The following is a 230686-nucleotide window of genomic DNA, read 5'->3' on the forward strand; positions in this document are numbered from 1 at the left end:
CGGTGTGCCGCCACCAATAAAGATGGTCTTTATTTCACGTCCCTGCGCCCGGGGCGCGTCAGCATCGAGGTCGTTCAGCAGATGCTGAACGTAATCGTCGTGCGGCACTTCGCCCTTCAGCGCGTGCGAGTTGAAGTCGCAGTACGGGCATTTCTGCACGCACCAGGGAATATGGATATAAAGGCTCAAAGGTGGCAAATCAGCCATTACGCAGTGCTTCCAGTAACAATTTTAACGCCTGACCGCGATGGGAAATGGCGCTTTTCTCTTCGCGAGTAAGTTCCGCAGCGGTTTTACCCCTGGAAGGAACAAAGAAAATCGGATCGTAGCCAAAACCGCCGCTGCCAGCCGGTTGCTGCGCGATAACGCCTGACCAGCTACCGTGACATACCAGCGGCGTCGGATCGTTCGCATGACGCATATAGACCAGCACACAGTGGAACTGTGCGGTACGTTGTTCATCCGGGACCGATTTCAGCGCATCGAGCAGCTTTTCCAGATTCTGCTGATCGGTTGCATCCACGCCGGAATAGCGCGCCGAATAGATCCCCGGGGCGCCCTGCAATGCATCAACCGCCAGGCCGGAATCGTCAGCGATGGCGGGCAAACCGGTAACCTGCGCCGCGTGGCGAGCTTTGAGGATGGCGTTCTCAATAAACGTCAGCCCGGTCTCTTCTGCGGACTCAACGCCCAGTTCAGTTTGTGCGACCACGTCGAGGCCGAAATCATTCAATAGCGAGGCAAGCTCGCGCACTTTACCGGCATTACCGGTCGCGAGGACAACTTTTTGCATAGTGGATCCTAATCGATTAGCGCCGCGACTTCCGTCGGGATCTGTTGCGGGTGGGTAATTTTAATCTGCTTATGGCGGCCCAGCTCGCCTTTTTCAATCACCACCTGGTTTTTTGCCACGCGAAACTGCTTTGCGAGGTATTTGACCAGGTGCGCATTTGCCTGGCCGTCTACAGGCGGAGCGGTGATGGCGACTTTCAGTTCGTCGCCATGCAACCCGATAATGTTGTCGCGGCTGGCTTTCGGCTGAATGTACAGCCGCAAAACAAGCCCCTCTTCACAGGTAGAAACGGCACTCATAGTGCCATCCACAACCCCGGCAGAAGAATATCGCCGGTGGATTGCAGTAGCTCCGCAACGCCCATATTGATGACGTACAGCAGCAGCACCAGGATCATCGGCGAGAAGTCGATGCCGCCCATCGCTGGCAGCAGATTACGGATTGGGCGCAGCAGCGGTTCCGTCAACTGTATTAAAACGTACTCGACCGGGCTACGGCCCTGGCTGACCCAACTCATGATCGCCATGACCAGCAGTACCCAGAAAATCATCAGACCGATGGTTTTCAGTAAAATCAGCAGCGCGGAAATCCAGATGATCGGCTGGAACGTGATCACCATAAACAGCACGATCGCCTTGATAAAACTGAGTACAAAAGCGATCAGCAGCGAGGCGCTATCCAGCGGCCCCAGCGGTGGAATGACACGGCGCAGCGGCCCGACAATCGGCTGTGTAGCTTTCACTACAAACTGCGAAAACGGGTTGTAAAAATCGCAGCGTGCCCACTGCATCCAGACGCGCAACAGCAGAACCATCGTATAGAGTTCAAGCACTGTCGAGAGCAGGAAAGTCAACGTCTTCATGGCGTTCCTCAGTATTCCTTAATTTTTCGTGTAATCGCGCGCACCAAAAATGGCTGTCCCGATGCGCACCATCGTGCTGCCAGCCGCAATGGCGGCGGTCATGTCGTCCGTCATGCCCAGCGACAGGGTATCCACCGTTGGATAACGTGTTTTGAGCGCTTCAAATGCTACAGCCATTTGCCGTGCTACGGCAAACTGCCGCGCGTACTCCGTTTCCGGCGCGGGGATCGTCATCAAACCTCGCAGACAAATGCCAGGTAATTCAATAACCTGTGCCGCCAGCGCATCCAGCTCGCCGAGGGCAATGCCCGATTTGCTCTGTTCGTCGCTGATGTTGACCTGAATCAGCACATTCAGCGGCGGCAGGTCGGCGGGGCGCTGTTCGCTTAAGCGGCTGGCGATCCGCAAACGATCGATGGTGTGGCACCAGTCGAAATGTTCGGCTACCAGACGGCTTTTGTTGGACTGCAACGGTCCGATAAAGTGCCATTGCAGGTCATCCACGCCCGCCTCGCGGAAGTGAAGGATCTTATCGACCCCTTCCTGAACATAGTTTTCTCCAAACGCGCGCTGTCCGGCGTCGATGGCTTCTGCGACAGCGCTCGCAGGCTTGGTTTTGCTCACTGCAAGTAAAGTAACTTCTGCTGGAGCACGGCCGCATTGTGTTGCGGCAGCGGAGATTTTGTCCCGGACCTGTGCCAGGTTGTGCGCAATATCGTTCATGTTTCCAGGATAGCGTTATGGATATAGATGAAATAGTGGAGCTTAGTGTAAAGCATAATGTCTCGGATCTACACCTGTGCAGTCATTGTCCACCGCGCTGGCGACAGCAGGGACGGCTGGTGCCTGCGCCTTTTCCCGCGCCTGACATCAGCGGGTTTCTCAATGCTTATCTGAGCAGCGCGCTGCAGCAGCAATGGCGAGAACAGGGGCAGGTTGATTTTGCCCTGACCACCGCGCGCGGACAGCGCTTGCGTGCTGGTGCGTTCAGCCATCATCAGGGCGTCTCGCTGGCGCTGCGACTGCTGGCGCAAAGCAGCCCATTGCTTGCTGAACTGGATGTGCCCGTCGCGCTGAACACTCTGCTGGAGCGGGATAACGGGCTGATTCTGGTTACCGGGGCCACTGGCAGCGGTAAATCCACGACCCTGGCGGCGATGGTTGAGCATCTCAACCAACATCATGACGGGCATATTTTGACGCTGGAAGATCCGATTGAATTTGTCCATACCAGCAAGCGGTGCCTGATCCAGCAGCGGGAGATCGGCCAGCACTGTAGCTCATTCGCTGCCGGTTTGCGTGCGGCGCTACGTGAAGATCCGGATGTGATCCTGCTGGGCGAGCTGCGCGACAGTGAAACCATCCGCCTGGCTTTGACTGCTGCAGAGACCGGGCATCTGGTGCTGGCCACGCTGCATACACGTGGGGCAGCGCAGGCGGTGGAACGTCTGGTGGATACGTTTCCGGCGCAGGAGAAAGATCCGGTACGCAGCCAGTTGGCCGGAAGCCTGCAAGCGGTGCTGGCGCAGAGGCTGGAAGCAGACACGCGGGGTGGGCGGATCGCGCTGTTTGAGCTGCTGATTAACTCTCCGGCGATCGCGAATCTGATCCGCGAAGGCAAAACGCACCAGTTGCCCGGCGTGATGCAGACCGGGCAGCAGGCGGGCATGCAGACCTTTGCGCAAAGTCACCAACAGCGCGTTCAGCAGGGGTGGCTTTAACATACGTTTAGCGAATACACCGCAGGCAGGGCGCCTGCTGTCGCGAGGATCTCCAGCCGAACGCTCAATGCTGTCAGCGGTTCGGGGAACTGGTGCTGGCAGACGGAGTGGTGATTCTCCCGCACTTCAGCCAGAAGTTTATCGTCCGCCCACAGGCGGTAGTGCGTAATACAGTGTGGCGTCACCGCGTAGTGATGGCCCATTTGCACCGACTCCATGGCGTTATCAAAGTCGTTGTCCTGTACCAGCGTCAGATGGTGGATCTGGCGCGGCGTCGCCCAACGCCAGACGATTTCCGGCGTTGGATCGTTAGCATCCGGCGTCCAGCCGTTGATCTGCTGCTCCGGGCGCAGGCGTCCGTTGAGCACATTTTGTACGCTCCAGGCCATTAATGGCTGGCTGAAACGCAGGGCAGGCATAATTTGTTGCGGATGACGGCGCGGCAGCCAGAAGTCGAACTCGTCGACGCCATAATCGCCATCGACAACCTGACGAGTGTGTTTCGCCACGCGTGCATTCAGGCTGTTAAATACCGTCATCATGCCGGGCAGATGCGTATCCGTCAGAGCGATCTCGACCACATCCTGCACGTCGAAGGCGATAAACAGATACTGGTCGCGGTCACTCTGCCAGCGGAATGACAAGGTGTGCCAGGCTTCGCCGGAAACCTGTAATACAGACTCGGCGTATTGATAATCGGGGGTAAAATTTCCGGCACGCGCGCTGCCGAGCAGGGATACTGCCAGCGTTTGCGGCGTTTTGGCCCGCAGAAACAGCGCGATATCCGGCAACTGCGCACCAGCCTGTACCGGCAGCAGCAGCGCCATCCGCCCCATTAATGCGTGCCAGCGACCACTGGCAGGAAGTTCAGTCAGTTGATATTCACTACTGGCGCTGACCTCCGCTCCGGCCGCCGGATCGTTCAGCCAGCGTCGTGGAATATAGCAGCCGTTAGCCTGTAACTGCTGTTGCAGTAAGCCGATGTGTGCAGGCTCCGCCAGTTCACGCGGGGTAAGGCGCTCTGTTTTACAAAGTGCGGCGGCGCGGCCCACCACTTCACCCAGCAGACCGCAGGTGCACATCACGCGGGCGCTGCCAAACGCGACATGGGAAGCGGAAATCAGCCTGCCGGTGAGGAACAGATTGTCCAGCGAGCGGCTATAAAGGCAGCGAAATGGAATGGTATAGGTACCTTTGCTGTGAAACTGGCGGCAGCCGTCGTGCGTGCTGTAAACGCCATCTGCCGGATGCAGGTCGATCGACCAGCCTCCGTAAGCCACGGCATCGTAGTGATCGCGTTGTTCGATAATATCCTGCTGGCACAGTAAATGATCGCCGAGGAAGCGGCGGCTTTCGCGCTTGCCAGGAATCGCGCCCACCCATTCGATGGTCATATTCGCAGCTTCCGGGAAGTTGCCGGAGTTTTTAATATGATCCCAGACGCCCCAGACGATTTTCCACAGCTCCCATTTGATCTTTTCGCTTTCATGCACGGTATCCAGACGGCCTCCCCACTCCAGCCACCACAGATCGCAACCGTTCAGCGTCGATGTCAGCCGCTTGTAGCGCGGGATTTCGGTTATATCTTGCAGCGCAAAAGAGGGCGGTACAAAGTTGACTGGTCCATCGGTTTGTTTGGTGTAGAAGTAGATCGAATGACCCAGCTTATGGCCGAAATGATCCCCCGGCGCCATCTTCTCGCCCAGCTCTTGTGCCTCTTCCGCGCCCTCGCGATATTCAGCGCCCGCCAGAAAACCCAGCACGCCATCGCCGGTGGCGTCGCAAAACTGCGCTGCATTTACGCTGTAAAAGGTTTCGTTGATCGGATTGAAGGCTTTGATCCGGGTAATGCGCTGCTGCTCTTTTTCCACTTCATAAACGGCGGTATTCAGCAAAAGCGTTAACCCCGGCTGGCTTTTTGCCAGATCCAGCAGGACCAGATCGAACATCACCGGGTTACCCTCTTTGTTGCGCCAGAGGTTCTCTTCCATGATTTCGCCCATGATGCCGCCTTCGCGCGCCCAGCGGTTATTGTTCCCCATATGCGACGTGGCACCATTCGCCCACAGTCTTACTTCGCTGGAGGCATTCCCGCCAAGCACTGGCCTGTCCTGAATCAGCACCACTTGTAAGCCGTCGCGGGCAGCCGCAAGAGCGGCGCAAAGACCGGCAAGGCCGCCGCCTGCAACCAACAGATCGCAGCGAAGATGCTGCGTCGGAAAGGTTCTTGCCTCGCTATGGGGAAAGATCTTCATAACCTTGTATCCTTCTTTACTGACGGTAAAATCGAATTTTGAGCAATCTGATGAGCGAATCCTGAATGTCCTCACAACCTAACCAAAGCCTGATTGATGGTATCCGCTGCCTGCAGTACCTGGTTTCCAGTGGCCGCGCCATTGGTTGCCGCGAGCTGGCTCGCCTGATGGGCATTAACACTACGCGTGTCAACCGGTTGCTGATGACCATGGCGTCGATCGGCCTGACCATGCAGGATGCTCAGCGACGCTATCTGCCGGGGCCTGGTATCCATGCGCTGGCGGCGCAGGCGATTCGCGGCTCGGCGCTTTTCTCCCAGGCGCTCCCCCTGCTTGAACGCCACGCCCCGAAAGACATCGTGGTGGCGATGGGCGTGCTGTGGGAGGATCAGGTCATCTATATCTATCACTCCGAACCCGGTAGTCAGGTCAGCCAGGCGCTGGCTGGTTTTCATATGCTGCCCGCCTGGCAATCTGTCATCGGCATGTCGCTGCTGGCGGCGGAAAGCGATGATGAACTGCAAAAACGCTTTACCGACGAGCAGTGGCAGCAGCTTGGCCCGCATGTCGCTCTTCAGCGTCAGCAGGGCCATGTGGTCTGGCATCATGACGACGGCGAAGTGTCGATGGCCAAACCCCTCGGCGCGCACTCTGCGGCGCTGGCCTTTGCCGGAATGTGGAACATCGAAGACGCTGAGGTCGAAACCCGCTTGCAGGCGCTTCATACACTGGCCAGCCATCTGACGGAAAAGGCCTGACAGATTTATCGCTCTGTTATGTTTCTTTTATAGAAACAATCAGAGGAATGCAAAAAGGGCGGTCAGAAACTGTGAAAACGATCGGCAAAAAGCCGCGGTCGAGGCGCGGCTTTATTCAGGTGAGGTTGTTACAAAATTGAATTGAAGCGAGGATCAGGCGTGCTGCTCGAAATAGCTTTCGAGGATGATCACGGCGGAGGCGGAATCAACGCTGCCTTTGTCGAGTGCGCGAAAACCGCCGCGTTCGAACAAACCGGCGCGCGCTTCTACGGTACTTAACCGCTCATCATGCAGCGTAACTTTCACGCCAAAACGACCGTGCACTTTATTGGCGAAATTGCGCGCGCGCGCCGTCAGCGGCTGTTCGGTGCCATCCATATTGAGCGGCAAACCGACGATGACCGTTTCCGGCTGCCACTCTTTCAGTAGTTTTTCGATAAGCTTCCAGTCTGGCGTGCCGTCCTGCGCTTTAAGCGCGGTGAGCGGACGCGCCGTGCCGGTGATGCGTTGCCCAATGGCGACGCCAATACTTTTGGTGCCAAAATCAAAGGCCAGCAAGGTTCCGCTCATCAGGCATGCCCCGCTACGCCAGGCATGGTGGAGATATCAATACCGATAAGTTTTGCCGCTTCGCGCCAGCGGTCGGCGATCGGCGTTTTGAACAGAATGTTGAGATCGGCCGGGGCGGTGAGCCAGGCGTTATCCATGATCTCTTGCTCCAGTTGTCCTTTTTCCCATGAGGCGTATCCCAGCGCGACCAGCACTTCGCTCGGCTGTTCTGCCGTTCCAAGGGTTTCCAGCACATCGCGTGAGGTGGTGACCACGGTGTTATCCGAAACGCGAATGCTGGAAGCGAATGTGGCGGGCGGCGTATGCAGGATAAAACCACGATCTTCCGCCAGCGGGCCGCCCAGCAGCACCGGTTTGTCCAGACGGATGGCTGGATCCCGCGCTTCTGGCTGGATTTTGAGTTTTTCCAGGACACCGTCAACTTTCAGGTTTTCCAGCGGCTTATTAATAATCAGCCCCATTGCACCTTCGTCGTTGTACTCGCAGATATAGACTACCGAGCGCCGAAAGAGAGGATCCTGAAGAGCAGGCATGGCAATAAGAAAGTGATGCTGTAAATTCATTGTCAGAGGTTCTGTTTCCTGGTTCAAAAAAGCGACAGCCTAGTATGGGGGGAAAGCGCAGATCTGTCACCTGGCAATGCTGTCATGGGCGGGATCCTTCCCGCCCTGTGCGCTGAGATTATTTACCCAGACGTTTTTCGATGGCATCCATCAGCATGCCGGTGATGGAGATCGGGAATTCAGCCTCAATTTCACGTACGCAGGTTGGGCTGGTTACGTTAATTTCGGTCAGGCGGTCGCCGATAATATCCAGGCCAACAAAAATCAGCCCTTTGGCTTTCAATACCGGCGCAACTTTGCGCGCAATCGCCCAGTCGCTTTCGCTTAACGGACGTGGTTCGCCGCGGCCGCCCGCCGCCAGATTGCCGCGGGTTTCGCCGCCCTGCGGAATGCGCGCCAGGCAGTAAGGCACCGGTTCACCGTCAACCACCAGCACGCGTTTGTCGCCGTCTTTGATCGCTGGCAGATAGTTTTGCGCCATGCAGTAACGGCTACCCAGCTCGGTCAGCGTTTCCGTAATCACCGACAGGTTCGGATCGCCCTCTTTGACACGGAAGATCGACGTGCCGCCCATGCCGTCCAGCGGTTTAAGGATGATGTCGGTGTGCTTTTGCCAGAACGCTTTCAACTGCGCTTTGTTGCGCGTAACCAGCGTTTCCGGTGTCAGATCCGGGAACCAGGCGGTGAACAATTTTTCATTACAGTCACGCAGGCTCTGCGGCTTGTTAACGATCAGCGTGCCTTTCTCTTCCGCACGCTCAAGAATGTAGGTCGCATAGATATACTCGGTGTCGAACGGCGGATCTTTACGCATCAGGATGGTGTCCAGATCGGCCAGCGCAATATCCTGCTCGCTGCCGAATTCGTACCATTTGTCGTAGTTCTGTTCGACGGAAAGCGTGCGGGTGCGGGCGCGGGCTTCACCATTGATCAGGTAAAGATCCGCCATCTCCATATAGTGCAGCTCATAGCCGCGGCGCTGTGCTTCCAGCAGCATGGCGAAGCTGGTGTCTTTCTTGATGTTAATGTCCGCGATGGGATCCATCACGATGCCAAGCTTGATCATTCTGCTTCTCCTTTCAACCCAGGTCGCCAAAGCGGACCTGAAGCGCGGTGATGGCGGTAAGCGCCGTAGTTTCTGTACGCAGTACGCGTGGCCCTAACAAAATATCCGTAAACTGGTAGCGAGCGGTCATGGCGATCTCATCGGCAGAGAGGCCGCCTTCCGGGCCTATCAGCAATCGAATGCGCTCAACCGGCAGCGGAAGTGTGTTGATGCTCTGGCTGGCGCGCGGATGCAGGTTCAATTTCAGGCCGGCATCTTCTTCGGCGCACCAGGCTTCCAGATCCATCGCCGGGCGAATTTCCGGAATACGGTTACGACCGCACTGTTCGCAAGCGGCAATGGCGATTTTCTGCCACTGCTGGAGCTTTTTGTTCAGGCGTTCGGCATCCAGTTTAACCCCGCAGCGCTCAGAAAAAAGTGGCGTAATGAGGCTTACACCCAGCTCTATCGACTTCTGAATGGTGAATTCCATCTTTTCGCCGCGCGACATCACCTGGCCCAGATGGATATGCAGCGGGGATTCACGGTCGTCCACTTCGCTACGCAAAATGTTGACCATCACGCTTTTCTTATCCGCGCGAACAATCTCGGCGTCGAACACCTGATTGGAGCCGTCGAACAGTTGAATAGCCTGGCCCGGCCCCATACGCAGCACGCGGCCAACGTGGTTTGCAGCATCTTCGCTCAGCGCGATTTCATGGCCCGGCTGGAGAGGTTCAGGGTGATGGATGCGGGGAATACGCATGTTTTGAAATTCCGTCTGTCAGGAGATGCAGCGGCTCATGGGTGGAAAGTGCGCCACTGCACCTGTCGATAATCAATTGTCGCTAGTGTAGGTTAGCTCTTTCGCGCCATGCAAGCGCGCTGCACGTAAGGGTTGTGGTTGCCCTGCACCTCGGCAATGCGCGCATCGCGCGTGCATTCCCAGTCGGTCACCGGATACTGCTTATCCCACGCCGTAAACAGTTGCGTTTGCTGTCGTGAAAGGCTGAGCTGATATTGATCACGCATATAGAAGTAGGTACGGGCAATCGCACCGCGGGCGCGGGCTGGCGGCTCAGCGAGCTTCTCTTTGAAATCAATCTTCATGCCGCACTGGCCATACTGACCGTCGCCGCCATTCCACTGGCTATACATAAAGTTGCCGCGATCGCCATTCACTTCACCGACGGCAGGTTGCAGGTTGTGCATATCGCTTTCAATTTTGCGGTAGACCGGATCTTTGGCGCAGTTTTTCCGGCCGCCATCCTGCCAGCACTGGCGCAGATGGCCGAACTGCCATGCAGGCATCACGTGCTCCCATTCAATGCGGCTGGCGCGGTTTTCATTTTTTCGCACCTTGTAGCCGCAGGAAGCAAGGTCAACCACGCCTTTTTTACCCTGCCAGTTAATTTTGCAGCCGCAATAGAAGTCGCCCGGTGCGTCGGCGTTAACTTTGGCTCCCGCCGCTTTTGCCTGGGCAAAGCTGTTTATGCCATCTGCTGCGAAAGCGGGAATGGCGATCAGTGCGATGAAAAGTGAGAAAAGACGAAACATAGCGAACTCCCTGTGAAACGAGTTCGCAACGTAGCGGAAGGCGTTGTCTGATGCAATCAGTAAGAGCAGAAAATTTCTTAATGGATTCAGCTAGTCGCGTCGGCAATGAGCGGTTCGCCACAGCGTACACAGCGGTAAACGGCCTCGCCGCGCAGCACGCGGTTGTGTCGGCGTACCGTAAGCTGGTGCTGCTGGCACCGACAATGGTATGGGAAAGTATTGCGTCTTACCGATTCCAGTTCGAACTGGTGCGTGCGGCGGGCAGGAACGCCAAGCACGCCCTCCATCATCCATTTCCACTCTTTACCGTGCGGCGCAACGCGACCGAAGTGTTTCCACACCAGCAGATGCGCCAGCTCATGCGGAACCACTTCTTCAACAAATGCCTGCTGGTTTTCCAGCAGCAGCACAGGGTTGAGACGGATTTCGTAATCCGCCAGCCAGGCCGTGCCCGCAGCTGTGCCACGCTGTTGATACACCACTTTAGGTTCGGGATAGCTGCGCTCCAGTTTCTGGTTCGCAAGGGCAAGTTTATCCCGCAGGCTCTGCATGACGGCTTGCTGGATGGCGATGGGGAGACGGGGAGTTTTCATAAGTGCTGAGAATAGGATCGGCGAAGCGCGAGTGCAACAGGCAAAACAGAGGCTTCCTCCGCAGAGGAAGCCTGAAGGGTTAATTGTGGGAACCGATCTCGCGCAGCGGACGGCCGCGCATCAGGTTACGCTCGATGTGCTCCAGCGAAACGTGTTTGGTTTCCGGCACCAGCCACAGGGTCAGTACAATGAACAACAGGTTCAGCGCGCCGTAAACCCAGAAGGTATTGGCATTGCCCAGTGAGTTCAGCATCGTCAGGAAAGTTGCGCCGACGATCATATTGGCAATCCAGTTAGTGGCGGTGGAGCAGGTGATACCGAAGTCGCGGCCTTTCAGCGGCTGGATTTCGGAGCACAGTACCCAGATCAGCGGACCGGCGCTCATGGCAAAACCCACAATGAACATCAGCAACATGGCGACCGCAAAGTACTGCGCTGATGGTGAGTGGATGCCGAGGTGCAGCATCGTACCGAGAATACCCATCCCGGCGGCCATTACCAGGAAGCCCAGCACCAGCGTCGGTTTACGTCCCCAGCGGTCTACCAGACCGATAGCGATAAAGGTTGCAAGCACGTTGGTCAGACCAACGATAACGGTGCCCCACATCTGCTCGTTGGTGTTGCTGTAACCCGCCAGTTCGAAGATTTTCGGCGCGTAGTACATGATGACGTTCATACCGGTAAACTGTTGCATGATTTGCAACAGCACGCCGAGGAACACCGCGCGGCGGAAATTGCTGTTCTCTTTAAACAGCGCCCAGCCGGTCTGTTTCACTTTCAGGCTTTCGCGAATCTCTTCCAGTTCATTTTTCGCTTCCGCGCTGGTGTCGCGCAGGCGTAGCAGCACGCGTTCGGCATCGTGGAAGCGGCGTTTAGCGGCAAACCAGCGCGGACTGTCCGGCAGGAAGAAGACCCCAATCAGCAGCAGAATCGCCGGAATGATGATCACGCCCAGCATCCAGCGCCATGCGCCGCTGTAGCTGAAGGCCGTGTCCGAGAGATACGCGCCGAGAATCCCGATGGTTATCATTAACTGATACATGGAGATCATGCTGCCGCGAATTTTTTCCGGTGCGATCTCGGAAAGGTAGAGCGGCGCGGTGTAGGAGGCGATCCCAACGGCCAGACCAAGCAGCACGCGGGAAATAATCAACACTTCCACATTTGGCGCAGCGGCAGAGCACAGCGATCCCGCCACAAACAACACGGCGCCAATCATCAAACTTTTTTTACGCCCCAGGCGCCAGGAGAGCCAGCCGCTACCAACAGCACCGACGGCGGCGCCGAACATCATTGAACTGACCACCCACTCCTGGGTATGTGAGCTAATTTGAAAGTCTTTGGTGATAAAGGGCAGCGCACCAGCAATAACCCCAATATCCAGACCAAAAAGTAATCCTGCCAGTGCAGCGAGGAAACAAACAAAAAAGGTCATCGCCTTATTTGAATGCCCCTGTTTTTTATTGTCAGGCATGATGCCCTCCATTGATGTATTGGTTTTTCCGGTGACAAAAGTAGGCCAGTTACCGGCAAAATTACGTGATTTACATCACATGAGTGTAATCGGTTACATTGCGTTAAGACCGGTAATGTAAATAAAAGTGTTAAATATTATAGGATTGTTTACGTTGAAAGGTGAGTGCAAAGGAGAAGTTTCAGACTAAGCCGAAACTTAATGTAACAACTCTGCTTCATTCCTTTTTCAAAAGGAAAAATCTGAAAAAATCAGCGAAGCGGTGAGGTGTAATCGCTTTCAGAAAAATACCAGGCAGGCGTTAACAGTATAGACGGCGAAAATAACCGGACGAGAAATGCAAAAGGCCAGCACGAGGCTGGCCTTTAGAAGAAAACTGTCAGCGGATTATTACAGGCCGGCAGCTTCACGCAGCAGAGCGGCTTTGTCGGTTTTTTCCCATGGGAAAGTTTCGCGACCAAAGTGACCGTATGCAGCGGTTTGTTTGTAGATCGGGTGCAGCAGATCCAGCATCTGGATCAGGCCATACGGACGCAGGTCGAAGAATTCGCGGACCAGCAGCGTCAGTTGCTCGGTTGGCACTTTCTCAGTACCGAATGTTTCCACCATGATGGACGTCGGTTCTGCGATACCGATAGCGTAGGAAACCTGAATTTCACAACGATCGGCCAGACCTGCAGCAACGATGTTTTTCGCCACGTAACGAGCGGCATATGCTGCGGAACGGTCCACTTTCGACGGATCTTTACCGGAGAACGCGCCGCCACCGTGACGAGCCATACCGCCGTAGGTATCAACGATGATTTTACGGCCGGTCAGACCACAATCGCCCATTGGGCCGCCGATAACGAAACGGCCGGTCGGGTTGATAAAGAATTTGGTGGACGCGTTCAGCCACTCGGCTGGCAGGATCGGCTTGATAATCTCTTCCATGACCGCTTCTTGCAGCGATTTCTGGTCAATCTCTTCAGCGTGCTGTGTAGACAGAACGACAGCATCGATGCCGGCGATTTTGCCGTCATCATACTGGAAAGTGACCTGGCTTTTTGCGTCCGGGCGCAGCCACGGCAGGGTGCCGTTTTTACGCACTTCAGCCTGACGCTCTACCAGACGGTGGGCGTAGGTGATCGGTGCTGGCATCAACACGTCAGTTTCATTGGTCGCGTAACCAAACATCAGGCCCTGGTCGCCTGCGCCCTGTTCCAGCGGATCGGCACGGTCAACACCCTGGTTGATGTCCGGAGATTGCTTACCAATGGCGCTCAGTACGGCGCAAGAATTGGCATCAAAGCCCATGTCGGAGTGCACATAGCCGATTTCGCGTACGGTGTTACGGGTGATCTCTTCGATATCGACCCATGCGCTGGTAGTGATTTCACCGCCAACCAGTACCATACCGGTTTTAACATAGGTTTCGCATGCAACGCGCGCTTTCGGATCCTGTTCGAGGATGGCATCCAGCACGGCGTCTGAAATTTGGTCAGCAATTTTGTCAGGATGCCCTTCAGAAACGGACTCGGACGTAAAAAGGTGTTTTGCCATAGTAAGTTTTCACCCTGGAGTAATACGGTTAGCTCGAATTCTGTGCCCGGATGTTTTCACGCCTGGCGGCGCAGATTGCAGATGATGGCACAAGAAGTCTGAGAGTTAATCAATCTGGATGGATTAACATCTGGACGGCTATTTTAGGTCACTTGTTGAACCCATTTCCAGCCTTTTTTTGATCCTGACCTCATCCTGACACAAATAGTGACGGAAATTTTTCCTGACAATGCGGCAAACACAGCTTTTTTATTTTGCATTTTCACCCCGTTGTCGGTATAAAACGCCGCGCGCGGCTCTTAAAAAAAAGCGCACGGCCAAAACGCCGTGTCGCCACTTCCAGCCGGGTTAAGCAGTTGATTCAGGGCTTTGGCTTGTCGCGGGTCGCTATGGCTTGCGTTGGAGGTGATAAGAGATAATGAACCGTCGTTTTCCGCAGAATCTGTCGCGCCGTTCTGGCGTGCGTTTATTCCCCGCAACCTGCATTTCTAATCTGCAAACCTGCCGATGTTATACCCATTTCGGCGCTTCCCAGGACTCCAGGGCCGGTAAGGCGTTGTGATACCTGAACAAGGGCTCTCCTGCTAATACAGGAGTTTTCTCGTGGTTTCGCCGGGCTGTCATACAGACGTTCGGATGCGTGTTTTACAATGATATGAAAAAGAAACCGGTCGCACAGGCGTGGCGTTGGCCTGAAATCAGGCTATGCCAGGCTGTTTATGGGTTGTTATCGCTATGTGTCACTGCGATAGTAGTCAACTATTTTATTCCTGTGTCTCTTCGCGCTTCGGCAATCGCTCAGCGTGATGTGCGCAGGGTATACACTTTTATAGATTGAGGTTCGCTATGTCTGACGACATGTCTTCGTTTTCGCCTTCGTCAGCAGGCGAACAGGGTGTACTACGTTCCATGCAGGAGGTTGCGATGAGCTCCCAGGAAGCCAGCAAGATGCTTCGTACTTATAACATTGCCTGGTGGGGCAATAACTACTACGACGTCAACGAGCTGGGCCATATCAGCGTTTGCCCGGATCCGGACGTCCCGGAAGCCCGTGTCGACCTGGCACAGCTGGTAAAAGCACGTGAAGCACAGGGGCAACGTCTGCCCGCATTGTTCTGCTTCCCGCAGATCCTGCAACACCGTCTGCGCTCGATTAATGCCGCGTTCAAACGAGCGCGTGAGTCCTACGGCTACAACGGCGATTATTTCCTGGTTTACCCGATCAAGGTGAACCAGCATCGCCGTGTGATTGAATCCCTGATCCATTCCGGCGAACCGCTGGGGCTGGAAGCCGGTTCCAAAGCGGAATTGATGGCCGTTCTGGCACATGCCGGCATGACCCGTTCGGTGATTGTCTGTAACGGTTATAAAGATCGTGAATACATTCGTCTTGCGCTGATTGGCGAAAAGATGGGCCACAAGGTCTATCTGGTGATTGAGAAAATGACCGAAATCGCCATCGTACTGGAAGAAGCTGAACGCCTGAACGTGGTGCCACGCCTCGGCGTACGCGCGCGTCTGGCATCGCAAGGTTCCGGCAAATGGCAATCCTCCGGCGGCGAGAAATCGAAATTTGGCCTTGCGGCAACGCAGGTGCTGCAACTGGTGGAGATCCTACGTGAGCGCGGGCGTCTCGACAGCATTCAGTTGCTGCACTTCCACCTCGGTTCGCAGATGGCCAACATCCGTGATATCGCGACGGGCGTGCGTGAATCCGCGCGTTTCTACGTCGAGCTGCATAAGCTGGGCGTCAATATCCAGTGCTTCGATGTCGGCGGCGGTTTGGGCGTGGATTATGAAGGTACACGCTCGCAGTCCGACTGCTCGGTCAACTATGGCCTGAACGAGTATGCCAACAACATCATTTGGGCGATTGGCGATGCCTGCGAAGAGCATGGCTTGCCGCATCCGACGGTGATCACCGAATCCGGCCGCGCGGTGACGGCGCATCACACTGTGCTGGTTTCTAACATTATTGGCGTTGAACGTAACGAGTACACGCAAGCGACTCCACCGGCGGAAGATGCGCCGCGTGCGCTGCAAAGCATGTGGGAAACCTGGCAGGAGATGCACGAGCCTGGCACCCGCCGTTCGCTGCGTGAATGGCTGCATGACAGCCAGATGGATCTGCATGATATTCATGTCGGCTATTCCTCTGGCGCTTTCAGCCTGCAAGAACGAGCCTGGGCCGAGCAGCTCTATCTGAATATGTGCCATGAAGTGCAGAAGCAGCTCGATCCGAGCAACCGCGCGCATCGCCCGATTATCGACGAATTGCAGGAACGTATGGCGGACAAAATGTACGTCAACTTCTCGCTGTTCCAGTCGATGCCGGATGCCTGGGGTATCGATCAACTGTTCCCGGTGCTGCCGCTGGAAGGGCTGAACCATGCGCCGGAACGCCGCGCGGTGCTGCTCGATATCACCTGTGATTCAGACGGCGCCATTGATCATTACGTGGATGGCGACGGCATCGCGACCACCATGCCGATCCCGGAGTACGATCCGGAGAACCCACCAATCCTGGGCTTCTTTATGGTGGGCGCGTATCAGGAGATCCTCGGCAACATGCATAACCTGTTTGGTGATACCGAAGCGGTTGACGTGTTTGTCTTCCCGGATGGCAGTGTGGAAGTTGAACTGTCTGACGAAGGGGATACGGTGGCGGATATGTTGCAGTATGTGCAACTCGATCCGAATACGTTACTGACGCAGTTCCGCGATCAGGTGAAGCAGACCGGTCTGGACGAAGCGCTGCAACAGCAGTTCCTTGAAGAGTTCGAATCGGGCCTGTACGGTTACACCTATCTGGAAGATGAATAACACAGTAATGACGCTGTGATGAAATAAATCCCTTCCCGCCAGCAGGCGCGGAAGGGATTTTTTTATCAGAATACGTTGAACGGATATTCTGCGTAGAGGCGAACTTCGTTGCCGCCAATATTGTAATCGCTGGCATTGTCGGAAACGCGCAGTACGGAGTAGCGCACTTTCAGTTTCAGATCTTTCGCCGGGCCACTCTGCACCTGGTACTGAAGCTGGTTGAACCATTCATGCTCTTTACCGTTACTGGTTTCGGTGGTTTTGATGTTGTCGCCGCGTACATAAGCGGTGGTCCAACTCAGACCCGGTAAGCCCAGACCGGCAAAATCCAGCCCGTAAGAAGCCTGCCACGAACGCTCATCTTCACCGTTAAAATCCGACCAGTAGGAGTTCGCCAGCCAGATGGTGTTGCCACCATCGCCGACGCCGCCCACGTTTTTGTAGCTGCCGTAGTGATAGCCGGTGCTGCCGCTACTCTGCTGGTACGCCAGTTTAAAGGTGTGAATATCCCAAATATAGCTGGCGGCCAGGCTCCAGATACTGTTGCTGCGGCCGGTATTCTGGCTGTCTGCATAACCCTGATCCAGACGCGAGTTATAACCGTTGAAATCCAGAACCACCTGCTGGCCGGTGCTGAACGGTTGTTTGAAATTCAGACCGAGGTATTGTTTATTCAGTACGTCTTCCACGCGGGATGCATAGAGCGCACCGCTGAATTGATCGTTAAATTGATAGCTGGCTCCGCCGAAGCTCAGGCTTTTCAGCCCAGTGTTGTGGCTGTCATCACTTTTACGCTGCTCATCAGTGAAGTAACCGGCGTTTACTTCCAGACCGTCAACCTCTTTCGAGGTCAGCATCGTACCGGTATAGGTTTCGTACAGTAAACGGGAGCTGTCGGCATTCAGGATGGGCAGTTCCGGGCGCTGGGTACCATAGCTCAGTACGGTATTGGAGATACGCATTTTGGCGGTCGCACCAAATTTAGCCAGATCGGATTTTGCTTTGCCGTCATTATCCTGAGCAAAGAAGTCGATACCGCCTGCGCCGCTGCGGCCACGGCCGCCATCGAGGCGTACTCCGTATTGCGCAATACCGTCAACACCAAAACCTACCAGCCCCTGAGTGAAGCCAGATTGAAAGGTGGTAATAAATCCCTGACCCCATTCCGCTTTATTATCTGCGCCGCTGCGATAATCACGATTAATATAAGCATTGCGTAAAAAGAGATCTAAATGACTGTCGTCAATAAAACCCTGGCTTGAGGATTGCTGACTGGCGAATGCCGGAACTGCCAGAATAATACTTAAAGCGAGTAAGGATAATTGTTTTTTCACTGAGGGAACTTCTCTGTCTGTAGAATGCCAAAAGAAATAACTTGCTGATTTATAGTTACCTGAAACGATCCCGAAAGCAATCGTTGTCTGCTGCACTGCTGGCTTGCCATCGGCTTGTCCCAGAAAGTAGCAGAGCAGGGGTAGATTATTTATTATCTGGACATACCCCAATATTTAAGTGGGGAAATATGTTTGTGATTCTGCTCTGCGAAATAAATTACTGCATCAGATTTTTTTAAAAAATAATACGCTTGTGGTAACGGGATTTCTATTTGGCGTTCCGTGCTATTGTTTTGGCAATTAATGCGTTTTTTCTGAGATGAATATTTTTCAGGCCTGGCAAAAAGGGAGGCTATATTGCCTCCCAATGCGATTATTTAATTCCGTCTGCGGCCATGCGATCGCGAATATGCTGGGCGCGCTCCGCCGATGCCGGATGATCGTCAAACATCGAACTCTGCCGACCCTCTTCCATTTTTGCCAGTTTCTCAAAGCTGGTCGCCAGCCCTGCCGGGTTGATGCCGCGTTTGCGCAACAGATCGTAGGAGTAGTCATCCGCTTCGGATTCCTGGCGCTGAGAGAACTGTGAATTTACCAGTTGTTCGCCCAGTGCGCCGAGCTGCGACTGCGACAGGCTGCCGACAATACCGCCTGCCGACGCTGCGGCTGCGCGTATCGCATTGGTACCCAGCGCCACCTGCATCCCTTTTTTCACATGGCCCAGCGCAACGTGGCCCATTTCGTGGCCGATCACCGCTTCAACTTCGTTGTCGGTCATCATATCCATCAGCGCGCTGTAGACGCGGATGCAGCCGTTTGCCATGGCAAAAGCATTCACGTCTTTTGCCACATAAATCTTGTAGTTGACCGGCTGGCCGTTGATGTTATCGCCGAGCGCAGCAGCAATTTTAGCCAGGCGTTGGCTGTAGGTGCTGCTGGCGGGCGCGATGGTTGCTTTACTGTCCATCTGTTTACAGGCGTCATCACTTAATGCTTTTACTTGCGCATCGCTCAGCGTGTAGGCCTGAAAAGCTTCTGCGCCGGAGCTGAGAAAAGCATTTGAGTCCATATTCTGGCAGCCAGCAAGGACGGTTGTTATTCCCAGAGCAAAGAGAAGCGGGCGAATTTTCATTTGTTATTTTCCGTAATGGTTGAGTCAATATGCTGCTAACTACGCCGGCTCAAGACGAACCTGCAGATTGTCAGTATAAGGAAGAGTCAGAGTGCCAGGCGAGTAGATTGCGCAACATGCGAGCGGCTTCCAGAGATTTCTGAATCGGCAAAAGGATGCTCCATGTACATGGCATGCCGCTTGGGTTACATTGTTGGCACTTTTTTCCGGCGTAGCCCAAAACGCGCTGTCGTCAAGTCGTTACGGGAACAGCCCTTAACAGTCCGATCTGGAGTCAAAATGTCCTCACGTAAAGAGCTTGCCAATGCTATTCGTGCGCTGAGCATGGACGCGGTACAGAAAGCCAAATCCGGTCACCCGGGAGCCCCGATGGGTATGGCGGACATCGCCGAGGTCCTGTGGCGTGATTTTCTGAACCACAACCCGACGAATCCGGCCTGGGCCGATCGCGACCGCTTTGTGCTGTCCAACGGCCACGGTTCGATGCTGATTTACAGCCTGCTGCACCTCACCGGCTATGATCTGCCGATGTCCGAGCTGCAGAACTTCCGTCAGCTGCACTCGAAAACTCCGGGCCACCCGGAAGTGGGTTACACCGCGGGTGTGGAAACTACCACTGGTCCGCTGGGGCAGGGCATTGCCAACGCCGTGGGCATGGCGATTGCAGAGAAAACTCTCGCAGCGCAGTTCAACCGTCCTGGGCACGAGATTGTTGACCACTTCACCTACGCCTTTATGGGCGACGGCTGCATGATGGAAGGCATTTCCCATGAAGCCTGCTCCCTGGCCGGTACGCTGAAACTGGGCAAACTGGTTGCGTTCTACGATGACAACGGCATCTCCATCGACGGCCATGTTGAAGGCTGGTTCACCGATGACACGGCGAAACGCTTTGAAGCCTACGGCTGGCACGTAGTGCGCGGCATTGACGGCCACGACGCGGACGCCATCAAACGTGCAGTGGAAGAAGCCCGTGCTGTTACCGATAAACCGTCGCTGCTGATGTGCAAAACCATCATCGGTTTCGGTTCGCCGAACAAAGCCGGTACCCACGATTCCCACGGTGCGCCGCTGGGCGATGCTGAAATCGCTCTGACCCGTGAAGCGCTCGGCTGGAAATACGCGCCGTTTGAAATCCCGTCTGAAATCTATGCACAGTGGGATGCGAAAGAAGCCGGCCAGGCCAAAGAAGCGGCGTGGAACGACAAATTCGCCGCTTACGCCAAAGCCTTCCCGCAGGAAGCCGCTGAGTTCACCCGCCGTATGAAGGGCGAACTGCCGTCTGATTTCGATGCCAAAGCGCAGGCGTTTGTCGAGAAGCTTCAGGCTAACCCGGCGAAAATCGCCAGCCGCAAAGCGTCGCAAAATGCCATTGAAGCTTTCGGTCCGCTGTTGCCGGAATTCCTCGGCGGCTCCGCTGACCTGGCGCCATCCAACCTGACTATCTGGTCCGGTTCGAAAGCGATTAACGAAGACACTGCCGGTAACTACATTCACTACGGCGTGCGCGAGTTCGGTATGACGGCAATTGCCAATGGTATCTCGCTGCATGGCGGTTTCCTGCCGTATACCTCGACCTTCCTGATGTTCGTTGAATATGCCCGTAATGCGGTGCGTATGGCGGCGCTGATGAAACAGCGTCAGGTGCTGGTTTACACCCACGACTCCATCGGTCTGGGCGAAGACGGCCCGACGCACCAGCCGGTCGAGCAGGTAGCTTCCCTGCGCCTGACCCCGAACGTCAGCACCTGGCGTCCGTGTGACCAGGTGGAATCCGCAGTGGCGTGGAAATATGGCGTTGAACGTGCTGACGGTCCGACTGCGCTGATCCTTTCCCGTCAGAACCTGGCGCAGCAGGAGCGTACGGCACAGCAACTGGCAGATGTCGCCCGTGGCGCCTACGTGCTGAAAGAGAGTGCTGGTCAGCCGGAACTGATCCTGATTGCTACCGGTTCCGAAGTGGAACTGGCGGTTGCTGCTTATGAAAAACTGACTGCCGAAGGCGTGAAGGCGCGCGTGGTTTCCATGCCGTCGACCGACACCTTCGACAAACAGGATGCGGCATACCGTGAATCCGTGCTGCCGAAAGCGGTTTCTGCCCGTGTGGCTATCGAAGCCGGCATTGCGGACTTCTGGTACAAATACGTCGGCCTGAACGGCGCGGTAGTGGGTATGACCACCTTCGGCGAATCTGCTCCGGCAGAACTGTTGTTTGAAGAGTTTGGTTTTACCGTTGACAATGTGGTGGCAAAAGCGAAAGCGCTGCTGTAACCACTCTTGCCCGGCGGCGCTCCGCCTGCCGGGCCTGCATGAAAAGTCATTTCGGATGGCGCTTGAGCATTATCAAGTCTACGGGGTTGCAGAATATGTAGACCGGATAAGCGAAGCGCCATCCGTCATTCAGCTATACCCCTAATCTTCTGCCTCCTGACCCAACACTCTCTTCTTAGTAACTCGACTAAAACGGCATTGATCCGTGCATGAAAAATATACTGGATATACATCCAGTAAATTGTATAATAATTCTGCAAATTATCTAGGGTGAATGTGAGTAAGGAGTGAACCTATGATAATTCCTGGTGACAATCTCAATTCTCAGCCTGTGCTGGCGACAATCAGCAGCCGTGAAATCGCAAAATTGACAGGCGTGACGCATGGCGAAGTGAAGCGGATGGTGAAAAGCCTGGAAACCGCGCAGCGGCTCTCCCAGCCGGTGAAAGAGCACCCGTACGAGCGAGAAGGCGAGATGCGACAAGAATTTTTGCTTAATAAACGGGACTCATTGCTGACGGTTTCGCGCCTCTCGCCGACCTTTACGGCAGAAATGCTCGATCGCTGGCAGGAGAAAGAGAAGCTTATCAGTCTGCCCGATTTTACGAATCCTGCCGCCGCCGCACGCGCCTGGGCTGAGCAGTACGAAAAACGTCAGCGAGCGGAAGAGTTACTTGCTCTCTTAGCCCCAAAGGCGGAGTTCTTTGACCGCTATGTCAGGGTTGAAGAGTCGCTTGGTTTTCGTCAGCTTTGCAAGATGCTGCGCGTGAAAGAGTCTCTGTTTCGATGTTTTTTGCTTGAGCGCAATATTATGCAGCGTGTAAACGGTGCGTTGATGCCGCAGCAGTACCATATTGATGAAGGTTACTTCACTGTTCATGGTGGCGTCGGGGAAAACAAACGTAGCTGGTCTCAGGCGCGTTTCACCGCGAAGGGGGTGAAGTGGGTGGCCGATCTGTGGGCTAAGCAACTCTCGTCGCAGCCGGTTGAGATGCCGCGCGCAGAACGCACCGAGCCGAAGGCGCCGGAGCATAGCTGGTTTTAATCAGCGCCAGAAAAGGATTTTGCTTTTCTTCATCAACCGGGTCATGCAGGGACGCTTTGTTGCGCTCATCCTCTTTCTGTCGGTTATTTTCCTCACGAAAGAACCTTCTGGCCGCGCTGATTATTCCTGCAAAAATGTGATGCAAGTCAGATTACTGGCGAAACCGTCTGGACAATCATTCCTTTTATTCCTTGTTTCGCTTATTCTAGCTGAAGCGTTTCAGTCGATTAAATGTTCGACAATTAACCAAACAAACGCAGTTTAAGGCAGGCGAGGATTCCCCTTCTGTGGTGGCTGGATTACTCTGTCATCCACTTCAGGCCAGCTAGCCTTGCAGGAGAATTATGACCGTACGCATAGCGATTAATGGTTTCGGTCGCATTGGGCGCAACGTGGTTCGTGCTTTATATGAATCCGGGCGTCGGGCGGAAATCACCGTGGTAGCAATCAATGAACTGGCCGATGCTGTGGGCATGGCGCATTTATTGAAATATGACACCAGCCACGGGCGTTTTGCCTGGGATGTTCGCCAGGAGCGCGAACAATTGTTTGTGGGTGACGACGTAATTCGCATCCTGCATGAGCGCTCAATTGCGGCACTGCCGTGGCGCGAGCTGGGTGTAGATGTGGTGCTCGACTGTACCGGCGTATACGGCAACCGTGAGGATGGCGAGGCGCATCTGGCGGCGGGCGCGAAAAAAGTGCTCTTTTCCCATCCTGGCAGCCACGATCTCGACGCAACGATTGTTTTCGGTGTTAACCAGGAAACCCTTCGCTCTGAAGACCTTCTGGTCTCTAATGCCTCCTGTACGACAAACTGTATTATTCCGGTCATAAAACTGCTCGACGATGCTTATGGCATTGAGTCGGGAACGGTGACAACCATTCACTCCGCGATGCATGACCAGCAAGTGATTGACGCTTACCACCCCGATCTGCGGCGTACGCGTGCGGCCAGCCAGTCGATCATTCCGGTGGATACCAAACTGGCGGCGGGCATCACGCGAATTTTCCCGCAGTTTAATGACAGATTTGAAGCGATAGCGGTGCGCGTACCGACAATTAACGTGACCGCGATCGATCTGAGCGTAACGGTGAAAAAACCTGTAAAAGCTATGGAAGTCAACATGTTGCTGCAAAAAGCAGCGCGTGGGACATTTCATGGTATAGTTGATTATACGGAATTACCGTTGGTTTCAACCGATTTTAATCACGATCCGCACAGCGCCATTGTTGATGGCACACAGACGCGGGTAAGTGGTGCGCACCTTATTAAAACCCTTGTGTGGTGCGACAACGAATGGGGCTTTGCTAACCGGATGCTCGACACGACGTTAGCAATGTCGGCTATTGGTTTCAGGTAGGGCGCGACAGCGCTCGCAAAACTTTAAGAATCATTGAGAGGATTCACCATGTCTGTAATTAAGATGACCGATCTGGATCTGGCTGGTAAACGCGTTTTCATCCGTGCTGATCTGAACGTGCCGGTTAAAGATGGCAAAGTCACCAGCGACGCGCGTATCCGTGCTTCCCTGCCAACTATTGAACTGGCGCTGAAGCAGGGTGCGAAAGTGATGGTAACTTCCCATCTGGGTCGTCCGACCGAAGGCGAGTACAACGAAGAATTCTCTCTGCTGCCGGTTGTTAACTATCTGAAAGACAAACTCTCCAACCCGGTTCGTCTGGTTAAAGATTACCTGGACGGCGTTGAAGTGGCTGCCGGTGAACTGGTTGTTCTGGAAAACGTTCGCTTCAACAAAGGCGAGAAGAAAGACGACGAAGCGCTGGCGAAAAAATACGCTGCGCTGTGCGACGTATTCGTTATGGACGCATTCGGTACTGCTCACCGTGCGCAGGCTTCTACTCACGGTATCGGCAAATTCGCTGACGTAGCGTGCGCAGGCCCGCTGCTGGCTGACGAACTGGACGCGCTGGGTAAAGCGCTGAAAGAACCGGCTCGTCCGATGGTTGCTATTGTTGGCGGTTCTAAAGTTTCCACTAAGCTGACCGTTCTGGACTCTCTGTCCAAAATTGCTGACCAGCTGATCGTTGGTGGCGGTATCGCTAACACCTTCGTCGCTGCTCAGGGCCACAACGTAGGTAAATCCCTGTACGAAGCTGACCTGGTTGACGAAGCAAAACGTCTGCTGGGCACTTGCGATATTCCGGTCCCGACTGATGTTCGCGTAGCCACCGAGTTCTCTGAAACCGCAACGGCAACCCTGAAATCCGTCAATGACATCAAAGATGATGAGCAAATTCTGGATCTGGGCGATGCATCTGCTGAAAAACTGGCTGAAATTCTGAAAAATGCCAAAACTATTCTGTGGAATGGTCCGGTTGGCGTGTTTGAATTCCCGAACTTCCGTAAAGGTACTGAAATCGTGGCTAACGCTATCGCCGACAGCGACGCGTTCTCCATCGCAGGCGGTGGTGACACTCTGGCTGCTATCGACCTGTTCGGTATTGCTGACAAGATTTCCTACATCTCTACTGGCGGCGGCGCATTCCTCGAATTCGTGGAAGGCAAGGTTCTGCCTGCAGTAGCCATGCTCGAAGAGCGTGCTAAGAAGTAAAATTGTTCAGGCGGGATAACCCTGCCTGTTTTTCAAAACGATTCAATTGTTGCTCTAACTAATTCGCGCTGCCAGAAGACGGTGACGCAGCGAAACTCCAAAAACTTGCCATAGTGAGTCACTGGAGGCGCGAGAGAAGCCAGCCCACTGGCAGCACGAATTATGACGAGCTGAAACGGCCGAAGATACAGGACTACGTACATGTCTAAAATTTTTGATTTCGTAAAACCTGGCGTGATCACTGGTGATGACGTTCAGAAAGTGTTCCAGGTAGCTAAAGAAAACAACTTTGCTCTGCCAGCGGTTAACTGCGTGGGTACTGATTCCATCAACGCCGTTCTGGAAGCTGCTGCCAAAGTTAAAGCACCGGTTATCGTTCAGTTCTCTAACGGCGGCGCTGCGTTTATTGCCGGTAAAGGCGTGAAAACTGACGTTCCTCAGGGCGCAGCAATCCTCGGCGCAATCTCTGGCGCCCACCATGTTCATCAGATGGCAGAACATTACGGCGTTCCGGTCATTCTGCACACTGACCACTGCGCGAAAAAACTGCTGCCGTGGATTGACGGTCTGCTGGACGCGGGTGAAAAACACTTCGCTGCAACCGGTAAACCGCTGTTCTCTTCTCACATGATCGACCTTTCCGAAGAGTCTCTGGAAGAGAACATTGCCATTAGCTCCAAATATCTGGCGCGCATGTCCAAAATGGGCATGACTCTGGAAATCGAACTGGGTTGCACTGGTGGTGAAGAAGATGGCGTGGACAACAGCCATATGGACGCTTCTGCACTGTACACCCAGCCGGAAGACGTTGATTACGCTTACACTGAGCTGAGCAAAATCAGCCCGCGTTTCACCATCGCAGCTTCCTTCGGTAACGTACACGGTGTCTACAAACCGGGTAACGTGAAACTGACCCCGACTATCCTGCGCGATTCTCAGGAATATGTTTCCAAAAAACATAACCTGCCGCACAACAGCCTGAACTTCGTATTCCATGGCGGTTCCGGTTCTACTGCTCAGGAAATCAAAGACTCTGTAAGCTACGGCGTTATCAAAATGAACATCGATACCGACACCCAATGGGCAACCTGGGAAGGTATCCTGAAGTACTACAAAGAAAACGAAGGCTACCTGCAGGGCCAACTGGGCAACCCGAAAGGCGCAGACCAGCCGAACAAAAAATACTACGATCCGCGTGTATGGCTGCGTGCAGCGCAGACCAGCATGGTGACTCGTCTGGAGCAGGCTTTCAAAGAACTGAATGCAGTAGACGTTCTGTAATTTCCGCTGCTTTATCTGAAAAGGCCCGCAAAATGCGGGCCTTTTTTATTGCCATTTCAATAAGCTGGCGTAGAGCACAAAGTGTGATCTACTTGGCGTAAATGCGGCTTTTTGTTTACCCTTTAGGGATCTCTCCTTGCTTGAAGGGGTGGTTTTCCCATTTTGGAACAACATAAGGAAGCACGAATGGAAGATCTTAACGTTGTTGACAGCATTAACGACGCAGGCTCGTGGCTGGTGAACAATCAGGCGCTGCTGCTGAGCTATGCCGTTAACATTGTGGCGGCTATCGCCATCATTATTGTCGGTATGATTGTGGCGCGTATTGTCTCGAATACGGTTAATCGCGTGATGGTTGCGCGACACATCGACGCTACCGTGGCTGATTTTCTCTCCGCGCTGGTACGCTATGGCATTATCGCCTTTACCCTGATTGCCGCGTTGGGTCGCGTCGGCGTGCAGACGGCCTCGGTGATTGCCGTACTGGGTGCCGCCGGTTTAGCCATCGGTCTGGCGTTGCAGGGTTCGCTTTCGAACCTCGCCGCTGGCGTGCTGCTGGTGACTTTCCGCCCGTTCCGTTCGGGGGAATATGTCGATTTGGGTGGCGTTGCCGGAACCGTGTTGCAGGTGCAGATTTTCTCCACCACTATGCGTACGGTGGACGGGCGTATCGTGGTGATCCCAAATGGTAAAATCATTGCCGGAAATATCGTGAACTTCTCTCGTGAGCCGGTGCGTCGCAACGAATTTATTATCGGTGTGGCTTACGATTCTGATATCGACCAGGTGAAACGCATTCTGACTGAAATTATCCAGGCTGATGAACGCATTATCAAAGATCGCGAAATGACGGTGCGTCTGAATGAACTGGGGCCGTCCTCCATTAACTTTGTGGTGCGTGTCTGGAGTAAGAGTAGCGATCTGCAAGCCGTTTACTGGGATGTGCTGGAGCTGATCAAACGTCGCTTTGACGAGAATGGCATCAGCTTCCCGTTCCCGCAGATGGACGTAAACCTCAAACGTTCTCATGAGCAGACAGAGCAGTAAGATATGGGGCCGGCGGCGCCGGCCTTCTTTTTGCTCATCAACATTAGCATTGCTACTTAACGATTAAAATTATCAATTTCCGCTAATGATGTTCCCGCGCTATAGTCTGCTTCCGAAACAATCTGACGGAATTACGACGTGTTATCTTATTACTTTCAAGGCATTATGCTTGGGGCCGCGTTGATCCTGCCGCTTGGGCCGCAAAACGCTTTTGTGATGAACCAGGGGATCCGCAGGCAGTATCACATCATGACTGCCTTTTTATGCACGATGAGCGATGTGGTGCTGATCTGCGCTGGCGTGTTTGGCGGCAGCGCGCTGTTGATGCAATCCCCGTGGCTGCTGGCGCTGGTGACCTGGGGCGGTGTGGCGTTTCTGCTATGGTACGGTTTTGGCGCACTGAAAACGGCACTGAGTAGTCATCTCGAACTGGCAAGCGCCGAAGCATCACGCCAGGGGCGCTGGCGTATCATTGCGACCATGCTGGCGGTTACCTGGCTCAACCCGCATGTCTATCTCGACACTTTCGTGGTGCTGGGTAGTCTCGGCGGACAGCTGGATGCGGAGCCAAAGCGCTGGTTCGCGCTGGGAACGGTGAGCGCTTCTTTCCTGTGGTTCTTCAGCCTTGCGTTACTCGCTGCCTGGCTTGCTCCTCGTTTGCGCACGGCGAAAGCGCAGCGGCTAATCAATGCTGTGGTTGGGTTGGTGATGTGGTTTATTGCCTTCCAGCTTGCGCATGAAGGTATTCATCATGTACAGGGATTATTCAGTTAGGGTAAGTCCGATGGACAATTCACGCTGAGCCGCTAAGCTTGCTGCCAAGGCGTATGCGTATTCGGACGTATTAACGCAACATGGAGGAGCAACTGTGAAATTTAAAGTGATGGCCCTGGCGGCGGCAGTCGGTTTCAGTGCAATGGCGGTACAGGCAAACGAATTGCCTGACGGCCCGCATATCGTCACCTCAGGCACGGCTAGCGTGGATGCGACTCCGGATATCGCCACGCTGGCGATTGAAGTGAACGTCGCTGCAAAAGACGCCGCATCAGCGAAAAAACAGGCCGATGACCGCGTTGCGCAATACCTGAGTTTTCTTGAGCAAAATGGTATCGCCAGGAAAGACATCAATTCCGCAAACTTACGCACCCAGCCAGATTACGACTACCAGAACGGCAAAAGCATCCTGAAAGGTTATCGCGCTGTGCGTACGGTTGAAGTGACATTGCGCGAGCTGGATAAGCTTAACTCACTGCTGGATGGCGCGCTGAAAGCGGGGCTGAACGAGATTCGCTCCGTGTCGCTGGGCGTTGCGCAAGCGGACTCTTTCAAAGATAAAGCGCGCAAAGCAGCGATCGATGATGCGACCCGTCAGGCGCAGCAGCTGGCAGCCGGTTTCAATGCCAAACTCGGCCCGGTTTACAGCATTCGCTACCATGTTTCTAATTATCAGCCAAGCCCAATGGTCCGGATGATGAAAGCGGATGCCGCGCCGGTTTCCACCCAGGAAACCTACGAGCAGCCGACGATTCAGTTTGACGATCAGGTTGATGTGGTGTTCCAGCTTGAGCCTGCTCAGGCTGAGCAGCCGGCAGCCACCGCGGCGAAGTAAAGTTGTTCATCCTCTCCCCGGTCGGGGAGAGGTTAGCTGTTCAATCCTGCCTTAATACCCGATGTCCATACTCCAGCAGCGCATCCGTCACGTTGCGCATCATCCGGCTTTCCGGCGCAAAACGGTGCCAGTAGAGCATACGGCGCTGTAACAGGCCTGGCGTCAGATCGATCAAATCACCGCTCTTTAACTCTTTCTCGATTTGCAGGTGCGGGATCATACAGCAGGTCGTGCCCTGGCGCGCCAGTTGCACAAACGCTTCCGATGAATTCACGATATGACAGGGCACGCTACCCGGCGGTAAATCGAAATATTGCTGCAAAAATGCCTGATGCATATCATCCAGATGGTCGAACGCCACCGCCGGGGCTTTCAGCAGCGCTGAGCGGGTTACGCCATTAGGAAAATAGCGTTCGGCGAATTCTCTGGAACCGACAAACAGGTAATCCAGCGCGCCAAGTTGATCGACAAGGCAGCTCGGCAGCGCCTGCGGCTGAATACTGACCGCACCAACCACTTCGCCGCGACGCAGTCGCTCCTGGGTGCGGGTTTCATCCTCAACCTGCAAGTTCAGCCGGATAGGCGAATCCACCAGTACCGGCGCCAGTGCAGGCAGCAGCCAGGTTGCCAGGCTGTCGGCATTGACCGCCAGCGACAACAGCAACGGCGTCGAGCCTGTTTGCTCATCGCCCAGCCACTCTTCTTCCAGCAGCTCGACCTGACGCAACAGCGCCAGCAGTTTCTGCCCTTGTTCGGTGGGACGCGGCGGAACAGTACGTACCAGCAATGGCTGGCCGAACATGTTTTCGAGCTGTTTTATGCGCTGCGACACGGCGGACTGAGTAATACACAGTTTTTGCGCGGCGCGCTCAAACCCACGCTCACGAATGACCGCATCAAGCGCCTGTAAGGTTCTGTAGTCCGGACGTTTCATTGCTCGGCCAATCTCCTGAAAAATGATTACTCAGCACTATGACATAAATTTTTATTAGAATCAGACGAAATTGGACGTCGCGTAATGTGACACTGGTCACAGGGACATTTAGGCGAAGGGTGGTCTATAATGCGCCTGAAATTTCACACCACAGGCGAACGACCATGACGCAGGATGAACTCAAAAAGGCAGTGGGCTGGGCGGCACTCAAGTATGTTGAGCCCGGAACTATTGTCGGCGTAGGCACTGGCTCCACTGCGGCGCACTTTATTGATGCGCTCGGCACGATGAAAGGCCAGATCGAAGGCGCGGTTTCCAGTTCGGATGCCTCCACCGCGAAACTGAAAAGTCTTGGCATTACCGTGTTCGATCTCAACGAAGTGGATAAACTGGATATCTACGTTGATGGCGCGGACGAAATCAACGGCCAGATGCAGATGATCAAAGGCGGCGGCGCAGCGTTGACGCGTGAGAAAATTATCGCCTCGGTAGCGGATAAATTTATCTGTATCGCTGATGCATCCAAGCAGGTTGATATCCTGGGGAAATTCCCGCTGCCGGTGGAGGTTATCCCGATGGCTCGCAGCGCCGTTGCGCGTCAACTGGTGAAGCTGGGCGGTCGCCCGGAATATCGTCAGAACGTTGTCACCGATAATGGCAACGTGATCCTCGACGTTTATGGGCTGGAGATCATCGATCCGATTGCACTGGAAAACAGCATCAATAGCATCCCGGGCGTAGTCACTGTAGGGTTATTCGCCAATCGTGGCGCGGATGTGGCGCTGATCGGCACCGCCGATGGTGTGAAAACCATCATAAAATGATCTGACGGGGAGGCGTTCGCCTCCCCGTAAAAAAACACGATCGGCAAATTTGGTGATATCTGTCACATTTATCCGCTGATTATGCACTACCTGCCACTACTCCACGCTTTAACAGCATTTTTATCTGCCATTCCTCGCTGTATGACATTTCTTCAGAGTGCGCACGCAAACGTTCATATTGCTGCAATAGTTTTTTTTGATATGTTGACTGAAGAAAATTGCATTTCGCACAACATCACAGTCAAGACAAAAAACAGGGTCGGGTAAATGGCAAAGGTATCACTGGAGAAAGACAAGATTAAATTTCTGCTCGTCGAAGGGGTGCATCAGAAAGCACTGGATAGCCTCCGTGCGGCGGGTTATACCAACATTGAATTCCACAAAGGTGCGCTGGACACCGAGCAGCTTAAAGAGTCCATCCGTGATGCCCACTTTATCGGCCTGCGATCCCGTACTCAACTGACTGAAGATGTTATCGCGGCGGCGGAAAAATTAGTCGCTGTGGGCTGTTTCTGTATTGGTACTAACCAGGTGAATCTGGACGCGGCTGCAAAACGTGGTATCCCGGTGTTCAATGCACCGTTCTCCAACACCCGTTCCGTGGCGGAACTGGTTATTGGCGAACTGTTGCTGCTGATGCGTGGTATTCCTGAAGCGAACGCGAAAGCGCACCGTGGTGTCTGGAACAAACTGGCGGTCGGTTCTTACGAAGCGCGCGGTAAAAAGCTCGGTATTATCGGTTATGGTCATATCGGTACGCAGTTGGGTATTCTGGCGGAATCGCTGGGGATGCACGTCTTCTTCTACGACATCGAAAGCAAACTGCCGCTGGGCAACGCCACGCAGGTACAGCATCTTTCCGATCTGCTGAACATGAGCGATGTGGTGAGCCTGCATGTGCCGGAAACCCCGTCAACCAAAGATATGATTGGCGTTGAAGAGCTGAAATTGATGAAGCCTGGCGCGCTGCTGATCAACGCTTCTCGCGGCACGGTGGTCGATATTCCGGCGCTATGTGATGCGCTGAAAAGCAAACATCTGGCTGGTGCGGCAATTGACGTCTTCCCGACGGAACCTGCCACCAACAGCGATCCGTTTGATTCCCCGTTGTGTGAGTTTGACAACGTGCTGTTGACGCCGCACATCGGCGGTTCAACGCAAGAAGCGCAGGAAAATATCGGTCTTGAAGTAGCAGGTAAACTGATTAAATATTCTGACAACGGTTCTACGCTGTCGGCTGTTAACTTTCCGGAAGTTTCTTTGCCGATGCACGGCGGCCGTCGCCTGCTGCACATCCACGAAAACCGTCCTGGCGTGCTGACTGCACTCAACCAAATCTTTGCCAGCCAGAATATCAACATCGCGGCGCAGTACCTGCAAACAACGCCGTACATGGGTTATGTCGTGGTTGATATCGAAGCGGAAGAAGATGTCGCGCAAAAAGCGTTGCAGAGCATGAAAGCGATTCCCGGCACGATTCGCGCCCGTCTGCTGTTCTGATAAGTATTGTGTTTTCCTCTCCCGCAAGGGAGGGGGAAACCTGTTACCACTCCCACACTTTTGATGGTGTGACTACCGCAGGTAGCGGAATATCCCACTCTTCCACAGGCAGGGCCTGAATGCCCTGACAGTCATGCGCGTAGCCCACGGGCTGTAAGTTGTAGGCGCGCCAGTTTTGCAGGGTGCGATCGTAAAAACCGCCGCCCATACCTAAACGCTGGCCTTGTTCGTCGAACGCCACCAGCGGCGTAACCAACACATCCAACTGATTAAGCGGCAGGACATCGCGCACGTCCAGTTTCGGCTCCTGAATCTTCAGGCGATTAATCACCAGTTCGCTGTGCGGGTGGTAATGCAGAAAGAGCAGATTGCCCGGGCTAAACGGGTGCAGCACTGGCAGGTAAACCCGCTTTCCGCTGCGCCAGAGTTGTTCAATCAACGGCTGGGTATCCAGTTCACCGTCGAAAGAGAGAAACAGCGCCACGGTATGCGCCATCACGACGGGCGGATATGCCATCATGCGCGCGGCGGCCTGCTGGGCAAAATGCGCCTGCTGCTCGCTGCTTAGCGCACGTCGACGCTGGCGGATAAGTTTGCGGATTTCTTGTCGCGAAGAGGGAAAATCAGGAAGTTGCGTCATGGTTTTGGGTAGAAAAAGAAGGGAATCTCCGAGATGCCGCCGCAGGCTGTAACCCTTGAACCCTTGGTTCAAGGTGAATGCGTCGTCATGATTTTAAGGCTTCTCGGACGGACCGAGCATGCTCACCAACCATGGATCGCCACATTCTTGTGGTATGAAATATCGGCTCAGGGGACTGGCCCGCTTGCAAACATCTCAGAGAAATTTTGTCTTCACGATCACTCTACCACAGTTGATCCTGAAGTGTTATTCAAACTTAGGCCCCGGCCTGTCTGTTATGCGACCCTGATCAAGCAATGCCTGTTCGATGGTCTGCTGTAACATTCGGATACGCTGTTCCATGTTGGCTGCGTATTCGCGGGTTTTTGCCTTTTCCTGAGTCAGCTCGTAGCTGATGTTCAGCGCGGCGATAAACACCAACTGCTCAGTATTTGTGACTCTAGTGCGAACTTTCAGATCTTGCAACCGCTGATTCAGATCCTCCGCAGCCTGGTTAAGAGCGTCCCTCTGTTCAGGCGGGCAGTTCACTCGCAGTGAACGACCAAAAATTTGGATATCGACGGGTTGTGCAGACATGCCACCTTCCTGCTGTTTGACTGCGCTCTGCCTTCGCATCCGAGTCCTGGGCTGCGAAGGGGCGACACTATAAGCTAGCCTGGTGAGCACTTTCAAGTTTTTTGCGTCTATACCTTAATGACTCATGTCACATGCAATGGCATGTAACGTGAAGTATCACGGGTATATCACCAGGGGCCAAAGTGGTAGCATATCATGAATATTCCCCCCAACGACGACGAATGCGTATGTCTATACAGAACGAAATACCTGGTTACAACGATGTAGGCCAGTTGCTTAACCAACAGGGCGTGGGGCTGCTTCCTGCCGAAATGCATGGGCTTATCGCGGGGATGATCTGCGGTGGCAACAATGACAGCTCCTGGCAGCCGTTGCTGCATGATTTAACTAATGACGGGCTGGCTTTTGGTCATGAGCTGGCACAGGCACTGCGGGCAATGCACGCGGCGACCAGCGATTCACTGGAAGACGACGGCTTTTTGTTCCAGCTCTATTTGCCGGAGGGCGATGATGTTAGCGTTTTCGACAGAGCCGATGCACTGGCTGGCTGGGTAAACCATTTCCTGCTCGGGTTAGGCGTCTCGCAACCGAAGCTCGACAAAGTGACTGGCGAAACCGGCGAAGCGATTGACGATTTGCGTAACATCGCACAACTGGGTTATGACGAAGAAGAAGATCAGGAAGAGCTGGAAATGTCGCTTGAAGAGATCATCGAATACGTCCGCGTGGCTGCGTTGCTGTGCCACGATACGTTCACGCACCCGCAGCCGACCGCGCCGGAAGTGCGTAAGCCGACGTTACATTAATTCGTCTTGTAGGAAGGAGGTGTCATGACACAGCTTGAGTTTCTCCGTCGTCGCCAGACATTGCTGGCGCAGATGGTTCCGGGTAGCGCGGCATTGATCTTTGCCGCGCCGGAAGCGACCCGCAGCGCAGACAGTGAATACCCGTATCGTCAGAACAGCGATTTCTGGTACTTCACCGGTTTTAACGAACCCGAAGCGGTGCTGGTGCTGATAAAGAGCGATGACACCCACAACCATAGCGTGCTGTTCAACCGTGTGCGTGATAAAACCGCCGAGATCTGGTTTGGCCGCCGCCTTGGTCAGGAAGCCGCGCCGGCAAAGCTGGGCGTCGACCGTGCGCTGGCGTTCCCGGAGATCAATACCCACCTTTATCAGTTGCTCAATGGCCTCGACGCGGTTTATCACGCGCAGGGTGAGTATGAGTACGCGGATACCATCCTGTTCACTGCGCTGGAGAAGCTGCGCAAAGGCGCGCGACAGAATCTGACAGCGCCCGCCACGCTGACTGACTGGCGTCCGATCGTCCACGAGATGCGTCTGTTTAAGTCGGCCGAAGAGATCGAGGTGATGCGTCGCGCCGGGGAGATCTCCGCGCTGGCGCATACCCGCGCCATGCAGGTTTGCCGTCCAGGAATGTTTGAATATCAGCTTGAAGGTGAAATTCAGCATGAATTTAACCGCCACGGCGCGCGTTTCCCGTCCTACAACACCATCGTCGGTTCGGGGGAGAACGGCTGCATCCTGCACTACACCGAAAATGAAAGCCAGATGCGTGACGGCGATTTAGTGCTGATTGATGCTGGCTGCGAATATATGGGATACGCCGGGGATATTACCCGCACCTTCCCGGTAAACGGGAAATTCAGCCCGGCGCAGCGTGAAATTTACGACATTGTGCTGGCATCGCTGGAACGTGCGCTGGAACTGTTTCGTCCGGGCACCTCCATCCAGGCCGTCACCGGCGAAGTAGTGCGCATTATGATCACCGGTCTGGCGAAGCTTGGCATTCTGCAGGGCGAAGTCGATGAATTGATCGCAAAAAATGCCCACCGCCCATTCTTTATGCACGGGTTAAGCCACTGGCTGGGGCTGGATGTTCATGACGTCGGCGTTTACGGCCAGGACCGTTCCCGCGAGCTGGCGCCAGGCATGGTGTTGACCGTTGAGCCGGGCCTCTATATTGCCCCGGATGCGGATGTTCCCGAGCAGTATCGCGGCATTGGTATTCGCGTGGAAGATGACATCGTTATTACCGAAGAGGGTAACGAGAATCTCACCGCCAGCGTGGTTAAAAAGGCGGATGATATCGAAGCACTGATGGCGGCGAGCCGTTCATGAGTGTGATTATTGTTGGCGGCGGCATGGCCGGTGCGACGCTCGCGCTGGTCATTTCACATCTGACGCAGGGGAAATTACCGGTTCACCTGGTAGAGGCTACAGCACCGGGTGCTCACCATCATCCTGGTTTTGATGCCCGTGCTATTGCGCTGGCGGCAGGCACGTGCCAGCAGCTTGCGCGCGTCGGGATCTGGCAGGCGATAGCCCGTTGTGCAACGCCCATTTCAACCGTTCATGTCAGCGATCGTGGTCACGCCGGTTTTGTCACGCTGGATGCGCAGGATTATCACCTTGATGCGCTGGGCCAGGTGGTTGAGCTGCATGATATCGGCCAGCGGCTCTTTACCTTGCTGCAAAATGCTCCGGGCGTGACGCTGCATTGCCCCGATCGGGTCAGCAGTTTTACCCGTAATGAGCAACAGGTATCGGTAACGCTGGAAAGCGGCGAGCTGATTATTGGCCAGTTGCTGGTCGCGGCGGACGGTTCCCGTTCGGGCATGGGCGAGCAACTGGGGATCCTCTGGCAGAAAACGCCCTATCACCAGGCCGCAGTCATTGCCAACGTCACTACCTCTGTTCCGCATCAGGGACGCGCATTCGAACGTTTCACCGAGCACGGGCCGCTGGCGATGCTGCCGATGTCGCAGGGGCGTTGTTCACTGGTGTGGTGTCATCCGCTGGAAAAACAGCAGCAGGTGACTGGCTGGTCTGACGAACGTTTTTGCCATGAGCTACAAAAAGCTTTCGGCTGGCGTCTGGGACGTATTGAACACGCCGGAAAACGCAGCGTTTATCCCCTGATGTTGACTAACGCGTCGTCGCCGGTCTCTCATCGTGCGGTGCTGGTCGGCAATGCGGCTCAGACGCTGCATCCTATCGCCGGACAAGGATTTAACCTCGGAATGCGCGATGTTATGACGCTGGCGGAAACGCTGGCGGAGGCATGGGCGAAGCAGAAAGATGTCGGCTGTTATCCGGTGCTGACGCGCTACCGTCACCAGCGCCAGGCGGACAAAAGCGCCACCATAGGCGTTACCGACGGGCTGGTGCATCTGTTTGCCAACCGCTGGGCGCCGCTTGTCGTCGGGCGCAATATCGGGCTGATGGCGATGGAACTATTTACCCCGGCGCGCGATGTGCTGGCGCAGCGTACCCTCGGTTGGGTAGCCCGTTAATCAAAGGAGCAAAGAGTGCAGAGTGTTGATGTTGCGATTGTCGGCGGCGGCATGGTTGGTCTGGCGCTGGCTTGCGGGTTGCAGGGGAGTGGTTTACGGGTTGCGGTGCTGGAGCAGAATGTTCCGCAGCCGCTGGCGGAAGATGCACCACCGGCGCTGCGCGTATCGGCGATTAACGCCGCCAGCGAAAAACTTCTGACGCATCTTGGCGTGTGGTCAAACATCATTGCCCATCGCGCGGGACGCTATCACGGCATGGAGGTGTGGGACAAAGACAGCTTTGGCCGCATCTCCTTTGACGACCAAAGCATGGGCTATCCTCACCTTGGCTATATTATTGAAAACGCAGTGATTCATCAGGCGCTGTGGGATAAAGCTCAGCAGTGTCAGGATGTCACTATGATTGCCCCAGCCGAATTACAGCAGGTGGCCTGGGGTGAGAACGACGCGTTCCTCACCTTAAAAGATGGCACGATGCTCACGGCCCGGCTGGTGGTCGGGGCGGATGGCGCGAACTCCTGGTTGCGTAACAAAGCGGATATTCCGCTAACTTTCTGGGATTATCACCATCACGCGCTGGTAGCGACCATTCGCACCGAGGAGCCACATCAGGCCGTCGCGCGGCAGGTGTTCGATAACGATGGCATTCTGGCGTTTCTGCCGCTGAACGATCCACATTTATGCTCGATCGTCTGGTCGTTGCCGCCGGATCAAGCGAAAACGCTGCAACAGGCCAGCGATGAGACGTTCAACCAGGCGCTGTGCGTGGCCTTTGATAATCGTCTTGGTCTGTGCCGCGTGGAAAGCGAGCGCCAGGTTTATCCGCTCACCGGTCGCTATGCGCGCCACTTCGCCGGTCATCGTCTGGCGCTGGTGGGCGATGCTGCGCATACCATCCATCCGCTGGCCGGGCAGGGCGTAAATCTGGGCTTTATGGATGTTGCGGAATTGATTACCGAGCTGCGCCGTCTTCGCCGTGAAGGAAAAGATATCGGCCAGCATCTCTATCTGCGTCGCTACGAGCGCAGCCGTAAACACAGTGCGGCGCTAATGCTGGCGGGAATGCAGGGCTTCCGCGAACTGTTTGCCGGATCGAACCCGGCGAAGAAGCTGTTGCGTGATATTGGTCTGAAACTGGCGGATACCCTTCCGGGGGTAAAAACACAACTGCTGCGCCAGGCGCTCGGCCTGAATGACCTTCCGGAGTGGTTACGTTAACCCCATCACATTTCCCTTCCCGCAAACGGGAAGGGGACTCCCTGCCTCATTTGAAATATTCTAATTTCACCTCGTTTTTCGGATTAGATTTACTCATGTATGATTTTTCGCACTGCAGAAAAAATGATGCTTTTGCGGAGTGAAATATTGAAATAGGGCGCAACTACGTCGCTTTATTGATGTTTTGTGTGGGTGATTTAGTTTTTATCTGGCACAAAACTCTGTTGCTGTTTTTAGCTAAATAGGTCATAAGCTAATGTGATGGCCCATTTTCTCTTATGGTTAAGTGCCGCTTTCGGTGTTAAGTTCAGGCAAAAGATAACGTTTGCGTCGGCGTCCGAAATGGCCGTTGACGCTGGTCGTTTTGGCGAAATGAACGCCGCCGAAAAACGTGATAGCGCAGCTTATTCGACGAGGACAAGATGGCTCAGCAGACCCCTTTGTATGAACAACACACGCTATGCGGCGCCCGCATGGTGGATTTCCATGGCTGGATGATGCCGCTGCATTATGGCTCGCAGATTGATGAGCACCACGCAGTGCGTAGCGATGCCGGGATGTTCGATGTTTCGCACATGACCATCGTCGATCTGAAAGGCAGCCGCACCCGGGAGTTTCTGCAATATTTGCTGGCAAACGATGTGGCCAAACTCACGAAGCCCGGCAAAGCCCTCTACACCGGCATGCTGAATGCCTCGGGCGGCGTGATTGATGATTTGATCGTCTACTACTTTACCGAAGACTTCTTCCGCCTCGTTGTAAACTCCGCCACCCGCGAAAAAGACCTCTCCTGGATTACCCAACACGCCGAACCTTTTGCCATTGATATCACCGTCCGTGACGACCTGTCGCTGATCGCGGTTCAGGGGCCAAACGCGCAGGCGAAAGCCGCCAGCCTGTTTACCGATGCGCAGCGCAGCGCGGCCGAGGGAATGAAACCGTTCTTCGGCGTTGAAGAGGGCGAGCTGTTTATCGCGACCACGGGCTACACCGGTGAAGCGGGTTACGAGATTGCCTTGCCGAACGAAAAAGCCGCCAGCTTTTGGCAGGATCTGCTGAAAGCGGGCGTAAAACCTTGCGGACTCGGCGCCCGCGATACGCTGCGCCTGGAAGCGGGCATGAATCTTTATGGCCAGGAGATGGATGAAAGCATCTCTCCGCTGGCTGCCAATATGGGCTGGACCATCGCCTGGGAACCGCAGGATCGCCAGTTCATCGGTCGTGAAGCGCTGGAGCAACAGCGCGAAAAAGGCACCGAACAGCTGGTTGGTCTGGTGATGACGGAAAAAGGTGTGCTGCGTAATGAGTTACCTGTGCACTTTACTGATGCGCACGGCAACGTGCAAAAAGGTGTGATCACCAGCGGGACCTTCTCGCCGACGCTTGGCTACAGTATTGCACTGGCGCGCGTTCCGGCCGGAATTGGCGAAACGGCAATTGTGCAGATCCGTAACCGCGAAATGCCGGTCAAAGTGACCAAACCTGTTTTTGTGCGCAACGGCAAAGCTGTCGCGTAACGTAATTTTTATCTGGAGAGAATAAAATGAGCAACGTACCGGGCGAACTGAAATACAGCAAAGAACACGAATGGCTGCGCAAAGAAGCAGACGGTAGTTATACCGTTGGCATCACTGAACATGCTCAGGAACTGCTGGGTGATATGGTGTTTGTCGACCTGCCGGAAGTGGGCGCGACCGTTAGCGCTGGCGATGACTGCGCCGTTGCCGAATCGGTAAAAGCCGCTTCTGATATCTACGCGCCGATTGGCGGTGAAATCGTAGCCGTTAACGATGCGCTGAATGACTCTCCGGAGCTGGTTAACAGCGAGCCGTACGGCGAAGGCTGGATCTTCAAAATCAAAGCCAGTGACGAATCGGAAGTTGCTGCGCTGCTGGATGCAACGGCATACGCCGCATTGTTAGAAGACGAATAAATACGCGTCATCCTTCACGTTGCAGGCGCGTTGGCTTGCTCGCTCACCCAGTTACTTACTGATGTAAGCGCCTGGGGATTTGCAGCATCGCCGCCTTCCTGCAACGCGAAAGCTTTAGCGTATTCAGATAATTTCCGAATACGATTCACCGCACGTTTCAGGAACCATCGCTCATGACTCAGACGTTAAGTCAGCTTGAAAATCGCGCCGCATTTATCGGCAGGCATATTGGCCCGGACGCATCGCAACAGCAGGAGATGCTGAACACCGTAGGGGCAGATTCGCTAAATGCCCTGATTGCGCAGATCGTACCGAAAGATATTCAGCTCGCCACGCCGCCGCAGGTGGGTGAAGCTACCACCGAATTCGCCGCGCTTGCCGAACTGAAAGCCATCGCGGGCCGCAACAAGCGCTTTAAGTCTTACATTGGCATGGGCTACACCGCAGTGCAGTTACCGCCGGTGATCCTGCGTAATATGCTGGAAAATCCAGGCTGGTACACCGCGTATACGCCGTATCAGCCGGAAGTATCGCAAGGGCGCCTGGAAGCGCTGCTCAACTTTCAGCAGGTGACGCTGGATTTGACCGGCCTGGATATCGCCTCTGCTTCCCTGCTGGATGAAGCGACCGCCGCTGCTGAAGCGATGGCGATGGCGAAGCGCGTGAGCAAACTGAAAGGCGCTAACCGTTTCTTCGTTGCCGATGATGTGCACCCGCAAACGCTGGATGTCGTGCGCACGCGCGCCGAAACCTTCGGGTTTGAGGTGATTGTTGATGCGGCTGACAAAGTACTGGATCACCAGGATGTCTTTGGTGTTCTGCTGCAACAGGTTGGCACCACCGGCGAAGTACACAATTACAGCGCGCTGATTGCGGAGCTGAAAGCCCGCAAAATCGTGGTCAGCGTCGCTGCCGATTTTATGGCACTGGTGCAGTTGACGGCGCCAGGCAAGCAGGGTGCCGACATCGTGTTTGGCTCCGCTCAGCGTTTCGGCGTGCCGATGGGCTACGGCGGTCCGCACGCGGCATTCTTTGCTGCTAAAGATGAATTCAAACGCTCCATGCCTGGGCGCATTATCGGGGTTTCCAAAGATGCTGCCGGTAACACCGCGCTGCGCATGGCGATGCAGACCCGCGAACAGCATATCCGCCGCGAGAAAGCCAACTCCAACATCTGTACTTCACAGGTGTTGCTGGCCAATATCGCCAGCCTGTACGCGGTGTTCCACGGCCCGGAAGGGCTGAAACGCATTGCGGGCCGCATTCACCGCCTGGCCGACATTCTCGCTACCGGCTTGCAGCATAAGGGGCTGAAACTGCGTCATGCGCACTACTTCGATACGCTGTGCGTTGAGGTCGCGGATAAAGCCGCCGTGCTGGCGCGCGCTCAGGCGCATGAGATCAACCTGCGCAGCGACATTCTGAACGCGGTGGGTATTACGCTGGACGAAACGACCACTCGCGAAGATGTGCTGGCGCTGTTTAGTGTTCTGCTGGGCGACAATCATGGTCTGGATATTGATGCGCTGGACAAAGATGTTGCGCTCGATAGCCGTTCCATTCCGCAGGGGATGCTGCGCGATGATGCGTTCCTGACGCACCCGGTTTTCAACCGTTATCACAGCGAAACCGAGATGATGCGCTATATGCACTCTCTGGAACGCAAAGATCTGGCGCTGAATCAAGCGATGATCCCGCTGGGTTCCTGCACCATGAAACTGAACGCGGCAGCCGAAATGATCCCTATCACCTGGCCGGAGTTCGCGGAACTGCATCCGTTCTGCCCGCCGGAACAGGCTGAAGGCTATCATCAGATGATTACTCAGCTTTCCGAGTGGCTGGTCAAGCTTACCGGTTACGATGCGCTCTGCATGCAGCCAAACTCCGGCGCACAGGGAGAATACGCAGGCCTGCTGGCCATTCGCCACTACCACGAAAGCCGCAACGAAGGTCATCGCGATATCTGTCTGATCCCAAGTTCCGCGCACGGCACTAACCCTGCGTCGGCGCAGATGGCGGGGATGCAGGTGGTGGTCGTTGCCTGTGATAAAAACGGCAACATCGACCTTGCCGATTTGCGCGCGAAAGCTGAGCAGGCGGGTGATAACCTCTCCTGCATTATGGTGACCTATCCGTCCACTCACGGCGTATATGAAGAGACGATCCGTGACGTGTGCGAAGTGGTGCATCAGTTTGGCGGCCAGGTTTACCTCGATGGCGCAAACATGAACGCCCAGGTGGGCATTACTTCGCCGGGCTTTATCGGCGCGGATGTGTCCCACCTCAACCTGCATAAAACGTTCTGTATTCCGCACGGCGGTGGCGGTCCGGGTATGGGGCCGATCGGCGTGAAAGCGCATCTGGCGCCGTTTGTTCCGGGGCACAGCGTGGTGCAAATCGAAGGCATGTTGACGCGCCAGGGGGCGGTTTCTGCCGCACCGTTTGGCAGCGCGTCGATTCTGCCGATTAGCTGGATGTATATCCGGATGATGGGCGCGGAAGGGTTGAAGCAGGCCAGCCAGGTGGCGATTCTCAATGCTAACTACATCGCCAGCCGTCTGAAAGAGGCGTTCCCGGTGCTGTATACCGGGCGCGATGGCCGTGTGGCGCATGAATGCATTCTCGATATTCGTCCGTTGAAAGAAGAGACCGGGATTAGTGAACTGGATATTGCTAAGCGTTTGATTGACTATGGTTTCCATGCTCCAACCATGTCTTTCCCGGTTGCTGGTACGCTGATGGTGGAGCCGACAGAATCGGAAAGCAAAGTCGAACTGGATCGTTTTATCGATGCGATGCTGGCGATCCGTGGCGAAATCGACCGCGTGAAGCAGGGCGAATGGACGCTGGAAGATAACCCGCTGGTGAACGCGCCGCACACCCAGAATGAGCTGGTGGCGGAGTGGAACCACGGTTATACCCGCGAGCTGGCCGTATTCCCGGCAGGCTTCACAAACAAATACTGGCCAACCGTCAAACGTCTGGATGATGTCTACGGCGACCGTAACCTGTTCTGCTCCTGTGTACCGATGAGCGAATATCAGTAATTCGCTGATTCAGCTATTTTTTAAGGGCGCTTCGGCGCCCTTTGCTTTTGGGGAACGGTGATGATTGTAGTAGTGATGCGCGCCGCGTCAGGCAAGAAGCAGCTGAACGCTTTACCATGATTCACATACTGCAGTGCTCGTTATGTTTTGATCTGCAGCAGCTCAGGGAAAACCCTTCGTCACCGGCGTTAACCCAACAGGTTGCCGGATAAGTCTGATACTTAACCCTGCTCCCGCAGCGAGGCAGCACGCCATTGTCAGGACTGCGACGACAAACGCATGGGTGATATCCGTCGCGCTATGGCTGTCGCCCACAATACTGTAAAAAATACCGCCCATCACCGCGACGCTGAGCGCGGTGCTGACTTGCAAAGCTGAGCTGGTGATGCCGGCAATCATGCCTGCAAATTCCGGTGCGACGCGGCCTGTTAGCATGCGCATCAGCATTGGCATCGCCAGACCCTGGCCAAAACCGGTGATAAACAGTAGCGCGGCGAGTTGCGTCATTGCGGGAGTCGCGCCCGTCGCCGTTGCGGTCACCAGCCATGCCAGTCCGGCTAAACCCGCGGTTTCGCATCCCATCCCGATCGTGCTCAGGTAATTTCCGGCAAAACGCCGCAGGTACGGGGTGAGCAACGGCCCAATCAGAAAACCAGCGCCAAAAGGCAGAAAAATCAGGCCAGCCGTTAGCGCATCGACATGCAGTGCGCTTTGCAGGTAAACCGAAAACAGTAAAAAGAATGCTGCGATGGAATAGAACAACAGCGCGATCGCCAGCCCGCAACCCAGCCCTGGCGCTCGTAACGCGACAGGATCCAGCAGCGGTGAGCCGCCATGACGGCTGAGGCGTATTTCATAACGCCATAAAAGCGAGGCCAGCAGTGGAGCTGCAAGGAATAGTAGCCATGTCCACCAGGGCCAGCCCGCCTCACGGCCTTCAATCAACGGAATAATCAGTGCGCTCAGCGTTGCTGTTGCCAGAAGCATGCCGCCGGGATCAAGTTTGCGGGCATGTGGCGCCCGTGTCTCTTTCAGCAATGGAATACCAAAAACAATCACCAGCAGCGCCACTGGCAGGTTAACAAGAAAAATGGCCCGCCATCCCAGGTTGAACAGATTCAATGTAATCAGGATGCCGCCCAGCGCCTGTCCGATAACGGAGGCAAGGCCAAACACGGCACCATATAAACCCAGCGCTAACGGCTTCTCTGTTTCAGGAAAAATGGCCTGCACGGATGCAAGTGCCTGCGGTGCCATGACGGCGGCCGAAGCGCCCTGGAGTGCGCGCCCGACAATCAACACCCACGGCGATCCGGCGATCCCGCACAACAGTGATGCAGCCGCAAAACCAATCAGCCCAAGGAAAAACATCCTGCCACGACCATACAGATCACCCAGCCGTCCACCAGTGATTAAGGTGGTCGCATATACCGCGGCATACGATGAGATAACCAGTTGCTCCGCAGAAGACGAAGAGGCTAAATCGCTCTGGATTGACGGGAGCGCCACATTAACGATAAAAAAATCGAGTGGTGGCAGGAAAGCTCCCACCAATAAAATTACGAACATCGCCCAGCGACGAGGTTCAGCGTGCGTCATGTTATGTGCTGACATAACCCCTCCCGGAAACCCTGCGGTTTCCAATCAAGCAAAATGGGTAGAACAAATGAAACATGTGGATTCGTGTGCGGAGGTATCCCGGCTCTCTCCTGCATGCGAACAGCCTGGCAGCCTTTATTGAATTGCGGCGGGTTAGCGCATGCCGCCAGACGCCATAATGACCTCGCCGGTCACCCATCCTGAGTCGTCTGATGCAAGGTAAGAGACTATCGGCGCGATGTCCTGCACCTGACCGATACGACCAAGCGGCGTCTGCGCTTCGTTCCAGGTCTGGAAGTCCGAACCCATCGCCCCGGTAGCGTGCGTACCTTCAGTTTCGACAAGACCAGGGTTAACGGCGTTAACGCGGATGCCGCGCGGACCAAGCTCGCGCGCGAGTACGCCGGTAATGGCGTCAATGGCACCTTTGGAGCCGCTATAAATAGCGCTCTCTGGCATAAATACGCGTGTGACGAACGAACTGATGTTGATGATGCTCCCGCCTTTCTCCAGATGTGGCACGGCGGCGGCGCAGACCAGCAACGGGCCAAGCACATTGATGTCGAACTGCTTGCGGTACAGCGCTTCGGTGGTTTCTTCGATCCTGGCGAACTGATAAATCCCCGAGTTATTCACCACAATGTCCAGCCGCCCAAAATGTTCAATCGCTGAGCTAACCAGCGCCTCAACCTCGCGCTGGTTGGTAACGTCTGCGGCGGCCGCCACGGCCTCTCCGCCTGCGGCTTTGATATCCGCAACCACGCTGTCTGCACCGGTTTTGCTGGTGGCGTAGTTGACGATAACCCTTGCTCCCTCCGCTGCCAGTTGGCGGGCAATCCCGGCACCGATACCTTTGGATGCACCTGTGACGATGGCAACTTTGTTTTTTAATTTGTTCATACTTTCAGATCCTGGATGAGGCCATAGCAGCCGGTTCAGTGAAGAGACATTATGGTGATGCCTGCATAATTGTTAGGGAACTGCCATTTATGTATATTTGATGTTCATTTTTGAACGGGGGCGGGTATGGAGTGGAGCGACGTACGGATATTTCTGGCGGTGATCCGCAAAGGATCGTTCGGCGAGGCCGCCCGAAGCCTGGGCGTGAGCCATCCGACGGTGGGCCGACGGATCAAAGCGCTCGAAGATGAGGCACAACAGCCGCTGTTTCGCCGCACGCGTGAGGGGCTGGTGCTGACCGATGCCGGAGACGCGGTGCTGAACCTGGCGGAATCGATGGAAAATTCTGCGCTGGCACTGGAAAGACGCCTGGCGGGTAATCACCAACGGCTCGAAGGTATTTTGCGGATTTCATGTGCCGAGTGGTTTGCGGGTTATGTGCTGGCACCGGTGCTGGTCGAATTGACGCGCCGTCATCCGGCCGTGGTACCGGAGATCATCGCCAGCTACCGCTTACTTAATTTATCCCGGCGCGATGCCGATGTGGCCTTTCGTCTCGTGCCTTTTACCGAGCCGGACATTGTCCAGCGTCGCCTGATGACCATTTCCTATGGTCTTTACGGTACGCCTGAAACCGCACAGACACTGCACCACGATCCGGCGTCAGTGGGGCTTATTCTGATGAACACCGCCCAGTCACATTTTCCTGACGTCACATGGTTGCTCGACAGATTTCCCCGCTCCAGGCGTGTTTTCACCAGCACAAGCCGGGCTGTTCAGGCGCAAATGTGCCTGCGGGGGATGGGAGTGGCCGTGCTACCACGGCCACTGGGAGACGCCGTTTCCGGGCTGCAACGTATTCAGACTGAAGATCAACTGCCATCCAGAGAGATATGGGTCGGCTACCACCAGGATCTCCGGCATATGGACCGCTTGCGCGCCATGCTGGATATCGCCGATACGCTGCTTGCCGACCCGGCGACGAGAGCACCGTGAACCCGCGTGTCATTTTACTGAGCACCGCACAAAGAAAACATGTCCCGCTCTGGTTAGACCACGATGCTTTGTGCCGCTGGCATCCGGCAACGTCTCAAAGCATCACAGCTTTTCGCCATTGCTGGCGATCACCTCTTTGTACCAGTTAAAGCTCTTCTTGCGGGAGCGGGACATATCACCCGTACCGTCGTCGTGCTTGTTCACATAGATAAAACCGTAACGCTTGCTGTACTGGCCGGTGGTGAAGGAGACGCAGTCGATGCAGCCCCACGGTGTATAGCCCATCAGATCCACGCCATCGTAAGTGACTGCTTTCATCATCTCTTCAACGTGCGCGCGCAGATAATCGATGCGGTAGTCATCGTTGATGCTGCCATCGGCTTCGACTTTGTCGTAAGCGCCAAAGCCGTTTTCAACGATGAACAACGGTTTCTGGTAGCGTTCATACAGTTCGCACAGAGAGTAGCGCAGCCCGACGGGATCGATCTGCCAGCCCCAGTCGGAGGCTTTGACGTGCGGGTTCGGCACGCTGCCTTCGAAGCCGGAGATAGCATCGCCGGTACCGCCTTCCGCTTTCACCGCATTGGTCATGTAATAGCTGAAACCCAGGTAATCGCAGGTGCCTTCACGCAGGATCTGCTCGTCGCCGTTTTCCATTTTGATGGAGAAGCCGCGGCGCTCCCATTCGTTCAGCACATAGGACGGGTAGTAACCACGCAGTTGTACGTCGGTAAAGACATAGCGCTCGCGCATTGATTCCTGCGCAAACATGACATCTTCCGGCTTACAGGAGAAGGGATAGAGCGCAACCATCGCCAGCATACAGCCGACTTTCATTTCCGGGTTGATGCGGCGGGCCGCTTTCACTGCCAGGGCGCTGGCGACGAACTGATGGTGCAGCACCTGGTACATGGTCTCTTCCGGGTTCTCATGATCGGTATAGACCACGCCGGAGCAGCAGTAGCCGAACAGCGGTGCGCGCCAGTTACGCTGGTTGTTGATTTCATTGAAGGTCATCCAGTATTTGACCTTGTGCTTGTAGCGTTCGAAAACCACTTCCGCGAAGCGTACGAAGAAATCGACTACTTTACGGTTGGTCCAGCCGCCATATTCCTGCACCAGATGCAGCGGCATCTCGAAGTGGGAGAGGGTGATCACCGGTTCGATGTTATATTTCAGCAGCTCATCGAACATATCGTCGTAGAATTTCAGCCCTTCTTCGTTAGGCTGCTGCTCATCCCCTTTCGGAAAGATACGGGTCCAGGCGATCGAGGTGCGAAAGCATTTAAAGCCCATTTCGGCGAATAGCTTGATGTCTTCTTTATAGTGACCGTGGAAATCGATCGCTTCATGGTTCGGGTAATATTTCCCGGCCACCACTTCGCTGGTGATCTCGCGCGGTACGCCGTGTGCGCCGCCGGTCAGCACGTCACAAATGCTTGGGCCTTTGCCGCCTTTATTCCAGCCACCTTCAACCTGGTGCGCGGCAACGGCGCCGCCCCATAGAAAATCTTTTGGTAAGGTCAGTTTTTTCATCTTTGCTCTTCTCGTCATATTGGCTATTAACGAGTCTAACAAAGGTGATTTAAATGTCACGATATAACAAATTGCCATCTGGGTAATTTGTTACACCAGAAAAACACTCTGTTTTTTTATGCTATTTTCTTCGCCAGCTTGCGCCCCAGCGATTCCAGAATATAAATGACCGGAATTTGCGTCGTAATATCGTAGCCGCCGGGAATACGCGTAGGAGGAATATGCCAGGAGAGATTGAAATCCGCCAGTTTCGCCAGGCGCGACTGTTCGTGGCTGGTAATCGACAGCACTTTGCAGTGATGCAGGCTGAACTGCCCGGCAAAACGCAGGATCTCCTCGGTCTCACCAGAGACGGAAAGGACAATTGCCAGGGCATTTTTTGCCATATCATTGGTGACCGGGAAATAAGGGTCATCAATATGGTTGCTGAATTTTCCAATATTAGAGAAGAAACGGGCGCCATATTTTGCCAGTGCGCCGGATGTGCCAGCGCCAACAAAGATAATACGCTCTGAGGATAATATTATATCGACGGCTTTATTCAGCAGGGCATCAAATTCATCGTTATTTACGCTTTTAAAAAAACTAATAACTTCACTGGCACCAAAATTCGCCTGTGGTAACTCATTTTGCTCTAAATATAATTTGAAGCGGACGCGAAACTCCGAATAGCCTTCACAGTTGAGCTTGCGGCAAAAGCGTAGCACCGTAGTGGTGGAGACGCCCGCCGCATCGGCCAGTTCGCGGATCGTCATATACATCACTTTGTCGCGGTTTTTGACTACATAGTGATAGACCATCATCTCCAGATTATTGAGGCTGGCGATGGCGGAGTGGGTAAACATCGTCACGGTGGTGTCCTTTACTCTCTGTTAACGTTGCCAGCCAGTGTGTAATTGCGTGACTACATGCTGCCATAACTCTGGCTGGCTTGCCCTGAGTTTTGTTCCCGGCATAAGAATCTGATTTAGCGGCCTGCATATTGTCATTTCCGCTTCATACTTTCATCCTACATTCACGTTTTATGGGCGTATGTTCCTTGCGAGAAGGTTGAACAGTTGTAACGCCAGTCGTCGGCTTAAATGCTGCCGTGAATATATATTGATACGAATTTTTTTAGCGTACAGGTGTGCACTGGAATCATTCTCAGTTACTCTAGTGACGCAATGTTTTTTTGAGTTCTCCCGGAGTTAGCTATGGCCAAGAAACCCTTAATCGCACAGGGATACACACTGGCAGAAGAAATCGCCAACAGCATTAGCCACGGAATTGGGCTGGTGTTCGGTATCGTCGGGCTGGTACTGCTGCTGGTACAGGCGGTAGATGCAAAGGCCAGTACAATGGCTATCACCAGTTACTCGCTTTATGGCGGTAGCATGATTTTGCTGTTCCTTGCCTCTACGCTTTACCATGCCATTCCGTACCAGCGTGCCAAGGCGTGGCTGAAGAAATTTGACCACTGTGCCATTTATCTGCTGATTGCCGGAACGTATACACCGTTTCTGCTGGTTGGGCTGGATTCGCCGCTGGCGCGCGGGCTGATGATCGTCATCTGGAGCCTCGCTCTGCTGGGGATCTTATTTAAACTTACCATTGCCCATCGCTTTAAAGTGCTGTCGCTGGTGACCTACCTGACCATGGGCTGGCTGTCGCTAATTGTGATTTATCAGCTTGCCACGCGCCTGTCGGTTGGAGGCGTAACGCTACTGGCTGTGGGTGGCCTGGTCTATTCGCTCGGCGTGATTTTTTACGTCTGCAAACGCATCCCTTATAACCACGCAATCTGGCACGGCTTCGTGCTGGGCGGCAGCGTCTGTCACTTCCTGGCGATTTATTTGTACGTCGGACAGCTTTAAGTTAAAGCCGGTGGCGGTTTCCGCCCCGGCTTAGCGCGTTTACTCTTCCAGTGAATAAGGCAGCGGCTCGATGCTCAACGTATTCGCATCGTCGCGCACGCGGAAAACGCTGCCGGGTTCCATATCGTTGTTCATCACCACCTGAACCAGAAGGCGCCCGTCATCAAGCTGCACCGAGGCCAACACGGTACCGGTACGGCGCCAGTTGTCTCCCATCTTCAACTCAAGGTCTTCTCCTGCTTCCGGCACACGGCTGGCTGTCCCTGCCAGATACCACAATGCGCGCTTGTTGGCGCCGCGGAATTTTGCTCGTGCCACCATCTCCTGGCCGGTGTAACAGCCTTTTTTAAAGCTGATGCCGCCCAGCGCCTGTAGGTTAGTGGCCTGTGGGATAAACTGCCCGCTGTTTGGCGCATCAATAACCGGCAAGCCCGCTTCGATATTCAGCGCCAGCCACTGTTGACTGTTATTAAGCTGCGCTTCGCCACGCAGTTTTTCGGCCACCAGTTCCGCCGTTGCGGCGTTGGTTACCAGCAGGAAACGCTCGGCAGGGTGTGCAAACCACAACAGGGTGGTATCGCCTTCCTGCACAACCTGTTTTTCACTGTCCGGAAGGATGGTAAAGAGATTCGCCAGCGCCGCGCGCGCCTGAAAACCGGCCACGCCCAGTAGCACGTGTTCATCGTCTTGTGCAATGGCGACTTTAGAGAATACGGCGTATTTCTTCAGTTCACGAAGCTGCGCTTCACGCACGCTGCGGCGCAGGATCCAGGCAAAACCGTCCTGAAAGTGGAACAACCGCATATTGCTCCACATTTTCCCTTTAGAATCACAGTGTGCCGCCAGCAGGTGCTGTTCAGCCGTCATAGTTGTGACATCGGCGGTCACCTGGCCTTGCAGGTATTTTTCGCTATCTGCGCCGGTAATCGTTGCCAGCGCCCAGTCATCGAGCGTCATAAGCGTCAGCGGCAGACGTGATGATGCGGTCGGCTGGCGCGGAGGAAACGGAGTAAAAGGCATAATAATGTCCTGATTAGCTTAACGCTGTGTTGGTTCTTAATGGTAAAAGAGCCGTTGTTCAATGCAAGTAATAAAGCATGCGTTTTGTGCCATTGTGCATGCGTTGCGAAGCATTACTCAGCGCAATGATATTTTTTGCAGTGGGTGCGATTAATTCTGGAAGCGGCCCCGCGAAGCGAAATATTCCGCAAAAGGAATATTAAAAACACGTTACAATGGGCCATTATGCCGATGAAGGGAGAAGATCATGGATATTAACAACAAAGCCCGTATCCACTGGGCGTGCCGCCGTGGAATGCGTGAACTCGACATCTCAATAATGCCTTTTTTCGAACATGAGTACGACACGCTGAGCGATGATGACAAACAGCTGTTTGTTCGTCTGCTGGAAAGTGACGATCCTGATTTATTCAACTGGTTAATGAATCACGGTAAGCCTCAGGACACGGAGTTACAAAGAATGGTGCAGTTAATCCAGACACGGAATCGGGATCGTGGTCCTGTGGCAATCTGAGTTACGCGTCTCCTGGCGCGCACAATGGATTTCGCTTTTGCTCCACGGTCTGGGCGCTGCACTCATTTTGCTGATGCCCTGGCCTTTGAGTTACACACCGCTGTGGCTGCTGTTGCTGTCGCTGGTGGTTTTTGATTGCGTGCGCAGCCAGCGGCGGATCAATGCCTGTCATGGCGAACTCAAACTGCTGATGGATTCCCGCCTGCGCTGGCAGGGCATGGAATGGGATATCATCGGAACGCCGTGGATGTTACGTAGTGGAATGATGCTGCGCTTGCGCCGTGAAGAGGATGGGCGCCGTCAACATTTATGGCTGGCGGCAGACAGCATGGATGCGCAGGAGTGGCGCGATCTGCGCCGGGTGATATCACAGAAACCGGCGCAGGGGCTGCATTAACAGGGGATGTGGCTGCCTTTAAACCAGCCGTTCCGCCATCTCTGTCAGGATTTGCTCACACCATGACTGAATGCGCGAATCGCTCAGGTCATACTGATTGGTTTCGTCCAGCGCCAGGCCGACAAACAGTTGACCATTGGCAATTACCGGTTTGCTGCTGGTAAATTCGTAACCTTCCGTCGGCCAGTAGCCGATGAACGTCACGCCTTTGGGTGCCAGTTTGTCATGCAGCATGCCCAGTGCATCAAGGAACCATTCGCCGTAGCCGAGCTGATCGCCCATGCCGTATAGCGCGATGATTTTGCCGTCAAGATTGAGGTCATCAAGCTGATCCCAGATGGCTTCCCAGTCTTCCTGCAATTCGCCAAAATCCCAGGTCGGAATGCCGAGGATAAGTGCATCATATTGCTCCATCAGCGCGGGTGCGTCATCTTTCAGATTGTGCAGCGTCACCAGTTCCGGCCCGATAATTTCGCGAATTTTCTCCGCCGCCATTTCGGTATAGCAAGTGCTGGAACCGTAAAACAGGCCAATATTCATAACGTAAACTTCTCAATTCCGGATGTCTCTTTGTGAGCAGTGTACCAGAATCGTACGGCTATCAGGCATAATGCAGCGATTGAGAAACGGAGGCGTTTCAATGGAACAGGATTTCGCACGTATCGAACAATTTCTTGATGCGCTCTGGCTGGAAAACAATCTGGCGGACAACACGCTCAGCGCCTACCGTCGCGATTTGCAAGGCGTGGCCGAGTGGCTGCATCATCGTGGAAGTAGTCTGGCCCTGGCGAGAAGTGATGATTTACATGCGCTGCTGGCCGAACGCGTGGATGGTGGCTACAAAGCTACCAGTTCAGCGCGTCTGCTCAGCGCCGTGCGAAGACTCTTCCAGTACCTGTACCGGGAGAAAATCCGTAGTGACGATCCCAGCGCGCAACTGGCCTCGCCGAAGCTGCCGCAGCGTCTGCCAAAAGACTTAACGGAAGCGCAGGTTGAGAGACTTTTACAGGCGCCGGTAGTTGACCAACCGCTGGAGTTACGCGATAAAGCCATGCTTGAGGTTTTATATGCCACCGGGCTTCGCGTCTCTGAACTGGTCGGGTTGACCATGAGCGATATTAGCCTGCGCCAGGGCGTGTTGCGGGTGATTGGTAAAGGTAATAAAGAACGGCTGGTACCGTTGGGTGAAAATGCGGTGTACTGGGTGGAAAACTACCTTGAACACGGGCGTCCGTGGCTGCTGAACGGCGTATCGATTGATGTGCTATTCCCCAGCCAGCGCGCTCAGCAGATGACGCGCCAGACTTTCTGGCACCGTATCAAGCACTATGCTGTGCTGGCGGGGATTGACAGCGAAAAGCTTTCCCCTCACGTTTTACGTCATGCTTTTGCCACGCATTTGCTCAATCACGGCGCGGATCTGCGCGTGGTGCAAATGCTACTGGGGCATCAGGATCTTTCTACAACGCAAATTTATACGCATGTGGCTACCGAGCGGCTGCGTAAGCTTCATGAACAGCATCACCCGCGGGCGTGATGGCTGATAATTAAAGGATGTTTTATGAAAAATGGTTTGATTATGTTCACCCTGCTGGCAGCGGCTTTTTCTGGCGTTGCGCATGCAGACGACGCCGCTATCAAGCAGTCGTTGGCAAAACTGGGTGTACAGAGCTCTGAGATATTGCCCGCTCCCGTCGCCGGAATGAAAGCGGTATTGACCAACAGCGGCGTGCTGTATGTGACCGAAGACGGCAAACATATTATCCAGGGGCCGATGTACGATGTCAGCGGCGCGCAGCCGGTGAACGTCACCACGCAAATGCTGTTGCCGCATCTTAACGCGCTGGAAAAAGAGATGATTGTCTACAAAGCGCCGAAAGAAAAACATGTGATCACTGTGTTCACCGACATCACCTGCGGCTACTGCCAGAAACTGCACAGTGAGATGGCGGATTACAACGCGCTGGGTATCACCGTCCGCTATCTGGCGTTCCCGCGTCAGGGTGTGCCGAGTGAAGTTGAAAACCAGATGAAAGCGATCTGGTGTGCTAAAGATCGCAATAAAGCCTTTGATGACGCGATGGATGGCAAAGGCATCAAACCGGCCAGTTGCGATATTGATATTGCTAACCACTATGCGCTGGGTGTGCAGTTTGGCGTCAACGGAACACCGGCCATTGTGCTGAACGATGGCTACCTTGTTCCGGGCTATCAGGCACCGGCTGAGATGAAAGCCTTCCTCGACAAACATCAGCAAGCCACCAGCGGTAAATAAGACGCGTGAAAGCTCAGATACAACTTCGCCGCCGTAAGGTGGATGATTCGGCGGAACTGGCGGAAGACTTACCGCCGTTACTGCGTCGGCTCTACGCCAGCCGCGGCGTGCGTAAGGCCAGCGAACTGGAGCGCAGCGTAAAAGGCATGCTGCCCTGGCAGCAACTTACCGGCATTGATGAGGCGGTTTCGCACCTTTATCACGCGCTGCGCGAAGGTTTACGCATTATCGTGGTCGGTGATTTTGACGCCGATGGCGCAACCAGCACGGCGCTCAGCGTCCTGGCGCTGCGCGCGCTGGGCTGTGAAAATGTGAGCTACCTGGTGCCGAATCGTTTTGATGACGGTTACGGTCTCAGCCCGGAAGTGGTCGATCAGGCGCATGCGCGCGGCGCGCAGTTGATCCTGACAGTCGACAACGGTATTTCCTCGCATGCCGGGGTGGAGCGGGCGCACGAACTGGGTATTCCTGTGGTCGTGACGGATCACCACTTGCCTGGTGATACCCTGCCTGATGCGGAAGCCATCGTGAACCCCAACCTGCGCGACTGTGATTTTCCGTCGAAATCGCTGGCGGGCGTCGGTGTCGCTTTTTATCTGATGCTGGCGCTACGCGCTTTTCTGCGCGACAACGGCTGGTTTGAATCGCGCGGGCTGGCTATGCCGAATCTTGCGGAACTGCTCGATCTTGTCGCTCTGGGAACAGTAGCAGACGTGGTGCCGCTTGATGCCAACAACCGTATTCTCACCTGGCAGGGCCTGAGCCGGATCCGCGCCGGGCGCTGTCGGCCTGGCATTAAAGCGCTGCTTGAAATCGCCAACCGTGACGCGCAGAAACTGGCGGCGAGCGACCTGGGTTTTGCGCTGGGTCCACGCCTGAATGCGGCGGGCAGGCTGGATGATATGTCGGTGGGTGTTGCGCTGCTGTTATGCGATAACCTCGGCGAAGCACGTCAGTTGGCTAACGATCTGGATGCGCTGAATCAGACGCGCAAAGAGATCGAACAAGGGATGCAGGCCGAGGCGCTAACCTTGTGCGAGCAGCTTGAACGAAGCCGCGATACCTTGCCCGGTGGGCTGGCGATGTACCATCCCGAATGGCATCAGGGTGTGGTGGGGATTCTTGCCTCGCGAATCAAAGAGCGTTTTCATCGGCCGGTGATTGCCTTTGCGCCTGCTGGCGATGGCGTTCTGAAAGGTTCCGGGCGTTCGATTCAGGGGCTGCACATGCGTGATGCGCTGGAGCGCCTGGATATGCTCTATCCTGGCATGATGCTTAAATTCGGCGGTCATGCGATGGCTGCCGGTTTGACGCTCGAAGAGCAGCGTTTTGAAGAGTTTCAACAGCGCTTCGGCGAACTGGTGACGGAATGGCTGGATCCGGCGCTGTTGCAGGGTGAAATTGTTTCTGACGGCCCGCTAACGCCGCAAGAGATGACGCTGGATGTCGCCGAAATGCTGCGTGAAGCCGGGCCGTGGGGGCAAATGTTCCCGGAGCCGCTGTTCGATGGCGAGTTTCGGCTGTTGCAGCAGCGGCTGGTGGGCGAGCGTCACCTGAAGGTGATGCTTGAGCCGGTTGGAGGCGGTCCGCTGCTTGATGGCATTGCATTTAACGTCGATACCACCTGCTGGCCGGATAACGGCGTGCGGCAGGTGAATATTGCTTATAAACTTGATGTCAACGAGTTCCGCGGGAATCGTAGCGTACAGCTTATCATCGAAAATCTCTGGCCACTTTAGCGCCAGTATTCGCTACAAAAAAGGGCGTGGATCCGGTAAACTCTCGCCCTTATCACCGCATTTTGACAAGTCCATTAAAAGAAATCAGACCATGTTTGAAATTAACCCGGTAAAAAATCGTATTCAGGACCTCACGGAGCGCTCCGACGTTCTTAGGGGGTATCTTTGACTATGACGCCAAGAAAGAGCGTCTGGAAGAAGTAAACGCCGAGCTGGAGCAGCCGGACGTCTGGAATGAGCCAGAGCGCGCACAGGCGCTGGGCAAAGAGCGTTCCTCACTTGAAGCTATCGTCGATACCCTCGATCAAATGTCGCAGGGGCTGGAAGATGTCTCCGGCCTGCTGGAGCTGGCGGTAGAAGCTGACGACGAAGAAACCTTTAACGAAGCGGTCGCCGAGCTGGACGGGCTGGAAGAGAAGCTGGCGCAGCTTGAGTTCCGTCGCATGTTCTCCGGCGAGTATGACAGCGCCGATTGCTACCTCGATATCCAGGCGGGCTCCGGTGGTACCGAAGCGCAGGACTGGGCGAGCATGCTGATGCGCATGTATCTGCGCTGGGCGGAAGCTCGCGGCTTCAAAACTGAAATTATCGAAGAGTCTGAAGGTGAAGTCGCGGGTATTAAATCTGTGACCATCAAGATTATCGGCGATTACGCCTACGGCTGGCTGCGTACCGAAACCGGCGTTCACCGCCTGGTGCGTAAGAGCCCGTTCGACTCCGGCGGCCGTCGTCATACCTCCTTTAGCTCCGCATTTGTCTACCCGGAAGTGGAAGACGATATTGATATCGAGATTAACCCGGCGGATCTGCGTATTGACGTCTATCGCGCATCCGGCGCGGGCGGCCAGCACGTTAACCGTACGGAATCTGCGGTACGTATTACCCATATTCCGACCGGACTGGTAACGCAGTGCCAGAACGACCGTTCTCAGCATAAAAACAAAGACCAGGCCATGAAGCAGATGAAAGCGAAGCTTTATGAACTGGAAATGCAGAAGAAAAATGCGGAGAAACAGGCGATGGAAGACACCAAGTCCGATATCGGCTGGGGAAGCCAGATCCGTTCTTATGTCCTGGATGATTCCCGCATCAAAGATCTGCGTACCGGGGTTGAAACCCGCAACACGCAGGCGGTGCTGGACGGCAGCCTGGATCAATTCATCGAAGCAAGTTTGAAAGCAGGGTTATGAGGAACCAACATGTCTGAACAACAAGCACAGGGCGCTGACGCGGCAGTCGATCTTAACAATGAACTGAAAACCCGCCGCGAGAAGCTGGCGCAACTGCGCGAGCAGGGTGTGCCGTTCCCGAACGATTTCCGTCGTGACCAGACCTCTGACAAGCTGCACGCTGAATTTGATGGCAAAGAGAACGAAGAACTGGAAGCCCTGGGCATTGAAGTGGCCGTTGCTGGCCGCATGATGACCCGCCGCATTATGGGTAAAGCCTCATTCGTAACCTTGCAGGATGTGGGCGGTCGAATTCAGCTGTACGTTGCGCGCGATGATCTTGCAGAAGGCGTGTATAACGAGCAGTTCAAAAAATGGGACCTCGGCGATATCCTCGGCGCGCGCGGCAGGCTGTTCAAAACCAAGACCGGCGAACTTTCCATTCACTGCACCGAACTGCGTCTGTTGACTAAAGCTCTGCGTCCGCTGCCGGATAAATTCCACGGCTTGCAGGATCAGGAAGCGCGTTATCGCCAGCGTTACCTGGACCTCATCTCTAACGATGAATCCCGCAATACCTTTAAAGTGCGTTCGCAGATCCTGGCCGGTATTCGCCAGTTTATGGTGAGCCGCGACTTTATGGAAGTTGAAACGCCGATGATGCAAGTGATCCCTGGCGGTGCGTCCGCGCGTCCGTTTATCACTCATCATAACGCGCTTGATCTGGACATGTATCTGCGTATCGCGCCGGAACTGTACCTCAAACGTCTGGTGGTTGGCGGCTTCGAGCGCGTGTTCGAAATCAACCGTAACTTCCGTAACGAAGGTATCTCCGTTCGCCATAACCCTGAGTTCACCATGATGGAACTCTATATGGCGTATGCGGATTATAAAGATCTGATCGAACTGACCGAATCGTTGTTCCGCACGCTGGCGCAGAACATCCTCGGCAAAACCGAAGTGCCTTACGGCGATGAAGTTTTCGACTTCGGCAAACCGTTCGAAAAACTGACCATGCGCGAAGCGATCAAGAAATACCGTCCGGAAACCAACATGGCGGATCTGGATAACTTCGATAGCGCGAAGGCGATTGCTGAAAGCATCGGTATCAAAGTTGAGAAGAGCTGGGGTCTGGGCCGTATCGTGACCGAAATTTTCGAAGAAGTGGCCGAAGCACATCTGATTCAACCGACCTTTATTACGGAATACCCGGCGGAAGTTTCCCCGCTGGCGCGCCGTAACGACGTTAATCCGGAAATCACCGATCGCTTCGAGTTCTTCATCGGCGGTCGTGAAATTGGTAACGGCTTTAGCGAGCTGAATGACGCGGAAGATCAGGCGCAGCGTTTTGCTGACCAGGTTGCAGCGAAGGATGCGGGCGACGACGAAGCGATGTTCTTCGACGAAGACTACGTGACCGCGCTGGAACACGGTCTGCCGCCGACGGCGGGTCTGGGCATTGGTATCGACCGTATGGTGATGTTGTTTACCAACAGCCACACCATTCGCGACGTGATTCTGTTCCCGGCAATGCGTCCGGTGAAGTAATCGCTCAGCGATAAAAAAAGCCCCGGCGTGAACAACGTCGGGGCTTTTTTATACCTGCAATGTGGCGGCAAAATTTCTGAGCGCGGGCTGCGCAGTGGCTGCTTCTGCCACCATCCAGGGGCTAAAAGCCCAGGGCGTAGCATTGAGCGCCTGCAATAACGCTTCCAGATCCACCCACTGATATTCCATCACTTCATCGTAGTTAATCGTCAACGGCGTTGTGATTTGCGCGGCGAAGACCGGGCAGATTTCGTTTTCCACGATGCCGGAAGGATCTGTTTCACGGTAACGGAACTCTGGTGCGATGGCGGTAATGCGCCCGATCCCGGCGCCGACTTCATAACGGCAGCGGCGAATAAGGGCCTGTTCGGTGGTTTCCCCTTTTTGCGGATGCCCGCAAACGGAGTTCGTCCAGACGCCTGGCCAGGCTTTTTTGCTTAATGCACGCCGTGTCACCAGAGACTGCCCTGCGGCATTAAAAATCCAGCATGAAAAAGCCAGATGTAACGGCGTTTGCGATGTATGTGCGGCGTACTTTTCCTGCGTACCGGTTACCACTCCCTGCTCATTCACTAAAATAACGTGCTCTTGTTTACCCATAACGGCTCCCGAACGTAAAACGCCGGGTGGCGCTGGACTTAGCCAGTTTACAGGGAACACGATCTCTGCAAACCAGCCAGCCACAGCGCCACCGGGCAAACGCGATTATAACCAACTATCAGGCGAAAAGTTTTGCCCAGAGAGCGGAAAAGGGCATTACCAGTACCAATCCGGGCAACATATTTGCCACCGGGAACGGCTTGATATTACAAATCCGCAGCCCCGTTGCGACCATGATTAGCCCTCCCGCGCAGGAGAAATCCCCCATCATGTCCGGAGTGATCATGTGCAGGATGTAAACCGCCAGCGTTGCCAGCGCAACCTGCACGGCAATCAGTGGTAAACCGATGGTCATGACTGAGAAGCCCAGCATGGTGGCGAAAATGGCGGCGGTAAACAAATCGAGCACCGTTTTGATATACAGGATGGAGGGATCGCCAGTCATGCCTTCATGCATCGCACCGAAGATACCGGTGCCGCTGGCGCAAAACAGCACCAGAATCGCGACAAATTTCTCCGTAAATTCATCGTGGCCCAGGCCCTGAACTGGTGGGAACACGCGGTTGATTAAGCCGCGTGTTGTGCCTGCCGCTCTACCGATCTGTTTTTCCAGAAAGAATACTTCGCCAATGACTGCGCCCAGCACCATCGCCAGAACCACGGCAGGCATGAACTTCACTTTTATCACCAGGTTGATACCAAGACCGACCGAACAGAGACCAAAGGTCAGGGGCAGCGCCACTTTCACGCGCTCCGGAATACGTTTGCCAACGAGTGAACCCAGCAAACCGCCGACAATAACGGCAGCGCCATTCACATAAGGACCGATTAACATAATATTTCCTGCATGATTACGCGTTATGAGCCAGGTTGCCCTCGCCCCAACGCGGAAGGTTTTTCACATCAATACCAAACAGGTCTAACGCGCGGCTGACGCTGTGGGTAATGATTTCATCAGTGGTTTGCGGGCGCTGGTATAGCGCCGGAACCGGCGGGAAAATAATTCCGCCCATTTCTGTTACCGCCAACATGTTGCGAATATGTCCGAGGTTAAGTGGCGTTTCGCGCGCCAGCAGCACCAGACGGCGGCGCTCTTTAAGCACCACGTCGGCGGCCCGGGTTAGCAGGTTATCTGTCAGGCAGTTTGCGATGGATCCCAGCGAACGCATGGAACAGGGGGCAACGAGCATGCCCATTGTTTTAAACGATCCGCTGGAAATGGCTGCGCCAAGATTACCAATAGGGTGAACCACATCTGCCAGTGCCATCACCTCATCCAACTGATAGTCCGTTTCCAGCTCACAGGTTTTTTCCGCCCCTTTTGAGATAACCAGGTGGACTTCAGGAGCCTGCGCACGTAAAAGCTCAAGTGCCTTTACGCCATACTGAAAACCAGAAGCACCGCTAATGCCGACAATGATGCGTTGAGATGCCGCCACATTGTTCCCCTTACTCGAAATCTGGCAGGAAGCGTTTCACATCAACCTCTTTAAACTTCGAGCGTTCAAAATGGCTTTTCAGGTGGAATGGCACCGTACAGTCAAAGAGGGTTTTGCAGGACATTCCCTGCTGCAAAATGCTCGGGCTGTAAGCCGGGATCTGCGAGGGATCGAGCGGATGACAGCGAACCCCGGGAATCGTGACGGTATCGACATCACCCTGATATCGGGTTTGCATCGCCCACAGCACATCGTCGCTGTCGAAAATATCCACGTCTTCATCAACCAGAATCACGTGTTTCAGTTCCGGGAAGGCAGAGAATGCCAGCAGGGCTGCCTGGCGCTGACGGCCTTCATCCGCCGGGGAGAATTTTTTGAATTGCATCACCGCCAGAAGTTTACCGCCACCCGCAGAGTGAGCGAACACGTTGAGCAGCTTGCCCGGCATTGCACGGCCCACCATATCGAGGATACTGGCTTCCGTCGGGATGCCCGCCATATTGACGTGTTCTTCGCCTGGACCCACAGTGGTACGCCAGATCGGGTTGTAGCGATGGGTGACGGCTTTGACTTTGATTACCGGCAGTGCATCTTTGGCCTCGCCGGTATAGCCGGGAAATTCAGGCATCGCTTTACCGGTATTGGTGTTCTGATCTTCACGCAGACGTACGTTCGGCAGCAGTTCGCCTTCGATAACGATCTCCGCATGCGCAATGGCACGTTCGTTGATGGTTTTACACTGCACCATTTCTACAGCGTTGCCGCGCAGGGCACCGGCAACGCTCAGTTCGTCATAACCCAGCGGGGTGGTTGGCGGCTCAAAGCAGGCGGCGATTTCGATAGCAGGATCGACGCCAATACTGATCGAGATCGGCAGTGGTTTCCCGGCGGCTTCCGCTTTCATGCGGAATGCATCGATATGGCGACCCGGGGTTAACCACATCGACAGCTCGTCGCGGCTCTGTACGCAAAGGCGGTGAATGGTGATATCAGATTCGTGTGTTTCAGGATCGGAAGCGTAGCACAGACCCATTGTGATGTACGGGCCGGCATCCTCTTCGGTATTGGTTGGTGCTGGTAGCAGTTTGCGCAGGTCGAAGTTAGTGTCGCTGGCCAGATGAACCACCTGTTGGCAGACGGCATTGTCTTTGGTCAGTATTGGCGGAATAGGGTTCTGCACGGAATCTTTCAGCAGGTGGCCCAATTTTTCCGGCGCGCAGTTGAGGAAATGGCTGACGCGTTTACGCGAGCCGTTCAGGCCGATAGCCACGCTGATATCCTGGAAGCCCTTCACTTTGTTGAACATCATCACCGGGCCGTTTTTACGTGTTGGGCGCTGGCAGGTGCCGCCCGCGCCAACGTAACGGTAAACACCGGAAAGTTCGGCGTGTGGATCAACTTCAGTATCGGTTTCGACATATTCGCCGGGCAGTGTTTTTAATAATTCAATCGCCGAGCGTAAATCTGTAACGCCGCTGGTATTTTTATTTTCGCTATTTGACATAGTCTGTTCCATCGGAAAAAGGGTTTACTGTCGGTGGCTACCTTATTTTTCCAGGGAACATTAAACAAATACCGTTTTCCTGACTCAGACCAGATCAAAAAAGTACTATTTATAAAATTGTTAAATTTAGGTTTCTAATTTGATTAAAAAACCAGACTTTTCCTTTGCTGCGCTAAGTGTGATACTGAGCGCCGGGGGATCGTGGAGTAGATCTGTATGGATTTGAAAAGGTTGCGCTATTTTTGCCGCGTTATAGAGCAGGGATCCGTAAGCCAGGCCGCGAAAGTGCTGAATATGGCGCAGCCGCCATTGAGTAAACGGATCCAGGAACTGGAAGAAGAGCTACAGGTTTCACTGTTTACCCGCCAGGGAAATCGTATTGAGCCAACTGATGCTGGATATTTTCTTTATCGTAAAGCATGCGAAATATTACGTCAGGTTGAAGACACCGCCCGCGAAACGATCGCTATTGCTAATAAAGAAAAATTCAAGTTAAGAATCGGCTTAACCCATCTTTTTCAATCGTATTTCAAGCCATTGTTGCTGGAGCTTTATAAGCGTCATCCCGATGCGGAGATTAATATTTCGGTAACGGATTCCAGCCATCTGGAAACCATGCTTAACGAAGGTGCGATCGATCTGGCGTTGATCCAGCGCCCCTACCGCAGTGAAGGCTTTGATTATGTCTCCTTCGATCCGGTACGGCTGGTTGCGGTGATCAGCAAACAGTGTTTGCCTGAAATGCCAGCGAGCCCATTTGATTACCAGGCGCTGGCGGCATTTCCGCTGGTGCTGCTGCACCGGGCAAAAGATGCCGGAACGTATGAGATGTTAATCGACCTGTTCCGTAAAGCGGGTGGGAATCCGCGGGTGATCATGCATATCACCCAGCCTGGTGTGATTCTGGAATGGCTGGAGTCTGGTCTCGCTGCGGCAACGCTGCTGCCGTCATCAGAGGTGGATGCAGCTAAATTAATAAACTGCCACGTAGTGGATGTTTTTCCGTCGCCGCAGGTATTTTACCCGGCTCTGGTGAAGATGCCGGCGATGCCGTATCTGCCGGAAATGATGGAAATCATTGCTCAGGGCTACCCGATGCCGCGCCATTCATCGTGAAAGTATTGGCATCCGGATTGTGGCTGTTATCATAGGTCGCCATTTATTTTAATCGAGGATCTGTTTTGCGCGCAGGACGCCTGATGAGTAACCCGTTCCGCATTGCCTTTTGCCTGGCGTTCGCTTTATTGCTGGCAGGTTGCGCCGGGAAATCCTCTTCCGGAGGCAATTATTCCGGCTCCACCTATACGGTTAAGCGGGGCGATACGCTGTACCGTATTTCACGCATTACCGGAACCAGCGTGAAAGATCTCGCCAGCATGAACGGGATCTCCCCGCCATATACCATCGAAGTGGGGCAGCGGTTGAAGGTTAATGGCTCTAAAGCCAGCGCATCCTCGGGTAAAACCAGCACGAAAACCGCTAAAGTCACGCCTTCCTCCGCCGTGCCGCAATCCTCATGGCCGCCGGTAGGGCAACGCTGCTGGCGATGGCCGACCAGCGGGAAAGTGATTATGGGTTACTCCACGTCCGACGGCGGGAATAAGGGGATTGATATTGCAGGTTCGCGCGGGCAAGCCATCTATGCTGCTGGTGCAGGGAAGGTGGTTTACGTTGGTAGTCAGCTTCGTGGCTACGGTAATCTGATCATGATTAAGCACAGCGAAGATTACATTACGGCCTACGCGCACAACGATACGATGCTGGTGAATAACGGACAGAACGTGAAAGCGGGGCAGAAGATCGCCACCATGGGCAGCAGTGATGCGGATTCTGTTCGCTTGCACTTCCAGCTGCGCTACCGGGCAACGGCGATTGATCCGCTGCGTTATTTACCGCCGCAGGGCAGCCCTCCCAAATGTTAAAAATGCGCCGAACAGACGATAAATTAACCTGTTAGCGCAGGCGTATCTTGCCAGACGGTGCGTAAAGACTATAATGCGTTACGCACTTCGACGCGGGCGTAGTTCAATGGTAGAACGAGAGCTTCCCAAGCTCTATACGAGGGTTCGATTCCCTTCGCCCGCTCCAGCCCTTTAAAAGCCTTGTAACTCATTGAGTTAGCTCTAAGGTGATGTGACCAAAGTACCGCTATTTACCCTGATAGTTGCCGCGATTTGTTGAACGGTGAACAGGGAGTTTAGCAAAGCGCTGGCGGTCGTTCCACTTGTCATACCGCGATAGCCCAACATGAACAGAAAGCCGCGCACCCGGCATGATTCCCTGAAACTTTTAGTGAAGCGCATTTTTAGCCCGATGCCCCCGTTCTGTCGCCGTCGCGAGACGCCGCAGGGGATAAACAGGTTTATGGTGGTCATGGTACTTGCAGACCATATGCAAGCTCTGCCAGCGGTTCGGCCTCGCTCCCCTTGGGTACATGGTTATCCTGATAAGCCTCACTAACTGACATAACCTTGATGAAGTCGCCAGAGGCTCCGCTTGTTGTCTTACCACCAACGGGGCTTTATGGATTCTATTGCGGTATGTGTATGGAATCATGTATGTGATAGCTTTGGTACACTGCATAAAAACAAGTACTGCTGGATGGAACACGATGCGCACACAGGAAAGTCTTAAAGCCATTTATGAAGCCAGATGCGCAAGGTACGAGAAGCACCTGCACGCTGGTATGGATACCACCTCAATCATACTGAAAGGGCATCTTTTCGTTGAGGAATTGCTTTTTGATATTCTGAAATTGCATTGCCGGGATAGCGGCCCGATTGAGAATATTAAGCTCGGCTTTAGCCATAAGCTAAGCCTAGTGCATGCTATGTTTGGATCTCATTTACCGGGCATGGAATTCCCTAAAAATGTTTGGGCTGCTTTGGATAAATTGAACAAGTTGCGGAATGCACTTGCACATAACATTGACTCTCCAAGAGCTGCCGAAGTATTCAAGTCCTTTGTTTCATCGTACAGCCAATTGGTTGGCAAAGAGGTGACGACTAGCGTCACTGATGAGATTCCGGGGATAGACCGCAAGCTCGGACTGGAGCTGATTTGTATCTTAATGTATTTGCTAGGATTTTTGGGGTGCTTGCATGGTATAGCCTACCTCAACCCACCACTCATATATGGAAGTGAAGTCCCGGTTACGATACCCAACAAAATTGAGCACGAGTGACAATAAGCTGACAATGCGAGGCATTGCCTGCCACTTGGGTTGTGCATAAAATATCCATTAAATTAATAGTGGGTATTGTGCATGGAATACGTGGCCTTTGGTGATGAGAGTGGTACGACAGGAAGTGACCGCTGTTATGGCATTGGTTTGCTGTGTGTTCGTAAAGACACACTGCATATCTTTAATGAGCGCGTTCAGAAGCTGAAAGACAAGCACGGTATTGTCGGTGAGTTAAAGTGGTCGAAAATTAAAAACAGCGCAGGGCAGGCAAACATCTGCATTGAGCTGCTGGCAATGGTGCTTAAGAACTCGTGCTGTTTCCATTCGATTATTGTTGTGAAGAACATGTACAACAACTGGCAGATGGATAGAGAGCTGGCTTTTTACCAGACGTACACGATGCTTGTTAAGAACGTAGCTAAGCAGATTAAAAGTGACGTTGAAGTCATCATTGACCAGAAGATTGATAAGTACAAAAAGAACGATGAAGTAACGGGCATTATTGCTAACCGTATGCTGGCTAGAGCCGGGATAAAGACGTTGGTTAAGTCGGTAACTATGCACGACTCCAAGCACCACTTGGGCTTACAGGTTGTGGACATTCTCACCGGGGCAGTGAACTCTGGGTACTTGAAGTATCTGAACCCACGGCTAGAGTTGTCTGTGGCTAAAGAGATTGCTTTTGAACGGATGGCTGCTCTGCTTGGTTGGGACATGTTTCATTATGATACGTTCCCGAATAAGGATTTTAATATCTGGCACTTTCCGCAAGAGATGCGAGCAGTGCCGGGATCAAAAAGCATTCGTCCAGATTACAGCGTTCCGCCGGTTAAGCGTGAAGAGCTGGCCTGACTTACCCTTATCGCAATCTAGATCTGAGTGGAAAATTTCATGAGTTACGACGAACTAGACCCCGCAACAAAGCGTGTATTGCAGCAAGCTGAATACATGAGAAGCAAGGAAGTTAAGTTGGCACAAATAGCACGGATAAAACAGCTCACGGCCTATACGAATTGGCTTGCTGAGCGAGGCGACTGGGGCGACCCGAACCCAGCTACGGAAGAAGAGTCACTCAAGCTGCTGCATATACGCCAAATGCGTATTGGGTACGATACGATGCAAGTGCTTAAGTGTAACTTCGAGGAACTGTACGAACATATAGATGCTGCTCTTGAAAATGCGCTAGCATGGAGAGACTATCGGGTTAAAGAGTGGGCGGCTGAATCTGATATTGCTGAACTGAATGCTTTATGGGAGTGGTTCCGAGAGAGACTGCCCGCTGACTACGTATCGCCGTATTAGAAATAGAATGCAGCCTTATCCCAAAAGATGTTAGCAATCCCCACCGCAAGCGGCTCTCCGGGGTTTGTGCGCATGAAGTAATGCGGTTGTACTGGGGATATGCGCACAACCCTCTACAAGCCGCATTCTACTGTTAGCCTATGGCTGAATCCCCGGCTTGAAAAATTGCACGTTTATGGTTGCCCCTCCCTCAACTGTAAAGCTCGTCCGCGCCCCCGTGCGCATGCGCGTACCCGCGCGTCAGGGGGCGCTGAGAAAACCCTAAGATTTTACTCATCTGAGCCAACTATTGCAGGCGCGAGATGCTGGCTGATTGCTGCTGCTGAATAACTGTGTGGGACGAGTACTGCGGTCATCTGCCTTTCATTGTGTATCTGTACATCACTCTAAAATGATCTGTGCCGCGCTCTGCGGCGTTCTGTGCTTCCAATGTGTAGATTCAACGCCTTTGTGATTTCGAGATCGTGGCGGTGCCGTGCTGATCTCCTGTGTGCGCTTTTCACTGTGTTCTTTCGGTGTGCCGGAGAATGCTGACGTGATGCTCCTGTGTATGAGTATCTTTTGAGTGTACTTAATGGATACTCTGTGCTGATGCCATATCGTTGTATCAATAATGGGTTTACATAAGTTAATTGATACAGTATCTTTGGTCTCACCTTTTTGATACTGAGGGCTGAGGGATGAGATTCGGATACATTCGAGTGAGCACCAGAGAGCAGAACACCGCGAGGCAAGAGGCTGCTTTAGCTGGCCTGTGTGATGAGCTGCTGATTGATAAGGTATCGGGCAAGAGCACTGAAAGGCCGAAGCTGACCGAGCTGATGCAGCGTGTTCGCGCTGGTGATGTGGTGGTGGTGAAATCCGTTGACCGTCTGGCACGCAACACCAAAGACCTGCTAACCATGCTGGATGAGCTTCTGAGCAAGAACGTGTCTGTTCAGTTTCTGGATAACAGCATGACGTTTGAGCCAGAGAATCCCACGAGCCGCTTTATGATTACCATGCTGGGCGCAGTGGCTGAGCTGGAGCGGAGCTTCATCCGCCAGCGCCAGACCGAGGGGATTGCCATCGCTAAAGAGGCTGGTCGCTTCAAGGGCAAGCCGAAGGATACAGAGCTACGTGAGAAGGTAGCCGAGCTGCTGGGGCGTGGCCTGTCACCTGACGAGGTGGCGAAGGTGGCCGGGTGTGGCCGTGCTACCGTTTTTCGCATCAAGCGAGAGCTGGCCGCCAGCGCTGAGGGGTGATGACCTACAGCCTGATTAGGTGCCAGCACTGGCCGTTGCTGGGCTGTGGGTGATGGATGACCTACAGCTTTTGTATTGATTTCAGAGTGTTAAGTTGCCAGTGGTATTATAAGGCACTGATTTTGTTGTGTTGTTTCGTTTTACTGGCGGAGGGTACATGAAGACGATGGGGGCTTTAGCTCCCTGAGGATGAATTTACCCTCAGATTATGAAAGTGAGCGATCACTGAATAATTCCCGGATGGGGGCCGGGAAGGGTTCAAAGCCTGCGGTGTCTCGCAGCAATTCCAGATGCCGCATGGGGTGGAGTCATTTGGCTGGGATGTTTTAAAGATGCATTTTAGATGTATGTACAAAAAAGGTTTCTATCTCTTCACTCTGGTTTCCCAATTAGTGTTATCGCTTTTCGCTCTACACTGGCTGCGCTTCTCGCGTCCGTGAGTCCGCTTTGATGCTCGGCGCTCCTCACAACCGTGCTAGCCGCGCTGGCAATCCGGCGGGGATCTGTAGTGAGACGGTTTTACAAAACTGAATCTGATTTGCATAGTTGATTGCCGTGCATCCCCAATCGTAAATATTAACCATCCTGTCTGTTTTAAATCCTCAATACCGGACAGCGTTCATAAGTATCTCGCCACCCGGTTTTCCTGCGCGGTATACCCTGCACCCACTCCGCGCAATCTTGCCAGCCTCATCATAAAGCTGTTACCCGTCTAGCAATTCCTGAATTAGTTTAAGAATCAATGCACTTAGCTGAGACATTCCCGCCAGAAATCTCCTCACTAACTCACGGTTATAACTGGTTGAATTAATTGGAAAGTAAAAGAGAGTGACCACTATGGAAAAGGGCTACCACAAAACCGCCTCAAATCTCCCTGAGTTTTATTGATCCCGGTAAACCTACTCAAAATTAGCTGTCACGCCGGACGCCACAAGGGCTGTCCGGGATTTGCATGCATGAAAGTTACTACGCTGGAGAACGGTTCGCCGAATAGCGCTGCTGATGCTGCCGATTACATGAACATTACCACGTTGGTTAGAGCCGCTCCCGCTGCTGCTGCCGAAGCATTGAGCGCGGTAGATGCCACGCCCCAGCAACTGGTATTTACCGAAACTGTTATCCCGCATTACGTTCGCTGTGCCGTCACGAACAAGGCCGTTCAGGGATCATTTCAAAAACGGCTGCGCGTGCATTACCACCACGAAGATGGTTCCGTCATGACCTTCCGCGAGTATCGCAGATTGCATGGGGTAGTCCGCAAGCGTGGCGTACACCTCCGTTACATATGCCGGAAAGCTGCCTGATTATCTGATTGGAGAATTTATCATGTCCCATAGATTAAACCGCCTGCTGGCTCAGGCCGCAGACGTTGCCCCGCTTAACACTGCCATTGCAGACGCCCAGCAAATGATTGCCGATGGCGTTGTTGTCCGACGCTCAAAGATTTGCCCCGTCAAACATAAACCTGTGAAGGCGGCATTCAATACGCAGACCGAAGAGTTTTATTTTAACGCCGATGGCTCCGCGATGACCCTGCGAGAGTGGCGGGCGATGCACGGCGTCAGCCCTAAGAAGCAAAAGAAACGTGCCGATGCCGGGCTGCGGCAAGTCATTCAGCCCGGTGACGCCATTCATTGTCGCCGGGCTGAGCTGGAACAATGGCTGAACAAGAAGCCCGCGCGTTATGCCGACCCGCTGCCACCAGATTTCCCCGGCGTTCGCGTAGACGACGCCGCTCTGAAACCACGTGAGCATATCATCCCGGAAGCAACCACGGGGCAAAACGCCTTCCTTAGAGCTTGTCGCGGGTTCCTGATTTGTGGTGATGCCACCCTGCGCCGCATTAACAGGGGCATGAGTAAACTGGAAGCGATGCGCCGCGATGATTTCGCCCGGTTGGGTGACAGCCCGGAGTTTCGCCAATTGTGGTGTGGGGAGCCAAAGCCTACGGAAGATAATTTCAACACGAAGAATCTGCACTGCGACGCTGGCGGTTCGACGTTGCCACCAACCGTCCCGCCGTTGACAACCGCGCCATATCAGTTCAAAGAGTTGATTCGCTGTGACCGATACGCGACCACGGCTTTGCCGCCGCCACTTGATTTGCATAGCGGGGATGAACTGAAATGGCGACCGGGACAGATGCCCGTTGCAGAAGCTGTTTTCCGTCATGGCCGGGATGTGCTGGCGGTGCTGCCAACTGGTTACGGAAAGACCGCAGCGTTTACGTATCCGCTGCTTTACGAATCACGCGCGGGCATTGGCCTAACCGTTATCGTTGTGCCGACGAACACGCTGAAGCGCCAGCTTCTCCAGCAACTGCGGGACGCTGGCATCCACGCCGTGGCCTTTGGCGATAAGCTGCCCCATCATCGTAACACGCAACAACTGGCGGGACTGGCTGCCGGGGCTTTCCGTGTCGCTGTCGTTTCGCCTGAACATCTTGTTCCATCAAGTCAGGTATTTTCTGCACTGGTGGCGTATGGAGTTGACCGTTTCATTATCGACGAGGGACATACTGTAAATGACTGGGATTTCCGTCCGGCTTACGACCTGATGCAGCACACGTTGCAGCACGCCTTTCCTTCGGCGCAGCGGTGCGTGTTTACGGCCACGCTGCTACGCGAGAAAGAGCGTGAGCTGATGGCGTCCCTCGGCTGCCGCGATGATTACATTACCTTTAGAGCGGATGTTGCCCGCGAGAATATCCAGCTTATTCCGGTGCGCCAGTGCGTGGAGCCACACCTTGCCGCTGTCGGACTGGTCGAAGCGCTGCCGGAGGATGAAAAGATTCTGGTGCTGGTCAATGACCTGAAATCATTACGGGCTTATCTGAAACATTTTGGTGACCGGGCAAGGCCGTATCATTCCAAAACGAAGCGCCTGAGTCGTGACCAGCGGCACGCAAATGCAGAGTGGTTCGCCAGCACCCCCGGCGCTGTTCTGGTGGCAACGAAGGCTTTTGGCTTGGGGGCTGATATCCATGACATCAAAAATGTAATCTTAACCTATGTTCCCGAAGACTTAGCCGACCTCGTTCAAATGGTTGGCCGCGCAGGGCGCGATGGTGCGCCAGCTCGCGCTTTCCTGCTCTGGTCTGAGCTGGCGTTGTACGGCGACCCGATTGTTTACGATGCCGATGATGCCCCTGTTCCGTCTGGTGTGCCTGACGAACTGGCTTATCTTTACCGTGAAGAGAATGCTAACTGGGATTACATCTCGAAGTTCCTCTAGGTTAACTGACCCACCTGTTTAATTTCCTTTCTGGAGAAAAATCCTTATGCCTGATGAAACCTCGCTGCATCGCGCGGGGCGTTCTGACGCCCTGATTAATGCACAACTGGCCTATGCCTTGAACGGATATACCTTTGACGGACTGGCCTCCCGTCACGTCCACGCCCTTAACCGGGAAGCTGTCATACGCAAAGCCAGCACGCCGCTGATGCGCTTTTGTGTCACCAATGGCTGCGAAGTGTGGGAGGTGTTGGCGTCCGTCCTGAACAGGATGAAGCGCCGGGACGGTTCCCGCCTGTGGCCGACTTGGCGGCTGGCAAATGAAGTTTTCAATGGACGATTGCACCGGGAGCGCAAGACTAATGAAGAAGTCTTGGCCGCAGTGCAACGTCGCTTATTCCTTCCCAAGACTGTTCACCGTGAAGCTGTTCAACATTTGCGTGCGCTCGGCCTGTTGCCTCTGGTTGGAGATGACCAATGAAAACTGATGCTGAGTTTCAACGCGATACATGGACGCTCAAGTGCTTATTGCAGGACGCCCTAATCCGTCGCCTGAAAGACGATGCATCCGGCGAGTCCCGTATGGTGGCTGCTGAATTGTCGAGTACGGTTAACTTCCTTAAGACCAATGCCGCTGAATCACCCGACGCGACATTCAATAACGTTTTCCCTGATGAGGAAGAGTAATCATGCAACCGCACCAGTTTAGAGCATGGTTCGCCACGTTGCCTGAGAAGTACCAGCGTGCAGCCAAATCCCTGTACGACGACGCCCGGCGTGGTGGCGGTGTCCACACCGCATCGAGCCTTGACCTCATCCGCACACTGATTGAAGACCGAATGAACTTTGATGGAGATTATCCAGATGACAACCGCGAATAAGATCCCGCTGACGCTGGCCGAAATCCAGCGCATTAACACCCTTGCCAAACGCGATTTGCTGAACCTGAACGGGATTGTTGCTGCAACCGGATTCGACCCGGTAGATGTGGACTTAGTAATCAAAGGCCAATATGTGGCCGACCTCGCCGACCAGTGGAAGGATGACGCTGATATTACCCAGCAAGAATACGACACCATCCGCCGTCGCTATCAGCCCGGCAAAGGGCATTGGGACACTGAGCACGCGATTGCACGCGATATGTTGATTCGCCCTGAAACTGTGCTGGCTATCGCACATTCCCGCTTTAGCAACTCCCACACGCACCCGGCAGAGAAACCCATGAAGGTGAAGCTGGAGAAAGCGAAAGCAGTGCGTCGCCTGTTCAGTGGCGACCTTGACGAAATCCACAAGTTAGAGCGCTTTGGCTGGCCTGCTGCGGAGATCGCCGGGAAGCTGGGCGTCCCTGTCGAGGCTGTCGCGCATGTACAACGCTGCCTGCGAAATCGTTGGTCGTACCCGGATATTCTGGAATCCGTCAATTCCAAATTCAGTAAGGCCGCATGATGGACGATACCAATGAAATCATTAACCCGGCGTTTGACCCTGCCCGGTACGCGAATCTGGACGAACAACAAGAAGGTTATGCCCCCATGCAGTCGCGTGACTGGGGCATCCTGACGCAGAACCTGACTGGCGAAGCTGCATCCGAACAGCCAGTCGCCGCCCGTGGACGCCGCCATCGTCCACGCGGCTCAGTGGGTGAACGCCGCTGGCTCCGCAGCCATGGCCTGCTTTGACCCACGAAATTTAATGAGGAATTTACCATGAATATTTTAGATAGCTCTGCTAAGACGATTGTCCTCATCCAGCCGCGCACCGCCACTGAGGGTGGCGTGCAATTGAAGTTCATCGCCGCGACGCTTGATATGAGACAAATCGATATCGCCCGCGCGTATCAGGTGGACAGACAGGATGTTAACAAAATGATTCACGGCATGAAGCGAATCCCGGAACGCTGCGTTCCTGTACACATGCTGCTGCTGGAATTGGCGCAGAAATCCATTCTCGTTAAAGAGGTTGCCTAACTATGGCTGACAATCAACAAAACCCGTACCTTTCCGACGCTGGCGCAGGTGCTTCGCAATCACCATATGCCGCCCCGCCTGTCGGGGCTGATAATGGCGCATCCCGCTTTAGCTCCGCGCCTGCTGATGCTGGTTTCCTGAAAACGCAGCCCGTTAACGGCAACGATGGCGGGCAGTGGAACAATGGCAATATCGCGAACCAACAAGACCAGAACGCCGATGTAACTATTCAGGTTGGGGATACCATTCCCCTGATGGATGGGACGACTGTCGAGTACACCGCCGAGATGCAAAGCCTGATTGGTCAATTCCACCAGTCAGTTGAAAGCCAGTTAGGGCCGGGTAGCTTTGACGCCATGCTGCAATACGCTGGCACTCTCGACGCCGGGACTCAATCCACCCTTGAAAGGCTGGTCATGTCTGGCGACCCAGCGCAAATGTCGCGGGCAGTTCAGTACCTGCAAGAACGTATGGCTGCTGGTTCTGCTTCCGGGTACGTTCCTGCGCAGGGAAACCCATACGGCCAGCCCGCAGCGCAACCTGTTGGTATGTCTCATGCTGAGTTTATTGCAGCGTATGACCAGCTTTCGCAGTGGGCGCAGCAATCAGGGTATGGCCCCGGCCATCGCCAGTACGACGAGCAATACCGCGCTCTGGTTGCACAGCGCTCCGCTGGCAAACGTGCTGGTCGCTAACGCCAACGGTGGAATGCGCCCTGCAAGACTGAGTGCGCACCAACCCGGTACTACCACACCAATCTATGCGCATGAGCCCCCGCAAGCCGCATTCTGCGCGGCATCTGAAAGCCTGTTTTTAATTAACCGAGGTTCGTAATGAGTACCTGTAATTTCCATGCCGTGGAGCGTGTCGCTGACGTGCGCCCGGATTTTGCCTTGCCGCTGGGTAGATATGACCACGTTTACCCTGAGCGTGTGCAGCACGCTTTCAATCCAGACGAAGCGGTTTATATCGTTGCACGGTCTGCCACGTCCGACACCCGCACCTCTGGCGTTAGCCGTGGCCTGTCCCCGGAGCTGCCGCCGAAGATGGCCGAAAGGCTGCGCGAACGTGAACGGCACGAGAAGAATCGAGCCAGACCCCGCAAGGTGATCACTGAGGCGATACGCGCTGACATTATCGATCGCTCTGCAAAAGGCCAGAAGAACAGTTACATCGCCAGCAAGGTTGGCGTGTCTGAAACCTCTGTGCGGAAGGTGTTGAACGTGGCGCGTATGAGTGCGCACTAATGCAAGGTAATACGTTCGCCTTACTTCACGCGCACTAACCTCTGAGAACCGCGCCAGTTCTGGCCTCAAGATGCCCATTTCGGGGCACCTCATCCCTTTTAATCAATACCGTTTTGAATCCTGCCTCGGCGGGAGGATTACGCACGCCCGCGCTATGACGATGGCCGGGCTTCATCAACCTACGCAGGAGTTTTACATATGGCCGATAACATTTATTCGCCTGACCAGTTCCACCCGCATTACGGCGGTGTGGAATCCGATAACGATATTCACATTGAAGCGTATGACCGTGATGTTCAGACGCGTCTTGAAGCCAAATCTGTATTTCTGGCCGAAGGGCTGAGCACATACAAGCCGCTGAAAAACAGCAATCAGTATCGTGTAGACCGCCTGAGCGGAGATCTGGAAGTGAAAGGCCGCTCGCGTGGTGAGTCACTGCAACCAACCGCTGTTAAGTCGGACAAGCTGATTATCTCGGTTGACACTGTATCGTACACTCGTATCCCGATTGACTATCAGGACGATTGGACAGCACCCACATTTCGCGCAGAGCTGAGCCGCAATATCGGTACTGCTCACGCTAAGTTCTACGACGAAGCGCACACCATCCAGCTAATCAAAGCGGCTGACTTTGTACCGCCGCCGACACTGCAACCAACGTTTAACCCGCTGACGGATAACGTTATCTCGCTCGACCTGACAATGGGGAGTGAAGAGGACGCCGCAAATGAGCTGGTTCACGCTATTAAAGCCGCTGTTAATCGGTTCCTTACTGAGAAAGATATTCCGGTGACCGAGCTGGTACTGCTTATCGACCCGGCTTGGTTCAGCATTCTGATGGAACACAAGAAGTTGATGAACGTGCGCTATAGCCGGGATGGCGGCAACGATTACGCATGGCGTCGTGTTGGCTATGTCGCTGGGGTACGAGTCATTGAGCTGAACAGTTACCCGCAGGAAGCCATTACCGGGCATGAACTGGGCGCTGATTATGACGTTACCGCAGAGGAAGCGATGACGAGGGCGACGCTGTTTAAACCCTCCTCTGTGCTGCTGACGGTCGAAGCGCAGAGCGTCATCAATCGCCAGTGGGATGATGAGCGCGAAATGACGATGGTGATGGACTCATATCGCCTGTTCAATGTTGGGCTGCGTCGCCCTGACTGTGTTATCAATTTCCGACAAGCTGCGTAGCAACAGGGGCTGAGCCATGAATATTGACGCTTACGCCCCGGAGCTGTTGCGCTCCCTGTTTCGGTATGATGCAGAGACTGGTCGCCTGTTCCATGCAAGGGATAGGGTAGGAGCCAACAAATGTATTTACGCTAAGGCTGGAAACTTGGCCGATACAGCGACGGACAGCGCCGGGTATCGGCGCGTGTCTGTCCGCATCGACGGAAAGACACACATGCTATACGCGCATCGCGTCGCCTTCACCATTGCTAACGGTGGTATCCCTGCCGGGATGCAAATTGATCATATAAACGCGATGCGTGATGACAATCGACTGGCGAATCTCCGCGCCGTTACTCCGCAAGAGAACCAGCACAATTATCGTAAAGCGAAGGGCTATAGCCGCCATGCCTGTTCCGGCAAGTGGGAGGCTTACATTCGCGTTGCTGGTGTACGCCGTCACCTCGGCTTATTTGCTACCGAAGCGGCTGCGCGCTCTGCGTACCTGAAAGCGAAGCGACGCTATCACCCATCAACGCCAGCCGACTTATTAATGGCTGCTCAAATTTCATAGGGGCAATTAATGGCTGATGAAAAGCCGATTAAGCCGCTGGCCGAAGATGACCCGCGCCGCCAGCGTTACGCCGAACTGCTGGCCGAAGCGCAGCGCGTGACCGTCCCACGGTTACAACCGGGTGATGCTGATGGAATCATGTGCCAGCTTGCGGCATTGCTTGGTGCTCCTGTCCCCTCTGTTGGTTCCCTGACTGAACACGCCGTGGCGTGGCGTGCCTGTCTGCTTGAACAAGGGCTTGGTGAACTGCTGGAGGGAAACAGCAAGCAGGTGCTGACCATCTTTTTTTTACTGTGCTGGAAAGATGCTGCCGTGAAATTTGAAGGAGAACGCCGGGAAGAGATGGCCGCAGCCCGTGAGGGGCTGACGGTTGAGCGGTTTCGGCAAACCCACCTAGTTAATGACGAGGAGAAGGGCAATGGTAACAACGATTAAATTACGGTGGCGGTACATTGACCCGCCGCCGATGACGGGCGCACTTGCTGACCTGAAACAATGGGTGGCAGATGCCGGGACGCCTGAGCTTGAAGCTAAGTTTCGTGAGCTGCTGGGACTGGTGCGCCGCAACGGTATCAGTGATGAGCTGGTCTATTCGATGGCGTCTGAACTCGGCGCACTGCTTAAGCTACGCCAGCGGGAAGAGTTTGAAGCCTGCAAACGTGCTGACCATGACGACGAGGATTTAGAGCGCTGGTTGCATGGAGAAATATATAATGGCGACTCTTGAACAGAAATTGAGAAAAGCACTGCGCGGTTATCTTGAGCGTCTTGGCAATATGTCTCTGGCTGACCGGGTTAAATACGCTGATGCTTTTGAGGATGTTTATAACATTGTGCTGAATAGCCCCGGCAGGCTGGAACTGCGCCGCGCTGATGTGGCTGCTGTTCGTGTCTTCCTTTGGAATTATCAATACCGACGCTGCGCGGTGACAGGTAAGCCGCTACGTCTTGCATCTGCTGTGCTGGATCATTGTCACCGTACCGGGCGCGTGCGTGCTGTTGTACATCGCTCTGCTAATGCGGCGGAAGGCGGTTGCCATGTGGGGCGGCTATGTGGGCTGTCACCCGCCAGCATGAGCACAATGTTGGTGAGCTACCGCCGACAATATAAGGGGCTTGGCGTCATCTACCCCACTTAATATTATCGTTTTCGCTGGTTTTATGATCAGTGTCAATTGTTTGATTATTGTACGTTTACTGGTAGGGGAGGCAGCCATATAACATATGTGCAGGCAAAAGCCTGTATCACGAGGATTCAGTAAAATGACTGATAATAAGAAGAAAGTTGGTACACCTGATAACGATTTAATAAGTATCAAACAAGATTATGAGAAACGTGATTGGGCTAAAAAGTTTGGCGTCAGTGAGGATAAACTGACAAGAGCTGTAATTGCAGTAGGACACTCGGCTAAAAAAGTGCAGGAATGGTTAAAGAAAAACTAACGAATAAGCGCCTTTCGAGGCGCTTTATTTTTCTATATTATTCAGGATAAAAATAATGGCTAATAATCTCATAATTACATACGACTTAATAAAGACAAAAGATTATCCAGCAGTGCACAATGCTATTAAGTCGTTAGGCGCTTGGGCAAAAGTGACAGAATCAAACTGGTATGTTAATTCAGCTTATACTGCCGAGCAGGCCGTTAAAGTTGTAAGAGGAGCAATGGATAATGACGACAAATTAATGGTTGTCGATGCCACTCACAATATTGCTTATTGGTGCAATCTACAAAAAGACGTAGAAACCCATATTTTGCGTGAGTGGCATCAATGATAAAAAGGGGCATGTCCCCTTAATTTTCAATAGAGCCATAATAATTTACTAGCTCAACATATCCGGCTAATTCCTTCATCCCAGCTCCTTTGCTATATGTCCTGAATGCTTCCGTTTTAGCTTTCTGTTCGGTATGCCCGGTGATTGCACCTATGCGCTGTTCTGGTACGCCAGCCCTGTCTAAGCAGGTAATGAAGTGACCGCGCAGTGAATGGAAGCATTGGCGATCTGTAGCCGCTGGCAGCACGCGACGGCGTAACCGTGTGAATGCTTGTGAGTACCATGGCCCACGTTTTCCATCGGCCCTTTTTATTTTGTTCGATTGCGGCAGCAGGTACTCTCCGCTGTTCTGGCTGAGATATTTATCAACAATGCCGATTAACAGCGAGTGAATAGGGACGTGCCTTACTCCCGCTTTAGTTTTAGATTTGCTGACGTAGAAGCACCGTATCCCTTCAACTGTGACGATCTCATCTCGTTTGATGCTGGCGATTTCGTCGAGACGCATACCGGAATACAAGCCGATTATGATCACGTCCCGCATCTCGCTACCTGCCTCTTTTATTAATGCATGTAGCTGGTGCGGTTCAAAGGGTTGATAACTTTCATTCGTCTGGCGGGCTTCCAGATTGTGGCCGTGAAAGGGATTATCAGGGGCGATATTGTCATATTTACGCCGGGCGAAGTCATACAATGTCCCTAAACAGGTTAGCCAGTTTTGCAGCGTCTGCCGGGAAAATTTATCTTGATTCACCTCCAGAAAGTCAGAGACGAGACGCCGCCCGATTCCGTTTATAGTAATCGTTGGGCGCTTAATTGAATTGGTGAAGGCCGATACAGCGCGAGCGGATTTACTCAATGTCGAGTAAGAGCGACGAGCTTTGTATTGCTCTGCATATTCTTTACTGACATCTGTCAATTTTGGTGATGCTGGTTTCCCTCGTTCTGCTGGAGTAGTTACGGGCGCGGTAATGTCGCTGGATATTCCCGCCAGTAAGTGAAGATCTGAAATAGCAGAATGAATCCGGTTAATGGGGTTATCCGGTTTCATCATGAGCTGGAGCTTACGGAATTCTAATAAGTACTGGTCACGGAAAATGCGAGCTTGCATGATGTCCCGCGTGCCTGTCGATTTCTTGAGCGAACGTCGCCCGCCCCACAAGTGGCGCATGTACACCGGGACATAGATTTGAAAAATGAATATCCCATCCTTGTTTGCATAAAGATAAGAAGTCTTCTTGATTGGCATGGTAATTACCTTGTAATCTACCGCTACCAACTACCGGGATAAGTACCGCGATTACTTATTTTGGTTCACAATTCATAGGGTTAGTCGAGAGGGTTCGATTCCCTTCGCCCGCTCCATATTCCTCTGTTAGCCTGTTATCCCTGCTTCGTTGTCCGATGCTCTATATGCGCGCGTAATAGCGTTTCCATACTCTCATCGTCCGCAGGTATATCCAGTCGGGTATGATCGATACTCATAGTGTGATTCTTATACGGCACGAGAATTTTATTATTATGCAATAAAATTTGTGCAATGAATTCAATACGGCCTGCCGGGAATACAGGTTCTGCTTTAATGATCGCGCCACAGGCAATTGTGCCATCAGGCTGGATAAATAAAATAGAATGAAATGTGTCGAAAATCTCTGATTTCCAGTCTGGTGCCGAAAATTGATTGTAATCGATCCCTTTATTTTCATCCTTATTAAAGGTGGTGACATAAAACGGGATAAAGTCATTCATAGTCAAACACAGTGCCATTAATTGCTCGTTACCCGCATTCTGGATAGTGTTTGTCAGCAGACTGAGAACATATTCTATTTGCGTATAGTCTAAGACCAGTAACAGATTTTCACCATTCTGTAATAAAAATAAGAAATTAATTCTGTCCTGCCGCTGCCTGAGCACAAAATTCGTTACGCAACGTTCAGCACTGGTGCTTTGTACCTCATCGAGAGAAATTGCTGGAACATGGGTGCTCAATGTTTGTGAGTGAGCGTTCACCTGCTCACGAATCTGATCTGGCGATTGTTGGTAGAGCCGATGCAAAGAGCGGTAACAGCTAAACAGAGCAAACATCACCTCCTGCAACTGATTAGGTGGCAGTAAAAGTAACTGCTCGCTATCGGTAGAATCAATCACTTTCAGCGCAATTACAGGTACACCATCTGCCGAGTTGATAACTCCCGTGTTTATTCCCTTTAACATATTCATTTATCATTCTCCTTTATAGCGATGATATTTTGGAAAGATCAATAACCCTGTCTGCACAGGCAATAGTAGACGGACGGTGAGCCACAATAATGCGCGTAATATTTAATGACTCAATCGCGTTGTTAATCATTCTTTCATTATTTGCATCAAGATGGCTGGTGGCCTCATCCATAAATAAAATATTAGGTTTCTGATAAAGTGCACGAGCGATCAATAAACGTTGTTTCTGACCACCAGAGATGCCACTGCCTAATTCACCGATAATCGTCTCGTAACCCATTGGCATGCGCATGATCTCTTCATGGATATTGCACTTTATGGCACATTCAATAATCAGTTGCCGATCGGCATTATCTTCAAAGCCGGAAATATTATCGGCAATAGAACCTGAAAAAAGGCGATCTTCCTGCAATACACAGGCAGTACAAGCGCGGTAATTATTTACACCGATTTTTTTGACGTCAAAATCACCGACGAAAATATCTCCCTGATCGGGTGTAAGCAGGCCGGACATCACTTTCAGCAGAGTGGTTTTACCAATTCCGGAGGCACCCGTTAATGCCACGGATTCGCCCGCGGCAACGGTAATATTCACATTGGAAAACACCGGCCTGGTCAATTTGTCATATTGATACGACAAATTCTGCACCTGCAGCGGGACGCCAGCGCTGTCCTCGAAAACTTTCCGCGGCGGTGATTCCGCTTCCGGTTTGCTGAAGATAATTTCTGAAATACGCTCGTTATGCAGCGACAGCATCTTGAACTGCATTGCCAGGTCAATAAGCGACGAGGCGCGCTGGGCAAACTGGCCACGATAGGCGTTAAACGCCATAAACATACCGATGGTCATGGTGTTATCCATTACCATCAATGCGCCAAGCCACAGAATGACTACCTGATCGACAGAGTTGATAAAAGTATTGATACCGCCGAATAACATATCAAAGCGCGTCTGCCTCAGGCTGGCGTTGCTGACGTCGATATTGGTATTAAGCCAGTGCTGAGAGCGGCGGTTTTTAAGGTTCAGCGATTTTATAGTCGCAATACCGTACAGCGTCTCCATAAAATGGGAACCCGAACGCGCGCGTTTAACGATCAGCTCTTCGCTGATCGTACGGTAAAATTTGTAAGTGATAATACGCATTGCCGCGTAACACACGGTAAAGCCGAGCACGACCCAGACCAACCAGCCACCGTACAGACTCATCATAATCAGCACGCCCACGGTCATAATGGAGTCGATTGTTCCCATCACAATGTTATTTGTGAAGGTGGCGCGGATGGTATCCAGAGAAGAAAATCGTGACTGGATATCGCCCAGATTGCGCTTTTCAAAAAAGGCGAGCGGCAAACTCAACAGATGATCAAAAAAGCTGGTCTTCCACTGTATATCGGTTAGCGTATTCAGCTTCAGAGATACCCATGCCCTTATCATGCTGACTGCGGTCTTGAATAGGGTAAAAAACAGCAGCCCGGCGCAGATCACCAGCAGCAGGTTGTTGTCATGGGCGGTGATAACGTGGTCGGTGACCAGCTGCGTGCCCATTGGCATGAGAAGGTTGACCGCCTCAATGACAATGGAAAGCATAAAGATTTTACTCAGCGCCGATTTCAGGCCAACAATATTGCGCATTAAATCCAGTAAGTTGAGCCGCGAGCGCTGTTTTTCCTGTGTAAAATGGCTGTCGGGCCACGCTTCGAGGGCGATGCCGCTGAAATTCTCAGACATCTCTTTCTGATGAATAACGCGCCGACCCATTGCCGGGTCGTTAATCACGAAACGTTTGCCTTTTATCGCGACCAGTACCACAAAGTGATTCAATGACCAGTGCAGGACACAAGGAAGGCGTAGCTCTTTTATTTCATCCATGTCGAGTGAGAGGGCGCGTGTTTTCAACCCTGTCGTCTGCGCGACCTGGTTAAGATCGGTTAACGTTGCCCCTTGCGCGGGCGAACCATAGCGATTGCGAAAATTAAAGAGATCGATGTTTTTACCGTAGTAACCGCAGATCATGGATAAACAAGCATTGCCGCACTCTGCCGCTTCAGACTGAATAATAACGGGTACTTTATTTCTAATGGAGAAATTGATTCTTTTAAATATAGTATCAATAATTTCTTTATTCATTTTTTGGCCCTGTCAAACTCTGTGCAACTTTATACGCGGGCGAGAACAGCCACTGATAAAGTGGTCTTTCTTCCATGAAGACAATACTTTTGGCTTTCAGGCCATTTGATAATGCTAGTTTTTTATTTTTATAAATAAATTCATTTTCTTTGATATCTATTATTGCTTTGTAAAGTGTAAGCTGTGAATTGGTGTTGGTCTGGCCTGCGCTATATTCAGACAGTTCTCGCCGTGTTGCCGGTATGGATGATATTGATTTTATCTTTCCAGAGAACTGTCCAAATTTATCTGAAGGGAATGCATCATAGCGGATATTCACAGTGTCGCCGATTTTCACATAAGGCAGGCTGTTATCGGGAAGCCATAATAATAAGTAGTACTTAATATCTGTTAATTGTTTGATCTGGGCCAGACTGCTTCCTGCATCAACCATTTGGCCAGGAGTAACAGCAATGGACTCCACTCTGCCAGCAATGGTCGATTTTACCAGAATTTTTCCATTAGCATTCGTTTCAATAAGCTGAGACTGGAAATCGCTCAACTGGTTATATTGTGATGCAATCTGGTTATCCAGTTCTGCAGATTTAACCGTAATATCACTGCGCGACTGGGTGAGTTGTAGTTCAAGCTGCATTTTCTGCGTCGATAATGACTGAAAGGCATTCTGCTGCTGCACATAAAGTGAATGCTGGTTATTGTACTGATCTTTGTTAATGAGCCCTTTCTTCAGGTACTGATTATAGTTCTGAAGCGCGCCCTCCATTTTCGTTAAACCCTGCTTCGCCGTAGTTAGCAGCCTATCAGTTTCCGCAAGTGAACGCTCATAACGCTGGATTTGCCGTTTTGTTGTAGCGATAAAATCATCTTTGTTCACTTTCAGTTTATTGATGATTTCTTCGGCATTGGCAATTTTAGCCTTTATCATCGAAATATTCGTATCGGATACATTACCCGCATTGGTGCTTTTAGATACATCCAGTTCAAAAAGCATATCGCCTTTTTTAACCGTATCACCAACCTGAATAAATTGTTGAGATATAAAACCCATCTGAGGTGATGAAATATTTAATGGATGGGGGAGGGTAATCACTTCACCTACAACATCGATGCGTTGTGTGAATTTAAAGAAGCAAAGCATGACGATAAGAATTGCCATAAAAGCGATGCAGCACGCTGAAATAATAAAAGGTGATACGCCTTTAAATAAAATGACCTTGCCTTTCCAGTAACTTCGTTGGTGATCGACGGCTTCTTGTCTGAATAATTTCTGGCCCATTGGCATATTACCTGGAGGTTAAAAAAGGCCCGAACATGTCGGGCCTGGATTCAGGATTAAAACTTAATCACGGAACAAAAGTACCGCTGAAAAGACCATCCAGGAATTTTTTAGAATATTCCCAGGTTTTGTCGAAACCTACAATCGTTGCGCCAACTGCACATGAAATGCTACCGATAATACCTGCGCCAATCATACCAACACCCTGTCCGATTGAACCAATACCCAGCAGACCGCCGCCGTCACCACCATGTTTACCACCAATGGCGGCACCACCAGCAAAACCCATAGCTGCGCCCATAGCTGCGCTTGCAATGGCTTCAACAGTGTTACTAAAAATAGAAGTCCAGTTATTCCAGGAATAAGCCCCAGACACATTATTCATGTCTTGAACAGATAATGTTTTCATAGTTTACCTTAAGTGTGTTTTCAGATAATTGTAGTATTGCAAATTTTTCAACTGACAAAATTCAGCGTTCGGTAATGAGTCCCGTGCTGATAGTCGTTATTTTCAGGATGTCATATCTTAAAAACAACTTAAATTTTGTGAAATCCAGCCATTTAATATTTAATGAGGTCTCTGAAAATACTTGTTGTTAAATAACATGTGTGTTGTTTAAGACTTTAAAAAAGAGGCTAACGCTCGTTAATTGTAATAGTCATCCCTGCATTAGCCTGGCCTGGTGTAATCATGGATGAGATTTTTTTGTACCTTGCAGCGAGTGAGATATAAATTTCTGTTTCGTTGTTCAAGTGATATTTAGTTTCTTTTGCAAATTTTAATGGTACGTGGCTATAGGCATCAACAATCTCTACTGCAACACCTGTCGCCGGATTGGCAACGTTTGAATCGATGTTTAATAGACCATCACCGCTGCTGCCATGGAGCGCATCAAACTGGACATATGCAGGAACAGAATCCGCCTGGCAGGTGAGTGTTAATGTAAAAGGAACATCTTTAGATGTTGGATTTATATCACGCAAATTAAGTTTTCCCAGGTTAATCGTGCGATTATAGCTGCCATCAATAGTGCAACTTTTAAATTTTAATGTTGAACTGTAGGCAGAAACTGTCATAACAGTTACCCCGTCCATCGAATATGTTGCTACAGGACCATTGGGCATACTTCCGGAGCCAATCTTACCAACTTTAATAAAGTCAATGCGCGTGTAACTGTTACTTGTCCAGTCTGAGGTTTGTGGTGCTGTAGGCCAGGCTTTATTGGGAACAACTCTGTTAGGTTGGTAGAGATCGCTGATCTGAATACCAAGCCCCTCTACACCCGTCGAATAAATATTCCCTCTTGTATTGCTACCAATAATCGTCGAGTATGCCGGGCCCATTGATGAAATATAGGGGCGTTGTGCAGTGGAATTGCAACTCCATTTCCTTCCCGAAGTATCTATATTGCGGGTCCATAATATTTCCCCTATGGGGGCATTCGGATCAATGGCAATTAAGGGACTATTCAGACGGTACTCGAGCTTATTGCCTTCCACTCCCATGCCAGAAGCTATGGCTCTACATCCAACAGCCCAGGACGAAGCAGAATGGAATAGTGATAACATCACTACGGATGTGATAAAAATATATCTCTTCATATATTAACTTTCCTGAAATACTTACTGGCAGATAGCCTCAACTTGCTGGATGCCAGTTGGTGGCGTAGGGGTGTCACGGAAATCGTAAGAAGCTTTGCACTGTTTATTGGCTTCATTGCCCCATTTTGCGAGAAGAGAACCTTGTTCGCTCAGACCAGTTAAATAGACTTGCCCATCTTCACCCACGAAGTTGGACTCGTTATTTTCTGCGTCCTGTAGCGTTACTGTCGCACCGAAGGGGAGAATTTTTCCTGAACGGTCCAGTAATCTGATGAATCCTTTTATCCCCACTTTGCCGGCAAAACTTGAACGCACAACCGCCCCGCGCGTCGGTACAACCGTTGCAGTGTTGCTGTTCAGTTCCATGTTATCGGGAAGCGTCTCGCTGTTAAGTACAATATCGTTCAGGCGATACGGGGTAACATACGGCACCACGGTATAACCCCGGAAATCTGTCTTCACGCCGGTATGATTTGACACACTGGTTCCCGCTGCTCCCGGTGCTTCAACCAGAGCCACGCTTTCCCCAAGCGACTGACTTAACGTCAGGCCGCGTTCATGGACAACCATTCCCCCTGAAGCGCCATAGCTGAAGCGGCGTGACTGCTGGCTGTAACCATAAGAGGAAACCAGTTCGCCATACGTTCCCTGCCAGGAGAGATCGAGGTTGCCGCTGGCATTCGATTTATTCCCATAGCCCTGCTGGATGCTCCAGTTGAGGTTATTCTCTTCAAGCGCGGTACCGGCCAGACCAGCCATAAACGAGGCCTCACCAGGCCTGGCGATATTCATGTTATTAAAGGCATAGAGACTATGATTTGTGTGCAGCCACTGATCGAAAGGAAGACTAACCGTCAGGCTAATTATCTGATCATTGTACGTTTTCTCGAAATGCCCTCTGTTCTGTATGGATCGCACGTAGCTATAGTTCAGGCTGTAGCTAATGTTGTTCCAGCTATTGCTGTAGCTGGTACTGATCGATCTGTTTTGCCGGTTATTATCCCAGTAATCTTCAACGACCCCGCCTACGGAAACGTAGCCAAGGCGATCGCCAATGTTCTGGTTGATATTCATTTCGGTGCGGTTTCTGACACGATACATCTGATATCTGCGGTGATCATCGCGGTACGTATTCAGCACATCAGCGAGCGTATAGAAACCAGAGGTTGAGTATCGATAACCCGCAATAGCGAAATTAGTACCTGTCTGGGTAACATTTTTGCTATAGCGAATACGCCAGGATTGGCCATCACTTTTATCGGTATCCTGTTTTTTTGACCACGCCTGCGTCACGTCAACTGATACTGCGCCAATTTTTCCCATATTTTTCCCAATACCGGTAGCCAGAGCCTGATATTTCGACGCAGCCTGAATCCCGCCGTAGAGGGTGGCATTAAACGGTAGACCATAGCTGGCGCTGGCCTGTGTAAAGGGCGTTTTAGCAATACTGTTGTCATAGGTGCGATAAACACCAGAGGTCAGGCTGTACTTGAGACTGCCTTCCCGGCGCATGATGGGTAGCGAGGCGTAAGGCACCGTGAAGATTTGCTGACTACCATCGGACTCCTGGACGGTAACTTGTAAATCGCCATTAGAGTTCGTTTGGTACAAATCATCAATTTCAAATGCACCAGGAGAAACATAAGTTTCATAAATCTGGTAACCGTTTTGTCGAATAACAATTTTGGCATTACTTTTAGCAATACCCCGGATGATTGGAGCATAGCCAGTAACGTTTTCGGGAGACATTGTCTCGTCTGTTGCCAGTTGCATACCCGTAAAACCAACGCTGTCGAAAATATCCCCGGGTGACGTACTCTGTCCTAAAACGAGAGAGCTACGTAACGGAATAATATCGCGCTGCGCGTAGGTATAAATGTTATCCCACGAATCATTATTTCGATAATTATCGGTTGTTCTTGACCAGGTAGAATAATGACGTAAACGCCATGCTCCAATATTCAGACCTGGCCGCAGGTTCAGATGGTAACTATCCTGTCTGGCAGAGGTTTGCCTGGAACTTGTCTGGCTGGCCAGAAATTTATAATTTAGCAGAAATGCCGGAATCCCCTGATCAAATTGTTCAGGAGGAACAATATTCAGGTTTTTACGGACTAATGCGGCTTGAGGTATGCTTAAATTAAGACGTTGGTGTTCCGTATCATACTGTGCCGTAGCTTCTGGAATAAGTGAAAGAATATCACAACGCTGAGGGTCTTTTGCCAGCCATGCATTCTGCTTGATGTAATTTTCATTTAAACCTAATGAAATCAATTTTTGCAGATTAAGGCAAGGAGACAGCTCAATAGCATCGCTTGTTTCATCTTTCTGGGCCCTGAATTCAACGTCACTTGTTTCAATTGCTTTACCATTTAACCAAATGTCAACACGGTAGGTACCAGGGATCTGGCGCAATCCCATGTCAAAATAAGAGAGGTCGCCGACTTCATTTTGCTGATCGCTATTTTTTAAAAATTCAGGGTTGAAGAAGCTTTTGGCTGCGACACAATCTGAAAAAAAAAATGACACAAGAGTAACGCGAATCAACAGGCTTAACCCCGTCTTATAATTGGCGCTGAAAGACTCATCTTTCATTTTTATAACCTCATGTATTACTATAAGTTTTTCCTGTGGAGAGGGCCAGCCGAACCATAATCATTTATGATTTTCCAGCTAATTTGATTACCATTGATGGCACCAATATCAAACCAGGTATCTGTAAAAGGGGCTGCATAGTTTTTATCTTTCAGCTCAATGTCTTTATCATTGATTTTGATAAACATGAAATTCTGATAATACGGACCAGGATTTGTGACTTTTAATTTATTACCCGTTCTGCTCCAGATTAATTCCTCAGTTCGGTTCTCTGGTGTTTCTTTTTTCAAAGCTGTAGGGCGATAAATAAGTTTTAAACGATTGCGGATTGCAATCTGCAACGTGTTGCTGTCCGGCATGCCGCCTGGAATAGATTTTGCGTTAAGGAAAAAGAGCGATTCCCGGTCGACTGGGAGTTCTTTTACCAGTTTAAAAATACGTAACGCATTTTTTTTATCACCGTCAAGGCGAAATAATGGCGGAGTTACTAAAAAATCACCGGTTTTCACTCCATCCTGATTTTCAACCCAGGATTGAATGAGATAAGGCACTGACCCTTTATTTTCGATGTCGATGGAGACTTCTTTTTTCCCTTCTTCATAAATGATGCGCGTACCGCCAAGCACCACGCCAGCCTGTGCCGAAGCGCAGCAAAAAATAAGGGAAAGTGCATATGCAGATATTTTGAGCATGGTTAACATCTTTTAAAAAAGAGGCCTGTTCCCTCACGGGAACAGGCCAAAGGTGATTAGTAGTTAACGGTAAAGGTCGCAACAGAGTTAGCCGGACCGGTGGTTACCGTATTTTGAGTCTGGATGTATTTGGCGTAGAACGGCAGGGAGTTGGTGCTGCCTGCGCCAGTGTTGGTAATGGTGTACGGTGCGGAAGCTTTAGCCAGCTGGATAACATTACGATCTTTATCGTACAACTGGATGCCAACGCCGGTAGCGGAATTAGCGCCTGCGGTCAGAGCAAGTACAGTGTCGTCGCCATTTTCGTTCTGACCATCAAACTTGAAGGTTACAGACGTTATGGTAGACGGACAGTCATCCATTTCGATGGTGAAGCCAGTGCTGCTTGCAGAACCGTCAACAGTTGAACCAACGCCTTTAAAGGAAGTTTTTACAACTTTACCCATATCAACGTCGCCAGTCGTAGCGCTTGAACCGTTAACGGAAGTGTTGCAACCTGCATCGGTAATTTCACCGGTAAAGTTAATTGTACCGTCAGCTGCACTTACAGAAGAAATAGAAGATAATGCCAGTACAACAAATGATGCCAGTGCGGTAGTTTTCAGATTTTTCATAACATAGTCCTTGTTTAATAAAGATGACGAATCTAATGATTATCATCAGGTATATAAAAGATATATTTGTGTAGCGTGTCAGAGATAATCGCAGGCTGTTTTATCATTTTTATTGTCGCATTCTTTTATGCGGCATTATGATTTGCAGCTACGATATTTTACATTTCGAAGAATCATCTCGTGATTGCAGTGAGAATTCTATATGCAGTTTTTTATATTGCAAAGATGTCTTTTCTTAGTTGTTCTATTTTTAAGAAAATTATTATCTGGTCACAATTGTCTGTATTGGTTCTTATCTAAAAAATATCTTCATTTTCAATGGCTAGATTAAGTTGTGGAGGGGGCGTGCAGGATTTTTTATACGTGTGTTTTATATTTATTTAAGGTCATTTCATAATGGTTTACGAACTAAATATTACTTTTTGTTTGGTTATTATAGTGAATGGTATTCTTTGGCGGAAAATATTAATGCACCAAATTATAGTGTCTTGCAGAAGATGATTTTGTTTGACTGGGGTAATTTTGATTTGCGGCTATTCATAGTTTGTTAAAAAGGCAAGTGATGAAGCTCGTGTGATAACTGAAGAGGTGATAAGTGTGATTTGATGGCCTGATATAGAAGGGAGGCTGGACGAGTGCCAGGCATCCGATAAGTATTTTCATAACGGATGCTTGAGTTCTTTTCTACATTATTGACCGGCGTGCTAAACACACAACCATATTATGGACGGGAAAAAATAAGAGCAGATAATGCGTTTACGAATGATGATCTAGAGCTTTTTAACTACACGATGAAAAAGAATGCAACAGAGTAACGATAAGAATACGGTAAGAAATAACAGCGACATGAAATCAGGCGCCATTTCATTCAGAGCGTAACCCTTCAGCATAATCCCTCTGACAAGGCGTAAAAAATATGTGAGCGGAAGCACTGAACCCAACAGTTGCGACCAGAAAGGCATGCCATAGAACGTGTTCATGAAACCGGAAAGCATGGTTGATAATAAAAAGTAAAATGAAGCCAGTTGCATCACCTGGAGCTGACTTTTCGTGACCGTAGAAAATATGACGCCGATTGCCAGACAGAGAATGATGAAGATCGTTAGCAGCAATGCCAGGGAAATAAACGATCCCATGATCGGAACATCCATGACATAAACCGCCATCATAACGATAAACGCAGCTTGTAACAGACCAACACAAAAATAGGGGAAAACCTTACCCAGCATGATTTCCCATGCGGTGACTGGCGAATTGATGATGTGCATGATGGAGTCTTTCTCTCTTTCACGAATGATGGAAAGACTGGTCATCAGAATCAGGATCATGGAGAGTATGACCCCCGCAAGCCCTGGTACAATATTTAGACGGGTTATTCCCTCCGGGTTATAGAGTTTATGCACTACAACATCGACCAACTGTATGTTCTCTTTTTGCAGACCCGGTAAGTTTTTCGTATCGTGTCTGAACACATCGTTAAGCAATGTTGTCAGTGCCTGTGTAGCGTTTGCTGTGGCAGCGGGATCGCTGGCATCGGTCTGGACTAACAGCTGTGGCTTCCTGGCGGCGATGAGATCTCTGGAAAACCCGGCTGGAATAATGACGACCAACTGCACTGCACCTTCACGAAATAGCTTATCGGCCTCTTGCTCACTGGTAACCCGCTGGATGGCAAAATAATCCGTATTGGTCATCCCGGTTACCAGCGTACGGCTGAAGGAAGAGACGTCGTGATCGATCAGCGCGGTGCGTACAAATTTAGGGTCAGTATTTACCGAAAAACCAATAATACAGAGGTTGATTAACGGAATCGCAAAGATCATCAGCAAGCTGACCTTATCGCGGCGTAGCTCGAAGAGCTCTTTCACGATAATTGCCATGACGCGCTCGTATATCAATTTTAATTTATTCATATTGGTACAGCCTGTTTCATCAAATGTGCGAACGAATCTTCAAGTGTGGTGGCAGTTTTTTCAACGTGGTAGTTATCGGGCAAGGCGCCAACAATAGTATTAAGTGTGTTGCTCTGTTTGCTGGTAACAAACAGCGTGTTGCTGAAGATCACTGTCTGTTCGATCTCGTCGATATCGCTGAAGCGGTATTCCAGATCGTGCAGATTCGGACCTTTAATAGCGAATGTTGTCAGCCCCTGGGATTGAATAATGCTTTCGGCCGAACCAGAAGCCAGCAAATTACCATAGGACATCCACGCCAGATGGTTACAGCGTTCAGCCTCGTCCATATAGTGCGTGCTGACCAGAATCGTCATGCCTTTGCTGGAAAGATAATGCAAAATTTTCCAGAATTCCCGGCGGGCATAGGGATCGACACCCGCCGTCGGTTCATCCAGCAATATTATCTTCGGATCGTGCAAGATGCTGGCCGAGAGCGAGACGCGTTGTTTCCAGCCGCCGGATAAATGGTGCGTCAGAACATCCCGAAAGCGCTGTAAAGCAAATTCGTTAATAAGCTCTTCGACGCGTTTTATCGGTTGGGGAATATTCCGTATTTTGGCCAGAAATAGCAGGTTTTCCCGGACCGTAAGATTTTCCCACAGTGAGAAATACTGCGTCATATAACCGATCATCGGTTTAATGGACTCTCGCTGCTTAAAGATATCGAAATCAAAACAGCTACCTGAACCGCTGTCCGGCTTCAGTAGCCCGCACATCATGCGCATTGCTGTTGTTTTCCCGCTGCCATTTGGCCCGAGAAAACCGGTGATTTTACCGGTAGGGATATTCAGCGTGAGATCTTTCACGACATGCCTGGAGCCGAATGACTTATTCACGTTCTGAAGTTTGATGCAATAATCCATCATAATATGACCTCGACGGGCTGACCCGGATGGAGCTTTTCATCCGGTTCGATCGGCATCGCTTCGATCATAAAGACCATTCGCTCTTTGTGCGCAGAGGTGAAAATAACCGGTGGCGTGAATTCGGCTTTGGGCGAAATATAGGTCACTTTTGCTGGCACCGGTTCTTCACGGCCTTCGATTTTGACTGCGATTTGCATACCCTGCGTGATTTTATAAAGCTGAGGGTTGCGGACAAAAAAGCGGATTTTAATGGTATCTTCCGGCAGTAATGAGATGAGTGGCGCGCCAGGTGAGGCCACTTCGCCAGTGTGATACATAATGTCGTAAACCTTGGCGCTACCGGCGCTGCGTAAAATGCGTTTGTTCAGCGCGATTTGGCTCTGTTTGACCTGTAATAAAGAACTTTCCACTCTGGCCTTTTGAGCCTCAATTTGATCGGCGCGCGAAGGCAGGGATTTATTTTTCAGTTGGGAGGTCAATTCCTGCACTCTGTCCCATTTCATTTTGTTATCTGCCTCGGACTGCTCAAGTTCCTGCTCGGACACGTAGCCTTTGGATTGCAGCTTCTGGTAGCGGCCAAATTTCGAACGGGACACTTCGGCGTCATGTTGCGCCTGTGAGAGCTGTGCTTTCAGAATCTCCAGTTCGGTATCGCGACCGCCTTTACCCAGATCGGCCAGAGTCGAGACCTCGCTTGCATGCGTTTGATTCGCTATTTCGACCTGTTTTTTTTCATAATCATCATCCAGAACAATCAACGTTTGTCCTGCAGCTACATTTTGGCCACGCTTAACCATCACTTTTGAAATCAGCGCGGAACTTTCAGACGAAATATAGACGAATTCACCTTCAATATACCCTTGCAGATTTTTTTTATTTTCATCACGGCAACCAGTGATAAAAACCAATGCCATACAATATATGGCGGTCATTTTATGAGAAAAAAGTTTCATGGCATTAATTATTTCATAAATTCAGTAAATGTTAGGTGTATTATTCAGACTGGTAATGTTATTCGATTTTTTTCAGATGCTGCGGGCCAGTCTGAGTTATTCATCGCTTCAATTAACATAGATTCCGAATCAAGGTCGGGAGCGTGAGCGTCGATACTCAATAAAAGTGAGCCACTCTGCGCTCCATCAATCCGTAACAAAGGTTGTTCGTGGGAACATAAAACCCCAGGTTGTCAGCGAAACCATCATCCGTATTATTGTCATGCTTTGTTAACATTATCAGTGTGTTATAAAATAATGCGCTGTTTCTTCTTCTCCATGATCTTTGTAATTGAATACTCCCACAAATATATTCCTTGTCAAATGTCAATAGGGACAAGCTCTGTTTTCGACATCAATAAAAACAGAGTAGGTAACAATTTAGCTGTTGCAATACCAGGATGATATTACAGGCGGAGTAACGAGATCAATTAAATTAAACTTCATTCACAGCATTTACAGACATACTGGAATGATGCGCAGATGTTTATTATGACGTTTTTTCTATCATGATTTTATATAGTTACGAATATTTTACAAATCTAAACTGATATGATTTTTTAAATGGTTCTTAATTATTTGTCTGTAATTGGTTATGAGGTTTTAAGAACTAATAATTAAGATTTTTTCGAGCAAATGAATGGGTAATAAATACGAATATGTTGTTGACGCTTTTCTCTCTATCCTGTCATGAGCCCATTGCTGACCACAGGCCTTTGACGCGTTATCGAAACAAGGGGCGGCTGAGAGCATCTGGCGTAAACTTGTAAAAAAGTTGTATTAGATTAAGGGTATTCATAACCACCAGACAATGCCGATTTGAGCGTGATAAGCAGAGCATCTGTCACCGCGTTGATTGCCGGTGGTATTGTTTTTCATCCTTTTATACAGACGCAAGGGCAGTGAAAGATCATCTGGAGGAAGTTCATGATTTCTGAAAATCCTAAAGTGGCCCTCATTGGGCCGGGGGCCATCGGAACGACTGTGGTTGCGGCCCTGCACGAAGTAGGTCGAACTCCTGTAATTTGTGGACGTACGGCGCATCCTCAGCTCGAATTACGTTTTGACGAGGGGCGCATTATTGTGCCGGGCCCGGTGTTGACCGAGCCTGCCGAAATCAAACAGCCGTTTGATCTGGTGTTTGTCGCAGTGAAGACAACGCAACTGGACGCCACCGCGGCCTGGCTGAATGTTTTGTGCGACGAGCATACGGTGGTTTGCGTGTTACAAAATGGCGTTGAGCAGAAATTACAATTTGCCGCTTATGTTGCAGGTGCGACGATTCTGCCATCAGTGGTATGGTTTCCTGCGCAGCGAGAACCCGATGCTTCTGTCTGGCTGCGTGCTAAGCCGCGCCTGACATTGCCTGATACGCCAGCGGCCCAACGTGTGGTCGAGGTGTTGCAGGGCACGCGCTGTGAAGTCGATCTCGCTGCTGATTTCACCTCTATTGCATGGCGCAAGTTGTTGCAGAATGCGGTTGCGGGCTTGATGGTGCTGTCAGGGCGTCGCGCCGGAATGTTTTCACGCTCCGATATCACAGAGGTGGCATTAGCTTATTTACGCGAATGTCTTGCGGTGGCGCGTGCGGAAGGTGCGGTATTAAGTGATGACGTGCCGCAGGAGATCGTTGATGTTTTTCATCGTGCACCGGCGGATCTGGGTACCTCTATTCTCGCTGACCGCCAGGCCGGACGAGTGCTTGAGTGGGATATCCGTAACGGCGTTATACAGCGGTACGGGCGGAAGCAGGGTATTCCAACGCCGTTAAGCGATCTGATTGTGCCCTTGCTTGCGGCGGCCAGCGACGGGCCAGGTTGATAAAAGTCGCGTATATATAAAGGAGAAACGATGGCGCATTCTGCACCAACTCTGCATATCCTGTGCGGCAAAATTGCGTCCGGTAAATCAACGCTTGCCGCTGGGCTGGCAAAAACACCGGGCACCGTGCTCTTAAGTGAAGATCGCTGGCTGGCGTTGCTGTTTAAGGATGTGATGAGCAGCGTAGGGGACTACGTTCACTACTCGGAAAAACTCAGGAGCGCTATCGGTCCGCATACCGTTGCACTGCTTAAAGCGGGTGTCAGCGTCGTGCTGGATTTTCCTGCTAATACGCTTGCCAGTCGCCAGTGGATGATGTCTTTGATTCACACTTCGGGCGCAGCGCATTGCCTGCACTATTTGCCGGTGGCTGACGAGGAGTGCAAAGCGCGATTGCGGCGGCGGAATGCGGCGGGTAACCATGATTTTGCTGCTTCTGATGCACAGTTTGAAGCGATCACCCGCTACTTTGTTGAGCCGGGTGCTGAAGAAGGATTTCATATCTTGCGTCACGATATTCACAATCCCGTAACAAGGTTATGATGTCTTCAACACCCGATAAAAACAGCGGAGGCAATGTCGTGGATAAAGATCTACTGGACGCGGGTTATCGCGTGTATACCGGTGAAAAAATTGATGTTTACTTCAATACGGCCATTTGTAAGCACTCAGGAAACTGTGTACGCGGTAATGCGAAGCTTTTTAACCTGAAACGTAAACCGTGGATCATTCCGGACGAAGTGGATGTTGAGACGGTGATCAACGTGATTGATACCTGCCCAAGCGGTGCGCTCAAATACCGCCATAACTGAGTGAGAAAAAGATGGAAATACTGGAAGGTCACAACAAATTTTACGTCAACGACGCCCAGGGCGTTCAGGTTGCCGAGATTGTATTTGTGCCGACGGGCGAACATCTCAGTATTATTGAACACACTGATGTTGATCCCAGCCTGAAAGGGCAAGGCGTGGGTAAACAGCTTGTGGCGCGCGTGGTGGAAAAAATGCGGGCCGAGAACCGTAAAATTATTCCGCTGTGCCCGTTTGCCAAACACGAGTTTGATAACACTCGTGAATATGACGATATCCGCGCATAAAAATGTGCACCGGTGTTAGCCGGTGCACACCCTTCATCGTTACCGTCGGTAGCGAATCAGTACGGCCATTACCAGCACCAGCGCCATAAACGACACACTGTATAACGCTTGTGCTGCTCCCCATTTTTCGGACAAAAACGCCGCCGTCAGCGTTGCCAGAGCCGCACTCATCGCCTGCCAGCGCCACGCTTTTGCGCTGGCGGCAGAGACCGACTCTTCCGGGAATGTATGCAACAAACTGAAGGTTCCAAGAGCGAATACGACATTCGACGCCAGATGCGCCAGAAAGATCATCACCAGCGCAGCAGCCGTCCATGCCGATAATCCCGGCAACAGACAATAGGCGGCAAGAAAAGCCAGCAGGCAACAGAGCAGATAACGATTACTTGCGGCGTACTGTTCCAGCCGGTTGGCCTTCAGCAGTAGTGGACCGCACAGTTGCCCCAGGCTGCGGGCAAAAATTAGCGGCAGCGCCAGCCCGGCGGCGGTATCTGGCTGAATTTGCTGTATCAGCGCGGGCAAGAGTGCCATCGCAGGCGCGCCAACGGCGGCAAGAGCAGGCAACATAAGCAGGCTTCGTTGCTGCAAGGTGGATAACCTGCTCCAGCTCACTTTGTGACGCATCTCTTCTGCATCCCCCGGGGGCAACCGTAAATAGCGAGAGGTGATGCCTAACAGTGCGATCGCCAACACAAAACTTGTGGCATCGATGCCGAGCAGGACGAGCGGCGACATTCTGCCGAACAGCAAAACGCCAATCCCGGTTCCGAGCAGAACCTGCGCGGCGAAGATCACGGTCTCCATGCTGGTCGCCGCGGGCAGTTCCGCAGTACTTAAACCACGTTTGAACACCAGGCTCATGGCGGGCCAGGATAACCCGGCGACAAACGCTTCGATGGATTGCAAAGCCAGAAGCGCGGGGATGCTGTGTGCCAGCAGACCGTAAAGTGGTAGCAGTAAACCGGCCAGTCCCGCCAGCTCGCTTAGCAGCAGTAAACGCAGCGGTGAAACATGGCGGCATAAACGCTCGCCGAGGAGGCTGCCAAAAAAACCAGGCAACGTCGCCAGCATATAGGTGAGCGTGAGTGTCGCTGGAGAGGCGTGCCAGCGCAGAAGCTGGCCCAGAATAATGGTCTGCGTCAGCCCATTACCGACAGAAGAGAAAATATACGCGCAGCCGAAAAGGCACAGCCAGCGGTGCTGGCGTAGTGCCTGCACTAATACCATCAATAACGTCTTCATTGTTAACATCTCAGGCAAACAGAACTCTGCGTACAGCATGCGCTGCACGATGAAAAAAGTGTGTTTACAACGAGATGTCGTTACATTGGCTGGCCGGGTTGGATGTTATTGCTGATAAACGTAGCATCCCGAATGGCGAATGAGAAGGGCAGGTTATTGTGATGGGGACTTCCCTTTTCCCCTAAGTGCAAACGTCAGGCGATAAACAGGCTAAGCAGCAGCACCATGCCTAACCCGACAACCGAGTTAATCAGTTCCAGCAGCCCCCAGGTTTTAAAGGTATCTTTCATGGAGATGCCAAAGGTTTCTTTAAACAGCAGGAAGCCGCCGTCATACATCAGCGTAATGGTGTTACTGCCGCAGGCGACAGCCAGGCACATCAACGCCGGGTTTAAATGAAAAGCGCTGACCATCGGCGCGACGATGCCTGCGGAGGTAATCGCCGCAACGGCGCCTTGCCCGGTCAGAATACGGATGATGGCCGTGATGATCCACGCCACGATAAACGGTGACAGCGGGACGTTACTCATAATGTCCACGATATGATTGCCAACGCCGGAAACCACAATCACCTGCTTCAGGATCCCTCCGGCGCTAATCACAAACAGGACGTTGGCAATTTTAGCAATCGCATCGCTGACGCAATGGGTTACTCCGTCCGGCGTCATGCCGCGCTTAATGCCGAGAAACCAGATTGCCGCAAGCGTTGCAAGCAGCATACTGATTTCCGCGCTGCCGAAAAAAACACAGACCTTTACCAGCTCCGAGCCAGCGGGCATCAGACCTTTTACCAGCGAGGCCACAATCATCAGTACCGCCGGGATCAGCGGAATCAAAATACTGATGCTAAACGGCGGCAGATCCTGGGCTGTTTTTTCCTCCACGGGTTTTAGCAGTGAATTTAGCGGGATCGTTTTGATTCCCGGTAAATATTTCGGTAATAAAATACCTGCACAAAACAGCGCCGGAATAATGACCAGGATGCCATACAGATAGACCTGCACAATATCGGCATTAAACGCACTGATCAGCGCGACCGGTCCTGGCTGCGGTGGGAACAAACTGTGCCCCATGGTTGCGCCGACCACCGTTGGCACAACCAGTTTCATATAGGGAATATGGGCTTTTTTGGCGATGTTTAATACCAGTGGCATGGCAATCAGGAAAGCGACTTCATAAAACATGGCGATGCCGAAAATCACGCCAATAAACATCAAACCGACGGTGAGGAAACGTGTGCCGCAGTGCTCAATAACACTATCGGCAATCCTCTGGCTGGCACCGGATTCGGTCATAAATTTACCGATAATCGCGCCGAACAAAATAATAAGTGCAAGATGGCCGAGAATACTGCCCAGACCGTCCTGAACGACAGACACAATTTTATCGAGTGGAATACCTTCCATGATTGCGACAAATATACCTGCAATCAGTAGCGCGAAAATATTGTGAAATTTGTATTTCAGGTTCATAAGAACCAGAAGTGCAATACCTACCAGCACCCAGAATAAGGCTAACAGCGGGGACATAGAGAATACCTTACGGATTGGCTATCAAGAAAAGCCGGTGGAACCACCGGCCCGAATAAAATTAGTTTTGTTTTTCGAGTGCTTCCCAGAGCCCGTGTAAATAGGTTACGCCGAGCGCCCTATCGTAAAGACCGTAGCCTGGCCGACCGGTTTCGCCCCAGATGAAACGCCCGTGATCCGGACGGATGTAACCGTCAAACCCGTTGTCATGCAAGGCTTTCATGACCTCGTACATATCCAGCGAACCGTAGCGGGATAAGTGCGCGGATTCATAGAAATCTTTATCTTTAATCAGTTTGATATTGCGCACGTGCGCAAAGTGAATACGTTTTCGGCGTGTAAATTCGGCCAGGATTTGGCACACGTTATTTTCGGGATCCTCGGCAATCGAACCGGTACATAAAGTAATACCGTTGGCTTCAGAATCGACTGCATTACAAATCCAGTCGAGATCGTCACGATTTTTAACGATGCGCGGAAGACCAAAAATAGAATACGGCGGATCGTCCGGATGAATCGCCATTTTAATACCGACTTCTTCACAGACCGGAATAACGCGCTCAAGGAAGTAAACCAGGTTTTCACGTAATTTCTGGTCATCAACATCTTTATATTTGGCAAACAGCTCTTGTACTTTCGCCAGACGTTCTGGTTCCCAACCCGGAAGCGCAAAGCCGTTGGAATTTTCCAGCACCTCTTTAACCACTTCATCCAGCGTTTTATCGATGCCTTTCTTTTCGAACGCCATCGTCAGCGAGCCATCCGGCAGCACGTAATTCATCTCGGTCTTCATCCAGTCAAAAACTGGCATAAAGTTGTAACAGATGACTTTTATCCCTACTTCTGCAAGGTTGCGGATGGTTTGCTGGTAATTGGCAATCAGCCGATCGCGGCTGGGGAGACCGATCTTAATATCGTCATGAATATTAACGCTTTCAATGACCTCCATCTTAAGCCCGGCATCACGGACTTGCCCGGCAAGCGCGTTGATTTTCTCTTTTGGCCATACTTCACCTACCGGCACATCGTACAACGCTCCTACTACTCCTTCGACGCCCGGTACCTGGCGGATATATTCCAGTGGGATTTTGTCTTCAACTGGCCCAAACCAGCGCATTGTCATTTGCATGCTCATTGCCACCTCTAAAAGAAAACATTCAACTACCATACTAGTATTTATAGTAACGTTTGCCTGTGCCTGGTTTTGCGATCTGCTTCACACATAAGCCGTTTGGTTTGCGGTTGCTGGCAGGAGAGTGCCCGATGTGTTTGGTTATGTTGGTGAAAAAGGGCGCTGACAAATTTTTTAAAATTAACGCTTGCGAAATAAGTGCGGCCATGAGTTAATGCGTCGTCGGTTTGATAAATCATTATCTCCAGTAGTTCACTAAAGTCTTTCTCATCTCTAAGTACCTCCTTGCTACTTCTTTTTGGGTCTTCGCTTTACACTCTGATAAAAAATAATGTCTCAGACCATTACTGCCGTATTCGGCGAACAAAAAAGAAGGTAACAAGCATGTCTACTAAAATGAACGGTATCGTTAAATGGTTCAACGCTGAGAAAGGCTTCGGTTTCATTACTCCGAAAGATGGCAGCAAAGATGTATTCGTACATTTCTCTGCTATCCAGAGCAATGCGTACCGTACTCTTGAAGAAAATCAAGAGGTTGAATTTACTATCGAAAACGGCCCGAAAGGTCCGGCTGCGGCCAACGTGGTTCCGCGCTAAGGATTTACCATTACGAATCGTATCCATTTTCGCTGCCCGTGCTGCCACGGGTCGCAATACCGAATTTCCAGTTTTGATGTCACTGAGAAAAACCCGGTCGGTGCTAAATGTATTTTTTGCAAATCTGCAATGAACACATTTGATAATATCGCCGCGTTTTTCCAGGCCGGTTCGAATACTGTCGAATTCCGTAAATAAAAAAAAGCAGGTCAGATTTCTGATCTGCTTTTTTTATTCTGCATTATTCCGCCATTAACATAATCATTTTGATCGCGCGATTACTGGTTAATTGCCAGGTCATCTGCCGGAAATGCAGCTCCCCCTGCTGCGGATGATGAAAAACGCGTTCGCCGCCTTCGCGCACCACCACCTGCTGGCGCGACCAGAAAGTGCGAAACAGTTCGCTGTCGTTACTCAGACTCTGCACTAAATGATTCAATCCCTGATCGTGCGGATAGTGCATCGCATCGGCACGCAATTCTGCGACAATCCGGCTGGCGCGCGTCTCCCAGTCAACCACCAGCGTTTGCGCAAGGGGATGACGAAACATAAAACTCATCATATTCGGCTGGGTATCCTTATCCAGCCAGCCGCTAAATAGCGCTTCAGCGGGCGTATTCCACGCTACCATATTCCAGGTTACATCCAGCAAATAACAGGGGCACTGCACCTGATTCACCGTCGCCAGCACCGATTCTTCCACGGTAATGACATGCTCTTCCTGCGGATCGTTTTGCAGCGCCAGGTGGAACAGATACTTCCGCTCCGCCTGCGTCATTTTTAATACGCCAGCAATATTGGACAAGGTTTGCGGCGACACGACAATGTCGCGCCCCTGTTCAATCCACGTATACCAGGTGGTGCTGATACCGCTGAGCTGCGCCACTTCTTCCCGGCGTAATCCGCGGGTGCGCCGCCGACCTTGCGCCGGCAGGCCAATATCGGACGGCGCGGTTTTTTCCCGCTGTGCACGTAAAAAGGCGCCGAGAGTTTTTGGCCCGGCAAAGAGAGTATTTTCCATGGTGGTACTCATTAATACCAGTATAAGTAGCCATATTGTACCCCTATAAAGAGGGTCGTATAGTCGGCAAAGAGCAAATTTTTGTCGTGCTAAAAAAGGAACAAGAGAATGGCGGTCAATCATCATGAATTAACGAAACAACAGTTTGGCGACCAGGCGCAGGCCTACCTCACCAGCCAGGTTCACGCGCAGGGCGCAGATTTGGTGCGGCTGGCGGAGTGGCTCAGTGAAAATCCTGCTGCCGCAGTTCTGGATCTGGGCTGCGGTGCCGGGCATGCCAGTTTTGTCGCGGCTGGCGTCGTCCGTGAAGTGACGGCTTATGATCTGTCGGAAAAAATGCTCGACGTGGTGCGCCAGGCGGCCCGCGATCGTCAACTGAGCAATATCAACACGGTACATGGCGCGGCGGAACAATTGCCCTTTGCCGATGGCGCGTTTGATGTGGTGATCAGCCGTTACTCTGCTCATCACTGGCATGATGTTGCGCTGGCGCTGCGTGAGGTGAAACGTGTGCTGAAGCCTGGCGGTAAATTTATCTTAATGGATATCGCCTCGCCGGGCCGTCCGGTGCTGGATATCTGGCTGCAAACTATCGAAGTACTGCGCGATCCGTCTCACGTGCGCAACTACTCGGCGGCGGAGTGGCTGCAAATGACGCAGCAGAGCGGGATGACGGTCGATAAGCTGTTAACCGATCGCCTGGCGCTGGAATACAACTCATGGGTTGAACGCATGAAAACGCCGGAAGTATTGCGTGCGGCAATTCGCTTTCTGCAACAGCAAACGTCGGAAGAGGTGAAGCAGCACTTCCTGATCGGCGAAGATGGCTCGTTTACGTCGGACACCATCATGTTCCAGACTCAGGCCTGACAATCTGCGCCCACGATAAGTGGGCGCACACTTTCCTTAGCCCAGCGCCTCGCCGATGACTTCGCGAATGCGTTGTGCGATGTAACCGGCATGGGTTTCCAGCGCGAAGTGGCCAGTATCGAGCAGTTCGACCACTGCGTTTGGGTTATCGCGTTTCCAGGCTTCAGCCCCCGGCGGAATAAAGAACGGATCGTGTTTGCCCCAGATAATCAGCGCTGGTGGCTGCCAGGCGCGGAAGAAAGCCTGAAATTCCGGATAACGTTTCAGGTTATTGGCATAATCCAGAAACAGATCCAACTGGATCGCTTTATTGCCGGGCCGTTCCATCAACAGGGCATCCAGTTGGTAACCTTCTGGCGCAACCTGCGCAGGATCGCTAACGCCGTGCAGATACTGCCATTTCGTGCCTTCTAAATGCAAAATCGCATCATTCACCGCCTGGCGGTTTTCGGCTGTGGGTGCATCCCAGTAAGCGCGTACTGGCGCCCATGCATCCCCTAATCCTTCCAGATAGGCATTACCGTTTTGCGAAATGAGCCCGCTGATGCGTTCGGGGTAATGCAGCGCCAGACGCAGGCCGGTCGGCGCGCCGTAATCAAAGACATACATCGCAAAACGTTGCAGATCCAGCGCATCGACAAAAGCCACCATCGTCGCAGCCAGCGTATCAAAACGGTAAACATAATTCCGTTCGGCGGGCACTTCCGTAAAACCGAAACCTGGCAGATCCGGAGCGATGATGTGGAACCGATCCGCCAGCAGCGGGATCAGCTCTCGATACTGGTGTGATGAGCTGGGAAAACCATGCAGCAGCAAAAGTACCGGGTTACCCGGCGTACCTGCTTCACGGTAGAAAACCCGGACGCCATCGGCGTCAACGAACTGATAACGAACAGGGAAATGGGTGTTGCCAGCCATATCAATACCTCACTTGAAACCGTTTAAATTGAATTTAAGGGGTTACGTCGGGATTGAGTATGGTGGATTAATGTAACTGTGTAAAATTAATTTTATCGGTTACAATGGCGAGATAAATACCTCACTGGAGTCGCAAAATGGCATCACCTTCGACAACAGGTACCGAAGGCCCGTGGTTTATCGCCGAGCAAGGCGCGCTGGACTTTATCAATACGCAGGCCTGGGCGGAGCAAGGCACGCACGACTTTTGGCAGTCCGATGAGGATGTCAAAAACTGGCTGCAACAGAGCGGGCAGGGAACACTGTCAGACACCTTTATCGCTAAACCGGGAGAGCTGCTGGCTGAAGCGCGTAAGTTGCGCGCGTTGATCCTGCAACTGGTAGAAGAGAAAAAAAACGGCCATACGCCGTCGCTGGCGCAGCTTAACGATTATCTGGCGCAGGCGCAGAGCTATTTACAGGTGAATACTGACGCCGAAGGCGCGTTGCAGATCCAGCGTTTGTATCAACAGGATACGCCGCTACGGGCGTTGGCACCGGTGGCCGAGCAGGCGGCAGAGCTAATCACTCATGGGCAATTTGAGTATGTTCGCCAGTGTGAGCATCCGGAGTGCATACTCTGGTTTTACGACCGCACCAAAGCGCATCGCCGCCGCTGGTGCAGCATGGCGCTGTGCGGCAACCGGGCGAAAGTGGCCCGTTTCCGCGCCAAAAGCTGAGAGCCAGCCAGCAAATTTTTCATCGGCAATCGTGCTGATATTGAGGTGTACGGTCAGCATCAATAACCCGGCTTACTCGCCAAACTTAGCCGACACTGCGCCCGGAGCGCGTTGCGCCTCCGGGCATTGTCTTAGCGCGGAATAATATTTTCCGCTTTCAGGCGATCGAACAGCGCGGTGAACGCATCCAGCGTGCTGCGATAACCAGTAAAGCCCGCTTTGCGGCTTTTGCTCATATCGGCGAACGCCTCCATTGGACGACCAAGATCGGCGTCGGTATGCCACCAGGAGGCAAGTTTGCTGATATCCGCTTCGCGCAAATGGTATTTCGCTGCAATCTCTGTCCACGCGGCTTGCGCATCCTGCATTCTTCCTTCCAGCGGTTGCATGCTTTCCGGGTAGGGCGCAGATTCAATGGCAAAATAAGCAGCCAGCCGCGGCCAGAGCCAGTTCCAGCGGAAAACATCGCCATTAACGGCGTTAAAATCTTCATTTGCCGCGTTTTCGCTTTGCGCCGCCCAGCTCAGCTGTTCTGCCAGCAGGCCAGCGTCCGTCACGTCCGACACGCCGTTCCACTGCTCCGGCGAGCCGGGGAAGATAAACGGCCAGCCTTTTTCACGACAAAGTGTGGCGTAAACCGCCAGCGTCAACCCCATATTCATTGCATTGCTGACGGCATAACCAATGATGCTGTGCGGGCGATGAACACTCCAGCGATAGCCATATTTTTGCGCCCCGGCGAACACTTCATCCTCCTGGGCATAATAGAAATTCTCCACATCCTGGCGGCCCTGTTCCTCGCGAAACGGCGTGACCGGAACATTGCCCTTGCCATAGGCCTCGAACGGGCCGAGGTAGTGTTTCATGCCAGTGACCAGCGCCACGTGTTTCCCGGCCAGCCGTTCACCCAGCGCTGCAATAACATTTTTCACCATCGCACCATTGACGCGAATATTGGCTTTTTCGTTTTCCTGGCGTGCCCAGACACTGAAAAACAGCGCATCCGGCTGCTGCGTTTGAAGCGCCGCAGCCACGGCTGCCGCATCGGTCAGATCCGCCGTCAGGCTGATGCAGCCTGCGGGGACAGCGCCGCGCCCGCGTGACAATCCGCAAACCTGCCACCCTTCGCTGAGCAGTTGTTCGGCCAGTGCGCGGCCAATAACGCCGCTGATGCCGACAATTAATGCTTTCTTCTGCATATGAATGTTCTCCTCTATCGTGATGAGTACAGACTAATGAAGAATTTATTTCTTATCTCTGGTATTAATTCACACTATTACTGACCTGAATTCACGAATCTATGCGCGACCAACGTCTTAAAGATATCATCCCCTTTGTCGCCTGCGTCGAAGCAGGGAGCTTTACCGCTGCCGCCGAAAGGCTGCATCTGACGGGATCGGCGATCAGTAAAAGCATCGGCCGTCTGGAGGCCCGGCTTGGTTCGCGGCTGCTGGAGCGCACCACCCGGCGGCTGGAGTTAACCGACGCCGGGCAGGCTTATTACCAGACCTGTCTGCGCATTCTGGAAGACCTGGCGGAAGCCGAATCGGTGCTGGCGGCGCACCGCACCATCCCTTCCGGTCGTTTGCGGCTGGCGGTACCGAATACTTACGGACGGCTGGGCGTGATGCCACTGCTGATCCCTTTTTGCCAGCAGCACCCGGAGATCGAACTCAGCCTGACCTTTTCCGATCGCTTCGTCGATCTGTTTGAAGAGGGCATCGACGTTGCCGTGCGGATCGGCCAAACCTCTGAACTGCCCGCCTCGCTGGGGTGCCGACACATTGGGCGCGAAAAGATGGTGTTTTGCGCATCGCCCGATTACCTGCAACGTGAAGGCATGCCGCAGGATGAGGCACAACTGTTGCGGCATAAAGCGATCCTTTACGAGCGGGTCGATGGCAGCAGCAAACCCTGGATCTTCACCACCGCCGACGGCTATCCGGAGTGGCGCACGGTGCCCTGGCGCATGGCGCTGGGCGATGTTGATGCGCAGGTGCAGGCGATTTGCGCCGGGCTGGGCGTCGGCCAGTTGCCCACCTGGCTGGTGCATACGCAATTGCAGCGCGGCGAGCTGGTAGTGATCCTGCCACAGCATCAACCGGAGGGGCTGGCGCTGACCCTGGTGTGGCCGCGACGCAAGCAGCTACTGCCGAAGGTGGATGCGTTACTTGCGGTGTTGGGCCAACTGGATATTGCGCCATCATAAGTCCTGCATGCGCTTGACCAATGACAAGGCGGGCAACCCGTCGCGCTCTTTATAATCTGCTGGTGTCCCTTCTTACTGGTGTGAATCCATGGCTTACCAACTCAACCTGAACTGGCCGGAATTTCTTGAAAAATACTGGCAAAAGAAACCTGTCGTTCTGAAACGCGCCTTCCCGGACTTCGTTGATCCGATCACGCCTGATGAACTGGCTGGTCTGGCGATGGAACCGGAAATCGACAGCCGCATTGTCAGCCACAAAAATGGGCAATGGCAGGCGTGGCATGGCCCCTTCGAGGAGTTTGATCATCTGGGCGAAACCGACTGGTCGCTGTTGGCGCAGGCGGTAAACCACTGGCACGCACCTTCCGCCGAACTGGTGAAGCCGTTTCGCGTGTTGCCGGAGTGGCGCTTTGACGATCTGATGATCTCTTATTCCGTACCGGGCGGCGGCGTTGGTCCGCATATCGACCAGTACGATGTATTTATTATTCAGGGGATGGGCAGCCGCCGCTGGCGCGTGGGCGATAAGTTGCCGATGCGCCAGTTTTGCCCGCATCCGGCGCTGCTGCACGTCGATCCTTTCGAGCCGATCATTGATGAAGATCTGGAGCCGGGCGATATCCTCTACATTCCGCCTGGATTCCCTCACGATGGTTTCACTCACGAAGCGGCGTTCAACTACTCGATCGGTTTTCGCGGGCCGAACGGTCGCGATCTGATCAGCAGCTTTGCCGACTACGCACTGGAAAACGATCTCGGTAACGAGCACTACAGCGATCCGGATTTAACCTGTCGTGAACATCCGGGGCGGGTGGAAGAGTATGAACTCGATCGCCTGCGCGGCATGATGATCGACATGATCAACGATCCGGTTCATTTCAAACAGTGGTTTGGCAGCTTTATTACCACGCCGCGCCATGAACTGGATGTGTCGCCCGAGCCGGACGACTACAGCGCCGACGAGATTGTTGCGGCGTTGCAGGAAGGGCAGGTGCTGACTCGCCTGAGCGGGCTGCGAGTACTCCATATCGGCGACAGCTTCTTTGTGAACAGCGAATGCCTGGAAACGACCGAGCCGCAGGCCGCCGACGCGCTGTGCCGTTATACGGTGATCGGGCAGAAAGAGCTGGGTAACGCGCTGGACAACCCGGACTTTGCCGAAGAGCTGGCCTGGCTGGTAAATCAGGGCTACTGGTTCTTCGACGAGTAAGCTACGCCCTCCGCGCCGCGCCTGGCCGCGGAGGGTTTTCTGTCAGGCGCTTTCGCCGGAGCAGACCAGATGGTCGCTCTTGATGTGGTACATCTCCAGATCTTCACGCAGGAAAAAGGCCATCTCCCACGGGTTTTTCTCGATAAACGCTTCACGAACTTGCAGAAATAATGGGCTGCCGTTGGGAATTAAAAATGCGCGGCCTTCAAAGGTGGTGTAATTCCAGTGAATGGCGTTCTCGAAAATATAATTTGCACGCTCATCCATGGCGAAAAGGCAGCGGTTATCTTTTTTCAGCACTTTCGATTTAAATGTCTCAGGGAACGTGATTAAAAATATGTCGTTATCTGAAGACGAAAGAAAAGCCAGCACCGTCGTATGCGGTTGTTCCTGCGCGTGGGTAATTAATACGCCGACTTTATTATGATGATCTTTTATTTCCAGTGGCGGTAATGCCGTTAATGTAGTGAACGGGACCAGCGTATCGGCGCGCGGATCGTCCGGGTAGCGATAGCCCGTTTCTTTAATATCGATAACCTTCTTAAAGCCGTGCAGCAACTGGCATTCCCGCGGCGCCAGCACCACCCAGTCGCCATCAATGGCGATCACCCGTCCTTTGTAAGAACTACGGTATACGGAGATGTTGGCGTCAAATTCGTCAACGCCGGTACGGTTATCAAGATGGACTGTGGCAAAATCATCAACGGCGAGCTGGTGGCCGTTATGGAAAAAAACGCGTAATGAATTATCGCTGTTCGGGTAAGTGGCGCAAATATTAACGGTAATCTTTTCGCCGCAATAATAAGCCAGTACCCCCAGCACCTGTTTACCCAAAATGCTTTGCAGGTTCATGTTTCTTCCTTCTGCAATGAATAATGAAATTAGAAATATCTTATCCGACGAAATTAACTCAGCAACCACAAAAAGAGGGTTTCGCTTTGTGCGACAGGCTGTGCTGAATATTTACCCTAAAAAAAAATAGCTGCCCGCAGGCAGCTATTTACAGCGAATTATCTGGCGACGATAAAACGCCTGTCGTCATCAATCCAGGTTTTCTCATCGGCGGGCGCAATGATGCTGCCGAAGTTCATCTCCGCGCGCAGTTTCCAGCTCGGCGGAATATTCCATGTCTCGCGCACATCCTGATCGATCAGCGGGTTGTAGTGTTGCAGGTTAGCGCCAATGCTTTTCTCTGCCAGCGCCAGCCAGACGGCATACTGGGCAATACCGCTGCTCTGTTCTGACCAGACAGGGAAGTTATCCGCATAGGCGATGTACTGGCGTTGCAGCGCGGTCACTATTTCCTGATCTTCAAAAAACAGCACCGAACCGGCAGCGGCGGTAAAGCCGTCGAGTTTGTCGGAAGTGGCGTGGAAACTTTCTGCCGGGATCACTTTACGCAACTGTTCGCGCACCAGCCCCCAGAAGCGATCGTGCTCCTTGCCCAGCAGGATCAGCGCGCGCGAACTTTGCGAATTGAACGCCGATGGCGCCTGGCGAATCGCCTCTTTAATGGTATCGATCACCGTCTCTTCCGCGACCGGCAGATCTTTGCCCAGCGTATAAATGGTGCGCCGTGCTTTAGCCAGCGCCAGAAAATCTTCCGCCGCGACACTGGCAGTCCAGGAAACACGCTCCGCTTCCGGCAGCGTCGGCGGCGTGGTGGTCTGCGGCACGCTCTCTGTGCGGGCGAGCGTAGACTTCAAAATTTGCTGAAACGGATCCATGAGTCACTGTTCCTGTTGTGAGCGGCAAAGGGAAAAATATCAGGTTATCAGAGCACAGGAATACACCTGTTGATGCAGCAAATAGATGGAATAAAGCGCGGTATTTGTCGGTAAAAACGCCTCGTGCGGAATCCGTTTGCCGATAACGTCATCAAGCTTGCAGATGGCGGGGATAGATTTTCACGTAAATAATGAAATAAGTGCAATAACCCTGGAGGTGAATCGATTAATGGTGTGGTTTAATTTATGGAATAAATCAAAAAGGCTATTTTAGATCGATGCCATCAATAATTGGTTGTAAAATAACCCATTGCTTTATATGATTTTTTTTAAGATTTAAGACAATCCGCATGGATCATTTTCATTTTATTCTCTATTTTAAATAATAAGCCTAAAGTATTTTCCGCACGGGTCGATGAATATAGTTTGCTACCCGCCAGGCATTGAGGAAAAAAATGAACGCTGAATCGCACGGTCACGATCTTACGTCGAGTCTGACTCCGCTTGCGGAGGAAAACACCTCGATCCCGCCGTTCGTGAAAACCATCGCAGTGCGCCTGAGCTGGGCCTGTTCGCTGGAGGAGGCCGACGTTTATCGCCAACTCTCTGCGCCCTGGTATCAGGGAGTCGTAACGGAGGAGGATAAACAGCAACTGCTGGTTCATTTTCCGTTTATGGCCCCTCTGCATGCGCCCGCCTCGGTGGCGGATTACACCATCATGCTGGTAAGCCTGTGGCTGAATATCGAAGAGATGTACCACCGGGGGACGTTATTACCGGAAGAATTAATGCAGGGGCTGATAAAAAAATCGGCAACCTCGCAGGCGCAAGATTGCCGTCATAATCGCGATTCCGTCGCCGCTTCAGCGCCGCGCCGTTAGCATTACGCCATCGCGTTATAGTCGATCAGGTAGCGCTCCATATAACGTGCGATCGCATTACGCAGAATTTCATATTTCTTACGCATTGGATCGCTGCGATGAAATATCAACACCACTTTACGTTTCGGTTCCGGGCTGACACAGCGGATATAACGAATATTTTCGTTGCTCCCTTGCTGGGTCGAGAGCAACGGGAAGAAGGACACGCCGCGATTAAACGCCACGCCGCGCCGCAGGGTTTCCAGGTGCATCGCCACAAAACGTGAATCCGGTTCCAGCTCGAACTGATAACAGTAGCGCAGCACCTGGCTGTGCAGACAGTTGCCATCGTCAATCATCAGAATCTTATTATTTTTCAAATGCCCCATATCGATTTCGTTCATGCGCGAGTAGGGGTGTTGATGGCTGACGCCCAGCACCAGCGGCTCGTCGAACAGCGGCAGTTCAACGTATTTACTGGTGTCTTTATTGGAAGTCATGATCGCGCATTTGATGGTGTCGGACTCCAGCATATACAGCAACTGGTTGGTCTGCGCTTCGTGGATCTCCAGCTCAATTTCCGGGAAATTCTCGCGGCAAACGGCATTCAAATGGGAAAAAATATAGGGTGCCAGCGTCGGAATAATGCCGACATCCAGCGTCTGCATCAGGCTCTGATAGTGGCTGCTGCTGGCCATATTTTTCAGCGCTTCAATCTCCCGCAGCACCACCTGGGTTTGCTCAACCAGCCGCAGCCCGGTTTGCGTAAAGCGGATCTTGCGCGTCGTACGTTCCAGCAGTTGTAAACCGAGTTCGTTTTCCAGTTTACGCAACTGAGCGCTTAACGTCGGTTGACTGACGTTGCAGGCTTCAGCGGCGCGCTGAAAATGTCGGTGCTTCGCCAGCGCGACAAGATACTCAAGATTACGGATGTTCATTATGGTCCCCGGGGCGCAAATTTCCGCGTAGTTGAGAGCCCACCTGTAGCAACGTGTTGTGTAAATGACGTCTTATTATTTTCAACTCTGTCATCAGGTTTCCCCCTCATGCCTGTACATGAGATTTGATGGTTTTTATTATTGCTTTCACTTTCAGCGGCATCCTGCCCGACTCCGGTGCACTCCCGCGCCGGACATTGCGTGTAATACCACTAATGCGTCTTCAACGAAGCCGCAAATAACGACAACATATGTAATGCGGACAAATAATAACCTTCACCCGAACGCAAAGACGTTTCCATCTGTAGATAGTCGCCCATGGTTAAATCACGCACCGCCAGAATGCCGCCAGACATCGGATAACTTGCCCGTTCGTTGTCTGAGACATCCACCCACGCGGGCGTGTCATTGCGAGTGTAGCCCGCCCAAAAATGACGGAAATTTTCCATCGAATGTTGCTGCGCATCGCTGAGGCTTAAATAAAGCGGAATGCGAATCGCATCGTAGCTGAATCTTGCCGGCCAGTTCGCGGCTGGCATGACTTCACCACTATTCTTAACAAAAATCCAGTCGCTGGGCAGTTGGCTCTTACCAAAACGCGCTTTATTGAGTAATTCGAGGCTCGATTTTTTCAGTTTTAACCAAATATTGTTATGCCGTTGCTGCCAGAAACTCTCCCAGGCCGGAAAGACAAAATAGGATGGGTTGAGAATATACCCATCGTCTTTGGTAAACCCAGTGAGGCCCGGCAGGAGTAATGTCCGGGAATCCTGTTCAATCACCAGGCAGTTGATAATTGCATCCTGAATATTTTCCGAGGCGGTGAGATAACTCTCATCGTGCCATTTATTGCCCGCCAGCAATAACGCCCAGGCGATCAATGTGTCGCCGTCGCTGGCGTTATTATCGTCCGTCACTTTGCGTTCGCGTGGATCGTAGCGCCAGGCAAACAGCCACAGCGATGGGCGTAATAAGGTGTTGCGCGTCCAGCGCCACACTTTTTCAAATGTGGCGGGATCGTCGTTAACGACGGCCAGTAACATGCCATATCCCTGACCTTCCGAATGGCTAATATCGCCATTTTCATGGTCGATAATGCGGCCATCCTGACTCAGGTAGTTCTGTTTAAACAGCCCCCAGTTGCTGTCCTGACAGCGGGCTGAAAAAGCGGTCATGGCCAGCGACAATAGCAGGCACGGCATGAGCCAGGTGGTTCTTAACATGAGACATCCTGTGGTGAAAATAGGGCAGTTACCGGCTCAGTCGTTATACCGCTTCGGCGATGCGTTCAACGGCGTCAGCCACGGGTTTTAACGTCAATTCGTGCTGCAACCACTGGCGGAAAGCCGGGCCGGTCGCGCCGTGACGTAAGCCGTACTCCACAAAAGCTTTCATATAGCCAATCTTGTCGCCGCAGTCGTGAGATTTACCGGTCAGGGCGTAAGCTTCCACAGGCGCGTTCTCCAGCAGCATCGCGATAGCATCGGTCAACTGGATTTCACCGCCTGCGCCGATCGGCGTTTTACGCAGCAGCGGCCAAATCGCTTTTGAAAGCACATAGCGGCCAACCACCGCCATGTCGGACGGCGCTTCGTCAACGGCCGGTTTTTCCACCATGCCTTTTACCAGACCAAAATCACCTGCCGGGAGGTTCATGCCGCCGCAATCCACCACGCCATAGCGGGAAACATCTTCGTGGTTAACGGTTTCAATCATTAACTGGCTGGCGCCCGTCGTGGTGAAGCGATCGATCATTGCCGCCAGGTTATCCTGCGACAGATCGCAACGGCTGTCGTCGATCAACACGTCCGGCAGCAGCACCACGAAGTCGTTATCGCCAATTAGCGGTTCCGCGCACAGCACCGCGTGGCCCAGACCTTTGGAGTGCCCCTGGCGCACATGCATAATGTTCATGCCTGCCGGACAGATAGTCCGCACCTCTTCCAGCAACTGATTTTTCACGCGCGATTCCAGCAGCGACTCCAGTTCAAAAGAGGTATCGAAATGGTTTTCGATGGCGTTTTTGGAAGAGTGCGTAACCAGCACGATTTCGCGGATCCCGCAGGCGTAACACTCCTGCACGATATACTGAATAAGCGGCTTATCCACGATCGGTAACATCTCTTTCGGGATAGCCTTGGTTGCCGGAAGCATACGCGTACCGAGTCCTGCCACTGGGATTACAGCCTTTAACATAATTGTTTCCTGTTATTTATTTTGCTGTTTAAAAATCAACACACAATGCTGTTGATGATGCCACCCGATTCATTTACGCCTGGAACCTGGTAGTTAATAAAATCATCACCGCCTCGCGCCTTCACTTTATAAAGGGCGGTATCAGCGGCTTTTAAAATAGAGGAAAAGTTCGGCCCGTGTTCCGGATAACTGGCAACACCAATACTCACCGATAATTCCACGGTTTGTTGCAGGTAATGCAAATACATCGGCTGGCGCGTGGCTTCGACAATTAATTGCAGCACGCCGCGACCGGCAGGTTCGTCAACGCCATCAATATAGGTGAGGGCGAATTCGTCACCACCAAGCCGGCCAAGCAGTGTGGTGCGGGAAATACACTGTTTTACCCGGCTGATAAAGCAGCGCAGCACTTCATCGCCTGCCGCATGCCCCAGATCGTCGTTAATATTTTTAAAGTTATCGAGATCCAGTATCGCCACCACAATCTGTGCGCCGCGCGCGTTAGCGGCACGGATTTTTTTGCGGCTACGAATATAGTAACCCTGGCGATTCAGGGTTTTGGTTAATGCATCATTGTGCGCACGAAAATGTAATTTCTCGCGGATCGCCATATGCCGGGTAATATCAAACCCCAACAGGATAAAGGCAAATATTTCACCCGTTTCATCGCGACGCGGCATTAAGCGGGTATCAAGCCAAAGCATCTCGCCGTTTTTTTTCTGCTGCGATATTTCGCCCTGCCAGTTATCACCGGTTTTTTTCGCAATACTAATCGCCATCGCCAGTGAAATAGCAACCGTTTCATCCGTCGACTGAAACAATACTTTGCCCAGCACCTCATCACGACTGAAACCCGTTAATTGATAGAAAAACGGACTGGCGTGAATAAGCTGGCCGGAGGTATCGAGAACCAGCGAAACAAAGGCATTATCCTCCATATAATTAACTGCCTCGATTTCAAGTTTCCTGCCTGAAACCATGATTTCATTAAACATGATGGTCACCTGATCGTTGATATAGGGTGGATATGCCTTTGCGACGTCATTCGTTAATGGCGTAGCGGAAAATCAGCACATCTTCGGTGGCGTTATCCTTCCAGCGCACCGGCACCTGATTGCCCGCGCCCTGTGACACCAGCCACTGCGAATACGCGCCTTCCAGCACATAGGCGCTGGCGCGACGCCAGCCCGCTTCGTCACGGTATTCCGGCGCATGCGGCCACGCGCAGTGCAGCAGGATCAGTTCGCGCTGGGCGGGCGCCATTTTGACAAAGCCCCAGTTGAACAGCTCCAGCACCCGGTTAATGCTCGCTTCCAGTTCGTTCACCGTGGCGGCGCCATCAATGGGATACCACTGGGCCATCATCTGGCCGATACGTCTCAGGGCTTCGGGATCTTTATCACCCCGGCCTTCGGTGTATTCGTTAAAAAACAGATACACCAGGTCATGCCAGCCAGCCTGATAATTGCGTTGTAAATAAGTGTCCTGATTGCTAAACATCATCTATCCCACGGGTTATTTGTCTTGATCGACGTAATATTTGAAATACACCAACGCCTTGCCTTCGTTATAACTGCCGAAGGTGTCGTACCCTAAGTTCGCACCGAGAGCCAGGTTGTCGCTGAGGTGGTAACGCGCATCCACGCCCAGCGTATAGCCAATGCCGTTTTTCGAAGTGGCTTTGTAGACGGCGTCCACATCGTCATCGTCGCTGGCGTAACTGTTTAATTCTGATTGCAGGCTACTGTGGCCCGGGAAGTAATCGCTTTTATCCTGCTTATAAGACTGATAACCCACTGCGCCATTGAGCGTCAGATCCCAGTCGTTAATGTGGCGCGTCAGCGTCACCGGCAGCGATACCGCCATAAAATCTTGCGGGCTGAAGTAACCGCCCTGGCCGAGGGTGTAGTAGCTCAGGTTGCGGTCAAAGTTCATATAGTTGACGTTCACCCCCACTTTCAGCTCGCTGTCGCTGGTTTTCCAGGGCCGCAGATAGCTGCCCGCCTGCGCGGTGACGGCGTGGTTGGTCGGCACATTTGTTCCGACGTAGGTATCGAAGCCCAGACGGGTATAAAGCCCGATCAGGTCGTTATCCCAGGCGTACTGCGCTGAAACACCGTTACGGGTGATGCCGCCCCAGCTTTCACCGGTGCTCTTATCCTTTACCCCAACATACGACAGCAGGCTGTCGGTGACGGCACGGCGTTCTGCTTTCAGGTTCAGCGAACTGTTCTGCGTCAGTTTCGGGTTCCACTCCACGCCGCCCACCAGACGGGTGAACTCGCCGCCGGTCGGTGTGCTGCCGACATCCAGTTTGTAGCTGTCACCGCTCAGGCTGAGGCTTGCCGCCACGCCGTTTGCCTGCTGCGAACCCTGGCTGGAGGCGTTGGTTGAAGTGGTCGTTGTGCTGGTACTGGCCGCCGCTTCTGCCAGTTTCTCCGCATGTTCCAGCGCCCCGGAACCGAAGCGGTTCGCCGCCTCACCGGACATCTCGCCAGCGTTTAGCGATGTTGGCGTGACGTTCAGGCTCAGGCGCGTGCTGTCGCCCACCGCGCCCGAAAGGATCAGCGGTGCCTGCACTTCATCCAGCGCGCCAAGACCCGATTCACCATTACGGCTACGCAATGAAACGCCGCCGCTGGTCCAGGTGGCACTTTTCTCTTGCAGATCGCGCATCATGGTGTTGATGCCGCTCATTGCAGTGAGCTGCGCCTGACGCGTTGGTGACGGCAGCGACATCACCGAACTCAGTTCATCGCTATCGTCATCGCCGCCCTGTTGCAGACGCCACTGGGCAGTGCGCAGCAGCGACATCGCCCGCTGATTTTCACCGTTGGCCGCCGCCACGCGCGCGGCCAGCAGCATATAATCGGCATCCTGGCTCGGCTCCAGCCCGGCAAAGGTTCGCCGCGCTTCGTCGTTATCGCCGCGGGCCAGCGCCATATTCACCATTCCGGTCAGCGCTTGCTTATCCCGTGGCGATTTTCGCAGCACGTACTGATAGATTTCCGTGGCTTTGTCATCCATATGATCGGCCTGGTAGACGCGCGCCACGGCCAGCAACAGATCGGTATTGGTCGGATTGTTTTGCAGTTCCGGCATTAACAGTGACCAGGCTTTGCCGATTTGCCCCTTTTCCCGCAGGCGATCGGCGCGAACGATCAAACCGCCTAAGCGGATCGCGCTCATCTCCTGCTCGCTGGCACCGTTCTGCAATACCGGCGCATTCAGCAGGCTTTCGGCTTCAGCAAACTGCCCGGCCTGGTTCAGCACGCGGATCTGCCCGGCATAATCCAGTACCGAACCGTGTAACCCCTGCGCCTGGCTGTCGCGTACCAGTTGCAGCGCGCCAGCGCTGTCGCCGCTCTGCATCAATAACTCAGCAAGACGGCCCGCATCGACCGGCGATTGCGGCGGATTACGTTGCAGAGCCAGTAACGAGTTGCGCGCCGCGGTCGCATTGCCAAGACGCAGATAGTTGCGGGCAATATCCAGTTGTTGGTTGATCTGCACGCGTGTGTACAGTGCGGTCATATCGGCGCTGTAACTGCTGCGCGGCACGCGGGCGAGCAGGCTTTGCGCGCGCGACCAGTCGCTCTCTTCGGCGGCATAGACCGCAGCGGCATACAGCGCTTCTTTATTGCTGCTGTCGCGTTGCGCCACGCCAGACATTAACGCCGAGGCCTGCTGTTTCTGCCCCGCTTTGCGCAGTACGCGGGCGTAATCGAGTTGCAGCCAGACATTGCGCGGGTATTTGCCGGAGGCGTTTTGCAGGATCTGCATCGCCCGCGAGCTGTTTCCGGCCTGCAACGCGGCCTGCGCGGCTTTGCGTTCGTTGTCGCCGTTATCGCCAACGGCGGCGTAACGGGTACGCAGACTGGCGGGCAGGGTTTGCAGCATGGCGTCTGCTTCTGCCTGTTTATTCTGCTGCTTCAGCACCCACCACAAACCCGTTCTGATATCGGTATTCTGTGGACGCTGCGCCAGCAACTGGCGGTACTCCTCTTCGGATTGCGACAGCTTGCCCTGACGCCGCAGGATATCGGCCCGCAGCATACCCGCCGCCTGCTGCTGGTTTTCATCGTGGCTGTCGGCGCTCTGCAAACTTGCCAGCGCCTGGTCGTAGCTGCCTTTCTGGCTCAGGCTACGGGCCTGGCCCAGCGCGGCGTAGAAACGGGCGTTATCGGCATCTTTTATCCACTGCGCGCTGTTCTGGTTACTGGCATCTTCTTGCGCCGCACGACGCAGGAATTTCTCGGCATCGGCAAAGTTGTTCTGCCGCAGTGCGACATAGCCCATCCCGGCCAGCGCGTTGCCATTATTGGCGCGGGTTTGCAGCGCTTCGGAGAAGCGATCTTTGGCGCTGCCGAGATCGCCGCCGTTCAATGCATCAAAGCCCGCTTTAGTGGCATCGCCTTCCACGCTTTTACGGTAGTGATCCATTGGTGCACTGTCTTCCGGATGGCGCTGCGCCCAGGCGGTATACGCTGGCAGATCACTGGCTTTGGCATCCAGCCACAGCAGCGCTTGCTGCAAGGCTTTGTCGGCGCTTTTATCATCGGCAGCCAGCGTGCTGAGCAGGGCGATCCCTTCCCGGCGCGTGGATTCCTGATAAGTGAGCGCCATCGCCAGCGCCTTTTTCGTTGGCTCATCGTCCGGCATCACGCTGGCACGCTGACGCATGGCGGCGACCGCCTCGCCCCAACTGGCGCTGTCACCGGCCATGGTCTGGTAATACTCCAGCGCCACATCATCCGGCGGCGGATTGCCATTAAACAGCGCGCGCCAGGCGGCAATGGACTCTTTAATCTGCCCACGGCTTGCCAGCTGACGCGCCGCGTTGAGTTTATCCTGCGGGATATTGCGCAGAGTGTTGGCGCTGGTCAGCGCGCTCAGGCGCGGGTCCTGCGGCGAAATATCGGCGATTTTTTTGCGCCACACTTCCGATTGCTGCACGTTGCCTTGTTGCAGTTGATAAAGCGCCATCAGATACATGGCATCGATATTCTTATCATCCGCAGCCAGCACTTTTTGCAGCGCATCGATGGCCATATCGTCGTGCGCTTTGCTGTGCCAGTAGCTGGCCTGCGCCAGCAATTTTTTCACTGCGGCCGCATTCGCGCTGGCGTCAGCGGTATCGGCAGCAGCAGGATGGCTGGCGCCCACCAGGCACAGCAGGTAAAAAGCCTGCGTCAGTTGTTTACGCGTATTCATTTTTTTGTTTTATCCTGCAGGCGTTGTTGGGCGTGGCGCTGAAGTAGGGTGAACAGCATCGGGCCGGAAACCGCAGCAATCAGGCAGGCAAGGGCGACCAGCCAGAAAATATGCTCGCTGGCAAACCACAAAATTTTCATATAACCGGGCAGGTTGCCGCTGGTGAACTGCTCGCCCACCCGCCAGCTTTTGATCTCCCCGGCGCTGTTAACGGCGGTGAAATCGCCCCCGGCGATGGAGAGAAAGGCCGGTTTGTTCATGTCTTCCGCCAGTTGCGAAAGCTGGTGATTGTCGGTCGCTGTCGCGACTACCACCACGCGCTGTGCGTTCCACGGCGAGCGCATGCTCAGCAAGCCGCGCCACTGATTGTTGTCGCTGAGATACTCAGCCGCATCCATATCCGTGCGCGCCGGGTCGCCGCGCAGCAGCGATAACACACGGCTTACGGCACTGGCGGTTTTCACTTCCAGCGTATTTTCATTCAACGCAAAGGCGCTGTTTTGCAGCAGCGGATTCAGCATCTCGCCGTTGCTCAGGCTGCCAATCGCCAGCACATCGCTGTCGGCCAGCTGCTGTTGCGCCTCTTCCTGTCCGGGCAGGCCGGTATAGAGGTGTAGATAGTTGGCGGTAACGCCCGTGTCGCGCCCGGATTGTGCCATCAGGTTGAGCAGCACGGTGGCGTCATCAACCGTAGGGTGCGCAGGCATCAGTACCGTGGTTTGCGCGAGGTCAGCATGGCGCGTGAACGGGAACATTGCGCCGCTGAACCACGCCAGGTTCGGCAACTTGCCGAAGTGCCAGGCGCGGCTGAAATCGAGCGTTGAATCACCGTCAATCCGGCTCTGGATGTTCTCATCCGCCATGGCGTTGCAGGGGGCGTTTTTCTGCGCTTTCAGGCCGAACCAGAAACCGAGTTGATTGCTGCCGAGAATGGCGCGCGGATCGATGTTGACCACTGCGCTCTGCTGGCGCTGCGATAAACCGAGCATCGACAGCACCGGCGCCAGCATCCCCTCTTTGCTGACCGGCAGACGTTTAAGGAACTCGCCGTTCAGGCTGACGTTGAGGAAGGAGTCCTGATCGTCAATCCAGTTTTTCTGCGCAAAGCTGTAGTTGAGGTGCAGCGGTACGGAGGAGCCATCCCACAGGAACAGATCCGGCGCGGTACGAAACGGCAGACGGTTCTCGCCGTGCCAGACGCCGTGGGCAATCAGCGCGCCCTCATCCGTCAGCAGCGAGCGCACGGCAACCGGGTGTTCAGTGTTGATCCAGCGCGGCGCATCGTAGGCGGCTCGCTGGGCGATTTTCAGCGTCGGAATATCCAGCGTGTCGCTGTCCGGCAGCGCCGGTAATGTCAGACGCCACGCCGCCTGGCGTAGCTGCATCTCGTTGTGGCCGCTAATGATCAGCAATTTCCAGGCCGGGTTTTGCGGGTTATCAATCACCTGCAACGCTGCGCCGTTGGTTTCCGGCAGGGTGATGCCGCCAATGGTCTGGCCCGGTTTGCCAATCAGAATGCCGTTGCCGACGGGCAGGGCATCGTACTGCACGTCAAAGCGGCTGGGTTTGCCGTTGCTTAATGCGCCAAACTGCGAGGCGACAATCGCTGATGCGGTCAGCACGTCCGCATCCGGCGTCGCCGGGTAAGCTATGCTGATCGCCTGATCTTTTGTCTGTTTGATATCGACGAAGGGGCGCGGGAATGTGCCCAGCGTTTTGCGAACGTTCAGCCACAATCCCTGATAGTTCAGCGACGATTCTGGCTGTAACGTCACTTTATAATCTGCGGGCAGCGGGCGCTGGCAGCTCCAGACATTATTAATAATGTCGTCGCCGGTTTTCAGCTGGAAGCTGAGGTTGTTGCTGGACGCGACCATCGAGGCCGGGACATCCAGTTGCCAGTAACCTTTATCCTGCTGCAACTGATCGAGCGGGATGGCGCCCAGCGGCTGACCATTCAGCATCAGTTGCAGGTTTTCGCCGCTGACATCGCTGCGGTTGACCTGCACATTCAGACTGATATGTGCGTCGGTGATCACCAGATCGCCCGGCAGGTTGAACGACACGCCGTTTTGCAACTGCTGACCGGAGAGCGTCAGCCCGCCGGTTGCGCCCATATCGCCAAAGCTCAGGGTGCTGGTGATATTCTGGTTGCTGGTATTCGCCGGAACCATCTGCTGCGGCTGCGCAGGCGTTGTTCCTTGCAGCGAAAGCGGTGTCGGCAGCGTCGGCGGCGCGTCGTTATCGCTTGAGAGCGCAAACGCCGGGGTATTCACCGAACAGGCAAGCAGGGTGGCAAGTGCGATAGGCTTACAGCGCATTGTTAACCTCTTCCTGCTTTTTCGCGACGACCTTCATCTGGCTGTTAAAACCGCCCGCCATTTTTTTGCGACCGAAAAACAGCTCAAACACACACTGCAAAATCCCCAGAAAGGAAGCGAGTGGGCGATCCGGCGCATGCGGCGGACGATACCAGGCATCGGCGCGGGAAAGCACCACGCGGACCAGCTTGCGGCGTTCGCTCAGCGGCAGCGTGTCAAACTCCAGACGAATATCGCCGACGCCGGTACCCGCTGAGAGAATGGGCACATGGGCAATCTCACCGCCCAGACCCAGTTCGATACGGACCGGAGTTTTGCTGCTCAGATCTTCCCCTTTCACCAGCGCCACGCGCGCGCCGCCCATCGAGATATCAAAGGTACGGGTCTGCATTTGCGAGCCGTCGGAAAAGAGCACGGTCACCGGCAGGCGGGCGTAAATACGGATGGTTTTGCGGATCTGTTTGGTCTCTTTCGCCACGGCAATCGAGGCCAGCAAAATGATGGTACTGAAAGTGCCCCACGCGATATTGAACAGAATGACGCGCGGATCGATCCCGGCGTAGTCGTGCATGAAGTAGCGCACGCCCACCCAGATCATGCTGCCGACCATCAGTAGCGTGGTGATGATCAGCGGGCGTACGGTGTGAGAGTCGAAGTAGTCGCGGTCCGTCAGATCGCCTTTGTCGGTCACGTTGAATTTCCCCAGCCGCGGTGAAATCAGGCTCAGCAGCGTCGGCAGGATCAGGTGGAATGCCATCACCGTTTCGTAAATTTCGCCCCAGAACGCGTAACGATAACGCCCGGTGATGCGCGAGTTCACCATCGTGGAGAGCACCAGGTGCGGCAGCACGTAGGCGAAAATCAGCGTCGCTGAGGAGGAAATAATGTTGAGGTTGAACAACATAAACACCAACGGCGAGGTGAGGAACACCACGCGCGGCAGGCCATACTGGAAGTGCAGCATCGCATTAAGGTAACAAATGCGCTGGGTCAGCTTCAGGCCGCGCCCGAGCAGCGGGTTATCAATACGGAAAATTTGCGTCATGCCGCGCGCCCAGCGAATACGCTGGTTCACATGCAGCGCCAGTCGTTCGGTTGCCAGCCCGGCCGCCAGCGGGATATCAAGGAATGCTGTGTTCCAGCCGCGACGCTGTAATTTCAGCGCAGTGTGGGCATCTTCGGTCACCGTTTCTACCGCAAAACCGCCCACTTCATTTAACGCGCTGCGACGGATCACCGCGCAGGAACCGCAGAAGAAGGTGGCATTCCAGTTATCGTTCCCTTTCTGTACCGGGCCGTAGAACAGCGCACCTTCGTGCGGAACGCGTTTTGCTGCCGTCAGGTTGCGTTCAAACGGATCGAGGGAGTAGAAGTGGTGCGGTGTCTGGATCAGCGCCAGTTTTTCATCGCGGAAAAACTCGCCGACGGTAGCCTGCAAAAAGACGCGGGTGGCAACGTGGTCGCAGTCGAACACGCAAATCAGCTCACCCTGGGTGAGGGTCATGGCGTGGTTCAGGTTGCCCGCCTTCGCGTGGCTGTTATCCGGGCGGATGATGTAATGGACGCCCGCTTCGGCGGCGAAATCGCGGAATTCATCGCGTTTTCCATCGTCAAGAATATAGACTTTGACCTTGTCCTGCGGATATTCAATACACTGCGCCGCCAGCACGGTATCGCGCACGACATCGAGACTTTCATTATATGACGGCACATAAATATCGACCGTCGGCCAGGTGGATTTATCCGGCGGTAATGGCGCAATAGGGCGTTCTAATGGCCAGGCCATTTGAATATAACCGAGCAACAGAATCGTCCACGAATATATTTCTGCCGCAAACAGCAAGCTGCCGAGCAGCATTTCCAGCGTTGAATCGAAATGCAACGTTGTGGTGGCGCGCCACCAGATATAGCGCGTGGACATCAGTACCGAGAGTGTCAGCATTGCTAACACCGCTTTTTTTCCTTTCACCCGCCCAAGAATTAATACAACAGCCATCACGCTCAGGCCAAAGAGGTATTGTTTATCGCTGTTCATCGGTGTGATGACCACCAGCAGCGATAATAAAAGTAGTACCAGCGTGAAAATAAATCTGATGATTTTTTTCATGTTTATAATCTTGCACAGAATAGAATAAAGGCAGACCGGCACAAAACTGTTCCGGTGACCTGTTAAAATTCACAACCTGGCCGACTCATCTTTGTCGCACGAAATGCAGCGACATTATTGGCTGGCAGGACATGATAAATCGTGCTTTATTATTGCCACACGGCGATTTCACCTGTTGGCATTTATTTGCCAATGACCGTAAATAACATATCCAGACGAACAGGATTGCGTTCGCGAATTTCAACCTCAGCCGGGCGGCTGATGGCCGCAACGCTGTCCAGAATACCTCCGGCCGGTGTCGCGAAGGCCTCCGGCGCGGCAACAGGTACCGGTTTGCTTTTCGGCCAGGAGAGGGTGTTGGCCGGGATGTCCGCCGGAGCGCTGGCATTCCTGGTTTCCTTACGGCTTGCTGCCGGGCTGACGGCAACCGTCGATTCCTGCACTTCATTGCTGATGCCGGGTGCTACTGCTGTTGTGGTTACTGCTTGCATTGTTTCACCATCTTCAGTCATTTCCTGGAAAGAAACACCGGACATTTTCAGTTTTTCAGCCAAAGAACCTAAATCATCGTACATAGTGTTTGCCTGACCCCGATGTGTTGAATACGAACTATAATAAGCAATACGCCTTCTCTATTACCGTGCGACTGTGCAGGGCGCTAAAGCTAAATAGACGGCATCAATAAAAATTCCCGTCATGCGCTTTAAATGAGAATTTCCTTATATACTGTCGGCGGCGGTCAGTTAAGGTCAAGTGACGTTATCGATAAATGGTAATGAACTTATTTAATGTGTCTATGAATGATTTCTTTATTTATAACGGCATCGTGAAGCAAACCCAGCCTGCATGGGCATTATAGCCAGCGTAGAGGGAAAAGTTATCGCTGTGCGGAGAGTCAGTCTTTTAATTGATAATTACGAAAGGTTGCAATCTTCATTATTTATCCATAATTCACTTTTTTAAATCACTTTTTATTTGTCGGCCACCTGTATTGTTTCTTTAACGATAAATTGCATTTTATATATAGAGTTTGTCTATAAATGTCGTTGTCTATTAATATTGCGGCTGGTTGATATTGAACATGGTTATTTTTTCAATTAGGATGTCGACGAACTCTTCTTTAAGAAAAAAAGATTATGCATTCTGAAAATGATATTTTCGGCTCTGATAATATGCTTGCCGCACTCGAAAATGTTCACGATGCTGTCGTACTACTGGATAGTATGGAAACCGTGTTTTTCTTTAATCGTGCGGCGGAGAAATTATGGGGCTACCCGCGAATTTCTGTGCTGGGATGTAAAGCCTCCGCTATTCCGTTGTTTGGCTCACTCGATGTGATGCCGACGGGCACCGAAAGTGAGCGTGCGTTAACGGTGATCTCCGCTACCGGTGAAGAGACATCGCTGGCTGCGACCATTAGTTATGAAGGTAGCGGCAGCATCGGTTCTCCCTGTCGTATTGTCGTACACATCGATCAGGAGCGTGTCACGAAGCTCTCGACCTTTGATCGGCTTACCGGCCTGCCGAATCGTGGCGCGCTGCACCAGTATATTGATCAGACGCTGGCCAGCAGCGTGTGCGATCGCGCGGCGTTTTTCTTCCTCGATCTCGATCATTTTAAAGACGTCAATGATGCGCTGGGCTACGCCGCAGGGGATAACGTGCTGGTGGCGATTGCGCAACGTCTGATGACGGAGTTCTCCCGCCAGGGGTTTGTCAGCCACGCCGACAGCGATGCATTTGTGCTGGTGATCCCGGATTGCGATTACACCCGCGCCACCAGCATTGCGCAGAAGATCCAGGCGCTGTTCCGTATGCCGTTCAATGTTGCCGATCTGGCGCTAAATGTGACGGTCAGCACCGGTATCAGCCTGTACCCGGATCACGGTGTTTCGCGCGATGGTTTGCTCAAACATGCCAACCACGCTTCGCATCTGGCGAAGGCGGCAGCGTCCGGCGGTTATCTGTTCTTCAGCACCGAGATGAATCAGGTCGATCAGGAACGTTTAAAACTGGCGGCGGCGTTGAAGCTCGCCATCGCCAGCAATTTGCTGCATTTGCACTATCAACCGCAAATATGGCTGAAGAATGGTGAGCTTTATGGTGTAGAAGCGCTGGCGCGCTGGACCGATCCGGTACTGGGCGACATTCCCCCTGGAAAATTTATCACCCTGGCCGAAGAGACCGGCGAGATTGAAGCCATTGGTCGCTGGACACTCCATGAAGCTTGCCGTCAGATGGCGGAATGGCGCAGTAACGGCATTCATGTGCCGGTGGTATCGGTAAATCTTTCGCCGATCAACTTTTATAACAGCAGCCTGCCGCATTACATCTCCTATCTGCTGCGGCAATACCGCATTCCGTCGAGCTGCCTGACCATCGAGATCACCGAAGGGGTGATGATGGACAAGCGCCCGGAAACGATGGAAGTGATCTGCGCGGTGCGCGAACTGGGCGTCGGGCTGTCGATGGACGATTTTGGCACCGGTTTCTCCTGCCTGTCGCGTCTGGCGCATTTACCGATGACAGAGCTGAAAATCGACCAGAGCTTTATGCGCGATCTCAGCGAAGGCAGCAAAATGAAAGCCATCGCCACTACGGTGGTGAAAATCGGCCAAAGTCTGCATCAGACCGTGGTTGCCGAAGGGGTGGAAACCGAGCAGCAGCGTAATCAACTGCGTGATTTGCAGTGCGACATTGCCCAGGGCTATCTCTACTCCCGCGCCCTGAATGCTTCTGCGCTGGCGGGATGGTTGCAAAGCCGGTTACAACCCGAAATGCGTTATGAGTGAAATCGCAAGGTAGCAGTGGCCCAGGTCTGAAAGGAATATCAGGCCGGAATAACCCCCGGTGCGCGTCCAGTGCCGGGGGATTATTTTATTCCTTTTTTAATAATATTATCCTGCCGCCTAACTGAAGAATTTCAGTGCCACCAGAAATAAGCAGAAAAATAGCATTCCCCATGACATTTGACGATGCGCTTGCCGTGCAGGATTGGTACTGGTGGTTTTATTTTTGCTCGTGTCGATGTTCATAATGAAATATTACCCTGATCGATAATAAACCGATGCCATCCCTTGCCGGGCGGGCATGTATGAAAAACGATGAATGATGGCGCGCCAGCAAGCTGGGCGTCATTTTTTTGTTTTATAGATGATGTTTATTAATTCACTTATATATATAGAAATACCGTTCGAAAATATTTCTTTTGCAGCTATGCTGAATAAATAAAGATAAATTATCTTACCTGTAAAAAATGAAAAATCCACGAGTAAATTTAGCTTTGGGAAAATTAATTTATAGCGATAGCTACTTTCTATTATTCAGCGTTAATAACAGTGATTGCATAAATAAATACTGCCAGCGGCGAATACGGAGCGGCGATAACGAAAAAGCCTGACGCAATGTTGCGCAACGAGGCTATGATGACTTCTCTTGCTGGACGACAGCGCAGGTAGGGCCGCAATAGACCTGCAGGATCGGGGATCGCCGACCGCCATTACGCAAATACGTGCGAATATGATTCACTTTCCTGTGCATAGTCGGCAGTTTATGTATTACAGGTAGTTATATTATGGTGGTTCTCTTGCGACCTGGGCGCATTCTGGCAGGGTGAATATCAGGACGCAGGGATCGGCGAGAAACGCTATCTCGCTCACCAAAGAGTCGTTAAGCGCATCGCGAGTCATGCGGAACAAGATCATGAATAATGAAAAAAAAGTCGATCACCAGGATGAAGATACCAGGCACCTCTTCGAGCTGCTGAACAATAATTCGGACTGGGTTTGGGAAGTGGATGCGCAGGGACGTTATACCTGGTCTTCCGAGGTGGTCACGGAACTGCTTGGCGTGTCGCCGAAAGAGGTCATTGGCAAAACGCCCTTCGATTTTATGCCGCCGGGGGAAGCTGAGCGCGTGGCAGGCGCGTTTGGCGCGATCGTGATGGAAAAACGGGCCTTCTCCGGCCTGGTAAACCGTAACCAGCGTGCTGATGGCAGCATTGTGGTGCTTGAGACCAGCGGCGTTCCGCTGTTTGATGAGCAGGGGGAACTGCGAGGCTATCGCGGCATCGATCGCAATATCTCCAACCTTGGCGAGCGGGTTCTGCAACTGGAAACCATCTATGAAACCACGCCGGTGGCGCTGTGCATGATCGATCGCCAGGGGCGAATGGTGATGTCCAACAAAGCGATGGCGAAGTTGTTGGGGAACACTGTACCGCAGGGCTTTGAAAGCCATGTTCAGCAGTTGATGCCTGACTACTGGCCCTTTTTCCTTACCGATTTTGCCCTTGCTGACAATGGCGAAGAGTTGCCTTCGCGCGAACTCGGCTGGCGCGATCGCTGCTACGATATTCAGTCGGTGCCGGTGCGCGATGCGATGGATGCGGTCGTCGGTTTATCGGTGACCTGGGTGGATATCACCGAGCGTCGTCATGCGGAACATAAGCTCGCCAGCGCGAATAAAGTGCTGCAACAGTACGCCCAGCTCGACCATCTGACCGGTTTGTTTAACCGTCGCTATATGGATGAGTGTCTGCTGGCGGAGATCGCCCGCGCATTGCAGGAGGATTTTCCGCTGTCGGTTTGCCTGGCAGATATCGATTACTTCAAAAATTACAACGACAGCCAGGGGCATCAGGCCGGAGATGACTGCCTGCGCATCGTTGCCAAAACCCTTACCGCATCGCAACTGCGCAGCGACAATAATGTCAGCCGCTATGGCGGCGAAGAGTTTCTGATTATCTTACCTGGCACCGATTTGGCGCAGGCGATGGGGATGGCTGAAGGCGTGCGCAGTCGTGTCAGCGCGCTACAGATGCCGCATGACGCCAGCCCCATCGGCTTTATTACCATCAGCATTGGTGTGGCGACATTGCAGGCCGGGCAGCCGGAGTGTGAGGGTAAACCGCTGCATATGATTGCCAGCGGCCTAATCCATCGGGCTGATACCGCGCTCTATGCGGCGAAAAGACAGGGACGCAACCAGGTCGTTTCCGCGCGGGATACCTCTTGCAGCTAAAAGGGAGCCATCAGGCTCCCTTTTAACGTCTCAGGCCAGCGCCTGTTTCCAGTCGGCAATCAGATCCTTTTCATCTTCAATACCCACCGACAGGCGAATCAACTGTGGCGTAATGCCGTTCGCCAGCCGCTGTTCCAGCGGGATTGAAGCGTGCGTCATGCTGAATGGCTGGCTGACCAGGCTTTCGACGCCGCCCAGGCTCTCAGCCAGCGTAAACAGTGTTAATTTTTTGATGATCTCGCTTGCCCGCGCATCGTCGCCTTTCACCACCACGGAAATCATGCCGCCCGGCAGCGCCATCTGCGTGCGAGCCAGTTGATATTGCGGGTGGGATTCCAGCCACGGAAACCACACTTTTTCCACCTGCGGTTGCTGCTCCAGCCAGCGTGCAAGCGCCAGCGCGTTGCTGCTGTGGCGCTCCACGCGCACGGAAAGGGTGCGGATACCGCGCAGCGTCAGGAAACTACTGAAGGGATCGAGCACGCCGCCGACGGCGTTTTGCAGATAACCGAGTTTTTCCGCCAGTTGCGGGTTATCACCGACGACCGCCAGACCGGCAACCACATCCGAATGGCCGTTCAGGTATTTGGTGGCGGAGTGCACCACAATATCGAAACCCAGCTCCAGCGGGCGATGGATTACCGGCGATGCGAAGGTGTTATCCGCCACGCTCAGCACGTTGTGACGTTTGGCGATGGCGGCGATAGCGGCCAGATCCGCCAGCTTCAACAGCGGGTTGGTGGGCGTTTCCACCCAGATCATTTTAGTCTCCGGGCGAATGGCCGCTTCCAGCCCGGCCAGATCGTCCGGCTTCACCCAGCTTACCTGCAACCCGGCGCTGCGGCGGCGCACGTTTTCAATCAGGCGATACGTGCCGCCATAGACATCATCAATCGCCACCAGATGGCTGTCTTTATCCAGCAGTTCCAGCACCGTGGAGATACTGGCGAGGCCGGAGGCAAAAGCATAACCGCGTGTACCGCCTTCCAGTTCGGCGATAGCTGTTTCCAGCGCGTGGCGCGTCGGGTTGCCGCTGCGCGAATATTCATAACCGGTGTGCTGGCCCGGCGCAGGCTGTGCAAAGGTGGAGGTGGCATAAATCGGCGGCATGACCGCGCCGTGTTGGTCGTTGAAGACGCCGCTATGGACGCTTTGCGTTGCCAGATTTTTCATTTTATTTTCCTTATTGTTCAAGACGGTTGCGCCAGGTCGTCAGCACATCGCTACGGGTTATCAGGCCGACAAAGCGGCCGTTATCGGCGATCACCGCCACCAGGCCGCGATCGAAAATGTTGCGCAGTGCGCTTTCCGGCGCATGCTTATCGAGAATTTCTACGTTACGTGTCATCGCCTGGCGAACCGGCAGGGAGAAGCGCTGGCTGTCGCCCTGCACGTGGCTTATCAAATCCCACTCATCGACGATGCCGACCAGTTGGCCGTTTTCCAGCACCGGCAGTTGCGAAATGTCATACAGCCGCATGCGCGCCAGTACGGCGGCGAGGCTGTCTTCCGGCGCGGCGGTCACGGTGGCACCTTCGTCGTGACGCAGGGCGATAAAATCCGTGAGATCGCCATTCGACGGGCGGGTCAGCAGACCTTGTTGGCGCATCCAGTCGTCATTAAACATTTTCGACAGGTATTTGTTGCCGCTATCGCAGGCGAAAGTGACCACGCGTTTTGGCGAAGTTTGCGCCTGGCAGTAACGCAGCGCGGCGCTGAGCAGGGTGCCGGTGGACGATCCCGCCAGAATACCCTCCTGTTGCAGCAACTCGCGTGCGGTGGCAAAGGCTTCACGGTCAGTGACGCGGAAGGCTTTATGCACGCCGTCGATCTGCGCCAGCGGCGGAATAAAATCCTCACCGATACCTTCAACCAGCCAGGAACCCGGCTCACCATAACGACCGGTTTCAACCTGATCGGCGAGGATCGATCCTGCCGGATCCGCCAGGACGAACTCGGTATGCGGTGAGTGTTGCGCGAACCAGGCCTGTAAACCGCCAAGCGTGCCGCCGGAACCAACGCCGACAACGATGGCGTCAATTCGCCCGTCGAGCTGGGCAAAAATTTCTGGAGCGGTCGTGGTCGCATGCGCCAGAGGGTTGGCTTCGTTATTGAACTGATCGATGTAAAACGCTCCCGGCGTTTCTTGTGCCAGACGACGGGCGTAATCCTGGTAATAAGCCGGATGGCCTTTGTTGACGTCGGAACGCGTCAGCACCACTTTTGCACCCAGCGCGCGCAGGTGGAAAATCTTCTCGCGGCTCATTTTGTCCGGCACCACCAGGATCAGCGAATAGCCTTTTTGCGCGGCGATCAGCGCCAGCCCCAGCCCGGTATTGCCAGCCGTAGCTTCAATAATCGTACCGCCAGGCGCGAGCAGACCCAGCCGCTCGGCTTCATTGATCATCGACAACGCCACGCGGTCTTTAATCGAACCACCGGGGTTCTGGTTCTCCAGTTTGAGAAATAATTCGCAGGGGCCGCTTGCCAGTTTATGCAACTGCAACAGCGGCGTTTGGCCGATCAATTCGGTTACTGAATGGAAGACAGACATTGTGTATTCACCCATGGAAAAAACTGATGCACGGATGATAGGTCTGTCATTTTTCGCTTTTAAAGAATCTTTATTCGGCGTTTAGAACAAACGGAAATATAAAGCTCTGTTTAGCCATCGGGAAGGAGAGCCGTATAGTCGTCCGGACGTGTTAATAGCTAAAAAACGCCTTTTTGCGCTGATTTCATGCACTTTTTGCCGCTTCTTTGCCGGAGTTATGCGTTTTTCGGTAATAGATTGCGAAAAAAATCCTTATGGCCAAATTCCGCATTCTGCCGCTTTTAGCGCTTTTGGTTATAAGTGAGTGACATTTAGTTATTTGAAATATAACTGCGGCTGATTATTATCACCTGGACATCCATACTGCTAAACCGCCAAACGGAAACACCAACGAATGATCGTGCTAAGGAATATTTCCAAAATTTTCGACCAGGGAAAGGCATCGATTACCGCCGTCGATAGCGTCAATCTGACGGTTGAGCAGGGGCAAATTTACGGAATTATTGGCTACAGCGGCGCCGGAAAAAGTACGCTGATCCGTTTACTGAATGGCCTGGAAAAGCCGACCAGCGGCAGCGTGGTGATTTACGGTCAGGACATTGCGCAAGCAAAGGGCGAAGCCCTGCGTCAGGCGCGTCTGAAGATCAGCATGGTCTTCCAGCACTTCAATTTATTGTGGTCGCGCACGGTCAGCGAAAACATCGCCTTTTCAATGCAGATTGCCGGTGCGCCAAAAGCGAAAATTCAGGCCCGCGTGGCGGAACTGATCGAGCTGGTGGGGCTGAAAGGCCGCGAGAATGCCTATCCGTCGCAGCTTAGCGGCGGGCAGAAACAGCGCGTTGGCATTGCGCGCGCGCTGGCGAATAACCCGGACGTCCTGCTGTGCGATGAAGCGACCTCGGCACTGGATCCGCAGACCACCGATCAGATCCTCGATCTGCTGCTGGATATTAATCGCCGTTTCAAACTGACCATCGTGCTGATCACCCATGAAATGCACGTGGTGCGCAAAATCTGCGATCGGGTCGCGGTAATGGAGAACGGCAAAGTAGTGGAAGAGGGCGACGTGCTGAACGTCTTTACCCATCCGCAGCAGCCGATTACCCGTCAGTTTGTGCGCCAGGTAAGCCAGTATAAAGAAGAAGAGACGTTCAACCCGGAGTTGAACAGCGATCTCGACGGCACGGTTATTAAGCTGACGTTTACCGGCCACAGTACGCACCAGCCGATCGTTGGCGAACTGACGCTGCGTTACGGTCTGCCGTTCAATATTCTGCACGGCAAGATGTCGCAGACGGCACACGGTGTTTTTGGACAATTATGGGTGCACGTGAAGGCGACCCCGGAACAACTGGACAATATCCTTGCGGATTTGCGCAACACCGATATTGCAAGCGAGGTCGTAACACATGGCTGACTCTTTCTTCCCGCATCTGAAATGGGAACAACTCTGGGCGGCGACGCAAGAGACGTTATATATGACGGCGCTCTCCGGCGCGGCAACATTCGTACTGGGTATTTTGCTGGGACTGGCGCTGTTTCTGACGGCGCGCGGCGGGCTGTTCCAGAACCGCACGCTGTATAGCGTGATTTCGATTGTGGTGAATGTTTTCCGCTCTATCCCGTTCATCATTTTGATTGTGCTGTTGATCCCTTTTACCAAAACCATCGTCGGGACCATTCTCGGCGCGAATGCCGCGCTGCCCGCGCTGATTGTCGGTGCGGCGCCGTTTTACGCGCGCTTAGTCGAGATTGCGCTGCGCGAGGTGGATAAAGGGGTGATCGAGGCGACGCGTTCAATGGGCGCGCGGCTGAGCACACTGGTCTTCCGGGTATTACTGCCTGAATCATCGCCTGCGCTGGTGTCCGGTATTACCGTGACGCTGATTGCGCTGGTGAGTTATAGCGCCATGGCCGGAGTTATTGGCGCGGGCGGGTTGGGTAATCTTGCTTATCTGGAAGGATTCCAGCGCAACCACAACGACGTCACGCTGGTGGCGACGGTGACGATTCTTATCATCGTCTTCATTATTCAGTTCTGCGGCGACGTGATCACTTCTCTGTTAGATAAACGATAATTATTGGAAACCACCATCATGAAAAAAACACTGACACTGATTGCCGCAGCAACCCTTAGCGTTCTGAGCTTCTCCTCCTGGGCGGATACACTGACCGTCGGCGCATCCAACGTGCCGCACGCGGAAATCCTTGAGCAGGCGAAACCGATTCTGGCGAAGCAGGGCATCGATCTTGAGATCAAACCGTTCCAGGATTACATCCTGCCGAACACCGCGCTGGCCAGCCGCGAACTTGATGCGAACTACTTCCAGCACATTCCGTATCTGAACAGCGTTATCAAAGATCATGCGGGCGACAAATCTTATGATTTCGTCAGCGCTGGCGCGATTCATATCGAGCCGATTGGTATCTATTCTAAAAAATACAAATCGCTGAAAGACCTGCCGGTAGGCGGCAAAGTGATCATGCGTGATGCCGTTTCTGAAGAGGGGCGTATTCTCTCCATCTTCGAAAAAGCGGGCGTGATCAAGCTGAAACCGGGCGTGGATAAAGTGACGGCGCGTATCGACGATATCGTTGAGAACCCGAAAAAACTGAAGTTCCTGCCGAACGTGGAAGCCGCACTGCTGCCGCAGATGTATAACAACAATGAAGGCGATGCGGTGGTGATCAACGCCAACTACGCCATCGATGCGGGCCTGGATCCGGTACACGATCCTATCGCCGTTGAGAGCGGTGAAAACAACCCGTATGCCAACATCATTACCGTACACCGCGGAGACGAGAAGAAAAAAGATATCGTGGCGCTGGTGAACGTGCTGCACTCCAAAGAGATTCAGGACTGGATCCGCACCAAATATAAAGGTGCGGTGATCCCGGTTAACAACTGATCCCCTTCGCGCGCGGTTTTACCTGGCCGCGCGCCATTTCCTTCTGTCCCTTCTCTTATTCCTTGTGATTAATCTCACCAATTTTAAACATCTGCGTTAACACTCATTAACAATGCACTACTATTGCCGGGTTCAGTGACTGCGGGAGCCAGCAATGAAAGATGTCGTGATTGTGGCGGCGGTGCGTACGCCGATCGGCTGTTTTCAGGGAGCGCTGTCGCGCCATTCTGCCGTAGAACTGGGTAGCCTGGTGGTGCAGGCGCTGGTGGAACACAGCGGCGTACAGCCACAGGATATTGATGAAGTGATTTTAGGCCAGGTGCTGACCGCCGGAGCCGGGCAAAACCCTGCCCGCCAGTCGGCCATCAAAGGCGGCCTGCCGAACACCGTTTCTGCCATTACCATCAACGACGTGTGCGGTTCCGGGCTAAAGGCGCTGCATCTGGCATCGCAAGCGATTCAGTGCGGCGAGGCGGATGTGGTGATCGCGGGCGGTCAGGAAAACATGAGCCGCGCGCCGCATGTTCTGACCGACAGCCGCACCGGGGCGCGACTGGGTAACAGCCAGTTGATTGACAGCCTGGTGCATGATGGCCTGTGGGATGCGTTCAATGATTATCATATGGGCGTTACCGCCGAGAATCTGGCGCGCGAGTATGGCATCAGCCGCGAGCGGCAGGATGAGTGGGCGTTAAGTTCGCAGCATAAAGCGCGTGCGGCGATTGATGCTGGCCGTTTTCGTGATGAAATAGTCCCGGTGAAGACGCAGAGCGCGGACGGGCAACCGCTGCTGGTGGAGACCGATGAGCAGCCGCGCACCGATCCCAGTGCGGAAGCGCTGGCGAAACTGACGCCCGCCTTTGAACAGACGGGTTCAGTCACTGCCGGAAATGCGTCGCCGCTGAACGATGGCGCTGCTGCCGTGCTGATGATGAGCGAAGGCAAAGCGGCCGAACTGAATTTACCGGTGCTGGCGCGAATTCGCGCCTTTGCCAGCGTTGGCGTCGATCCGGCGTTGATGGGGATCGCGCCGGTTTATGCCATGCGTCGCTGTCTGGAGCGCGCAGGCTGGCAGCTTGACGATGTCGATCTGATCGAAGCCAACGAAGCTTATGCGGCGCAGGCGCTGTCGGTGGGGAAAATCCTCGAATGGGATGAGAAGCGCGTTAACGTCAACGGCGGCGCTATTGCGCTGGGCCATCCGATTGGCGCTTCCGGTTGCCGAATTCTGGTTTCGTTGCTGCATGAGATGCAAAAGCGCAATGTCCGCAAAGGGCTGGCGACACTTTGTATCGGCGGCGGGCAGGGCGTGGCGTTGGCCGTTGAACGCGATTAATCTCTTCCTTATTGCGAATAAAGCCTTCCATCCGGAAGGCTTTATTATTTGTGACACCCATCGCAAGTGTTGTTTCAATTAAAATAAAACTTCTCTTTCTCGCGCTAATAACATGCTCGATTTAATTAAATCATTTATTTAAATCTCTATATCTATATTATCCCCCGCGTTACAATTTGAAATGATCAAGATAAGCTGGCTTATTATTAGTCGGTTTTGGTTGTAGCTCTATGTTTTGCATTGTGTTTTTTATTTGTATTTAACTATGTAAGATAACCGTTAATAGAAAAATGGTGTGATCTTGACCCTGTTTGTTACTGCTTTTAACTGCAATTTATTGATATTCATCACGCCGTTATACATAGTTCCGCCGCAGACAAATATTTACGATCGCGATCACTAAAATAAAGTTCTCATAAAAATAAAATAGAATTCCATAAAAATGGAACATAATTTTAATTTATTGGGGTAACTCATGTTTAAAAAATCTCTGGCTCTTGCTTCACTCCTTGGCGCATCCTTCGCTTCACAAGCGGTCACTGTAGACTTACGTCATGAATACATCGATAGCGGTTCAAACGCCGATCGCGTTGCGGTTTCTCACCGCTTTGAAAATGGCGTTGGTTTTGGTGTGGAAGCGAAATGGAAATCGGGCGGCGACGATGCGGATAAACCGCTAACGGAAATCGTCGGTAACGGTCACGAAGAATCCATTAACTGGCGCTGGGCAGCGACCAAAAATATTGCGTTAACACCAGGCTTTAATATCGAAAGTAAAGATACCAACTCTATCTATAAACCCTATATTCATGCGCAGTACAGCTTCGATAACGGCGTTTATATTGCCGGCCGTTACCGCTATGAATACACACGTAACCCGGATTCCAGCACCGTTGATAACAAGGTCAACAAATTCGATGCATGGCTCGGCTGGGCGATGGGCGATTATCGCGTTGAGCTGAACTATGTTTACGCCAAAAGCACCGAAGATGTTATTCGCGAAAACAACAAAACCTATTCCAACGAATACAACGCTAAAGTGGCCTATAAACTGGATAAAAACTGGTCTCCGTATGTGGAAGTCGGCAACGTTGGCGTGAAAACCACTGACGAACGCCAGACCCGTTTCCGCGTCGGTGTCGCGTACTCTTTCTGATTGTCTGCATTACCCTCAATAAATTCCCCGGAGCTTTTGGCCGGGGATTTTTATGCCCGTCATACTGCCCGTCATACTTCACGCTGCAGGTGCGTTGCATGCCGGATGGCGCGAACGCGTATCCGGCCTACAACAAGACGGTCTTTTTATGTTCTCGTGAATGTATGCCTTAAATAATTCGCGTTGCAGGAAGGCGGCGACGCAGCGAATCCCCAGGAGCTTACTGAAGTAAGTGACTGGGGTTCGCGAGGAAAGCCAACGCATCTGCAACGCGAAGTATGACGGGCATAGGGCATAGGGAGGTAAAAAAAAGCCCTCCGGGGAGGGCAAGGCCAGTTACAGAAACACTTACTCAAAATCTATGCTTGCAACAAGGTGCGTTGTTCCGGAAGTTTCGCGATATAGAGCGCCGGTTTGCCGTCTTTATCCGAACTAAACAAAATCGCGCTGTCGTCCGGTGTGAACGACGGATGTGGATGGGTTACCTGGCGGCTGTTGGCAAACGTCGCCCATGAGGTGTCGTGTCGCGCCACGCGGAAATAGCCTTTTTGCGCCACGTCGAAAACGTACAAATAAGGATCGTTATCGATGGTGTAACCGCTGGTATCTTTCACATCTACCGGCGTACCGGAACCATCACCAACCAGCAGCGTGCCGTCGAAATTACTCATCAGATGCGAGCAGGCAGGCATGGGCATTACAGCTTCATTGACGCCGGTATCCGGGTTGAAACGGTAAATCATACGGCCCTGTTCTCCCTTCAGATACGAGACATACACCAGCGCGGAACCGTTCGGCACCCAGAATTCGTGCGTGCAGCTTTCGCCTTCAGCGTGATCTTTCACTTTGCGCACGTTGCTGCCGTCTTCATTCACCAGCCACATCCGCGCATCCACCAGATCGTGTGGGCCTTCATGGCAGAACGCGACGGTATTGTCATCGAACGGACGGTAAATGGGATGTCCGAGCCAGTTTTTCTCTTCATGGATTACGCTGCTTGCGCCGCTTTTCAGATCGACACGCAGCAGGCGGCAGTGCGGCCCTTTGTGGAAGAAATCATGGAACAGTTTCCAGTCATTCAGCGGCGTCCAGTCGCTGGCGGCAATCTCGATCCCCACCAGTTTGCTGCAATCGCTATTGGCAACCCAGGTGCCGTAACCGACCCACTCATCCGGCACGCGATAAACTTCACGCTCTGCCAGCGTCTGCAAATTCACTTCGCGCAGGGTGCGATCGTTTTTCACATAGTAGAGCGCGCTGTCATCCGGAGAGAGAAAACCACCGAAGGTGTTGTCGCCCGCGCCTTCCGTTAACTGAATGGCTTCGGCTTTGGCGATATCCAGCAGGTAGTAGTTCCAGTGTCCGTCAAATTCACCGGCGAATAGCAGATGGCTGCCATCATTAAAGAAACACTTTTGATAAAAGTAATTCCGGTGACAGGTCACTTCCGGTGGGGTTAAGCGGGTGACTTCCGCGCCGGTATCCGGATCGCGGCTGATTGCATAATTGAGTTTTACCCGCATGCCTTTCGCCATTATTTCGCTCCTTTTTCGGGTCTGCTGGGAAAGCGTGCGTCCCAATGATGACCACTGATTCTCATAAGTTTAAAAACATGGTGTTAAATTATCAAAACATTGTTTCAGTATGTGTGATTGCTGACGCACTTTATAAGAAAATTCCAGCTATTACGCAGTATGTGGAGAGAAGAAGAAGCCGGGTGAAAGCGAACTTTGATTTTAAACAGGAAAAGTGCTGATCGGCTGCCGGAATTCAAAGATTAGCTTAACTTATTGTTTGATATTATTAATTTCAAGCTCAGGATGTAAAGAAACCCCTCCGCTGGCGCTGTCAACGCCAAACAATCGTGATCGCACTTACAGATTTCATAATAATCAGCATAAAAATTGAAACGTTGTTTTATTAATAATTGAAAACATGTTTTAGCCGGGATAAGATGCGTCTAAAGAAGAAACGGAACGACGTTTCCAGTTCCGTTTTGCGCCGTTTCGGTCAAATTTACGTCGGAGGTTATTGTGGAAGTCAGACAAAGCATCCACAGTGCGCACGCCAAAACGCTGGATACCCAGGGCCTGCGCAATGAGTTTTTAGTTGAAAAAGTGTTCGTTGATGACGAATACACCATGGTCTACAGCCACATCGACCGCATCATTGTCGGCGGCATTAAGCCGGTACAGAAAAACGTTTCTGTCGGCGGCGAAGTGGGTAAGCAACTTGGCGTGACCTATTTCCTCGAACGCCGCGAGCTGGGGGTCATCAACATTGGCGGTCCGGGTACCATTACCGTTGACGGCCAGTGCTATGAAATTGGTCACCGCGATGCGTTATACGTTGGCAAAGGCGCGAAAGAAGTGGTTTTCGCCAGCATCGATAGCGCAAAACCGGCCAAGTTCTACTACAACTGCGCGCCGGCGCACATGACCTTCCCAACGAAAAAAGTGACCCCTGCGGATGTCGCGCCGGTCACCCTTGGCGATCCGCTCACCAGTAACCGCCGCACCATCAATAAATATTTCGTGCCGGATGTGCTGGAAACCTGCCAGTTAAGCATGGGGCTGACCGAGCTTGCGCCGGGCAACTTGTGGAACACCATGCCGTGCCATACCCATGAACGCCGCATGGAAGTCTATTTCTACTTCAACATGGAAGAGGATGCCTGCGTTTTCCACATGATGGGAGAACCGCAGCAAACGCGTCATATCGTGATGCACAACGAGCAAGCCGTCATTTCTCCAAGCTGGTCCATTCACTCGGGTGTCGGTACGCGTGCGTACACCTTCATCTGGGGAATGGTGGGTGAGAACCAGGTCTTTGATGACATGGATCACGTCGCTGTAAAAGATCTGCGCTAATTGCGGGCAGCATAAAACCATGCCTGTCCGGTACAGGCGCTGATAGATTAAGGAACTAACATGATTCTGGATGCATTTTCTCTTCAAGGTAAGGTTGCGGTGGTGAGCGGTTGCGATACCGGTCTCGGTCAGGGGATGGCGCTGGGTCTGGCGGAAGCAGGCTGCGACATCGTTGGCATCAACATCGTTGAACCAACAGAAACCATCGAGCGCGTGACCGCGCTGGGCCGTCGTTTTCTCAGCCTGACCGCCGATCTGCGTAAGATCGACGGCATTCCGGCACTGCTGGAACGTGCGGTCGCAGAGTTCGGTAAGATCGATATTCTGGTAAATAACGCCGGTTTGATCCGCCGTGAAGACGCGATCAACTTCAGCGAGCGGGACTGGGATGACGTCATGAACCTGAACATCAAGAGCGTATTCTTTATGTCTCAGGCGGCGGCGAAACACTTTATCGCTCAGGGTAACGGCGGCAAGATCATCAACATCGCTTCCATGCTCTCCTTCCAGGGCGGCATCCGCGTTCCGTCTTACACCGCGTCAAAAAGCGGCGTAATGGGCATCACCCGTCTGCTGGCTAACGAATGGGCGAAGCACAATATCAACGTCAATGCGATTGCGCCGGGCTACATGGCGACCAACAACACCCAGCAACTGCGCGCCGACGAACAGCGCAGCGCCGAGATCCTCGATCGTATCCCGGCTGCGCGTTGGGGTCTGCCGAGCGATCTGAAAGGGCCGGTGGTGTTCCTCGCGTCGAAAGCATCTGACTACATCAACGGTTACACCGTGGCCGTTGATGGCGGCTGGCTGGCACGCTAACTCGCCTGCCGGCGCCTGAAAAAGCCTGCCTGCGGGCAGGCTTTTTTATATCTGCATAATGTTTGTCCATATGTGTTTAATTGAAAAATCCATATCTATTTCTCGTGAAATCACACTCTTCTTTATAAATTTTATAAAAATTAGATATTTAAAATTAGTTTAGTGCTTAAACTATATTTTCAAAATTGTAAACTCCATCACAAAACACTATGCCATAGCGAATTAATCCATATCTTCGCGAGTTCCTCACTGACGCTCCCTGCGGTTGCTGACTTACTTTCATAGAACACCTTACTTTGTGCAGGCAGGGAAAAAATGACTTCTATCAGTAATGACTCTGTAACACTTCCGCGCGCGTTGCGTGACACCCGGCGGATGAACCTGTTTGTTTCTGTTTCGGCAGCGGTCGCCGGGCTGTTGTTTGGCCTTGATATCGGCGTGATCGCCGGTGCGCTGCCGTTTATTACCGATCATTTTGTGTTGAGCAGCCGCCTGCAGGAGTGGGTGGTGAGCAGCATGATGCTTGGCGCAGCGCTGGGCGCACTGTTTAACGGCTGGCTCTCGTTCCGCCTGGGGCGTAAATACAGCCTGATGGCCGGTGCGGTGCTGTTTGTTGCCGGTTCACTCGGTTCGGCGTTTGCCGGTAGCGTGGAAATGCTGCTCCTTTCTCGCGTGCTGTTGGGCATTGCGGTGGGGATTGCTTCATACACTGCACCGCTCTATCTCTCAGAAATGGCCAGCGAAAACGTACGCGGCAAGATGATCAGCATGTACCAGTTGATGGTAACGCTGGGGATTGTGCTGGCATTCCTCTCCGATACGGCGTTCAGCTACAGCGGTAACTGGCGGGCGATGCTCGGCGTGCTGGCGTTGCCGGCGGTGCTTTTGATTATTCTGGTGATTTTCCTCCCCAACAGCCCGCGCTGGCTGGCGCAAAAAGGGCGTCATATCGAAGCGGAAGAGGTGCTGCGGATGCTGCGCGATACCTCGGAAAAAGCCCGCGAGGAGCTGAACGAGATCCGCGAAAGCCTGAAACTGAAACAGGGCGGTTTTCAGTTGTTTAAAACCAACCGCAATGTGCGCCGCGCGGTGTTCCTTGGCATGTTGTTGCAGGCGATGCAGCAGTTTACCGGGATGAACATCATCATGTATTACGCGCCGCGCATCTTTAAAATGGCCGGGTTTACGACCACTGAGGAGCAGATGATCGCCACGCTGGTGGTCGGGTTGACCTTTATGTTCGCCACCTTTATCGCGGTATTTACGGTGGATAAAGCAGGGCGTAAACCGGCGCTGAAAATTGGTTTCAGCGTGATGGCGATTGGCACGCTGATCCTCGGTTACTGTCTGATGCAGTTTGATAACGGCACGGCGTCCAGCGGTTTGTCCTGGCTGTCGGTCGGCATGACTATGATGTGCATCGCCGGATATGCGATGAGCGCCGCGCCGGTCGTGTGGATCCTCTGCTCGGAGATCCAGCCGCTGAAATGCCGTGACTTTGGTATCACCTGTTCAACCACCACTAACTGGGTGTCGAACATGATTATTGGCGCGAGTTTCCTGACGTTGCTGGATGCGATTGGCGCGGCCGGGACGTTCTGGCTCTATACGGCGCTGAATCTGGTGTTTGTCGGCGTCACGTTCTGGCTGGTACCGGAAACCAAAAACGTCACGCTGGAGCATATCGAGCGTCGTCTGATGTCCGGCGAGAAGCTGCGGGATATTGGGGTTTAACGGTTTGACGTATGTGGAATTGTTCCGTTCATCATATGTTTAGCAGACGCGTAAGCTCTGTGGCTCGTGAACGGGAGAAGGGATGCTGCCGCGCACCCCTTCTCAATCCCCGCGGGGGACACAACCCCGGCTGTGAGCCTGGTGTAACCAAAAATTGTCTCATCGCTGAAGGTGTTGCAGCGCGTAGGCCCGGTAAGCGCAGCGCCACCGGGCAATAACCATTACACCCGCAATAACCATTACACCCGCGCCAGATAGAGCGCTGGCATTCCTTCGGCATCCGAGGTGTAGAGCACCCATTGATTATCCGGCGTAAACGACGGATGCGGATGCGTCACCTGGCGGTCGCCGTCCAGCACTTTCCAGCTACTGTTATGCTGGCAAATCGCAGTCTGCTCGCCGCTGTTGATATCGAAAACCCAGATAAACGGATCGTTAAGATGAATATCGCCGGTATGGTGCGGTGCGCCGTCGCCCACCACTAAACTGCCATCTTCGTTACTCATCAAATGCGAGCAGGGTGGGATCGCCATTAACTGACGGTTTTCCAGCGTCTGCGGATCGGCGCTGAACAGGTAGCGCCGCGGATCGTTCTCCTGATGTGCCACGTAATAGAGCGCGGAGCCGTCCGGTACCCAGAATTCATGGGTAAAGCTCTCTCCCGGCTGGTGCTGGCGGACCTTGCGCAGGTTGCTGCCATCTTCATTAATCAACCACATACGCGCATCAATCACATCGCGCGGCCCTTCATGACAAAATGCCACGGTGGAATCATCAAACGGACGGTAAATCGGGTGCCCCAGCCAGCGTTTTTCCTGCAACAACGTGTCGCGTTCGCCGCTGTGTAAATCGATGCGGATCAACCGGCATTCCGGCTGCGTAAAGTAGAAGTCGCGGAATTTTTGCCAGTCGGTCAGCGGTTGCCAGTCGCTTTTCTTGATTTCGATACCCACCAGTTTTGTGCAGGTTGAATTCGCCACCCAGGTGCCGTAAGCCACCCAGTCGTCATCGACCTGATAAACGATATGCTCTTCCAGTGTGTGCAGATCAACGCGCCGTAATTCGCGGGTGTTTTTTACATACCACAGTGAACGATCGTCCGCCGATAAAAAGCCGCCGAAAGTATTATCCCCGGCGCCTTCGGTTAACTGTGTTGCTTCGTGACGGGCGAGATCCAGTAAATAGTAATTCCAGTGGCCTTCAAATGCGCCGCCGAAAAGGAGTTTCCCGCCGTCGCGGGTAAAGCATTTTTGGTAGAAGTAATTACGGTGACAAATAATGTGCGGCGGCGTCAGACGAATAACCTCGTGCCCCGTTTTTTCATCGTGCTGGTGACGTAAGGTGAGTGGAACAATTTTCCCCTTTGCCATCTGCGGCTCCTTAGATAAAAAAATACCCTGCCGCGGGCAGGCAGGGTATGTCGTGACGGAAAAACGTTAGCGCATCGCGCGTTTCAGGATTCGTTCAGCCTGGCGCTGGAAATCAGCGGCTGTTTCTTCCACGGATTTCTGACCATAATCGATGTACTGAATCGCCGTGCCGAACTGGGCAACAATCTGCGGATCGTCAAAGTACGGCGACACAGAGAGTTTGGTCGGCAGAGACTGCGCCAGGCGCAGACCCGCCACCGAGGGATCGTTCTCTTTGATTGCACCGTTGGCGGTCAGCGTTTGCACTGCGGCTTTGCTCAGCGGCACGCCACGCTCCAGACCCAGCGTTTCCACACCCTCTTTGCTGTTGAGCAGGAAGTTAATCACTTCTGCCGCTTCTTTCGGATGTTTGGTGGATTTACCAATCGACAACATCTGCGCCGGTTTGAAGAACAGACCCGCGTCCGTTGCACCTGGCAACATCGGGTAATCACCCAGCACCAGTTTGGCTGGCGGCTTCAGGTTGTCGGAGTATTTGGTGATGGTGGAGTTCCACATATAAGTACCGGCCCATTCACCTTCGATCCACGGCTTCATCTCATACATGTTGCTCTTACCGAACGACGCATAATATTTGGCATCCGGCATCACATGGCTATCGACCAGTTTTTTATACATCTGGAAGAATTCCACCCACTGCTCACTGCTGTAGCTGAATTTCTTCGCTTTTTCGTCAACGGCCGGAATGTTGTACTTCTGCACCATGTAAGAGTTCAGCAGCGCCAGCGTATCCTGATGCTCCAGCACCACCGGGTAATACTGTTTGCCGAGCTTGCTTTCGAAAGTTTTGCCTGCGGCTAACAGCTCATCCCAGGTTTTCGGGAAGGCGACACCCGCTTTTTTCCACTGCTCATCGTTAAAGTAGAAGACGCGCGCGGTAACGGAGATCGGAATGCCGTTCAGCTTGCCGTCAACGGTGGTGGATTGCAGCTCTTTGGCGTCGAACTGGCTCAAATCGATGATGTCTTTCACCTGGTTCAGGTCGTAGAAGCCTTCGCCATTTTTCGAGAAAATCGGCAGCCAGTTCCAGTTGGTTTGCATTACATCCGGTTCGGTACCGCCTGCGATTTGTGTGGTCAGACGGGAGAGGTGGCCGTCCCAGCCGGTATATTCGGATTTAACGTTAATGTTCGGATGCTGTTTGTGAAACTCTTCCAGCGCTTTTAATGTGACCTGATGACGACCGTTGCCCCCCCACCAGGACATACGCAGGTCAACATTATCAGCAGCAGTTGCGGGTACAGCGCACATGCCCAGAGTTGCGGAGATAACGGCGCCTATAAGCACTTTTTTCATTTTTATACTCCAGAGTTTGTTTAAACTTTATTCTTCAGGCTGCTGCGTTGTTGACTGCGCCTGCGCACCCCGGTCACTTACTGATATAAGCTCCCGGGGATGCACCGGCTTGCCGCCTCGACGCATCCCGAAGGATTTCGTTTTTTTATAGGGAAATGTTCTGTTCTGTTTTTGCGTCAAAAATATGACACTTATTCATATCAAACTTAAAATACACCTTACGATGAAGTCCCTTTGCAATCATTGGCTTAGCTTCATCGGAAGGAATTCGTGCCGTTAACTCGTAGTCAGCGACTTTCAGGTAAATAAAGAACTCGTGCCCCATGTTTTCGACACGCACCAGATCGCCGCTGCCGCAGTCTTCATCGAACGGCTCATCGGCAACGGAGACAAATTCCGGACGTACGCCGAAGAACACCTCTTTGTCGGCATAGCCCACCACTTTCTCCTGCTGACGCGCATTCAGCGCCAGCGTTTCGTGGCCGAGGGTGATATGCAGTTGCTCACCCTTTTTCACAATTTTCGCCGGTTTGATGTTCATTTCCGGCGCGCCGATAAAGCCCGCCACGAACATGTTTTTCGGGTAGTGATAGAGGTTGTCCGGGGTATCGACCTGCATGATATGACCGAGCTTCATCACGCAGATGCGATCGCCCATGGTCATCGCTTCGGTCTGATCGTGGGTGACATACACAGTGGTTGCCGGTTTACCGGATTTCTTCAACTGCTTGTGCAGGTCGGAAATACGGATGCGCATGGAAGCACGCAGTTTGGCATCGAGGTTCGACAGCGGTTCGTCGAACAGGAACACATCCGGCTTTTTCACAATCGCGCGGCCGACCGCTACACGCTGCGCCTGGCCGCCGGAAAGCTGACGCGGCAGCCGGTCCATCAGCTCTTCCAGTTCGAGGATTTTCGCCGCTTCATCCACCTGTTTGGTGATCTCATCTTTCGGCAGCTTGCTCAGCTTCAGGCCGAAGGCGAGGTTTTCCCGCACGGTCATATGCGGGTAGAGCGCGTAGTTCTGAAACACCATGGCAATACCGCGCGCCTTCGGTGCGAGGTTATTGACGATCTTCTCGCCGATGCGCACTTCGCCGCCGCTGATGGTTTCAAGGCCTGCCAGCATACGCAGGGTGGTGGATTTGGCGCAGCCGCTTGGTCCGACAATCACCATAAATTCACCGTCGGCAATTTTCAGGTCGATACCATGTACCGCTTTGAAGCCGTTGGAGTAGACTTTTTCCAGTTTGTTGAAAATCACTTCAGCCATGATACTTCCCTCTTAACCTTTAATTCCGCTGCTGGTTACGCCCTGTACGAAGTAGCGTTGTGCCAGGAAGAAGACAATGATGGACGGCAGAATGGAGATACTCGCCATTGCCAGAATTTCGTTCCACGGCGCACCTTCGGTCACGTCGATGGACATTTTCAGCGCCAGTGCGATCGGGTATTTGTCCACGCTATAGACGTAAATCAGCGGCCCGATAAAGTCGTTCATTGACCACATGAACTGGAACAGCGCGACAGAGATAATGGCCGGTTTCAGGATCGGCACCACCACGTACCACAGCACCTGCCAGGAGTTACACCCGTCGATCTGCGCCGCTTCTTCCATGTCGCGCGGCACGCCGCGTAAGAACTGAATCAACATAAAGACGAAGAAACCTTGTGTGGCGAAAGCCAGTGGCAGATAGAGCGGCATATAGCTGTTGAGCATGCCCATTTCACGGAACATCAGGTACTGCGGGATCAGCAGCACGGTGCTTGGCAGCAGCATGGTGGCGATCAGCGTACCGAACCAGAAGTTCTTCCACGGGATTTCAAAGCGGGCGAAACCGTAAGCCACCACCGTTGAAGAGATAATCGTCAGGATCACTTTCGGGATCACATACTTGAAGGTGTTCAGCATGTAATGGCCGAAGGTGTACTCCGTCCCGGTTTTCCAGCCGTTGATAAAACCGTCCCACGTTGCGTGCGTCGGCCACAGCCCCAGCGTGGTGAAGATTTCATGGTTCGGTTTGAACGACGCAGAGAACATCCACGCCAGCGGGTAAAGCATTAACAGGCCGACAAAGAGCAGGATCGTATAGCGGATCCAGGCGCTGATTTTCTCGCGGCGCAGGGTGCGCGCCACTTCACGTTCGGCTTCCTTCATGCCCGGCGTGAGATGTTGGATATCAGCCATTTTTGCCTCCCTTATCGGCAGAGTAGAACACCCAATATTTCGAGGATTTAAAGGCGATGGAGGCAAAGACCGCCACGACCAGGAACAGAACCCAGGCCAGCGCCGCACCGTAGCCCATATCGAAATATTTGAAGGCGGTATCGTAGATGTAGAGCGAGAACAGATAGGTGTAATAGGTCGGGCCGCCGCCGGTGATGACATACGGGCCGGTAAACTCCTGAAACGCCTGCGTGGTCTGCATAATAAAGTTGAAGAAAATCACCGGCGTAATCAGCGGTACGGTCACTTTCATGAACATCTGCCACTTGCTGGCACCGTCGATCATTGCCGCTTCGTACTGGGATTGCGGGACGTTTTGCAGTGCGGCAAGGAAGATCACCATTGCAGAGCCAAACTGCCACACGCGCAGCAGCGTCACCGACATCAGCGCCAGCGACGGTTCGCCCAGCCAGTTCACCGGATCCAGGCCGAACACGCCGATAAAGCTGTTCAGCAGGCCATCAATGGCGAACAGCGCGCGCCACAGTACGGCAATGGCGACAGAGCTGCCGAGAATGGACGGAATGTAGTAAGCCGTACGGAAAAAGCCGATGCCGCGAAGTTTAAAATTCAGCACAAAGGCAATACCCAGCGCAAAGGCCAGTTTCAGCGGGATGGTCAAAAAGACATAAGCAAAAGTCACGCCCATCGATTTCCAGAAGAGGGTATCTTCCGTAAACATGTAGCGATAGTTTTCGATGCCGTTAAATACCGGCGGGCTCATCAAATCGTACTCAGTAAAACTGAGAAAGAATGATGAAATGAATGGGAAAGCCGTAAAGACTATCAACCCAATAATGTAGGGCGATATCCAGGCCAATCCCAGTAGTCTGTTTTCATTCATACATACCTACCTGGCGAACAATGTGTAATACGGATTCGGAGAGTTACTTTCTCCCGCCGCCGTAGCCGCGGGGATAAAAACAGCGTCTGTATGTGCGCTCGCTCACAATATTTGCCGTAGCCAGCGCAATGTAGGTCTAACTACCAGAAATTATTAGTAAAACACCTGGTTTTAATAACGTCTGAACATGCATTCTTGATTTGTAAAACATCGTTTTAAAATATTTTATTGGGTTTTAAATTCGCGTCATTCGATTAATTCGCGAAATGTGATCAAAGTCGAAACGATGTTTCAATAAAGTGAGGTGGTAGCGTTTTTCGCCCGAAAAACACGAGGTTTACAGAATCATCCAGGGGAAATAAACACCTAATGTTGCCGCGGATTAAGTATCGCAGAATGAAACCATTCAAAATGAAAACGATGATCTGGCGAATTATTTTACTGTCTGTGGGAAATAAAAAACGCCCCCAATAATGGGGGCGTTAATTAGGGTGCTTACTATCATTATTTTAAGAAATCTTCGCGCACCGGGGTGAAGGTATCAAGCAGGGTTCCCGCCTTCAGGCAGACGCAGCCGTGCATAATGTGCGGTTGCTTATAAAGAGTATCGCCTGCGGTGACGATATGTTTCTCATCACCGATGGTAAATTCGAATTCACCGGATAAGACATACGTGAGCTGTTCGTGAGGATGGTTGTGCATCGGGCCGATGGCACCTTGTTCGAACATGACTTCGACCGCCATCATTTTGCCGCCATGGGCGAGGATACGACGCGTTACGCCGTTGCCCAGATCGTCAAGCTGAGTGTCTTTATGGAAGATAAACATCGGGCTGTCCTGTAGTGAAGAAAAGAGTTAGTGAAACGTTGTTTCAAAATAATTTATCTCAGCGTTCCGCAAAAATAAACGCGAGACCAGAGAAGTTGAAAGTCGATCACAACTTTGATTGACTGATTGCAAAACCTGACGGAGAAACGCTATGAAAACGATAGGGCTGCTGGGTGGGATGAGCTGGGAATCGACCATCCCTTACTATCGCCTGATTAACGAGGGTGTGAAGGCCCGGATGGGAGGTCTGCACTCCGCCAGTTTGTTGCTGCACAGCCTGGATTTTCACGAAATCGAAGCCTGCCAGGCAACGGCACAGTGGCATAAAGCGGGTGAGATCCTCGCGCAGGCCGCTGCGGGTCTGGAGCAGGCTGGCGCGCAAGCCATTGTGCTTTGTACCAACACCATGCACAAAGTGGCCGGGCAAATTGAAGAGCGTTGCCATATTCCGTTCCTGCATATTGCCGATGCCACCGGGCGCGCCATTGAAAGCGCGGGCATGCGCAACGTCGCGCTGCTGGGCACGCGTTACACCATGGAGCAAGATTTTTATCGCGGGCGGCTGGAAAAACAGTTTGGTATCGAAACCTGCGTACCCGGCCCGGAAGATCGCGAACGCGTGAATGAAATCATCTTTGAAGAGCTGTGCCTTGGCACATTCAGCGATGAGTCGCGTTACTATTTTATCAATCTGATCAAACAAATGGCGAGTGAAGGCGCCGAAGGGGTGATTTTCGGCTGTACCGAGATTGGCCTGCTGATACCGGAAAAGAGCAGCCCGATTAAGGTGTTTGACACCGCCGCGCTGCACGCGGCCGATGCAGTGAATTTTATGCTCTCTTAGGACTCGCCCAGCATGGCGGCCAGCGGCTGGGCGATCAGCGGCATGGCTGCCTGTAAATGGCGCGCGAAAGCATCCACCAGCGCCGACGCCGGACGATGCAGTGGGCGGATCAGACTGACGGTAAAGGGGACGTCGATACTAAAACGGCGCACGGCGATACCGCTGGCGGCGTAATCCAGCGCTGTCAGCGGGTTAACCACAGAAAGCCCAACGCCCGCGCGCACCATTGCACAAACCGAGGCGGCGCTGTGGGTTTCCAGCACCATTCGCCGTTTCACCTGATGTTCCGTAAACAGCGCATCCAGCAGTTGCCGGTAGCTATCGGTACGCGACAGGCTGATGTAATTCTCCCCCTGAAAATCGGCTGGCGTCAGCACCGTTTTGCTGGCCAGCGGGTGATCCTGCGGCATCACGCACACTTCATTACAGGTCAGCAACGGCGTTCGTTCGGTGCCCGCCGGGGTGCTCAGCGTTTCGGTCAGGCCTAAATCATGGCGCTGTGCCGACAGCCACTCCTCCAGCAACGGCGACTCCTGCGGCACAATGTTCAGGCTGACATCCGGATAGCGGGCGAGAAAAGGTTGTAACAGCAGCGGTAAAAAAGATTGCGAGAAGACGGGCAAACAGGCGACGGAGAGTTCCCCCTGGCGAAACTCGCGCAGGCTTTCGGCGACGCTGACAATTCGGTCCAGCCCGTACCATGAGCGCTGCACCTCTTCAAACAGCCGCAGCCCTTGTACCGTAGGATGCAAACGCCCGCGCGAACGTTCAAACAGCTTCAGCCCCAGCACCTTTTCACAGCGCGCCAGCTCGCGGCTGACCGTCGGCTGCGAGGTATGCAGCAAGGCTGCGGCTTCAGTCAGATTGCCGGTGGTCATCACCGCGTGAAAAATTTCGATATGGCGCAAGTTAACAGCTGGCATCGCGGGATCTCGTTGCTGTGGGTTATCCATATCATTTTTGCATAGAGTCGCGATAAAACGATATTTTTTATTCCCTTCGCGCTGTGGCGTAATCAGTAAAAATTGCTGACGGAGTTCACCATGCCACGCTCACTACACCAGACCGATACCGACCTGAATGCCGAAAACCTGCTGCGGCTGCCTGCTGAATTTGGCTGCCCGGTATGGGTTTATGATGCGCAAATTATTCGCGCGCAAATCGCCAAACTCAGCGCGTTTGATGTGGTGCGTTTCGCGCAAAAGGCGTGCTCAAATATTCATATTCTGCGCCTGATGCGTGAGCAGGGCGTGAAAGTTGATTCGGTGTCGCTGGGCGAGATCGAGCGTGCGTTAGCAGCGGGTTACGATCCGCAAACGCATCCGGACGATATTGTTTTCACTGCCGATGTGATTGATGACGCCACGCTGGCGCGCGTCAGCGAGCTGGGTATTGCGGTGAACGCCGGTTCCGTCGATATGCTGGAACAGCTCGGCGCTGTGTCGCCGGGCCATCGCGTCTGGCTGCGCGTCAATCCGGGTTTTGGCCACGGCCACAGCCAGAAAACCAATACCGGCGGTGAAAATAGCAAACACGGTATCTGGTACAGCGATCTCAATGCGGCTCTGGCGGTGATGCAGCGCTATCAGCTAAAACTGGCGGGCATTCACATGCACATCGGTTCCGGCGTTGATTACGGCCATCTTGAGCAGGTGTGCGGCGCAATGGTGCGCCAGGTGGTGGATTTCGGCCAGGATCTGCCGGCTATCTCCGCCGGTGGCGGGCTTTCCATTCCCTACCATGAAGGGGAAGATCAGGTTGATACGGCTCACTATTTTGGTTTGTGGAATGCCGCTCGCGAGCAAATCGCCAAACATCTCGGCCATGCGGTGAAACTGGAGATCGAACCGGGACGCTTCCTGGTGGCGGAATCCGGCGTACTGGTATCGCAGGTGCGCAGCGTGAAGAATATGGGTAGCCGCCACTTTGTGCTGATTGACGCCGGTTTTAACGATCTGATGCGCCCGGCGATGTACGGCAGCTATCATCACATTACCGCGCTGGCTGGCGATGGCCGCGATCTGCGTCAGGCTGAACTTATCGACACCGTGGTTGCAGGGCCGCTGTGTGAATCCGGCGATGTCTTTACCCAACAAGAGGGCGGGAAAGTGGAAACCCGCGCGCTGCCTGCGGTAAAAGCGGGGGATTATCTGGTGCTGCATGATACCGGCGCGTACGGCGCATCGATGTCGTCAAACTACAACAGCCGCCCGCTGCTGCCGGAAGTGCTGTTTGATCATGGCGTTGCGCGCCTGATCCGCCGCCGTCAGACCATCGACGAGCTGCTGGCGCTGGAGCAGTTCTAATCCTGATACGGTCCCGCCGCCACCGAATCGCGCAATACCAGCGTGCCGGTAAACGGGGGGATCGGTTCAATCTCGTCGGCATTCGCCAGTTTGATTGCCTGATCGATAGCCGTGGCGATCATGGTATCGATCGGCAGATAGACCGTTGACAGCCCAGGCTCCAGCCAGCGAGCGCTGGGCGCATCATCAAAACCAAACAGCGAAATATCCTGCGGAATGCGCAAACCGGCCTGGTAGAGCGCCTTCGATGCGCCGAGCGCCATATCATCGTTACAGGCGAACAAGGCACTGAAATGCGCCCCTTCTTGCAACATCTCACGGCACAACTCATAGCCGCGCGTCATGGTGGCGTCGCCGTATTTTACTCTTCCCGCATCCCAGCTAATTCCATGTTTTTCCAGCGCCTTGCGATACCCCATTAGTCGCGCTTTGCCGGTGGGAGTATGAATTGGCACGGTGATGCAGGCGATCTCGCGGTGGCCAAGGCCCGCCAGATAATCCACCGCCTGGAAGGCGGCATCCTGCTGCTCGAAGAAGACACATTTATCATGCGCCTGGGATAATTCGCGGTTGATCACGATCAGCGGCATCGGCGTTTCATCGATCAAACGCAGGATGCTGTTTTCACTCATAAAACGGGTATAGAGAATAATGGCGTCGCAGCGACGGTCCGCCAGCATCTGCACCGCCAGCGTTTCCCGCTCCGGCGTGTCGTGACCGTCGGTGACAATCAGTTGCTTACCGTGAAATTCCGTCCGGCGGGAAGCCTGCTGTAGCAGGCGGCCAAAATAGAAACCGTCAAAGCTGGAAACCACCAGGCCAATGCTATTACTGGTACGATTCGCCAGCGATTGCGCCAGAAAATTGGGGCGGTACCCCAGCTCTTCCATCGCTTTAAAAACCTGAGCGCGGGTGCTCTCTTTGACTTGCCCCGTTTTGTTGAGCACCCGGGAAACCGTCGCTTTCGACACGCCTGCGCGCAGTGAAACATCCAGCATTGTGACCATGACAAGCTCTCCGCATTAATGAGAGGCAGTTTAACACACTCATTTCGCGGGTTAAGGCGTAGCGGGTGGGTTTGGCTTAAGTACGGAAATATCCCTGAAAAAGCTAAGGTGGCATGCCAATGTGAGTAATCGCTTCGTTTTGGAATACCAGTAGAGGGCTTGCGAGCCGGGTCACAGAACTTTTCTAACGCTGTGGCTATTTTTGGTATGCCAAATGGAATCCGGCTGTATACCTGTACCGATAAAAAAAGCCCCCCTTAACTGAGGTGTGACCCTATGGCCCTACAAGAAAAACTCATTGATTCTCTGGGTAGTTTCGCCACCAAGTTCAACAGCTATCGCTATATCATGGCGATCAAATCTTCGTTTATTACGCTGATGCCGGTCATTATTGTCGGCGCGTTCTCGGTATTAATTTCCAACATGGTACTGGACCCGAAAAACGGTCTCGCCAGCTTCCAGGCGCTGTCGTTTCTCGCTGCGCTCAAACCGATTACCAGCGCCATTAACTATGCCACGCTGAACTTCCTCAACATTGGCGCGGTGTTTTTAATTGGTATTGAACTGGGGCGTATTAACGGCATCAAGTCGCTGTTTCCCGGTCTGCTGGCGGTGATCTGCTTTATCTGCGTGACGCCCACTACTGTCGAGATGATGGTGGATGGTCAGATGCATGTGGTGAAAGATGTGCTGCTGCGCCAGTTCTCCGATACCCGCAGCCTGTTCCTCGGCATGTTTATCGCTATTTTGTCGGTGGAAGTCTACTGCTGGCTGGAAAACCGCGAGAGCCTGAAGATCAAAATGCCGGATACCGTGCCGCCGAACGTTTCTGCCTCGTTCTCGGCGCTGATCCCGGCGATCATTACCACCACGCTGATCGCCACTTTCGGCTTCGTCTTCCATCAGGTGACCGGCATGTATCTGTATGACGCCGTGTATCAGGTGGTGCAGCAACCGCTGGAGCGCGTGGTACAAAGCCTGCCCGGCATTCTGCTGCTGATGTTTGTCGCGCAATTGTTCTGGGTGATCGGTATTCACGGCAACCAAATGATCAAACCGATCCGTGAACCGCTGCTGCTGGGGGCGATCACCGTCAATATGAGCGCCTTTGAGCAAGGGAAAGAGGTGCCGAACATCATCACCATGCCGTTCTGGGATGTGTACATGAGCATCGGCGGTTCCGGCCTGACCATCGGCCTGCTGATTGCGGTAATGATCGCCACGAAACGCAAAGAGATGAAAGAGATCGCCAAGCTGTCGATAGGTCCTGGGATCTTCAATATTAACGAGCCGGTGATCTTCGGTATGCCGATCATGCTGAACCCGATCCTCGCCATTCCGTTCATTATCACCCCGCTGGTGACCGGCTCGATCGGCTACTTCGCGACGGTAACCGGTTTTGCCGGGAAAGCCGTGGTGATGGTGCCCTGGACGACGCCGCCGTTGATCAATGCCTGGCTCTCTACCGCAGGCTCAATGGGGGCGGTGGTGACCCAGTTAATCTGCATTGTTACCGCCGTCGTTATCTATCTGCCGTTTGTGAAGATCGCCTCCCGCCGCGCGGAACAGGCGCAATTACAGGCGCAAGCCGCCAACAATGCCTGAGGATGTTATGAGTACAAAAACCATTGCCATTCCGCCGTCGTTTATTCTGGGCGCGGCGGCATCGGCCTGGCAAACCGAAGGCTGGGAAGGGAAAAAGGCGGGCCAGGATTCGTGGCCTGATCTCTGGTACAAAAACGATCGCCACGTCTGGCATGAGGGTTATGGCCCGGCGGTGGCCACGAATTTCTACCAGCGTTTTCGCGAAGATGTGCAACTGATGAAGCAGGCGGGGTTAACCCACTACCGCACCTCGATCAACTGGTCGCGCTTTCTTACCGATTACGAGCAGGGCGTGGTGGATGAGACTTACGCCAGCTATTACGACCAGCTTTTTGATGAGATGCAGCGCCATGGCATAACGCCGATGATCTGTCTGGAGCACTACGAGCTGCCCGGTTATCTGCTGGAAACCTACGGCGGCTGGGCCTCAAAGAGAGTGGTCGAACTCTATCTGCTGTACGTTGAGAAAGTGTTTGAGCGCTTCCACCATAAAGTGACGCGCTGGTTTACCTTTAATGAGCCGATTGTGGTGCAAACCCGCGTCTATCTTGATGCGCTGCGCTGGCCGTATGAGCAGAACACCAGCACCTGGATGCAGTGGAACCACCACAAAAACCTGGCGACGGCAAAAGTGGTGAAGCTGTTTCGCGAGAAGGGGTACGCCGGAACTGTCGGTTGCATTCTCAACCCGGAAGTGACTTACCCACGTTCCAGCGCTCCGCACGATGTACAGGCGGCACAGCGTTATGATCTGTTCTATAACCGCGTGTTCCTCGATCCGCTGGTGAAAGGCCACTATCCGCAGGAGCTGGTGGATCTGCTGGAAAAACACAACGTTAAATGGGATTACAGCGCAGAGGAACTGGCGATCATTCGCGACAACACCGTCGATGAACTGGGCATCAATCTTTACTATCCGCACCGTGTGAAAGCGCCATCGCGCGCCTGGCACCCGGAGACACCGTTCCACCCGGCGTATTACTATGAGCCGTTTGAGCTGCCGGGCAGAAAGATGAACAAATCGCGCGGCTGGGAGATCCTGCCGGAGATCATCTATGACATGGCGATGCGCATCAAAAACGAGTACGGCAATATTCCGTGGTTTGTTGCGGAAAGCGGCATGGGCGTGGAGAACGAAGGGCAGTTCCGCAATGCTGAGGGAACCATTGAGGATGATTACCGCATTGAGTTCATCGCCGCGCATCTGTATCAGACGCTGCGGGCGCGGGAAGAAGGCGCGAACTGCCACGGCTATATGCTGTGGGCGTTTACCGACAACGTTTCGCCGATGAACGCCTTTAAAAACCGCTATGGGCTGGTGGAGATCGATCTGCAGCACAACCGCGATCGGCGGGCGAAAAAGTCGCTGCACTGGTTCCGCGCGCTGAGCGATGAGCGCCGGTTGACCCTTACCCTCGATGATGAAGTAAGATAGCGCGCAATAACTAATAAGTGCAGGTGATATTGTGGAGAAGGCCGTCGTTCCGCCGGAAAAAAAACAGTACCAGGAGATTGGCGAGGATTTACGCGAGCAAATCATCCAGGGGCACTATCCCGTTGGCTCCCGCCTGCCGCCGGAGCGCAATATCGCCGAAAAATATGGCGTCAGCCGCACCATTGTGCGCGAAGCGCTGCTGATGCTGGAATTGCAGGGCACGGTTGATATTCGCCAGGGGTCGGGCGTCTATGTGATGCGTATTCCGCAGGCCCATGAAAACGAGGAAGAGCGCTTTCTCAGTAGCGATGTTGGCCCGTTCGAGATCCTGCAAGCGCGTCAGTTGCTGGAGAGCAATATTGCTGCCTTTGCGGCGACTATGGCGACGCGGGCGGATGTTGACAACCTGCGGCGTATTCTCGAACAAGAGCAGCGCGCCATCGCCCTGAATGACACCACCCAGGACAACAGCAAGATGTTTCATCTGGTGCTGGCCGGGGCTTCGCAAAACCAGATGCTGCTGGCAACGGTAGAGAGCATCTGGCATCAGATGGACAGTAGCCCGCTGTGGCAACAGTTTAATGTGCATATCGCCAGCCGTCCGTATCGCCTGAAATGGCTGGGCGATCGGCAAACGCTGCTGGCAGCGGTGCGTCGCCGCGATGTGATGGGCGCCTGGCAGGCGATGTGGCAGCATCTGGAAAATGTCAAAAAAAGCCTGCTGGAGCTATCTGATGAAGATGCGCCGGACTTCGACGGCTATCTGTTTGAATCCGTCCCCATCTTCCAGGGAAAACTGATGTGAAAATCCTTCCTCTCTACGAAGCGCCGCGCTTTGCGCCGCAGGTTATCGAGTGGCTGTGGCATGAGTTTGGCGATTCCCTGCCGCGCGATTTCTTTGCCAGCATTATTGATCACAGCCAGACGCCGGGCGCGTTACCGTTGACGTTTGTGCTGGTTGACGGCGATGAACTGCTGGCGACTGTCGGGCTGTGGCGCTGCGATTTGATCAGCCGTCAGGATCTTTTCCCGTGGCTGGCCGCGTTGTATGTAAAAGAAAGCGCGCGCGGGCAGGGGCTGGCCGGGCAGCTACAGCATCATGTGATGGCGCAGGCAAAAGCAATGGGATTTAGTCAGTTACATCTCTATTCCGCCTGCCGCGATTTTTATGAGCGCTACGGCTGGGAGTATATTGGCGACGGGCTGGATTACCCGAACACGCATGTGCATTTGTATCGCATTGCGCTGTGAGTTTTTCGGCTAAACGCAGAAGAATATGCAGGCCGGATAAGCATTAACGCCTTCCGGCAAGCAATCAGGCTCAGGGCAACCCGCGTTAACTCTCCTGCGGGGCAATCACTGAATGGCGGCGCACCAGCGTCGGGTTAAACAGATGCGTTATCTCCGGCAGTGGACGGTTTTCCGCCAGCGCCAGCGCCAGCTCGGCGGCCTGTGTCGCCATGGTGACAATCGGGTAACGGACGGTGGTCAGCCGGGGACGCACATAGCGCGACACCAGCACATCATCGAAGCCAATCAGCGAAATCTCGCCCGGCACATCAATGCCATTATCATTCAGTACGCCCATTGCGCCCGCCGCCATCGAATCGTTGTAACAGGCAACGGCGGTAAAGTTTCTGCCGCGACCTAGCAGTTCAGTCATCGCCTGTTCGCCGCCGCTTTCATCCGGCTCGGCGAAGGTCACCAGTCGGTCATTGCAGGGCAGGTCATTCTCTTTCAGCGCATCGTAATAACCCTGCAAGCGATCTTCCGCGTCGGAAATGGCGTGGTTTGAGCAAAGGTAGCCAATGCGCGTATGGCCTTGCTGGATCAGGTGGCGGGTTGCCAGCCACGCGCCGTAGCGGTCGTCGAGCGCCACGCAGCGCTGTTCAAAACCCGGCAGAATGCGGTTGATCAGTACCATGCCAGGAATTTGCTTCATCAGCGAAGCCAGTTCTTCATCGGGGATAGTTTTGGCGTGTACCACCAGCGCGCCGCAGCGATGGCGGATCAACTGCTCGATGGCTTTGCGCTCTTTCTCTTCGTTGTGGTAGCCGTTGCCAATCAGCAGAAAATTACCGGTGGCGGAAGCGACTTGCTCAACGGCTTTCACCATCGCGCCGAAAAAAGGATCTGAAACATCGCCGACCACCAGACCGACGGTTTCCGTCGATTGCTGCGCCAGCGCGCGGGCGTTGGCGTTCGGATGATAATTCAGCGCATCCATTGCACTTTGCACCGCCAGCCGTGAAGATTCGCTCGCTTTTGGCGAGTCGTTAATCACACGGGAAACCGTAGCAACGGAGACGCCTGCCAGCCGTGCTACATCTTTAATGGTCGCCATGGCGTACCTTCCTTAGGGGTAAGCGTTTACACACTGTGTAGTGTTACGGAAAAGGAATGGCTAATCAAGGCAGTTACCTGCTGGTAGTGTGCAAACGTGAAGTGACGCGTTGGAAAGCCGTGGAACCGTTACACAAAAAAGTTTTGCCGATTAATACAGGTAAAACCTTTAGTTACACTTTGCGCAAAGCTGTTTCGATTGTCTGCTGGTGGCGCGTTCTCCCCCATGACAGAGTGGTTATCCCAGAGGTATTGATAGGTGGGCGCAGCCCCCGGGTTGCATACTCGAATTACACCAACCTGCGCAGATGCGCAGGTTTTTTTTTGCCCGCGTTGTTACAAGCAAAGCGAATCGACACACCTCGTTTCACTTCGGCTCATTCCCTTGCTTTTTCCCGCTGGCGGTACGCCCGCGCCAACGCCACAATCAAGATCCCAGAGGTATTGATTGGTGATTTATTCGGTACGCTCTTCGTACTCATTTCTTGCACCAACCTGCGCGGACGCGCAGGTTTTTTTTTGCCCTGAATTTCTCCTCCAGCACTTCTCGTGTAATCTGCCACAATTTGCAAACTTACTTATTTCTCTGGCAAAAGGAGTTGAGATGCTACTGGGCTTTTTTCGCGAACTGTTTCGCGTTTTGTTCCGGGTGCAGTTGACCGGCAGCACTGAAGCACTACACGGCGAACGTGTGTTGATTACCCCTAACCATGTCTCCTTTATTGATGGCATTCTGCTGGCGCTGTTCCTGCCTGTACGCCCGGTTTTTGCGGTTTATTCCTCGATCAGCAGCCAGTGGTATATGCGCTGGATCCGCTCTATCGTTGACTTTGTCCCTCTCGACCCCACCAAACCGATGTCGATTAAATATCTGGTGCGCCTGATCGAGCAGGGCCGCCCGGTGGTGATTTTCCCTGAAGGGCGCATTTCGCTCTCGGGGTCGCTGATGAAAATCTATGACGGCGCGGGTTTTGTCGCCGCCAAATCGGGCGCAACGGTAATACCGCTGCGTATTGATGGCGCCGAGCTGACTTATTTCAGCCGCCTGAAAGGGCTGGTTAAACAGCGTCTGTTTCCGCGCATTACGCTGCATATTCTGCCGCCGACATCTTTACCGATGCCGGAAGCACCGCGCGCGCGCGATCGCCGCAAAATCGCCGGTGAGATGTTGCACCAAATCATGATGGAAGCGCGCATGGCTGTGCGCCCGCGCGAAACGCTGTTTGAAGCATTTCTCGCCGCGCAGTACCGTTTCGGCGCCAACAAGCCCTGCGTCGAAGACATTAACTTTACTCCCGACAGCTACCGCAAGCTGCTGACCAAGACGCTGTTCGTTGCGCGCATCCTGGAAAAATACAGTGAGCAGGGGGAGAAAATTGGCCTGATGCTGCCCAATGCAGGCATCAGCGCGGCGGTCATTTTTGGGGCGATTGCCCGTGGCCGAATTCCGGCGATGATGAACTACACTGCCGGGGTGAAAGGGCTTGGCAGCGCCATCACGGCAGCGCAAATCAAAACCATCTTCACCTCGCGAACCTTTATAGATAAAGGCAAGCTCTGGCATCTGCCGGAGCAGCTTACCCAGGTGCGCTGGGTCTATCTGGAAGATCTGAAGGGCGATGTTACGCTGCAAGATAAGGTTTGGATTTTCCGCCATTTGCTGACGCCGCTAAAAGCGCAAGTGGCGCAGAAACCGGAGGATCCAGCGCTGGTGCTCTTTACCTCCGGTTCTGAAGGCAACCCGAAAGGCGTGGTGCATAGCCACAAGAGCATTCTGGCTAACGTTGAGCAGATCAAAACCATCGCTGACTTTACCGCCAACGACCGCTTTATGTCGGCGCTACCGCTGTTCCACTCGTTTGGCCTGACGGTAGGGTTGTTTACGCCGCTGCTGACCGGGGCGGAAGTGTTTCTCTATCCCAGCCCGCTGCACTATCGCGTGGTGCCGGAACTGGTCTATGACCGCAACTGTACCGTGCTGTTTGGCACCTCGACCTTTCTCGGCAACTATGCGCGTTTCGCCAATCCTTACGACTTTTTCCGCCTGCGGTATGTTGTGGCTGGCGCCGAAAAGCTCCAGGAGAGCACGCGCCAGTTGTGGCAGGACAAATTCGGCCTGCGCATTCTGGAAGGTTATGGCGTGACCGAATGTGCGCCGGTGGTTTCGATTAACGTGCCGATGGCGGCGAAACCGGGCACGGTTGGCCGTATTCTGCCGGGAATGGATGCGCGTCTGATGGCAGTGCCGGGTATTGAAGAGGGCGGACGCCTGCAACTGAAAGGGCCGAACGTGATGACCGGCTATCTGCGGGTAGAAAACCCTGGCGTGCTGGAAGCGCCGTCGGCGGAGAATATTCATGGCGAGCAGGAAGCTGGCTGGTACGACACTGGCGATATCGTGCGTTTTGATGAGCAAGGATTTGTGCAGATTCAGGGGCGCGCGAAGCGTTTTGCCAAAATTGCCGGTGAGATGATCTCGCTGGAGACGGTGGAACAGCTGGCGCTGGCGGTGTCGCCGGAGAAAATGCATGCCACGGTGATTAAAAGTGATGCCAGCAAAGGTGAAGCGCTGGTGATGTTTACGAACGATGAATCGCTGACGCGCGATAAACTTCTGCAGTATGCGCGTGCGCAGGGTGTCCCTGAACTGGCGGTACCGCGTGACATTCGTTATCTCAAGCAACTGCCGGTGCTGGGCAGCGGCAAGCCAGATTTTGTCACGCTCAAAACGATGGTTGACGAGGCGGAAACCCAACATGCTTAAACCTGAGATCAACGCCTCGCTGTGGTCGCGCGGAATGATGGCGGTGATCGCCGCCCAGTTCCTTTCGGCATTTGGCGACAATGCGCTGCTGTTTGCCACGCTGGCGCTGCTGAAGGCTGAGTTTTACCCGGACTGGAGCCAGCCGATCCTGCAAATGGTGTTTGTGGGCGCTTACATCCTGTTTGCCCCATTTGTCGGTCAGGTGGCGGATAGTTTCGCCAAAGGCCGGGTAATGATGATGGCGAACGGCTTAAAGCTGCTGGGCGCTGCGAGCATTTGCTTTGGCGTGAATCCCTTTGTCGGCTATCTGCTGGTGGGCATTGGCGCGGCGGCTTACTCTCCGGCGAAGTACGGCATCCTCGGCGAGATCACTTCCGGGGATAAGCTGGTTAAAGCCAATGGGCTGATGGAGTCATCAACTATTGCCGCCATTCTGCTCGGTTCTGTGGCGGGTGGCGTGCTGGCCGACTGGCATGTGCTTGCTGCGCTGGGCGTTTGTACGCTGGTTTATGCGGGCGCGGTCGTCGCAAATTTACTGATCCCAAAGCTGCCCGCTGCGCGGCCGGGGCAGTCCTGGCGTTTTACGCCGATGACGTACAGCTTCTTTAGCGCCTGCAAAAGTTTGTGGCGCAACGGTGAAACCCGCTTTTCGCTGGTTGGCACCAGCCTGTTCTGGGGGGCGGGTGTGACGCTGCGCTTCCTGCTGGTGCTGTGGGTGCCGGTAGCGCTGGGTATTACTGACAACGCCACGCCGACCTATCTGAACGCGATGGTGGCGGTCGGGATTGTGGTCGGTGCCGGGCTGGCGGCGAAGCTGGTCACGCTGGAAACTGTCGCGCGCTGTATGCCTGCAGGGGTTTTGATTGGCGTCGCGGTGGTGCTGTTTTCGTTACAACATGCTTTGCTGCCTGCTTATGGCGTTCTGATGCTGATCGGCATGCTGGGCGGCTTTTTTGTCGTGCCACTGAATGCGTTGCTACAGGCGATTGGTAAAGCGTCGGTCGGGGCGGGCAATGCGATTGCCGTGCAGAATCTCGGCGAAAACATGGCAATGCTGGTAATGCTGGGGCTGTACTCGCTGGCGGTAAAAGCCAGCGCTCCGGTAGTGGGAACGGGCGTCGGCTTTGGCGTGATCTTTGCGCTGGCGATAGCGGCGCTGTGGTTCTGGCAGCGCCGCCGGTAAGTTTACGGCGCCGGGTAGGTATATATCTGGTGCGCCGCTTCAATCTCCGCCAGCACATCCTGGCTCAGATCCAGATGCAGGCTTTCCACATTGGTTTTCAACTGTTCCATCGTCGTCGCGCCCAGCAGGGTGCTGGCGACGAAGGGCTGGCGACGGACAAACGCCAGCGCCATCTGCGCCGGATCGAGATTGTGTCGCTTCGCAATATCCACATAAGCCGCCACCGCTTTTTGCGCCTGCTCACCGCTGTAACGCGTAAAGCGGCTGAACAGCGTGTTGCGCGCGCCTGCGGGTTTCGCCCCGTTGAGGTATTTCCCGGTCAGCGTGCCGAAGGCGAGGCAGGAGTAGGCCAGCAGTTCTACACCTTCATACTGGCTCACTTCCGCAAGGCCCACTTCAAAGCTGCGGTTTAGCAGACTGTACGGGTTCTGGATGGTGACAATGCGCGGCAGTTCATGCTTTTCCGCCAGATGCAGATAGCGCATCACGCCAAAGGCGGTTTCGTTCGAGACGCCGATATAACGAATTTTGCCCGCGCGCTGAAACTCAGTCAGCGCTTCCAGCGTTTCCAGCAGCGTTATGACCGGCGCGCTCTCTACCCAGCTATAACCCAGCTTGCCGAAGCAGTTAGTGGCGCGCTGCGGCCAGTGAACCTGGTAGAGATCGAGATAATCGGTTTGCAGACGTTTTAAACTTTCATCCAGCGCGCTGCGGATGTTTTTACGATCGAGCGCCTGATCCGGACGGATCCCGCTGTCATTGTTGCGGCTTGGGCCGCTGACTTTAGAGGCGATAACCAGCTTTTCGCGGTTGCCGCGTTTTGCCAGCCAGTTGCCGACATAGGTTTCGGTTAAACCCTGCGTTTCCGGGCGTGGCGGAACAGGGTACATCTCTGCGACATCAATCAGGTTGATTCCCTGGCTGACGGCGTAATCGAGCTGTGCATGGGCGTCGGCTTCGCTGTTTTGTTCACCAAACGTCATTGTGCCCAGCCCCAGGGTGCTGATTTCCAGCGAACTGTGGGGGATACGGTGATACTGCATAGCCGGCTTCCTTAAAAATACAACGTCAGTAGTCCTGACAAAGGACTATAAACATGGCAGAGGGGAAGCAAAAGGGAAAGGGAAAATTCACAAAAAGGTCAGCAGGTCACTGACCTTTAAAGATATTTCTTAGCGTTCGATAATCTGGGAGACATCATCACGGTTAATCTGCATTTTGTTGCCTTGCTGATCGCGATAGCTGACCAGCCCGGTATCATCATCAATTTCCGGCTTACCATCCGTCAGGATCATTCTGCCGTCTTTTGTTGCCATTACGTAATCGCTACTGCATCCGGAAACCGCAAAAGCTAAACCTACTGCGGAAATAATCACCGCCCATTTTTTCATCACTCAGACCCTCTCATTGCATGCGTCACACACAGTCTAGTAATAACCCGCTGTTTCGCGATGGAAAAGGGAGATTTTCTGAAAATAGCGGTTAGAGCAGGTAAGGAAGTGAAAAGCGCTTCCCCGACCGGGGAAGCGCTTTGCTTACAGTGGATTTTTTTTGTTGCGCAACAGGTTAAGCCACTCGACAGCGATAGAGAAGAACATCGCGAAGTAGATATAACCTTTCGGCACATGAATCGAAACGCTTTCGAGGATCAGCGTAAAGCCGACCAGAATCAAAAACGACAGCGCCAGCATTTTGACCGACGGATGGCGATCGACAAATTCGCCAATCGGACGCGCGGCAAACATCATCACGCCAACAGCGATCACGACGGCGGCCATCATGATGAACAGATGATCGGAGAGACCCACTGCGGTAATCACCGAATCGAGACTGAAAATGATATCCAGCAGCATGATCTGCACGATAGCGCCGAGGAAAGAGTGAACGTTAGTTTTCAGCCCTTCTTCTTCACCTTCGATCGACTCGTGGATCTCTTTGCTCGCTTTCCAGATCAGGAACAATCCGCCGAGAAAAAGGATCATGTCACGCGCCGAAACGCTGTGATCAAAAAGGGTGAATAACGGATGCGTCAGTCTTGTTACCCAGGCAATAGAAGCCAGCAGCAGCAGTCGCATCAGCATTGCCGCTGCCAGCCCAAGCCGACGGGCGTGATTACGTTGCGCGGTAGGTAACTTTGCAACAACCAGAGAGAGGAAAATAATATTATCGATCCCTAACACGATCTCCAGCAGCGTCAGCGTACCGAGCGCAAGCCAGGCGTTAGGGTCGGTGATCCATGCAAATAACATCAATAAAAGTCCTGCAAAAAAAGAAGCGCTAATTATAAGCGTCGGTGAGGCTGTGGCAAAAAATTAATAGCCGGATAGAAAAAAGTGGCGAGCCAGCAGCGAGCGGGTGAAGTTCTTTTTCAGGTAGAAACCGCGAGGTAGCGTGAGAATAGGCTCCCCATGTTCGCCAATCGCTTCCGTTAACGCTTTGCTGTTGGCGGCCTTGGGACGTAATTGCAGGACTTCGCCGTGACGGGCGGTAATACGCGTGACCTGGCCCAACACAATCAGATCCATCAACTCTTCCCAGTCCTGGCGCAACTGCTGCTCTTCTTCCTCATTGGGGCTCCAGAGCAACGGCGATCCGACACGGCGATCGGCTACCGGGATCTCGCGTGAACCCTCTATCGGGATCCATAACACGCGTTTCAGCTTGTGCCGGACATGGCTGGTTTCCCACACCACGCCGCTATTCCCGGTGAGTGGCGCGACGCAAACAAAGGTGGTTTCCAGCGGGCGGCCCTGGTTATCCACCGGAATGGTTTTTAACTCGACGCCCAGCGCGGCGAAGTCCTGTTCGGGTTTGCTTCCGGCGCTGGCGCCCAGCCATAGCTCAAGCAACACACCGATCCAGCCTTTATCCCGTTTCAGATCGCGCGGCACCGGCAGTCCCACCAATGCCGCCAGTTCGCCAAGCGAATAGCCTGCCAGGCGCTGTGCCTGAGCGAGTAACTGAGCCTCGGATTCTGGTGGCGAAGTGAAGGGAGACAACGCGAACATGTCACTAACCTTTTGATTAAAAAACAGGCAGTAGTTTTCCACTGTAGTCTGGTAGTTTACCGTTTTCAGTGGAATATAGGCAACGCAATGATTTAAAAGATAATTTATTTGTGTTTGTAATGTGTTGCGCAACAGCCTGCCAGGTTTTCCAAATCTGGTCACTGACAATGAACAGGATCTTACACCATGTTATCCACAGAAAAATGGGATAACTGATGAAAACCCTCACTACTGTTTCCATTTACAGCCTTGACGTGCGATGAAAATCGAGTTTCTGCACAAAATATGCCTAACTTATTGGCATAATCTGTGGATAAAAACGGCTCTGTTCGATCTTTCATCAGCGCCAGGATCCTAAGAGTGATGATCGTCACGTAATGCTGCAAAAAACCGGTGATAAGTCACTTAACTAAATGAATCACCGAGTTTTATTTTTTTACCCGATAAATGGGTTATTCAGACTGTTCTGGGTTTTCCCTGGGTAATTCCATACTTTTTCACAACTCTATCCACAGAAAAGGTGAATAAAACCCGTCTGAGGCAGGGGGTGATGTTTATAACTCTTATGCAAACTGTGAGTTATTCAATCGTTATCCGTTCGTATCCCTGTCATAGAGTGGTTTACCGTTTTCCGGGAGTGTGAAACAATCTCGTCATTCAGGTTTATTTTGAGGTAGTCCGGTGATTGATGACGATGGCTACCGCCCAAATGTGGGAATCGTAATCTGCAATCGACAGGGCCAGGTGATGTGGGCCAGACGCTTCGGGCAGCACTCATGGCAATTTCCCCAGGGGGGGATCAACCCAGGCGAGACCCCGGAGCAGGCGATGTACCGGGAACTGTTCGAGGAAGTGGGCTTAAGTCGTAAAGATGTTCGTATCCTTGCTTCTACCCGTAACTGGTTGCGTTACAAGTTACCGAAACGTTTGGTGCGTTGGGACACAAAGCCGGTTTGTATCGGCCAGAAACAAAAATGGTTTCTTTTGCAGTTGATTGGTAATGATGCAGAAATCAATATGCAAACCAGTAGCACTCCTGAGTTTGATGGCTGGCGTTGGGTAAGCTACTGGTATCCTGTTCGTCAGGTAGTCTCGTTTAAACGCGACGTCTACCGACGGGTGATGAAAGAGTTTGCAAGTGCGGTGTTATCGCTTCAGGAAACGCCTCCTAAGCCACAAAACGCACCTGCCTGGCGACGTAAACGAGGTTAAGCCACCCACATTATGCTCACCCGACTGCGAGAAATAGTTGAGAAAGTTGCCAGCGCGCCGCGTCTTAACGAAGCGCTGGAGATACTGGTTACCGACGTGTGTCTGGCGATGGAAACCGAAGTATGCTCGGTCTATCTTGCAGATCACGACAGGCGCTGTTTTTATCTGATGGCGACGCGCGGCTTAAAAAAGCCGCGTGGCCGCACTGTCACGCTCGCATTCGATCAGGGGATCGTGGGCCTGGTTGGCCGACTGGCGGAGCCTATCAACCTTGCCGATGCGCAGAAACATCCCAGCTTTAAATATATTCCTGCGGTAAAAGAGGAGCGTTTTCGCGCGTTTCTCGGCGTACCAATTATCCAGCGTCGTCAGTTGCTTGGCGTACTGGTTGTGCAGCAGCGTGAGCTGCGCCAGTACAATGAAAGCGAAGAGTCCTTTCTGGTCACACTGGCTACCCAGGTCGCCGGGATCCTTTCCCAGTCACAATTAAATGCCTTGTTTGGTCAGTATCGGCAGACTCGTATTCGCGCGCTGCCTGCTTCGCCGGGGGTTGCCATTGCCGAAGGTTGGATGGATCAAACCCTGCCGTTGATGGAGCAGGTTTATCCGGCATCGACGCTGGATACCTCGCTTGAGCGTGAAAGGCTGACCAGCGCGCTGGAAGAGGCTGCCAACGAATTCCGCCGTTACAGCAAGCGTTTTTCCGCCGGTGCGCAAAAAGAGACGGCGGCGATTTTCGATCTCTATTCCCACCTGCTCTCCGATGCGCGTTTGCGCCGTGAGCTGTTCGAAGAAGTGGACAGAGGCGTGGTGGCCGAATGGGCGGTGAAAACGGTGATTGAAAGTTTCGCCGAACAGTTTGCCGCGCTCAGCGATGGTTATCTGAAAGAACGGGCCGGCGATCTCCGGACCCTCGGCCAGCGTCTGCTGTTCCACCTTGATGACAATATTCAGGGGCCGAATACCTGGCCGGAGCGCTTTGTGCTGGTCGCCGATGAGCTTTCGGCGACAACGCTGGCAGAGTTGCCGCACGATCGGCTGGTGGGCGTAGTGGTGCGCGACGGTGCCGCCAACTCTCATGCCGCGATCATGGTGCGCGCGCTTGGCATTCCGACGGTGATGGGGGCGGATATCCAGCCTTCTGCGCTGCATCGCCGTACGCTGATTGTCGATGGTTACCGCGGCGAATTGCTGGTGGATCCGGAACCGGTTCTGCTACAGGAATACCAGCGTCTCATCACTGAGGAAAATGAGCTCAGCCGTCTCGCCGAAGATGATGTCAATCTGGCGGCGCAGCTTAAAAGCGGCGAGCGGGTGAAAGTGATGCTGAATGCTGGCTTAAGCCCGGAGCATGAAGAGAAACTCGGCAGCCGCATCGACGGTATCGGGCTGTACCGCACTGAAATTCCCTTTATGCTGCAAAGCGGCTTTCCGTCGGAAGAGGAGCAGGTGGCGCAATATCAGGGCATGCTGCAAATGTTCAACGACAAGCCGGTAACGCTGCGTACGCTGGATATTGGCGCCGATAAACAACTGCCCTATATGCCCATCAGCGAGGAAAATCCCTGTCTTGGCTGGCGAGGCATTCGTATTACGCTCGATCAGCCGGAAATTTTCCTCGTGCAGGTGCGCGCCATGCTGCGCGCTAATGCGGCGACCGGCAACCTCAGTATTCTGCTGCCGATGATCACCAGCATTGACGAGGTGGATGAGGCAAAACGGCTCATTGAACGCGCCGGACGTGAAGTCGAAGAGATGATCGGCTACGCCATTCCACGCCCGCGTATTGGCGTGATGCTGGAAGTGCCCTCAATGGTGTTTATGTTGTCGCATCTGGCAAGCCGCGTTGATTTTATCTCCATCGGCACTAACGATCTGACACAGTATATTCTGGCGGTGGATCGCAACAATACCCGCGTAGCGACAATGTATGACAGTCTGCATCCGGCCGTGCTGCGTGCGCTGTCGATGGTGGCTACTGAGGCGGAACGGTTAGGCATCGACCTTTGCCTGTGCGGTGAAATGGCCGGGGATCCGATGTGTGTCGCCGTGCTGATAGGCCTTGGTTATCGCCATTTGTCGATGAATGGGCGTTCGGTCGCGCGCATCAAATATTTGCTGCGGCGTATTGATGCTGAAGAGGCGCAGGTGCTGGCAAATCGCACGCTTGAAGCGCAATTAACTGCCGAAGTTCGCCATCAGATTGCCGCTTTTATGGAGCGGCGCGGGTTGGGCGGCCTGATCCGCGGCGGGATTTAAGCGTCTGCTTGTTCAGAGGTAAAATAAGCGCGTGGCTGTTTGACTATACATATCTTTTACAACTTCGGCGCAACTCATGCATCCCCCTTATGCTATGATTCGCCCCTTTGGAGCGGCCGCCGGTTGCGACCGCATATGTAAACCGCTGTCCACTTTCGGCGGAAGAACAACAAGTTGTGGTGACAGATGAACAGTGGCTATCTGCGTTTTCCCGATTTTGATCCGGTGATTTTTTCCATTGGACCCGTCTCTCTGCACTGGTACGGGTTGATGTACCTCGTAGGGTTCGTTTTTGCAATGTGGCTGGCTACGCGTCGGGCGAACCGTCCGGGCAGCGGCTGGACGAAAAACGAAGTGGAAAATCTGCTCTATGCAGGTTTCCTGGGGGTATTTCTGGGGGGCCGCCTCGGCTACGTGTTGTTCTACAATTTCCCTCTATTCCTTGCCGATCCGCTCTATCTGTTCCGCGTGTGGGATGGCGGTATGTCCTTCCACGGCGGCCTGATTGGCGTTATCGTCGTGATGGTGATTTTCGCGCGTCGTACTAAACGCAGCTTCTTCCAGGTCTCTGATTTTATTGCGCCGCTGATCCCATTTGGTCTGGGTGCCGGACGTCTGGGCAACTTTATCAATGGTGAATTATGGGGCCGCGTTGATCCCTCATTCCCTTTTACTATGTTGTTCCCCGGCTCGCGTGCGGAAGATGTCGCGTTGCTGCCAGCGCATCCGGAATGGCAGTCGATTTTTGATACATACGGCGTGCTGCCACGTCATATGTCACAGCTCTATGAGCTGGCGCTGGAAGGCGTTGTCCTGTTTATCATCCTTAACCTGTTTATCCGTAAACCACGCCCGACCGGCGCGGTCTCCGGCTTGTTCCTGATTGGCTACGGTGCGTTCCGTATCATTGTTGAATTTTTCCGCCAGCCCGATGCGCAGTTTACCGGCGAATGGGTGCAGTACATCAGCATGGGGCAGATCCTCTCCATTCCAATGATTGTCGCAGGCGCTATTATGATGATCTGGGCGTACCGCCATCGTTCGCCGCAACACGTTTCCTGAGGAACCATGAAACAGTATTTAGAATTGATGCAAAAGGTGCTGACCGAAGGCACCCCGAAAAATGACCGCACCGGGACAGGCACGCTGTCTATTTTTGGCCATCAGATGCGTTTTAATCTGCAGGACGGTTTCCCGCTGGTGACCACCAAGCGCTGCCATTTGCGTTCAATTATCCATGAACTGCTGTGGTTCCTGCAGGGCGATACCAATATCGCTTATCTGCGCGAAAACAACGTCACCATCTGGGATGAATGGGCCAACGAGCGGGGCGATCTCGGACCGGTATACGGTAAACAGTGGCGCGCATGGCCAACACCGGATGGCCGCCATATCGATCAGATTTCAACGGTTATCAACCAGTTGAAAAACGATCCGGACTCTCGCCGTATTATCGTTTCTGCCTGGAACGTCGGCGAACTGGACAAAATGGCGCTGGCGCCTTGCCATGCGTTCTTCCAGTTCTATGTAGCGGACGGCAAGCTCTCCTGCCAGCTCTATCAGCGTTCCTGCGATGTGTTCCTTGGGCTGCCGTTCAATATCGCCAGCTATGCATTGCTGGTACATATGATGGCGCAGCAGTGCGATTTGGAGCCGGGTGATTTTGTCTGGACGGGGGGCGATACGCACCTCTACAGCAACCACCTTGAGCAGACGCATCTGCAACTCAGCCGCGAACCCCGCGCGCTGCCGAAACTGGTGATCAAACGTAAGCCAGAGTCGCTGTTTGATTACCGCTTCGAAGATTTCGATATTGAAGGTTACGATCCGCACCCGGCAATTAAAGCGCCGGTCGCTGTCTGACCAGGCTGAACATGACACAACCGGTGCAGTAATGCGCCGGTTTTTTTTCATCAAAAAACGGTTTTTCGGCGTTGCTCGCAGCCGCTGTGCAAGCCACTGCAAATGCATTTTTTTCTCTCGTAACACCTCGTAATTTTCCCTTTTCTGCCTCGCTCTGAACATCCACCGCTTGCACACTGCCGCCATGAAAAACGAAGCGGGTTTTACCCTTATTGAAACGCTTATTGCCGTTGCGCTGATCGCGATCCTGAGCGGTATGGGGCTCTCGGGCTGGCAGCACTGGCAGGCGCAGCAGCGGTTATGGCAGACCGCGCTACAAGTTCGCCACTTTCTGGAACGGTTACGCGAGGAGGCGAACTGGCATAATCAGGCGCAACGGGTTTATTCGGCACGGGGGAGCGAAGGCTGGTGCCTGCTCAATACGCCCTCTGCGGGATGCGCCACGCCAGGCCCGCTCGCCGTTATGCCCGCCTGGCCTGAGGTGACGCTCCTGGATGTGACGCCGTCGCTCGGCTTCTTTGGTTTGCGCAACACCGCATGGCCCGGGCATATTCGCGTTCGCAGCAGTGCCGGAGAGTGGCGGATCGTGGTTTCAGCCTGGGGGCGCATCAGAATGTGTCAGAACGCGAAGGACGATCAATGTTGAACAGTCAACGGGGTTTTTCATTGCTGGAAACCGTACTGGCAATGGCTATTGGCAGCATATTACTGCTGGCTTCTGCCCGCTTTTTACCGGCACTGCAAGCCGCCGTTTTGCAACAGACTCGTATCCAGACGCTGGAGGACGATCTCTGGCAACGACTCTGGGCGGTAGCAAAACAGTTACAGCGGGCGGGCTACTGCAACGGCAGTTGCACTGGCCAGCCGCTGGTTATCAGCAGTAGCGGAGAGTGCGTGATAATGCAGTGGGATGCCAACAGCAACGGACGCTGGGAATCTTCTGCGAGCAGCGAACCGGAGCAAACGGGGTTTCGTCTGCAAAATGGTGCGCTGGAGACATTGCGTGGCGCAACGTCCTGTACCGGACGGGGCTGGGAAAAAACGACCGATCCTGCCCAGATCTCTGTCTCGCGTTTTAACGTGACCAGGCGCGAGACGACAGGATATGCCCCACAGCTTAGTGTCGCGCTCACCGCCTCTCTTCCCGGTGATGCAGGAACGACGGCGAACGCTGTGCTGGACGTCATCGGATATAACTTATGAATCGTCAACGGGGAATGTCATCGCTGGCACTGGTATTGCTGCTACTGGTGCTCGGAAGCCTGATGCTGAATGGCCTGAATCAGCAACTTTCCAGCCATTTGTGGCGCGTAAATCGTGAGATTCACGGATTACGCAATATTGCTGAAATCCACTCGGCGATGGCGTGGGCGCAACATCAGGTATGGCCATCGCAACCCTTGTTACAGTGTCGGCAACCTTCTGGCGCGGGTTGGCGCAGTTGTCTGCGCATTTTCAGCGATGGTTCCGCGTTGCTGATCGTTGCGAACGAAGAGGATGTACTGTGGCATCTGGGGGCAGTAAGCGGTGGTAATATCCGCTTTTTGCCGCATGGCTGGAGTGATTTTTGTCCGCTAAACGAGGTGGCGCTATGTCTGCTTCCCTGAACAAGCAACGGGGTTTCAGCCTGACGGAGGTATTGCTGGCGATGCTGCTGATGGTGATGGTGGTTACCGCACTGGGCGGTTATCATCGGGCACTGGCATCAGGGTTCTGGTCTGCCAGCCAGTGGCGGCAGTTGTGGCGATATGCATGGCAACAGGCGCAACCCGACGCACCGCCTTTGCCGCCTGGCTGGCAGGTAAACCGGGGGCAGACAACGGCAGAGGGATGTGTCAGCATCAACGTCACCGTCACCTCACCAGTGGGCAGGCAGGGGCAGATGACGCGATTATTTTGTCCGAACAGTCAGTAGTCAGGAGCGCTTATGTTAAGGGTTTACCACTCCAATCGCCTGGATGTGCTGGAAGCATTGATGGAGTTTATCGTTGAGCGAGACAGACTCGACGATCCCTTTGAACCGGAAGTGGTTCTGGTGCAAAGCACCGGCATGGCGCAATGGCTTCAGATGACGCTGGCGCAAAAGTTTGGCATCGCCGCCAATATCACCTTTCCGCTCCCGGCTAGTTTCATCTGGGACATGTTTGTCAGCGTGCTCGATGACATTCCCAAAGAGAGCGCTTTTAGCAAGCAGAGCATGGGCTGGAAGCTCATGTCGCTGTTGCCGGACATGCTGGAGCGCGAAGAGTTCGCCATGTTGCGTCACTACCTGAATGACGATGACGACAAGCGCAAACTGTTTCAGCTTTCGTCGCGGGTGGCGGATCTTTACGACCAGTACCTTGTCTACCGTCCGGAATGGCTGACACGCTGGGAAGCGGGCGAAACCGTTGATGGGTTGGGCGAGGCGCAACAGTGGCAGGCTCCGCTCTGGCGTGCTCTGGTGGAACATACCGCTGCGCTTGGTCAGCCTCACTGGCACCGCGCCAACCTCTATCAACGTTTTATCAACACACTCGAATCGGCACAGACGCCGCCCGCAGGTCTGCCGTCCCGCGTCTTCATCTGCGGTATTTCTGCTCTGCCGCCAGTCTATTTACAGGCTCTGCAGGCGCTGGGTAAGCACATTGATGTTCATCTGCTGTTTACCAATCCCTGTCGTTACTACTGGGGAGATATCAAAGATCCCGCATTTCTGGCAAGGCTGGTTACCCGCCAGCGTCGCCATCACCGGGAAGATCGTCTGTTTCCGCTGTTTCGCGATACGCAAAACGCAGGTGGTCTGTTTAATGACGACGGTGAACAGGATGTAGGAAACCCGTTGTTGGCCTCGTGGGGAAAGCTGGGGCGCGATAACATTTTTCTGCTGGCAGGCATGGATCGTTACGAGGAACTGGATGCTTTTGTTGATATCACGCCCGGTTCCCTGCTGCAAAACCTGAAGTACGACATCCTTGAGTTGCAAAACAGCGCCGTGGCTGGCGTGACTGCGGAAGAGTTTGCCCACAGCGACAAAAAGCGAACGCTATCACTCGACGATCGCAGCGTGACGGTACATGTCTGCCATAGCCCGCAGCGTGAAGTGGAGATCCTGCACGATCGTTTACTGGCGATGCTGGAAGCCGATCCGGAACTGACGCCGCGCGATATTGTGGTGATGGTGGCGGATATCGACAGTTATAGCCCCTACATCCAGGCCGTTTTCGGCAGTGCCAGCGGCGAGCGCTATCTTCCCTATGCTATTTCCGACCGCCGCGCCCGGCAGGCGCATCCGGCGCTGCAGGCTTTTATTAGCCTGCTATCGCTGCCGGACAGCCGCTTTGTTTCTGAAGATGTGCTGGCGCTGCTGGATGTTCCGGTGCTGGCTGCGCGTTTTAACATCGATGAAGAGGGGCTGCGTTACCTGCGGTTGTGGGTTAATGAGTCCGGTATTCGCTGGGGGATGGATGATGACAACGTGCGCGAGCTTGAGTTGCCGCCGACCGGGCAGCACACCTGGCAGTTTGGCCTCACGCGTATGCTCATCGGTTATGCTATGGAGAGCCGCCACGGCGAATGGCAATCCGTTCTGCCCTACGATGAATCAAGTGGGCTGATTGCTGAACTGGTGGGGCATCTGGCAACGCTGCTGATGCAATTGAATATCTGGCGTCGCGGGCTTTCTGAAGCGCGTCCGCTGGAGGAGTGGCTTCCGGTTTGCCGTGATATGCTCAACGACTTTTTCCTGCCCGATCAGGATACCGAAGCGGCGCTGGCGCTGATCGAGCAGGAGTGGCAGGCGATCATCGCTCAGGGTGTTGGCGCGAAGTATGGCGAATCGATCCCGCTTTCTTTACTCCGCGATGAGCTGGCCCAGCGCCTGGATCAGGAGCGTATCAGCCAGCGTTTTCTCGCCGGTCCGGTCAATATCTGTACCCTGATGCCGATGCGTTCCATTCCCTTTAAAGTTGTTTGTCTGTTAGGCATGAATGACGGCGTTTACCCGCGCACGCTCCCGCCGCTGGGGTTTGATTTGATGAGCCAGAAGCCGCAGCGCGGCGATCGCAGCCGCCGCGACGACGACCGTTATCTCTTCCTGGAAGCGCTGATTTCGGCGCAGCAGCAGCTCTACATCAGCTATATCGGCCGTTCTATCCAGGATAACAAAGAGCGTTTCCCTTCCGTGTTGGTGCAGGAACTGGTCGATTACATTGGCCAAAGCCACTGCCTGGTGGGGGATGAAGCGCTGAACTGCGATGACAGCGAGCGTCGGGTGAAAGCGCATATCACGCATTTACATACCCGTATGCCGTTCGATCCGGCGAACTTTACTGCTGACGAGTGGCAGAGTTATGCCCGTGAATGGCTGCCTGCGGCGAGTTCGCAGGGTGAAGCGCATTCACCGTTTATCCAGACGCTGGAAAGTCAGCCGCTGGAAACGCTCTCCTTCGATCAGCTTCAGCGCTTCTGGGCGCATCCGGTAAGGGCTTTTTTCCAGATGCGTTTACGGGTCAACTTCCGTCCGGAAGAGAGTGAGATCCCTGATGCCGAGCCGTTTATCCTCGATGGTTTAGACCGGTACCAGTTGAATCTTGAACTGCTCAACACATTAGTGGAGCAGCAGGACGAAGATAAATTATTCCGCCGTTATCGCGCTGCGGGCCTGCTGCCTTATGGCGCTTTTGGCGAAATTATCTGGGAAACACAGTGCCAGGAGATGCAGGAACTTGCCGGTCGCGTCATCGAGCATCGTCAACCTGCCGTAAGCCAGGAGATCGATCTTCACTGTGCAGGCGTTCATTTGACGGGCTGGTTGTCACGTGTGCAGCCGGATGGCCTGCTACGCTGGCGACCTTCTTTATTGAGCGTTTCTCAGGGGCTGCAACTTTGGCTTGAGCATCTTGTCTACTGTGCCAGCGGTGGTACCGGCGAAAGCCGATTGTTTGTGCGTAAAGAAGGTGAGTGGCGATTCCCGCCGCTGAAACCAGAGCAGGCGATGGACTCTCTGGCACTGATGATCGACGGCTACCGGGAAGGGATGACGAAACCGCTGCTACTGGTGCCGGAAAGCGGCGGCGCGTGGATAAAAGCCTGTTATGACGCTGCAAATGATGCCATGTTAATGGACGAGGAAACGCTACAGAAAGCGCAAAGCAAATTTCTGCAAGCCTGGGAGGGCAATATGATGGTTCGCGGTGAAGGTGAAGATATATGGTATCAGCGGTTGTGGCGTACCCTTGAGCCAGAGTGTTACGCTGAAATCACCGAACAGGCGCGCCGTTTCCTGTTACCGCTTTATCGACATAATCAGTCCGACTGATTGTATAAAAATTGCGCAAGCCGTAAGCATCCATTATTATGCGCGACGGTCACGGACTGATATAACAAGAGTGCTGGCAAAGCCAGCGCGAGTATATCTGGCAGTTCCACAGTTACTGGAGCCGCCAGAAACGTTAATGATGAGGTTCGTGAATGCCCCGCAGCACCTGGTTAAAAGTTTTCGTCCTGTTTTTTGCCCTCTGGGCGCCATTCAGTCAGGCCGACAATGGTTGGCAACCGGTTCAGGAAACGATCCACAAGAGCGATAAAGATACCCGCCAGTATCAGGCGATTCGTCTGGATAATGGCATGGTTGTGCTGTTGGTATCCGATCCGCAGGCGGTGAAATCTCTCTCCGCGCTGGTCGTACCGATCGGTTCGCTGGAGGATCCTGATTCCCATCCTGGCCTTGCGCATTACCTGGAACACATGACCCTGATGGGTTCCAAAAAATACCCGCAACCGGACAGCCTTGCCGAATACCTCAAGTTGCATGGTGGCAGCCATAACGCCAGTACTGCGCCTTACCGCACCGCTTACTACCTGGAAGTGGAAAATAACGCGCTGGACGGCGCCGTTGATCGTCTGGCGGATGCGATTGCCGCCCCGTTGCTGGATAAAAAATATGGCGAGCGCGAACGCAACGCGGTCAACGCCGAGCTGACCATGGCGCGTACCCGTGACGGGATGCGGATGGCGCAGGTCAGCGCTGAGACCATTAACCCGGCGCATCCGGGAGCGCGCTTCTCCGGCGGCAACCTCGAAACGCTGAGCGACAAACCGGGCAGCCCGGTACACCAGGCGCTGCTGGCGTTTCGCGATAAATTCTACTCTGCGAACCTGATGAAAGCGGTCATCTACAGCAACCGTCCGCTGAACGAACTGGCGACGCTTGCGGTACAGACCTATGGCCGTGTGCCGAATAAAAACATCACGAAGCCGGAAATCACCGTTCCCGTCGTCACCGACGCGCAGAAAGGTGTCATCATTCACTATGTTCCGGCTGTGCCGCGCAAAGTGCTGCGTGTTGAGTTCCGTATCGATAACAACACCGCTGCGTTTCGCAGTAAAACGGACGAGTTGATCACCTATCTGATTGGCAATCGCAGTCCGGGCACGCTCTCTGACTGGCTACAAAGCCAGGGGCTGGTTGAAGGGATCCGTGGCGACTCCGATCCAGTGGTCAACGGCAACAGCGGCGTGCTGGCGATTTCCGCTACTCTGACAGATAAAGGCCAGGCGAATCGCGATCAGGTGGTGGCGGCGATTTTCAGCTACCTGCAACTGCTGCGTGAAAAAGGCATCGATAAGCGTTATTTCGACGAGCTTTCCCATATTCTTGACCTTGATTTTCGCTACCCCTCAATTACCCGCGATATGGATTATGTTGAGTGGCTGGCGGATACCATGATCCGCGTACCGGTTGCGCATACGCTGGATTCGGTAAATATCGCCGACCAGTTTGATGCCAAAGCGGTGCAGACGCGTCTTAACGAAATGACGCCGCAAAATGCCCGCATCTGGTATATCAGCCCGGATGAGCCGCACAATAAAACTGCCTATTTTGTCGATGCGCCTTATCAGGTTGATAAAATTTCCCCGGAAACCTTTGCCGACTGGCAGAAGCGGGAGAGCAGCATTACGCTGAACTTCCCCGAGCTGAACCCCTATATTCCGGACGATTTCACGCTGATCAAACCGCAGAAGCAGTACGAGCATCCCGAGCTGATTGTCGATGAGCCGACGCTACGCGTGGTGTATATGCCGAGCCGCTATTTTGCCAGCGAACCGAAGGCGGATGTCAGCGTGGTGCTGCGTAATCCACAGGCGATGGATACTGCGAAGAGCCAGGTGATGTTTGCGCTGAATGACTATCTGGCGGGGCTTGCGCTCGATCAACTGAGCAACCAGGCGGCTGTCGGGGGCATCACCTTCTCTACGAATGCCAACAATGGCTTGATGCTTAACGCCAATGGTTACACACAGCGCCTGCCACAGCTTTTCCAGGCGCTGTTGAGCGGATATTTCAGCTATACACCGACGGAAGAACAGCTTGCGCAGGCCAAATCCTGGTACGCGCAAATGATGGATTCGGCAGAGAAGGGTAAAGCCTTCGATCAGGCGATTATGCCAGTGCAGATGCTGTCGCAGGTCCCGTACTTCCTGCGTGAAGATCGTCGTGCACTGTTGCCATCAATCTCTCTGCAGGACATTTTGCACTATCGCGATGCACTGAAGAGCAATGCGCGTCCGGAATTTCTCGTGGTTGGTAACCTTGGCGAGCAGCAGGCGAAAGACCTTGCTCATGCGGTACAAAAACAGCTGGGTGCCAATGGCACAGTGTGGTGCCGTAACCAGGACGTCGTGGTTGATAAACAGCAGAATGTGAGCTTTGAAAAGGCGGGCAACAGCACGGATTCCGCGCTGGCCGCGGTGTTCGTACCACCGGATTTTGATGAGTACAGCAGCTCGGCCTACAGTGCGATGCTGGGGCAAATTGTACAGCCGTGGTTCTATAACCAGTTACGTACTGAGGAACAGCTTGGATACGCCGTGTTTGCTTTCCCGATGAGCGTTGGCCGTCAGTGGGGCATGGGTTTCCTGCTACAGAGCAATGATAAGCAACCGGCGTATCTCTGGGAGCGCTATAAGGCCTTCTTCCCGACAGCGGAAGCGAAGCTGCGGGCGATGAAACCGGAAGAGTTTGCCCAAATTCAGCAGGGGGTGATTGCGCAAATAGTGCAAGCGCCGCAAACGTTAGGTGAAGAGGCTTCCAAACTCAGCAAAGATTTCGATCGCGGCAATATGCGCTTCGATTCACGTGATAAAGTAGTCGCTCAGATAAAACTGCTGACGCCGCAGAAACTTGCCGACTTCTTCCATCAGGCGGTGGTAGAGCCGCAAGGCATGGCGATATTGTCGCAGATCTCCGGTAGCCAGAGCGGGAAAGCGGAATATGCTCAACCGCAAGGCTGGAAGGTCTGGGACAGCGTCAGCGCCCTGCAGCAATCCTTACCGAAGATGACCGAGAAAGATGAGTGAAACCACTGCTGAGACCCTTGATCCCCTGCGCTTGCCGCTTACCGGCGAGCGCCTGATTGAAGCCTCGGCGGGCACCGGCAAGACATTCACCATCGCCGCACTCTATTTGCGGCTGCTATTAGGGCTGGGCGGCAATGCCGCCTTCCCTCGACCACTCAGCGTTGAAGAGCTGCTGGTGGTGACTTTCACCGAGGCCGCGACCGAAGAGCTGCGTGGCCGTATCCGCAGTAATATCCATGAGTTACGTATTGCCTGCCTGCGGGAAAGCAGCAGCAACCCCTTATATGCCCGTTTGCTGGAGGAGATCGCCGATAAGCAGCAGGCGGCGTACTGGCTGATGCTGGCCGAGCGGCAAATGGATGAAGCGGCAGTCTTTACCATTCATGGCTTCTGCCAGCGCATGCTCAGCCTGAACGCGTTCGAATCCGGCATGCTGTTTGAACAGCAACTGGTGGAAGATGAATCCCTATTGCGCTATCAGGCCTGCGCGGATTTCTGGCGGCGTCACTGCTACCCGCTGCCGCGCGAGATTGCCCAGGCGATTCATGCCTCGTGGAAAGGGCCGCAGGAACTGCTGAAGGCGATCGATCGCTACCTGCAGGGCGAAGCGCCGCAAATCAAATCCCCACCGCCGGCAGATGAAACGCTGGTTTCCCGCCATCAGAGCATTATCGCCCGGATTGAAGCTATCAAGCAGCAGTGGAACGCCGCGGTGGCCGAAGTGGAACCGGTGATTGAAGCGTCCGGCATCGACCGGCGAAAATTCAACCGCGGCAACCAGGCAAAGTATATTGAGCGAGTGTCCGCCTGGGCGCAGGAGGAGACGCGCAGTTACCTGCTGCCGGAGGCACTGGAGAAGTTTGCCCAGTCTTTCCTTGCTGAACGCACCAAAGCGGATGGCGTGGTGCCGGAACATCCGCTTTTTGTCGCAATCGAGGAACTACTGGCTCAGCCGTTAACGCTTGACGATCTGGTGCTGACCAGCGCAATGCGTGAAATCCGCGAGGCGGTGGCGAAAGAGAAGCGTCGTCGCGGCGAACTGGGCTTTGACGATATGCTCAGCCGTCTGGATAGCGCATTGCGCAGCCCGAACGGCGAGGCGCTGGCCGCTGCGATCCGCGAACGCTTCCCGGTGGCGATGATCGATGAATTTCAGGATACCGATCCGCAGCAATACCGTATTTTCAGCCGTATCTGGCATGAGCAGCCAGAGTGCGGTCTGTTGTTGATTGGCGACCCGAAGCAGGCCATCTATGCGTTTCGCGGCGCCGATATTTTTACCTATATGAAAGCGCGCGATGAAGTGAGCGCTCGCTATACCCTTGATACCAACTGGCGCTCGTCGCCGGGAATGATTGCCAGCGTTAACCGCCTGTTTATGCAGATGGAAGACGCCTTTATGTTTCGCCAGATCCCATTCCTGCCGGTTAAATCCGCCGCTAAAAATGCGGGCCTGCGCTTTACCTTTCGTGGGGAAATGCAGCCAGCCATGAAAATGTGGCTGATGGACGGCGAAGGCGTCGGCGTCGGCGATTACCAGGGGTTTATGGCGCAGCTCTGCGCCTCGCAGATCCGCGACTGGCTGAGTGCTGGCCAGCAGGGCGAGGCGCTGCTGTACGAAGGTGAGGGCGAGCATGAGAAAGTGCGTCCGGTCAGAGCCTCGGATATCACCGTGCTGGTGCGTAGCCGCCACGAAGCGTCGCTTATTCGTGATGCCCTGATGCTGCTGGATATCCCCTCCGTCTATCTTTCTAACCGCGACAGCGTGTTCGACACGCCGGAAGCGCAGGAGCTGTTGTGGCTGTTGCATGCCGTGCTGGCGCCGGAGCGAGAGAGTACGTTGCGTAGCGCATTAGCCACCTCCATGCTGGGGTTGACCGCACAGGATATTGAAGCGCTGAATCTCGATGAACAGGCGTGGGATGAGAAAGTTGAGGAGTTCTCTCACTACCGCGAACTGTGGCAAAAACGCGGTGTGATGGCGATGCTGCGCACGTTGATGAGTGCGCGCAATGTGGCAGAGAATTTACTGGCGACGCCTGGCGGTGAGCGGCGGTTAACCGATATTCTGCATATCAGCGAGCTGTTGCAGGAAGCCGGAACGCAGCTTGAAAGTGAGCATGCACTTACCCGCTGGCTGGCGCAGCGCATCGCCGAACCGAATGCCAATGCCTCCAGCGAGCAGTTGCGTCTGGAGAGCGACAAACATCTGGTGCAGATTGTCACCATCCACAAATCCAAAGGCCTTGAGTACCCGCTGGTCTGGCTGCCGTTTATTGCGAATTTCCGCGTTCAGGATCAGGGTTTCTATCATGACCGCGAATCGTTTGCGGCGATGCTCGATTTAAGCCACGGCGACGAGAGTGTCGAACTGGCGGAAACCGAGCGCCTGGCGGAAGATTTGCGCCTGCTCTATGTGGCATTAACGCGCTCGGTCTGGCACTGCAGCCTGGGGATTGCGCCGCTGATTCGTCGTCGCGGTGGCAAAACGGGCGAAACTGATTTCCATCAGAGCGCGCTTGGGCGGCTGATTCAGAAAGGTGAAGCGCTCGATGCTGCCGGTTTGCAGCGTGCATTACAGGCGCTGTGCAATGACGATATCGCCCTTTGCACGCCGCCAGCCGCTGATAGCGACCGCTGGCAGCTGCCGCAAACGGCGTTGCCTGCTCTGAGCGCACGGGAAGTGACGCGTAAAATTGCCGACGACTGGCGCGTGACCAGCTATTCCGGCTTGCAGCAGCGTGCTCACGGCATCGCCCAGGATCTACTGCCGCGTCTGGATATCGATGCAGCCGGTGAGCGTGAGGTTGTTGCTGAACCGATGCTAACGCCACACCAGTTCCCGCGTGGCGCAGCGCCGGGAACCTTTTTACATAGCCTGTTTGAAGATCTGGATTTTACCCAGCCAATCTCCCCGCAATGGATGGCAGAAAGAGTGCTGGCAGGGGGTTACGAAGAGCACTGGGAGCCGGTACTGAGGCGCTGGCTGGAGAGCGTGCTGCATGCACCGCTGGCCGGAACGGGCATTTCGCTGAGCCAGCTTACGGCGAAGGAGAAACAGGTGGAGATGGAGTTCTACTTGCCTGTGACGAAGACGATGAGCGCTCAGGCACTGGATGCGCTAATTCGGCGCTACGATCCGCTGTCGGCAGGGTGCCCGCCGCTCGATTTCCGCGATGTGCGCGGCATGCTGAAAGGCTTTATCGATCTCGTTTTTCGCCACGACGGGCGCTACTACCTGCTGGATTACAAATCCAACTGGCTGGGCGAAAGCGCGGAGGCCTATACGCAGGAGGCGATGGCGACGGCAATGCAGTCGCACCGCTACGACTTGCAGTATCAATTATATAGCCTGGCGCTGCATCGTTACTTGCGCCACCGCATCGCGGATTACCGCTATGAACAGCATTTCGGCGGCGTAATCTACCTCTTTTTACGTGGCGTTGAGGCGCAAAACCCGCAGCAGGGTATCTTCACCACGCGTCCTGACGCGGCACTGATCGAACAGATGGATGCGTTATTTGCCGGAGAGACGCAGGAGGCGACGCCATGAGTATGACAACAAAATTACGTGAAGCGGCAGAGCTGAAGCTGCTGCGCCCGCTGGATGTGCAGTTCGCTCTGACGGTGGCAACAGAAGATGAACCGGCGGTGATGCTGGCTGCGGCGCTACTCAGCCACGACGCCGGTGAAGGTCACGTCTGTTTGCCACTTTCGCGCCTGACGCCAGAAGCCTATGCCAGTGCAGGAACGATCTTTAGCCCGCTGTTTGAGCAGGCCGGAAACCCTGAAGACTGGCGGCAAACGCTGCTGGCATCGCATGCCGTCAGCGAAGGCGAAACGCCAGCGCCGCTGGTGCTGAGGGGGGATCGCCTCTACCTGAACCGCATGTGGCAAAACGAACGACAGGTGGCAGCATTTTTTGCCGAACGGCAGAGCCAACCCGAGGTGGATGAAGCCCGGCTGACGCAGGTACTGGAGACATTTTTTCCGACCACGGGCGAAATAAACTGGCAGAAAGTGGCGGCAGCCGTGGCGCTCACCCGGCGTATTTCGGTGATTTCCGGCGGACCGGGAACCGGCAAAACCACTACCGTAGCAAAACTGCTTGCGGCACTGGTACAGATGGTGGACGGCGGCAAATGCCGCATTTGTCTGGCCGCGCCGACCGGCAAAGCCGCCGCGCGGTTGACCGAGTCGCTGGGCAATGCGCTGCGTCAGCTGGATCTGACGGAACAACAGAAAGCGATGCTGCCGGACGAAGCCAGCACGCTGCACCGTCTGCTTGGCGCGCAGCCGGGCAGCCAGCGCCTGCGGCATCATGCCGATAACCCGCTGCATCTTGATGTGCTGGTGGTCGATGAAGCCTCAATGATTGATTTGCCGATGATGTCGCGCCTGATCGATGCGCTGCCGCCGCAGGCCCGGGTGATCTTTCTTGGCGATCGCGATCAGTTAGCTTCGGTGGAGGCCGGGGCGGTGCTGGGCGATATCTGTGCGTGGGTGAACGCTGGTTATACCCCGGAGCGTGCGGCGCAGCTCTCACGTTTAACCGGCTCAACGGTTCCCGCCGGGGAAGGGCACTGTGCCAGCACGCTGCGCGACAGCCTGTGTTTGCTGCAAAAAAGCTATCGTTTTGGCAGTGATTCCGGGATTGGCCAACTGGCGGCGGCGGTCAACCGGGGTGATAAAAATGCCACCAGAGCAGTGTTTAGTCAGGGCTTTGGCGATATCGAGCGTAAACCGCTGCAGAGCGCAGAAGAGTATCAGGCGATGATCGACGACGCGCTCGCCGGCTATGGCCATTATCTGTCGCGGGTGCATGACAACGCCGCGCCGGAGGAGATTATCGCGGCGTTTAGCGAGTACCAGTTGCTGTGCGCATTACGCGAGGGGCCGTTTGGGGTGAGCGGGCTGAATGAGCGTCTGGAGCTGGCTCTGCTGCGTAAACGGCAGATCTCACGCCCGGCGCATTCGCGCTGGTATCACGGCCGTCCGATCATGATCTCTCGTAATGATTCGGCGCTGGGTTTATTTAACGGCGATATTGGTATCGCGCTGGAGCAGGGGCAGGGGATCCGCGTCTGGTTTCCGCTGCCGGACGGCAGCATCAAATCCGTGCAGCCCAGTCGCCTGCCGGAGCATGAAACGGCGTGGGCCATGACCGTGCATAAATCGCAGGGTTCGGAGTTCGATCATACGGCGCTGATCCTGCCGGGGCAGTTTGTACCGGTAGTCACGCGTGAGCTGGTTTATACCGCCATCACCCGTGCACGCAGGCGGCTGTCACTCTATGCCGACGAGCGTATTCTGGCGCAGGCCATTGCCACCCGCACCGAGCGGCGCAGCGGGCTGGATGCGTTTTTCAGCGAAGCAGAGTAACGCCCCCGCAGCGCGCGGGGGCAAGCTTTCAGGTAAGGTCGGCCATCAGCACTTTGGAACGGCGCTGATAGTTGTACATCTGCTTTTTGGTTTCCGGCAGCGAATCAATATCCACCGGGGTAAAGCCGCGCTCCTGGAACCAGTGAATGCTACGCGTGGTCAGCACAAACAGTTTGCTCAGGCCAATCTGTCTCGCTTGCGCGGCAATACGCTCCAGCAGGACTTCACCGCGCGATGAGCTGCGATAGTCCGGGTGTACCGCCACGCAGGCCATCTCGCCGATTTTCTCTTCCGGGAAGGGATAAAGCGCCGCACAGGCAATGGTCAGATTATCGCGTTCGATAATGGTGAATTTGTCGATCTCCATCTCCAGTTGCTCGCGGGAGCGGCGCACCAGAATGCCCTGTTGTTCAAGCGGGCGGATAAGTTCGAGAATGCCGCCAATATCGTTGATGGTGGCACGGCGGATCTGCTCGGCGCTCTCCATCACAATCTGCGTACCAATACCGTCGCGGGAGAACAGCTCCTGCAACAGCGCGCCGTCTTCCTGATAGCTGATCAAGTGGCTGCGACGCACGCCGCTGCGACAGGCTTTGACCGCGCCACGCAGGAAACGCACCGTACCGGAGTGGTAATCTCCTTTTGCTTCCAGCGCCTCGACGCGCGCCTGCGCTTCGTTCGGGAACAGTTCGGAAACAATATCGCCCTCGTCGTTCATTACCCCTTGCGACGAGCAAAAACCGATCATTTTTTCGGCTTTCAACTTGATGGCAAGTTGTGTGGCGATCTCTTCGGAGGTGAGGTTAAAGCTTTCTCCAGTGACAGACACCGCGACCGGCCCCATCAGCACAATCGCACCGCTGTCGAGCTGGCGGTGGATCGCTTCTTCATCAATACGGCGAATACGTCCGCTGTGGCAATAATCCACGCCGTCATCGACGCCCAGCGGCTGGGAAATAATAAAGTTGCCGCTGACCACGTTAATATGCGCGCCCTGCAATGGCGTATTGTTGAGGCTCATCGACAGCCGCGCCGTGATGTCGAGCTGCAACAGGCCTGCCGCCTGCTTAACCAGTTCAAGGGTTTTTGCATCGGTCACGCGGGTGTGTTTGTGGTAAATCGGTTCATGATGATGTTCGGCAAGGTTGGCGTCGATTTGCGGACGCGCGCCGTACACCACCACCAGCCGGATGCCGAGGCTGTGTAACAGGCCGATATCATTGACAATACTGGAAAAATTCTCGTGTTCAATGGCTTCGCCGCCGAGCATAATGACAAATGTCTTTCCCCGATGGGCGTTAATATAGGGAACAGAATGGCGGAATCCTTGTACCAGTTCGGTTCTGCGCTCTCTTACCACGGCCTGCCCTCAATGCATGATTATTCGTAAATTCTGTATTTTTATTCTTTTCTGCCGTCCGGCGCAAGTGCAAATTTTGTCGTCATTCAATAAAGTTGCCCCGGCGAAGCCATTGGGCAGACATATGTTTACCCTTTAATGGATGACAGTTTATGCATCATTCGTTAAAGTTTTCGGTCAATTCTGACGAATAGCATTATTTAGCGAAAAATTGCTCGGGAGAGGCATGTCGGGAAGTCAATCATCGGTGAGCCGCCGCAGGTTATTAAAAGGGGCGGGGGCCATGTGGTTATTAAGCGTAAGCCAAATGGGCCTGGCAGCGGTAAGCCACGTAGTGGCGGTTCGCGTCTGGCCGGCGTCTACCTATACGCGCGTGACGGTGGAATCTAACCAGGTCATTAAATACAAGCAGTTCACGTTGAGTAACCCTGACCGGCTGGTGGTGGATCTCGAAGGTGTACACCTTAACTCCGTGCTTAAAGGCATGGGGACGCAGATTCGTGGCGACGATCCCTTTATCAAGTCTGCGCGCGTTGGTCAGTTTGATCCGCAAACCGTGCGCATGGTGTTTGAGCTGAAACAGTATGTTGCGCCGCAACTGTTCGCGCTGGCGCCGGTAGCTGGCTTCAAAGAGCGGCTGGTGATGGATCTCTATCCGGTGAATGCGAAAGATGTGCAGGATCCGCTGCTGGCGCTGCTGGAAGAGTACAACAAAGGCGATCTTGAACAGCAGGTACCGAAGCAGGATAGCGGCCCACAGCCGGGGAAAGCGGGGCGCGATCGGCCAATCGTTATTATGCTGGATCCTGGTCACGGCGGCGAAGATCCGGGGGCGATGGGGAAATACCGTACCCGCGAGAAAGACGTGGTGCTGCAAATCGCCCGCCGTCTGTACGCGCTGATCGAGAAAGAAGGCAATATGAAAGCCTATATGACGCGTAACGAGGATGTTTTTATCCCGTTGAAAGTGCGCGTTGCCAAAGCGCAAAAACAGCGTGCGGATCTGTTTGTGTCGATTCACGCCGATGCTTTCACCAGCCGTCAGCCGAGCGGTTCTTCAGTATTTGCCCTTTCGACCAAAGGGGCGACCAGCACGGCGGCGAAGTATCTGGCGGAGACGCAGAACGCTTCTGACCTTATTGGTGGCGTCAGTAAAAGCGGCGACCGTTATCTCGATCACACCATGTTCGATATGGTGCAGTCGCTGACTATCAATGACAGTCTGAAGTTCGGTAAAGCCGTACTCAACAAGCTTGGCAACGTTAACAATCTGCATAAAAATCAGGTTGAACAGGCCGGTTTTGCGGTGCTGAAAGCGCCGGATATTCCGTCGATTCTGGTCGAGACCGCGTTTATCAGTAATGTGGAAGAGGAACGTAAGCTGAAGACGGCCAAATTCCAGCAGGAAGTGGCGGAGTCGATTCTGGCGGGGATTAAAGCTTATTTCTCGGATGGCGCGACGCTGGCGAGAAGGGGATAACAGAGTGGCGCTGAAAGGCGCCATTTTTTACGGACCGCAGAAACAAAAAAACACCCGTTAAGGTGTTTATTGTGATTGGTTGCGGGGGCCGGATTTGAACCGACGACCTTCGGGTTATGAGCCCGACGAGCTACCAGGCTGCTCCACCCCGCGTCCGTCTGTTTACACTTCCATCATGTAAACTTTTTTCTTCACATTTTAATTGGTTGCGGGGGCCGGATTTGAACCGACGACCTTCGGGTTATGAGCCCGACGAGCTACCAGGCTGCTCCACCCCGCGTCCGTGGATGCGCACTATACTCTGCAAACTTAGCGATGCAACCTTTTTTTTGACTAATTCGACGAATTGCCGGGATTATGTGTAAAAACAATACAATTAGCTTATTTTTTATGCGAAATTGGCGATGGGTTGTGCTGACGCATTTCTTTAGTGAATAGGGTTTGTTATCTTCACCCCGCTGCAGGTTAATCAGAAGACGAGATATAATGAAAGGACGTTGGGCTAAGTTCGTACTCACAGGCGCCATGGTCGCAATCCTTGCCGCCTGTTCCTCCAAACCGACCGATCGCGGTCAACAGTATAAAGACGGAAAGTTTTCCCAGCCTTTTTCCCTGGTCAATCAACCTGACGCCGTCGGTGCGCCAATCAACGCCGGAGACTTCTCCGAGCAGGTTAATCAAATTCGTTCCGCTTCTCCGCGCCTCTATAGCAGCCAGAGCGGCCTTTACAATGCGATTCAGTCATGGCTGATGTCGGGCGGCGATACGCGCACCCTGCGCCAGTACGGTCTTGATGCGTGGCAGATGGAAGGAACGGATAATTACGGAAACGTGCAATTTACCGGGTACTATACGCCGGTAGTACAGGCGCGCCACACGCGCCAGGGTGAGTTCCAGTACCCGATTTATCGCATGCCGCCCAAACGCGGCCGCTTGCCAACGCGCGCGGAAATCTATGCCGGCGCGCTCAGCGACAACTATGTGCTGGCGTACAGCAACTCGCTGATGGACAACTTTATTATGGATGTGCAGGGCAGTGGCTATATTGATTTTGGCGATGGCAGCCCGCTTAACTTCTTCAGTTACGCCGGAAAAAATGGCCATGCTTACCGCAGTATCGGCAAAGTGCTGATCGATCGCGGCGAAGTGAAGAAAGAAGATATGTCGATGCAGGCCATCCGCGAATGGGGTGAAAAACACAGTGAAGCGGAAGTGCGCGCGCTGCTGGAAGAGAATGCGTCGTTTGTCTTCTTTAAACCGCAATCCTGGGCGCCAGTGAAAGGTGCCAGCGCAGTGCCACTGATTGGACGCGCTTCTGTTGCTTCCGATCGCAGCATTATTCCGCCGGGCACCACGCTGCTGGCGGAAGTACCGCAACTGGACAATAAAGGCAAATTCAACGGTCAGTATGAGCTGCGCCTGATGGTGGCGCTGGATGTTGGCGGCGCTATCAAAGGCCAGCACTTCGATATCTATCAGGGCATTGGCCCGGATGCCGGTCACCGCGCAGGCTGGTATAACCATTATGGCCGGGTCTGGGTGCTGAAAAACGCTCCGGGCGCGGGCACCAGCGGCGGCGTGTTCAGCGGCTGAGTGTGATACACTCTGCAACCCTCTTTCGCCTGCGGAAGAGGGTTTTCTGTTTTCTTTGAGGTCTGTTTTATGTCAGCAGTAATCAGCGATGCCTGGCGTCAGCGTTTTGGCGGCACGGCGCGTTTATATGGCGAGAAAGCGTTGCAGTGGTTTGCCGATGCGCATATCTGCGTGGTCGGTATCGGCGGCGTGGGTTCCTGGGCGGCTGAAGCGCTGGCGCGAACGGGCATCGGCGCGATCACGCTGATTGATATGGACGACGTGTGCGTGACCAACACCAACCGGCAGATCCACGCCCTGCGCGATACCGTTGGCCTGGCAAAAGCTGAGGTGATGGCGGATCGCATTCGCCAGATCAACCCGGAGTGCCGGGTGACGGTGGTGGATGACTTTGTGACTGCCGACAACGTTGCGCAACTGATGAGCCAGGGCTACAGCTATGTGATCGATGCGATCGACAGCGTACGCCCGAAAGCCGCGCTCATTGCATATTGCCGTCGCAATAAGATCCCTCTGGTGACCACGGGCGGTGCCGGTGGGCAGATCGATCCGACGCAGATCCAGGTCAGCGATCTGGCGAAAACCATTCAGGATCCGCTGGCGGCAAAATTGCGCGAGCGATTGAAAAGTGATTTTGGCGTGGTGAAGAACAGCAAAGGGAAGCTCGGCGTCGACTGCGTATTCTCTACCGAAGCGCTGGTTTACCCGCAGGCGGACGGTTCAGTCTGTGCGATGAAAAGTACGGCGGAAGGGCCGAAACGTATGGATTGCGCAGCCGGTTTTGGTGCTGCAACGATGGTAACCGCAACCTTTGGTTTTATCGCGGTTTCCCATGCGCTGAAAAAACTGATGGCGAAAGCAGAGCGTCAGGTCAGCGCCTGACGGGCCGCATCCTGCACGGCGGCGGCTAGCGCCGCCAGCCCCTGGCTACGCGACGCGCTCAACTGGGCGCGTAACCCCAGTTCATCGAACAGCGACATCGGATCGTGCTGAATGAGATCCTCCGGGCGCTTGCCTTCTACTGCCGTCAACAGCACGGCCAGCAATCCGCGAACAATTCGCCCTTCGCTCTCGCCGAAGAAATGCATCGTTCCCTCCGCGCTCAGCGTTGAACCGAGCCAGACGCGATTTTCGCAGCCGGGAATTTCCCGCGCCTGCGCCTTCAGCGCTTCCGATGCTGCAGGTAGTTGCTTACCAAGCATAATCAACTGACGGTATTTATCTTCCCATTGGTTCAGTGCGCCAAACGTCTGGCGCAGAGTCTCTTCGGTAACGGTTGTGCCGAACGGGTGTCCGGCGAAAGTCGGGCTTGTCATTAATCCACCAATATTTCCAGGGCGCGGTCCACAGCCTGTACCAGCGCATCTACATCCTGTTGTGTATTATAGGGTGCAAATGAGGCGCGCAGGGTGCCGCTGACGCCAAGCGCGGCCAGCAGCGGCTGGGCGCAGTGCTGACCGGCGCGCAGCGCAATACCATAACCTGCAAGCAGTGTCACCATATCGCCGTGATGTACGCCGTCAAAATCGAAGGCCAGCAGGCTTGAGTCCTGGCAGCGAAAGGAGCGGAAACCCGGGCGTTTAGCCAGTTGATCTTCTGCCAGCGTCGCCAGCCCGCGGCTGTAGCTCTCCGCCTGGGCGGTATCCAGCGTTTTCAGCCACTCCAGCGCCGCGCTGAGGCCAATCACGCCCGCCACGTTTGGCGTACCAGCCTCCAGCTTGTACGGCACAGGCTGAGTGGTGAAGCCGTCAAATGTCACTTCGCTGATCATCTTGCCGCCGCCCAGCCACGGCGTCATCTCATCCAGCAATTCCGCTTTCCCATACAGCGCGCCGATGCCGTTAGGACCGTAGAGTTTATGGCCGGAAAATGCATAGAAATCGATATCCAGCCGCTGCACGTTGGCCGGGAAATGCACGACGCCCTGCGCACCATCGACCATCACCACCATGCCTGCCGCATGCGCCAGCGTAATCGCCTGCGCCAGATCCGGGCAACCGCCGGTGACATTGGACATCTGCCCCAGCGCCAGGATGCGGCTACGCGAGGTGATAAGCGACGATAGTTGGTTGATATCCGGCAGGTGATCGGCGCCGAGCGGCAGTTTCACCACCCGCGCGCCGGTTTGTTGCGCCACCATCAGCCACGGCACCAGGTTGGCATGATGTTCCGCCTCGCTGACAATGATTTCATCGCCCGCTTGCAGGCGCGGGCGTGCATAGCATTGGGCGACCATGTTGATGGCTTCGGTGGTACCGCGCGTCCAGACGATATTTTTGCCGGAGGGCGCATTGAGCAGCGCGGCGACCTGGTCACGCGCGGCTTCGTAGCGTGCGGTTAACTGCTGCGCCTGGGCAAACTGGCTGCGGTGCACATTACCTGCGCTGAGGCTGTAAAACTGTTGTGTGGCATCAATTACCGCCTGCGGTTTCAGGGCGGTGGCGGCGCTATCCAGATAGACACCCGCGTCGGCCAGCGCCGGGAACTGCGCGCGAAATTGCGATGGGTTAAATGCGTTCATGCGATTCCTCGTATCAATAGCGCGATCGTCGCGCAATTTTTCTGTCGGAGCAAGAACGTTGCACTCCATCGGAATTGTCTGTTTGTCCTGGCAGGGAGATGTAAGCAGGTTATGCTAAATAGTGTTAGGTAAATGTTTAAGACTCTTCCACTAAGAGTATTTCACAGCATTAATTGCCAGAAGGAGAAGAAGATGAAGAAGACTGCCGCAATTATTTCTGCATGTATGTTTACTTTTGCCCTGAGCGCCTGTTCCGGTCCGAATTACGCGTTACATACCAATGATGGACGCACGATCGTCTCGGAAGGGAAACCGAAAACTGACGATCAGACCGGCCTGATTTCGTATAAAGACGCTAACGGCAACGAACAGCAGATCAACCGTAGCGACGTGAAAGAGATGGTCGCGCTGGATAAGTAAGCGCTGAACGTGAGGTAAAAAAAAGCACCGCAATCTTGCGGTGCTACATTAATCACTATGGACAGACAGGGTAAATGTACAGGAAGTGAAAAAGGGGTAGCGTCGCTACCGTGGTCTGAATCGCAGACCAATTGCAAACACAACAACACAACATCACAACCGTAAGCCAAAAGCCCTTCAGAACACGCATTCCGAAAAAAGCTCTTCGTTCCGGCTCAGGAAGTGCCGCCACTATAGGTATTTGCTGGTAGAAGCTCAACGGACAATTTATAATGGCTCAGATAAAAAAAACTAATAGGTTAATCACTGTTTCCTGTTTGTTAAATTGCCTTTACATCTAAGCCTGAAAACCATGTCCAAGCGATTACCACCACTGAATGCATTACGCGTTTTTGATGCTGCCGCACGCCATTTAAGTTTCACGCGCGCAGCTGATGAGCTTTTTGTGACGCAGGCCGCAGTAAGCCACCAAATCAAGTCTCTTGAGGATTTCCTCGGGCTCAAACTCTTTCGCCGACGCAACCGTTCACTGCTGCTGACCGAAGAGGGGCAGAGCTATTTTCAGGATATTAAAGAGATATTTTCCCAACTGACGGAAGCTACCCGTAAGTTGCAGGCGCGCAGTGCAAAAGGCGCGCTAACCGTCAGTTTGCTCCCCAGTTTTGCCATCCAGTGGATGGTGCCAAGGCTCTCCGACTTTAACTCAACTTATCCGGGAATTGACGTTCGTATCCAGGCCGTTGACCGTCAGGAAGATAAACTGGCGGACGATGTCGACGTGGCGATTTTTTACGGGCGCGGTAACTGGCCGGGAATGCGCGTCGAAAAATTGTACGCCGAATATTTGCTGCCGGTCTGTTCGCCGCTGTTGCTGACGGGCGATAAAGCGCTGAAAACGCCGGAAGATTTAGCGCACCACACTTTATTGCACGACGCATCGCGTCGCGACTGGCAAACTTATACGCGGCAATTAGGTCTTAACCTCAACGTTCAGCAGGGACCCATCTTCAGCCACAGCTCTATGGTGCTTCAGGCGGCCATCCACGGACAGGGGATCGCACTGGCCAACAATGTAATGGCACAGTCCGAAATCGAGGCAGGTCGCCTGGTCTGCCCGTTTAATGATGTTCTGGTCAGTAAGAATGCGTTTTATCTGGTTTGTCATGACAGTCAGGCAGAACTGGGTAAAATAGCCGCCTTTCGTCAGTGGATCCTGGCCAAAGCGGCAAGCGAACAGGAAAAATTCCGTTTCCGTTATGAACATTAATGCGCGCGCGTGGCGCGTATGACTTTTTAGGGTACTCACATGACCAGCCGTTTTATGTTGATTTTCGCCGCGGTGAGCGGTTTTGTATTTGTCGCGCTCGGCGCATTCGGCGCGCATGTTTTACGTAAAACTTTGGGTGTGCCGGAGATGAGCTGGATCCAGACCGGCCTCGAATATCAGGCATTCCACACGCTGGCCGTGCTGGGCCTGGCGGTGGCGATGCAGCGTCGCATCAGCATCTGGTTTTACTGGAGTAGTGTTTTTCTTGCGCTGGGCACCGTGCTGTTTAGCGGCAGCCTCTATTGCCTGGCACTTTCGCATTTACGCTTGTGGGCGTTTGTTACGCCAGTCGGTGGGGTTTGTTTCTTAATCGGCTGGGCATTGATGTTGATTGGCGCAATTCGTCTGAAACGTAGGGGCGTTGTTCATGAATAAAGTGGTATTGCTGTGCCGCCCGGGTTTTGAGAAAGAGTGCGCAGCCGAAATTACCGATAAAGCTGGCCGCCTTGAGGTGTTCGGTTTTGCCCGGGTGAAAGAGAATTCGGGCTATGTCGTGTTCGAGTGCTATCAGGAAAACGACGCGGACAAAGTGGCGCGCGAGCTGCCGTTCAGTTCGCTGATTTTCGCCCGTCAGATGTTTGTCGTGGGCGAACTGTTGCGCGATCTGCCGCCAGAAGATCGTATTACGCCGATCGTCGGTATGTTGCAGGGCGTGGTGGAGAAAGCCGGGGATTTGCGCGTCGAGGTGGCCGATACCAACGAAAGCAAAGAACTGATGAAGTTCTGCCGCAAGTTCACCGTGCCGCTGCGCGGTGCGCTGCGTGAAGCAGGCGTGCTGGCGCGCAATGATTCGCCGAAACGTCCGGTGGTGCATATCTTCTTTATTGCTCCTGGCTGCTGTTATACCGGTTATTCGTATTCGTATAACAATTCTCCGTTCTATATGGGCATCCCGCGCCTGAAGTTCCCGTCGGATGCGCCGAGCCGTTCAACCCTCAAACTGGAAGAGGCGTTCCACGTCTTTATTCCGGCGGACGAATGGGATGAGCGCCTGGCCAACGGCATGTACGCGGTAGATCTCGGTGCCTGCCCGGGCGGCTGGACCTATCAACTGGTGAAACGCAATATGTGGGTGTCTTCTGTGGATAACGGCCCGATGGCGCAAAGCCTGATGGATACCGGGCAGGTCACCTGGCTGCGGGAAGATGGTTTCCGTTACCGGCCGAACCGCAATAACATCTCATGGATGGTGTGCGATATGGTGGAAAAACCGGCGAAAGTCGCCGCGCTGATGGCGCAGTGGCTGGTGCAGGGCTGGTGCCGCGAAACTATTTTCAACCTGAAGCTGCCGATGAAAAAGCGCTATGAAGAGGTGTCAAATAACCTCGCCTTTATCCAGCAGCAGCTGGATGAACATAATATCGCTGCGCAAATTCAGGCGCGCCAGCTGTACCACGATCGCGAAGAAGTCACGGTACATGTGCGTCGTATGTGGGCGGCCGTCGGCGGTCGTCGCGACGAGCGTTAAAACCAGCTGAGCCGGGCAATGTCCGGCTCAGGCGAGTTCGCTGTCAGAGACAATATGCGTCACATCATCCAGGTGCCCAATCCGCGCCTCTCCCGAACGGTTGAATTTACTCTTATCGATCAGCAGTAACGACTGCGCCGCGCGTTTCAGCAGAATGGATTTGAACCCGGCATTGTAGGTGTTTGAATCCCAGAGCGTGCCGCTGCTGTCGATCCCTTCGCAGGAAAAAATAAACAGGTCGATATCGAGCGATTTGAGCTGGGAGATGAGCGACGGATTGACGTAGCAGCCATATTTGCGCTCCAGCGTGCCGCCGGAACTGATCAGTTGCAGATGTTCACGCTTGGCCAGCTCCTGGCAAATTGGGTGGCTGTTGGTAAAGACATGGAGATTGCAGTCCGGCAACTGGCGAGCGAGATACCAGCAGGTGGAGCTGGCGTCCAGCGCGATCACCATGCCTTCTTCTATCCAGCCAAGCGCTTTGCGGGCGATATCCGCCTTGTGGGCATAATGGCTTTTCAGGCGGATATGAAAGGGATCGCCGCTGTCCTGATTTTCCTGGTGGAGCGTCCTGGCGCGCCCGTGATTGCGCAGCACTTTTCCCTGCGCCTGCAATTCACTGAGATCGCGGCGAATCGTCTCTTTGCTGACGTTGAGCTGCACTGACAATGCTTCGGTTGTCAGGCTCTGGTGATGCCTCAACAGATCGATGATGGTTTGTTGGCGTGCCGCTTTCATTTGCTCTTCTTCCGTCATCCGATGAAGGCCTGCATCATGCGGGCGCTACGGGCAAAAAGATTACGGCGTTACCCCTTTCTTTAAAAGAATATTCCGTTACTTCGCGCGCTCTCCTGTGATACCGATCGCAAAGGTTTTTTGCGAAAGAAACGGGTGAGATGTTGCCACAGAAGAAAAGGCGCCCTGATTTCAGGACGCCTGAGCGCTTACGGGTTACTGGCTTTGGCCAGCTCTTTGGTTAACGGCAACATAATCCGCATCACGTCGCGGCTACGGTGCGCAATACGGCCGGGCAGGGCTTGATCGAGAAACTGCTGGTTATCGATGCGCGCGTTGTGGTAGCTGATGCCATCAGGGAAACTTTTTGATTTCGCCCGCTGTTGCATGCCGTCTTTCTTGCCGAGCGACCAGTTGGTGGCTTCCACCGACAGAACCGGGATCCCCGCTTTATCAAACACCTCGGCATCGTTGCAGCAACTGGTGCCTTTCGGGTAATCAGGGTTAAGGCCGGGATTTATCATCGCGCTGATACCGTGGGCGCGGGCGATAGCCAGCGCACGATCCCGCGTCAGTTTACGGACCGATGCTGGCGTATTTTTGCCACTATTAAAGTAGAGCTTGTCGCCGACAATCAGGTTATTAAGGTTGATCACCAGCAGGGTATTTTTCTTCTCTTGCTCGCTCATCCGCGCGAGCACGTTTGCCGCGCCAAGATGGCCCTCTTCCTCACCGCTGGTGGCGACAAAGCGGATGCTGTACTGCGTTGGCACGGATTTCAGCACCTGCGCCAGTTCCAGCATCACGCCCAGCGCGGCCGCGTTGTCATCCAGGCCCTGAAGCGTCAGGCCGCCCAGATTGTTATCGACATCGGCATCGCTATGCGGCGCATACGTATCAAGATGCGCCATAATCATGATCTGCTGCGGCAGCGTGCCTTCATGGGCGGCGATCACCGTACTGCCGGTGACATTTTGCCAGTTCTGCCGGTTATCTTTGGTGGTGTAGCGGTAGCGGGTTTTGAACTTGCGGATATCGCTCTGGTATCCCATCTGTTCAAACTGCTGCTGCAAATAGTCTGCGGAGAGCATTTCAGCCGGTGTGCCGGTCATGCGTCCAGGAAAGAGGGTGGCAATGTGGCGAGCCTGCTCGTTGGCAAATTCACCGGGTTGGGACGTACGGGCATGAGCCGGAAGGATAAAGCATACGCCGAGCGCCAGGGCAGCGGTACGGAGGCGCAATGCGGAAAACATAGAGAGTCCTTTATGCAGCAATTTTTTTGACGCGCTTAGTATGAAACTGTGACCAGGTTTACACAATTTCATTTGTTCTTAACCTGCCGAAAATGCTCGCCTTAAGCACTTTTTGATATTTGTATTGCCACTGCGTTATTCCTTTGCGGAACTACTCATTCCAATTCGTAATTTCATTCGCCCGGAACCGCCCCCTATAGTCGCACTATTGCTGGCTGTAAGTGAGTTGCTTTGTGGATTACCTGCCATTATTTGCTGAAGTAAAAGACCGCCCCGTACTGGTGATTGGCGGCGGCGAAATCGCCGCGCGCAAGATCACCTTTTTGCGTCGCGCTGGCGCACGCGTGCAGGTTGTCGCGCAACGGCTGGAACCGCAACTGCAACAGCTTGCCGACAGCCAGGCGATTCACTGGCTGGCGACCGAATTTGACGAAGCACAGCTGGATGCCGTTTTCCTGGTGATTGCGGCAACCGATGACACGGCGCTGAATCAGCGCGTCTTTGCGGCAGCAAATGCGCGTCACAAGCTGGTCAACGTCGTGGATAACCAGCCGCTGTGTTCCTTTATTTTCCCGTCGATTGTTGATCGCTCGCCGCTGCTGGTGGCGATTTCCTCTGGCGGAACCGCGCCGGTGCTGGCGCGTCTGCTGCGTGAAAAGATAGAAGCGCTGCTGCCGGGCAATCTGGGCCGTATGGCGGAAGTGGCCGGGCGCTGGCGTTCGCGGATTAAAGCCTTTCGCCGCACCACGGATGAACGTCGCCGCTTCTGGGAAAGCGCTTTTCGCGGGCGTTTTGCCAGCCTGATGGCTGCCGGAGATGAACCCGCCGCCGAAAAAGCGCTCAAAGCCGAACTGAAACAGCCGGGTTCGGGTAGCGGAGAAATTATCCTGGTTGGTGCCGGGCCGGGCGACGCGGGGCTGCTGACGTTGCGCGGTTTGCAGGTGATCCAGCAGGCCGACGTGGTGTTTTACGATCATCTGGTCAGCGATGAAGTGCTGGAGCTGACCCGCCGCGATGCAGAGAAAATCTGCGTCGGTAAACGCGCCGGTTCCCATTCGGTGGCGCAGCATGAGACCAACCGCATGCTGGTGGATGCGGCGCGCGAAGGTAAAACGGTGGTGCGGCTGAAAGGCGGCGACCCGTTTATTTTTGGCCGCGGCGGTGAAGAGTTACAGGCGGCGGCAGAAGCCGGCATTCCTTTTCAGGTGGTGCCGGGCGTCACGGCGGCCTCCGGCGCGACGGCTTATGCAGGCATTCCCCTGACGCACCGGGATTTTGCCCAGTCGGTAACATTTGTCACCGGCCACTATAAAGCCGACAGCGTACCGTTCGACTGGGCGCAACTGGCGCAAAGCCGACAGACGCTGGCGATTTATATGGGCACCATGAAAGCGGCAGAGATCAGCGAACAACTGATTGCTCACGGGCGCGATAAAACCACGCCGGTGGCGGTGATCTCTCGCGGTACGCGCGCGGAGCAACAGGTTACTACCGGCACACTAGAACAACTTGAGGAACTGGCGCATGCTGCGCCGATGCCCGCCCTGCTGGTGGTGGGCGAAGTGGTGCAGCTTCATCGCGAGCTCGCCTGGTTCCGGCATACGACAGCAACGGACGCCTTTGACGCCTCCGTGATTAAACTGGCTTAAGGAATGGTTATGGATCAAAAACGACTCACTCACCTGCGACAACTGGAGGCGGAAAGCATCCATATCATCCGCGAAGTGGCCGCCGAATTTTCCAACCCGGTGATGATGTACTCCATCGGCAAAGATTCCAGCGTGATGTTGCATCTGGCGCGTAAAGCCTTCTATCCGGGCACGCTGCCGTTTCCGCTGCTGCACGTCGATACCGGCTGGAAATTCCGTGAGATGTATGAATTCCGCGACCGTACCGCCAAAGCATATGGTTGCGAACTGCTGGTGCACAAAAACCCGGAAGGGGTGGCGATGGGGATTAACCCGTTCGTGCACGGCAGCGCGAAACATACCGACATTATGAAAACCGAAGGGCTGAAGCAGGCTCTGAACAAATACGGTTTTGACGCGGCTTTCGGCGGCGCGCGCCGCGACGAAGAGAAATCACGCGCCAAAGAGCGTATTTACTCCTTCCGCGACCGTTTCCACCGCTGGGATCCGAAGAACCAGCGTCCGGAGCTGTGGCACAACTACAACGGCCAGATCAACAAGGGTGAAAGCATTCGCGTTTTCCCGCTCTCGAACTGGACCGAGCTGGATATCTGGCAGTACATCTTCCTGGAAAATATTGAAATCGTTCCGCTGTACCTGGCGGCAGAGCGCCCGGTACTGGAGCGCGACGGTATGCTGATGATGATCGATGACGACCGTATCGATCTGCAACCTGGCGAAGTGATCGAGCAGCGGATGGTGCGTTTCCGTACGCTCGGCTGCTGGCCGCTGACCGGTGCGGTGGAATCTTCCGCGCAGACGCTGCCGGAGATCATTGAAGAGATGCTGGTTTCCACCACCAGTGAACGTCAGGGCCGCGTGATTGACCGCGACCAGGCCGGCTCGATGGAGCTGAAAAAACGTCAGGGATACTTCTAAGGAGCCGCCATGAATACCACTATTGCCCAACAAATTGCCAACGAAGGCGGCGTTGAAGCGTATCTGCACGCTCAGCAGCACAAAAGCCTGCTGCGCTTTCTGACCTGCGGCAGCGTCGATGACGGGAAAAGCACCCTGATCGGCCGTCTGCTGCACGATACCCGCCAGATCTATGAAGATCAGCTCTCTACGTTGCATAACGACAGTAAACGCCACGGCACGCAGGGCGAAAAACTCGACCTGGCGCTGCTGGTGGACGGCCTGCAAGCGGAGCGTGAGCAGGGCATTACCATTGATGTGGCCTATCGCTATTTCTCCACGGAGAAGCGCAAATTTATCATCGCCGATACGCCAGGGCATGAGCAGTACACCCGCAATATGGCCACCGGCGCGTCCACCTGCGATCTGGCGATTTTGTTGATCGATGCGCGTAAAGGCGTGCTGGATCAAACCCGTCGCCACAGCTTTATCTCCACGCTGCTGGGTATCAAGCACCTGGTGGTGGCAGTGAATAAAATGGATCTGGTGGAATTTAGCGAAGAGATCTTCGAAAACATCCGCCAGGACTACCTGACCTTTGCTGAACAACTGCCGGGCAACCTGGATATCCGTTTCGTGCCGCTGTCGGCGCTGGAAGGCGATAACGTTGCCAGCCAGAGCGAAAAAATGCCGTGGTACAGCGGCCCGACGCTGCTGGAAGTGCTGGAAATCGTCGAGATCCAGCGCGTAGTCGATACCCAGCCGATGCGTTTCCCGGTGCAGTATGTTAACCGCCCGAACCTCGACTTCCGTGGTTTCTCCGGTACGCTGGCGTCCGGCGTGGTGAGCGTGGGTCAACGCATTAAAGTGCTGCCATCAGGCGTGGAATCGACCATTACCCGCATCGTCACGTTTGATGGCGATTTACAGGAAGCGGGAGCGGGCGAAGCCATTACGCTGGTGCTGAAAGATGAGATCGACATCAGCCGCGGCGACCTGATTCTTGATGCGCAGGAAACCCTGCCAGCCGTACAGCGCGCGTCGCTTGACGTGGTGTGGATGGCGGAACAGCCGTTGCAACCGGGCCAGAGCTTTGACATCAAAGTGGCGGGCAAAAAGACGCGCGCACGCGTCGATGCCATTCAGTATCAGGTGGACATCAACAATCTGACGCAGCGCCAGGTCGAGAGCCTGCCGCTGAACGGCATTGGTCTGGTTGATTTGACCTTTGATGAACCGCTGACGCTGGACGCGTATCAGCAAAACCCGGTCACCGGCGGCATTATCTTTATCGATCGGCTGAGCAACGTGACCGTGGGCGCGGGTATGGTGCGTGATGTTCATATTGAACAGACGACCAGCGCTTCGGAGTTCAGCGCGTTTGAACTGGAGCTGAACCAGCTTATCCGTAAGCACTTCCCGCACTGGGGCGCGCGCGATCTGCTGGGAGGCAAATAATGGCTCTGCATGACGAAAATGTCGTCTGGCATGCCCATCCGGTAACGCCTGAGCAGCGCGAACAACTCCACGGTCACCGTGGGGTTGTGCTGTGGTTTACCGGGCTCTCCGGCTCCGGCAAATCGACGGTCGCTGGCGCGCTGGAAGAGGCGCTGCATAAGGCAGGTGTCAGTACTTATCTGCTGGATGGCGACAATGTGCGCCACGGTTTGTGCAGCGATCTCGGCTTTAGCGATGACGATCGCAAAGAGAATATCCGCCGCGTCGGCGAAGTAGCCAAACTGATGGTGGAATCCGGACTGGTGGTGCTGACGGCATTTATTTCGCCGCACCGCGCTGAGCGCCAGATGGTGCGTGAACGCCTCGGGGAAGGGCGTTTTATCGAAGTGTTTGTCGATACGCCGCTGGCGATTTGTGAAGCGCGCGATCCTAAAGGGTTGTACAAGAAAGCGCGCGCCGGTGAACTGCGTAATTTCACCGGGATTGATTCGGTTTACGAAGCGCCCAAATCGCCGGAAGTTCACCTGCAAGGTGAACAATTGGTAACAAATTTGGTCAGCCAATTATTAGACCTCCTCCGGGAGAGCGATATTATCAGATCCTGAGACGGTACTGGCGATACGCGCCTTCTTCAGGCATTACGGCGTTGAGATTACGCTTCCTGAATTGGCGCACGTATCTCCTGTTTACCGGTCGTACAGGCAACAGGATCCGATATGCGTAACAGTCAGAACATCACCCTCACACGGTCGCCATCACTCCCTGCGACCCCCGACGAAACCACATGGTCTTTTCCCGGGGCCGTGGTGGGGTTCGTTGCATGGCTGCTGGCGCTGGCGATCCCGTTTATGATTTACGGTTCCAACACGCTATTTTTCTTTCTCTATACCTGGCCGTTTTTCCTCGCGCTGATGCCCGTCTCCGTGGTGGTCGGCATTGCATTGCATTCGCTGCTCGGTGGCCGTTTGCTTTACAGCAGCGTGGCGACGCTGTTGACGGTCGCCGCCATGTTTGGCGTGCTGTTTATGTGGTTGCTGGGCTAGCGGCCTTACGTCAAAGCGTAACCCTCATTAAGGCAATGTGTCCGGCTACGGTTCGGAAGACATTTATGATAAAGTCTGGCGCTTGCGCGGCATCGCCCGGCCCCGGAGTGGAGTCTGACGAAAAGTTATGGGATGATGGTGCCGTTTTTCAGGGGGCAGGATGGGTAAACTAACGCTGCTATTGCTGGCTTTACTGGTCTGGCTACAGTACTCGCTGTGGTTTGGCAAGAATGGTCTGCATGACTACGGCCGCGTCAGCGAAGATGTGGCGACACAGCAGGCGACGAACGCCAAATTAAAATCGCGTAACGATCAGCTTTTCGCCGAAATTGACGACCTCAATGGCGGTCAGGAAGCGATTGAGGAACGCGCACGCAATGAATTAACCATGACTAAGCCGGGCGAAACGTTTTATCGTCTGGTGCCGGACTCGTCAAAGCGTACGCCGGGGTCAGCGCAAAACCAGAATCAGAATCAAAACACACAAAATAATCGATAAACAGTCCCGGGTTTACGACATGTCAGCACTAATTCCGGACGTCTGTGCCGTGGTGCCGGCCGCCGGATTCGGCCGCCGCATGCAAACGGAATGTCCTAAGCAGTATCTCTCCATTGGCCAAAAAACCATTCTTGAGCACGCCGTAGACGCGCTGCTTGCCCACCCGCGCGTCAGCCGGGTGATTATTGCCGTCAGTCCAGGCGACGAGCGCTTTGCCCGTCTGCCGCTGGCGCAACATCCGCAGATTACCGTGGTGAACGGCGGCGCAGAACGCGCTGATTCGGTGCTGGCGGGCTTAAAAGCCGCTGGCGACGCACAGTGGGTGCTGGTGCATGATGCCGCGCGTCCTTGTCTGCATCAGGATGATTTAAACCGGCTGTTACAGCTCAGCGAAACCAGCCGCGTCGGCGGTATTCTTGCCGCGCCGGTGCGCGACACCATGAAACGCGCGGAGCCGGGAAAAACAGCGATTGCCCATACCGTCGAGCGTAATGATTTATGGCATGCGCTAACGCCGCAATTTTTCCCGCTGCAACTGCTGCACGATTGCCTGACCCGCGCGCTGAATGAAGGCGCGACGATCACCGACGAAGCGTCGGCGCTGGAGTATTGCGGATTCCACCCGGAGTTGGTTGCCGGACGCGCGGATAATATTAAAGTGACCCGACCGGAAGATTTACGGCTGGCAGAATTCTATCTGACCCTTTCTGACCTTCAGGAGAAAGCATAATGCGCATTGGACACGGTTTTGACGTACACGCCTTTGGCGGTGAAGGCCCGATTATTATCGGCGGCGTACGCATTCCTTACGAGAAAGGGCTGCTGGCGCACTCTGATGGCGATGTGGCACTGCATGCGCTGACAGATGCTCTGCTGGGCGCGGCGGCGCTGGGCGACATCGGCAAACTGTTCCCGGATACCGATCCGGCATTTAAAGGCGCCGATAGCCGCGCGCTGCTGCGCGAGGCCTGGCGACGCATTCAGGCGAAGGGCTATACGCTGAGTAACGTTGATGTGACCATCATTGCCCAGGCGCCGAAAATGCTGCCGCACATTCCGCAGATGCGCGTCTTCATCGCCGAAGATCTCGGCTGCCATATGGATGATGTCAACGTCAAAGCCACCACCACCGAGAAACTTGGTTTTACCGGGCGTGGCGAAGGCATTGCCTGTGAAGCGGTCGCGCTGCTGGTGAAGGCGGCAAAATGACAGAATTCGAAAACCTGACCTGGCTGCATGGCAAACCAGCAGGTAGCGGGATCCTCAAAGCCAACCCGGAAGATTTCGTCGTTGTGGAAGATCTCGGCTTTGAACCGGATGGCGAAGGCGAACATATTCTGGTGCGTATACTGAAAAGTGGCTGCAACACCCGTTTTGTGGCAGATGCGCTGGCAAAATTCCTAAAAATTCATGCACGCGAAGTGAGCTTCGCCGGGCAAAAAGATAAACATGCGGTGACCGAGCAATGGCTCTGCGCCCGCGTGCCTGGCAATACGATGCCGGATCTCAGCACGTTTGAGCTTGAAGGCTGTAAAGTGCTGGAGTATGCCCGCCATAAGCGCAAGCTGCGGCTGGGTGCATTGCAGGGCAACGCATTTACGCTGGTGCTGCGTGAAGTGAGCGATCGGGCGGATGTGGAAGCCCGTTTGCAGACCATCAGTGAAAAAGGTGTGCCGAATTATTTCGGTGCGCAGCGTTTTGGTATTGGCGGCAGCAATTTGCAGGGCGCGTTGCGCTGGGCGCAAAGCGCTGCGCCGGTTCGCGATCGTAATAAACGCAGCTTCTGGCTGTCGGCGGCGCGCAGCGCGTTGTTTAATCAAATCGTCAACGAACGATTGAAAAAAACAGACTTTAATCAAGTTGTTGACGGCGATGCGCTACAATTAGCGGGGCGCGGTAGCTGGTTTGTCGCCAGCGAGGAAGAGCGCGCGGAATTGCAGGCGCGCGTCGATGCGAAAACCTTAATGATTACCGCCGCGCTGCCGGGTAGCGGCGATTGGGGCGCGCAGCGCGCAGCGCTGGCGTTTGAGCAACAGGCGGTTGCCGATGCGCCGGAGTTACAGGCGTTGCTGGTGCGGGAAAAAGTAGAAGCTGCGCGCCGCGCAATGCTGCTCTATCCGCAGAAGCTTTGCTGGAACTGGTGGGATGATGTCACCGTCGAGTTACGTTTCTGGCTCCCGGCGGGAAGTTTTGCCACCAGCGTGATCAGGGAACTTATTAACACATCGGGTGATTATGCGAATATTGCTGAGTAACGATGACGGGATCCACGCGCCGGGAATCCAGACGCTGGCAAAAGCGCTGCGCGAGTTTGCCGATGTTCAGGTGGTCGCGCCCGATCGTAACCGCAGCGGTGCGTCTAATTCACTGACGCTCGAATCTTCGCTCCGTACTTTTACCTTTGAAAACGGTGATATCGCTGTACAGATGGGCACGCCGACTGACTGCGTTTTCCTTGGGGTGAACGCGCTGATGCGTCCGCGCCCGGATGTGGTGGTTTCCGGCATTAATGCCGGGCCGAATCTCGGCGACGATGTGATCTACTCTGGCACCGTTGCCGCTGCGATGGAAGGGCGTCATCTCGGTTTTCCGGCGCTGGCCGTCTCGCTCAACGGGCATACCCATTATGAAACGGCTGCCGCCATCACCTGCTCTCTTCTGCGTGCGCTCAGCCGCGAGCCGCTGCGTACCGGGCGGATCCTCAATATCAACGTGCCGGATCTGCCGCTCGATCAGATCAAGGGTATTCGCGTTACCCGTTGCGGTAGCCGTCACCCGGCCGATCAGGTTATTCCGCAGCAGGATCCTCGCGGCAACACACTGTACTGGATTGGTCCGCCCGGGGAAAAATGCGATGCCGGGCCGGATACGGATTTTGCAGCCGTGGATGAAGGCTACGTCTCTGTCACGCCGTTGCATGTAGATTTAACAGCATACAGCGCGCATGATGTGGTGTCGGGCTGGCTGGATCGTGTCGGGGTGAATTCGCAATGGTGAGTAAACGCGTACAGGATCTTCTCAATCAATTACGCGCGCAGGGCATTAAAAATGAGCGGGTGCTTGAGGCGTTATCGCAAGTGCCGCGCGAGAAATTTATCGATGAGGCGTTTGAACACAAAGCGTGGGATAACGTCGCGTTACCTATTGGTCAGGGGCAAACCATTTCGCAGCCGTATATGGTGGCGCGAATGACCGAGCTGCTGGATCTGACACCTGCGTCGCGGGTGCTGGAAATCGGCACCGGCTCCGGCTATCAAACGGCGATTCTGGCGCGTCTGGTACACCATGTCTGTTCTGTTGAACGCATTAAAAGCCTGCAATGGCAGGCGCGCCGCCGCCTGAAACAGCTCGATCTACACAATGTTTCTACTCGTCACGGTGATGGCTGGCAGGGGTGGCAGGCCCGCGCTCCGTTTGACGCCATTATTGTGACCGCCGCACCGCCGGAGATCCCTGCCGCATTGATGTCGCAACTGGACGATGGCGGCCTTCTTGTTTTACCCGTAGGCGATGAAATGCAGCAGTTGAAGCGCGTTCGTCGGCGGGGAAGCGAATTTATTATTGATACTGTGGAAGCGGTGCGCTTTGTTCCGCTGATAAGAGGCGAACTGGCCTGAGTTACAGAGTTTTCCCTGGGATTTTCAGGCCGTAACAGCGTATGGTAGGCACATTTGCCGCCAGGCGTCGCGGTTATCTTTAAGTCATTGGTTATCTAAATATTGTTGGGGGATAAATGAGCGCGGGAAGCCCGAAATTCACCGTAAGCCGTATTGCGGCATTGTCACTGGTTTCGCTGTGGCTGGCAGGGTGTTCAAATTCCACTAATGCTCCAGCCCCGGTCAGTTCTGTTGGCGGCAACGCCAGTTCAAATTCCAGTTCCGGCAGCTCCGGAATGTTGATCACGCCGCCGCCAAAACTAGGCACATCATCGCAGCAGAAAATTCAGCCCGCGCAGCCAACGCAGATTCAGCCGGTGGCGCAGACGCCTGTTGAAACTGTTAACGGGCGCATCGTCTATAACCGCCAGTACGGCAATATTCCCAAAGGCAGCTATACCGGCGGTAGTACCTATACGGTGAAGCGTGGCGATACACTATTTTATATTGCGTGGATTACCGGGAACGATTTCCGTGATCTGGCGCAGCGTAATAATGTCGCCGCGCCTTATAACCTTGAAGTCGGGCAAACGTTGCAAGTGGGTAATGCATCCGGCACACCAATTACGGGTGGAAATGCCATTACTCGGGCTGATGATTCAGCACAAGGAATAGTCTCAAAACCTGCACAAAATTCCAGCGTAGTGGTTGCTTCGAAACCGACAATTACGTATTCTGAGGATTCAGGTGAACAAAGTGCTAACAAAATGTTGCCAAACAACAAGCCTGCGACAACCATCACAGCGCCTGTTACGGCACCTTCTGTAAGCTCAACCGAACCGACTGCCAGCAGTACATCTACCAGCGCGCCTATTGCTTCATGGCGCTGGCCGACTGAGGGCAAAGTTATCGACAACTTCTCTGCTACCGAAGGTGGCAATAAAGGCGTCGATATCTCCGGCAGCAAAGGACAGGCTATTGTCGCGACCGCAGATGGGCGCGTTGTATATGCCGGTAACGCGCTGCGCGGTTACGGTAATCTGATCATCATAAAACATAACGATGATTACCTGAGTGCCTACGCCCATAACGACACAATGCTGGTCCGGGAACAACAAGAAGTTAAGGCGGGGCAAAAAATAGCTACCATGGGTAGCACCGGAACCAGTTCTACACGCTTGCATTTTGAAATTCGTTACAAGGGGAAATCCGTAAACCCGCTGCGCTATTTGCCGCAGCGATAAATCGGTGCAAGGTTGTTGAAGACCCCCCATCTGAGCCGTTGCAGTGCGCGCAGATGCCGCTGCAACGGGCGCAATGAGGCGTTTTCAGGAGCGTTGCCCAGGGATCACGGGTAGGAGCCACCTTATGAATCAGAATACGCTGAAAGTTCATGATTTAAATGAAGACGCGGAATTTGATGAAAACGGAGCAGAGGTTTTTGACGAAAAAGCCTTAGTAGAAGAGGAACCCAGTGATAATGACCTGGCTGAAGAGGAGCTGTTATCGCAGGGGGCAACCCAGCGTGTATTAGATGCTACTCAGCTGTACCTTGGGGAAATTGGGTACTCCCCACTATTAACGGCCGAAGAAGAGGTCTATTTTGCACGCCGCGCACTACGCGGTGACGTCGCTTCCCGCCGTCGCATGATCGAGAGCAACCTGCGTCTGGTGGTTAAGATTGCCCGTCGTTACAGTAATCGTGGTCTGGCGCTGCTGGATCTGATTGAAGAGGGTAACCTGGGGCTGATCCGTGCCGTTGAGAAATTTGACCCTGAACGTGGGTTCCGTTTTTCAACGTATGCAACCTGGTGGATTCGTCAGACTATTGAGCGGGCGATTATGAACCAAACCCGCACCATTCGTCTGCCAATTCACATTGTTAAAGAGCTGAACGTCTATCTGCGTACCGCGCGTGAGTTGTCCCATAAGCTGGACCACGAACCGAGTGCGGAAGAGATAGCTGAACGGCTGGACAAACCGGTTGATGACGTGAGCCGTATGCTGCGTCTCAACGAGCGCATTACCTCAGTTGATACGCCGTTAGGCGGCGATTCTGAAAAAGCGCTGCTGGATATCCTGGCCGATGAAAAAGACAACGGTCCGGAAGACACCACGCAAGATGATGATATGAAACAAAGTATCGTCAAATGGCTGTTCGAACTGAACGCCAAACAGCGTGAAGTGCTGGCGCGTCGTTTCGGTCTGCTGGGCTATGAAGCTGCGACACTGGAAGATGTGGGCCGTGAAATTGGTCTCACCCGTGAACGTGTTCGTCAGATTCAGGTTGAAGGTCTGCGTCGTTTGCGTGAAATCCTGCAAACGCAAGGGCTGAATATCGAAGCGCTGTTCCGCGAATAAGCATCCTTTCAAGCCAAAAAGGCCGGTCGCAGATGACGCGGCCTTTTTCTTTTCTGCGGTTACGCTTTATCCATCATCTTTCTGATTAGCGATGAAAAAGCGGTTTGCTCTTCGGCGCTCAGACGGCCAAGAAACGCCTGATCCACGCCGTTGCCGACGGGAATACTGCTTGCCAGCAGCCTTTCTCCTTCCGGCGTCAGATAGATAAACCGCCGACGCTTATCCGCCGGATCGTTTTCCCGCCGCACTAATCCCCGACTCTCCATACGGCTCAGCATCTCCGCCAGCGTCGCCTTGGTGCTGACAGCCACCTCCGTTAACGCAACCTGCTCAATGCCCGGGTTTTCTGCAATTGAGCGCATCACCGCGTATTGTGGCTTAGTCAACTCGGGCAGCGCCTGCTGCCACTGTGAGGTATGCTGTTGAAAAAGCTGGCGCAACAGGTGAAATGCTTCATTCCTTAATTTCATTAGCGCTCTCCATCATGATCTTCTTCTTATCATAGCGGCTTCTGCGCTGCTTTATAACGATCCTCAATTTCACTTTTCGTGCCGCAACGTTTTGGGATGCCTTGTCAGGATCGTTTTGCAGGCGTAGTGTATTTCATAACGTTCGTATACGAACAATATTGAGGTGGAGAATGAAGCTAATTGTCGGAATGACCGGTGCGACGGGCGCGCCATTGGCGGTTGCACTGTTGCAGGCATTGCAGCAGATGCCGCAGGTAGAAACGCATCTGGTGATGTCGAAATGGGCAAAAACGACCATTGAACTGGAAACCCCTTTTAGCCCGCGTGAAGTTGCTGCGTTGGCGGATCATTGCCATAACCCGGCGGATCAAGCGGCGACAATCTCCTCCGGATCGTTTCATACCGACGGCATGATCATCATTCCATGCAGTATGAAAACGCTTGCAGGTATTCGCGCGGGTTATGCCGAAGGGCTGGTTGGACGCGCCGCCGATGTGGTGCTGAAAGAGGGGCGCAAGTTGGTGCTGGTGCCGCGCGAAATGCCGCTGAGCGCCATCCATCTGGAAAATATGCTCGCATTATCCCGCCTGGGCGTCGCCATGGTTCCGCCGATGCCCGCCTGGTACAACCATCCACAAACGATTGACGACGTCACGCTGCATATTGTCGCCCGCGTGCTGGATCAGTTCGGTCTTTCGCTACCGCAGGCGAAGCGCTGGGGTGGTTTGCAGGCGGCACAGAATTATTCACAGGAGAATGCATAATGGCTTTTGATGATTTACGCAGTTTTTTACAGGCGCTGGACGAGCAAGGACAGTTGCTGAAAATCAGTGAAGAGGTGAATGCCGAGCCGGATTTGGCCGCTGCCGCGAACGCGACCGGCCGCATTGGCGAAGGCGCTCCCGCACTGTGGTTCGATAATATCCGCGGCTTTGTTGATGCCCGCGTCACGATGAACACTATCGGTTCGTGGCAGAACCACGCGATTTCGCTGGGATTACCGCCGAACGCTCCGGTTAAGCAGCAGATTGACGAATTTATCCGTCGCTGGGATAAGTTCCCGGTCGCCCCGGAACGTCGCGACAATCCGCCGTGGGCGGAGAATAGCGTCGATGGGGATGACATCAATCTGTTCGATATTCTACCGCTGTTCCGCCTGAACGATGGCGATGGCGGTTTCTACCTTGATAAAGCCTGCGTTGTTTCCCGCGATCCGCTCGATCCCGATCATTTTGGCAAGCAGAACGTTGGCATCTACCGCATGGAAGTGAAGGGCAAACGCAAACTCGGCCTGCAACCGGTACCGATGCACGATATTGCGCTGCATCTGCATAAAGCGGAAGAGCGCGGCGAGGATCTGCCCATCGCGATTACGCTCGGCAACGATCCGATTATTACCCTGATGGGCGCCACGCCGCTGAAATACGATCAGTCGGAATATGAGATGGCGGGCGCGTTGCGTGAAAGCCCGTATCCGATTGCTACCGCGCCGCTGACCGGTTTCGATGTGCCATGGGGATCGGAAGTGATCCTCGAAGGGGTGATCGAAGGACGTAAGCGCGAGATCGAAGGGCCGTTCGGTGAGTTCACCGGCCACTATTCCGGCGGGCGCAACATGACAGTGGTACGCATCGATAAAGTCTCTTATCGCACGAAACCGATTTTTGAATCCCTTTACCTTGGCATGCCATGGACGGAAATCGATTATCTGATAGGGCCAGCAACCTGTGTGCCGCTGTACCAGCAACTGAAAGCCGAGTTCCCGGAAGTGCAGGCGGTAAACGCCATGTATACCCACGGTCTGTTGGCGATTATCTCCACCAAAAAACGTTACGGCGGCTTTGCCCGCGCGGTGGGTTTGCGCGCCATGACCACGCCGCACGGCCTCGGTTACGTGAAGATGGTGATCATGGTCGATGAAGACGTCGATCCGTTTAATTTGCCGCAGGTGATGTGGGCGCTGTCGTCGAAAGTAAACCCGGCAGGCGATCTGGTGCAGTTGCCGAATATGTCGGTACTGGAACTCGATCCGGGTTCAAGCCCGGCCGGTATCACCGACAAACTGATTATTGATGCCACCACGCCGGTTGCGCCGGATAACCGTGGCCACTACAGCCAGCCGGTACGTGATTTGCCGGAAACCAAAGAATGGGCTGAAAAACTGACCGCCATGCTGGCGAGCCGCCAAAAATAAGGAGCGAAAAATGATCTGTCCACGTTGTGCCGATGAGCACATTGAAATCATGGCGACGTCGCCGGTAAAAGGGGTCTGGACGGTGTACCAGTGCCAGCACTGTTTATACACCTGGCGTGATACCGAACCACTGCGTCGTACCAGCCGCGAGCACTATCCACAGGCGTTTCGTATAACGCAGAAAGATATTGATGACGCACCGCAGGTGCCGACGATTCCGCCGCTGCTGGCAGAAAATCAACGGTAACCGCATGGAAGCCCGGCCTGCACAGAATTGCTGGCCGGATTTGATCACTGCGCGGAAAACTTCCAGGCTGGATAAGCGCCATCCGGCAATCAGCGCCTTACACCAGGCTCTTCAGGCGGTAAATCCATTCCAGTGCCTGACGCGGCGTTAAGCTGTCCGGATCGAGGTTTTCCAGCGCTTCCACCGCCGGGCTGGTCTCTTCTGCCGGAGCCAACAGCGACATCTGCGTGCCGTCTATTTGCGTGGCCGCCGCATTCGGCGACAGGCTTTCCAGCTCGCGCAATTTGCTGCGTGCGCGTTTAATCACCTCTTTCGGCACGCCCGCCAGCGCAGCGACCGCCAGACCGTAACTCTTACTGGCTGCGCCGTCCTGCACGCTGTGCATAAAGGCGATGGTATCGCCATGCTCCAGCGCGTCGAGATGCACGTTTGCCACGCCTTCCATTTTTTCCGGCAGTTGCGTCAGCTCAAAGTAGTGAGTCGCGAACAGCGTCAATGCCTTGATTTTATTCGCCAGGTTTTCCGCACACGCCCATGCCAGCGACAGACCATCATAGGTCGATGTTCCGCGACCAATTTCATCCATCAGCACCAGACTGTTTTCTGTGGCGTTATGCAGGATGTTGGCGGTTTCGGTCATCTCCACCATAAAGGTCGAACGGCCGCTGGCCAGATCGTCTGCCGCGCCGACGCGGGTAAAGATGCGGTCGATTGGGCCGATTTCGACTTTTTGCGCGGGCACATAGCTGCCGATATAGGCCAGCAGCGCAATCAGCGCAGTCTGGCGCATATAGGTACTTTTACCGCCCATGTTCGGCCCGGTGATGATTAACATCCGGCGCTGCGGCGATAAATTCAGCGGGTTAGCAATAAACGGCTCTTTCAGCACCTGCTCGACCACCGGATGACGCCCTTCGGTAATGCGGATGCCTGGTTTATCAGTGAAGGTTGGGCAACTGTAATTCAGAGTGTAAGCGCGTTCCGCCAGGTTCACCAGCACATCCAGTTCCGCCAGCGCAGAGGCGCTCTGTTGCAGGTCGCCCAGATGCGGCATCAGCAGATCGAACAGCTCCTCATAAAGCTGTTTTTCCAGCGCCAGCGCTTTGCCTTTCGAGGTCAGAACTTTGTCTTCGTACTCTTTCAGTTCCGGAATAATGTAGCGTTCGGCATTTTTCAGCGTCTGGCGACGTACGTAATGGATCGGCGCCAGATGGCTTTGCCCGCGGCTAATCTGGATGTAGTAACCGTGTACCGCGTTATAACCCACTTTCAGCGTATCCAGCCCGAGGCGTTCGCGCTCGCGGATCTCCAGCCGATCAAGATAGTCAGTCGCGCCATCCGCCAGACCGCGCCATTCGTCCAGTTCGGCGTTATAACCCGGCGCAATCACGCCGCCATCGCGCACCAGCACTGGCGGCGCATCGATAATTGCGCGCTCCAGCAGTTCGCGCAGTTCGCTGAACTCGCCCATCTTTTCGCGCAGCGCCTGCACCGGCGCGCTTTTCACTTCCGCCAGTTGCGCGCGCAGTTCCGGCAGTTGCTGGAAAGCGTGACGCATACGCGCCAGGTCGCGCGGACGCGCAGTGCGCAGCGCCAGACGTGCCAGAATACGCTCCAGATCGCCCACCTGACGCAGCACCGGTTGTAGCTCGCCGCAGTGATCCTGCAATGCGCCAATGGTTTGCTGGCGTTCCGTCAGCACTTTTGTATCGCGAACCGGCATATGCAGCCAGCGTTTCAGCATGCGGCTGCCCATTGGCGTTACGGTACAATCAAGTACCGAGGCCAGCGTATTTTCGACACCGCCCGCCAGGTTCTGCGTGATCTCCAGATTCCGGCGCGTCGCGGCATCCATAATGATGGTGTCCTGCTGGCGCTCCATGGTGATGGAGCGAATATGCGGCAGGGCAGTGCGCTGCGTGTCTTTGACATACTGCAGCAGACAGCCGGCTGCGCACAGGCCCCGAGGTGCGTTTTCCACCCCAAAGCCGACCAGATCGCGGGTGCCAAATTGCAGGTTTAGCTGCTGGCGGGCGGTATCAATTTCGAACTCCCACAGCGGACGGCGCCGCAGACCGCGGCGGCCTTCAATCAGCGCCGTTTCGGCAAAGTCTTCGGCATAGAGCAACTCGGCGGGATTGGTGCGCTGTAACTCGGCGGCCATGGTGTCGCGATCGGCCGGTTCGCTGACGCGAAAACGCCCGGAGCTGATATCCAGCGTGGCGTAGCCAAAACCTTTGCTGTCCTGCCAGATGGCGGCCAGCAGATTATCCTGACGCTCCTGCAACAGCGCTTCATCGCTGATGGTGCCTGGCGTTACGATGCGCACCACTTTGCGCTCAACCGGCCCCTTGCTGGTTGCCGGATCGCCGATTTGCTCGCAAATCGCCACGGATTCGCCAAGACTCACCAGCTTCGCCAGATAGTTTTCCACCGCATGATGCGGAACCCCGGCCATCGGGATCGGCTCACCTGCCGATGCGCCACGTTTGGTCAGTGAAATATCCATAAGCTGCGAAGCGCGTTTCGCATCGTCATAAAATAGTTCGTAAAAGTCGCCCATCCGGTAGAACAGCAGAATGTCCGGATGCTGTGCTTTCAGCTTCAGGTACTGCTGCATCATTGGCGTATGCGCGTCGAAATTCTCTAGTGTACTCATCAGTTTATGATGTCCATGTGCTTAAATTTTAACGAGCCGGCGATTTTTATCATTCTTGTTGCGTATCGCCTTGCCTCATTCACAAGCATTCTGAAGGTTTTCCCAGGAATGCGGAGTAAGCATGATAACGGAGTCTTTATGGCAGGAAAACAAGAGGCAAAGCCACTGACGTTTAAAGCGGTAGAAATGATAAAGCCGGGTGACAAAGATAAAGCTGATATTCCGCTATGATCGTGATACCGCCATTGTAATGATCCTTTGCGGTGCGGGCTTACGGGCCGGGGAAGGGGTCAGCCTTGATCGCTGGGACTATGACAATGGCATTCTTACAGCCAGGCAGGGGAAGGGGGCGTAAATACCGGGAGATACACGTCACGGCAGCGGTAGATAAAGCCATCCGCGCGAAAGAGGCCAGGAATGCATTGCTTAACTATATTCAGCGCAACGGCAAGGTTGCTCTTACAACGACCAGCCTAACAGGCATTCTGGAGCAGTTACCGCAATATGTTCAGGTCAGTAAACGATCCTGTCAGGTATGCGCTACCCAGCGTCAGTATTTCTTTCGCTCCATCTTTCGGATCGAGCAGTGCGATTTTAAGCGCTTCTTCATAGAGAACGTCATCAGTAAGAAATAACAGCAGCCGTTTATCATCCACCTGAACAGCAGCTTCTGGCACCTGTACAGGAACCATAATGCCCGCACCTTTTCCAGCAATCAGGACTTCATATTTTCCCATTGATGTCGGTATAGGTTCTTCCCTGAGTTGAAGTGTAACGTTGTCCGGCAGCTTAAACATGGTTAGTCCCGGAACCCATTGATGTCCCATGCGACTGCCAACAAAAGCACCAATAACCACGCATACAGGTGCGCCAGTGCCCCTCCCCCGGCTCCTGAAATTCCAGCACTACTGATTGCAGGTTGTCGTTGAGTCTCAAGCACTCTACCCGAGGGATGCTATTGCAAATGTCTTTCAACAAACCCTGATAATTTTAATCGCTTATAGTTTAGTTATTCTTAATTGAGAAATTAAGACTTAATGAGCATGGGTTTCCAAATAAAACAAAGAATTAAGTTGCCAGGGAAGATTTCAGGGATATTTATTTCCCCTTCATTTCTATTGTTATTCAACAGAATTTGTTGCCTGTCTTTGAAACTCATGGTAATAGAAAGCAGAAACTTTACACAAAACTAACAATGAGGTTACAAATGAATAGCAGCCTAAAATGTCTTGTTGTTGTTTCCGCTATTTTGTTGAGCGCATGCTCATCTATGGGGGGAGGAGAAGATAAATTCAGTGCTTCATATGTTCAATCACATATTGTTGAGGGTAAAACGACAAAAGCTCAGGTACAGCAACTTTATGGCGTTCCTGATGATAATGAAAAATCTTCAAATGGCACTACGTGGGTTTATCATAAAAATGCTGACTACAGCAGTGTATCTTCTCTGGCGGGCTACATACCGGGAGCGGGGGCTGTTAGCAGTGCACTGGGCATGGCCAACACAGCCAGCGAAGCATCATCAACAGCCGGTAAGCTTTCAGACAAACGCAGTGGAAATACTGAGATACACGGAAACCGCCTTTATATAACCTTTAACCGCAATGATGTTGTAGATTACTGGAGTATTAACTAGAAGCCTTTTAAAAGGGTTTTAATTTGTAATGCGGCTCAAATGAGCCGCTACGTAATACATATATTTCCAGGTTGCACTGCAACATTGATGGACAGCGAGATTAATATATCTTCTTCAATCAAAACCCCTTACCGCCCGTAGCGATAATGCATCAATAGAAATAACGGAAGTCTAATAGTTATCACTCTGATGTGATAATCGTGTGGCTCCGGTACCTGAACGGTTATTTTTCTGCCAGCCTGGGAGGCCCAGGGCTCCAGAAGATGATATCTGTGCAGGGTTAATCGTCCTCAAACCTGACGCATTCTTCTTTTATCAAGGGCTTACCGGCGTACCCAGTTCGGCCTGTTTCAAGAAGACGCATCAGCTCTTCGCGCGAGATGCTGTGACAACAAATCAGATTGTCACCCGGAGTAACTGTAAGTATCCCGCTAAAACGAACCATTCACTTTCAGAGATCTTCCGACATATTCAATTTGCCAGCGAAGGAGATCGCTATGCGTAAAGCCCGTTTTACTGAGCATCAGATCATCGCTGACCTTAATCGAGAGGCGTTGTCGGTCGAAGCTGGATCTGAAACCAGTGGTCCGAGTACTCGACAGCAGCGCGGCCAACCATGGATATTTCGTCATCGCTTCGTATGGATAATGACCCGGAGTTTATTTCTCCGACGCTGGCTGAATGAGCAGAGATGCATATGCGGTAAAGCTGGAATTTATTCGGCTGGAGAAATCCACTCTGAATGCTTTTATAGAACGCTTTAACCGAACATATCAGTATAGAAATACTCGATTTTTATCTGTTCAGAACCCTGAATGAAGTGCGGGAGATGACGGAATGGGGGGACAGAATACAACAATGAACGCCCGCACGAATCACTGAATAACATGACACTGGAGGAATACCGCCTGGAACATCAAAGGTTCGGGATCTCAAAAAGTGCATGGAACTAAGAATGGTCTACTTACATCAGGACGAGCTCACTGCTCTGGACAGTACTCTACTGACTGAGTCGTTGCGCTTCTCAAGCTAAAGGATATGTGGGGGTCAGGTAGCCAGATTTTCAGGAAAACATAAACAAAAATTACGTATCGTTAATAAATGTATTGATATATTTCTGAAAGTGAAAATTTGGGATTGCCGGGGGAATAACAGGGTGATTAACTTAAGACGTGTTTATCTTAGAAGTCACTATTTAGAATGAACAGTAAAACGAATATCGAAAGAAAATTTCTTAAACATCAGCATGCTGCAATTAAAAAACTACATAATAAATCAGATCTGCCAGGCGCAGATCTTCGGTTTATGGACTTACGGAGGCTTAATTTGCGGGATATTAATTTATCAGGTAGTGATTTATCTTTTAGTGATATTCGTGATACTGACTTTTCTTACAGTAATCTAAGGGGTGTGAATCTGAGTAACTGTAAAATGCAGGGCGCTAACTTTAATTATTCAGACTGTACATGCGTGGATTTTTCCGGGAGTGATTTTGATAAAGCAAGTTTCACTGGCGCCATCTCTGAGCGAGATGATCTTGCATCTGATACTCTTTCAGCACGACCACTGATCTCTATCTATATGCCGACATGGAACCGGGAAAAACTGACCATTAGAGCTATTTACTCTGTGTTAAAGCAGGACTATGAACACTGGGAACTCATTATCGTTGATGATTTCTCATCATCGTTTAAGTTGCTGCAAAAGTTTATATCCGACCTTAATGATCCACGTATTATTTATATTAGAAATGAATACAACTCGGGAGCATGTGCTGTAAGAAACCAGGCAATCCGTCTTGCTAAAGGGGACTTTATAACCGGTCTTGACGACGATGACGAGTGGCTTTCATCGCGATTGTCATCTTTTCTTTCATACCGATATAAACTTAACTATCACGGTTTTTTATATGCAGGAGACTATTTGTGTGAAAGTGCCAGCTATGACAGCATTGATGATCTAAAGATCTACCCCAAACCCAATTACAAAAAAAGTCTATTTGATAAGAAGAATGTTATTGGTAATCAGGTATTTACAGTAACAAGTCGTATGCAGAAAGTGCTATTCGATACAGAATTGACTGCGGCTCAAGATTATGATGCTTTTTATCGCCTCGCAGAAGTATATGGCTCTCCGTTTAAATTGGAAAATATTACACAAATCCTTTACGTCAATCATGGTGAGGTTCGTATAACGTGTTCTGGTAGAAAATTTTCCGGTTATTTAAATTTCTACAGGAAACACAAATCCAAATTTGACACTTCCAGTGTAAAATATCAATTATTTACTTTGTATTATATCAGAAACAAAAAAATGTCCCTTAAGACTTTAATGAGGTTAATGACTGTTCGAAATTTTAAAAGATACTTCATGATGTACTCAAATTTCAGAAAGAGGAAGTTCTGATATGTAAAACATATTTGTACTCTTTAGGGTGAGGTTGTAAAAATACAAAATAAAGAATTATGTTTTATATTTATTGCTCTTGTTCTGTTCCAGAATTATATAGAGTGTTGCAGGGTTTCAGTCAATGGGTGTATCAGAAATGTTGTGACATTATCGGCTACTTTATTACATAGCAGACTGGATCTTTATCGGTGTATTTTCTGAAGGTGGTCACCTGAATTTCATCAAATAAAGGTGCCGGAGATGAGTTGCTGCTGAATATTATTGGGCTTAATTTACTTTCTTGAGAATAGCCGTCAACCTGCCGCTTTCAGGCGTTACAGTGGCAGTATCACTGAAACAGTTATCACCTCAGATATTCCTTAAGGCTCTTGAATGAGTTCTGTTTGGGAAACGAAAACGAGGTACGCGAAACTAAAACAGATAGACTCACTCTTTCAGAAAGATGTAATTACAGCACGTCCTAAATTGCTCTGTTTCAGTTTTTGAAAACCTGGACTTCCCCGGAGCCCGGCGTTCATATTCTGCCGGTGATATCAGGTAGCCGGAGTGGTGTCGGCGCTTACTGTTATCAATTATCCCAGTGTAATCCTCAATAAAACTCTCCGGGGTGTTGCTGAAGATACGCCCTCTAAAATGTCTCTGAGGTGCCTGTTAGACCCATAGCGATTGAAGGCTATGTTACAGTGAGGCCGTGGTTCTTTTTATACGCGGTTCCGGATGGCGCCGGTGAAATACAGGCCGGAAAGCACACTCACTGCATAACCCGATGCTGATAATGACTTCCGTTAAAGATGGCTTTCTCTGCGCGCAGTGCATCCGGATGGTCAAAAACAGAAGATCTCAACACCATGATAACAACCGATGAGATGCACTTTGCCGAATGGCAAATCTGGCCCCAACTGAGAATTTTGTTGCACCGGGGTAAGCCTGTAAGAATTTCTGCCAGAGCGTTTGATGTCCTGGTTGTGCTGCTGCGGGCTGGAGGTAAAGCGGTAAGTAAAGAGGCTTTACTTGTTCAGGTGTGGGGAAATGAAATTGTCGAAGAAAATAATCTTCAGGCGCAAATCTCCGCTATACGCCGCATTCTGGGTCACGATCGGCATCTACTTGTCACCGAATTTGGTTGTGGTTACCGCTTAAATATCAATAGTGCACCGCTGCAAACGCCTGCGAAACCAGAGCTACCCGAGCCTGTTGTTACCCCTTTTCTGACGTCGATTTTAGGGCGGGACCAGGCTGTGCAGGACGTCTGTACGTTATTAAATCACCACCCTCTGGTCACGATTACAGGTTCCGGGGGCGTGGGGAAAACGCGTCTGGCGTGGGAAGTCGTCAATCTTATGCGCACGCATTTTCCGGAGGGAACTTGTGTGGTTGAACTGGCGCATATCACTGAAGCCTCCAGCTTGTTATCTGTGTTTTCTCAGGCGCTACATCTTCCATTAGTTAGCCTGCATCATGATGCCGATTTACGGCAACAGCTTGCGCGACGCCGCTGTTTACTGCTGGTTGATAACTGCGAACATTTAATTAATGAACTGGAACCGGTGATAACCTCGCTGTTGCACGTGGCTCCCCATAGCAGGCTGTTGTTGACCAGTCAGGTAGCATTACAGATTGCTGGCGAGCAACAATATTTATTACCGCCATTACAAATTCCTGAACAGACAGACAGCGATAAGCAAACGCTACTCTCTTTTGCCAGCGTCCGTCTCTTTATCGAGCGTGTACAGGCCAACCGACATGATTTTCATCCCTCTGACAGTGAATTGTCGCTGATTGGCAAATTATGCCGCCATCTTGATGGATTGCCGTTGGCAATTGAACTTGCAGCCTCCCGTCTGCCAGTAATGAGCGTCAGCGAGATCTATAGCCGTCTGGAGGACCGTTTCCAGCTATTGAGCAATACGCACAGCGCACTGGTTCCCAGACACCAGAAAATAGTGACCACGCTGGAATGGACTTATCAGTTACTCAACGCGCGCGAACAGCGGTTATTCAGAACGCTGGGCATCTTCACCGACACGTTCAGTATGCAATCCGTCACTGATTTTCTGGTGTCCAGGGACAAGCATTACTGGCAGGTGATTGACGATGTGCAGCGGTTGCTCGCACTTTCACTGATTCAGGTCAGTAGCCAGGTGCCGGTAACCCGTTTTCGTCTGCTGGAAACCATGCGCCAGTTCGCCTGCAATAAACTCAGGCAACATGATGAATATGAAGAACTTTCTCTCCGTTTCGCCGATTATTATAAAGCCCTGGTGGAACAGGCCCAGGCTGACTGGCTGGTGCTGCCGACGGAACAGTGGCGGGAGCGTTATCGTCACATCCTTAATGATTTGCGCAGTGTTTTACAGCAAACATTAACCGAGGGGCGTGATTCCTCTACAGGGCTGGCGATCTTACAGGCTATGACGCCTTTCTGGATTGAATATTCCCTCTATGATGAATGTCAGCGTCATATCTCTCCTCTGTTATATGAAAATAGCTCGCGGGTCGTTTTAACGTTACGCCAGAGAATGCATCTCTGTGCCGCAGCGGGTAAGGCATCAACCTGGGCAAAAGGCCCGACATCTGAAACCCATTCAGCCTGGCAAACCGCACTGACGCTGGCAGAAAAGCTCGACGACAAAGAGATACGTTTGCAGGCGCATTACGGGTTATGGCTGTATTGCTTGCGCACGGGCGAGCTGAATACATCGCTTCAGCATGCGCAGTCGCTGTATGATCTCGCGCTCGCCATCAAAGACGCGGAGGCGCAGGCTACCGGGCTACGTCTTCTCGGCGTTTCACTGCATTTTTTAGGGCAGCATGCTGTCGGGCGCGATTACCTGCTGCAATCGCTGGCCTGGTACGATCGGGAGAGCGTAAGCCACTCTTTTCGTTTCGGTCTTGATCAACAGAGTGCTGGTATGGCTTTTCTGTCTCGCTTGCTCTGGGTACAGGGGGAGTATCAGGCCGCGAAACAGATGGCATGGCGCGGTGTGAAAAAAGCCGCGCGTTTACAGCATGCCTGCTCGCTTTGCTGCGCGCTGGCTGAAGGTGCCTGTATGACAGCCGCGCTTGATCGCCATCCGCGTTGGGTTGTAAAGGCCGCAAACTGGCTTATTTTTCTGGCAGAAAAGCATGATTTGTATTTCTGGAAGACCTATGGCGAGTTGTTTCTTGTCTGGGCAAAACGGTTCAGCCATGCCGACGTGGGTCAAAGTACACTGTTTAGTTCGCTGCGTGCGATGGGATTAGACTGGCAATATTCCCCGTTGCTCTCAGAAATTGATATCGGGATATCGCAGCAAACCGCCAGGCTGGATCATGAAAACTGGTGCGCGCCTGAGTTGATGCGTCTTTCCGCCGCGCAGTTACCTCCGCAGCAGCAACGCCCGTTGTTAGAGCTGGCGCTGAACAAGGCACGACAGCAACAGGCACATGGTTGGTCCCTGCGTATTGCTTATTCACTGGCAACGTTGCTGGTGGAAGCCGGAGAACAATTGGCGGCTAACCAGCTAATAGAAAACGTTTTACATGATGTCGATGGCTCAGACAGCGCGACGGATGTCAGACACGCTCTGGCGCTATGTGCCCGAATGGCGACCTGAAGTTTGACGTCTCACGGCTGTTAATAATCCCATCATCACCAGCCCGGCTCCCGCTGAGGAGATCAGTGTCCAGCTATGCGTTGCCTCCCATAACCCGGTAGCCACCAATGAACCGCATGCCCCGCCAATAAACATAACGCTCATAAAGAGAGTATTAAGCCGGTTTCTGGCATCCGGACGCAAAGAATAAATCGTGTGCTGGTTAGCTATCAGTACACATTGTTCACCCGCATCCAGGAGTAAAATGCCCGCCACCATACCCGCCATACTGTTCCAGCCCCAAAAAACAATCCAGGCGAACAGCATCAGTAACACACCAAAAACAACCATCCGAAATGATCCCTGGCGGTCACTGAAACTTCCCGCCAGAGGCGCACACAGAATACCGATGAGTCCCAAAATCGCCAGGGTTCCGGTTATGCCTGCACCGTAATGGTAGCGATGGGCTAACCAGAAAGGGAGCACGGTCCACAGCACGCTGAAGGAGGCAAACAGCATGGCTTGTGTCAGCGTCGCATTACGTACTTGCGGCTCGCTTTTCCACAGATCACCCAGTGAACGTAATACTGCCAGATAGTGAAACGTTGGCGTGGGCAACGTCTGAGAAGGCAAAAGGCGGGCGATGAAAAATAGCGCCAGCAATGTCATGATAGCGCCGGACAAAAAGACGCCACGCCAGCCGAAATACTGACCGATGAGGCCTCCGATAGCCCGGCCAGCAAGAATACCTGCGAGGACGCCGCTCATCACGGTACCTACTGTTTTGCCCCGTGAAGACGGCCTGGAGAGAGAGGCCGCGAGCGGCACTATTTGTTGGGCGACGGTTGCAACCATACCCGTAAGGAACGAGAAGAACACCAGCACTGTTGCCGTTGGGGATAGCATCATGCCGATCAGCGCCAGCAAAAGCACCTGAGCCTGACGCAGGATAAGCCATTGACGTTCAATATAATCGCCCAGAGGGATCAGAAATAACAAACCCGCCGCATAGCCTAACTGGGTGGCCATGGGGATTAACGAAACCGCTTCCCATTCATTGGGAAAGGCACCCGCGATCAGATTAAGAACAGATTGGTTAAAATAAATACTTGCCACAACAATGCAGCAAATCATCGCCAGCATCAGAACCCTGGCAGAAGAAAGCTCGTGGTTGTCCGTACGCACTGGCCACTCCTCGCTCTAAGCTCACTCTTTTTTTGCAGAATAAGCACAGTCGGCTCTCAACGCTTTGGCCGTTTTTTTCAGACGTCTGAATTCTGTTGCACAAGATTCTGAAATTAAGATCGGTTACTAATCCTTCTTATGTTGTTAACAGTGCTTAATTTGAGGAGCAACCCATGGATTTAAAACTGACAGGAAAAGTGGCTCTGGTAACCGGAGCGCGAAGCGGGATTGGTCTCAGTATTTGTGAAGAACTGGCCGCCAATGGTGTGCATTTAGTGATGGTTTCCAGACGAGAACCTGAGCTGATCCTGGCGGCAAAAAAAATCACCGATAAATATGGTGTTTCAGCGCTGCCTGTCGCCGGGGATGTAACGGATCCGGATCTGCCTTCGCGGGTGGTTGAACAAGCAGAAAAGGTTTTTCAGCACATTGATTTGCTGGTGAATAATGCCGGAAGAGCACATGCGGGCACGCTGTTAACCACCCCGGAAGAGGAGTGGCAGTTAATGACGGAGACCAAATTCTCCGCCATGCGACGCTTTTGCAAGGCTGTAATACCCGGAATGCAAAGACGAGGCTGGGGACGGATTGTCAATATTTCATCTATTGGCGGCATCTATCCCAACCCGCAACTTACCGTCTCACATGCACTGAGCGCTGCCATCAACAACCTGACCCGTAGCATAGCGCTGAGCGTGGCCGCGGATGGCATTCTGGTTAATGCTATTGGTGTAGGCGCTGTCGCGACGGATAACTGGGCGCAGAATATGCTACCGAATGTCCGCACTCGGCGTCCTGAACTGGCTGACAAAACGGACGACGAGGTTATGGCTTTACTGGGTAAAGAGAAGACCCCGGTAGGCCGCTTTGGGCTTCCCGAAGACATTGCATCAATTACTGCTTTTCTGCTTTCAGATAGAAATCAGTTTGTTACCGGGCAGACAATTGAAGCTTCAGGCGGAGCAGAGCGGTTTATGTGATTTTTCACACCCCTCAAGGATGAGAGCGGGGATCATGTCTGATTGCACGACCAAAAACGCGTTGTATTGAGTGTCGTGAAGCCTGAATCTGCGCAGGAAAGGCCTGTGCAGCATCGTTGTTCAGCGTTTCATTGGCCGTCCTTCCCTGTGACGTTCGGCCATGTAGCGCCCTTGAGATAAATTTGCGAAACAGGGTCGTTGTGCCCGGTCATTCAATGTTCCCCGGTCTGTCGGCGACTGAAGCACAAGATCCGTCATCCTGAGCAGGCGCGACCAAACTTACGCTGCCAGTTCTTCTCCGCGTTTTGCAGGATTTCTCCCGCCCGCCGTCATACGTAATTTTTATGGAAGACATTCAAACAGCGGCATATCCAGCGGCTGTTCCACTCATAAAATCTGTCGGTCGATAGAGGATGTCGACACATGCAGCGTCCCGGAAGCCTTTCGCAGTGAACCCTGGGGACCACCTCGGTGAAATAGATCAGCTACCGGGAGAAGGCAAACATAATGGCGTTCTCTTTTTTGCAACACTTCGTGCGAATTAAACGGATGGACGTTTACACGCGGGCAACATAATAATCACAATCACGATAAAAACGAGACTACGCGCGGCCTTCCGGCTGATGACGTGTCCGTGGTATGCAGGATTATCATGAAGCAGGCAGAGAATCTGGCTGTCACCGTCATCGCAAAGCAGTTCAACGGTGCTGGCAATGTACTACTGACCCTGGCGTCTGCCAGTGGTCATCCACTACCGGCGTTCACTCCCGGTGCTCATATTGATGTGACCATTCCCGACTGCGGCAAGCGGCAGTATTCGCTCTGCTCCGTTGCCGGGGCGGGGCACTACCAAATTTGCGTCCGTCTCGATCAGGCATCGGGCGGCGGCTCTCGTTGGCTGCACCATCAGGTGCAGACCGGGGCGAGCTTAACCATCTCCGCTCCACGCAACCATTTTCCCTTGCCGCAGGCACCGCGCACGCTGCTGTTTGCCGCCGGTATTGGCCTGACGCCGCTGCTGGTAATGGCGGAACAGCTGGCGGTGCAGGGTGCCGATTTCACGCTGCATCTGTTTCTCAAACGCCATGATGAACTGCCGTTCAGCGCGCGGCTGGAGCAACTTGGCGCGAGCGTGGTGCTGCATTACAGCAGCGAAGGTGACAGTCTGCGTCAGCATGTCCCGGCCGATCTTAAACAGTCGCACGACAGCGTGTTGGTGAGCTGTGGCCCGGCGGGTTTTATGGACCATCTGCATCAGTTAGCGCTGAAATACGGCTGGCGCGCTGATCAATTGTACAGTGAAAAATTCAAAGCCAGTGCTGCCACGCAATCGGTTGCTGGCGACACGTTCACGGTAGAAATCGCCTCGAGCGGGGCGCGTTACACCATCAATGCTGATGAAAGTATTGCGGAGGTGCTGGAGCGTGCCGGGATCGACATTGAACTCTCCTGCGAACAGGGGATGTGCGGGGCCTGCATTACCGGTGTGCTGCATGGTGAGCCGGATCATCGCGATGAAGTGTTGAGCCAGACAGAGCGTGCAGCCAATGATTGCATCGTGCTGTGCTGTTCGCGTGCCCGTTCCCCACTCCTGGTACTCGACCTGTGAACGCGTATCCGGGCGCAACAGGCGCGCGTTTACCTCGCTGGTTGCTGCCGCAGGAGTGGCCGATGGATGGCGATCAACCGGCGCTGGCAACCTTGCATTTCCGCGAAGAGGGCACCCGGATCGAGCCGGATCAGAATGTTAGCGGCTATCTGGCGCTCAATGGTGCACTGGTGCTGCCAGCGCTGATTGAACCCCACGCGCATCTCGATAAAACCTTCACCGCGCAGCGCAGTCCGCCCCAACAGCCGGGCCTGCTGGCAGCCATCGCCGCCATGCATCAGGACCGGGTGCGCTGGAGTGCGGACGACCTGCGGCAGCGTGCCAGCCAGGCACTGAGCTGGGCGGTGGAGGCCGGTGTGGGTCTGCTGCGTACCCATATCGACTGGTTTGCTGCCGATGCCCCGCTGGCATGGCAGGTTGTGGGTGAGTTGCAGCATCCGCTGTGCACCATTGAACGTGTCGCGCTGGCCCCGGTGACCTTTTTTGCTGATGCCGCCCAGGCGGATCATATCGCCGCCCAGGTGGCCGCCAGTGGTGCGCTGCTCGGGGGCTTTATTCACAGCAGCAACTGGGATGCCCAGGCGTTTACCCATTTATTGCAGGCGGCGGAACGCTGGCAGCTGGATATCGATCTGCATATCGACGAAGAACTGAGCCACGATGCGCAGGGCTTGCGCTGGCTGGCGTGCTATTTGCGGCAGCATTCGTTTAACGGACGCATTACCTGTAGCCACGGTTGTGCCCTGGCGCAGCAGGAAGACGGCGAGGCCATCCTTGAGGTGCTGGCGCAACATCGCGTCACCCTGATTGCGCTGCCGCTGACCAACCTGCTGTTACAGGACGCAGTGCCGGGACGTACCCCACGTCAGCGCGGTTTAACGCTGATTAAAGAGGCGCAGGCGCGCGGCATCCCCTTGCTGTTAGGGGCGGATAACGTGCAGGACGCGTTCTGTCCGGTCGGCAGCTACGACCCGCTCGACACGCTGTTCAGCGGCCTGCTGAGTGCGCAGTTGGGTATGGCCTTTGATGAAGCATCGGCACTGATTTGTCAGCGTACGGCGTTGCATGATGGTGCAAATGTGTTGGCTAACGATTTTGTCATTTTCCCTGCAGCCGAGGCGGCAAGCTGGCCACTGCGTAGCCGCAGTCGCTATCGGTTGAAACAGGGGATCTGTTATGGGGAATTCCGCAATGACACTTGAAGCTGGGGCGGGTAAACCGCTGGCGAAGTATGCCGCGTGGCGACGCGCGGGCGATTTTATCTTTCTCTCCGGCATTATCCCGGTGAACCCACAAACCGCGCTGATTGTGCGCGGTTACGACGATATCCCCGCCGGAGCGCAGCAACTGCTGGGGCGCACCGGCGAGTTCTCCACCGATATCAAAGAAGGGCCGATCCTGGCGCAAAGCTGGTATGTGTTGGAGAGCATCCGCACCACCATTGAGAGCGCGGGCGGCCAGATGAGCGACGTGATCAAACTGGTGCAGTACTTCCGCAATCTGGATCACTTTCCGCACTACAGCCGGGTGCGCAAGTTGTTTTACCCCGATACGCCACCGATTTCTACCGTGGTTCAGGTGAGTGAAATGCTGCCCAGCCCGGATGTCTTAATTGAAGTTGAAGCGACGGCGTGGTTGCCGCAATAACACGAGGAAGCAAGATGTTACATGGTTATATTCCGGCAAACCGCTTTTTGCCGTATCTGAGCTGGACCGATATCGCCACGTTGGACGACAAAACCAACACGGTGATTGTGCTGCCGACCGGGGCGATTGAGCAGCATGGCCCGCATCTGCCGTGTGCGGTGGATAGCGTGATCTCCTCCGGGGTAGTCGGCCATGCGCTGGCACGTTTACCGGCAACGATCCCGGCCTACGCCATTCCGCCCATCACCTATGGCAAATCGGACGAGCATCTGCATTTCCCCGGCACTCTGACGCTGACTGGTGAGACGCTGCTGCACACCATTCTGGAGATTGGCGAATCGCTGTACCGCGCCGGTTTCCGTAAGTTCCTGATGGTCAACGGCCATGGTGGTCAGCCGCAGCCGTTGCAGATGGCAGCGCGCGAACTGCGCCTGCGTCACGGCGACATGATCATCATCATGCAGGACACCTTCAAAGTGCCGAACTGCGCCGAAAGTTTTATGGACGAGCAGGAACGTCAGATGGCGATGCACGCCGGTCATGCCGAAACCGCGCTAATGCTGGCGTTGGCACCGGATACTGTGCAGATGGACAAAGCAGTCGCCAACTATCCACCGGCATTCCCGTGCCCGACGCTCTCCCGCACCCGTCCGATGGCGGCATGGGCGTCATATGACTTTGGCCCGAGCGGTGTGATCGGCGATCCGCGCCCGTCAACCAAAGAGCAGGGGGATGCGATTCTGGATTCACTGGCGACCAGTTGGGCGCAGGTGATTACCGAAGTGCATCAGATGACATGGGTAACACGCGCTGAACCGGCGTGGGGCACAGGGCAGTGGCAGGGCAAAGTATTAGACCAAAACGACGCAGCATCATTATTACCACCGCGCTAATTCGGGGATCGGCTATGAAACAAACATTGAGCATTGTCGCCGCGCTTTCCATGGCCCTGTCGGCCCAAGGAATGGCTGCCGAGAAATTTACATTTATGACCAACTGGTATGCTCAGGCCGAGCATGGCGGTTTTTATCAGGCCCAGGCACAGAATCTGTACCGTGATGCCGGTCTGGACGTCACCATCAAAATGGGAGGGCCGCAGGTGCACACCATGCAGTTGATGGCGGCAGGCCAGGCCGACTGCATCATCAGCGATAACATGCAGGCGCTGGAATCCTGGCAGCAGGGCGTGGAAGCTGTACCGGTTGCCACCACCTTCCAGCATTCGGCGATTGTGTTTATCACCCACCCGGATGTGAAAAGCCAGGCCGATTTGCAGGGTAAAACCTTCCTGTTAGCCGCCGAAGCCTATACCTCCTACTGGCCGTGGGCGCAGAGCGTTCTCAACCTGAAAAACGCCCGCGTGCGCCCGTATACCTTCAGCGTGCAGCCGTTCCTCGCGGATAAAACCCTGGTACAGCAGGGCTACGTGACCTCCGAACCTTTTGCGGTGCAGAAAGCCGGGGCGCAGGCCAACATCTACCCGATCAGCGACTGGGGCTACCCACCATACGGCAACAGCATCGTGTGCATGAAATCGACCATCGAGAAACGTCCGCAGGCGGTCGCGGCTTTTGTTAAAGCCTCGATGCAGGGCTGGAAAAACTACCTGGAGAATCCGGCACCGGGCAACACGCTGATTAAGAAAGAAAACCCGCAGATGACCGACGAACAGATCGCCTTCGGCATCGCCCAGATGAAGAAGTATCAGATGCTGACAGGCGGCGATGCGCAGACCGGCGGTATCGGCATTATGACCGTACCGCGTCTGAAGCAGACCTGGCAGTTGCTGGTGGACAACAAGCTGATCGATCCGGTGAAAGTACCGTTTGACGGCAGCTACACCCTGAAATTCATTGAAGACGTGAAGGTCATGCCATGAATGTCGCCAGCCGACTGACCCTGATGAGCAATGATGTGCAAGCGGTGCCGCTGCATGCGGCACCCCCGGCGATTGAAGTGCTCTCTGCGGAGAAAATTTATCCGAATGGTACGCGTGCGTTGCTGCCGGTGGACCTGACGATTCGCCAGGGCGAATTTGTCTCGCTGCTCGGTCCGTCCGGCTGTGGCAAAAGTACCTTGTTAAAAATGATCGCCGGGCTGATAGAGTCGAGCGATGGAAAACTGATGCTTTTCCGTCGCGATCGTCGGGAAAAACAGCGTGATCTGCCGTTATCGTTCGTTTTTCAGGAGGCGACGCTGATGCCGTGGAGCAACGTACATAAAAATGTGCGCCTGCCCCTCGACTTGTCCGGTGTGCCGCGGGCCGAAGCCGATACCCGCGTGCGCGAAATCCTTGATCTGGTGGGGCTGGGGCAGTTTGGCCATGTGCTGCCACGTGAGCTGTCCGGGGGAATGCAGATGCGTGTGTCGATTGCCCGTGGCCTGGTGACGCGCCCGAAAGTGCTGCTGATGGATGAACCCTTCGGTGCACTGGATGAGATCACCCGTAACAAACTGGATAGCGATCTGCTGCAGCTGTGGCAGGAGCAGAAGCTGACAGTGGTGTTTGTCACCCATTCGATTCAGGAAGCGGTATTCCTGTCGCAGCGCGTGATCATGATGGCGGCACGGCCGGGCCGCGTGGTGGATGACATCAGCATTGATGCGCCATTCCCGCGTGATGATGAGTTTCGCGTCAGCCAGCAATTTACCCAGTATGCCCAGCAGTTGCAGCGCGGTCTGTTTGCTGCCAGTCAGGAGAGCAAATGATGAAAAAGCCCTTAGCCGCGCAGCGTAAATTTCAGCAGTGTCTGTTCCCGGCGCTGTTTGCCATTGTGCTGCTGCTGCTGTGGCAGTTCCTGGTGACGGCGCTGAAGGTGCCTGCCTTCCTGGTGCCGTCGCCGCAGGTGGTGGCACAAAGCCTGGTGCAGAACTTCCCGACGCTGTTTATGTCGCTGCTCTACACACTGAAAATCACTGTGATCTCCTTTCTGGTGGCGATTGTGATTGGCTCGGTCATGGCGTTTTTGCTGGTGCAGAACCGCTTTATCGAAAGTGCGTTGTTTCCCTACATCGTGTTTTTGCAGGTGACGCCGATTGTGGCGATTGCCCCGCTGATCATCATCTGGGTGAAAGATACCACTATGTCGCTGGTGGTGTGTGCCACGCTGATGGCGGTGTTTCCCATCATCTCCAATACCACTCAGGGGCTGCGCAGTGTCTCGCCGGGCCTGTTAAGTTACTTCAAACTTAACCATGCGTCGCGGTTGCAGATTTTACTGCGCCTGCGCATTCCTTCGGCATTGCCGTACTTTTTCGGTGCGCTGCGTATCTCCAGCGGCTTGTCGCTGATTGGCGCAGTGGTGGCGGAGTTCGTCGCCGGTACGGGTGGTACCGACACCGGGCTGGCCTACCAGATTTTACAGGCCGGTTATCAGCTCAATATTCCGCTGATGTTTGCCGCGCTGTTACTGATTTCCCTGGCGGGGTTCCTGCTGTTTGCCCTGATGTCGTGGCTAACGCGCCGCGTATTGGCGGCCTGGCACGAGAGCGAACTTACCCCGACCTGATACCTCAACAACAGGAAAGAAAGATGTCTGATTCCGATCGTCAGTCTGTACTGGCGGCGCTGGTCGCAGCGCTGCCTGAGCTGGACTGGATTAAAGATGCGCCTAAGGTCAAACGCCTGTCGCGCGATTTTCACTGGTTCAGCCCGGTGTTGAAACCGCAACTGGAAGAGAAATTTGCTGAGCTGGCAGTGCGCCCGCGTGATGAACAGGAACTGGTGTCAGTGGTGGCTGCCTGTGCGGCCCGTCGCATCCCGCTCAATCTGCGCGGGGGCGGCACCGGTAACTATGGTCAGTTGATCCCGCTGGAGGGCGGGGTGATGGTCGATATGACCAGACTGAACGCTGTGGTGAGCATGGGGCAAGGCACGGTGCGCGCGCAGGCCGGGATTCGTCTCGGTGACCTGGAAGCCCATACCCGACCACTCGGCTGGGAGCTGCGTTGTATGCCCTCCACCTGGAAGCTGGCGACGCTCGGCGGTCTGTTTGGCGGTGGTTTTGGTGGCGTGGGTTCCATCAACTATGGCCCGCTGGCGGCCCCCGGCAATGTGTTGTCAGTGAAGCTGATGACGATGGAAAAGACGCCACGCATCCTGACTCTACAGGCGCCTGACGCCTTACTGCTGCATCATGCTTACGGCAGCAACGGCATTGTGCTGGAGATTGAGCTGGCGCTGGCTCCGCGTCACGACTGGATTGAACGTCTCGACACCTTTGCCAGCTTCCCGGCAGCGATGGCCTTTGCCGATGCGCTGGCGAAATCGCCAGGGCTGGTGAAGCGTCAGGTGGCGGTGATGGCGGCGCCGGTGCTGGATTACTTCACCGATCTCGCCGATGCGGGCATAGCGGGGCAGCATGGCGTGATTTCGGTGGTCGGGGTGGAGAGCGACCGACTAATGCCATCATTGCTGACGCAGCATGATGGCCGCAACGCGCTGCATTTTGCTGAGGGTGAGAATCACGGTCATTCGTTGATTGAATATTGCTGGAACCACACCACGTTGCAGGCACTGAAGGTCGATAAGACCCTGACCTATTTGCAAACTGCCTATGCGCCGGAAAATTATCATCAGCAGGCGCTGGCGATGGAAGCACAATTATCAGATGAGGTGATGTCGCATATTGAGTTTCTGCGCGATATGAACGGCACGCTGACCTGTAGCGGGTTGCCGCTGGTGCGATATAGCGATGAAGAACGTCTGAACGCCATTATGGATATTTATCGTGATAACGGGGTGAAAATTAATAACCCGCACGTTATTCATATTGAAGATGGTAAACAAGGCATGGTGCGGGCAGATGTTGTGGCAATGAAACGTGCCTGCGATCCGTATAATTTACTGAATCCTGGAAAATTACGTGGCTGGGAAGTACGCGATACATTGCCGGATGTGAAAATAGCCGGCATAAGTAATTAATCAATAATAAAAAATTTTTACGGCAAAGCATGCCACCGACCGTACATTTATTGTGCGGGTGGCACTGCTTTGCTCTTTTCAAAAAGTGACGAGGCTTGGGATTATGCAATTAAAAACACTAAGTGGTGCGTGTCTTGCTGCGCTGTTTTTCCCGCTTGTTCCAGCTGCACTGGCGGCGACACAGAGCAATATCAGCGATTGTCAGTACGGTGCGAGTGGTGTAAATAGCTTCACCGATATTTTCACCTGCGGTACCGTGAGCGGCAGTTTGCGCACGTTGTATTATTCAACGCACAACGCGTATTTTTCTAAAGGTTTTAATCAGGACACCCTGAGCTACGGTGGTGATATAAAATATGAAACCGCGCCGTTTTATGGTTTCCGTGCCGGTGTCAGCGGTATTTTCCTGCGCGGGATTGACCATCCGGATGAAGCTCATACCATCAGCGATATTGGTGATAATCAAACTAACGTTGGTGAGGCTTATTTAAGCTGGCAGCTGGATGATTTTAAAATTACTGCCGGTGATCAACGAATCAATATTCCTTTTGTCGGTGATTACGACTGGCGTATTACGCCTATTTTGTTCCGTGGTGTAGATGCGAATTA

General features: G+C 53.6%; 214 protein-coding genes, 3 tRNA genes, 1 other RNA gene and 3 pseudogenes (2 of these 221 cut by a window edge). 135 read left to right on the plus strand and 86 right to left on the minus strand.

The window, feature by feature from the left end:
* The 5 genes in view from hemW to CWM66_RS19025 are tightly spaced (at most 18 nt apart) and all read right to left on the minus strand, a layout consistent with a single transcriptional unit that may run on beyond the window.
* On the minus strand, nucleotides 1–207 hold the start of the coding sequence (gene hemW, locus CWM66_RS19005) for a radical SAM family heme chaperone HemW (RefSeq protein WP_007370200.1). Its footprint begins 930 nt before the window's first position; 207 of the gene's 1137 nt are visible here — the first part of the coding sequence; its start codon is at nucleotides 205–207; the stop codon falls past the left edge of the window.
* The gene (locus CWM66_RS19010) at nucleotides 200–793 is read right to left on the minus strand and encodes an XTP/dITP diphosphatase (protein ID WP_007370201.1); all 594 of its coding nucleotides are present in this window, start codon (nucleotides 791–793) and stop codon (nucleotides 200–202) included. Before CWM66_RS19010 ends, hemW begins: the two co-directional genes overlap by 8 nt.
* 8 nt (nucleotides 794–801) lie before the next feature.
* Nucleotides 802–1092, minus strand: a complete 291-nt coding sequence (gene yggU / locus CWM66_RS19015) for a DUF167 family protein YggU (protein WP_072439420.1) — start codon at nucleotides 1090–1092, stop codon at nucleotides 802–804.
* Nucleotides 1089–1655: a YggT family protein gene (locus CWM66_RS19020; protein WP_007370203.1), complete on the minus strand. Its 567-nt coding sequence runs from the start codon at nucleotides 1653–1655 to the stop codon at nucleotides 1089–1091. Before CWM66_RS19020 ends, yggU begins: the two co-directional genes overlap by 4 nt.
* A gap of 18 nt (nucleotides 1656–1673) precedes the next feature.
* A complete protein-coding gene (locus tag CWM66_RS19025) occupies nucleotides 1674–2378 on the minus strand; it encodes a YggS family pyridoxal phosphate-dependent enzyme (protein ID WP_107147084.1) in 705 nt (234 codons plus the stop codon).
* Between the two features lie 17 nt (nucleotides 2379–2395).
* Here CWM66_RS19025 and CWM66_RS19030 point away from each other — a divergent pair, with 17 nt between their 5' ends.
* Complete coding sequence (locus CWM66_RS19030; RefSeq protein WP_107147085.1) at nucleotides 2396–3376, plus strand: type IV pilus twitching motility protein PilT; 981 nt, start codon at nucleotides 2396–2398, stop codon at nucleotides 3374–3376.
* On the opposite strand, the gene CWM66_RS19035 is transcribed toward CWM66_RS19030, so the two are convergent.
* The gene (locus CWM66_RS19035; protein WP_107147086.1) at nucleotides 3373–5631 is read right to left on the minus strand and encodes an FAD-dependent oxidoreductase; all 2259 of its coding nucleotides are present in this window, start codon (nucleotides 5629–5631) and stop codon (nucleotides 3373–3375) included. The two genes, CWM66_RS19030 and CWM66_RS19035, sit on opposite strands and share 4 nt — an antisense overlap.
* Before the next feature lie 65 nt (nucleotides 5632–5696).
* Here CWM66_RS19035 and CWM66_RS19040 point away from each other — a divergent pair, with 65 nt between their 5' ends.
* Complete coding sequence (locus tag CWM66_RS19040) at nucleotides 5697–6389, plus strand: hypothetical protein (protein WP_007370207.1); 693 nt, start codon at nucleotides 5697–5699, stop codon at nucleotides 6387–6389.
* 153 nt (nucleotides 6390–6542) lie between these two features.
* Here CWM66_RS19040 and ruvX read toward each other — a convergent pair whose 3' ends face one another.
* The 8 genes from ruvX to metK form a co-directional block, all read right to left on the minus strand.
* A complete protein-coding gene (gene ruvX / locus CWM66_RS19045; protein ID WP_007370208.1) occupies nucleotides 6543–6959 on the minus strand; it encodes a Holliday junction resolvase RuvX in 417 nt (138 codons plus the stop codon).
* Nucleotides 6959–7522, minus strand: a complete 564-nt coding sequence (locus tag CWM66_RS19050) for a YqgE/AlgH family protein (RefSeq protein ID WP_007370209.1) — start codon at nucleotides 7520–7522, stop codon at nucleotides 6959–6961. The genes ruvX and CWM66_RS19050 overlap by 1 nt, the downstream gene beginning before the upstream one ends.
* Before the next feature lie 118 nt (nucleotides 7523–7640).
* A complete protein-coding gene (gene gshB, locus CWM66_RS19055; RefSeq protein ID WP_007370210.1) occupies nucleotides 7641–8588 on the minus strand; it encodes a glutathione synthase in 948 nt (315 codons plus the stop codon).
* A gap of 13 nt (nucleotides 8589–8601) precedes the next feature.
* Nucleotides 8602–9333 (minus strand): 16S rRNA (uracil(1498)-N(3))-methyltransferase, encoded by a 732-nt coding sequence (rsmE, locus tag CWM66_RS19060; protein WP_035889573.1) that lies wholly within the window; start codon nucleotides 9331–9333, stop codon nucleotides 8602–8604.
* A gap of 92 nt (nucleotides 9334–9425) precedes the next feature.
* On the minus strand, nucleotides 9426–10124 hold the full coding sequence (gene endA / locus CWM66_RS19065) for a deoxyribonuclease I (protein ID WP_007370212.1): 699 nt from the start codon (nucleotides 10122–10124) through the stop codon (nucleotides 9426–9428).
* Nucleotides 10125–10210: 86 nt separating this feature from the next.
* Nucleotides 10211–10717, minus strand: coding sequence for a SprT family zinc-dependent metalloprotease (locus CWM66_RS19070; RefSeq protein WP_107147087.1), 507 nt, complete (start codon nucleotides 10715–10717; stop codon nucleotides 10211–10213).
* Between the two features lie 79 nt (nucleotides 10718–10796).
* The gene (locus CWM66_RS19075) at nucleotides 10797–12191 is read right to left on the minus strand and encodes a sugar porter family MFS transporter (protein WP_007370214.1); all 1395 of its coding nucleotides are present in this window, start codon (nucleotides 12189–12191) and stop codon (nucleotides 10797–10799) included.
* Nucleotides 12192–12581: 390 nt separating this feature from the next.
* On the minus strand, nucleotides 12582–13733 hold the full coding sequence (gene metK, locus CWM66_RS19080) for a methionine adenosyltransferase (RefSeq protein ID WP_007370216.1): 1152 nt from the start codon (nucleotides 13731–13733) through the stop codon (nucleotides 12582–12584).
* A gap of 655 nt (nucleotides 13734–14388) precedes the next feature.
* Between metK and yqgB the strand changes: the two genes are divergently transcribed.
* Both yqgB and speA read left to right on the plus strand, forming a co-directional pair.
* Complete coding sequence (yqgB, locus tag CWM66_RS29555; RefSeq protein WP_139201280.1) at nucleotides 14389–14571, plus strand: acid stress response protein YqgB; 183 nt, start codon at nucleotides 14389–14391, stop codon at nucleotides 14569–14571.
* An 8-nt stretch (nucleotides 14572–14579) separates the two neighbouring features.
* The gene (speA, locus tag CWM66_RS19095) at nucleotides 14580–16556 is read left to right on the plus strand and encodes a biosynthetic arginine decarboxylase (RefSeq protein WP_071531973.1); all 1977 of its coding nucleotides are present in this window, start codon (nucleotides 14580–14582) and stop codon (nucleotides 16554–16556) included.
* Nucleotides 16557–16621: 65 nt separating this feature from the next.
* Here the strand turns inward: speA and CWM66_RS19100 are convergent, their stop codons facing one another.
* Both CWM66_RS19100 and CWM66_RS19105 read right to left on the minus strand, forming a co-directional pair.
* Entirely contained in the window at nucleotides 16622–17890 is a 1269-nt protein-coding gene (locus tag CWM66_RS19100) for an OprD family outer membrane porin (protein WP_090397830.1), read from the minus strand.
* Between the two features lie 373 nt (nucleotides 17891–18263).
* Complete coding sequence (locus CWM66_RS19105) at nucleotides 18264–19022, minus strand: M48 family metallopeptidase (protein WP_007370223.1); 759 nt, start codon at nucleotides 19020–19022, stop codon at nucleotides 18264–18266.
* A 279-nt stretch (nucleotides 19023–19301) separates the two neighbouring features.
* Here CWM66_RS19105 and tkt point away from each other — a divergent pair, with 279 nt between their 5' ends.
* From tkt to CWM66_RS19145, 8 genes are all read left to right on the plus strand, one after another.
* A complete protein-coding gene (gene tkt / locus CWM66_RS19110) occupies nucleotides 19302–21293 on the plus strand; it encodes a transketolase (protein ID WP_007370224.1) in 1992 nt (663 codons plus the stop codon).
* Nucleotides 21294–21588: 295 nt separating this feature from the next.
* Nucleotides 21589–22338 (plus strand): phage antirepressor KilAC domain-containing protein, encoded by a 750-nt coding sequence (locus CWM66_RS19115; RefSeq protein ID WP_071921395.1) that lies wholly within the window; start codon nucleotides 21589–21591, stop codon nucleotides 22336–22338.
* A gap of 344 nt (nucleotides 22339–22682) precedes the next feature.
* A complete protein-coding gene (epd, locus tag CWM66_RS19120) occupies nucleotides 22683–23702 on the plus strand; it encodes an erythrose-4-phosphate dehydrogenase (protein WP_035889583.1) in 1020 nt (339 codons plus the stop codon).
* Nucleotides 23703–23750: 48 nt separating this feature from the next.
* Nucleotides 23751–24914: a phosphoglycerate kinase gene (pgk, locus tag CWM66_RS19125; RefSeq protein ID WP_007370227.1), complete on the plus strand. Its 1164-nt coding sequence runs from the start codon at nucleotides 23751–23753 to the stop codon at nucleotides 24912–24914.
* A 201-nt stretch (nucleotides 24915–25115) separates the two neighbouring features.
* Complete coding sequence (fbaA, locus tag CWM66_RS19130; RefSeq protein ID WP_007370228.1) at nucleotides 25116–26195, plus strand: class II fructose-bisphosphate aldolase; 1080 nt, start codon at nucleotides 25116–25118, stop codon at nucleotides 26193–26195.
* 186 nt (nucleotides 26196–26381) lie between these two features.
* The gene (gene mscS, locus CWM66_RS19135) at nucleotides 26382–27242 is read left to right on the plus strand and encodes a small-conductance mechanosensitive channel MscS (RefSeq protein ID WP_007370229.1); all 861 of its coding nucleotides are present in this window, start codon (nucleotides 26382–26384) and stop codon (nucleotides 27240–27242) included.
* Nucleotides 27243–27380: 138 nt separating this feature from the next.
* Nucleotides 27381–28016, plus strand: a complete 636-nt coding sequence (argO, locus tag CWM66_RS19140; protein ID WP_107147089.1) for an arginine exporter ArgO — start codon at nucleotides 27381–27383, stop codon at nucleotides 28014–28016.
* A 94-nt stretch (nucleotides 28017–28110) separates the two neighbouring features.
* Nucleotides 28111–28851 (plus strand): oxidative stress defense protein, encoded by a 741-nt coding sequence (locus tag CWM66_RS19145; RefSeq protein ID WP_107147090.1) that lies wholly within the window; start codon nucleotides 28111–28113, stop codon nucleotides 28849–28851.
* A 40-nt stretch (nucleotides 28852–28891) separates the two neighbouring features.
* Here CWM66_RS19145 and argP read toward each other — a convergent pair whose 3' ends face one another.
* Nucleotides 28892–29785 carry a DNA-binding transcriptional regulator ArgP gene (gene argP, locus CWM66_RS19150; RefSeq protein WP_007370232.1) on the minus strand — a complete coding sequence of 298 codons (894 nt, stop codon included), beginning with the start codon at nucleotides 29783–29785 and terminating at the stop codon, nucleotides 28892–28894.
* 164 nt (nucleotides 29786–29949) lie between these two features.
* Between argP and rpiA the strand changes: the two genes are divergently transcribed.
* Nucleotides 29950–30609 carry a ribose-5-phosphate isomerase RpiA gene (gene rpiA / locus CWM66_RS19155; RefSeq protein ID WP_072439429.1) on the plus strand — a complete coding sequence of 220 codons (660 nt, stop codon included), beginning with the start codon at nucleotides 29950–29952 and terminating at the stop codon, nucleotides 30607–30609.
* Between the two features lie 267 nt (nucleotides 30610–30876).
* A complete protein-coding gene (gene serA / locus CWM66_RS19165) occupies nucleotides 30877–32109 on the plus strand; it encodes a phosphoglycerate dehydrogenase (RefSeq protein WP_007370234.1) in 1233 nt (410 codons plus the stop codon).
* 43 nt (nucleotides 32110–32152) lie between these two features.
* Here serA and CWM66_RS19170 read toward each other — a convergent pair whose 3' ends face one another.
* From CWM66_RS19170 to zapA, 3 genes are all read right to left on the minus strand, one after another.
* A complete protein-coding gene (locus CWM66_RS19170; RefSeq protein ID WP_072439431.1) occupies nucleotides 32153–32749 on the minus strand; it encodes a 5-formyltetrahydrofolate cyclo-ligase in 597 nt (198 codons plus the stop codon).
* Nucleotides 32750–32770: 21 nt separating this feature from the next.
* Nucleotides 32771–32954, minus strand: a non-coding RNA gene (ssrS, locus tag CWM66_RS19175) — 6S RNA.
* A 41-nt stretch (nucleotides 32955–32995) separates the two neighbouring features.
* Nucleotides 32996–33325 carry a cell division protein ZapA gene (gene zapA, locus CWM66_RS19180; protein WP_035889588.1) on the minus strand — a complete coding sequence of 110 codons (330 nt, stop codon included), beginning with the start codon at nucleotides 33323–33325 and terminating at the stop codon, nucleotides 32996–32998.
* A 227-nt stretch (nucleotides 33326–33552) separates the two neighbouring features.
* Here zapA and CWM66_RS19185 point away from each other — a divergent pair, with 227 nt between their 5' ends.
* The 7 genes from CWM66_RS19185 (at nucleotide 33553) to gcvP (ending at nucleotide 42842) form a co-directional block, all read left to right on the plus strand.
* Nucleotides 33553–34131, plus strand: coding sequence for a YecA family protein (locus tag CWM66_RS19185; RefSeq protein WP_007370237.1), 579 nt, complete (start codon nucleotides 33553–33555; stop codon nucleotides 34129–34131).
* A 24-nt stretch (nucleotides 34132–34155) separates the two neighbouring features.
* Entirely contained in the window at nucleotides 34156–35469 is a 1314-nt protein-coding gene (gene pepP / locus CWM66_RS19190) for a Xaa-Pro aminopeptidase (protein ID WP_072439433.1), read from the plus strand.
* Nucleotides 35466–36644, plus strand: a complete 1179-nt coding sequence (gene ubiH / locus CWM66_RS19195) for a 2-octaprenyl-6-methoxyphenyl hydroxylase (protein ID WP_007370239.1) — start codon at nucleotides 35466–35468, stop codon at nucleotides 36642–36644. Before pepP ends, ubiH begins: the two co-directional genes overlap by 4 nt.
* Nucleotides 36645–36659: 15 nt before the next feature.
* Nucleotides 36660–37862, plus strand: a complete 1203-nt coding sequence (ubiI, locus tag CWM66_RS19200) for an FAD-dependent 2-octaprenylphenol hydroxylase (protein WP_007370240.1) — start codon at nucleotides 36660–36662, stop codon at nucleotides 37860–37862.
* 422 nt (nucleotides 37863–38284) lie between these two features.
* Nucleotides 38285–39379 carry a glycine cleavage system aminomethyltransferase GcvT gene (gcvT, locus tag CWM66_RS19205; RefSeq protein ID WP_035889592.1) on the plus strand — a complete coding sequence of 365 codons (1095 nt, stop codon included), beginning with the start codon at nucleotides 38285–38287 and terminating at the stop codon, nucleotides 39377–39379.
* 26 nt (nucleotides 39380–39405) lie between these two features.
* Nucleotides 39406–39795 (plus strand): glycine cleavage system protein GcvH, encoded by a 390-nt coding sequence (gcvH, locus tag CWM66_RS19210; protein ID WP_007370242.1) that lies wholly within the window; start codon nucleotides 39406–39408, stop codon nucleotides 39793–39795.
* Nucleotides 39796–39968: 173 nt separating this feature from the next.
* A complete protein-coding gene (gcvP, locus tag CWM66_RS19215; RefSeq protein WP_007370244.1) occupies nucleotides 39969–42842 on the plus strand; it encodes an aminomethyl-transferring glycine dehydrogenase in 2874 nt (957 codons plus the stop codon).
* A gap of 162 nt (nucleotides 42843–43004) precedes the next feature.
* On the opposite strand, the gene CWM66_RS19220 is transcribed toward gcvP, so the two are convergent.
* Nucleotides 43005–44456 carry an MFS transporter gene (locus tag CWM66_RS19220; protein ID WP_071921391.1) on the minus strand — a complete coding sequence of 484 codons (1452 nt, stop codon included), beginning with the start codon at nucleotides 44454–44456 and terminating at the stop codon, nucleotides 43005–43007.
* A 138-nt stretch (nucleotides 44457–44594) separates the two neighbouring features.
* Complete coding sequence (locus tag CWM66_RS19225; protein ID WP_007370247.1) at nucleotides 44595–45341, minus strand: SDR family NAD(P)-dependent oxidoreductase; 747 nt, start codon at nucleotides 45339–45341, stop codon at nucleotides 44595–44597.
* 126 nt (nucleotides 45342–45467) lie between these two features.
* Here CWM66_RS19225 and CWM66_RS19230 point away from each other — a divergent pair, with 126 nt between their 5' ends.
* A complete protein-coding gene (locus CWM66_RS19230; protein ID WP_007370248.1) occupies nucleotides 45468–46337 on the plus strand; it encodes a LysR family transcriptional regulator in 870 nt (289 codons plus the stop codon).
* A 102-nt stretch (nucleotides 46338–46439) separates the two neighbouring features.
* On the opposite strand, the gene bglA is transcribed toward CWM66_RS19230, so the two are convergent.
* Nucleotides 46440–47873 carry a 6-phospho-beta-glucosidase BglA gene (bglA, locus tag CWM66_RS19235; protein WP_071921388.1) on the minus strand — a complete coding sequence of 478 codons (1434 nt, stop codon included), beginning with the start codon at nucleotides 47871–47873 and terminating at the stop codon, nucleotides 46440–46442.
* 116 nt (nucleotides 47874–47989) lie between these two features.
* Nucleotides 47990–48718: a MurR/RpiR family transcriptional regulator gene (locus tag CWM66_RS19240; protein WP_007370250.1), complete on the minus strand. Its 729-nt coding sequence runs from the start codon at nucleotides 48716–48718 to the stop codon at nucleotides 47990–47992.
* A 351-nt stretch (nucleotides 48719–49069) separates the two neighbouring features.
* On the opposite strand from CWM66_RS19240, the gene CWM66_RS19245 reads away from it, so the two are divergent.
* Nucleotides 49070–49729 (plus strand): hemolysin III family protein, encoded by a 660-nt coding sequence (locus CWM66_RS19245; protein ID WP_007370251.1) that lies wholly within the window; start codon nucleotides 49070–49072, stop codon nucleotides 49727–49729.
* 39 nt (nucleotides 49730–49768) lie between these two features.
* Here CWM66_RS19245 and ygfZ read toward each other — a convergent pair whose 3' ends face one another.
* Nucleotides 49769–50749: a tRNA-modifying protein YgfZ gene (gene ygfZ / locus CWM66_RS19250; RefSeq protein ID WP_035889601.1), complete on the minus strand. Its 981-nt coding sequence runs from the start codon at nucleotides 50747–50749 to the stop codon at nucleotides 49769–49771.
* 247 nt (nucleotides 50750–50996) lie between these two features.
* Here ygfZ and sdhE point away from each other — a divergent pair, with 247 nt between their 5' ends.
* The gene (gene sdhE / locus CWM66_RS19255; protein ID WP_007370253.1) at nucleotides 50997–51263 is read left to right on the plus strand and encodes an FAD assembly factor SdhE; all 267 of its coding nucleotides are present in this window, start codon (nucleotides 50997–50999) and stop codon (nucleotides 51261–51263) included.
* Complete coding sequence (locus tag CWM66_RS19260) at nucleotides 51244–51660, plus strand: protein YgfX (RefSeq protein ID WP_007370254.1); 417 nt, start codon at nucleotides 51244–51246, stop codon at nucleotides 51658–51660. Before sdhE ends, CWM66_RS19260 begins: the two co-directional genes overlap by 20 nt.
* A gap of 18 nt (nucleotides 51661–51678) precedes the next feature.
* Here the strand turns inward: CWM66_RS19260 and fldB are convergent, their stop codons facing one another.
* Nucleotides 51679–52200, minus strand: a complete 522-nt coding sequence (gene fldB, locus CWM66_RS19265; RefSeq protein ID WP_007370255.1) for a flavodoxin FldB — start codon at nucleotides 52198–52200, stop codon at nucleotides 51679–51681.
* Between the two features lie 100 nt (nucleotides 52201–52300).
* On the opposite strand from fldB, the gene xerD reads away from it, so the two are divergent.
* The 5 genes from xerD to lysS all read left to right on the plus strand — a co-directional run bounded on the left by xerD (nucleotide 52301) and on the right by lysS (nucleotide 58391).
* Nucleotides 52301–53197: a site-specific tyrosine recombinase XerD gene (xerD, locus tag CWM66_RS19270; protein ID WP_007370256.1), complete on the plus strand. Its 897-nt coding sequence runs from the start codon at nucleotides 52301–52303 to the stop codon at nucleotides 53195–53197.
* Nucleotides 53198–53221: 24 nt separating this feature from the next.
* Entirely contained in the window at nucleotides 53222–53935 is a 714-nt protein-coding gene (dsbC, locus tag CWM66_RS19275) for a bifunctional protein-disulfide isomerase/oxidoreductase DsbC (RefSeq protein WP_007370257.1), read from the plus strand.
* A 5-nt stretch (nucleotides 53936–53940) separates the two neighbouring features.
* Nucleotides 53941–55674, plus strand: coding sequence for a single-stranded-DNA-specific exonuclease RecJ (gene recJ / locus CWM66_RS19280; RefSeq protein WP_035889603.1), 1734 nt, complete (start codon nucleotides 53941–53943; stop codon nucleotides 55672–55674).
* 91 nt (nucleotides 55675–55765) lie between these two features.
* Nucleotides 55766–56864 (plus strand): peptide chain release factor 2 gene (prfB, locus tag CWM66_RS19285; RefSeq protein ID WP_107147091.1). Its coding sequence is split into 2 segments (ribosomal slippage): nucleotides 55766–55840 and nucleotides 55842–56864, totalling 1098 coding nucleotides; the frame shifts between segments, so codons are not numbered across the junction.
* Nucleotides 56865–56873: 9 nt separating this feature from the next.
* Nucleotides 56874–58391, plus strand: a complete 1518-nt coding sequence (gene lysS, locus CWM66_RS19290; RefSeq protein WP_107147092.1) for a lysine--tRNA ligase — start codon at nucleotides 56874–56876, stop codon at nucleotides 58389–58391.
* Between the two features lie 48 nt (nucleotides 58392–58439).
* Here lysS and idi read toward each other — a convergent pair whose 3' ends face one another.
* The 4 genes from idi to CWM66_RS19310 form a co-directional block, all read right to left on the minus strand.
* Nucleotides 58440–58991: an isopentenyl-diphosphate Delta-isomerase gene (gene idi / locus CWM66_RS19295; protein WP_071921387.1), complete on the minus strand. Its 552-nt coding sequence runs from the start codon at nucleotides 58989–58991 to the stop codon at nucleotides 58440–58442.
* Between the two features lie 118 nt (nucleotides 58992–59109).
* On the minus strand, nucleotides 59110–59826 hold the full coding sequence (locus CWM66_RS19300) for a DUF554 domain-containing protein (RefSeq protein WP_107147093.1): 717 nt from the start codon (nucleotides 59824–59826) through the stop codon (nucleotides 59110–59112).
* A 16-nt stretch (nucleotides 59827–59842) separates the two neighbouring features.
* Nucleotides 59843–60430 carry a UbiX family flavin prenyltransferase gene (locus CWM66_RS19305; RefSeq protein ID WP_007370263.1) on the minus strand — a complete coding sequence of 196 codons (588 nt, stop codon included), beginning with the start codon at nucleotides 60428–60430 and terminating at the stop codon, nucleotides 59843–59845.
* Nucleotides 60431–60440: 10 nt separating this feature from the next.
* The gene (locus tag CWM66_RS19310) at nucleotides 60441–61934 is read right to left on the minus strand and encodes a UbiD family decarboxylase (protein ID WP_107147094.1); all 1494 of its coding nucleotides are present in this window, start codon (nucleotides 61932–61934) and stop codon (nucleotides 60441–60443) included.
* 216 nt (nucleotides 61935–62150) lie between these two features.
* Here CWM66_RS19310 and CWM66_RS19315 point away from each other — a divergent pair, with 216 nt between their 5' ends.
* From CWM66_RS19315 to CWM66_RS19430, 24 genes are all read left to right on the plus strand, one after another.
* Nucleotides 62151–63050 (plus strand): LysR family transcriptional regulator, encoded by a 900-nt coding sequence (locus CWM66_RS19315; RefSeq protein ID WP_007370265.1) that lies wholly within the window; start codon nucleotides 62151–62153, stop codon nucleotides 63048–63050.
* Between the two features lie 65 nt (nucleotides 63051–63115).
* Nucleotides 63116–63856: an amidase activator ActS gene (actS, locus tag CWM66_RS19320; protein ID WP_007370266.1), complete on the plus strand. Its 741-nt coding sequence runs from the start codon at nucleotides 63116–63118 to the stop codon at nucleotides 63854–63856.
* Between the two features lie 92 nt (nucleotides 63857–63948).
* Nucleotides 63949–64022: transfer RNA gene (locus tag CWM66_RS19325), tRNA-Gly, on the plus strand.
* A gap of 523 nt (nucleotides 64023–64545) precedes the next feature.
* A complete protein-coding gene (locus tag CWM66_RS19330; protein ID WP_107147095.1) occupies nucleotides 64546–65118 on the plus strand; it encodes a hypothetical protein in 573 nt (190 codons plus the stop codon).
* A gap of 81 nt (nucleotides 65119–65199) precedes the next feature.
* Nucleotides 65200–65970, plus strand: a complete 771-nt coding sequence (locus CWM66_RS19335; protein WP_107147096.1) for a DUF3800 domain-containing protein — start codon at nucleotides 65200–65202, stop codon at nucleotides 65968–65970.
* A 39-nt stretch (nucleotides 65971–66009) separates the two neighbouring features.
* Nucleotides 66010–66420 carry a hypothetical protein gene (locus CWM66_RS19340; protein WP_107147097.1) on the plus strand — a complete coding sequence of 137 codons (411 nt, stop codon included), beginning with the start codon at nucleotides 66010–66012 and terminating at the stop codon, nucleotides 66418–66420.
* A gap of 680 nt (nucleotides 66421–67100) precedes the next feature.
* Entirely contained in the window at nucleotides 67101–67664 is a 564-nt protein-coding gene (locus CWM66_RS19345) for a recombinase family protein (protein WP_107147098.1), read from the plus strand.
* Nucleotides 67665–68620: 956 nt separating this feature from the next.
* Entirely contained in the window at nucleotides 68621–68968 is a 348-nt protein-coding gene (locus CWM66_RS19350; RefSeq protein ID WP_107147099.1) for a hypothetical protein, read from the plus strand.
* Between the two features lie 22 nt (nucleotides 68969–68990).
* Nucleotides 68991–70898 (plus strand): DEAD/DEAH box helicase, encoded by a 1908-nt coding sequence (locus tag CWM66_RS19355; RefSeq protein ID WP_107147100.1) that lies wholly within the window; start codon nucleotides 68991–68993, stop codon nucleotides 70896–70898.
* Nucleotides 70899–70944: 46 nt separating this feature from the next.
* A complete protein-coding gene (locus tag CWM66_RS19360; protein WP_058687091.1) occupies nucleotides 70945–71379 on the plus strand; it encodes a hypothetical protein in 435 nt (144 codons plus the stop codon).
* On the plus strand, nucleotides 71376–71585 hold the full coding sequence (locus CWM66_RS19365) for a hypothetical protein (RefSeq protein WP_107147101.1): 210 nt from the start codon (nucleotides 71376–71378) through the stop codon (nucleotides 71583–71585). The genes CWM66_RS19360 and CWM66_RS19365 overlap by 4 nt, the downstream gene beginning before the upstream one ends.
* 2 nt (nucleotides 71586–71587) lie before the next feature.
* A complete protein-coding gene (locus CWM66_RS19370) occupies nucleotides 71588–71779 on the plus strand; it encodes a hypothetical protein (protein ID WP_107147102.1) in 192 nt (63 codons plus the stop codon).
* The gene (locus CWM66_RS19375; RefSeq protein WP_107147103.1) at nucleotides 71763–72344 is read left to right on the plus strand and encodes a hypothetical protein; all 582 of its coding nucleotides are present in this window, start codon (nucleotides 71763–71765) and stop codon (nucleotides 72342–72344) included. Before CWM66_RS19370 ends, CWM66_RS19375 begins: the two co-directional genes overlap by 17 nt.
* Nucleotides 72341–72577 carry a hypothetical protein gene (locus tag CWM66_RS19380; RefSeq protein ID WP_233218405.1) on the plus strand — a complete coding sequence of 79 codons (237 nt, stop codon included), beginning with the start codon at nucleotides 72341–72343 and terminating at the stop codon, nucleotides 72575–72577. The genes CWM66_RS19375 and CWM66_RS19380 overlap by 4 nt, the downstream gene beginning before the upstream one ends.
* A gap of 27 nt (nucleotides 72578–72604) precedes the next feature.
* Nucleotides 72605–72865: a hypothetical protein gene (locus tag CWM66_RS19385; protein ID WP_107147104.1), complete on the plus strand. Its 261-nt coding sequence runs from the start codon at nucleotides 72605–72607 to the stop codon at nucleotides 72863–72865.
* Between the two features lie 2 nt (nucleotides 72866–72867).
* On the plus strand, nucleotides 72868–73560 hold the full coding sequence (locus tag CWM66_RS19390) for a hypothetical protein (RefSeq protein ID WP_107147105.1): 693 nt from the start codon (nucleotides 72868–72870) through the stop codon (nucleotides 73558–73560).
* 138 nt (nucleotides 73561–73698) lie between these two features.
* The gene (locus CWM66_RS19395) at nucleotides 73699–74112 is read left to right on the plus strand and encodes a hypothetical protein (protein WP_107147106.1); all 414 of its coding nucleotides are present in this window, start codon (nucleotides 73699–73701) and stop codon (nucleotides 74110–74112) included.
* Between the two features lie 198 nt (nucleotides 74113–74310).
* The gene (locus tag CWM66_RS19400) at nucleotides 74311–75306 is read left to right on the plus strand and encodes a capsid protein (protein WP_107147107.1); all 996 of its coding nucleotides are present in this window, start codon (nucleotides 74311–74313) and stop codon (nucleotides 75304–75306) included.
* Between the two features lie 214 nt (nucleotides 75307–75520).
* Nucleotides 75521–75859 (plus strand): HNH endonuclease signature motif containing protein, encoded by a 339-nt coding sequence (locus tag CWM66_RS29280; protein ID WP_233218406.1) that lies wholly within the window; start codon nucleotides 75521–75523, stop codon nucleotides 75857–75859.
* 9 nt (nucleotides 75860–75868) lie between these two features.
* Nucleotides 75869–76294: a hypothetical protein gene (locus tag CWM66_RS19410; RefSeq protein ID WP_107147109.1), complete on the plus strand. Its 426-nt coding sequence runs from the start codon at nucleotides 75869–75871 to the stop codon at nucleotides 76292–76294.
* The gene (locus tag CWM66_RS19415) at nucleotides 76278–76586 is read left to right on the plus strand and encodes a hypothetical protein (RefSeq protein ID WP_071196023.1); all 309 of its coding nucleotides are present in this window, start codon (nucleotides 76278–76280) and stop codon (nucleotides 76584–76586) included. Before CWM66_RS19410 ends, CWM66_RS19415 begins: the two co-directional genes overlap by 17 nt.
* Nucleotides 76573–76998, plus strand: coding sequence for an endonuclease domain-containing protein (locus CWM66_RS19420; protein WP_369878914.1), 426 nt, complete (start codon nucleotides 76573–76575; stop codon nucleotides 76996–76998). The genes CWM66_RS19415 and CWM66_RS19420 overlap by 14 nt, the downstream gene beginning before the upstream one ends.
* Nucleotides 76999–77122: 124 nt before the next feature.
* A complete protein-coding gene (locus tag CWM66_RS19425) occupies nucleotides 77123–77302 on the plus strand; it encodes a DUF3606 domain-containing protein (RefSeq protein WP_032660157.1) in 180 nt (59 codons plus the stop codon).
* Between the two features lie 55 nt (nucleotides 77303–77357).
* Nucleotides 77358–77636 carry a hypothetical protein gene (locus CWM66_RS19430; RefSeq protein ID WP_032660160.1) on the plus strand — a complete coding sequence of 93 codons (279 nt, stop codon included), beginning with the start codon at nucleotides 77358–77360 and terminating at the stop codon, nucleotides 77634–77636.
* A gap of 19 nt (nucleotides 77637–77655) precedes the next feature.
* On the opposite strand, the gene CWM66_RS19435 is transcribed toward CWM66_RS19430, so the two are convergent.
* The 12 genes from CWM66_RS19435 to CWM66_RS19490 form a co-directional block, all read right to left on the minus strand.
* Nucleotides 77656–78885 carry a tyrosine-type recombinase/integrase gene (locus CWM66_RS19435; protein WP_107147110.1) on the minus strand — a complete coding sequence of 410 codons (1230 nt, stop codon included), beginning with the start codon at nucleotides 78883–78885 and terminating at the stop codon, nucleotides 77656–77658.
* A gap of 134 nt (nucleotides 78886–79019) precedes the next feature.
* Entirely contained in the window at nucleotides 79020–79856 is an 837-nt protein-coding gene (yjeJ, locus tag CWM66_RS19440) for a YjeJ family protein (RefSeq protein ID WP_107147111.1), read from the minus strand.
* Between the two features lie 13 nt (nucleotides 79857–79869).
* Entirely contained in the window at nucleotides 79870–81984 is a 2115-nt protein-coding gene (locus CWM66_RS19445) for a peptidase domain-containing ABC transporter (RefSeq protein WP_090397846.1), read from the minus strand.
* On the minus strand, nucleotides 81977–83260 hold the full coding sequence (locus CWM66_RS19450; protein ID WP_107147112.1) for an HlyD family secretion protein: 1284 nt from the start codon (nucleotides 83258–83260) through the stop codon (nucleotides 81977–81979). The genes CWM66_RS19445 and CWM66_RS19450 overlap by 8 nt, the downstream gene beginning before the upstream one ends.
* A gap of 67 nt (nucleotides 83261–83327) precedes the next feature.
* Complete coding sequence (locus CWM66_RS19455) at nucleotides 83328–83669, minus strand: hypothetical protein (RefSeq protein WP_035889618.1); 342 nt, start codon at nucleotides 83667–83669, stop codon at nucleotides 83328–83330.
* A 227-nt stretch (nucleotides 83670–83896) separates the two neighbouring features.
* A complete protein-coding gene (locus tag CWM66_RS19460) occupies nucleotides 83897–84862 on the minus strand; it encodes a fimbrial protein (protein WP_007370275.1) in 966 nt (321 codons plus the stop codon).
* A 21-nt stretch (nucleotides 84863–84883) separates the two neighbouring features.
* Nucleotides 84884–87457 carry a fimbria/pilus outer membrane usher protein gene (locus tag CWM66_RS19465; RefSeq protein ID WP_146159941.1) on the minus strand — a complete coding sequence of 858 codons (2574 nt, stop codon included), beginning with the start codon at nucleotides 87455–87457 and terminating at the stop codon, nucleotides 84884–84886.
* A gap of 20 nt (nucleotides 87458–87477) precedes the next feature.
* Complete coding sequence (locus CWM66_RS19470; RefSeq protein WP_107147143.1) at nucleotides 87478–88149, minus strand: molecular chaperone; 672 nt, start codon at nucleotides 88147–88149, stop codon at nucleotides 87478–87480.
* Between the two features lie 56 nt (nucleotides 88150–88205).
* On the minus strand, nucleotides 88206–88763 hold the full coding sequence (locus tag CWM66_RS19475) for a fimbrial protein (protein ID WP_007370279.1): 558 nt from the start codon (nucleotides 88761–88763) through the stop codon (nucleotides 88206–88208).
* Between the two features lie 770 nt (nucleotides 88764–89533).
* Complete coding sequence (locus CWM66_RS19480; protein ID WP_079517386.1) at nucleotides 89534–90676, minus strand: ABC transporter permease; 1143 nt, start codon at nucleotides 90674–90676, stop codon at nucleotides 89534–89536.
* On the minus strand, nucleotides 90673–91584 hold the full coding sequence (locus tag CWM66_RS19485; RefSeq protein ID WP_007370281.1) for an ABC transporter ATP-binding protein: 912 nt from the start codon (nucleotides 91582–91584) through the stop codon (nucleotides 90673–90675). The genes CWM66_RS19480 and CWM66_RS19485 overlap by 4 nt, the downstream gene beginning before the upstream one ends.
* Nucleotides 91581–92537 (minus strand): HlyD family secretion protein, encoded by a 957-nt coding sequence (locus CWM66_RS19490; RefSeq protein WP_107147113.1) that lies wholly within the window; start codon nucleotides 92535–92537, stop codon nucleotides 91581–91583. The genes CWM66_RS19485 and CWM66_RS19490 overlap by 4 nt, the downstream gene beginning before the upstream one ends.
* 966 nt (nucleotides 92538–93503) lie before the next feature.
* On the opposite strand from CWM66_RS19490, the gene CWM66_RS19495 reads away from it, so the two are divergent.
* Genes CWM66_RS19495 through CWM66_RS19510 form a run of 4 tightly spaced genes read left to right on the plus strand, consistent with a single transcriptional unit; the run spans nucleotide 93504 to nucleotide 95493 of the window.
* Nucleotides 93504–94397 (plus strand): oxidoreductase, encoded by an 894-nt coding sequence (locus CWM66_RS19495; protein ID WP_369878916.1) that lies wholly within the window; start codon nucleotides 93504–93506, stop codon nucleotides 94395–94397.
* Nucleotides 94398–94427: 30 nt separating this feature from the next.
* Complete coding sequence (locus CWM66_RS19500) at nucleotides 94428–94940, plus strand: ATP-binding protein (RefSeq protein ID WP_007370285.1); 513 nt, start codon at nucleotides 94428–94430, stop codon at nucleotides 94938–94940.
* A gap of 38 nt (nucleotides 94941–94978) precedes the next feature.
* Nucleotides 94979–95209 carry a 4Fe-4S mono-cluster protein YjdI gene (yjdI, locus tag CWM66_RS19505; RefSeq protein WP_007370286.1) on the plus strand — a complete coding sequence of 77 codons (231 nt, stop codon included), beginning with the start codon at nucleotides 94979–94981 and terminating at the stop codon, nucleotides 95207–95209.
* Between the two features lie 11 nt (nucleotides 95210–95220).
* On the plus strand, nucleotides 95221–95493 hold the full coding sequence (locus tag CWM66_RS19510) for a GNAT family N-acetyltransferase (RefSeq protein ID WP_007370287.1): 273 nt from the start codon (nucleotides 95221–95223) through the stop codon (nucleotides 95491–95493).
* Nucleotides 95494–95532: 39 nt separating this feature from the next.
* Here the strand turns inward: CWM66_RS19510 and CWM66_RS19515 are convergent, their stop codons facing one another.
* From CWM66_RS19515 to uxuA, 3 genes are all read right to left on the minus strand, one after another.
* Nucleotides 95533–96735, minus strand: a complete 1203-nt coding sequence (locus CWM66_RS19515) for an MFS transporter (RefSeq protein WP_035887588.1) — start codon at nucleotides 96733–96735, stop codon at nucleotides 95533–95535.
* 194 nt (nucleotides 96736–96929) lie between these two features.
* Entirely contained in the window at nucleotides 96930–98264 is a 1335-nt protein-coding gene (locus tag CWM66_RS19520) for a gluconate:H+ symporter (protein ID WP_007370289.1), read from the minus strand.
* 61 nt (nucleotides 98265–98325) lie between these two features.
* Entirely contained in the window at nucleotides 98326–99393 is a 1068-nt protein-coding gene (gene uxuA, locus CWM66_RS19525; RefSeq protein WP_007370290.1) for a mannonate dehydratase, read from the minus strand.
* 387 nt (nucleotides 99394–99780) lie between these two features.
* On the opposite strand from uxuA, the gene cspA reads away from it, so the two are divergent.
* Nucleotides 99781–99993: an RNA chaperone/antiterminator CspA gene (cspA, locus tag CWM66_RS19530; RefSeq protein WP_035887590.1), complete on the plus strand. Its 213-nt coding sequence runs from the start codon at nucleotides 99781–99783 to the stop codon at nucleotides 99991–99993.
* 9 nt (nucleotides 99994–100002) lie between these two features.
* The gene (locus CWM66_RS29120; protein WP_071532013.1) at nucleotides 100003–100191 is read left to right on the plus strand and encodes a cold-shock protein; all 189 of its coding nucleotides are present in this window, start codon (nucleotides 100003–100005) and stop codon (nucleotides 100189–100191) included.
* 43 nt (nucleotides 100192–100234) lie between these two features.
* On the opposite strand, the gene CWM66_RS19540 is transcribed toward CWM66_RS29120, so the two are convergent.
* Nucleotides 100235–101014: a helix-turn-helix transcriptional regulator gene (locus CWM66_RS19540; protein ID WP_035887593.1), complete on the minus strand. Its 780-nt coding sequence runs from the start codon at nucleotides 101012–101014 to the stop codon at nucleotides 100235–100237.
* A 108-nt stretch (nucleotides 101015–101122) separates the two neighbouring features.
* Between CWM66_RS19540 and CWM66_RS19545 the strand changes: the two genes are divergently transcribed.
* Nucleotides 101123–101884: a class I SAM-dependent methyltransferase gene (locus CWM66_RS19545; RefSeq protein ID WP_007370294.1), complete on the plus strand. Its 762-nt coding sequence runs from the start codon at nucleotides 101123–101125 to the stop codon at nucleotides 101882–101884.
* A gap of 36 nt (nucleotides 101885–101920) precedes the next feature.
* Here the strand turns inward: CWM66_RS19545 and CWM66_RS19550 are convergent, their stop codons facing one another.
* The gene (locus CWM66_RS19550) at nucleotides 101921–102802 is read right to left on the minus strand and encodes an alpha/beta fold hydrolase (protein WP_007370295.1); all 882 of its coding nucleotides are present in this window, start codon (nucleotides 102800–102802) and stop codon (nucleotides 101921–101923) included.
* A gap of 137 nt (nucleotides 102803–102939) precedes the next feature.
* Between CWM66_RS19550 and CWM66_RS19555 the strand changes: the two genes are divergently transcribed.
* On the plus strand, nucleotides 102940–103521 hold the full coding sequence (locus CWM66_RS19555) for an ABATE domain-containing protein (RefSeq protein ID WP_107147114.1): 582 nt from the start codon (nucleotides 102940–102942) through the stop codon (nucleotides 103519–103521).
* Nucleotides 103522–103652: 131 nt separating this feature from the next.
* Here CWM66_RS19555 and CWM66_RS19560 read toward each other — a convergent pair whose 3' ends face one another.
* The gene (locus CWM66_RS19560) at nucleotides 103653–104720 is read right to left on the minus strand and encodes an SDR family oxidoreductase (RefSeq protein WP_071921373.1); all 1068 of its coding nucleotides are present in this window, start codon (nucleotides 104718–104720) and stop codon (nucleotides 103653–103655) included.
* 101 nt (nucleotides 104721–104821) lie between these two features.
* On the opposite strand from CWM66_RS19560, the gene CWM66_RS19565 reads away from it, so the two are divergent.
* Together CWM66_RS19565 and CWM66_RS19570 are read left to right on the plus strand one after the other, a co-directional pair.
* The gene (locus tag CWM66_RS19565) at nucleotides 104822–105730 is read left to right on the plus strand and encodes a LysR family transcriptional regulator (RefSeq protein ID WP_071921372.1); all 909 of its coding nucleotides are present in this window, start codon (nucleotides 104822–104824) and stop codon (nucleotides 105728–105730) included.
* Between the two features lie 88 nt (nucleotides 105731–105818).
* Nucleotides 105819–106940 carry a cupin domain-containing protein gene (locus CWM66_RS19570; RefSeq protein WP_007370299.1) on the plus strand — a complete coding sequence of 374 codons (1122 nt, stop codon included), beginning with the start codon at nucleotides 105819–105821 and terminating at the stop codon, nucleotides 106938–106940.
* Between the two features lie 42 nt (nucleotides 106941–106982).
* Here the strand turns inward: CWM66_RS19570 and CWM66_RS19575 are convergent, their stop codons facing one another.
* Both CWM66_RS19575 and CWM66_RS19580 read right to left on the minus strand, forming a co-directional pair.
* Nucleotides 106983–107792: a hypothetical protein gene (locus tag CWM66_RS19575; protein ID WP_007370300.1), complete on the minus strand. Its 810-nt coding sequence runs from the start codon at nucleotides 107790–107792 to the stop codon at nucleotides 106983–106985.
* A 158-nt stretch (nucleotides 107793–107950) separates the two neighbouring features.
* The gene (locus CWM66_RS19580) at nucleotides 107951–108667 is read right to left on the minus strand and encodes a nitroreductase family protein (protein WP_079517392.1); all 717 of its coding nucleotides are present in this window, start codon (nucleotides 108665–108667) and stop codon (nucleotides 107951–107953) included.
* A 455-nt stretch (nucleotides 108668–109122) separates the two neighbouring features.
* On the opposite strand from CWM66_RS19580, the gene CWM66_RS19585 reads away from it, so the two are divergent.
* The gene (locus CWM66_RS19585) at nucleotides 109123–109548 is read left to right on the plus strand and encodes a hypothetical protein (RefSeq protein WP_007370303.1); all 426 of its coding nucleotides are present in this window, start codon (nucleotides 109123–109125) and stop codon (nucleotides 109546–109548) included.
* A 2-nt stretch (nucleotides 109549–109550) separates the two neighbouring features.
* Here CWM66_RS19585 and oxyR read toward each other — a convergent pair whose 3' ends face one another.
* The 9 genes from oxyR to CWM66_RS19630 all read right to left on the minus strand — a co-directional run bounded on the left by oxyR (nucleotide 109551) and on the right by CWM66_RS19630 (nucleotide 122878).
* Nucleotides 109551–110465, minus strand: coding sequence for a DNA-binding transcriptional regulator OxyR (gene oxyR, locus CWM66_RS19590; protein WP_007370304.1), 915 nt, complete (start codon nucleotides 110463–110465; stop codon nucleotides 109551–109553).
* 212 nt (nucleotides 110466–110677) lie between these two features.
* A complete protein-coding gene (locus tag CWM66_RS19595; protein ID WP_035887598.1) occupies nucleotides 110678–111688 on the minus strand; it encodes a glycosyl hydrolase family 8 in 1011 nt (336 codons plus the stop codon).
* A 43-nt stretch (nucleotides 111689–111731) separates the two neighbouring features.
* Nucleotides 111732–112661 carry a UTP--glucose-1-phosphate uridylyltransferase GalU gene (gene galU / locus CWM66_RS19600; RefSeq protein ID WP_079517393.1) on the minus strand — a complete coding sequence of 310 codons (930 nt, stop codon included), beginning with the start codon at nucleotides 112659–112661 and terminating at the stop codon, nucleotides 111732–111734.
* A 35-nt stretch (nucleotides 112662–112696) separates the two neighbouring features.
* Nucleotides 112697–113656, minus strand: a complete 960-nt coding sequence (locus CWM66_RS19605) for a sensor domain-containing diguanylate cyclase (protein ID WP_007370307.1) — start codon at nucleotides 113654–113656, stop codon at nucleotides 112697–112699.
* A gap of 46 nt (nucleotides 113657–113702) precedes the next feature.
* Nucleotides 113703–114164, minus strand: a complete 462-nt coding sequence (bcsD, locus tag CWM66_RS19610; protein WP_035887601.1) for a cellulose biosynthesis protein BcsD — start codon at nucleotides 114162–114164, stop codon at nucleotides 113703–113705.
* A 12-nt stretch (nucleotides 114165–114176) separates the two neighbouring features.
* On the minus strand, nucleotides 114177–117875 hold the full coding sequence (locus tag CWM66_RS19615; protein WP_107147115.1) for a cellulose biosynthesis protein BcsC: 3699 nt from the start codon (nucleotides 117873–117875) through the stop codon (nucleotides 114177–114179).
* On the minus strand, nucleotides 117872–120196 hold the full coding sequence (gene bcsB / locus CWM66_RS19620; RefSeq protein ID WP_107147116.1) for a cellulose biosynthesis cyclic di-GMP-binding regulatory protein BcsB: 2325 nt from the start codon (nucleotides 120194–120196) through the stop codon (nucleotides 117872–117874). Before bcsB ends, CWM66_RS19615 begins: the two co-directional genes overlap by 4 nt.
* A complete protein-coding gene (gene bcsA, locus CWM66_RS19625; RefSeq protein ID WP_007370311.1) occupies nucleotides 120186–122303 on the minus strand; it encodes a UDP-forming cellulose synthase catalytic subunit in 2118 nt (705 codons plus the stop codon). Before bcsA ends, bcsB begins: the two co-directional genes overlap by 11 nt.
* Before the next feature lie 182 nt (nucleotides 122304–122485).
* Entirely contained in the window at nucleotides 122486–122878 is a 393-nt protein-coding gene (locus CWM66_RS19630; protein WP_035887606.1) for a hypothetical protein, read from the minus strand.
* Between the two features lie 561 nt (nucleotides 122879–123439).
* Here CWM66_RS19630 and CWM66_RS19635 point away from each other — a divergent pair.
* Together CWM66_RS19635 and CWM66_RS19640 are read left to right on the plus strand one after the other, a co-directional pair.
* Entirely contained in the window at nucleotides 123440–125095 is a 1656-nt protein-coding gene (locus CWM66_RS19635; protein ID WP_107147117.1) for an EAL domain-containing protein, read from the plus strand.
* Between the two features lie 910 nt (nucleotides 125096–126005).
* Nucleotides 126006–127325 carry a sensor domain-containing diguanylate cyclase gene (locus tag CWM66_RS19640; RefSeq protein WP_035887610.1) on the plus strand — a complete coding sequence of 440 codons (1320 nt, stop codon included), beginning with the start codon at nucleotides 126006–126008 and terminating at the stop codon, nucleotides 127323–127325.
* Nucleotides 127326–127355: 30 nt separating this feature from the next.
* On the opposite strand, the gene CWM66_RS19645 is transcribed toward CWM66_RS19640, so the two are convergent.
* Nucleotides 127356–128498, minus strand: coding sequence for a PLP-dependent aspartate aminotransferase family protein (locus CWM66_RS19645; RefSeq protein WP_107147118.1), 1143 nt, complete (start codon nucleotides 128496–128498; stop codon nucleotides 127356–127358).
* A 10-nt stretch (nucleotides 128499–128508) separates the two neighbouring features.
* Nucleotides 128509–129879, minus strand: a complete 1371-nt coding sequence (locus tag CWM66_RS19650; protein ID WP_007370320.1) for a cystathionine beta-synthase — start codon at nucleotides 129877–129879, stop codon at nucleotides 128509–128511.
* Nucleotides 129880–130273: 394 nt separating this feature from the next.
* Between CWM66_RS19650 and CWM66_RS19655 the strand changes: the two genes are divergently transcribed.
* The 5 genes from CWM66_RS19655 to CWM66_RS19675 all read left to right on the plus strand — a co-directional run bounded on the left by CWM66_RS19655 (nucleotide 130274) and on the right by CWM66_RS19675 (nucleotide 135280).
* On the plus strand, nucleotides 130274–131296 hold the full coding sequence (locus CWM66_RS19655) for a methionine ABC transporter ATP-binding protein (RefSeq protein WP_107147119.1): 1023 nt from the start codon (nucleotides 130274–130276) through the stop codon (nucleotides 131294–131296).
* Nucleotides 131289–131957 carry a methionine ABC transporter permease gene (locus tag CWM66_RS19660; protein WP_007370323.1) on the plus strand — a complete coding sequence of 223 codons (669 nt, stop codon included), beginning with the start codon at nucleotides 131289–131291 and terminating at the stop codon, nucleotides 131955–131957. Before CWM66_RS19655 ends, CWM66_RS19660 begins: the two co-directional genes overlap by 8 nt.
* An 18-nt stretch (nucleotides 131958–131975) precedes the next feature.
* Nucleotides 131976–132788: a MetQ/NlpA family ABC transporter substrate-binding protein gene (locus CWM66_RS19665; RefSeq protein ID WP_007370324.1), complete on the plus strand. Its 813-nt coding sequence runs from the start codon at nucleotides 131976–131978 to the stop codon at nucleotides 132786–132788.
* 154 nt (nucleotides 132789–132942) lie between these two features.
* Complete coding sequence (locus CWM66_RS19670; protein WP_107147120.1) at nucleotides 132943–134124, plus strand: acetyl-CoA C-acetyltransferase; 1182 nt, start codon at nucleotides 132943–132945, stop codon at nucleotides 134122–134124.
* 475 nt (nucleotides 134125–134599) lie between these two features.
* Nucleotides 134600–135280, plus strand: coding sequence for a porin (locus CWM66_RS19675; protein ID WP_007370326.1), 681 nt, complete (start codon nucleotides 134600–134602; stop codon nucleotides 135278–135280).
* Between the two features lie 359 nt (nucleotides 135281–135639).
* Here CWM66_RS19675 and CWM66_RS19685 read toward each other — a convergent pair whose 3' ends face one another.
* Nucleotides 135640–136815 carry an oligogalacturonate lyase family protein gene (locus CWM66_RS19685; RefSeq protein ID WP_007370327.1) on the minus strand — a complete coding sequence of 392 codons (1176 nt, stop codon included), beginning with the start codon at nucleotides 136813–136815 and terminating at the stop codon, nucleotides 135640–135642.
* 498 nt (nucleotides 136816–137313) lie between these two features.
* Here CWM66_RS19685 and kduI point away from each other — a divergent pair, with 498 nt between their 5' ends.
* The 3 genes from kduI to CWM66_RS19700 all read left to right on the plus strand — a co-directional run bounded on the left by kduI (nucleotide 137314) and on the right by CWM66_RS19700 (nucleotide 140706).
* Nucleotides 137314–138150, plus strand: a complete 837-nt coding sequence (kduI, locus tag CWM66_RS19690) for a 5-dehydro-4-deoxy-D-glucuronate isomerase (RefSeq protein WP_007370329.1) — start codon at nucleotides 137314–137316, stop codon at nucleotides 138148–138150.
* Between the two features lie 60 nt (nucleotides 138151–138210).
* Nucleotides 138211–138972 carry a 2-dehydro-3-deoxy-D-gluconate 5-dehydrogenase KduD gene (gene kduD, locus CWM66_RS19695; protein WP_007370330.1) on the plus strand — a complete coding sequence of 254 codons (762 nt, stop codon included), beginning with the start codon at nucleotides 138211–138213 and terminating at the stop codon, nucleotides 138970–138972.
* Nucleotides 138973–139287: 315 nt separating this feature from the next.
* The gene (locus tag CWM66_RS19700; RefSeq protein ID WP_007370331.1) at nucleotides 139288–140706 is read left to right on the plus strand and encodes a sugar porter family MFS transporter; all 1419 of its coding nucleotides are present in this window, start codon (nucleotides 139288–139290) and stop codon (nucleotides 140704–140706) included.
* A 239-nt stretch (nucleotides 140707–140945) separates the two neighbouring features.
* Here CWM66_RS19700 and CWM66_RS19705 read toward each other — a convergent pair whose 3' ends face one another.
* The 6 genes from CWM66_RS19705 to CWM66_RS19730 form a co-directional block, all read right to left on the minus strand.
* Nucleotides 140946–142076, minus strand: coding sequence for an oligogalacturonate lyase family protein (locus tag CWM66_RS19705; protein ID WP_107147121.1), 1131 nt, complete (start codon nucleotides 142074–142076; stop codon nucleotides 140946–140948).
* Nucleotides 142077–142142: 66 nt separating this feature from the next.
* A complete protein-coding gene (locus CWM66_RS19710) occupies nucleotides 142143–143432 on the minus strand; it encodes an ABC transporter substrate-binding protein (protein WP_079517399.1) in 1290 nt (429 codons plus the stop codon).
* A gap of 145 nt (nucleotides 143433–143577) precedes the next feature.
* Complete coding sequence (locus tag CWM66_RS19715) at nucleotides 143578–144705, minus strand: ABC transporter ATP-binding protein (RefSeq protein ID WP_007370334.1); 1128 nt, start codon at nucleotides 144703–144705, stop codon at nucleotides 143578–143580.
* A gap of 12 nt (nucleotides 144706–144717) precedes the next feature.
* Nucleotides 144718–145620, minus strand: a complete 903-nt coding sequence (locus CWM66_RS19720; protein WP_007370335.1) for a carbohydrate ABC transporter permease — start codon at nucleotides 145618–145620, stop codon at nucleotides 144718–144720.
* On the minus strand, nucleotides 145613–146503 hold the full coding sequence (locus tag CWM66_RS19725) for a carbohydrate ABC transporter permease (protein ID WP_007370336.1): 891 nt from the start codon (nucleotides 146501–146503) through the stop codon (nucleotides 145613–145615). Before CWM66_RS19725 ends, CWM66_RS19720 begins: the two co-directional genes overlap by 8 nt.
* A 504-nt stretch (nucleotides 146504–147007) precedes the next feature.
* Nucleotides 147008–147331 carry a cupin domain-containing protein gene (locus tag CWM66_RS19730; protein WP_007370337.1) on the minus strand — a complete coding sequence of 108 codons (324 nt, stop codon included), beginning with the start codon at nucleotides 147329–147331 and terminating at the stop codon, nucleotides 147008–147010.
* Between the two features lie 151 nt (nucleotides 147332–147482).
* Here CWM66_RS19730 and CWM66_RS19735 point away from each other — a divergent pair, with 151 nt between their 5' ends.
* A complete protein-coding gene (locus CWM66_RS19735) occupies nucleotides 147483–148175 on the plus strand; it encodes an aspartate/glutamate racemase (protein WP_007370338.1) in 693 nt (230 codons plus the stop codon).
* On the opposite strand, the gene CWM66_RS19740 is transcribed toward CWM66_RS19735, so the two are convergent.
* Nucleotides 148172–149098: a LysR family transcriptional regulator gene (locus CWM66_RS19740; protein ID WP_090397917.1), complete on the minus strand. Its 927-nt coding sequence runs from the start codon at nucleotides 149096–149098 to the stop codon at nucleotides 148172–148174. The genes CWM66_RS19735 and CWM66_RS19740 overlap by 4 nt on opposite strands.
* Nucleotides 149099–149218: 120 nt before the next feature.
* Here CWM66_RS19740 and lysA point away from each other — a divergent pair, with 120 nt between their 5' ends.
* Nucleotides 149219–150481 (plus strand): diaminopimelate decarboxylase, encoded by a 1263-nt coding sequence (gene lysA, locus CWM66_RS19745; protein ID WP_107147122.1) that lies wholly within the window; start codon nucleotides 149219–149221, stop codon nucleotides 150479–150481.
* On the opposite strand, the gene CWM66_RS19750 is transcribed toward lysA, so the two are convergent.
* On the minus strand, nucleotides 150478–151488 hold the full coding sequence (locus CWM66_RS19750) for a LacI family DNA-binding transcriptional regulator (RefSeq protein ID WP_007370342.1): 1011 nt from the start codon (nucleotides 151486–151488) through the stop codon (nucleotides 150478–150480). The two genes, lysA and CWM66_RS19750, sit on opposite strands and share 4 nt — an antisense overlap.
* A gap of 276 nt (nucleotides 151489–151764) precedes the next feature.
* Between CWM66_RS19750 and CWM66_RS19755 the strand changes: the two genes are divergently transcribed.
* From CWM66_RS19755 to CWM66_RS19770, 4 genes are read left to right on the plus strand one after another with little or no spacing between them, the layout of a single operon-like run.
* The gene (locus CWM66_RS19755) at nucleotides 151765–153093 is read left to right on the plus strand and encodes a PTS sugar transporter subunit IIC (RefSeq protein WP_007370343.1); all 1329 of its coding nucleotides are present in this window, start codon (nucleotides 151765–151767) and stop codon (nucleotides 153091–153093) included.
* A 7-nt stretch (nucleotides 153094–153100) separates the two neighbouring features.
* On the plus strand, nucleotides 153101–154528 hold the full coding sequence (locus CWM66_RS19760) for a glycoside hydrolase family 1 protein (RefSeq protein ID WP_107147144.1): 1428 nt from the start codon (nucleotides 153101–153103) through the stop codon (nucleotides 154526–154528).
* A 31-nt stretch (nucleotides 154529–154559) separates the two neighbouring features.
* Nucleotides 154560–155333 (plus strand): GntR family transcriptional regulator, encoded by a 774-nt coding sequence (locus CWM66_RS19765; protein ID WP_007370345.1) that lies wholly within the window; start codon nucleotides 154560–154562, stop codon nucleotides 155331–155333.
* Nucleotides 155330–155779 (plus strand): GNAT family N-acetyltransferase, encoded by a 450-nt coding sequence (locus CWM66_RS19770; protein WP_007370346.1) that lies wholly within the window; start codon nucleotides 155330–155332, stop codon nucleotides 155777–155779. The genes CWM66_RS19765 and CWM66_RS19770 overlap by 4 nt, the downstream gene beginning before the upstream one ends.
* 85 nt (nucleotides 155780–155864) lie before the next feature.
* On the opposite strand, the gene galR is transcribed toward CWM66_RS19770, so the two are convergent.
* The gene (gene galR, locus CWM66_RS19775; RefSeq protein WP_107147123.1) at nucleotides 155865–156872 is read right to left on the minus strand and encodes an HTH-type transcriptional regulator GalR; all 1008 of its coding nucleotides are present in this window, start codon (nucleotides 156870–156872) and stop codon (nucleotides 155865–155867) included.
* Nucleotides 156873–156928: 56 nt separating this feature from the next.
* Between galR and CWM66_RS28800 the strand changes: the two genes are divergently transcribed.
* From CWM66_RS28800 to lplT, 3 genes are all read left to right on the plus strand, one after another.
* Nucleotides 156929–157399 (plus strand): hypothetical protein, encoded by a 471-nt coding sequence (locus CWM66_RS28800; protein WP_146159942.1) that lies wholly within the window; start codon nucleotides 156929–156931, stop codon nucleotides 157397–157399.
* A gap of 76 nt (nucleotides 157400–157475) precedes the next feature.
* Nucleotides 157476–159635: a bifunctional acyl-ACP--phospholipid O-acyltransferase/long-chain-fatty-acid--ACP ligase gene (gene aas, locus CWM66_RS19780; protein ID WP_072439029.1), complete on the plus strand. Its 2160-nt coding sequence runs from the start codon at nucleotides 157476–157478 to the stop codon at nucleotides 159633–159635.
* Nucleotides 159628–160818 carry a lysophospholipid transporter LplT gene (lplT, locus tag CWM66_RS19785; protein WP_107147124.1) on the plus strand — a complete coding sequence of 397 codons (1191 nt, stop codon included), beginning with the start codon at nucleotides 159628–159630 and terminating at the stop codon, nucleotides 160816–160818. Before aas ends, lplT begins: the two co-directional genes overlap by 8 nt.
* Before the next feature lie 2 nt (nucleotides 160819–160820).
* Here the strand turns inward: lplT and CWM66_RS19790 are convergent, their stop codons facing one another.
* From CWM66_RS19790 to mutH, 4 genes are all read right to left on the minus strand, one after another.
* Nucleotides 160821–161861 (minus strand): NADP(H)-dependent aldo-keto reductase, encoded by a 1041-nt coding sequence (locus CWM66_RS19790; RefSeq protein ID WP_007370350.1) that lies wholly within the window; start codon nucleotides 161859–161861, stop codon nucleotides 160821–160823.
* Nucleotides 161862–161990: 129 nt separating this feature from the next.
* Nucleotides 161991–162209, minus strand: coding sequence for a lipoprotein YgdR (ygdR, locus tag CWM66_RS19795; RefSeq protein WP_007370351.1), 219 nt, complete (start codon nucleotides 162207–162209; stop codon nucleotides 161991–161993).
* Between the two features lie 144 nt (nucleotides 162210–162353).
* A complete protein-coding gene (locus tag CWM66_RS19800) occupies nucleotides 162354–163067 on the minus strand; it encodes a TerC family protein (protein ID WP_007370352.1) in 714 nt (237 codons plus the stop codon).
* 63 nt (nucleotides 163068–163130) lie between these two features.
* A complete protein-coding gene (gene mutH, locus CWM66_RS19805; RefSeq protein ID WP_007370353.1) occupies nucleotides 163131–163826 on the minus strand; it encodes a DNA mismatch repair endonuclease MutH in 696 nt (231 codons plus the stop codon).
* A gap of 681 nt (nucleotides 163827–164507) precedes the next feature.
* Here mutH and rppH point away from each other — a divergent pair.
* From rppH to recD, 12 genes are all read left to right on the plus strand, one after another.
* Nucleotides 164508–165038, plus strand: a complete 531-nt coding sequence (gene rppH / locus CWM66_RS19815) for an RNA pyrophosphohydrolase (RefSeq protein WP_035887639.1) — start codon at nucleotides 164508–164510, stop codon at nucleotides 165036–165038.
* A gap of 12 nt (nucleotides 165039–165050) precedes the next feature.
* On the plus strand, nucleotides 165051–167297 hold the full coding sequence (gene ptsP, locus CWM66_RS19820; RefSeq protein WP_007370355.1) for a phosphoenolpyruvate--protein phosphotransferase: 2247 nt from the start codon (nucleotides 165051–165053) through the stop codon (nucleotides 167295–167297).
* Nucleotides 167298–167483: 186 nt separating this feature from the next.
* Nucleotides 167484–168359, plus strand: coding sequence for a prolipoprotein diacylglyceryl transferase (lgt, locus tag CWM66_RS19825; protein WP_007370356.1), 876 nt, complete (start codon nucleotides 167484–167486; stop codon nucleotides 168357–168359).
* A gap of 6 nt (nucleotides 168360–168365) precedes the next feature.
* Nucleotides 168366–169160, plus strand: a complete 795-nt coding sequence (thyA, locus tag CWM66_RS19830; protein ID WP_007370357.1) for a thymidylate synthase — start codon at nucleotides 168366–168368, stop codon at nucleotides 169158–169160.
* 184 nt (nucleotides 169161–169344) lie between these two features.
* Nucleotides 169345–169806, plus strand: a complete 462-nt coding sequence (locus tag CWM66_RS19835) for a prepilin peptidase-dependent protein (RefSeq protein ID WP_035887642.1) — start codon at nucleotides 169345–169347, stop codon at nucleotides 169804–169806.
* A complete protein-coding gene (locus CWM66_RS19840; protein ID WP_107147125.1) occupies nucleotides 169800–170363 on the plus strand; it encodes a prepilin peptidase-dependent protein in 564 nt (187 codons plus the stop codon). The genes CWM66_RS19835 and CWM66_RS19840 overlap by 7 nt, the downstream gene beginning before the upstream one ends.
* Nucleotides 170360–170767, plus strand: a complete 408-nt coding sequence (locus CWM66_RS19845) for a DUF2509 family protein (protein ID WP_035942078.1) — start codon at nucleotides 170360–170362, stop codon at nucleotides 170765–170767. The genes CWM66_RS19840 and CWM66_RS19845 overlap by 4 nt, the downstream gene beginning before the upstream one ends.
* A complete protein-coding gene (locus CWM66_RS19850) occupies nucleotides 170752–171075 on the plus strand; it encodes a prepilin-type N-terminal cleavage/methylation domain-containing protein (RefSeq protein WP_035887647.1) in 324 nt (107 codons plus the stop codon). Before CWM66_RS19845 ends, CWM66_RS19850 begins: the two co-directional genes overlap by 16 nt.
* Nucleotides 171076–171087: 12 nt before the next feature.
* Complete coding sequence (recC, locus tag CWM66_RS19855; protein WP_107147126.1) at nucleotides 171088–174459, plus strand: exodeoxyribonuclease V subunit gamma; 3372 nt, start codon at nucleotides 171088–171090, stop codon at nucleotides 174457–174459.
* Nucleotides 174460–174611: 152 nt separating this feature from the next.
* The gene (gene ptrA / locus CWM66_RS19860; RefSeq protein WP_107147127.1) at nucleotides 174612–177500 is read left to right on the plus strand and encodes a pitrilysin; all 2889 of its coding nucleotides are present in this window, start codon (nucleotides 174612–174614) and stop codon (nucleotides 177498–177500) included.
* The gene (gene recB / locus CWM66_RS19865) at nucleotides 177493–181053 is read left to right on the plus strand and encodes an exodeoxyribonuclease V subunit beta (RefSeq protein WP_107147128.1); all 3561 of its coding nucleotides are present in this window, start codon (nucleotides 177493–177495) and stop codon (nucleotides 181051–181053) included. Before ptrA ends, recB begins: the two co-directional genes overlap by 8 nt.
* Nucleotides 181050–182882, plus strand: a complete 1833-nt coding sequence (recD, locus tag CWM66_RS19870; RefSeq protein WP_007370367.1) for an exodeoxyribonuclease V subunit alpha — start codon at nucleotides 181050–181052, stop codon at nucleotides 182880–182882. The genes recB and recD overlap by 4 nt, the downstream gene beginning before the upstream one ends.
* Nucleotides 182883–182910: 28 nt before the next feature.
* Here recD and argA read toward each other — a convergent pair whose 3' ends face one another.
* Nucleotides 182911–184242 (minus strand): amino-acid N-acetyltransferase, encoded by a 1332-nt coding sequence (argA, locus tag CWM66_RS19875; protein WP_007370368.1) that lies wholly within the window; start codon nucleotides 184240–184242, stop codon nucleotides 182911–182913.
* A 226-nt stretch (nucleotides 184243–184468) separates the two neighbouring features.
* Here argA and amiC point away from each other — a divergent pair, with 226 nt between their 5' ends.
* The gene (gene amiC, locus CWM66_RS19885; RefSeq protein WP_107147129.1) at nucleotides 184469–185722 is read left to right on the plus strand and encodes an N-acetylmuramoyl-L-alanine amidase AmiC; all 1254 of its coding nucleotides are present in this window, start codon (nucleotides 184469–184471) and stop codon (nucleotides 185720–185722) included.
* 76 nt (nucleotides 185723–185798) lie between these two features.
* Here amiC and CWM66_RS19890 read toward each other — a convergent pair.
* Nucleotides 185799–185875, minus strand: a tRNA-Met gene (locus CWM66_RS19890).
* A 50-nt stretch (nucleotides 185876–185925) separates the two neighbouring features.
* A tRNA-Met gene (locus tag CWM66_RS19895) sits at nucleotides 185926–186002 on the minus strand.
* A 206-nt stretch (nucleotides 186003–186208) separates the two neighbouring features.
* On the opposite strand from CWM66_RS19895, the gene mltA reads away from it, so the two are divergent.
* Nucleotides 186209–187315, plus strand: a complete 1107-nt coding sequence (gene mltA / locus CWM66_RS19900) for a murein transglycosylase A (RefSeq protein WP_035887659.1) — start codon at nucleotides 186209–186211, stop codon at nucleotides 187313–187315.
* Nucleotides 187316–187384: 69 nt separating this feature from the next.
* Nucleotides 187385–188197 (plus strand): tRNA cyclic N6-threonylcarbamoyladenosine(37) synthase TcdA, encoded by an 813-nt coding sequence (gene tcdA, locus CWM66_RS19905; protein ID WP_107147130.1) that lies wholly within the window; start codon nucleotides 187385–187387, stop codon nucleotides 188195–188197.
* On the opposite strand, the gene csdE is transcribed toward tcdA, so the two are convergent.
* Together csdE and csdA are read right to left on the minus strand one after the other, a co-directional pair.
* Nucleotides 188182–188631, minus strand: a complete 450-nt coding sequence (csdE, locus tag CWM66_RS19910; RefSeq protein ID WP_007370373.1) for a cysteine desulfurase sulfur acceptor subunit CsdE — start codon at nucleotides 188629–188631, stop codon at nucleotides 188182–188184. The two genes, tcdA and csdE, sit on opposite strands and share 16 nt — an antisense overlap.
* Nucleotides 188631–189836 (minus strand): cysteine desulfurase CsdA, encoded by a 1206-nt coding sequence (csdA, locus tag CWM66_RS19915; protein ID WP_071921355.1) that lies wholly within the window; start codon nucleotides 189834–189836, stop codon nucleotides 188631–188633. Before csdA ends, csdE begins: the two co-directional genes overlap by 1 nt.
* 192 nt (nucleotides 189837–190028) lie before the next feature.
* Between csdA and CWM66_RS19920 the strand changes: the two genes are divergently transcribed.
* The 4 genes from CWM66_RS19920 to rlmM all read left to right on the plus strand — a co-directional run bounded on the left by CWM66_RS19920 (nucleotide 190029) and on the right by rlmM (nucleotide 193051).
* A complete protein-coding gene (locus tag CWM66_RS19920) occupies nucleotides 190029–190256 on the plus strand; it encodes a YgdI/YgdR family lipoprotein (protein ID WP_007370375.1) in 228 nt (75 codons plus the stop codon).
* A gap of 352 nt (nucleotides 190257–190608) precedes the next feature.
* Nucleotides 190609–191523: a glycine cleavage system transcriptional regulator GcvA gene (gene gcvA, locus CWM66_RS19925; protein ID WP_007370376.1), complete on the plus strand. Its 915-nt coding sequence runs from the start codon at nucleotides 190609–190611 to the stop codon at nucleotides 191521–191523.
* A 39-nt stretch (nucleotides 191524–191562) separates the two neighbouring features.
* The gene (locus CWM66_RS19930; protein ID WP_007370377.1) at nucleotides 191563–191958 is read left to right on the plus strand and encodes a DUF423 domain-containing protein; all 396 of its coding nucleotides are present in this window, start codon (nucleotides 191563–191565) and stop codon (nucleotides 191956–191958) included.
* Nucleotides 191951–193051 (plus strand): 23S rRNA (cytidine(2498)-2'-O)-methyltransferase RlmM, encoded by a 1101-nt coding sequence (gene rlmM / locus CWM66_RS19935; protein WP_007370378.1) that lies wholly within the window; start codon nucleotides 191951–191953, stop codon nucleotides 193049–193051. The genes CWM66_RS19930 and rlmM overlap by 8 nt, the downstream gene beginning before the upstream one ends.
* 27 nt (nucleotides 193052–193078) lie before the next feature.
* Here the strand turns inward: rlmM and fucR are convergent, their stop codons facing one another.
* Entirely contained in the window at nucleotides 193079–193789 is a 711-nt protein-coding gene (gene fucR / locus CWM66_RS19940) for an L-fucose operon activator (RefSeq protein WP_071921884.1), read from the minus strand.
* Between the two features lie 206 nt (nucleotides 193790–193995).
* Entirely contained in the window at nucleotides 193996–195039 is a 1044-nt protein-coding gene (locus CWM66_RS19945; RefSeq protein WP_007370380.1) for an aminopeptidase, read from the minus strand.
* Between the two features lie 242 nt (nucleotides 195040–195281).
* On the opposite strand from CWM66_RS19945, the gene cysG reads away from it, so the two are divergent.
* The 13 genes from cysG to rpoS all read left to right on the plus strand — a co-directional run bounded on the left by cysG (nucleotide 195282) and on the right by rpoS (nucleotide 206542).
* Nucleotides 195282–196688, plus strand: a complete 1407-nt coding sequence (gene cysG, locus CWM66_RS19950) for a siroheme synthase CysG (protein WP_199200055.1) — start codon at nucleotides 195282–195284, stop codon at nucleotides 196686–196688.
* A 9-nt stretch (nucleotides 196689–196697) separates the two neighbouring features.
* A complete protein-coding gene (gene cysD / locus CWM66_RS19955) occupies nucleotides 196698–197606 on the plus strand; it encodes a sulfate adenylyltransferase subunit CysD (RefSeq protein ID WP_007370382.1) in 909 nt (302 codons plus the stop codon).
* Between the two features lie 9 nt (nucleotides 197607–197615).
* On the plus strand, nucleotides 197616–199043 hold the full coding sequence (gene cysN, locus CWM66_RS19960) for a sulfate adenylyltransferase subunit CysN (RefSeq protein WP_007370383.1): 1428 nt from the start codon (nucleotides 197616–197618) through the stop codon (nucleotides 199041–199043).
* The gene (cysC, locus tag CWM66_RS19965; protein WP_007370384.1) at nucleotides 199043–199648 is read left to right on the plus strand and encodes an adenylyl-sulfate kinase; all 606 of its coding nucleotides are present in this window, start codon (nucleotides 199043–199045) and stop codon (nucleotides 199646–199648) included. The genes cysN and cysC overlap by 1 nt, the downstream gene beginning before the upstream one ends.
* A 111-nt stretch (nucleotides 199649–199759) precedes the next feature.
* A complete protein-coding gene (locus CWM66_RS19970) occupies nucleotides 199760–200086 on the plus strand; it encodes a DUF3561 family protein (RefSeq protein ID WP_035887671.1) in 327 nt (108 codons plus the stop codon).
* 160 nt (nucleotides 200087–200246) lie between these two features.
* A complete protein-coding gene (gene ftsB, locus CWM66_RS19975) occupies nucleotides 200247–200585 on the plus strand; it encodes a cell division protein FtsB (RefSeq protein ID WP_007370386.1) in 339 nt (112 codons plus the stop codon).
* A 19-nt stretch (nucleotides 200586–200604) separates the two neighbouring features.
* Nucleotides 200605–201315 carry a 2-C-methyl-D-erythritol 4-phosphate cytidylyltransferase gene (gene ispD / locus CWM66_RS19980; RefSeq protein WP_035887675.1) on the plus strand — a complete coding sequence of 237 codons (711 nt, stop codon included), beginning with the start codon at nucleotides 200605–200607 and terminating at the stop codon, nucleotides 201313–201315.
* Nucleotides 201315–201794: a 2-C-methyl-D-erythritol 2,4-cyclodiphosphate synthase gene (gene ispF, locus CWM66_RS19985; protein WP_007370388.1), complete on the plus strand. Its 480-nt coding sequence runs from the start codon at nucleotides 201315–201317 to the stop codon at nucleotides 201792–201794. The genes ispD and ispF overlap by 1 nt, the downstream gene beginning before the upstream one ends.
* Nucleotides 201791–202840, plus strand: coding sequence for a tRNA pseudouridine(13) synthase TruD (gene truD, locus CWM66_RS19990; RefSeq protein WP_071921353.1), 1050 nt, complete (start codon nucleotides 201791–201793; stop codon nucleotides 202838–202840). Before ispF ends, truD begins: the two co-directional genes overlap by 4 nt.
* Nucleotides 202821–203582 carry a 5'/3'-nucleotidase SurE gene (gene surE / locus CWM66_RS19995; RefSeq protein ID WP_007370390.1) on the plus strand — a complete coding sequence of 254 codons (762 nt, stop codon included), beginning with the start codon at nucleotides 202821–202823 and terminating at the stop codon, nucleotides 203580–203582. The genes truD and surE overlap by 20 nt, the downstream gene beginning before the upstream one ends.
* Nucleotides 203576–204202, plus strand: coding sequence for a protein-L-isoaspartate(D-aspartate) O-methyltransferase (locus CWM66_RS20000; protein WP_007370391.1), 627 nt, complete (start codon nucleotides 203576–203578; stop codon nucleotides 204200–204202). The genes surE and CWM66_RS20000 overlap by 7 nt, the downstream gene beginning before the upstream one ends.
* A gap of 176 nt (nucleotides 204203–204378) precedes the next feature.
* Nucleotides 204379–205425 (plus strand): murein hydrolase activator NlpD, encoded by a 1047-nt coding sequence (gene nlpD / locus CWM66_RS20005; protein ID WP_233218409.1) that lies wholly within the window; start codon nucleotides 204379–204381, stop codon nucleotides 205423–205425.
* 124 nt (nucleotides 205426–205549) lie between these two features.
* Nucleotides 205550–206542, plus strand: coding sequence for an RNA polymerase sigma factor RpoS (gene rpoS / locus CWM66_RS20010; protein WP_007370393.1), 993 nt, complete (start codon nucleotides 205550–205552; stop codon nucleotides 206540–206542).
* Nucleotides 206543–206601: 59 nt separating this feature from the next.
* Here rpoS and CWM66_RS20015 read toward each other — a convergent pair whose 3' ends face one another.
* Nucleotides 206602–207012: a MarR family winged helix-turn-helix transcriptional regulator gene (locus CWM66_RS20015; protein ID WP_107147132.1), complete on the minus strand. Its 411-nt coding sequence runs from the start codon at nucleotides 207010–207012 to the stop codon at nucleotides 206602–206604.
* Nucleotides 207013–207182: 170 nt separating this feature from the next.
* On the opposite strand from CWM66_RS20015, the gene CWM66_RS20020 reads away from it, so the two are divergent.
* The 3 genes from CWM66_RS20020 to CWM66_RS20030 are packed head-to-tail and all read left to right on the plus strand — an operon-like array spanning nucleotide 207183 to nucleotide 209453.
* Nucleotides 207183–207776, plus strand: a complete 594-nt coding sequence (locus CWM66_RS20020) for a non-oxidative hydroxyarylic acid decarboxylases subunit B (RefSeq protein WP_035887683.1) — start codon at nucleotides 207183–207185, stop codon at nucleotides 207774–207776.
* Nucleotides 207776–209206 (plus strand): non-oxidative hydroxyarylic acid decarboxylases subunit C, encoded by a 1431-nt coding sequence (locus CWM66_RS20025; RefSeq protein ID WP_107147133.1) that lies wholly within the window; start codon nucleotides 207776–207778, stop codon nucleotides 209204–209206. Before CWM66_RS20020 ends, CWM66_RS20025 begins: the two co-directional genes overlap by 1 nt.
* A 10-nt stretch (nucleotides 209207–209216) precedes the next feature.
* Nucleotides 209217–209453 (plus strand): non-oxidative hydroxyarylic acid decarboxylases subunit D, encoded by a 237-nt coding sequence (locus tag CWM66_RS20030; protein ID WP_007370397.1) that lies wholly within the window; start codon nucleotides 209217–209219, stop codon nucleotides 209451–209453.
* 97 nt (nucleotides 209454–209550) lie between these two features.
* On the opposite strand, the gene mutS is transcribed toward CWM66_RS20030, so the two are convergent.
* Nucleotides 209551–212112, minus strand: a complete 2562-nt coding sequence (gene mutS, locus CWM66_RS20035; protein WP_035887689.1) for a DNA mismatch repair protein MutS — start codon at nucleotides 212110–212112, stop codon at nucleotides 209551–209553.
* Nucleotides 212113–212344: 232 nt separating this feature from the next.
* Between mutS and CWM66_RS29285 the strand changes: the two are divergent.
* Nucleotides 212345–212615 (plus strand): annotated as a pseudogene (locus CWM66_RS29285) (site-specific integrase); the annotation flags it as partial.
* On the opposite strand, the gene CWM66_RS28935 reads toward CWM66_RS29285, so the two are convergent.
* On the minus strand, nucleotides 212607–212909 hold the full coding sequence (locus tag CWM66_RS28935) for a hypothetical protein (RefSeq protein WP_156036557.1): 303 nt from the start codon (nucleotides 212907–212909) through the stop codon (nucleotides 212607–212609). The pseudogene CWM66_RS29285 and the gene CWM66_RS28935 sit on opposite strands and share 9 nt — an antisense overlap.
* 410 nt (nucleotides 212910–213319) lie before the next feature.
* On the opposite strand from CWM66_RS28935, the gene CWM66_RS20050 reads away from it, so the two are divergent.
* From CWM66_RS20050 to CWM66_RS20065, 5 genes and pseudogenes are all read left to right on the plus strand, one after another.
* Nucleotides 213320–213748, plus strand: coding sequence for a hypothetical protein (locus tag CWM66_RS20050; RefSeq protein ID WP_107147135.1), 429 nt, complete (start codon nucleotides 213320–213322; stop codon nucleotides 213746–213748).
* Nucleotides 213749–214257: 509 nt separating this feature from the next.
* Nucleotides 214258–214701: pseudogene (locus tag CWM66_RS29125) on the plus strand (integrase core domain-containing protein); the annotation flags it as partial.
* A 247-nt stretch (nucleotides 214702–214948) separates the two neighbouring features.
* A pseudogene (locus CWM66_RS29435) lies at nucleotides 214949–215257 on the plus strand (pentapeptide repeat-containing protein); the annotation flags it as partial.
* A 9-nt stretch (nucleotides 215258–215266) separates the two neighbouring features.
* Complete coding sequence (gene wcaA / locus CWM66_RS20060) at nucleotides 215267–216154, plus strand: colanic acid biosynthesis glycosyltransferase WcaA (protein WP_255416478.1); 888 nt, start codon at nucleotides 215267–215269, stop codon at nucleotides 216152–216154.
* An 851-nt stretch (nucleotides 216155–217005) separates the two neighbouring features.
* On the plus strand, nucleotides 217006–219753 hold the full coding sequence (locus tag CWM66_RS20065) for a winged helix-turn-helix domain-containing protein (RefSeq protein ID WP_233218407.1): 2748 nt from the start codon (nucleotides 217006–217008) through the stop codon (nucleotides 219751–219753).
* On the opposite strand, the gene CWM66_RS20070 is transcribed toward CWM66_RS20065, so the two are convergent.
* Entirely contained in the window at nucleotides 219730–220917 is a 1188-nt protein-coding gene (locus tag CWM66_RS20070) for an MFS transporter (protein WP_007370404.1), read from the minus strand. The genes CWM66_RS20065 and CWM66_RS20070 overlap by 24 nt on opposite strands.
* Nucleotides 220918–221090: 173 nt before the next feature.
* On the opposite strand from CWM66_RS20070, the gene CWM66_RS20075 reads away from it, so the two are divergent.
* The 10 genes from CWM66_RS20075 to CWM66_RS20125 form a co-directional block, all read left to right on the plus strand.
* Entirely contained in the window at nucleotides 221091–221897 is an 807-nt protein-coding gene (locus CWM66_RS20075; protein WP_090398600.1) for an SDR family NAD(P)-dependent oxidoreductase, read from the plus strand.
* 652 nt (nucleotides 221898–222549) lie between these two features.
* Nucleotides 222550–223506 (plus strand): PDR/VanB family oxidoreductase, encoded by a 957-nt coding sequence (locus CWM66_RS20085; RefSeq protein ID WP_071921346.1) that lies wholly within the window; start codon nucleotides 222550–222552, stop codon nucleotides 223504–223506.
* Nucleotides 223503–224708 carry an amidohydrolase family protein gene (locus tag CWM66_RS20090; protein ID WP_079517417.1) on the plus strand — a complete coding sequence of 402 codons (1206 nt, stop codon included), beginning with the start codon at nucleotides 223503–223505 and terminating at the stop codon, nucleotides 224706–224708. Before CWM66_RS20085 ends, CWM66_RS20090 begins: the two co-directional genes overlap by 4 nt.
* Complete coding sequence (locus CWM66_RS20095) at nucleotides 224698–225153, plus strand: RidA family protein (protein ID WP_072439060.1); 456 nt, start codon at nucleotides 224698–224700, stop codon at nucleotides 225151–225153. The genes CWM66_RS20090 and CWM66_RS20095 overlap by 11 nt, the downstream gene beginning before the upstream one ends.
* A gap of 14 nt (nucleotides 225154–225167) precedes the next feature.
* Entirely contained in the window at nucleotides 225168–226046 is an 879-nt protein-coding gene (locus CWM66_RS20100) for a creatininase family protein (protein WP_007370413.1), read from the plus strand.
* A gap of 14 nt (nucleotides 226047–226060) precedes the next feature.
* Nucleotides 226061–227032: an ABC transporter substrate-binding protein gene (locus CWM66_RS20105; protein WP_072439062.1), complete on the plus strand. Its 972-nt coding sequence runs from the start codon at nucleotides 226061–226063 to the stop codon at nucleotides 227030–227032.
* Nucleotides 227029–227862: an ABC transporter ATP-binding protein gene (locus CWM66_RS20110; protein ID WP_035887707.1), complete on the plus strand. Its 834-nt coding sequence runs from the start codon at nucleotides 227029–227031 to the stop codon at nucleotides 227860–227862. The genes CWM66_RS20105 and CWM66_RS20110 overlap by 4 nt, the downstream gene beginning before the upstream one ends.
* Nucleotides 227859–228662: an ABC transporter permease gene (locus CWM66_RS20115; RefSeq protein WP_007370416.1), complete on the plus strand. Its 804-nt coding sequence runs from the start codon at nucleotides 227859–227861 to the stop codon at nucleotides 228660–228662. The genes CWM66_RS20110 and CWM66_RS20115 overlap by 4 nt, the downstream gene beginning before the upstream one ends.
* 23 nt (nucleotides 228663–228685) lie before the next feature.
* Nucleotides 228686–230077, plus strand: coding sequence for an FAD-binding oxidoreductase (locus CWM66_RS20120; RefSeq protein WP_071921344.1), 1392 nt, complete (start codon nucleotides 228686–228688; stop codon nucleotides 230075–230077).
* Between the two features lie 103 nt (nucleotides 230078–230180).
* Nucleotides 230181–230686, plus strand: the start of a protein-coding gene (locus CWM66_RS20125; protein ID WP_035887713.1) for a TonB-dependent receptor. 772 nt of this gene lie beyond the right edge of the window; only the first 506 of its 1278 coding nucleotides appear in the window; its start codon is at nucleotides 230181–230183; its stop codon lies beyond the right edge, outside the window.

The sequence above is a fragment of the Kosakonia sp. H7A genome, from assembly GCF_003028445.1.
GTDB lineage: Bacteria > Pseudomonadota > Gammaproteobacteria > Enterobacterales > Enterobacteriaceae > Kosakonia > Kosakonia radicincitans.

Coding starts and splice junctions, on each gene's coding strand:
- CWM66_RS19010 (WP_007370201.1), bottom strand. CDS start 793: ATGCAAAAAGTTGTCCTCGCGACCGGTAATGCCGGTAAAGTGCGCGAG.
- yggU (WP_072439420.1), bottom strand. CDS start 1,092: ATGAGTGCCGTTTCTACCTGTGAAGAGGGGCTTGTTTTGCGGCTGTAC.
- CWM66_RS19020 (WP_007370203.1), bottom strand. CDS start 1,655: ATGAAGACGTTGACTTTCCTGCTCTCGACAGTGCTTGAACTCTATACG.
- CWM66_RS19025 (WP_107147084.1), bottom strand. CDS start 2,378: ATGAACGATATTGCGCACAACCTGGCACAGGTCCGGGACAAAATCTCC.
- CWM66_RS19030 (WP_107147085.1), top strand. CDS start 2,396: ATGGATATAGATGAAATAGTGGAGCTTAGTGTAAAGCATAATGTCTCG.
- CWM66_RS19035 (WP_107147086.1), bottom strand. CDS start 5,631: ATGAAGATCTTTCCCCATAGCGAGGCAAGAACCTTTCCGACGCAGCAT.
- CWM66_RS19040 (WP_007370207.1), top strand. CDS start 5,697: ATGTCCTCACAACCTAACCAAAGCCTGATTGATGGTATCCGCTGCCTG.
- ruvX (WP_007370208.1), bottom strand. CDS start 6,959: ATGAGCGGAACCTTGCTGGCCTTTGATTTTGGCACCAAAAGTATTGGC.
- CWM66_RS19050 (WP_007370209.1), bottom strand. CDS start 7,522: ATGAATTTACAGCATCACTTTCTTATTGCCATGCCTGCTCTTCAGGAT.
- gshB (WP_007370210.1), bottom strand. CDS start 8,588: ATGATCAAGCTTGGCATCGTGATGGATCCCATCGCGGACATTAACATC.
- rsmE (WP_035889573.1), bottom strand. CDS start 9,333: ATGCGTATTCCCCGCATCCATCACCCTGAACCTCTCCAGCCGGGCCAT.
- endA (WP_007370212.1), bottom strand. CDS start 10,124: ATGTTTCGTCTTTTCTCACTTTTCATCGCACTGATCGCCATTCCCGCT.
- CWM66_RS19070 (WP_107147087.1), bottom strand. CDS start 10,717: ATGAAAACTCCCCGTCTCCCCATCGCCATCCAGCAAGCCGTCATGCAG.
- CWM66_RS19075 (WP_007370214.1), bottom strand. CDS start 12,191: ATGCCTGACAATAAAAAACAGGGGCATTCAAATAAGGCGATGACCTTT.
- metK (WP_007370216.1), bottom strand. CDS start 13,733: ATGGCAAAACACCTTTTTACGTCCGAGTCCGTTTCTGAAGGGCATCCT.
- yqgB (WP_139201280.1), top strand. CDS start 14,389: ATGAAAAAGAAACCGGTCGCACAGGCGTGGCGTTGGCCTGAAATCAGG.
- speA (WP_071531973.1), top strand. CDS start 14,580: ATGTCTGACGACATGTCTTCGTTTTCGCCTTCGTCAGCAGGCGAACAG.
- CWM66_RS19105 (WP_007370223.1), bottom strand. CDS start 19,022: ATGAAAATTCGCCCGCTTCTCTTTGCTCTGGGAATAACAACCGTCCTT.
- tkt (WP_007370224.1), top strand. CDS start 19,302: ATGTCCTCACGTAAAGAGCTTGCCAATGCTATTCGTGCGCTGAGCATG.
- CWM66_RS19115 (WP_071921395.1), top strand. CDS start 21,589: ATGATAATTCCTGGTGACAATCTCAATTCTCAGCCTGTGCTGGCGACA.
- epd (WP_035889583.1), top strand. CDS start 22,683: ATGACCGTACGCATAGCGATTAATGGTTTCGGTCGCATTGGGCGCAAC.
- pgk (WP_007370227.1), top strand. CDS start 23,751: ATGTCTGTAATTAAGATGACCGATCTGGATCTGGCTGGTAAACGCGTT.
- fbaA (WP_007370228.1), top strand. CDS start 25,116: ATGTCTAAAATTTTTGATTTCGTAAAACCTGGCGTGATCACTGGTGAT.
- mscS (WP_007370229.1), top strand. CDS start 26,382: ATGGAAGATCTTAACGTTGTTGACAGCATTAACGACGCAGGCTCGTGG.
- argP (WP_007370232.1), bottom strand. CDS start 29,785: ATGAAACGTCCGGACTACAGAACCTTACAGGCGCTTGATGCGGTCATT.
- rpiA (WP_072439429.1), top strand. CDS start 29,950: ATGACGCAGGATGAACTCAAAAAGGCAGTGGGCTGGGCGGCACTCAAG.
- serA (WP_007370234.1), top strand. CDS start 30,877: ATGGCAAAGGTATCACTGGAGAAAGACAAGATTAAATTTCTGCTCGTC.
- CWM66_RS19170 (WP_072439431.1), bottom strand. CDS start 32,749: ATGACGCAACTTCCTGATTTTCCCTCTTCGCGACAAGAAATCCGCAAA.
- zapA (WP_035889588.1), bottom strand. CDS start 33,325: ATGTCTGCACAACCCGTCGATATCCAAATTTTTGGTCGTTCACTGCGA.
- CWM66_RS19185 (WP_007370237.1), top strand. CDS start 33,553: ATGTCTATACAGAACGAAATACCTGGTTACAACGATGTAGGCCAGTTG.
- pepP (WP_072439433.1), top strand. CDS start 34,156: ATGACACAGCTTGAGTTTCTCCGTCGTCGCCAGACATTGCTGGCGCAG.
- ubiH (WP_007370239.1), top strand. CDS start 35,466: ATGAGTGTGATTATTGTTGGCGGCGGCATGGCCGGTGCGACGCTCGCG.
- gcvT (WP_035889592.1), top strand. CDS start 38,285: ATGGCTCAGCAGACCCCTTTGTATGAACAACACACGCTATGCGGCGCC.
- gcvH (WP_007370242.1), top strand. CDS start 39,406: ATGAGCAACGTACCGGGCGAACTGAAATACAGCAAAGAACACGAATGG.
- gcvP (WP_007370244.1), top strand. CDS start 39,969: ATGACTCAGACGTTAAGTCAGCTTGAAAATCGCGCCGCATTTATCGGC.
- CWM66_RS19220 (WP_071921391.1), bottom strand. CDS start 44,456: ATGTCAGCACATAACATGACGCACGCTGAACCTCGTCGCTGGGCGATG.
- CWM66_RS19225 (WP_007370247.1), bottom strand. CDS start 45,341: ATGAACAAATTAAAAAACAAAGTTGCCATCGTCACAGGTGCATCCAAA.
- CWM66_RS19230 (WP_007370248.1), top strand. CDS start 45,468: ATGGAGTGGAGCGACGTACGGATATTTCTGGCGGTGATCCGCAAAGGA.
- bglA (WP_071921388.1), bottom strand. CDS start 47,873: ATGAAAAAACTGACCTTACCAAAAGATTTTCTATGGGGCGGCGCCGTT.
- CWM66_RS19240 (WP_007370250.1), bottom strand. CDS start 48,718: ATGTTTACCCACTCCGCCATCGCCAGCCTCAATAATCTGGAGATGATG.
- CWM66_RS19245 (WP_007370251.1), top strand. CDS start 49,070: ATGGCCAAGAAACCCTTAATCGCACAGGGATACACACTGGCAGAAGAA.
- ygfZ (WP_035889601.1), bottom strand. CDS start 50,749: ATGCCTTTTACTCCGTTTCCTCCGCGCCAGCCGACCGCATCATCACGT.
- sdhE (WP_007370253.1), top strand. CDS start 50,997: ATGGATATTAACAACAAAGCCCGTATCCACTGGGCGTGCCGCCGTGGA.
- fldB (WP_007370255.1), bottom strand. CDS start 52,200: ATGAATATTGGCCTGTTTTACGGTTCCAGCACTTGCTATACCGAAATG.
- xerD (WP_007370256.1), top strand. CDS start 52,301: ATGGAACAGGATTTCGCACGTATCGAACAATTTCTTGATGCGCTCTGG.
- dsbC (WP_007370257.1), top strand. CDS start 53,222: ATGAAAAATGGTTTGATTATGTTCACCCTGCTGGCAGCGGCTTTTTCT.
- lysS (WP_107147092.1), top strand. CDS start 56,874: ATGTCTGAACAACAAGCACAGGGCGCTGACGCGGCAGTCGATCTTAAC.
- idi (WP_071921387.1), bottom strand. CDS start 58,991: ATGGGTAAACAAGAGCACGTTATTTTAGTGAATGAGCAGGGAGTGGTA.
- CWM66_RS19300 (WP_107147093.1), bottom strand. CDS start 59,826: ATGTTAATCGGTCCTTATGTGAATGGCGCTGCCGTTATTGTCGGCGGT.
- CWM66_RS19310 (WP_107147094.1), bottom strand. CDS start 61,934: ATGTCAAATAGCGAAAATAAAAATACCAGCGGCGTTACAGATTTACGC.
- CWM66_RS19315 (WP_007370265.1), top strand. CDS start 62,151: ATGGATTTGAAAAGGTTGCGCTATTTTTGCCGCGTTATAGAGCAGGGA.
- CWM66_RS19330 (WP_107147095.1), top strand. CDS start 64,546: ATGCGCACACAGGAAAGTCTTAAAGCCATTTATGAAGCCAGATGCGCA.
- CWM66_RS19335 (WP_107147096.1), top strand. CDS start 65,200: ATGGAATACGTGGCCTTTGGTGATGAGAGTGGTACGACAGGAAGTGAC.
- CWM66_RS19340 (WP_107147097.1), top strand. CDS start 66,010: ATGAGTTACGACGAACTAGACCCCGCAACAAAGCGTGTATTGCAGCAA.
- CWM66_RS19345 (WP_107147098.1), top strand. CDS start 67,101: ATGAGATTCGGATACATTCGAGTGAGCACCAGAGAGCAGAACACCGCG.
- CWM66_RS19350 (WP_107147099.1), top strand. CDS start 68,621: ATGAAAGTTACTACGCTGGAGAACGGTTCGCCGAATAGCGCTGCTGAT.
- CWM66_RS19355 (WP_107147100.1), top strand. CDS start 68,991: ATGTCCCATAGATTAAACCGCCTGCTGGCTCAGGCCGCAGACGTTGCC.
- CWM66_RS19360 (WP_058687091.1), top strand. CDS start 70,945: ATGCCTGATGAAACCTCGCTGCATCGCGCGGGGCGTTCTGACGCCCTG.
- CWM66_RS19365 (WP_107147101.1), top strand. CDS start 71,376: ATGAAAACTGATGCTGAGTTTCAACGCGATACATGGACGCTCAAGTGC.
- CWM66_RS19370 (WP_107147102.1), top strand. CDS start 71,588: ATGCAACCGCACCAGTTTAGAGCATGGTTCGCCACGTTGCCTGAGAAG.
- CWM66_RS19375 (WP_107147103.1), top strand. CDS start 71,763: ATGACAACCGCGAATAAGATCCCGCTGACGCTGGCCGAAATCCAGCGC.
- CWM66_RS19380 (WP_233218405.1), top strand. CDS start 72,341: ATGATGGACGATACCAATGAAATCATTAACCCGGCGTTTGACCCTGCC.
- CWM66_RS19385 (WP_107147104.1), top strand. CDS start 72,605: ATGAATATTTTAGATAGCTCTGCTAAGACGATTGTCCTCATCCAGCCG.
- CWM66_RS19390 (WP_107147105.1), top strand. CDS start 72,868: ATGGCTGACAATCAACAAAACCCGTACCTTTCCGACGCTGGCGCAGGT.
- CWM66_RS19395 (WP_107147106.1), top strand. CDS start 73,699: ATGAGTACCTGTAATTTCCATGCCGTGGAGCGTGTCGCTGACGTGCGC.
- CWM66_RS19400 (WP_107147107.1), top strand. CDS start 74,311: ATGGCCGATAACATTTATTCGCCTGACCAGTTCCACCCGCATTACGGC.
- CWM66_RS29280 (WP_233218406.1), top strand. CDS start 75,521: ATGCTATACGCGCATCGCGTCGCCTTCACCATTGCTAACGGTGGTATC.
- CWM66_RS19410 (WP_107147109.1), top strand. CDS start 75,869: ATGGCTGATGAAAAGCCGATTAAGCCGCTGGCCGAAGATGACCCGCGC.
- CWM66_RS19415 (WP_071196023.1), top strand. CDS start 76,278: ATGGTAACAACGATTAAATTACGGTGGCGGTACATTGACCCGCCGCCG.
- CWM66_RS19420 (WP_369878914.1), top strand. CDS start 76,573: ATGGCGACTCTTGAACAGAAATTGAGAAAAGCACTGCGCGGTTATCTT.
- CWM66_RS19425 (WP_032660157.1), top strand. CDS start 77,123: ATGACTGATAATAAGAAGAAAGTTGGTACACCTGATAACGATTTAATA.
- CWM66_RS19430 (WP_032660160.1), top strand. CDS start 77,358: ATGGCTAATAATCTCATAATTACATACGACTTAATAAAGACAAAAGAT.
- CWM66_RS19435 (WP_107147110.1), bottom strand. CDS start 78,885: ATGCCAATCAAGAAGACTTCTTATCTTTATGCAAACAAGGATGGGATA.
- yjeJ (WP_107147111.1), bottom strand. CDS start 79,856: ATGAATATGTTAAAGGGAATAAACACGGGAGTTATCAACTCGGCAGAT.
- CWM66_RS19445 (WP_090397846.1), bottom strand. CDS start 81,984: ATGAATAAAGAAATTATTGATACTATATTTAAAAGAATCAATTTCTCC.
- CWM66_RS19450 (WP_107147112.1), bottom strand. CDS start 83,260: ATGGGCCAGAAATTATTCAGACAAGAAGCCGTCGATCACCAACGAAGT.
- CWM66_RS19455 (WP_035889618.1), bottom strand. CDS start 83,669: ATGAAAACATTATCTGTTCAAGACATGAATAATGTGTCTGGGGCTTAT.
- CWM66_RS19460 (WP_007370275.1), bottom strand. CDS start 84,862: ATGAAGAGATATATTTTTATCACATCCGTAGTGATGTTATCACTATTC.
- CWM66_RS19465 (WP_146159941.1), bottom strand. CDS start 87,457: ATGAAAGATGAGTCTTTCAGCGCCAATTATAAGACGGGGTTAAGCCTG.
- CWM66_RS19470 (WP_107147143.1), bottom strand. CDS start 88,149: ATGCTCAAAATATCTGCATATGCACTTTCCCTTATTTTTTGCTGCGCT.
- CWM66_RS19475 (WP_007370279.1), bottom strand. CDS start 88,763: ATGAAAAATCTGAAAACTACCGCACTGGCATCATTTGTTGTACTGGCA.
- CWM66_RS19480 (WP_079517386.1), bottom strand. CDS start 90,676: ATGAATAAATTAAAATTGATATACGAGCGCGTCATGGCAATTATCGTG.
- CWM66_RS19485 (WP_007370281.1), bottom strand. CDS start 91,584: ATGATGGATTATTGCATCAAACTTCAGAACGTGAATAAGTCATTCGGC.
- CWM66_RS19490 (WP_107147113.1), bottom strand. CDS start 92,537: ATGAAACTTTTTTCTCATAAAATGACCGCCATATATTGTATGGCATTG.
- CWM66_RS19495 (WP_369878916.1), top strand. CDS start 93,504: ATGATTTCTGAAAATCCTAAAGTGGCCCTCATTGGGCCGGGGGCCATC.
- CWM66_RS19500 (WP_007370285.1), top strand. CDS start 94,428: ATGGCGCATTCTGCACCAACTCTGCATATCCTGTGCGGCAAAATTGCG.
- CWM66_RS19510 (WP_007370287.1), top strand. CDS start 95,221: ATGGAAATACTGGAAGGTCACAACAAATTTTACGTCAACGACGCCCAG.
- CWM66_RS19515 (WP_035887588.1), bottom strand. CDS start 96,735: ATGAAGACGTTATTGATGGTATTAGTGCAGGCACTACGCCAGCACCGC.
- CWM66_RS19520 (WP_007370289.1), bottom strand. CDS start 98,264: ATGTCCCCGCTGTTAGCCTTATTCTGGGTGCTGGTAGGTATTGCACTT.
- uxuA (WP_007370290.1), bottom strand. CDS start 99,393: ATGCAAATGACAATGCGCTGGTTTGGGCCAGTTGAAGACAAAATCCCA.
- cspA (WP_035887590.1), top strand. CDS start 99,781: ATGTCTACTAAAATGAACGGTATCGTTAAATGGTTCAACGCTGAGAAA.
- CWM66_RS19540 (WP_035887593.1), bottom strand. CDS start 101,014: ATGGAAAATACTCTCTTTGCCGGGCCAAAAACTCTCGGCGCCTTTTTA.
- CWM66_RS19545 (WP_007370294.1), top strand. CDS start 101,123: ATGGCGGTCAATCATCATGAATTAACGAAACAACAGTTTGGCGACCAG.
- CWM66_RS19550 (WP_007370295.1), bottom strand. CDS start 102,802: ATGGCTGGCAACACCCATTTCCCTGTTCGTTATCAGTTCGTTGACGCC.
- CWM66_RS19555 (WP_107147114.1), top strand. CDS start 102,940: ATGGCATCACCTTCGACAACAGGTACCGAAGGCCCGTGGTTTATCGCC.
- CWM66_RS19560 (WP_071921373.1), bottom strand. CDS start 104,720: ATGCAGAAGAAAGCATTAATTGTCGGCATCAGCGGCGTTATTGGCCGC.
- CWM66_RS19565 (WP_071921372.1), top strand. CDS start 104,822: ATGCGCGACCAACGTCTTAAAGATATCATCCCCTTTGTCGCCTGCGTC.
- CWM66_RS19570 (WP_007370299.1), top strand. CDS start 105,819: ATGGCTTACCAACTCAACCTGAACTGGCCGGAATTTCTTGAAAAATAC.
- CWM66_RS19575 (WP_007370300.1), bottom strand. CDS start 107,792: ATGAACCTGCAAAGCATTTTGGGTAAACAGGTGCTGGGGGTACTGGCT.
- CWM66_RS19580 (WP_079517392.1), bottom strand. CDS start 108,667: ATGGATCCGTTTCAGCAAATTTTGAAGTCTACGCTCGCCCGCACAGAG.
- CWM66_RS19585 (WP_007370303.1), top strand. CDS start 109,123: ATGAACGCTGAATCGCACGGTCACGATCTTACGTCGAGTCTGACTCCG.
- oxyR (WP_007370304.1), bottom strand. CDS start 110,465: ATGAACATCCGTAATCTTGAGTATCTTGTCGCGCTGGCGAAGCACCGA.
- CWM66_RS19595 (WP_035887598.1), bottom strand. CDS start 111,688: ATGTTAAGAACCACCTGGCTCATGCCGTGCCTGCTATTGTCGCTGGCC.
- galU (WP_079517393.1), bottom strand. CDS start 112,661: ATGTTAAAGGCTGTAATCCCAGTGGCAGGACTCGGTACGCGTATGCTT.
- CWM66_RS19605 (WP_007370307.1), bottom strand. CDS start 113,656: ATGTTTAATGAAATCATGGTTTCAGGCAGGAAACTTGAAATCGAGGCA.
- bcsD (WP_035887601.1), bottom strand. CDS start 114,164: ATGATGTTTAGCAATCAGGACACTTATTTACAACGCAATTATCAGGCT.
- CWM66_RS19615 (WP_107147115.1), bottom strand. CDS start 117,875: ATGAATACGCGTAAACAACTGACGCAGGCTTTTTACCTGCTGTGCCTG.
- bcsB (WP_107147116.1), bottom strand. CDS start 120,196: ATGCGCTGTAAGCCTATCGCACTTGCCACCCTGCTTGCCTGTTCGGTG.
- bcsA (WP_007370311.1), bottom strand. CDS start 122,303: ATGAAAAAAATCATCAGATTTATTTTCACGCTGGTACTACTTTTATTA.
- CWM66_RS19630 (WP_035887606.1), bottom strand. CDS start 122,878: ATGTACGATGATTTAGGTTCTTTGGCTGAAAAACTGAAAATGTCCGGT.
- CWM66_RS19635 (WP_107147117.1), top strand. CDS start 123,440: ATGCATTCTGAAAATGATATTTTCGGCTCTGATAATATGCTTGCCGCA.
- CWM66_RS19640 (WP_035887610.1), top strand. CDS start 126,006: ATGAATAATGAAAAAAAAGTCGATCACCAGGATGAAGATACCAGGCAC.
- CWM66_RS19645 (WP_107147118.1), bottom strand. CDS start 128,498: ATGAAAAATCTGGCAACGCAAAGCGTCCATAGCGGCGTCTTCAACGAC.
- CWM66_RS19650 (WP_007370320.1), bottom strand. CDS start 129,879: ATGTCTGTCTTCCATTCAGTAACCGAATTGATCGGCCAAACGCCGCTG.
- CWM66_RS19655 (WP_107147119.1), top strand. CDS start 130,274: ATGATCGTGCTAAGGAATATTTCCAAAATTTTCGACCAGGGAAAGGCA.
- CWM66_RS19660 (WP_007370323.1), top strand. CDS start 131,289: ATGGCTGACTCTTTCTTCCCGCATCTGAAATGGGAACAACTCTGGGCG.
- CWM66_RS19665 (WP_007370324.1), top strand. CDS start 131,976: ATGAAAAAAACACTGACACTGATTGCCGCAGCAACCCTTAGCGTTCTG.
- CWM66_RS19670 (WP_107147120.1), top strand. CDS start 132,943: ATGAAAGATGTCGTGATTGTGGCGGCGGTGCGTACGCCGATCGGCTGT.
- CWM66_RS19675 (WP_007370326.1), top strand. CDS start 134,600: ATGTTTAAAAAATCTCTGGCTCTTGCTTCACTCCTTGGCGCATCCTTC.
- CWM66_RS19685 (WP_007370327.1), bottom strand. CDS start 136,815: ATGGCGAAAGGCATGCGGGTAAAACTCAATTATGCAATCAGCCGCGAT.
- kduD (WP_007370330.1), top strand. CDS start 138,211: ATGATTCTGGATGCATTTTCTCTTCAAGGTAAGGTTGCGGTGGTGAGC.
- CWM66_RS19700 (WP_007370331.1), top strand. CDS start 139,288: ATGACTTCTATCAGTAATGACTCTGTAACACTTCCGCGCGCGTTGCGT.
- CWM66_RS19705 (WP_107147121.1), bottom strand. CDS start 142,076: ATGGCAAAGGGGAAAATTGTTCCACTCACCTTACGTCACCAGCACGAT.
- CWM66_RS19710 (WP_079517399.1), bottom strand. CDS start 143,432: ATGAAAAAAGTGCTTATAGGCGCCGTTATCTCCGCAACTCTGGGCATG.
- CWM66_RS19715 (WP_007370334.1), bottom strand. CDS start 144,705: ATGGCTGAAGTGATTTTCAACAAACTGGAAAAAGTCTACTCCAACGGC.
- CWM66_RS19720 (WP_007370335.1), bottom strand. CDS start 145,620: ATGGCTGATATCCAACATCTCACGCCGGGCATGAAGGAAGCCGAACGT.
- CWM66_RS19725 (WP_007370336.1), bottom strand. CDS start 146,503: ATGAATGAAAACAGACTACTGGGATTGGCCTGGATATCGCCCTACATT.
- CWM66_RS19730 (WP_007370337.1), bottom strand. CDS start 147,331: ATGTTTATCTTCCATAAAGACACTCAGCTTGACGATCTGGGCAACGGC.
- CWM66_RS19735 (WP_007370338.1), top strand. CDS start 147,483: ATGAAAACGATAGGGCTGCTGGGTGGGATGAGCTGGGAATCGACCATC.
- CWM66_RS19740 (WP_090397917.1), bottom strand. CDS start 149,098: ATGCCAGCTGTTAACTTGCGCCATATCGAAATTTTTCACGCGGTGATG.
- lysA (WP_107147122.1), top strand. CDS start 149,219: ATGCCACGCTCACTACACCAGACCGATACCGACCTGAATGCCGAAAAC.
- CWM66_RS19750 (WP_007370342.1), bottom strand. CDS start 151,488: ATGGTCACAATGCTGGATGTTTCACTGCGCGCAGGCGTGTCGAAAGCG.
- CWM66_RS19755 (WP_007370343.1), top strand. CDS start 151,765: ATGGCCCTACAAGAAAAACTCATTGATTCTCTGGGTAGTTTCGCCACC.
- CWM66_RS19760 (WP_107147144.1), top strand. CDS start 153,101: ATGAGTACAAAAACCATTGCCATTCCGCCGTCGTTTATTCTGGGCGCG.
- galR (WP_107147123.1), bottom strand. CDS start 156,872: ATGGCGACCATTAAAGATGTAGCACGGCTGGCAGGCGTCTCCGTTGCT.
- CWM66_RS28800 (WP_146159942.1), top strand. CDS start 156,929: ATGGCTAATCAAGGCAGTTACCTGCTGGTAGTGTGCAAACGTGAAGTG.
- aas (WP_072439029.1), top strand. CDS start 157,476: ATGCTACTGGGCTTTTTTCGCGAACTGTTTCGCGTTTTGTTCCGGGTG.
- lplT (WP_107147124.1), top strand. CDS start 159,628: ATGCTTAAACCTGAGATCAACGCCTCGCTGTGGTCGCGCGGAATGATG.
- CWM66_RS19790 (WP_007370350.1), bottom strand. CDS start 161,861: ATGCAGTATCACCGTATCCCCCACAGTTCGCTGGAAATCAGCACCCTG.
- ygdR (WP_007370351.1), bottom strand. CDS start 162,209: ATGAAAAAATGGGCGGTGATTATTTCCGCAGTAGGTTTAGCTTTTGCG.
- CWM66_RS19800 (WP_007370352.1), bottom strand. CDS start 163,067: ATGTTATTTGCATGGATCACCGACCCTAACGCCTGGCTTGCGCTCGGT.
- mutH (WP_007370353.1), bottom strand. CDS start 163,826: ATGTTCGCGTTGTCTCCCTTCACTTCGCCACCAGAATCCGAGGCTCAG.
- ptsP (WP_007370355.1), top strand. CDS start 165,051: ATGCTCACCCGACTGCGAGAAATAGTTGAGAAAGTTGCCAGCGCGCCG.
- lgt (WP_007370356.1), top strand. CDS start 167,484: ATGAACAGTGGCTATCTGCGTTTTCCCGATTTTGATCCGGTGATTTTT.
- thyA (WP_007370357.1), top strand. CDS start 168,366: ATGAAACAGTATTTAGAATTGATGCAAAAGGTGCTGACCGAAGGCACC.
- CWM66_RS19835 (WP_035887642.1), top strand. CDS start 169,345: ATGAAAAACGAAGCGGGTTTTACCCTTATTGAAACGCTTATTGCCGTT.
- CWM66_RS19840 (WP_107147125.1), top strand. CDS start 169,800: ATGTTGAACAGTCAACGGGGTTTTTCATTGCTGGAAACCGTACTGGCA.
- CWM66_RS19845 (WP_035942078.1), top strand. CDS start 170,360: ATGAATCGTCAACGGGGAATGTCATCGCTGGCACTGGTATTGCTGCTA.
- CWM66_RS19850 (WP_035887647.1), top strand. CDS start 170,752: ATGTCTGCTTCCCTGAACAAGCAACGGGGTTTCAGCCTGACGGAGGTA.
- recC (WP_107147126.1), top strand. CDS start 171,088: ATGTTAAGGGTTTACCACTCCAATCGCCTGGATGTGCTGGAAGCATTG.
- ptrA (WP_107147127.1), top strand. CDS start 174,612: ATGCCCCGCAGCACCTGGTTAAAAGTTTTCGTCCTGTTTTTTGCCCTC.
- recB (WP_107147128.1), top strand. CDS start 177,493: ATGAGTGAAACCACTGCTGAGACCCTTGATCCCCTGCGCTTGCCGCTT.
- recD (WP_007370367.1), top strand. CDS start 181,050: ATGAGTATGACAACAAAATTACGTGAAGCGGCAGAGCTGAAGCTGCTG.
- amiC (WP_107147129.1), top strand. CDS start 184,469: ATGTCGGGAAGTCAATCATCGGTGAGCCGCCGCAGGTTATTAAAAGGG.
- mltA (WP_035887659.1), top strand. CDS start 186,209: ATGAAAGGACGTTGGGCTAAGTTCGTACTCACAGGCGCCATGGTCGCA.
- tcdA (WP_107147130.1), top strand. CDS start 187,385: ATGTCAGCAGTAATCAGCGATGCCTGGCGTCAGCGTTTTGGCGGCACG.
- csdE (WP_007370373.1), bottom strand. CDS start 188,631: ATGACAAGCCCGACTTTCGCCGGACACCCGTTCGGCACAACCGTTACC.
- csdA (WP_071921355.1), bottom strand. CDS start 189,836: ATGAACGCATTTAACCCATCGCAATTTCGCGCGCAGTTCCCGGCGCTG.
- CWM66_RS19920 (WP_007370375.1), top strand. CDS start 190,029: ATGAAGAAGACTGCCGCAATTATTTCTGCATGTATGTTTACTTTTGCC.
- gcvA (WP_007370376.1), top strand. CDS start 190,609: ATGTCCAAGCGATTACCACCACTGAATGCATTACGCGTTTTTGATGCT.
- CWM66_RS19930 (WP_007370377.1), top strand. CDS start 191,563: ATGACCAGCCGTTTTATGTTGATTTTCGCCGCGGTGAGCGGTTTTGTA.
- rlmM (WP_007370378.1), top strand. CDS start 191,951: ATGAATAAAGTGGTATTGCTGTGCCGCCCGGGTTTTGAGAAAGAGTGC.
- fucR (WP_071921884.1), bottom strand. CDS start 193,789: ATGAAAGCGGCACGCCAACAAACCATCATCGATCTGTTGAGGCATCAC.
- CWM66_RS19945 (WP_007370380.1), bottom strand. CDS start 195,039: ATGTTTTCCGCATTGCGCCTCCGTACCGCTGCCCTGGCGCTCGGCGTA.
- cysD (WP_007370382.1), top strand. CDS start 196,698: ATGGATCAAAAACGACTCACTCACCTGCGACAACTGGAGGCGGAAAGC.
- cysN (WP_007370383.1), top strand. CDS start 197,616: ATGAATACCACTATTGCCCAACAAATTGCCAACGAAGGCGGCGTTGAA.
- cysC (WP_007370384.1), top strand. CDS start 199,043: ATGGCTCTGCATGACGAAAATGTCGTCTGGCATGCCCATCCGGTAACG.
- CWM66_RS19970 (WP_035887671.1), top strand. CDS start 199,760: ATGCGTAACAGTCAGAACATCACCCTCACACGGTCGCCATCACTCCCT.
- ftsB (WP_007370386.1), top strand. CDS start 200,247: ATGGGTAAACTAACGCTGCTATTGCTGGCTTTACTGGTCTGGCTACAG.
- ispD (WP_035887675.1), top strand. CDS start 200,605: ATGTCAGCACTAATTCCGGACGTCTGTGCCGTGGTGCCGGCCGCCGGA.
- ispF (WP_007370388.1), top strand. CDS start 201,315: ATGCGCATTGGACACGGTTTTGACGTACACGCCTTTGGCGGTGAAGGC.
- truD (WP_071921353.1), top strand. CDS start 201,791: ATGACAGAATTCGAAAACCTGACCTGGCTGCATGGCAAACCAGCAGGT.
- surE (WP_007370390.1), top strand. CDS start 202,821: ATGCGAATATTGCTGAGTAACGATGACGGGATCCACGCGCCGGGAATC.
- CWM66_RS20000 (WP_007370391.1), top strand. CDS start 203,576: ATGGTGAGTAAACGCGTACAGGATCTTCTCAATCAATTACGCGCGCAG.
- rpoS (WP_007370393.1), top strand. CDS start 205,550: ATGAATCAGAATACGCTGAAAGTTCATGATTTAAATGAAGACGCGGAA.
- CWM66_RS20015 (WP_107147132.1), bottom strand. CDS start 207,012: ATGAAATTAAGGAATGAAGCATTTCACCTGTTGCGCCAGCTTTTTCAA.
- CWM66_RS20020 (WP_035887683.1), top strand. CDS start 207,183: ATGAAGCTAATTGTCGGAATGACCGGTGCGACGGGCGCGCCATTGGCG.
- CWM66_RS20025 (WP_107147133.1), top strand. CDS start 207,776: ATGGCTTTTGATGATTTACGCAGTTTTTTACAGGCGCTGGACGAGCAA.
- CWM66_RS20030 (WP_007370397.1), top strand. CDS start 209,217: ATGATCTGTCCACGTTGTGCCGATGAGCACATTGAAATCATGGCGACG.
- mutS (WP_035887689.1), bottom strand. CDS start 212,112: ATGAGTACACTAGAGAATTTCGACGCGCATACGCCAATGATGCAGCAG.
- CWM66_RS28935 (WP_156036557.1), bottom strand. CDS start 212,909: ATGTTTAAGCTGCCGGACAACGTTACACTTCAACTCAGGGAAGAACCT.
- CWM66_RS20050 (WP_107147135.1), top strand. CDS start 213,320: ATGAATAGCAGCCTAAAATGTCTTGTTGTTGTTTCCGCTATTTTGTTG.
- CWM66_RS20065 (WP_233218407.1), top strand. CDS start 217,006: ATGATAACAACCGATGAGATGCACTTTGCCGAATGGCAAATCTGGCCC.
- CWM66_RS20075 (WP_090398600.1), top strand. CDS start 221,091: ATGGATTTAAAACTGACAGGAAAAGTGGCTCTGGTAACCGGAGCGCGA.
- CWM66_RS20085 (WP_071921346.1), top strand. CDS start 222,550: ATGAAGCAGGCAGAGAATCTGGCTGTCACCGTCATCGCAAAGCAGTTC.
- CWM66_RS20095 (WP_072439060.1), top strand. CDS start 224,698: ATGACACTTGAAGCTGGGGCGGGTAAACCGCTGGCGAAGTATGCCGCG.
- CWM66_RS20100 (WP_007370413.1), top strand. CDS start 225,168: ATGTTACATGGTTATATTCCGGCAAACCGCTTTTTGCCGTATCTGAGC.
- CWM66_RS20105 (WP_072439062.1), top strand. CDS start 226,061: ATGAAACAAACATTGAGCATTGTCGCCGCGCTTTCCATGGCCCTGTCG.
- CWM66_RS20110 (WP_035887707.1), top strand. CDS start 227,029: ATGAATGTCGCCAGCCGACTGACCCTGATGAGCAATGATGTGCAAGCG.
- CWM66_RS20115 (WP_007370416.1), top strand. CDS start 227,859: ATGATGAAAAAGCCCTTAGCCGCGCAGCGTAAATTTCAGCAGTGTCTG.
- CWM66_RS20120 (WP_071921344.1), top strand. CDS start 228,686: ATGTCTGATTCCGATCGTCAGTCTGTACTGGCGGCGCTGGTCGCAGCG.